236 protein-coding genes, 1 pseudogene, 7 riboswitches and 6 other annotated features (1 of these 250 cut by a window edge) are annotated in these 230,686 nt (G+C 28.6%); of the genes and pseudogenes, 39 read left to right on the forward strand and 198 right to left on the reverse strand.

Annotated features, from left to right (window positions below):
- From CLPU_RS17415 to CLPU_RS00050, 12 genes are all read right to left on the reverse strand, one after another.
- Nucleotides 1–193, reverse strand: a 193-nt coding sequence (locus CLPU_RS17415) for a hypothetical protein (RefSeq protein ID WP_131701600.1), incomplete at its 3' end; no start/stop codon positions are given.
- Between the two features lie 13 nt (nucleotides 194–206).
- Nucleotides 207–386, reverse strand: coding sequence for a DNA cytosine methyltransferase (locus tag CLPU_RS17775; RefSeq protein WP_321169963.1), 180 nt, complete (start codon nucleotides 384–386; stop codon nucleotides 207–209).
- A complete protein-coding gene (locus CLPU_RS00010) occupies nucleotides 346–1,194 on the reverse strand; it encodes a DNA cytosine methyltransferase (protein WP_235436067.1) in 849 nt (282 codons plus the stop codon). Before CLPU_RS00010 ends, CLPU_RS17775 begins: the two co-directional genes overlap by 41 nt.
- Nucleotides 1,194–1,598: a RusA family crossover junction endodeoxyribonuclease gene (locus CLPU_RS00015; protein WP_050353588.1), complete on the reverse strand. Its 405-nt coding sequence runs from the start codon at nucleotides 1,596–1,598 to the stop codon at nucleotides 1,194–1,196. The genes CLPU_RS00010 and CLPU_RS00015 overlap by 1 nt, the downstream gene beginning before the upstream one ends.
- Before the next feature lie 21 nt (nucleotides 1,599–1,619).
- Entirely contained in the window at nucleotides 1,620–2,225 is a 606-nt protein-coding gene (locus CLPU_RS00020; RefSeq protein WP_050353589.1) for a sigma-70 family RNA polymerase sigma factor, read from the reverse strand.
- Nucleotides 2,226–2,301: 76 nt separating this feature from the next.
- The gene (locus tag CLPU_RS00025) at nucleotides 2,302–3,147 is read right to left on the reverse strand and encodes a hypothetical protein (RefSeq protein ID WP_050353590.1); all 846 of its coding nucleotides are present in this window, start codon (nucleotides 3,145–3,147) and stop codon (nucleotides 2,302–2,304) included.
- A gap of 70 nt (nucleotides 3,148–3,217) precedes the next feature.
- Nucleotides 3,218–3,751, reverse strand: a complete 534-nt coding sequence (locus CLPU_RS00030; protein ID WP_050353591.1) for a hypothetical protein — start codon at nucleotides 3,749–3,751, stop codon at nucleotides 3,218–3,220.
- Between the two features lie 24 nt (nucleotides 3,752–3,775).
- Entirely contained in the window at nucleotides 3,776–3,964 is a 189-nt protein-coding gene (locus CLPU_RS00035) for a hypothetical protein (RefSeq protein ID WP_050353592.1), read from the reverse strand.
- A 12-nt stretch (nucleotides 3,965–3,976) separates the two neighbouring features.
- Complete coding sequence (locus CLPU_RS00040) at nucleotides 3,977–4,255, reverse strand: hypothetical protein (protein WP_050353593.1); 279 nt, start codon at nucleotides 4,253–4,255, stop codon at nucleotides 3,977–3,979.
- Between the two features lie 69 nt (nucleotides 4,256–4,324).
- The gene (locus tag CLPU_RS17070; RefSeq protein WP_235436068.1) at nucleotides 4,325–4,474 is read right to left on the reverse strand and encodes a hypothetical protein; all 150 of its coding nucleotides are present in this window, start codon (nucleotides 4,472–4,474) and stop codon (nucleotides 4,325–4,327) included.
- 23 nt (nucleotides 4,475–4,497) lie between these two features.
- Nucleotides 4,498–4,860: a hypothetical protein gene (locus CLPU_RS00045; RefSeq protein ID WP_050353594.1), complete on the reverse strand. Its 363-nt coding sequence runs from the start codon at nucleotides 4,858–4,860 to the stop codon at nucleotides 4,498–4,500.
- 44 nt (nucleotides 4,861–4,904) lie between these two features.
- Nucleotides 4,905–5,105 (reverse strand): helix-turn-helix domain-containing protein, encoded by a 201-nt coding sequence (locus CLPU_RS00050; RefSeq protein ID WP_050353595.1) that lies wholly within the window; start codon nucleotides 5,103–5,105, stop codon nucleotides 4,905–4,907.
- Nucleotides 5,106–5,177: 72 nt separating this feature from the next.
- Between CLPU_RS00050 and CLPU_RS00055 the strand changes: the two genes are divergently transcribed.
- Nucleotides 5,178–5,447 carry a hypothetical protein gene (locus CLPU_RS00055; RefSeq protein ID WP_050353596.1) on the forward strand — a complete coding sequence of 90 codons (270 nt, stop codon included), beginning with the start codon at nucleotides 5,178–5,180 and terminating at the stop codon, nucleotides 5,445–5,447.
- A 2-nt stretch (nucleotides 5,448–5,449) separates the two neighbouring features.
- Here CLPU_RS00055 and CLPU_RS00060 read toward each other — a convergent pair whose 3' ends face one another.
- From CLPU_RS00060 to CLPU_RS00085, 7 genes are all read right to left on the reverse strand, one after another.
- Complete coding sequence (locus CLPU_RS00060; protein WP_050353597.1) at nucleotides 5,450–5,797, reverse strand: hypothetical protein; 348 nt, start codon at nucleotides 5,795–5,797, stop codon at nucleotides 5,450–5,452.
- 11 nt (nucleotides 5,798–5,808) lie between these two features.
- Nucleotides 5,809–6,600, reverse strand: a complete 792-nt coding sequence (locus CLPU_RS00065) for an ORF6C domain-containing protein (RefSeq protein ID WP_050353598.1) — start codon at nucleotides 6,598–6,600, stop codon at nucleotides 5,809–5,811.
- 31 nt (nucleotides 6,601–6,631) lie between these two features.
- The gene (locus tag CLPU_RS17105) at nucleotides 6,632–6,778 is read right to left on the reverse strand and encodes a hypothetical protein (protein ID WP_157857688.1); all 147 of its coding nucleotides are present in this window, start codon (nucleotides 6,776–6,778) and stop codon (nucleotides 6,632–6,634) included.
- A gap of 102 nt (nucleotides 6,779–6,880) precedes the next feature.
- A complete protein-coding gene (locus CLPU_RS00070; protein WP_050353599.1) occupies nucleotides 6,881–7,144 on the reverse strand; it encodes a helix-turn-helix domain-containing protein in 264 nt (87 codons plus the stop codon).
- Nucleotides 7,145–7,162: 18 nt separating this feature from the next.
- Nucleotides 7,163–7,885 carry a Rha family transcriptional regulator gene (locus CLPU_RS00075; RefSeq protein WP_050353600.1) on the reverse strand — a complete coding sequence of 241 codons (723 nt, stop codon included), beginning with the start codon at nucleotides 7,883–7,885 and terminating at the stop codon, nucleotides 7,163–7,165.
- A 14-nt stretch (nucleotides 7,886–7,899) separates the two neighbouring features.
- Nucleotides 7,900–8,190: a MerR family transcriptional regulator gene (locus CLPU_RS00080; protein ID WP_050353601.1), complete on the reverse strand. Its 291-nt coding sequence runs from the start codon at nucleotides 8,188–8,190 to the stop codon at nucleotides 7,900–7,902.
- Between the two features lie 19 nt (nucleotides 8,191–8,209).
- Nucleotides 8,210–8,404, reverse strand: a complete 195-nt coding sequence (locus CLPU_RS00085; protein WP_050353602.1) for a helix-turn-helix domain-containing protein — start codon at nucleotides 8,402–8,404, stop codon at nucleotides 8,210–8,212.
- A 197-nt stretch (nucleotides 8,405–8,601) separates the two neighbouring features.
- On the opposite strand from CLPU_RS00085, the gene CLPU_RS00090 reads away from it, so the two are divergent.
- The 3 genes from CLPU_RS00090 (at nucleotide 8,602) to CLPU_RS00100 (ending at nucleotide 10,534) form a co-directional block, all read left to right on the forward strand.
- Nucleotides 8,602–9,015 (forward strand): helix-turn-helix domain-containing protein, encoded by a 414-nt coding sequence (locus CLPU_RS00090; RefSeq protein ID WP_050353603.1) that lies wholly within the window; start codon nucleotides 8,602–8,604, stop codon nucleotides 9,013–9,015.
- Nucleotides 9,016–9,243: 228 nt separating this feature from the next.
- Nucleotides 9,244–9,447, forward strand: a complete 204-nt coding sequence (locus CLPU_RS00095) for a helix-turn-helix domain-containing protein (protein ID WP_050353933.1) — start codon at nucleotides 9,244–9,246, stop codon at nucleotides 9,445–9,447.
- 4 nt (nucleotides 9,448–9,451) lie between these two features.
- Nucleotides 9,452–10,534: a tyrosine-type recombinase/integrase gene (locus CLPU_RS00100; RefSeq protein WP_050353604.1), complete on the forward strand. Its 1,083-nt coding sequence runs from the start codon at nucleotides 9,452–9,454 to the stop codon at nucleotides 10,532–10,534.
- A gap of 500 nt (nucleotides 10,535–11,034) precedes the next feature.
- On the opposite strand, the gene CLPU_RS00105 is transcribed toward CLPU_RS00100, so the two are convergent.
- Genes CLPU_RS00105 through aroE form a run of 5 tightly spaced genes read right to left on the reverse strand, consistent with a single transcriptional unit; the run spans nucleotide 11,035 to nucleotide 16,231 of the window.
- Complete coding sequence (locus CLPU_RS00105) at nucleotides 11,035–11,454, reverse strand: type II secretion system protein (RefSeq protein ID WP_050353605.1); 420 nt, start codon at nucleotides 11,452–11,454, stop codon at nucleotides 11,035–11,037.
- A gap of 21 nt (nucleotides 11,455–11,475) precedes the next feature.
- Complete coding sequence (locus CLPU_RS00110) at nucleotides 11,476–12,699, reverse strand: type II secretion system F family protein (RefSeq protein ID WP_050353606.1); 1,224 nt, start codon at nucleotides 12,697–12,699, stop codon at nucleotides 11,476–11,478.
- Between the two features lie 30 nt (nucleotides 12,700–12,729).
- Nucleotides 12,730–13,788, reverse strand: a complete 1,059-nt coding sequence (locus CLPU_RS00115) for a type IV pilus twitching motility protein PilT (RefSeq protein WP_050353607.1) — start codon at nucleotides 13,786–13,788, stop codon at nucleotides 12,730–12,732.
- A 22-nt stretch (nucleotides 13,789–13,810) separates the two neighbouring features.
- Complete coding sequence (locus CLPU_RS00120; protein ID WP_050353608.1) at nucleotides 13,811–15,328, reverse strand: GspE/PulE family protein; 1,518 nt, start codon at nucleotides 15,326–15,328, stop codon at nucleotides 13,811–13,813.
- Between the two features lie 51 nt (nucleotides 15,329–15,379).
- Entirely contained in the window at nucleotides 15,380–16,231 is an 852-nt protein-coding gene (aroE, locus tag CLPU_RS00125; RefSeq protein ID WP_050353609.1) for a shikimate dehydrogenase, read from the reverse strand.
- A 148-nt stretch (nucleotides 16,232–16,379) separates the two neighbouring features.
- Between aroE and CLPU_RS00130 the strand changes: the two genes are divergently transcribed.
- Complete coding sequence (locus tag CLPU_RS00130; protein ID WP_050353610.1) at nucleotides 16,380–16,997, forward strand: superoxide dismutase; 618 nt, start codon at nucleotides 16,380–16,382, stop codon at nucleotides 16,995–16,997.
- A gap of 121 nt (nucleotides 16,998–17,118) precedes the next feature.
- Here CLPU_RS00130 and CLPU_RS00135 read toward each other — a convergent pair whose 3' ends face one another.
- A complete protein-coding gene (locus CLPU_RS00135) occupies nucleotides 17,119–17,853 on the reverse strand; it encodes an N-acetylmuramoyl-L-alanine amidase family protein (RefSeq protein ID WP_050353611.1) in 735 nt (244 codons plus the stop codon).
- 369 nt (nucleotides 17,854–18,222) lie between these two features.
- Here CLPU_RS00135 and CLPU_RS00140 point away from each other — a divergent pair, with 369 nt between their 5' ends.
- Nucleotides 18,223–18,846 carry a YhcN/YlaJ family sporulation lipoprotein gene (locus CLPU_RS00140; RefSeq protein WP_050353612.1) on the forward strand — a complete coding sequence of 208 codons (624 nt, stop codon included), beginning with the start codon at nucleotides 18,223–18,225 and terminating at the stop codon, nucleotides 18,844–18,846.
- A 35-nt stretch (nucleotides 18,847–18,881) separates the two neighbouring features.
- On the opposite strand, the gene CLPU_RS00145 is transcribed toward CLPU_RS00140, so the two are convergent.
- The 5 genes from CLPU_RS00145 to CLPU_RS17110 form a co-directional block, all read right to left on the reverse strand.
- A complete protein-coding gene (locus CLPU_RS00145; protein ID WP_050353613.1) occupies nucleotides 18,882–19,415 on the reverse strand; it encodes an FUSC family protein in 534 nt (177 codons plus the stop codon).
- A gap of 228 nt (nucleotides 19,416–19,643) precedes the next feature.
- Nucleotides 19,644–19,997 carry a sigma-70 family RNA polymerase sigma factor gene (locus tag CLPU_RS00150; protein ID WP_082153999.1) on the reverse strand — a complete coding sequence of 118 codons (354 nt, stop codon included), beginning with the start codon at nucleotides 19,995–19,997 and terminating at the stop codon, nucleotides 19,644–19,646.
- Between the two features lie 48 nt (nucleotides 19,998–20,045).
- Nucleotides 20,046–21,074, reverse strand: coding sequence for a 3'-5' exoribonuclease YhaM family protein (locus CLPU_RS00155; RefSeq protein WP_050353614.1), 1,029 nt, complete (start codon nucleotides 21,072–21,074; stop codon nucleotides 20,046–20,048).
- A gap of 44 nt (nucleotides 21,075–21,118) precedes the next feature.
- Complete coding sequence (locus CLPU_RS00160; protein WP_050353615.1) at nucleotides 21,119–21,496, reverse strand: zinc ribbon domain-containing protein; 378 nt, start codon at nucleotides 21,494–21,496, stop codon at nucleotides 21,119–21,121.
- Between the two features lie 44 nt (nucleotides 21,497–21,540).
- Nucleotides 21,541–21,714 (reverse strand): hypothetical protein, encoded by a 174-nt coding sequence (locus tag CLPU_RS17110; protein WP_157857689.1) that lies wholly within the window; start codon nucleotides 21,712–21,714, stop codon nucleotides 21,541–21,543.
- Between the two features lie 149 nt (nucleotides 21,715–21,863).
- Here CLPU_RS17110 and CLPU_RS00165 point away from each other — a divergent pair, with 149 nt between their 5' ends.
- Nucleotides 21,864–23,471 (forward strand): recombinase family protein, encoded by a 1,608-nt coding sequence (locus CLPU_RS00165; protein ID WP_050353616.1) that lies wholly within the window; start codon nucleotides 21,864–21,866, stop codon nucleotides 23,469–23,471.
- A gap of 20 nt (nucleotides 23,472–23,491) precedes the next feature.
- Here the strand turns inward: CLPU_RS00165 and CLPU_RS00170 are convergent, their stop codons facing one another.
- The 21 genes from CLPU_RS00170 to CLPU_RS00265 all read right to left on the reverse strand — a co-directional run bounded on the left by CLPU_RS00170 (nucleotide 23,492) and on the right by CLPU_RS00265 (nucleotide 44,550).
- Nucleotides 23,492–23,848: a sigma factor gene (locus CLPU_RS00170; RefSeq protein WP_050353617.1), complete on the reverse strand. Its 357-nt coding sequence runs from the start codon at nucleotides 23,846–23,848 to the stop codon at nucleotides 23,492–23,494.
- A 77-nt stretch (nucleotides 23,849–23,925) separates the two neighbouring features.
- The gene (locus CLPU_RS00175; protein WP_050353618.1) at nucleotides 23,926–25,620 is read right to left on the reverse strand and encodes a peptidoglycan D,D-transpeptidase FtsI family protein; all 1,695 of its coding nucleotides are present in this window, start codon (nucleotides 25,618–25,620) and stop codon (nucleotides 23,926–23,928) included.
- Between the two features lie 78 nt (nucleotides 25,621–25,698).
- On the reverse strand, nucleotides 25,699–26,931 hold the full coding sequence (locus CLPU_RS00180; protein WP_050353619.1) for a peptidase U32 family protein: 1,233 nt from the start codon (nucleotides 26,929–26,931) through the stop codon (nucleotides 25,699–25,701).
- Nucleotides 26,931–27,584: an O-methyltransferase gene (locus tag CLPU_RS00185; RefSeq protein ID WP_050353620.1), complete on the reverse strand. Its 654-nt coding sequence runs from the start codon at nucleotides 27,582–27,584 to the stop codon at nucleotides 26,931–26,933. Before CLPU_RS00185 ends, CLPU_RS00180 begins: the two co-directional genes overlap by 1 nt.
- Before the next feature lie 92 nt (nucleotides 27,585–27,676).
- Nucleotides 27,677–28,732, reverse strand: a complete 1,056-nt coding sequence (mltG, locus tag CLPU_RS00190) for an endolytic transglycosylase MltG (RefSeq protein ID WP_050353621.1) — start codon at nucleotides 28,730–28,732, stop codon at nucleotides 27,677–27,679.
- Nucleotides 28,733–28,975: 243 nt separating this feature from the next.
- Nucleotides 28,976–29,458: a QueT transporter family protein gene (locus CLPU_RS00195; protein ID WP_200898421.1), complete on the reverse strand. Its 483-nt coding sequence runs from the start codon at nucleotides 29,456–29,458 to the stop codon at nucleotides 28,976–28,978.
- A 117-nt stretch (nucleotides 29,459–29,575) separates the two neighbouring features.
- Entirely contained in the window at nucleotides 29,576–31,240 is a 1,665-nt protein-coding gene (locus CLPU_RS00200) for a ribonuclease J (RefSeq protein WP_050353623.1), read from the reverse strand.
- Nucleotides 31,241–31,494: 254 nt separating this feature from the next.
- Nucleotides 31,495–31,947 carry a Fur family transcriptional regulator gene (locus tag CLPU_RS00205; protein WP_050353624.1) on the reverse strand — a complete coding sequence of 151 codons (453 nt, stop codon included), beginning with the start codon at nucleotides 31,945–31,947 and terminating at the stop codon, nucleotides 31,495–31,497.
- A gap of 103 nt (nucleotides 31,948–32,050) precedes the next feature.
- Nucleotides 32,051–32,308, reverse strand: coding sequence for a DUF1292 domain-containing protein (locus tag CLPU_RS00210; protein ID WP_050353625.1), 258 nt, complete (start codon nucleotides 32,306–32,308; stop codon nucleotides 32,051–32,053).
- A gap of 13 nt (nucleotides 32,309–32,321) precedes the next feature.
- Complete coding sequence (ruvX, locus tag CLPU_RS00215) at nucleotides 32,322–32,735, reverse strand: Holliday junction resolvase RuvX (protein WP_050353626.1); 414 nt, start codon at nucleotides 32,733–32,735, stop codon at nucleotides 32,322–32,324.
- Between the two features lie 18 nt (nucleotides 32,736–32,753).
- On the reverse strand, nucleotides 32,754–33,704 hold the full coding sequence (locus CLPU_RS00220; protein WP_050353627.1) for an aldo/keto reductase: 951 nt from the start codon (nucleotides 33,702–33,704) through the stop codon (nucleotides 32,754–32,756).
- 16 nt (nucleotides 33,705–33,720) lie between these two features.
- Nucleotides 33,721–35,874, reverse strand: a complete 2,154-nt coding sequence (locus tag CLPU_RS00225; RefSeq protein WP_050353628.1) for a hypothetical protein — start codon at nucleotides 35,872–35,874, stop codon at nucleotides 33,721–33,723.
- A 17-nt stretch (nucleotides 35,875–35,891) separates the two neighbouring features.
- Nucleotides 35,892–36,143, reverse strand: coding sequence for an IreB family regulatory phosphoprotein (locus tag CLPU_RS00230; protein WP_050353629.1), 252 nt, complete (start codon nucleotides 36,141–36,143; stop codon nucleotides 35,892–35,894).
- A 79-nt stretch (nucleotides 36,144–36,222) separates the two neighbouring features.
- Nucleotides 36,223–38,865: an alanine--tRNA ligase gene (alaS, locus tag CLPU_RS00235; protein ID WP_050353630.1), complete on the reverse strand. Its 2,643-nt coding sequence runs from the start codon at nucleotides 38,863–38,865 to the stop codon at nucleotides 36,223–36,225.
- 52 nt (nucleotides 38,866–38,917) lie between these two features.
- Nucleotides 38,918–39,125, reverse strand: a binding site (T-box leader).
- A 67-nt stretch (nucleotides 39,126–39,192) separates the two neighbouring features.
- A complete protein-coding gene (locus tag CLPU_RS00240; protein WP_050353631.1) occupies nucleotides 39,193–40,380 on the reverse strand; it encodes an AI-2E family transporter in 1,188 nt (395 codons plus the stop codon).
- Nucleotides 40,381–40,428: 48 nt separating this feature from the next.
- A complete protein-coding gene (locus CLPU_RS16850; RefSeq protein ID WP_097677513.1) occupies nucleotides 40,429–40,590 on the reverse strand; it encodes a hypothetical protein in 162 nt (53 codons plus the stop codon).
- 53 nt (nucleotides 40,591–40,643) lie between these two features.
- The gene (locus CLPU_RS00245) at nucleotides 40,644–41,180 is read right to left on the reverse strand and encodes a PRC-barrel domain-containing protein (RefSeq protein WP_050353632.1); all 537 of its coding nucleotides are present in this window, start codon (nucleotides 41,178–41,180) and stop codon (nucleotides 40,644–40,646) included.
- 61 nt (nucleotides 41,181–41,241) lie between these two features.
- Nucleotides 41,242–42,336, reverse strand: coding sequence for a tRNA 2-thiouridine(34) synthase MnmA (gene mnmA, locus CLPU_RS00250; protein ID WP_050353633.1), 1,095 nt, complete (start codon nucleotides 42,334–42,336; stop codon nucleotides 41,242–41,244).
- Nucleotides 42,337–42,438: 102 nt separating this feature from the next.
- The gene (gene nifU / locus CLPU_RS00255) at nucleotides 42,439–42,873 is read right to left on the reverse strand and encodes a Fe-S cluster assembly scaffold protein NifU (RefSeq protein WP_050353634.1); all 435 of its coding nucleotides are present in this window, start codon (nucleotides 42,871–42,873) and stop codon (nucleotides 42,439–42,441) included.
- Nucleotides 42,874–44,052, reverse strand: a complete 1,179-nt coding sequence (gene nifS, locus CLPU_RS00260) for a cysteine desulfurase NifS (protein ID WP_050353635.1) — start codon at nucleotides 44,050–44,052, stop codon at nucleotides 42,874–42,876.
- A 48-nt stretch (nucleotides 44,053–44,100) separates the two neighbouring features.
- A complete protein-coding gene (locus tag CLPU_RS00265) occupies nucleotides 44,101–44,550 on the reverse strand; it encodes an RrF2 family transcriptional regulator (RefSeq protein WP_050353636.1) in 450 nt (149 codons plus the stop codon).
- Between the two features lie 512 nt (nucleotides 44,551–45,062).
- On the opposite strand from CLPU_RS00265, the gene CLPU_RS00270 reads away from it, so the two are divergent.
- Complete coding sequence (locus tag CLPU_RS00270) at nucleotides 45,063–45,935, forward strand: formate/nitrite transporter family protein (protein WP_050353637.1); 873 nt, start codon at nucleotides 45,063–45,065, stop codon at nucleotides 45,933–45,935.
- 82 nt (nucleotides 45,936–46,017) lie between these two features.
- On the opposite strand, the gene CLPU_RS00275 is transcribed toward CLPU_RS00270, so the two are convergent.
- Nucleotides 46,018–46,710, reverse strand: a complete 693-nt coding sequence (locus tag CLPU_RS00275) for a hypothetical protein (RefSeq protein ID WP_235436070.1) — start codon at nucleotides 46,708–46,710, stop codon at nucleotides 46,018–46,020.
- A 106-nt stretch (nucleotides 46,711–46,816) separates the two neighbouring features.
- On the opposite strand from CLPU_RS00275, the gene CLPU_RS00280 reads away from it, so the two are divergent.
- A complete protein-coding gene (locus tag CLPU_RS00280) occupies nucleotides 46,817–48,976 on the forward strand; it encodes a hypothetical protein (RefSeq protein ID WP_050353638.1) in 2,160 nt (719 codons plus the stop codon).
- Here CLPU_RS00280 and CLPU_RS00285 read toward each other — a convergent pair.
- Nucleotides 48,969–49,265 (reverse strand): putative Se/S carrier protein, encoded by a 297-nt coding sequence (locus tag CLPU_RS00285; RefSeq protein ID WP_050353639.1) that lies wholly within the window; start codon nucleotides 49,263–49,265, stop codon nucleotides 48,969–48,971. The genes CLPU_RS00280 and CLPU_RS00285 overlap by 8 nt on opposite strands.
- A 92-nt stretch (nucleotides 49,266–49,357) precedes the next feature.
- On the opposite strand from CLPU_RS00285, the gene CLPU_RS00290 reads away from it, so the two are divergent.
- Nucleotides 49,358–50,635, forward strand: coding sequence for a M14 family zinc carboxypeptidase (locus CLPU_RS00290; protein WP_050353640.1), 1,278 nt, complete (start codon nucleotides 49,358–49,360; stop codon nucleotides 50,633–50,635).
- Between the two features lie 129 nt (nucleotides 50,636–50,764).
- On the opposite strand, the gene CLPU_RS00295 is transcribed toward CLPU_RS00290, so the two are convergent.
- The 42 genes from CLPU_RS00295 to CLPU_RS00495 form a co-directional block, all read right to left on the reverse strand.
- Entirely contained in the window at nucleotides 50,765–52,387 is a 1,623-nt protein-coding gene (locus CLPU_RS00295; RefSeq protein ID WP_050353641.1) for an S-layer homology domain-containing protein, read from the reverse strand.
- Nucleotides 52,388–52,903: 516 nt separating this feature from the next.
- Complete coding sequence (locus tag CLPU_RS00300) at nucleotides 52,904–53,152, reverse strand: hypothetical protein (RefSeq protein ID WP_050353642.1); 249 nt, start codon at nucleotides 53,150–53,152, stop codon at nucleotides 52,904–52,906.
- A 107-nt stretch (nucleotides 53,153–53,259) separates the two neighbouring features.
- Nucleotides 53,260–54,051, reverse strand: coding sequence for a lipid II flippase Amj family protein (locus CLPU_RS00305; protein WP_050353643.1), 792 nt, complete (start codon nucleotides 54,049–54,051; stop codon nucleotides 53,260–53,262).
- Nucleotides 54,052–54,155: 104 nt separating this feature from the next.
- Nucleotides 54,156–55,913, reverse strand: a complete 1,758-nt coding sequence (locus CLPU_RS00310; RefSeq protein ID WP_050353644.1) for a Na+/H+ antiporter NhaC family protein — start codon at nucleotides 55,911–55,913, stop codon at nucleotides 54,156–54,158.
- A gap of 117 nt (nucleotides 55,914–56,030) precedes the next feature.
- Nucleotides 56,031–56,208: riboswitch (Lysine riboswitch) on the reverse strand.
- 93 nt (nucleotides 56,209–56,301) lie between these two features.
- Nucleotides 56,302–56,838 carry a TDE2712 family protein gene (locus CLPU_RS00315; protein WP_235436071.1) on the reverse strand — a complete coding sequence of 179 codons (537 nt, stop codon included), beginning with the start codon at nucleotides 56,836–56,838 and terminating at the stop codon, nucleotides 56,302–56,304.
- 33 nt (nucleotides 56,839–56,871) lie between these two features.
- Nucleotides 56,872–57,366: an SEC-C metal-binding domain-containing protein gene (locus tag CLPU_RS00320; protein ID WP_050353645.1), complete on the reverse strand. Its 495-nt coding sequence runs from the start codon at nucleotides 57,364–57,366 to the stop codon at nucleotides 56,872–56,874.
- A 178-nt stretch (nucleotides 57,367–57,544) separates the two neighbouring features.
- On the reverse strand, nucleotides 57,545–58,936 hold the full coding sequence (gene asnS, locus CLPU_RS00325; protein ID WP_050353646.1) for an asparagine--tRNA ligase: 1,392 nt from the start codon (nucleotides 58,934–58,936) through the stop codon (nucleotides 57,545–57,547).
- Between the two features lie 74 nt (nucleotides 58,937–59,010).
- Nucleotides 59,011–59,254, reverse strand: a binding site (T-box leader).
- Between the two features lie 242 nt (nucleotides 59,255–59,496).
- Complete coding sequence (locus tag CLPU_RS00330) at nucleotides 59,497–60,816, reverse strand: AAA family ATPase (RefSeq protein WP_050353936.1); 1,320 nt, start codon at nucleotides 60,814–60,816, stop codon at nucleotides 59,497–59,499.
- A gap of 123 nt (nucleotides 60,817–60,939) precedes the next feature.
- Nucleotides 60,940–61,260 carry a DUF4870 domain-containing protein gene (locus CLPU_RS00335; protein ID WP_050353647.1) on the reverse strand — a complete coding sequence of 107 codons (321 nt, stop codon included), beginning with the start codon at nucleotides 61,258–61,260 and terminating at the stop codon, nucleotides 60,940–60,942.
- Nucleotides 61,261–61,345: 85 nt separating this feature from the next.
- The gene (gene pnpS / locus CLPU_RS00340; RefSeq protein WP_050353648.1) at nucleotides 61,346–62,773 is read right to left on the reverse strand and encodes a two-component system histidine kinase PnpS; all 1,428 of its coding nucleotides are present in this window, start codon (nucleotides 62,771–62,773) and stop codon (nucleotides 61,346–61,348) included.
- A gap of 11 nt (nucleotides 62,774–62,784) precedes the next feature.
- The gene (locus CLPU_RS00345) at nucleotides 62,785–63,480 is read right to left on the reverse strand and encodes a response regulator transcription factor (protein ID WP_050353649.1); all 696 of its coding nucleotides are present in this window, start codon (nucleotides 63,478–63,480) and stop codon (nucleotides 62,785–62,787) included.
- Between the two features lie 17 nt (nucleotides 63,481–63,497).
- Nucleotides 63,498–64,331 carry a peptidoglycan editing factor PgeF gene (gene pgeF / locus CLPU_RS00350; RefSeq protein WP_235436072.1) on the reverse strand — a complete coding sequence of 278 codons (834 nt, stop codon included), beginning with the start codon at nucleotides 64,329–64,331 and terminating at the stop codon, nucleotides 63,498–63,500.
- Nucleotides 64,332–64,406: 75 nt separating this feature from the next.
- Nucleotides 64,407–64,862, reverse strand: a complete 456-nt coding sequence (gene nrdR, locus CLPU_RS00355) for a transcriptional regulator NrdR (protein WP_050353651.1) — start codon at nucleotides 64,860–64,862, stop codon at nucleotides 64,407–64,409.
- Nucleotides 64,863–65,057: 195 nt separating this feature from the next.
- On the reverse strand, nucleotides 65,058–65,324 hold the full coding sequence (locus CLPU_RS00360; RefSeq protein WP_050353652.1) for a YlmC/YmxH family sporulation protein: 267 nt from the start codon (nucleotides 65,322–65,324) through the stop codon (nucleotides 65,058–65,060).
- Between the two features lie 109 nt (nucleotides 65,325–65,433).
- Entirely contained in the window at nucleotides 65,434–66,207 is a 774-nt protein-coding gene (sigG, locus tag CLPU_RS00365) for an RNA polymerase sporulation sigma factor SigG (RefSeq protein ID WP_050353653.1), read from the reverse strand.
- A 163-nt stretch (nucleotides 66,208–66,370) separates the two neighbouring features.
- Nucleotides 66,371–67,105, reverse strand: a complete 735-nt coding sequence (sigE, locus tag CLPU_RS00370) for an RNA polymerase sporulation sigma factor SigE (RefSeq protein ID WP_200898423.1) — start codon at nucleotides 67,103–67,105, stop codon at nucleotides 66,371–66,373.
- Between the two features lie 13 nt (nucleotides 67,106–67,118).
- Nucleotides 67,119–68,009, reverse strand: a complete 891-nt coding sequence (gene spoIIGA / locus CLPU_RS00375) for a sigma-E processing peptidase SpoIIGA (protein WP_050353654.1) — start codon at nucleotides 68,007–68,009, stop codon at nucleotides 67,119–67,121.
- 150 nt (nucleotides 68,010–68,159) lie between these two features.
- Nucleotides 68,160–69,254: a cell division protein FtsZ gene (ftsZ, locus tag CLPU_RS00380; RefSeq protein WP_097677514.1), complete on the reverse strand. Its 1,095-nt coding sequence runs from the start codon at nucleotides 69,252–69,254 to the stop codon at nucleotides 68,160–68,162.
- 408 nt (nucleotides 69,255–69,662) lie between these two features.
- Nucleotides 69,663–70,004, reverse strand: a complete 342-nt coding sequence (locus tag CLPU_RS00385) for a small basic family protein (RefSeq protein ID WP_050353655.1) — start codon at nucleotides 70,002–70,004, stop codon at nucleotides 69,663–69,665.
- A gap of 1 nt (nucleotide 70,005) precedes the next feature.
- Nucleotides 70,006–70,743 (reverse strand): DUF881 domain-containing protein, encoded by a 738-nt coding sequence (locus CLPU_RS00390; protein ID WP_050353656.1) that lies wholly within the window; start codon nucleotides 70,741–70,743, stop codon nucleotides 70,006–70,008.
- 24 nt (nucleotides 70,744–70,767) lie between these two features.
- A complete protein-coding gene (locus tag CLPU_RS00395; RefSeq protein WP_050353657.1) occupies nucleotides 70,768–71,502 on the reverse strand; it encodes a DUF881 domain-containing protein in 735 nt (244 codons plus the stop codon).
- On the reverse strand, nucleotides 71,495–72,280 hold the full coding sequence (locus CLPU_RS00400) for a cell division protein FtsQ/DivIB (protein WP_050353658.1): 786 nt from the start codon (nucleotides 72,278–72,280) through the stop codon (nucleotides 71,495–71,497). Before CLPU_RS00400 ends, CLPU_RS00395 begins: the two co-directional genes overlap by 8 nt.
- A 54-nt stretch (nucleotides 72,281–72,334) precedes the next feature.
- Nucleotides 72,335–73,585 carry a UDP-N-acetylglucosamine 1-carboxyvinyltransferase gene (gene murA, locus CLPU_RS00405; protein ID WP_050353659.1) on the reverse strand — a complete coding sequence of 417 codons (1,251 nt, stop codon included), beginning with the start codon at nucleotides 73,583–73,585 and terminating at the stop codon, nucleotides 72,335–72,337.
- Between the two features lie 105 nt (nucleotides 73,586–73,690).
- Entirely contained in the window at nucleotides 73,691–74,797 is a 1,107-nt protein-coding gene (murG, locus tag CLPU_RS00410; protein WP_050353660.1) for an undecaprenyldiphospho-muramoylpentapeptide beta-N-acetylglucosaminyltransferase, read from the reverse strand.
- A gap of 8 nt (nucleotides 74,798–74,805) precedes the next feature.
- Nucleotides 74,806–75,927: a putative lipid II flippase FtsW gene (gene ftsW, locus CLPU_RS00415; protein ID WP_050353661.1), complete on the reverse strand. Its 1,122-nt coding sequence runs from the start codon at nucleotides 75,925–75,927 to the stop codon at nucleotides 74,806–74,808.
- Nucleotides 75,928–75,929: 2 nt separating this feature from the next.
- The gene (gene murD / locus CLPU_RS00420) at nucleotides 75,930–77,288 is read right to left on the reverse strand and encodes a UDP-N-acetylmuramoyl-L-alanine--D-glutamate ligase (protein ID WP_050353662.1); all 1,359 of its coding nucleotides are present in this window, start codon (nucleotides 77,286–77,288) and stop codon (nucleotides 75,930–75,932) included.
- Nucleotides 77,289–77,312: 24 nt separating this feature from the next.
- Nucleotides 77,313–78,275 carry a phospho-N-acetylmuramoyl-pentapeptide-transferase gene (gene mraY / locus CLPU_RS00425; protein ID WP_050353663.1) on the reverse strand — a complete coding sequence of 321 codons (963 nt, stop codon included), beginning with the start codon at nucleotides 78,273–78,275 and terminating at the stop codon, nucleotides 77,313–77,315.
- A 42-nt stretch (nucleotides 78,276–78,317) separates the two neighbouring features.
- Nucleotides 78,318–79,778: a UDP-N-acetylmuramoyl-L-alanyl-D-glutamate--2,6-diaminopimelate ligase gene (locus CLPU_RS00430; RefSeq protein ID WP_050353664.1), complete on the reverse strand. Its 1,461-nt coding sequence runs from the start codon at nucleotides 79,776–79,778 to the stop codon at nucleotides 78,318–78,320.
- 216 nt (nucleotides 79,779–79,994) lie between these two features.
- Entirely contained in the window at nucleotides 79,995–82,067 is a 2,073-nt protein-coding gene (locus tag CLPU_RS00435) for a stage V sporulation protein D (RefSeq protein ID WP_097677516.1), read from the reverse strand.
- Between the two features lie 12 nt (nucleotides 82,068–82,079).
- Complete coding sequence (locus tag CLPU_RS00440) at nucleotides 82,080–82,535, reverse strand: septum formation initiator family protein (protein WP_050353665.1); 456 nt, start codon at nucleotides 82,533–82,535, stop codon at nucleotides 82,080–82,082.
- 35 nt (nucleotides 82,536–82,570) lie between these two features.
- Nucleotides 82,571–83,503 (reverse strand): 16S rRNA (cytosine(1402)-N(4))-methyltransferase RsmH, encoded by a 933-nt coding sequence (gene rsmH / locus CLPU_RS00445; protein WP_050353666.1) that lies wholly within the window; start codon nucleotides 83,501–83,503, stop codon nucleotides 82,571–82,573.
- 50 nt (nucleotides 83,504–83,553) lie between these two features.
- Nucleotides 83,554–83,985 (reverse strand): division/cell wall cluster transcriptional repressor MraZ, encoded by a 432-nt coding sequence (gene mraZ / locus CLPU_RS00450; RefSeq protein ID WP_050353667.1) that lies wholly within the window; start codon nucleotides 83,983–83,985, stop codon nucleotides 83,554–83,556.
- A 331-nt stretch (nucleotides 83,986–84,316) separates the two neighbouring features.
- Complete coding sequence (locus tag CLPU_RS16460; protein ID WP_082154002.1) at nucleotides 84,317–84,487, reverse strand: aspartyl-phosphate phosphatase Spo0E family protein; 171 nt, start codon at nucleotides 84,485–84,487, stop codon at nucleotides 84,317–84,319.
- A 149-nt stretch (nucleotides 84,488–84,636) separates the two neighbouring features.
- Nucleotides 84,637–85,383, reverse strand: a complete 747-nt coding sequence (lgt, locus tag CLPU_RS00455; RefSeq protein WP_050353668.1) for a prolipoprotein diacylglyceryl transferase — start codon at nucleotides 85,381–85,383, stop codon at nucleotides 84,637–84,639.
- 97 nt (nucleotides 85,384–85,480) lie between these two features.
- On the reverse strand, nucleotides 85,481–86,767 hold the full coding sequence (gene yfmH / locus CLPU_RS00460; protein WP_200898424.1) for an EF-P 5-aminopentanol modification-associated protein YfmH: 1,287 nt from the start codon (nucleotides 86,765–86,767) through the stop codon (nucleotides 85,481–85,483).
- A 29-nt stretch (nucleotides 86,768–86,796) separates the two neighbouring features.
- Nucleotides 86,797–88,062, reverse strand: a complete 1,266-nt coding sequence (yfmF, locus tag CLPU_RS00465) for an EF-P 5-aminopentanol modification-associated protein YfmF (protein WP_050353670.1) — start codon at nucleotides 88,060–88,062, stop codon at nucleotides 86,797–86,799.
- A gap of 34 nt (nucleotides 88,063–88,096) precedes the next feature.
- Entirely contained in the window at nucleotides 88,097–89,209 is a 1,113-nt protein-coding gene (locus CLPU_RS00470; protein ID WP_050353671.1) for a ferrochelatase, read from the reverse strand.
- A 440-nt stretch (nucleotides 89,210–89,649) separates the two neighbouring features.
- Nucleotides 89,650–90,297, reverse strand: coding sequence for a phosphate signaling complex protein PhoU (phoU, locus tag CLPU_RS00475; RefSeq protein WP_050353672.1), 648 nt, complete (start codon nucleotides 90,295–90,297; stop codon nucleotides 89,650–89,652).
- 14 nt (nucleotides 90,298–90,311) lie between these two features.
- A complete protein-coding gene (gene pstB, locus CLPU_RS00480) occupies nucleotides 90,312–91,067 on the reverse strand; it encodes a phosphate ABC transporter ATP-binding protein PstB (protein ID WP_050353673.1) in 756 nt (251 codons plus the stop codon).
- Between the two features lie 11 nt (nucleotides 91,068–91,078).
- Complete coding sequence (pstA, locus tag CLPU_RS00485; protein WP_200898425.1) at nucleotides 91,079–91,936, reverse strand: phosphate ABC transporter permease PstA; 858 nt, start codon at nucleotides 91,934–91,936, stop codon at nucleotides 91,079–91,081.
- Nucleotides 91,936–92,874, reverse strand: a complete 939-nt coding sequence (pstC, locus tag CLPU_RS00490; protein ID WP_050353675.1) for a phosphate ABC transporter permease subunit PstC — start codon at nucleotides 92,872–92,874, stop codon at nucleotides 91,936–91,938. The genes pstA and pstC overlap by 1 nt, the downstream gene beginning before the upstream one ends.
- A gap of 168 nt (nucleotides 92,875–93,042) precedes the next feature.
- Nucleotides 93,043–94,005, reverse strand: coding sequence for a PstS family phosphate ABC transporter substrate-binding protein (locus CLPU_RS00495; protein ID WP_050353676.1), 963 nt, complete (start codon nucleotides 94,003–94,005; stop codon nucleotides 93,043–93,045).
- 258 nt (nucleotides 94,006–94,263) lie between these two features.
- On the opposite strand from CLPU_RS00495, the gene ychF reads away from it, so the two are divergent.
- The gene (gene ychF / locus CLPU_RS00500) at nucleotides 94,264–95,355 is read left to right on the forward strand and encodes a redox-regulated ATPase YchF (protein ID WP_050353677.1); all 1,092 of its coding nucleotides are present in this window, start codon (nucleotides 94,264–94,266) and stop codon (nucleotides 95,353–95,355) included.
- 204 nt (nucleotides 95,356–95,559) lie between these two features.
- On the opposite strand, the gene CLPU_RS00505 is transcribed toward ychF, so the two are convergent.
- The 8 genes and pseudogenes from CLPU_RS00505 to CLPU_RS18165 all read right to left on the reverse strand — a co-directional run bounded on the left by CLPU_RS00505 (nucleotide 95,560) and on the right by CLPU_RS18165 (nucleotide 103,992).
- A complete protein-coding gene (locus tag CLPU_RS00505) occupies nucleotides 95,560–95,859 on the reverse strand; it encodes a site-specific integrase (RefSeq protein ID WP_050353678.1) in 300 nt (99 codons plus the stop codon).
- A gap of 487 nt (nucleotides 95,860–96,346) precedes the next feature.
- Entirely contained in the window at nucleotides 96,347–99,673 is a 3,327-nt protein-coding gene (locus CLPU_RS00510) for a DEAD/DEAH box helicase family protein (RefSeq protein ID WP_050353679.1), read from the reverse strand.
- Between the two features lie 17 nt (nucleotides 99,674–99,690).
- Nucleotides 99,691–100,347, reverse strand: a complete 657-nt coding sequence (locus CLPU_RS00515) for a DUF6602 domain-containing protein (protein WP_050353680.1) — start codon at nucleotides 100,345–100,347, stop codon at nucleotides 99,691–99,693.
- On the reverse strand, nucleotides 100,348–101,496 hold the full coding sequence (locus CLPU_RS00520) for a restriction endonuclease subunit S (RefSeq protein WP_050353681.1): 1,149 nt from the start codon (nucleotides 101,494–101,496) through the stop codon (nucleotides 100,348–100,350).
- Nucleotides 101,497–101,498: 2 nt separating this feature from the next.
- Entirely contained in the window at nucleotides 101,499–102,953 is a 1,455-nt protein-coding gene (locus CLPU_RS00525; RefSeq protein WP_050353682.1) for a type I restriction-modification system subunit M, read from the reverse strand.
- A gap of 127 nt (nucleotides 102,954–103,080) precedes the next feature.
- Complete coding sequence (locus CLPU_RS00530; protein WP_050353683.1) at nucleotides 103,081–103,311, reverse strand: TIGR04540 family protein; 231 nt, start codon at nucleotides 103,309–103,311, stop codon at nucleotides 103,081–103,083.
- A 59-nt stretch (nucleotides 103,312–103,370) separates the two neighbouring features.
- A pseudogene (locus CLPU_RS18160) lies at nucleotides 103,371–103,610 on the reverse strand (BrxA family protein); the annotation flags it as partial.
- Nucleotides 103,611–103,884: 274 nt separating this feature from the next.
- Nucleotides 103,885–103,992, reverse strand: a complete 108-nt coding sequence (locus CLPU_RS18165; RefSeq protein ID WP_115840394.1) for an IS3 family transposase — start codon at nucleotides 103,990–103,992, stop codon at nucleotides 103,885–103,887.
- 795 nt (nucleotides 103,993–104,787) lie between these two features.
- Here CLPU_RS18165 and CLPU_RS00535 point away from each other — a divergent pair.
- Entirely contained in the window at nucleotides 104,788–105,033 is a 246-nt protein-coding gene (locus tag CLPU_RS00535) for a TIGR03905 family TSCPD domain-containing protein (RefSeq protein ID WP_050353684.1), read from the forward strand.
- Between the two features lie 192 nt (nucleotides 105,034–105,225).
- Here the strand turns inward: CLPU_RS00535 and CLPU_RS00540 are convergent, their stop codons facing one another.
- The 23 genes from CLPU_RS00540 to rnhA all read right to left on the reverse strand — a co-directional run bounded on the left by CLPU_RS00540 (nucleotide 105,226) and on the right by rnhA (nucleotide 122,657).
- Entirely contained in the window at nucleotides 105,226–105,420 is a 195-nt protein-coding gene (locus tag CLPU_RS00540; protein ID WP_050353685.1) for a capping complex subunit for YIEGIA, read from the reverse strand.
- A 12-nt stretch (nucleotides 105,421–105,432) separates the two neighbouring features.
- Entirely contained in the window at nucleotides 105,433–106,323 is an 891-nt protein-coding gene (locus CLPU_RS00545) for a YIEGIA domain-containing protein (protein ID WP_050353686.1), read from the reverse strand.
- A 195-nt stretch (nucleotides 106,324–106,518) separates the two neighbouring features.
- Nucleotides 106,519–107,199, reverse strand: coding sequence for a metal-dependent hydrolase (locus tag CLPU_RS00550; RefSeq protein WP_050353687.1), 681 nt, complete (start codon nucleotides 107,197–107,199; stop codon nucleotides 106,519–106,521).
- A 148-nt stretch (nucleotides 107,200–107,347) separates the two neighbouring features.
- The gene (deoC, locus tag CLPU_RS00555; RefSeq protein WP_050353688.1) at nucleotides 107,348–108,022 is read right to left on the reverse strand and encodes a deoxyribose-phosphate aldolase; all 675 of its coding nucleotides are present in this window, start codon (nucleotides 108,020–108,022) and stop codon (nucleotides 107,348–107,350) included.
- Nucleotides 108,023–108,046: 24 nt separating this feature from the next.
- Entirely contained in the window at nucleotides 108,047–108,619 is a 573-nt protein-coding gene (pduL, locus tag CLPU_RS00560) for a phosphate propanoyltransferase (protein WP_050353689.1), read from the reverse strand.
- Between the two features lie 182 nt (nucleotides 108,620–108,801).
- Nucleotides 108,802–109,386 carry a flavodoxin family protein gene (locus CLPU_RS00565; RefSeq protein ID WP_050353690.1) on the reverse strand — a complete coding sequence of 195 codons (585 nt, stop codon included), beginning with the start codon at nucleotides 109,384–109,386 and terminating at the stop codon, nucleotides 108,802–108,804.
- Nucleotides 109,387–109,445: 59 nt separating this feature from the next.
- Nucleotides 109,446–110,195, reverse strand: coding sequence for a folate family ECF transporter S component (locus CLPU_RS00570; protein WP_050353691.1), 750 nt, complete (start codon nucleotides 110,193–110,195; stop codon nucleotides 109,446–109,448).
- Nucleotides 110,196–110,262: 67 nt separating this feature from the next.
- Nucleotides 110,263–110,362: riboswitch (THF riboswitch) on the reverse strand.
- Between the two features lie 49 nt (nucleotides 110,363–110,411).
- Complete coding sequence (locus CLPU_RS00575; RefSeq protein WP_050353692.1) at nucleotides 110,412–111,392, reverse strand: restriction endonuclease; 981 nt, start codon at nucleotides 111,390–111,392, stop codon at nucleotides 110,412–110,414.
- Between the two features lie 65 nt (nucleotides 111,393–111,457).
- A complete protein-coding gene (locus CLPU_RS00580; RefSeq protein WP_050353693.1) occupies nucleotides 111,458–111,898 on the reverse strand; it encodes a DUF3221 domain-containing protein in 441 nt (146 codons plus the stop codon).
- 234 nt (nucleotides 111,899–112,132) lie between these two features.
- The gene (locus CLPU_RS00585) at nucleotides 112,133–112,816 is read right to left on the reverse strand and encodes a TIGR01906 family membrane protein (RefSeq protein WP_050353694.1); all 684 of its coding nucleotides are present in this window, start codon (nucleotides 112,814–112,816) and stop codon (nucleotides 112,133–112,135) included.
- 244 nt (nucleotides 112,817–113,060) lie between these two features.
- A complete protein-coding gene (locus CLPU_RS17485) occupies nucleotides 113,061–113,228 on the reverse strand; it encodes a hypothetical protein (protein WP_097677517.1) in 168 nt (55 codons plus the stop codon).
- A 160-nt stretch (nucleotides 113,229–113,388) separates the two neighbouring features.
- Nucleotides 113,389–113,868 carry an endolytic transglycosylase MltG gene (locus CLPU_RS00590; protein ID WP_050353695.1) on the reverse strand — a complete coding sequence of 160 codons (480 nt, stop codon included), beginning with the start codon at nucleotides 113,866–113,868 and terminating at the stop codon, nucleotides 113,389–113,391.
- 153 nt (nucleotides 113,869–114,021) lie between these two features.
- A complete protein-coding gene (asnA, locus tag CLPU_RS00595; RefSeq protein ID WP_050353696.1) occupies nucleotides 114,022–115,035 on the reverse strand; it encodes an aspartate--ammonia ligase in 1,014 nt (337 codons plus the stop codon).
- 72 nt (nucleotides 115,036–115,107) lie between these two features.
- Nucleotides 115,108–115,356, reverse strand: a binding site (T-box leader).
- A 119-nt stretch (nucleotides 115,357–115,475) separates the two neighbouring features.
- Nucleotides 115,476–116,201 (reverse strand): amino acid ABC transporter ATP-binding protein, encoded by a 726-nt coding sequence (locus tag CLPU_RS00600; protein ID WP_050353697.1) that lies wholly within the window; start codon nucleotides 116,199–116,201, stop codon nucleotides 115,476–115,478.
- Complete coding sequence (locus CLPU_RS00605) at nucleotides 116,185–116,835, reverse strand: amino acid ABC transporter permease (protein WP_050353698.1); 651 nt, start codon at nucleotides 116,833–116,835, stop codon at nucleotides 116,185–116,187. Before CLPU_RS00605 ends, CLPU_RS00600 begins: the two co-directional genes overlap by 17 nt.
- A 73-nt stretch (nucleotides 116,836–116,908) precedes the next feature.
- The gene (locus CLPU_RS00610) at nucleotides 116,909–117,727 is read right to left on the reverse strand and encodes a transporter substrate-binding domain-containing protein (protein ID WP_050353699.1); all 819 of its coding nucleotides are present in this window, start codon (nucleotides 117,725–117,727) and stop codon (nucleotides 116,909–116,911) included.
- 269 nt (nucleotides 117,728–117,996) lie between these two features.
- Complete coding sequence (locus tag CLPU_RS00615; RefSeq protein WP_050353700.1) at nucleotides 117,997–118,209, reverse strand: DUF3006 domain-containing protein; 213 nt, start codon at nucleotides 118,207–118,209, stop codon at nucleotides 117,997–117,999.
- A 19-nt stretch (nucleotides 118,210–118,228) separates the two neighbouring features.
- Nucleotides 118,229–119,284, reverse strand: a complete 1,056-nt coding sequence (locus CLPU_RS00620; RefSeq protein ID WP_050353701.1) for an MBL fold metallo-hydrolase — start codon at nucleotides 119,282–119,284, stop codon at nucleotides 118,229–118,231.
- Between the two features lie 12 nt (nucleotides 119,285–119,296).
- Nucleotides 119,297–119,809, reverse strand: a complete 513-nt coding sequence (locus tag CLPU_RS00625; RefSeq protein ID WP_235436073.1) for a hypothetical protein — start codon at nucleotides 119,807–119,809, stop codon at nucleotides 119,297–119,299.
- An 18-nt stretch (nucleotides 119,810–119,827) separates the two neighbouring features.
- Complete coding sequence (locus CLPU_RS00630; RefSeq protein ID WP_050353702.1) at nucleotides 119,828–120,454, reverse strand: DnaJ domain-containing protein; 627 nt, start codon at nucleotides 120,452–120,454, stop codon at nucleotides 119,828–119,830.
- The gene (locus tag CLPU_RS00635; protein ID WP_050353703.1) at nucleotides 120,423–121,325 is read right to left on the reverse strand and encodes a DUF5685 family protein; all 903 of its coding nucleotides are present in this window, start codon (nucleotides 121,323–121,325) and stop codon (nucleotides 120,423–120,425) included. Before CLPU_RS00635 ends, CLPU_RS00630 begins: the two co-directional genes overlap by 32 nt.
- Before the next feature lie 142 nt (nucleotides 121,326–121,467).
- Complete coding sequence (locus tag CLPU_RS00640) at nucleotides 121,468–122,136, reverse strand: DUF4397 domain-containing protein (RefSeq protein WP_050353704.1); 669 nt, start codon at nucleotides 122,134–122,136, stop codon at nucleotides 121,468–121,470.
- 68 nt (nucleotides 122,137–122,204) lie between these two features.
- Nucleotides 122,205–122,657, reverse strand: coding sequence for a ribonuclease HI (gene rnhA / locus CLPU_RS00645; protein WP_050353705.1), 453 nt, complete (start codon nucleotides 122,655–122,657; stop codon nucleotides 122,205–122,207).
- Between the two features lie 233 nt (nucleotides 122,658–122,890).
- Between rnhA and CLPU_RS00650 the strand changes: the two genes are divergently transcribed.
- Nucleotides 122,891–123,385 (forward strand): hypothetical protein, encoded by a 495-nt coding sequence (locus CLPU_RS00650; RefSeq protein ID WP_050353706.1) that lies wholly within the window; start codon nucleotides 122,891–122,893, stop codon nucleotides 123,383–123,385.
- A 44-nt stretch (nucleotides 123,386–123,429) separates the two neighbouring features.
- Here the strand turns inward: CLPU_RS00650 and CLPU_RS00655 are convergent, their stop codons facing one another.
- The 7 genes from CLPU_RS00655 to ilvC all read right to left on the reverse strand — a co-directional run bounded on the left by CLPU_RS00655 (nucleotide 123,430) and on the right by ilvC (nucleotide 133,007).
- On the reverse strand, nucleotides 123,430–124,602 hold the full coding sequence (locus CLPU_RS00655) for a class I SAM-dependent methyltransferase (RefSeq protein WP_050353707.1): 1,173 nt from the start codon (nucleotides 124,600–124,602) through the stop codon (nucleotides 123,430–123,432).
- 3 nt (nucleotides 124,603–124,605) lie between these two features.
- Nucleotides 124,606–125,964 (reverse strand): CCA tRNA nucleotidyltransferase, encoded by a 1,359-nt coding sequence (locus CLPU_RS00660; protein ID WP_050353708.1) that lies wholly within the window; start codon nucleotides 125,962–125,964, stop codon nucleotides 124,606–124,608.
- Between the two features lie 94 nt (nucleotides 125,965–126,058).
- Entirely contained in the window at nucleotides 126,059–127,531 is a 1,473-nt protein-coding gene (locus CLPU_RS00665) for a methyl-accepting chemotaxis protein (protein ID WP_050353709.1), read from the reverse strand.
- 369 nt (nucleotides 127,532–127,900) lie between these two features.
- Nucleotides 127,901–128,359 (reverse strand): NUDIX hydrolase, encoded by a 459-nt coding sequence (locus CLPU_RS00670; protein WP_050353710.1) that lies wholly within the window; start codon nucleotides 128,357–128,359, stop codon nucleotides 127,901–127,903.
- Between the two features lie 269 nt (nucleotides 128,360–128,628).
- Nucleotides 128,629–130,290: a biosynthetic-type acetolactate synthase large subunit gene (gene ilvB, locus CLPU_RS00675; RefSeq protein WP_050353711.1), complete on the reverse strand. Its 1,662-nt coding sequence runs from the start codon at nucleotides 130,288–130,290 to the stop codon at nucleotides 128,629–128,631.
- 28 nt (nucleotides 130,291–130,318) lie between these two features.
- Entirely contained in the window at nucleotides 130,319–131,980 is a 1,662-nt protein-coding gene (gene ilvD / locus CLPU_RS00680; RefSeq protein WP_050353712.1) for a dihydroxy-acid dehydratase, read from the reverse strand.
- Between the two features lie 34 nt (nucleotides 131,981–132,014).
- Entirely contained in the window at nucleotides 132,015–133,007 is a 993-nt protein-coding gene (gene ilvC, locus CLPU_RS00685; RefSeq protein ID WP_050353713.1) for a ketol-acid reductoisomerase, read from the reverse strand.
- A gap of 135 nt (nucleotides 133,008–133,142) precedes the next feature.
- Nucleotides 133,143–133,403 (reverse strand) — a binding site (T-box leader).
- Between the two features lie 573 nt (nucleotides 133,404–133,976).
- Nucleotides 133,977–134,217: a binding site (T-box leader), on the forward strand.
- Nucleotides 134,218–134,264: 47 nt separating this feature from the next.
- On the opposite strand from ilvC, the gene cimA reads away from it, so the two are divergent.
- Genes cimA through leuB form a run of 4 tightly spaced genes read left to right on the forward strand, consistent with a single transcriptional unit; the run spans nucleotide 134,265 to nucleotide 138,773 of the window.
- Nucleotides 134,265–135,887: a citramalate synthase gene (cimA, locus tag CLPU_RS00690; RefSeq protein WP_082154006.1), complete on the forward strand. Its 1,623-nt coding sequence runs from the start codon at nucleotides 134,265–134,267 to the stop codon at nucleotides 135,885–135,887.
- Nucleotides 135,888–135,915: 28 nt separating this feature from the next.
- A complete protein-coding gene (gene leuC, locus CLPU_RS00695) occupies nucleotides 135,916–137,175 on the forward strand; it encodes a 3-isopropylmalate dehydratase large subunit (protein ID WP_050353714.1) in 1,260 nt (419 codons plus the stop codon).
- Nucleotides 137,176–137,194: 19 nt separating this feature from the next.
- The gene (gene leuD / locus CLPU_RS00700) at nucleotides 137,195–137,677 is read left to right on the forward strand and encodes a 3-isopropylmalate dehydratase small subunit (RefSeq protein WP_050353715.1); all 483 of its coding nucleotides are present in this window, start codon (nucleotides 137,195–137,197) and stop codon (nucleotides 137,675–137,677) included.
- A 28-nt stretch (nucleotides 137,678–137,705) separates the two neighbouring features.
- Entirely contained in the window at nucleotides 137,706–138,773 is a 1,068-nt protein-coding gene (gene leuB, locus CLPU_RS00705; protein ID WP_050353716.1) for a 3-isopropylmalate dehydrogenase, read from the forward strand.
- 292 nt (nucleotides 138,774–139,065) lie between these two features.
- On the opposite strand, the gene arsM is transcribed toward leuB, so the two are convergent.
- From arsM to ilvB (CLPU_RS00780), 15 genes are all read right to left on the reverse strand, one after another.
- The gene (gene arsM, locus CLPU_RS00710) at nucleotides 139,066–139,683 is read right to left on the reverse strand and encodes an arsenite methyltransferase (RefSeq protein WP_097677518.1); all 618 of its coding nucleotides are present in this window, start codon (nucleotides 139,681–139,683) and stop codon (nucleotides 139,066–139,068) included.
- Nucleotides 139,684–139,823: 140 nt separating this feature from the next.
- Entirely contained in the window at nucleotides 139,824–140,108 is a 285-nt protein-coding gene (locus CLPU_RS00715) for an ArsR/SmtB family transcription factor (RefSeq protein WP_050353717.1), read from the reverse strand.
- A 132-nt stretch (nucleotides 140,109–140,240) separates the two neighbouring features.
- The gene (locus CLPU_RS00720; RefSeq protein ID WP_050353718.1) at nucleotides 140,241–142,070 is read right to left on the reverse strand and encodes a DUF2207 domain-containing protein; all 1,830 of its coding nucleotides are present in this window, start codon (nucleotides 142,068–142,070) and stop codon (nucleotides 140,241–140,243) included.
- A gap of 82 nt (nucleotides 142,071–142,152) precedes the next feature.
- Nucleotides 142,153–142,770 carry a DNA-3-methyladenine glycosylase gene (locus tag CLPU_RS00725; RefSeq protein WP_050353719.1) on the reverse strand — a complete coding sequence of 206 codons (618 nt, stop codon included), beginning with the start codon at nucleotides 142,768–142,770 and terminating at the stop codon, nucleotides 142,153–142,155.
- 160 nt (nucleotides 142,771–142,930) lie between these two features.
- Nucleotides 142,931–143,842, reverse strand: a complete 912-nt coding sequence (metA, locus tag CLPU_RS00730; RefSeq protein WP_050353720.1) for a homoserine O-acetyltransferase MetA — start codon at nucleotides 143,840–143,842, stop codon at nucleotides 142,931–142,933.
- 63 nt (nucleotides 143,843–143,905) lie between these two features.
- Nucleotides 143,906–144,007: riboswitch (SAM riboswitch) on the reverse strand.
- Between the two features lie 83 nt (nucleotides 144,008–144,090).
- Nucleotides 144,091–144,525, reverse strand: coding sequence for a type II 3-dehydroquinate dehydratase (gene aroQ, locus CLPU_RS00735; protein ID WP_050353721.1), 435 nt, complete (start codon nucleotides 144,523–144,525; stop codon nucleotides 144,091–144,093).
- A 4-nt stretch (nucleotides 144,526–144,529) separates the two neighbouring features.
- The gene (locus CLPU_RS00740) at nucleotides 144,530–145,051 is read right to left on the reverse strand and encodes a shikimate kinase (RefSeq protein ID WP_050353722.1); all 522 of its coding nucleotides are present in this window, start codon (nucleotides 145,049–145,051) and stop codon (nucleotides 144,530–144,532) included.
- Between the two features lie 37 nt (nucleotides 145,052–145,088).
- On the reverse strand, nucleotides 145,089–146,246 hold the full coding sequence (pheA, locus tag CLPU_RS00745; RefSeq protein ID WP_050353723.1) for a prephenate dehydratase: 1,158 nt from the start codon (nucleotides 146,244–146,246) through the stop codon (nucleotides 145,089–145,091).
- Complete coding sequence (gene aroC, locus CLPU_RS00750; protein ID WP_050353724.1) at nucleotides 146,246–147,334, reverse strand: chorismate synthase; 1,089 nt, start codon at nucleotides 147,332–147,334, stop codon at nucleotides 146,246–146,248. The genes pheA and aroC overlap by 1 nt, the downstream gene beginning before the upstream one ends.
- A complete protein-coding gene (aroA, locus tag CLPU_RS00755; protein ID WP_050353725.1) occupies nucleotides 147,312–148,616 on the reverse strand; it encodes a 3-phosphoshikimate 1-carboxyvinyltransferase in 1,305 nt (434 codons plus the stop codon). The genes aroC and aroA overlap by 23 nt, the downstream gene beginning before the upstream one ends.
- A gap of 34 nt (nucleotides 148,617–148,650) precedes the next feature.
- Nucleotides 148,651–149,712: a 3-dehydroquinate synthase gene (aroB, locus tag CLPU_RS00760; protein ID WP_050353726.1), complete on the reverse strand. Its 1,062-nt coding sequence runs from the start codon at nucleotides 149,710–149,712 to the stop codon at nucleotides 148,651–148,653.
- Between the two features lie 2 nt (nucleotides 149,713–149,714).
- Nucleotides 149,715–150,560: a prephenate dehydrogenase gene (locus CLPU_RS00765; protein WP_200898427.1), complete on the reverse strand. Its 846-nt coding sequence runs from the start codon at nucleotides 150,558–150,560 to the stop codon at nucleotides 149,715–149,717.
- 15 nt (nucleotides 150,561–150,575) lie between these two features.
- Nucleotides 150,576–151,589: a 3-deoxy-7-phosphoheptulonate synthase gene (aroF, locus tag CLPU_RS00770; RefSeq protein WP_050353940.1), complete on the reverse strand. Its 1,014-nt coding sequence runs from the start codon at nucleotides 151,587–151,589 to the stop codon at nucleotides 150,576–150,578.
- A 709-nt stretch (nucleotides 151,590–152,298) separates the two neighbouring features.
- Complete coding sequence (ilvN, locus tag CLPU_RS00775; RefSeq protein WP_050353728.1) at nucleotides 152,299–152,781, reverse strand: acetolactate synthase small subunit; 483 nt, start codon at nucleotides 152,779–152,781, stop codon at nucleotides 152,299–152,301.
- 15 nt (nucleotides 152,782–152,796) lie between these two features.
- Nucleotides 152,797–154,407 (reverse strand): biosynthetic-type acetolactate synthase large subunit, encoded by a 1,611-nt coding sequence (gene ilvB / locus CLPU_RS00780; RefSeq protein WP_050353729.1) that lies wholly within the window; start codon nucleotides 154,405–154,407, stop codon nucleotides 152,797–152,799.
- Nucleotides 154,408–154,736: 329 nt separating this feature from the next.
- Nucleotides 154,737–154,979 (forward strand) — a binding site (T-box leader).
- 144 nt (nucleotides 154,980–155,123) lie between these two features.
- Between ilvB (CLPU_RS00780) and CLPU_RS00785 the strand changes: the two genes are divergently transcribed.
- Complete coding sequence (locus tag CLPU_RS00785) at nucleotides 155,124–156,641, forward strand: 2-isopropylmalate synthase (protein ID WP_050353730.1); 1,518 nt, start codon at nucleotides 155,124–155,126, stop codon at nucleotides 156,639–156,641.
- A gap of 88 nt (nucleotides 156,642–156,729) precedes the next feature.
- On the opposite strand, the gene CLPU_RS00790 is transcribed toward CLPU_RS00785, so the two are convergent.
- Together CLPU_RS00790 and CLPU_RS00795 are read right to left on the reverse strand one after the other, a co-directional pair.
- Entirely contained in the window at nucleotides 156,730–157,662 is a 933-nt protein-coding gene (locus tag CLPU_RS00790) for a glucosaminidase domain-containing protein (protein ID WP_050353731.1), read from the reverse strand.
- 92 nt (nucleotides 157,663–157,754) lie between these two features.
- On the reverse strand, nucleotides 157,755–158,450 hold the full coding sequence (locus CLPU_RS00795) for a transglycosylase domain-containing protein (RefSeq protein ID WP_050353732.1): 696 nt from the start codon (nucleotides 158,448–158,450) through the stop codon (nucleotides 157,755–157,757).
- Between the two features lie 495 nt (nucleotides 158,451–158,945).
- Between CLPU_RS00795 and CLPU_RS00800 the strand changes: the two genes are divergently transcribed.
- A complete protein-coding gene (locus tag CLPU_RS00800) occupies nucleotides 158,946–159,206 on the forward strand; it encodes a hypothetical protein (RefSeq protein WP_050353733.1) in 261 nt (86 codons plus the stop codon).
- Between the two features lie 30 nt (nucleotides 159,207–159,236).
- Here CLPU_RS00800 and CLPU_RS00805 read toward each other — a convergent pair whose 3' ends face one another.
- Nucleotides 159,237–160,064, reverse strand: coding sequence for a DegV family protein (locus tag CLPU_RS00805; RefSeq protein WP_050353734.1), 828 nt, complete (start codon nucleotides 160,062–160,064; stop codon nucleotides 159,237–159,239).
- Between the two features lie 336 nt (nucleotides 160,065–160,400).
- Between CLPU_RS00805 and CLPU_RS00810 the strand changes: the two genes are divergently transcribed.
- Together CLPU_RS00810 and pdxS are read left to right on the forward strand one after the other, a co-directional pair.
- Entirely contained in the window at nucleotides 160,401–161,543 is a 1,143-nt protein-coding gene (locus CLPU_RS00810; RefSeq protein ID WP_050353735.1) for a YibE/F family protein, read from the forward strand.
- Between the two features lie 260 nt (nucleotides 161,544–161,803).
- The gene (pdxS, locus tag CLPU_RS00815) at nucleotides 161,804–162,673 is read left to right on the forward strand and encodes a pyridoxal 5'-phosphate synthase lyase subunit PdxS (protein WP_050353736.1); all 870 of its coding nucleotides are present in this window, start codon (nucleotides 161,804–161,806) and stop codon (nucleotides 162,671–162,673) included.
- 47 nt (nucleotides 162,674–162,720) lie between these two features.
- Here the strand turns inward: pdxS and yjbM are convergent, their stop codons facing one another.
- The 10 genes from yjbM to CLPU_RS00865 all read right to left on the reverse strand — a co-directional run bounded on the left by yjbM (nucleotide 162,721) and on the right by CLPU_RS00865 (nucleotide 179,351).
- Nucleotides 162,721–163,506 carry a GTP diphosphokinase gene (gene yjbM, locus CLPU_RS00820; protein ID WP_050353737.1) on the reverse strand — a complete coding sequence of 262 codons (786 nt, stop codon included), beginning with the start codon at nucleotides 163,504–163,506 and terminating at the stop codon, nucleotides 162,721–162,723.
- A 203-nt stretch (nucleotides 163,507–163,709) separates the two neighbouring features.
- Complete coding sequence (locus CLPU_RS00825; RefSeq protein WP_050353738.1) at nucleotides 163,710–164,279, reverse strand: xanthine phosphoribosyltransferase; 570 nt, start codon at nucleotides 164,277–164,279, stop codon at nucleotides 163,710–163,712.
- A 109-nt stretch (nucleotides 164,280–164,388) separates the two neighbouring features.
- Nucleotides 164,389–164,490, reverse strand: a riboswitch (purine riboswitch).
- A gap of 197 nt (nucleotides 164,491–164,687) precedes the next feature.
- Nucleotides 164,688–166,469 carry a complex I subunit 5 family protein gene (locus tag CLPU_RS00830; RefSeq protein ID WP_050353739.1) on the reverse strand — a complete coding sequence of 594 codons (1,782 nt, stop codon included), beginning with the start codon at nucleotides 166,467–166,469 and terminating at the stop codon, nucleotides 164,688–164,690.
- A gap of 39 nt (nucleotides 166,470–166,508) precedes the next feature.
- Entirely contained in the window at nucleotides 166,509–167,972 is a 1,464-nt protein-coding gene (locus tag CLPU_RS00835; protein ID WP_235436082.1) for a proton-conducting transporter transmembrane domain-containing protein, read from the reverse strand.
- A 686-nt stretch (nucleotides 167,973–168,658) separates the two neighbouring features.
- Nucleotides 168,659–172,090: a pyruvate carboxylase gene (locus CLPU_RS00840; protein WP_050353741.1), complete on the reverse strand. Its 3,432-nt coding sequence runs from the start codon at nucleotides 172,088–172,090 to the stop codon at nucleotides 168,659–168,661.
- Between the two features lie 32 nt (nucleotides 172,091–172,122).
- Nucleotides 172,123–173,370 carry a glutamate-5-semialdehyde dehydrogenase gene (locus CLPU_RS00845; RefSeq protein WP_050353742.1) on the reverse strand — a complete coding sequence of 416 codons (1,248 nt, stop codon included), beginning with the start codon at nucleotides 173,368–173,370 and terminating at the stop codon, nucleotides 172,123–172,125.
- A 67-nt stretch (nucleotides 173,371–173,437) separates the two neighbouring features.
- Nucleotides 173,438–174,241, reverse strand: a complete 804-nt coding sequence (proB, locus tag CLPU_RS00850; protein WP_050353743.1) for a glutamate 5-kinase — start codon at nucleotides 174,239–174,241, stop codon at nucleotides 173,438–173,440.
- A 269-nt stretch (nucleotides 174,242–174,510) separates the two neighbouring features.
- Nucleotides 174,511–176,436, reverse strand: a complete 1,926-nt coding sequence (locus tag CLPU_RS00855; RefSeq protein ID WP_050353744.1) for an aconitate hydratase — start codon at nucleotides 176,434–176,436, stop codon at nucleotides 174,511–174,513.
- Nucleotides 176,437–176,460: 24 nt separating this feature from the next.
- On the reverse strand, nucleotides 176,461–177,813 hold the full coding sequence (locus CLPU_RS00860; RefSeq protein WP_050353745.1) for a beta/alpha barrel domain-containing protein: 1,353 nt from the start codon (nucleotides 177,811–177,813) through the stop codon (nucleotides 176,461–176,463).
- 389 nt (nucleotides 177,814–178,202) lie between these two features.
- Nucleotides 178,203–179,351 (reverse strand): M20 metallopeptidase family protein, encoded by a 1,149-nt coding sequence (locus tag CLPU_RS00865; RefSeq protein WP_082154011.1) that lies wholly within the window; start codon nucleotides 179,349–179,351, stop codon nucleotides 178,203–178,205.
- Nucleotides 179,352–179,718: 367 nt separating this feature from the next.
- Nucleotides 179,719–179,885, forward strand: a riboswitch (Lysine riboswitch).
- Nucleotides 179,886–179,990: 105 nt separating this feature from the next.
- On the opposite strand from CLPU_RS00865, the gene lysA reads away from it, so the two are divergent.
- The 7 genes from lysA (at nucleotide 179,991) to dapD (ending at nucleotide 186,951) form a co-directional block, all read left to right on the forward strand.
- A complete protein-coding gene (gene lysA / locus CLPU_RS00870) occupies nucleotides 179,991–181,289 on the forward strand; it encodes a diaminopimelate decarboxylase (protein ID WP_050353746.1) in 1,299 nt (432 codons plus the stop codon).
- A 30-nt stretch (nucleotides 181,290–181,319) separates the two neighbouring features.
- Nucleotides 181,320–182,525, forward strand: a complete 1,206-nt coding sequence (locus CLPU_RS00875) for an aspartate kinase (RefSeq protein ID WP_050353747.1) — start codon at nucleotides 181,320–181,322, stop codon at nucleotides 182,523–182,525.
- A 74-nt stretch (nucleotides 182,526–182,599) separates the two neighbouring features.
- A complete protein-coding gene (gene dapF / locus CLPU_RS00880) occupies nucleotides 182,600–183,430 on the forward strand; it encodes a diaminopimelate epimerase (RefSeq protein WP_050353748.1) in 831 nt (276 codons plus the stop codon).
- Nucleotides 183,431–183,466: 36 nt separating this feature from the next.
- Nucleotides 183,467–184,447 carry an aspartate-semialdehyde dehydrogenase gene (locus CLPU_RS00885; protein ID WP_050353749.1) on the forward strand — a complete coding sequence of 327 codons (981 nt, stop codon included), beginning with the start codon at nucleotides 183,467–183,469 and terminating at the stop codon, nucleotides 184,445–184,447.
- A gap of 95 nt (nucleotides 184,448–184,542) precedes the next feature.
- A complete protein-coding gene (gene dapA / locus CLPU_RS00890) occupies nucleotides 184,543–185,421 on the forward strand; it encodes a 4-hydroxy-tetrahydrodipicolinate synthase (protein WP_050353750.1) in 879 nt (292 codons plus the stop codon).
- 12 nt (nucleotides 185,422–185,433) lie between these two features.
- Nucleotides 185,434–186,189, forward strand: coding sequence for a 4-hydroxy-tetrahydrodipicolinate reductase (dapB, locus tag CLPU_RS00895; protein WP_050353751.1), 756 nt, complete (start codon nucleotides 185,434–185,436; stop codon nucleotides 186,187–186,189).
- A gap of 36 nt (nucleotides 186,190–186,225) precedes the next feature.
- The gene (dapD, locus tag CLPU_RS00900) at nucleotides 186,226–186,951 is read left to right on the forward strand and encodes a 2,3,4,5-tetrahydropyridine-2,6-dicarboxylate N-acetyltransferase (protein ID WP_050353752.1); all 726 of its coding nucleotides are present in this window, start codon (nucleotides 186,226–186,228) and stop codon (nucleotides 186,949–186,951) included.
- Nucleotides 186,952–187,024: 73 nt separating this feature from the next.
- On the opposite strand, the gene CLPU_RS00905 is transcribed toward dapD, so the two are convergent.
- The 7 genes from CLPU_RS00905 to CLPU_RS00935 all read right to left on the reverse strand — a co-directional run bounded on the left by CLPU_RS00905 (nucleotide 187,025) and on the right by CLPU_RS00935 (nucleotide 194,272).
- The gene (locus CLPU_RS00905) at nucleotides 187,025–188,089 is read right to left on the reverse strand and encodes a serine hydrolase domain-containing protein (RefSeq protein WP_050353753.1); all 1,065 of its coding nucleotides are present in this window, start codon (nucleotides 188,087–188,089) and stop codon (nucleotides 187,025–187,027) included.
- 15 nt (nucleotides 188,090–188,104) lie between these two features.
- Nucleotides 188,105–189,346, reverse strand: a complete 1,242-nt coding sequence (locus CLPU_RS00910; protein WP_050353754.1) for a M16 family metallopeptidase — start codon at nucleotides 189,344–189,346, stop codon at nucleotides 188,105–188,107.
- A gap of 220 nt (nucleotides 189,347–189,566) precedes the next feature.
- Entirely contained in the window at nucleotides 189,567–190,271 is a 705-nt protein-coding gene (locus tag CLPU_RS00915; protein ID WP_050353755.1) for an ABC transporter ATP-binding protein, read from the reverse strand.
- 11 nt (nucleotides 190,272–190,282) lie between these two features.
- The gene (locus CLPU_RS00920) at nucleotides 190,283–191,041 is read right to left on the reverse strand and encodes an ABC transporter ATP-binding protein (RefSeq protein WP_050353756.1); all 759 of its coding nucleotides are present in this window, start codon (nucleotides 191,039–191,041) and stop codon (nucleotides 190,283–190,285) included.
- Nucleotides 191,042–191,043: 2 nt separating this feature from the next.
- Nucleotides 191,044–192,027: a branched-chain amino acid ABC transporter permease gene (locus CLPU_RS00925; protein ID WP_235436074.1), complete on the reverse strand. Its 984-nt coding sequence runs from the start codon at nucleotides 192,025–192,027 to the stop codon at nucleotides 191,044–191,046.
- Nucleotides 192,028–192,036: 9 nt separating this feature from the next.
- Entirely contained in the window at nucleotides 192,037–192,915 is an 879-nt protein-coding gene (locus CLPU_RS00930; RefSeq protein ID WP_050353757.1) for a branched-chain amino acid ABC transporter permease, read from the reverse strand.
- Between the two features lie 220 nt (nucleotides 192,916–193,135).
- Complete coding sequence (locus CLPU_RS00935) at nucleotides 193,136–194,272, reverse strand: ABC transporter substrate-binding protein (RefSeq protein ID WP_097677519.1); 1,137 nt, start codon at nucleotides 194,270–194,272, stop codon at nucleotides 193,136–193,138.
- 602 nt (nucleotides 194,273–194,874) lie between these two features.
- Between CLPU_RS00935 and CLPU_RS00940 the strand changes: the two genes are divergently transcribed.
- The gene (locus tag CLPU_RS00940; protein ID WP_050353758.1) at nucleotides 194,875–195,762 is read left to right on the forward strand and encodes a fumarylacetoacetate hydrolase family protein; all 888 of its coding nucleotides are present in this window, start codon (nucleotides 194,875–194,877) and stop codon (nucleotides 195,760–195,762) included.
- Nucleotides 195,763–195,911: 149 nt separating this feature from the next.
- On the opposite strand, the gene CLPU_RS00945 is transcribed toward CLPU_RS00940, so the two are convergent.
- The 7 genes from CLPU_RS00945 to CLPU_RS00980 all read right to left on the reverse strand — a co-directional run bounded on the left by CLPU_RS00945 (nucleotide 195,912) and on the right by CLPU_RS00980 (nucleotide 203,258).
- Complete coding sequence (locus tag CLPU_RS00945) at nucleotides 195,912–196,634, reverse strand: gamma-glutamyl-gamma-aminobutyrate hydrolase family protein (protein WP_050353759.1); 723 nt, start codon at nucleotides 196,632–196,634, stop codon at nucleotides 195,912–195,914.
- Nucleotides 196,635–196,688: 54 nt separating this feature from the next.
- Entirely contained in the window at nucleotides 196,689–197,870 is a 1,182-nt protein-coding gene (locus CLPU_RS00950; RefSeq protein ID WP_050353760.1) for a M20 metallopeptidase family protein, read from the reverse strand.
- 126 nt (nucleotides 197,871–197,996) lie between these two features.
- Nucleotides 197,997–199,184: a MalY/PatB family protein gene (locus CLPU_RS00955; protein ID WP_050353761.1), complete on the reverse strand. Its 1,188-nt coding sequence runs from the start codon at nucleotides 199,182–199,184 to the stop codon at nucleotides 197,997–197,999.
- A 17-nt stretch (nucleotides 199,185–199,201) separates the two neighbouring features.
- Nucleotides 199,202–200,479 carry an O-acetylhomoserine aminocarboxypropyltransferase/cysteine synthase family protein gene (locus CLPU_RS00960; RefSeq protein WP_050353762.1) on the reverse strand — a complete coding sequence of 426 codons (1,278 nt, stop codon included), beginning with the start codon at nucleotides 200,477–200,479 and terminating at the stop codon, nucleotides 199,202–199,204.
- A gap of 70 nt (nucleotides 200,480–200,549) precedes the next feature.
- A riboswitch (SAM riboswitch) is annotated at nucleotides 200,550–200,653 on the reverse strand.
- Between the two features lie 321 nt (nucleotides 200,654–200,974).
- A complete protein-coding gene (locus tag CLPU_RS00965; RefSeq protein ID WP_050353763.1) occupies nucleotides 200,975–201,742 on the reverse strand; it encodes a M15 family metallopeptidase in 768 nt (255 codons plus the stop codon).
- 74 nt (nucleotides 201,743–201,816) lie between these two features.
- On the reverse strand, nucleotides 201,817–202,551 hold the full coding sequence (locus CLPU_RS00970) for a flavodoxin family protein (protein ID WP_050353764.1): 735 nt from the start codon (nucleotides 202,549–202,551) through the stop codon (nucleotides 201,817–201,819).
- A 521-nt stretch (nucleotides 202,552–203,072) separates the two neighbouring features.
- Entirely contained in the window at nucleotides 203,073–203,258 is a 186-nt protein-coding gene (locus CLPU_RS00980) for a hypothetical protein (RefSeq protein ID WP_050353766.1), read from the reverse strand.
- A 123-nt stretch (nucleotides 203,259–203,381) separates the two neighbouring features.
- Nucleotides 203,382–203,481, forward strand: a riboswitch (TPP riboswitch).
- Nucleotides 203,482–203,583: 102 nt separating this feature from the next.
- Here CLPU_RS00980 and thiS point away from each other — a divergent pair.
- The 6 genes from thiS to thiC are packed head-to-tail and all read left to right on the forward strand — an operon-like array spanning nucleotide 203,584 to nucleotide 208,317.
- The gene (thiS, locus tag CLPU_RS00985) at nucleotides 203,584–203,784 is read left to right on the forward strand and encodes a sulfur carrier protein ThiS (protein ID WP_050353767.1); all 201 of its coding nucleotides are present in this window, start codon (nucleotides 203,584–203,586) and stop codon (nucleotides 203,782–203,784) included.
- 3 nt (nucleotides 203,785–203,787) lie between these two features.
- Nucleotides 203,788–204,558, forward strand: coding sequence for a thiazole synthase (locus CLPU_RS00990; protein WP_050353768.1), 771 nt, complete (start codon nucleotides 203,788–203,790; stop codon nucleotides 204,556–204,558).
- Between the two features lie 34 nt (nucleotides 204,559–204,592).
- Nucleotides 204,593–205,696 (forward strand): 2-iminoacetate synthase ThiH, encoded by a 1,104-nt coding sequence (gene thiH, locus CLPU_RS00995; protein ID WP_050353769.1) that lies wholly within the window; start codon nucleotides 204,593–204,595, stop codon nucleotides 205,694–205,696.
- A gap of 22 nt (nucleotides 205,697–205,718) precedes the next feature.
- Complete coding sequence (thiF, locus tag CLPU_RS01000; RefSeq protein ID WP_050353770.1) at nucleotides 205,719–206,330, forward strand: sulfur carrier protein ThiS adenylyltransferase ThiF; 612 nt, start codon at nucleotides 205,719–205,721, stop codon at nucleotides 206,328–206,330.
- Between the two features lie 12 nt (nucleotides 206,331–206,342).
- Nucleotides 206,343–206,987: a thiamine phosphate synthase gene (gene thiE, locus CLPU_RS01005; RefSeq protein WP_050353771.1), complete on the forward strand. Its 645-nt coding sequence runs from the start codon at nucleotides 206,343–206,345 to the stop codon at nucleotides 206,985–206,987.
- A gap of 22 nt (nucleotides 206,988–207,009) precedes the next feature.
- Complete coding sequence (thiC, locus tag CLPU_RS01010; RefSeq protein WP_050353772.1) at nucleotides 207,010–208,317, forward strand: phosphomethylpyrimidine synthase ThiC; 1,308 nt, start codon at nucleotides 207,010–207,012, stop codon at nucleotides 208,315–208,317.
- A gap of 35 nt (nucleotides 208,318–208,352) precedes the next feature.
- Here thiC and CLPU_RS01015 read toward each other — a convergent pair whose 3' ends face one another.
- A complete protein-coding gene (locus tag CLPU_RS01015; protein ID WP_050353773.1) occupies nucleotides 208,353–208,916 on the reverse strand; it encodes a DUF3862 domain-containing protein in 564 nt (187 codons plus the stop codon).
- Nucleotides 208,917–209,084: 168 nt separating this feature from the next.
- Nucleotides 209,085–209,954 carry an SDR family oxidoreductase gene (locus CLPU_RS01020; RefSeq protein ID WP_050353774.1) on the reverse strand — a complete coding sequence of 290 codons (870 nt, stop codon included), beginning with the start codon at nucleotides 209,952–209,954 and terminating at the stop codon, nucleotides 209,085–209,087.
- A 295-nt stretch (nucleotides 209,955–210,249) separates the two neighbouring features.
- On the opposite strand from CLPU_RS01020, the gene CLPU_RS01025 reads away from it, so the two are divergent.
- Nucleotides 210,250–211,155 carry an MBL fold metallo-hydrolase gene (locus CLPU_RS01025; protein WP_050353775.1) on the forward strand — a complete coding sequence of 302 codons (906 nt, stop codon included), beginning with the start codon at nucleotides 210,250–210,252 and terminating at the stop codon, nucleotides 211,153–211,155.
- A 161-nt stretch (nucleotides 211,156–211,316) separates the two neighbouring features.
- Here the strand turns inward: CLPU_RS01025 and CLPU_RS01030 are convergent, their stop codons facing one another.
- The 20 genes from CLPU_RS01030 to CLPU_RS01120 all read right to left on the reverse strand — a co-directional run bounded on the left by CLPU_RS01030 (nucleotide 211,317) and on the right by CLPU_RS01120 (nucleotide 225,865).
- Entirely contained in the window at nucleotides 211,317–212,078 is a 762-nt protein-coding gene (locus CLPU_RS01030) for an N-acetylmuramoyl-L-alanine amidase (protein WP_050353776.1), read from the reverse strand.
- 94 nt (nucleotides 212,079–212,172) lie between these two features.
- The gene (locus CLPU_RS01035) at nucleotides 212,173–212,376 is read right to left on the reverse strand and encodes a BhlA/UviB family holin-like peptide (RefSeq protein ID WP_050353777.1); all 204 of its coding nucleotides are present in this window, start codon (nucleotides 212,374–212,376) and stop codon (nucleotides 212,173–212,175) included.
- A 12-nt stretch (nucleotides 212,377–212,388) separates the two neighbouring features.
- On the reverse strand, nucleotides 212,389–214,056 hold the full coding sequence (locus CLPU_RS01040) for a hypothetical protein (protein ID WP_050353778.1): 1,668 nt from the start codon (nucleotides 214,054–214,056) through the stop codon (nucleotides 212,389–212,391).
- The gene (locus CLPU_RS01045; RefSeq protein ID WP_050353779.1) at nucleotides 214,053–214,643 is read right to left on the reverse strand and encodes a putative phage tail protein; all 591 of its coding nucleotides are present in this window, start codon (nucleotides 214,641–214,643) and stop codon (nucleotides 214,053–214,055) included. Before CLPU_RS01045 ends, CLPU_RS01040 begins: the two co-directional genes overlap by 4 nt.
- The gene (locus CLPU_RS01050; protein WP_050353780.1) at nucleotides 214,643–215,698 is read right to left on the reverse strand and encodes a baseplate J/gp47 family protein; all 1,056 of its coding nucleotides are present in this window, start codon (nucleotides 215,696–215,698) and stop codon (nucleotides 214,643–214,645) included. The genes CLPU_RS01045 and CLPU_RS01050 overlap by 1 nt, the downstream gene beginning before the upstream one ends.
- On the reverse strand, nucleotides 215,691–216,113 hold the full coding sequence (locus CLPU_RS01055) for a DUF2634 domain-containing protein (RefSeq protein ID WP_050353781.1): 423 nt from the start codon (nucleotides 216,111–216,113) through the stop codon (nucleotides 215,691–215,693). Before CLPU_RS01055 ends, CLPU_RS01050 begins: the two co-directional genes overlap by 8 nt.
- Complete coding sequence (locus tag CLPU_RS01060) at nucleotides 216,110–216,376, reverse strand: DUF2577 family protein (protein WP_050353782.1); 267 nt, start codon at nucleotides 216,374–216,376, stop codon at nucleotides 216,110–216,112. The genes CLPU_RS01055 and CLPU_RS01060 overlap by 4 nt, the downstream gene beginning before the upstream one ends.
- Nucleotides 216,366–217,376, reverse strand: a complete 1,011-nt coding sequence (locus CLPU_RS01065) for an XkdQ/YqbQ family protein (RefSeq protein ID WP_050353783.1) — start codon at nucleotides 217,374–217,376, stop codon at nucleotides 216,366–216,368. Before CLPU_RS01065 ends, CLPU_RS01060 begins: the two co-directional genes overlap by 11 nt.
- Entirely contained in the window at nucleotides 217,377–218,000 is a 624-nt protein-coding gene (locus CLPU_RS17780; protein WP_050353784.1) for a LysM peptidoglycan-binding domain-containing protein, read from the reverse strand.
- 12 nt (nucleotides 218,001–218,012) lie between these two features.
- Complete coding sequence (locus tag CLPU_RS01075) at nucleotides 218,013–220,448, reverse strand: hypothetical protein (protein ID WP_050353785.1); 2,436 nt, start codon at nucleotides 220,446–220,448, stop codon at nucleotides 218,013–218,015.
- A 44-nt stretch (nucleotides 220,449–220,492) separates the two neighbouring features.
- Complete coding sequence (locus CLPU_RS17115) at nucleotides 220,493–220,669, reverse strand: hypothetical protein (protein WP_157857690.1); 177 nt, start codon at nucleotides 220,667–220,669, stop codon at nucleotides 220,493–220,495.
- Nucleotides 220,670–220,692: 23 nt separating this feature from the next.
- On the reverse strand, nucleotides 220,693–221,103 hold the full coding sequence (locus CLPU_RS01080; RefSeq protein ID WP_050353786.1) for a phage tail assembly chaperone: 411 nt from the start codon (nucleotides 221,101–221,103) through the stop codon (nucleotides 220,693–220,695).
- Between the two features lie 60 nt (nucleotides 221,104–221,163).
- On the reverse strand, nucleotides 221,164–221,598 hold the full coding sequence (locus tag CLPU_RS01085) for a phage tail tube protein (RefSeq protein WP_050353787.1): 435 nt from the start codon (nucleotides 221,596–221,598) through the stop codon (nucleotides 221,164–221,166).
- A 14-nt stretch (nucleotides 221,599–221,612) separates the two neighbouring features.
- Nucleotides 221,613–222,692 carry a phage tail sheath subtilisin-like domain-containing protein gene (locus CLPU_RS01090; RefSeq protein WP_050353788.1) on the reverse strand — a complete coding sequence of 360 codons (1,080 nt, stop codon included), beginning with the start codon at nucleotides 222,690–222,692 and terminating at the stop codon, nucleotides 221,613–221,615.
- A 15-nt stretch (nucleotides 222,693–222,707) separates the two neighbouring features.
- The gene (locus CLPU_RS01095; protein WP_050353789.1) at nucleotides 222,708–223,148 is read right to left on the reverse strand and encodes a phage tail terminator family protein; all 441 of its coding nucleotides are present in this window, start codon (nucleotides 223,146–223,148) and stop codon (nucleotides 222,708–222,710) included.
- Nucleotide 223,149: 1 nt separating this feature from the next.
- A complete protein-coding gene (locus CLPU_RS01100) occupies nucleotides 223,150–223,578 on the reverse strand; it encodes an HK97 gp10 family phage protein (RefSeq protein WP_050353790.1) in 429 nt (142 codons plus the stop codon).
- The gene (locus CLPU_RS01105; RefSeq protein WP_050353791.1) at nucleotides 223,579–223,932 is read right to left on the reverse strand and encodes a hypothetical protein; all 354 of its coding nucleotides are present in this window, start codon (nucleotides 223,930–223,932) and stop codon (nucleotides 223,579–223,581) included. It lies immediately after the preceding gene.
- A 20-nt stretch (nucleotides 223,933–223,952) separates the two neighbouring features.
- The gene (locus CLPU_RS01110) at nucleotides 223,953–224,420 is read right to left on the reverse strand and encodes a phage scaffolding protein (protein ID WP_082154013.1); all 468 of its coding nucleotides are present in this window, start codon (nucleotides 224,418–224,420) and stop codon (nucleotides 223,953–223,955) included.
- Between the two features lie 787 nt (nucleotides 224,421–225,207).
- Nucleotides 225,208–225,594 (reverse strand): hypothetical protein, encoded by a 387-nt coding sequence (locus CLPU_RS01115; RefSeq protein WP_050353793.1) that lies wholly within the window; start codon nucleotides 225,592–225,594, stop codon nucleotides 225,208–225,210.
- Nucleotides 225,595–225,616: 22 nt separating this feature from the next.
- Nucleotides 225,617–225,865: a helix-turn-helix domain-containing protein gene (locus CLPU_RS01120; RefSeq protein WP_050353794.1), complete on the reverse strand. Its 249-nt coding sequence runs from the start codon at nucleotides 225,863–225,865 to the stop codon at nucleotides 225,617–225,619.
- A 236-nt stretch (nucleotides 225,866–226,101) separates the two neighbouring features.
- On the opposite strand from CLPU_RS01120, the gene CLPU_RS01125 reads away from it, so the two are divergent.
- The 3 genes from CLPU_RS01125 to CLPU_RS01135 all read left to right on the forward strand — a co-directional run bounded on the left by CLPU_RS01125 (nucleotide 226,102) and on the right by CLPU_RS01135 (nucleotide 229,899).
- Complete coding sequence (locus CLPU_RS01125; protein ID WP_050353795.1) at nucleotides 226,102–226,479, forward strand: helix-turn-helix domain-containing protein; 378 nt, start codon at nucleotides 226,102–226,104, stop codon at nucleotides 226,477–226,479.
- Nucleotides 226,480–226,495: 16 nt separating this feature from the next.
- Nucleotides 226,496–226,930 (forward strand): ImmA/IrrE family metallo-endopeptidase, encoded by a 435-nt coding sequence (locus CLPU_RS01130; protein ID WP_050353796.1) that lies wholly within the window; start codon nucleotides 226,496–226,498, stop codon nucleotides 226,928–226,930.
- Nucleotides 226,931–227,253: 323 nt separating this feature from the next.
- Nucleotides 227,254–229,899 carry a cation-translocating P-type ATPase gene (locus tag CLPU_RS01135; RefSeq protein ID WP_050353797.1) on the forward strand — a complete coding sequence of 882 codons (2,646 nt, stop codon included), beginning with the start codon at nucleotides 227,254–227,256 and terminating at the stop codon, nucleotides 229,897–229,899.
- Nucleotides 229,900–229,961: 62 nt separating this feature from the next.
- Here the strand turns inward: CLPU_RS01135 and CLPU_RS01140 are convergent, their stop codons facing one another.
- Nucleotides 229,962–230,686, reverse strand: the 3' portion of a protein-coding gene (locus CLPU_RS01140) for an RNA-splicing ligase RtcB (RefSeq protein ID WP_050353798.1). Its footprint extends 382 nt past the window's final position; the window shows 725 of its 1,107 coding nt (coding positions 383–1,107); the start codon falls outside the window, past its right edge — the gene reads right to left on this strand; the stop codon is at nucleotides 229,962–229,964.

The raw sequence follows: 230,686 nt of genomic DNA on the forward strand, positions 1-230,686 counted from the left end.
CTCCACAACTCGTACATAAATTTATCTTCCGACCTCTATATTTAGCCTTAACCGTTAACCTTCCACACTTAATGCAACTATTTGCATTCCTTATTTCCCTTATAAGCTTGTGTTGTTCTTCAGTAATCTTAAATATGCAGTACATTTTCTTAAAATCGTCACAGACTTCTTTACAGTCTGATCTATAGCACATTTAACTCACCTCACTATAATCTCTTTGCTATCTCATATATAACATTCACCGTCACACTGTTTCCTGCTTGTTTGTACAGTTGTGAATCTGAATTCACCTCTCTAGCTTTATCGAATGCCCAGTCTGGAAATCCTTGAAGTCTAAAACATTCTCTAGGTGTTAATCTTCTTATCTGTCTTTTTTTCCAATCTATCTATAATTTTTATTTTTGGTTGTCTATTGCCACCTTGCATAGTATCTAATGTTGGTGCCAAACCTTTGATACTGTAATATCTTCTAACTTGTTCGCTACCTTTTATATCAAGTAACCCTAGACACATTATTTGTTTAGGTTGTTTATAATCTGTCGCAGACAATGCTCCTACATGACCATTTACATCGTGTACCCAATGTCTGCTATTAGTACCTTTAGCTTCTTGATTTACTGTTGTTCCGATAATGTTGATATTAGTCTTTTGTGATATTCTTCTGATAGGAAATATTTTTCTTCTACTTGTTCCTCTAAGATGTCCGATAATGAACACCCTTTCTCTGTTTTGTGGGACTCCAAAATTCTTGCTGTTAAGCAATTGCCATTCGACATCATACCCCAGTTCCCAAAAAGTGTTGAGGATTGTTCCAAAAGTCCTTCCTCCATCGTGATTAATGAGTCCTTTGACATTCTCAAGGAAAACAAGTTTGGGCTTTCTCTCTCGAATAATTCTCGCGATCTCAAAGAATAAAGTTCCTCTTGTATCTTCAAACCCTCCCCTTTTTCCAGCAACCGAAAAAGCTTGGCAAGGAAATCCTCCACAGATACAGTCGAAGCTTGGCAAATCTCTAGGGTCAACTGTTCGTATATCATCTGAAAACCACTCTCCTTCTGTTTCATGTATTGCTTTATAACTTTTCTGTGCAAACTTATCTATTTCACACCAACCTACACACTCATGTCCTGCTTTTTCCATTCCTAGTCTAAATCCACCTATTCCTGCGAATAAATCTATAAATTTAAGTTTCATTAACTCACCTCACTAAGCTCAACCTCAACCCTAGGATTCTCACTATAAAACTTCTGTACATTAAGCTCTACAACTTGCTTATCATCATCAAACGCTATTGAATTTAAACTATCTAGAACTATCTTTGCTATGTTATCCGTATCCGGTTTTTTGGTCGGTCTTATATTTTTATTTATCATTTCTATTCTTTTTTTCTTACTTGTGCTCTTAGGTATAGTAAAGTATGCCTTTATTTCTGCTCTAATTTGCCCTGTAAGCCTTTTATCTCTATGTTTAATGCAATAACATTGTCTAACCCAATTTTCGTATTCTGTGGTCTTTTTAGGAGTATATGCGATTCCTGTTTTAGTAGTTCTATGTCTAGCCTTAGACTTTGGCTCCCCTGGTATTTCAAAATTAATCAAAACTATCGCTCCTTTTTATCTTTAAGCTATATTCAATTCTTCAGCTAACTTATTTCTAATATCTTTTATTTTTCTTGATATGGAATTTTGTGATATCCCTATTACTTTTCCTATCTCAGTTTGGTTTTTACCGGATAAATACATCTTCAAAATACGTCTTTCTTCATCGGAAAGCGAAGCATCTATTACAATTTTTGTATCAACACTATCATAGTTAAATATTTCATCCTCTAAGCATTCAAGGAACGTTGTAGGTGAATCATCTGTCATTTTTACATCAAGAGACTTTATGTTATATCCTAGTCTTAATTTTTTAATTTCTTCCTCATGTTTCTTTGACTTTATTCTTGGGCTATCTCTTCTAGGGAGTCTTATAATATTGTTTCTCTCTATATAATTTATGCACTCATATCTAATCGCCGGATGTGCATATGTACTAAATTTATATCCAAACTCTTCTTTGTATCCATATACAGCCTTGCATAATCCCAAGAAAGCTACTTGCTGTAAATCTTCAAATTCTACTTTATTAGCTATATTCTCACTTTTCATAAGTTTAGAAACTATACCTGTAGCCAGTCTAATATTATCCTCAACTATCTGCCTTTGTTCATCCGTTAATTTCATCTTCTCACTCCTTATTTAGATATTTATATAATTATTTAAATAACTCAAACACTCATGTTCTTTTAGATGATAATTACTATCTTTTTCGTAGGACCATTTCTTCTAATTCTTCCGCTGTATATTTAGATGTCCTAGATTCAAAGTTGTGAAACTTGGTCTGTGTATTCATAGTATTATTTTTTCTAACTGTATTAGTTTTAGGTTCTTCTTTATAGTTTTCATCTAGGTAATCTACATAGCCGCTATTAAAAAACGTACTACCATTTTGAAACTTCAAATCTGGAAAGTCTGTAGATCGTTTATACTCTACATAACTAGCATATCTTTCTATACATCTTTGTAATTGTTCAAAGCTATATTTTTCTATAAGTTTAGGTATCTTTTTAACAGCAGTTGCTTTTCCTCTCTTTTGAGGATATAGATTCCAAATCTCTTCTACTTTTGCACTATATATATTCTTCTTATCATTCTTTTCATTCTTTTCATTCTTGTTTATGTCTTCCTCTTGTTCTTCCCTTGTTCTTCCCTTGTCTTCCTCTTGTTCTTCTCTTGTATCTTCACTTGTTTTTTTCTTGTTTTCAAAGTTCTGATAATCGTTGTAATTTAGCACTATGAGCCTTGTTCTTTTTCTACCTTCTTTGATGTTTTTTATCATGCCGTCTTTTTGAAGTAATTCTAAAAAATTTCTAACTTTTGTTCTGGACCATCCCCATCTTTCAGCTAATTTTATTTCACTTGTTATATGTTCACCACGTTTTACAATTATAATTTCATTGTCAAAGAATACTTTATTATCATCGTGATTTACTAAAAGGAGAATATCTATCCATGCCGAACGTTTATCAAATGGTTTTTCACTCTGCCAAATCCAATGACTTTGTATATTTCTGTGGAGTTTTATCCAACCTTTACTATCCATCATTTAGCTTCACCCCTTGTGGTATTAGTGGAAGGGTGAAGCCCCCTTCCTTTTTCTATAAGCACTTGTACTATCATTTTCTTTTGAGATAGTTCATAGCCTCTACCCATATTGTTACTGTCATATCTTCAAAGCCATTAACTTCGTAGTAACCACATATCGCCTTTTCCTCTACATTCTTAGTTTTAGCCAGTTCTTTTATTGTTTTTATTTTCATTTCATCTATTTTTTTATTTGTAACATCTTCATCATCATCTCCCGTAAGTTCTTCAAGAGCAGTCATTCCTATATTCGTTAAATCTCTTAAGGCTCTTGCCTTTGCTCTTGTCTCTGCCATACGTATAATATGTTTAGCTATCAACCTATTAACATTACTTGGATCTGCATCACCATAGCCTTCGAATATTCCACCATCTTTAGTAGTTGCTATAGCTTTTATAATGCACTGATTGTTTTCTTTGTTAGGAAGTTGCACTAATTCTGTCTTTATTCCGTTTAATCCTTTCTGATGTGCTGTATCTAAAAGCCCTTCATATGTTACAAAGTCTTTACCTTGTAAATTCACTATAAAACGCTTGTCTACTTTTACGTCATGATCTGAACTCATTTCTATACCTCCTTATATACTCTCTTAAATCCATCCTCCTGCATCATCTAACTTGTCCTCCACCTCCCATTTAACCTTTAGCACATTATCTATTGATGATTGTATTTCTTCTAAGTAGTGCTTATCTGTTATGCCTGCTCGTCCATCCAGGTCATACAAATTACTTATTACTAACTCTAGCTTTTCAAGTGTTTCCATAAGCTCTCTTGACATTAAGGTCCACCTCTAATGTATTTTAGTTAAATCTACTTTTTTACGCTTAAGTATCTTTATAAGATGTTGCTTTATGTTATTTAAAGAATCTAGAGCACCTTTTTTATTTATATATAATTCATGGTATGCACACCTTTCATCACCTTTATTCCAACCCATAGGATGTATGGATACGTCTAATAAATGTACGTGAGCACTATATCTTATGAATACATCTACTTCTGTTTTGTCTGATACAATCGTAGCTAATGTTGTTATATCTCCGATTAATTTATAAACATTATCTTTCATTTCCCTTAACCCCCTATTTATGGTATAATGTTCGTAAATAATTGTTTTTTTATGTTTCTATCGAGTTCCTTAGTTGCCGCTAAGGAGCTTTTTGTTTTCAATTCTAAATGTAACCTTGCTACCTTCGTTAACTGTTATAGATATACCGTCTTTATAAAATTTTAGACAATCATCAATTGTTAAAATGTTTATGTCTTGACTGAATGTTATTTCTTTCAAAGTTCTCACCTCCATTAATAACGCTAATATGATCTCCAAACCTTTTGCATCTCACTTAGATAATCCCAATCATACTTGCAAAATACTTTTGTAAAATCTATAGCTATTTCTTTTGCTTTTTCATAGTTGCTCTCATTTATTTCAGTAAGCTTTCTTACACCTAATAAAGCTCGTACTAAGTAGGAAATTGGATTCGCAACATCTGATCCTAAAGGACCTAAATATCCATACTCTTCTTGTAGCCTTCGTATTATTTCCCCTTCTCTTATTCCTGTCCAGTTCTTAGCTTCACCGATTTTCTTAGTTAATTCTGCATTTTTTAACTTTAATTCTTCATTTTCAATAACTAGAAATTCTAATTTCTTTACCAACTCTTTATGTTCCATTTAAATATCCTCCTTTGAGCCTGCCTCAATCTAGGCAGTCGTTATTAAATGTCATTTTTCTCGATAAACTCGTCTATACTTACTTTCAAAGCTTTTGCTAATTTACATATAGTGCTAAACCTTGGATCTCTATTCTTGCTTTCTATATAAAATAATACTGAAACTGAAACTCCTGATTTCTTAGCTAACATATTCATTGATAGATTCCTTTCTAATCTTAATTGTGTAATTTTATCTCCTAACATTGTTTGACCACCTCTTTAAAATATAGTATTCTTGAAAGAGAACATTATTTTCTATGAAAGGAAAGTATTATTATGCAACTAATCAAAAATAAAGAAGCTTTTGAAGAAGAGTGTTGGTTATTCTCTTCATCTCTCTATAATTTTGTTGAAAAACACTGTGAAACTGATAGTATAAGATGGTTTTTTGATAGTTGTTATATGCCAGATTACTATACTAAAGACTCTTATACTGTAATTTTTAAAAGTTATGATATAGAAGAATATAAAGACTACATACTAAGTATTGAAGTTACATATGAAGATAACAATTACAACTTTAGAATTATCAAGCAAGTTCCTTGAACTTAAAAATAAAAGAATATATCTTCAACACTTAATACTAATAATGTATCTTCTAAACTAACAGGAGGTTTAAATACTGTACACTCCGCTATCACATTACCTGTTTCTCTACTTTTAATTGTGCAATGATACATATCTTTCCTATTATTGCTTTTAACTGCGATAATTTCACATCTTGATATTTTGAATCTTTTATAAAAAAAGTTCTGGATTCTTTGCCATATGGTAGGTTTTGGACTATATCTTAATAAGTTTTTTATTAAATAGTGTTTTTCTAGTTTTGATAGACCAAGACCGTCTATATCTTTTCTTATTAGTGATGCCTGTTGAATTAATTTTTTCTTGTCCACTTTCTCACTCCTTATATAGCTATTTGCCTATTAATATTCTCTAATTCCATACTCAGCTCTGCTGATAAATTATATGCCTTGATTAATTTTTGTGCTTCTAAAAAACGATTCTTAGGAGTCCACCCGTAGCTAGGTATATCAAAGTATTTGTTGAATTGCCTGGACAAATCTGCGTATACTTTCGATCTAAAACTATTGTTTTTATAAGCTTCGCTTTTCTTGCCACCTATTAGCTCTAGAACTCTTTTATTTCTAAGATTCTTTAAATACTGTCTTTGACTAGGGCTTATTTCTAAGCTGTCAAGCTTGTCCTCAATTGTTCCAATTCTACTGTTAAGATTATCTACCTCACCTATAATCAATCCTACTTGTTTATTTAATAATTTAGCCACATTCATAGATTCGTTGTTTAGAGTTTCTCTCATATTGAAGTATCCATCTACTAACTTTTCATATTGCTCCCAAGCAAAATCATCTTCTAAGATTTTTAATAACTTTGAATATCCTTTTTCGGATAACAAATAAATATTTTTGCTTGCATTAATTGAATTTTGACTATAAATTCCGTTACTCATCAAATGAGGAACAAAATTACTACCTTTAAGATCGATAACATCTATATTGTCTTTAAATCGCTTTCTATTTCTATTAATCGCTCTGTTAATTGAGTCTAAAGTTCTGTTATGTATTTCAGCTATATCTTTAGCTAACATGAATTTTTTATTTTCTGCAAAACCTCCCTCGATGTGATGGAACTGCATGTTTTCTACTTCTGTTAATCCTTTTAAAATTAAGTTATTCATTGCTTGTCCTCCCTTGTTTTATATTTCAGGCTTATTTAGCCTGTTCTTCTTGTGCTTGTTGAATTTGCTTTTCGTTGTAAGCTTTTAATACTGCTTCTGTGAAGGCTCTTTTAGCGTTTGGTATTGCTTCTGGATTTAATATAACAATTTTTATTTCTTTTTCTTTTTTCATAGCCATTATTAGTCCTCCTATTGTTCTTTTAGTAAATATCAACTATGAGTAAAGTTTCTTATATTATCTTTTCTCAATTTTTATTTATTATGAATTTATAATATCTCTTTAAAATATTCTTTTTATTTCATACTCTGATTCTTCATGTTCAATAGATTCTTGTTCTTTTTTATTCATCCATGCATCGAGAGAATGTTTTCTAAAAAGTTTTCTATTCCCTAAGTCTATGCAAGGTATTTCCTTTCTTTTAACTAGCTCTAATATTAACCAATAACTTATATCTAAATACTTAGCTGCTTCCTTAGCTGTCATCGTCATTCTTACAATTTCTTTATTTGAGTTTTTTATAATATCATTTACTTTACTGTTCATAATTAACTCCCTCCTTAATTAAATTAAGTTTCTAATGATCGGTAGCACATTATCGTAGTATCTAAATGATGCCACTTGTTTATTTGAGCACCTTGACTTATCCCAAACTTCAATACCATACTCGTCTGTTTTAAGATTGTATTTATTTGCTAACCTACCAACCATGTTTGCAGAAATGCCTAATCGTTTCCCTATGTCCTCTGCGGTAAGTGTCTCTCTTTCTACCTTGGGTAAAGGTAATAGTTGCTCTCCTGTCATTATTTCCGTTGCTTTTGAATGAAGTATCTGTTTATATTCAGGAATTTGTACTTTTTCTGCTATCTGTAGTAATATCTTAGCTTGTCTTACTTTAGAGTTATTTAGCCTTGCTTCTACTTCTTGTTGCTTAGTTAAATCTATTATTTTCTTTTGTTGATCTATTACTGCATCTTCCATTTCGTGAAATCTATTTATATACGTTGCTGTAAATACTGATCCTTTCTGTCCTGTAAGCTTATGTGCTATAAATTCACAACCTTTTCTTGTGACTTCGTAGCAAGGTCTTTTTTCTCCCTTACTATCTACGTAGGTACTTTCCACGAAGAAATCTGACGCCCTCAATTTTGAGTTGGTTAAATACTTTACATAATTTTCAATATCTCTTATTAGATTGTCATGTCTTTTCCCCACCATCTCAGCCACTTCTCTACTGCTTAGAGTTAACTCTTCTTGTTGATTTTGAATGTTAATTAAGTTGTTCATATGTATTCCTCCCTTTAACTTGTTATCACTTTAGATGTTTCAACCATAACGTTTGTTAAAATGCCCTTTAATTTTTCATTTTCTTCCTTAAGTTTTTCAATTTCATTTTCTAGCCTTCTAACTCGAAGAGGAGATGCTTTTTCTAATTTAACCCCTTCTAGTTCTGCTATGTGTTGTTGAGTAAATCTTATAGCTGGAATTCCTTTACATGGAGTCAAAACTCCTTCTTTTCTCCAATTTTCTATAGCTCTTACTGTAACTTGCCATCTTTCCGCTAAATCTTTTTGAGTTAATAACTTGTCCATATTTACAGCCTCCTTAAATTTATGGAATTAGTTTTTCTAAAGGTACCTTTAATGCTTCTGAAATCTTTTTTACAATTTTCATAGAAGGGTTTTGTCTCTTATTATTGATCAACTCACTTAGATATGAGTTAGAGACACCACTATCTTTTGAAATTTTATACATACTAACTTTTTGTTTATCTGCTATATTTTTAATCCTTTCGCCTATCGTCAAGTCTTCACTTCCTTTCTTTATCTATGTCGTAATTACATAATATATCGTTCACGAAATATTTACAATCATTATATTCCGTAGCTACGTTAGTTTGTATTCATATCTCTTCTAATTTTTAAAAATATCTTGACATTACGAAATATTTCGTTTAATATATTTATATATAACGAAATATAATAACAAAGGAGTTTATGTATATGTTTAAAAAGGAGTTAGTGTTAAGTATTATGGAATCTAAAGGTTGGACTAAATACAGATTAGCTAAAGAGGCTGGCTTAGCACATTCAACTTTACATGACATTATTAGTGGAAAAAATGTAAGTCCGACAGCTAGAACGCTTCAAAAATTGGCAGATGCTTTAAATGTTTCGATAGATGAATTGATGGAGGATGAATCAGGAGTAAGGAGTTATGATGAGATAGAAGTATCGGGAGATAAAAAAGAAAACAAATCTTCTACAGTTGAAGAAGATTTGTTTAATGAATATATGAATTACAGTGTCGATGAATTGGAACAGAAGTTCGAAGAATTATATCCTAAGATAAGAAAACTATCTAAACAAGATGCAGAAAAGCTTTTGAAGATAATAAAAACCTATTTAGATGAGTAACGAATTACGAGATATTCTCTAGGTAGATAAGTACATTGGAGAGTATTTTTAACACCCTTTTATTTTCTTCTTTAATTTTTTCTAATTCCTTTTTTATTTCTAATAGTTCCATATAACCCCTCCTTAGTTAAATTATAGCATGTTAAATATAACTAGCAGTTATATTTTCGACATTGTTATATTTTTCTTGTGGCATAATACGTGGGTTTTCGACATAATAATGTTATTATGAAAAAACTAAGAAGAAAAAGAAACATGACACAAAAACAGTTAGCTAGACTATTGGGAGTTAGCCAGGTGTATATAAGCAGAATTGAAAATGGACATATAGAAGGACTTACTATTGGAAAATTAATAAGATTAGCTAAGATTCTAAGAGTTACACCTAGTAATTTATTAGAGGTGCTCTTAAAAATAAGAAAAAGGAGGTAGTCTAATGCAATACAATATTACCTATAGGGAGAAAGATAAAGGCATACAATTTATAATCTCTTATAAAGACCATGCCGGCAAATGGCGTCAAAAAAGTAAACAAGGATTTACAAAAAAGAAAGATGCCAAAAAGGCAGCTGACGAAATGCTCGATGAGTTGAAAAAAAACTTTGAGCTCCAGATGACTTCAAACGCCGAATATCAAGGAATTACATTCGGCGACTTTGTAAGCATGAATATAGAGCATGAAAAATTATACAAAGAGAGAAATACTATAATCGGATACAAAACTGTATTTAAAAAATTCTCTAGGCTCCATGATATACCTTTGAAAAAAATTAATTTTTCACATATACAATCTTGCATAGATGAAATGGTTCAAGCTGATTATAAAATAAGTACTATAAAAACTTATATACAAAAATTAAAAACATTTCTAAATTGGGCTGTAGACCCCTATAAAATTATAAAAGAAAATCCAGTAACTAATATAAAAATTCCTGAGTACAAAAAAGAAGATCAAATCAAAGCATTGAATAGACAAGACCTTGAAAAACTTCTAAGTAAGGTTAAACCAAATAATGATTATATGATTACATTAATTGCTGCAACATGTGGACTTAGACTAGGTGAAATATTAGGGTTGACTTGGAATGATATTGATTTTAAAAACTCGACCTTAAGCGTAAATAAACAATGGAAAATATTAAAAGACAATACTTATGGCTTTGGTGACTTAAAAACTAAAAATTCAAATAGAGTAGTTCCAATTCCACCGAAAACTCTTAAAGAATTAAAAAAATATCAAAATGAAAGTGTTACCGATATTAATAACAGACTATTTTTGAATAAACAAACAAGTTCTACTTCCGTAAAACTTAACTACAAATATAGTCGTAACGGATACAATATTTCAGTTCACGACTTAAGACATACTTATGCTACTTTACTAGTTGCGAATGGAGTTGATTTTAAAACAGCTGCTCAGTTGCTTGGACACTCTGTAGAAATGACAATGAAAATATACTCTCACGTAACCGATGATATGTTAAAAAGAACCACTCAAATAGTAAATAATGTTTTTTAAATTGTTTTTGACGTTTTTTTGACGAAACAAAAACAAGTGCTGTAAATTCAATGCTTACTTGATTTTTTATTATTTGTCTATAAAATAATAAATTAATAAAAAAACAAAATACAGCTCCAACTATTAGTAAATTATCTGGAATAATCATATATTTGTAGTCTATAGTAGTAATTATTATTAAAATTATAAAAAGAAGTGAATATTTCAATGTATAAATGCTTGTCCCAAATTTAACATAAGTTAATATACATACTAATAACATAGCAATTATTATAAATTTAATCTGCATTGAACTATAAAGATTACAATTTTTACATAGGCAGAGTGTTAGAATTTTTTTTGATTTTTTTAGTTCTTCGTTACAATTAGGACATACCTTATGGAACTTTCTTTTTAGTGTATCTATTGATACAAAACTGATATACATGCATAAATAAGTTATAATCAATAATAAAAGTAAAAAAGCAAACTTCATAGAATCATCTCACTATAAATTTATTCTAAATATTATTATCTTTCTTTAAAGTTACCTTTGGATATAATTCTTCTCCTGTATGAACATACCTTACTTTAACTTTTCCACTCTTTTCTAGTATAACTTCAAATGCATTCTCTCTATTATAGTATTGGGATTTTAAGTCTTCCTCTTTTACATAGTTATTCTTTTTAAGCTTTTCAATTAAATTATTTTCATCTTTTGCATCTTCATTTATTGTTGAGTATATTTCAGTAATTTTAGCTATATTAGCAGCAGTTATTAAGTCAGCCTTAAGTTTAGAATCTTTCATTATATTCATAAAGTTAGGAATCATAATAGCAAATAATATTCCTAATATAGCTACAACTACTATTACCTCTATTAGAGTAAATCCTCTTTTGTTTTTTAAAACTTTTTTATAGTTATTATCATAGTTTATCACCCCTATAAATATTTTTTGAAATCATATACTATTTATTAAATTAAATATAGGAAATATGACTACTATTACTATAATTCCAACTATTATTGATACTAGAAATATCATTATAGGTTCTATTAATTTTATATATTTGTCAGATAAAATTTCTAAATCTTTTTCGTAATATTCCCCTACTTTACATAATACTTCTTCTAGTCTTCCTGATTCTTCTCCAATGTTAATCATTGAAGTCATTCCCTGATAAAAAATAGTTCTACTTTTCATACAGTAAGATAAACTGTCTCCATTCTCTACTTCGTTTTTTATTTCCAGTATATTTTTATTACAATAAATATTTTCTACTATACTTGAAGCTATATCTAAGGATTCTATCAATGATACTCCAGATGATATAAGCATGTATAAAGTCTTAGAAAATTTGATAGCTGTACTTGTCTTAAGTATTTCTTTTAATATTGGTATTTTAAATTTAAATTTATCATATTTGGTCTTAACACTATTTAATGTCAAAATTTTTTTTAGTATCAAAATAAAACTAATTAAAAATAAAATAAAAATATAATTATATTTCTTTAGAAAATTACTTACACTCATCAAGACTTTTAAAGTAAGCGGAATCTCTATATTGTTCATTTCAAATATTATAATAAAGTTTGGTACTATAAATAATAGTATAAATGTTATAGCTAAAAAACATGTTATACTAAGTAATATAGGGTATATAGTAGCACTTTTTATTTTATTATTTATTAAATCTTGCTTTTCATAGTAATCAGATGCTTTATAGAGTGCTTCATCTATATTTCCACTTATTTCTCCTGCTCGTATCATATTGATTAAAAGATTAGGAAATATATCTTTACGTTTACTAATACTTTTATAAAACGTAGAACCATTTAACAGGTCATATGTTATTTTACTTATAGCTATTTTCATTTCTTTATTGTTAGTTTCTAGAAGTATAGCATCTAATGAATTGATAATAGGTACTCCTACATTAAGCATTATAGATAACTGTCTACAAAAATCTGAGATTTCTTTTAAGTTTGGTTTATCAAAATTTATAAACCCTCTAGATTTGAGTAGCATAATGATATTTTTTTTAGTTTGTATTTTCTTTATTTTAACAGGAAAATATTTGTTATCTCTAAGCATTAATAAAACATCTTCCTTATTTTGTCCTTCATGTATCCCTGATACTTTTTTACCTAGTTCGTTAAATGCTATATACCTATATTTAGGCATAAATTCACATCCCTTTTTTATCATTTAACGTTATAAAAATTTCAGTTTTCTTTTCATATATTTTTCATCTATACAATAATCAATAGTATCTTGCAAAGATATAATACCCTTTATATATAGTTCATATAAAGAATCATCCATGGAGCTCATTCCATATTTATTTGAAGTTTGAATTATAGAGTTAATTTGGTAAGTCTTTTTTTCTCTGATTAAATTTTTAATGGCAGGGTTGGTTGTCATTACTTCTAAAGCTAATGCCCTTTTACCCTTACTAAAACTGGGTATTAATTGCTGAGATATAATAGCTTCTAAAGTATTTGATATTTGTAATGAAATGTAATCTCTTTGATATATTGGAAACATATTTATTAATCTATCTATACTCTTAGGTGCTCCTATAGTATGTAGTGTGGAAAGTACTAAGTGACCTGTCTCTCCAGCATTTAAACATATTTCAACTGTTTCAACGTCTCTTATTTCTCCTACAAGTATTATGTTGGGATCTTGTCTAAGAGCTGACCTAATCCCAGTTTTGAAACTTTTTGTATCCTTTCCTATTTCTCTTTGGCTTATTATACTTTTAATATTATTATGAGTATATTCAATAGGATCTTCTAAAGTTATTATATTGCAGCACTTTTTATTATTTATCTCATTAATCATAGCAGATAGAGTAGTTGTCTTTCCGCTTCCAGCCGGTCCAGTTACCAATATTAAACCTCTTTTTTTACTACATAATTTTTTTACTACTTCAGGTAACTTTAACTCTTCTATTGATGGTATTTTAATTGGAATTATACGAATTGCTATACTATATTTTCCTCTTTGTCTAAATACATTTAATCTTAATCTTATAGATTTATCAATGTTCATTGATAAATCTATCTCTCCATACTTCTTTAATTTTAAATATTCTTCATTATTAAGTATACTTTCTAAAAACTTCAAAATATCTTTTAACTCTAAAATATTATCTTTTAACTTTTTTATACATCCATTTATTCTTATCATTGGATAATGATCAGATATAAGATGTATGTCAGATGCATTTAAGTCTAAAGACTTCTTAATTAAGTTAATAATATTCATCTTTTTCACCTATAAAGTTTTTCTAAAATGTATGCAACAGATTTAAATATTCCTCTAAACTCGTAACTCCTTTAAACAATAATCTTTTGCAATTTTGAATCATCGTTGTCATTCCTTTTTCACACAATTTATCTCTAATTTTCTCAATGCTTTTATTACCATCTATTAACTTTCTTATCTCATCGTTAATAAGCATTATTTCATGAATAGCTGTTCTGCCTAAGTAACCAGTATTCTTGCATTTATCACATCCATTTCCTCTATATAATAAATTACTTGCATCTACATTTAGAATTTCTTGCTCATATTCATTAGGTATATAACTTTTTTTACAGTGATTACATATTTTTCTAACTAACCTTTGAGATATTACTCCAATCAAAGAAGATGATATTAAATAAGGTTCTATTCCCATGTCAATTAATCTAGCTATAGTTAACGGGGCATCATTTGTATGTAATGTACTTAATACAAGATGTCCCGTCATAGATGCCCTTATTGCTAATTGAGCTGTTTCAGTATCTCTTATTTCTCCCACCATGATTATATCAGGATCTTGTCTTAGTATAGATTTAAGTCCTGTTGAAAATGTCACTCCTGCCTTGTTATTGACTTGAACCTGATTTATATCATCTAATTTATATTCTACTGGATCCTCTATAGTTATAATATTCTTATATTCTTTATTAATTTCATTGAGTATAGTGTACATTGTAGTTGATTTGCCAACTCCAGTTGGTCCAACTGTTAGCAATAATCCCTTTGTATGTTCTATGAGATCATTAAATCTTTCTAAATTTTCATCTAAAAAACCTAAATTATGTTTAGAAGAAAATAAATATTTTCTATCTAGTATTCTTATACAAATTTTTTCTCCATGTATGGTAGGTAAAGTGGATATTCTTAAATCAAATATACAATTTTCAGTTTTTATTTCCATCCTACCATCTTGTGGGATTCTTTTTTCTGCAATATTAAGTTTTGACATTATCTTTATTCTTGTTATTATACCAGAATAAGTAGTAGGTGGTAAATCTATAGCCCTTCTTAATAATCCATCTACCCTAAAACGTACTTTTATAAATTTATCAAAAGGTTCTATATGTATATCAGTTGCTCTAGATTCAATGGCTTGTTTTACTATAGAATCTATCATCTTAGCTATAGGCCCACTACCAAGAGTATCATCTTTTTCATATTCTAAATAACTATTATTTTCCGTAATGTATTCATCTGTATATCCTTTGATTTCCTTTTCGAAGATACTTTTTTCATAATATTCTTCTATGATACTTAATAGCTCTCCTTTAGGAAGTCTAATCGATTCTACATCCATATTAACCAATTTACTTATTTTGTCTATTATAAATAAATCTGTAGGATCTTCTAGTCCTATTAATAATTTGTCTTTTTCCTTTTTTAGAGGTATAACTAAATTTTTTTTTATTAGTTCTTCTGGTATTAATCTCATCAAAGAATTATCTATCCTATTGTTTTTTAATTTAAATTCTGTACATTTAGGATCAGATATATTTTTCATAAGCTTACTCCTAAAAATTACTTTTGTTAATATCTGTAATTCTCCAGTTATTTACAATTTCCTTTTTTTAAACCAATTTATTACCATATTTTTATCGACATTTTTTTCTAGCCATATTTCTTCACTTAAAATACCTTGATATATTAACATATCAAGACCACCTATTGTGTCTAATCCTATTTCTTGAGAAACTTTCAGAAACTTTGTTAATAATGGCTTGTATACAATATCACAAACTATTGTATCATTAGGAAATATATTTGGATCTATAGGTAAACAATTTACATCAGGATACATACCGATTGACGTACAATTTATAGCTATATCTGTATCACTAATTTCTTCTCTATTTTCACTTAATGTACCATATGTACCTATCACATTAGGAAACTTTTCTTTTATTTCATTTATAATTTCTATAGATTTTTCCTTAGTTCTATTTAGTATCTTTATCTTATTTATTCCTTCTTTAGCGAGTATTATAGATATTGCTCTAGCAGCTCCTCCAGCTCCAATCATTAGTATGTTTTTATCTTTTATCTTTATATTTTTATCTTTTAATACTTGTATAAATCCTCTTCCATCTGTATTGAATCCTATTAATTTGCCATTCACATTTTTTACAGTATTCACTGCACCTAATAGTTTTGCTTCCTCGTCAATATCATCTAGATATTTTATAATATTAACTTTATGTGGAATTGTCACATTAAACCCATTTATCCCCAAAGCTTTTATTCCTTTTATAGAACTTTCTAAGTTTTCTTCTAGTACATCAAAAGCCATATACTTAGCGTTTATGTTATTTTGTTCAAAACTATAATTATGTATATCAGGAGATAAACTTTTAGATATAGGATGTCCTATTAGACAATATAATTTTGTATTTGAATCTATTTGCATGATTATACCTTCCTTTAAAAGATTTTCTACTTTTACTTATAATAACATACTGCATATATATTTAAAAGATCGTATATTTGTAAATTACTGAGTCACTTTTTATATATTATTCCATAGTATATTATAAAAAGTATTTAGGAGTGATTATATGCAACCTGTTTATAGAAAGAAACTTCCCCTTAAAAAATATAATTTTGATAATGTTATTGGAATAAGTAAAAAACAACTAGATGAACACTATGAGCTCTATAAAGGCTATGTTAAAAATACAAATAAAATATGGAAAATATTAGATGAAACACCTGAATTTAAAAATTCAAATCCTACTTATAGTCCTCTTAGATCTCTAAAATTAGGAGAATCTTATGCTCTAAATGGTGTTAAACTTCATGAGCTTTATTTTGAAAACTTAAACAGTAGATATAATAGACCTTATGGTGAAATTATAAACTTAATTGAAAGAGATTTTTATTCTTTTGAAAGATGGGTAAATATCTTTAAGCAAACTGGTCTAGCAATGAGAGGATGGGCTGTTCTTTCTATAGATCCTATAGATAATAGACTTCATGTATATGGACTAGATGCTCATGACGTAGGTCCTATATGGAAAGCATATCCATTATTAGTTCTAGATGTCTACGAACATGCCTATATGATTGACTTTGGTGTAAACAGACAGAGATACATCGATGTGTTTTTTGAAAATATTAATTGGAAAGTTGTTAATAAGAGACTAAGTGATTACTATTCTAAAATGAATTGTTAAGATATTTTTTACGTTTAAATTCTAAGTAACCCTATAATTAAATAAATATATATGAACATTCATTAAAATTTAAAATAGTTCAATATAAGCTATATCCACTTATATTGAACTATTTATTATATTATTTAATAGAATCTTTATATTTCTTTATACCTTCTGTTATTGCCTCCACCATTTTTTGTTTGTATGCTTCATCCTGAATCAAAGCTCTATCATTAGAGTTTGTAATGTATCCTATCTCTACCAAAACTCCCGTAACGTCCGTTTCTCTTAATATATAAAAATCTTGAGATAATACTTTTGTCTTCAACCAATCTATCTTTAAAAAATCCTTATATACTTTTTCATCTATAGACTCTTTTATGCTTTCGGCTAGTTTTTTACTCTCTAATGAAGTTGGATAGTAAAAAATCTCAACTCCTCTGACTTTTTCTCCAGCAGGACTATAGTTAACATGCAAACTAACAAACATATTTCCATTATTATTTATTATATTTGTTCTTGCATTTAAATCCTTTCTTTGTCTAGATTCATTCACTTTACTTAAATGATCCATTGCAATATCTTTATCTCTAGTTATAATAGATTTAAATCCCTTTTTCTTTAAATATTTTTGTAGCTTTAATCCTACATCTAAGTTAATATCTTTTTCCAGTATTCCATTTTTACTAGTACCTACATCTATACCTCCATGTCCAGGATCTATAACAATATATTCATTACTTGTATTGTTAAAAACATTTAAAGAATTATCTTTGAATACAAATAGATACCCTATAAATATTATTGCTAATATTATTAACATTGTTTTAATTCTACTCACTTTTATATTTATAATCCATATTTTTTTGTGCATAATCTCACCTTTTATTTATTATATTGATAATATTAAAATTCCATGTATTCATTGTTTTTCATATTTTTTATAAATTTATTTAATAATATCTAAACTTTTTTATTAAAAATAATAATTTTCTAGACTTTTTTTAAGCTATTAAATTTCTAAATAAGTATTAGTATAATATTGTTAATATTATTAATACTTAAATATCAAAACATATTGGTTTATTAATTATATATGTTTATTAATTCTAATATATACTGTACAAAGTAATTATATGTTATAAAATATACTTTATTAATTTAATGTTTGTTATTTTTTGGATATTACAAATATTAATAATAAGTTATAAAAATGACATAATAATTATAGGAGGTGATAGTTTTGAAAACAAAATTTAAATTTTTATCTTTATCTCTAGTTGTAGTATTAGTTTTAAGTATAGGAGCAATAGGATGTAGAAGAGCACCTAAAAAAGTGACTCCTCCTAGAAATAATACTAATAACTATGCTCCTAATACAGATATGAATGGTGATGACAGAAATAGGAACGATAATACAAACATAGGTACAAATAGAGATAGAATAAACGACAATACAAATTTAGGTACAGATAGAAATGGAATAAACGACAATACAAATTTAGGTACAGATAGAGATAGAGTAAATAATAATTCTATGCTAGAAAGATCTGATCGTATCGCAAAAAAAGTAGCTGAACTTAATGAAGTAAATAGTGCTACTACTGCAATAACTGGAAACACTGCTCTTGTTGGTGTTAATTTAAAAAATAACACTGAAGGTACTATTACAAGTGATATAAAAAATAAAGTACAGGCAACAGTAAAAGAAGCTGACCCAGCTATAACAAATGTTGTAGTAACTGCAGATGCTGATTTAATAGAAAGAATTGAAAATGTAGGAAGAGACGTTAGAAATGGAAAGCCTATATCTGGTTTAACTCAAGAAATAGAAGAAATAATAAGGAGAGTAACTCCTAACATGTAAATATCCGGATTTCTCCGGATATTTTTCTATTAAGATTAGCTTTCTTCTTTTTCATCTACATTTAAAGGAAAGAAGTATTTATTTATAATTAAACTTAAAATTATTCCTATAGCGGTGTCTAAAGTTCTACTTAATGCATACGTAAAAGGACTATGAGAAGGTGAATCTATAAAGTTTGTTAGTACAAATAAAAATACGACACAAGATATTGAAGTAGCACCTTTTTTATTTATAAGATTGCAACAATATATTACTATCACAATTCCTAATCCTATAACAATTTCATATGATCCCCAAAAGTCTACTTTATCATTTACTTGCAAAAATAATCCCCCAATGACTCCTCCTATCATCGTACCTATTAATCTTTCTTTAGCTATTTCAAAGGAATTGTGAACTGTATCCTTTGTACATATAATTGCTGCTATACAGGCATACAGAGGATGTGGACGATTTATAATTCGAAATAAAAAAAGACATGCAACAACAGATATAGATGTTTTGATATTTCTTAATCCTATTTTAGGTATATTCAGTTTTTTTAACGTTTTGAAACTATTATTTATCATAATTATAAAATACTCGTACTCCTAACTAACTTATATTTTATTCTTTTATTATATCATTTTATAATATAATATGTTAACATTAACTTTTATTAATATAACTATAGTTACGCTAATAAATCTTTATTTATCTCTCATTAGCTTGTCATTGCCTTATAACTTTATATCCTCCAATGTGCATTTTTAACAATTAAAAGCTACTGATTATATAATCAGTAGCTTTTAATAATATCATTTATTTACACTTAATGCCTTATTTAACTTTTTTATAGCTCTCTTTTCAATTCTCGAAACATATGATCTGGAAATACCTAACATTTTTGCTATTTCTCTTTGAGTTTTACATCCTCCGTTTAATAGTCCATATCTAAGTTGAATTATAGTTTTTTCTCTATCTTTTAAGACTTTATTCATTTTTTCATACAATTTTTTTACTTGAATTTTAAGGTCTACTTCATCTAAGACCTCATCTGGTTCAGTTCCCAAGACATCTAATAAGTAAAGTTCATTTCCTTCTTTATCAACCCCTATTGGATCTTGAAGAGATACTTCTCCCTTAATCTTTTTACAAGAACGTATAGTCATAAGTATTTCATTACCTATTTTTGCTAAAAGACTATATATTATATCAGTCTAATATGATTGTTTTCCAAAAACTTCTTCTTTATTTAACGTACATAATTTAGTCATGCTTTCTTCATCATAATTATTTAATTGATCATTTGTAGGTCTATACAATTTTCTATTTTCTAAAGACCAAACTCTATTCGTAAACTCCCCATTATTAACTTCTTTAAGATGTTTCTCCATATCATACATTCTTGCATCTATCATATCTATGTAGTGTAAAAGCTCTGCCTCTGGTATCATTGGTTTCTTAGGGCTTCCAAATTCAGGATGGTAATGATGCGAAAGAATCATATGTTGTAATAAAATAGATATTTCTCTATCTATTTTTAACTCCATAGCTACTTTATCTATATTTTTTATACCTTGTATTATATGTCCGAGTAGCTGTCCTTCAACTGTATAGTCACTTACTACTCCTAACTCATTAGCATCCATTTCTTCAACTTTAGCGATGTCATGTAATATAATTCCTGCATAAAGTAAATCTCTATTTATGTAATCATATATCTGTGTAAGCTTCTCAGCAGTCATCAACATTCTTAATATATGGTAAAGTAATCCAGAGCGTATAGCATGATGATTTTGTTTTGCTGCAGGATAGTATAACAGTTTATTATAATTTTCTTTAATAATATAATCTACTAATTTTTTTATGTCATCATTTTTTATTTTAGTTATGTAGTCATATATTGAATTATACATATCATCTGAATCATATGGAGCTGATTGAATATAGTCTTCTATTTTTACACCATCACTTTCATTAGTGCTTCTCATCCTAATAATTTTTAATTGTTTTTTTCCCTGCCATTCTACTATATCTCCTCTTACTTTTATAAGCATATTTTGTTCATAATCTATACTATCTTTTAAATCCCACAACTTTGCATTTATTTCACCAGTATTATCTGATAGAGTTATATCTAAAAAATTGTTACCATTTGATGCTGTTTTCTTTTCTATAGATCTTATTATGTAAAATCCATCTATACGATCATCTACTTCAAACTCTTGTATTTTCTTATATTGCATATTTCTCTCTCCTTATTTTTATCTAAAATTTACAGTCAATATTTCTATTTGATTTTGTTCCCGCAATATGGACAATAGATATAACTATCATTTAAATTGCTAGAACAACTTGGACATTTCATCTGAATATCTTCTCTATTTGTTTCAACTTCTTGTAAATCCCAGTATGTTATGTCTATTTCTCCTTTTTCAGCTTTTCTCCCTTTTTCCTCATCAATCATATATAGTGAGTTGCAATTGTTACAAGTTACATAATATTTAATATTCCACTTAAATATTGGAATAAAAAAGAAATGAAAATATCTATAACTTTTTATTAAATAAGCACTTTTATGATCATTACAATTTTTACATTCTAATTTATCTAGCTCTTTTACTATTTTTTCTTTTTCTTCTATACCAAATATACCTATAAAAAACATGATCCACCTCTTACTTTTCTTTTTATCTAAATTATTAATTTATATTAAAGTAATTTTTCCTCTTGATTATCTTTTGCTATAATACTTTGAGAGTTTTTTACTATAAAATTAAAGATCTCTTTATTCCATATATCTTTTAATATTTCTTCATTTCTTTTATTATTTATATCCTTGATAATAATTTTTATATTTGAGCTTTTACAATTATATCTTACCATAACTCTCCTCCTTATTCTTTATATATTGTTAAAATAAAATACTAAAATTTATCTGTTAAATAACTTTAATATCAATCTTTTTAAATTAATTCTATGTTTCCGTAAAAGATCATATGTTTTATTAAGATGATATTATTAAGGGTGATTTAATGAAAAAAGGAGCTATATATGTAAGAAAATCTAGACTTACTGACAAAGGAGAATCTATTAAAAATCAAATAGAAATATGCACTCAATATGCTCAAGAAAACAATATTCATGTAGATAAATTAAATATCTACTATGATGAAGGATTTTCAGGTAAAAACACAAAAAGACCTGAATTTAAAAGAATGATAAATGATTTAAAGTCTAAAAAATTTAATGTGTTAATATGTTATAGATTAGATAGGATTAGTAGATCATTAAGAGATTTTTCCAATGTGATAGATTTACTAGAAAAATATAATGTTTCTTTTGTTTCTATTTGTGAACAATTTGATACTAATACACCTATGGGAAAAGCAATGATGTATATATCTGGGGTATTCGCACAATTAGAAAGAGAAACTATTTCACAAAGAATAAAAGATAATATGATACAGCTTTCTAAAACAGGTAGATGGCTTGGAGGTACCCCTCCTACTGGTTTTTCAAGTAAGCCTATAACTTATATAGATTCTAATATGAATGAGAAAAAGATGTATATACTCTCACCACTAAAAGATGAATTAAATATTGTGAAATTAATATTCAAAATATATATTGAATTCAATAGTTTATCTAAAGTTGAAAGTTATTGTTTAGATCATAATATAAAGAGTAAAAATAATCTAACTTTTTCCTCATCTTCCATAAGGGAGATTCTTTCAAACCCAGTATATTGTATTGCTGATCAAGATTTATATAGATATATTACTAAGTTAGGTTCTAAAGTTATTAATGAAAAAAAAGACTTTAATGGCAAATATGGTGTATTAGTATATAATAGACATAGCAACAAATTAGATGGAAATGATAAAAAAAACTGGATTGTTAGTTTATCGAAGCACAAGGGAATTATTTCAAGTAAAGATTGGATAAATGTTCAATCTATTCTTAATAATAATAAAGAAAAACCATCTAGGTTAGGTACTTCTAACGTAGCATTATTATCTGGTCTAATTATATGTAATAAATGTAAAAGTGTCATGAGAGTAAAATATGGAAAATCTTCTAACAAAGGAAAAAAGAATTATTACTATGTATGTACTTTAAAAGAAAGATCAAGAGGTGTAAAATGTTCTAATTCTTCTATAAACGGAAGCTTTATTGATAAGTTGATTTTCGATACCTTACATAATCATTTTAAAGATGCAAACTATATACAAAATAATATAGACACTACTTTAAAACTAGAAAATAATTTATTTCCAGAAATGGAATCAAGAAAAATTACACAAAAAAAGATATATAACTATAAACGTAAAATTAATATACTTAAATCACAGTTAGAAAACAATATAAATAGTAGTGCATCAAAGTATATGAAAATTAAAGTAATGCAAATGGAAAATACTATATCTAAGCTAAATAATAAACTTAATAACATAGATACAAATTATATTATAGATATACAAAATTCAAATTCTAATATTAACTATAACCTCAAAATATATAATGATATAAACTATTCAGACCTGCCCTTTAATATAAAAAAACATTTACTCTTTAAAGTAGTAGATAATGTTCTTTGGGAAAATGATAATGTAGAGATAGTACTAAAAGAATATCAATAATTTTTTATTTATTATAGTCTTTAAACCAAATCTGCATTATCTATACATCTAGCAGCATAAGTAGCAAGTCTCGTTCCCTTTTTTCTATCAAATGTAGTTATAGCTTTTATAAGTCCTATAGTTCCTATTGAGATTAGGTCGTCAATTTCTCTACCAGTATTATTATACTTTTTTACTATGTGCGCAACTAACCTTAAATTTCTTTCTATTAGAACATTCTTTGCCTCTTCATCTCCTTTTTCATACAACATCAAATAGTAGTCCTCTTCTTCTTGTGATAATGGCTTTGGAAAAGAACTACTATTTGAAACATACCCTACTAATAATAAAAAAGGCTCTACAAAAAGTCCTAACCCTGCTAATAGTGTAGTTATCATTGAAACATACACCTCCAAGACATGAGCAATTATATTAAATTATATGAACATATTAACTAATTTGTGCAAGTACCACTTTAATTTTTGTTTTCTTTAATTGTTTTAATATTTATTTTTTTAATTTCTTTAGCTATTTTATTGAATATTGGAACTGCATTTGAACTTCCTGAATCTCCTTTTTCTATAAAAACAGTAATGACATATTTAGGGTTATTTTCCGGAAAATATCCAGCGAACCATGCATGAACTACTTTTTCTCCGTCAAGAGTAGCTTGTGCTGATCCCGTTTTTCCTCCTGCTCCATCTAAATATCTTTGATCTATCCCTTGAGCTGTTCCATTTTTAACTACTCCTTCTAAAGCCTTTCTTATTTGTAATGCAACCTTCTCAGAGATAATTCTTTCATCAGGATCTCTTTTTATTTTTTTTACATTATATCCTTCTTGTGTTACATAACTATCTACTATTGATAGATCTTTTTTTATCCCATTGTTAGCCAAAGTCACCATCATATTCGTTACTTGTAATGGAGTAGCCTCTATTTTACCTTGACCTAATGATATATTTCCTATGGAAGGTCCTAAAAGATCTTTTCCTTTAGGTAATGCGCCTTTATTTTCATCATCTAACCCTATCTCAACTTTACTTCCAAATCCTATGCGCTTTGCTGTATCTATTATTTTTTTAGCGCCTATCTTTTTACCTATCTGTATAAAAGTAGAATTACATGACTTATAAAAACCCTGTAAAACACTTATCTTACCATGGCCATCAGGTTTATTACACTTTATAACCACATTATCTATTTTTTCATACCCTTTACATATAATTTCATCATCTAATGAAATTATTCCTTCTTCTAAGCCTGCTATTAGAACTACTATCTTAAATATAGATCCTGGTGGATATGATAACTCTAAAGCTTTATTATAAAATCTTTGATCTTTTGTACTTAATTCCTTTTCAATATTATTTAAGTTTATATTCGGTCTACTTGCCATTGCAACTATATCACCTGTCTCTACTTCTGAAACGACAACTGCACCATTTTTTTTCTGATCATCCAATATATCTTCTACCTTCTTTTGTATATAGTAATCGATTGTTAATTTTAGACTATTAGGTAGTCCTTGCATACTAGTTCTAACTTGTTCAGCATCAACTCCAGGTATAATCTTTTGTCTAGCATCTACAAATACAGACCTCTTTCCAAAACCAGGATCTACTTTTAATGGTTCATCATCAAAAGATTTCTCTATACCACTTATTCCCTTATTATCCTTCTTATTTACATATCCAACAACATGAGTAAGTAAATTTTCATTATTATTTCGTGATACTTTTTCCTCTACTCTAACTTCTTTTATTGAACTTATCTCTTTCAAATCAATCTTCTTATTTTTTAACGATAATTCTATTACAGAATTATTACTATCAAGTAATTTCTTTAATTCCCTATCTGAGTATCCTAGAGCCTTTTTTAATTTCTCTAGACTTTCTTTATTATCTAATATATCTCTTTTAAAAATAAATAAAGTTTTTTCTTTTTCTGTATTTGTAAGCTTTATGCCATTTTTATCATATATTATCCCTCTAGGTAAAGATACTTTTAAATCTTTTGTTTGTTGTTTAATTGCAAGATTTTTGTAATCCTCTCCATTTATTATCTGTATCCAAAATAGTCTGATTATAAGTAGTCCGAAAAAAACTATAATTACTTTTTTAAATAGAATACTTCTTCTAATCACATCGTTCATTCCATGTTTTTCCATAAATTAATACCTCCACCCTAAGATTATAATAAAATTATTCCCAACTTAGAGTGAAGGTATTATAAATATTATTATTTTTTAATTATTTTCAATAGCCATTCTTAACATATCCCATTTTTCTACTGGATTATCCATTTTCATCTTTATTATTTGTTTAGGATGAGGCGCTACTTCTATTTCTTCACCTTTTTCATTCCACATTTTTTCTACTTTCTGAACAAAGTGTTCCTTATTAGGCCCAAATACCTCTATTTCATTACCTACAAATATTCTATTTCTCTGCTCTATAGTAGCTATGCCTGTACTTTCATCATAGTCTAATACAAGTCCTGCAAAATCATAAGTTCTTATATATGAACTTGTAGTATAGAGTTGTTCCTTATCATCTGGTTTTCCAAAATAAAATCCAGTTGTAAAGTCTCTATAACTAGCCTTTTTAATTTCTTCTAGCCATTTTTCACTTGGTTTATAATTTTCTGGATCTTTTAAATATTCATCTATTAACATACGATATGCTCTCACAACTGTTGCTACATAATAAGGAGTCTTCATTCTTCCTTCTATCTTAAAGCTATGAATACCCGACTCTATAAGTTCTGGTATATGTTTAAGCATGCATAAATCTTTTGAATTATATATATAAGTTCCTTTTTCATCTTCAACTATCGGATAATACTCTCCTGGTCTTTTTTCTTCAACAAGATAATATTTCCATCTACATGATTGAGCACACTCTCCTCTATTAGCATCTCTATGAGTCATGTAATTACTAAGTAAACATCTTCCTGAATAAGATATACACATAGCTCCATGAACGAATGCTTCTATCTCCAATTCTTCTGGTGTCTTATCTATTATATCTTTTATTTCTTCAAGAGATAATTCTCTAGCAACAACCACTCTTTTTACTCCTTGATCGTACCAAAATTTTGCAGTTTGGTAGTTAGTTGTATTCGCCTGTGTACTTAAGTGTATTTCCATATCTTTCGTATTATCTTTTACTATAGAGAATATACCAGGATCAGCTACTAAGACCGCATCCACTCCTATGTTTTCTAATGTTTTAACATACTCTGACAATCCAATTAAATCATCATTATGAGGAATTATATTCAATGTAACATATACTTTCTTATTTCTTTCATGAGCAAATTTTATACCTTCTTCCATCTCTTCTATTGTAAAGTTTTTAGCTGATGCTCTAAGACCAAAAGCTTCTCCTCCTAAATAAACTGCATCTGCTCCATAAGTTATAGCTATTTTTAATTTTTCTAAATCTCCTGCTGGTGCTAAAAGCTCCGGTTTTTTCATTATTTAACCTCCTTCTTATATGTAATTGCCACTCCATCTCCTATAGGTATTACACATGTTTCTAAAAATTCATGATTTGATATATATTTTAAGTAATCTCTCATTCTCTTAACAATTGTCTTTTTTCTTCTTATAACTAACTCATCAGTAGCAACCATTCCTTTGAATAATACATTATCAGATACTATTATTCCTCCATCATTTAAATTATCTATAAAGTAAGAAAAGAACTCCTTATATTTTCCTTTAGCTGCATCTAAAAATATAAGGTCAAATTTCTCATCTAGTTCTTTTAAAACTGTCTCCGCTTCACCTTTTAAAACTTCTATTTTATTTTCATACCCTTTATTCTTTATATTGCTCTTTGCAATTTTTACCATATCTTCTTGTCTTTCTATAGTAATTATTCTACTATCATGATCCATACAACTAGCCATAGTAAGAGCAGAATATCCTATCGCTGTTCCTATCTCTAAAACTCTCTTTGGTTTTTTCATCATTGTTAATACTTTTAATAACTGAGCAACTTCAGGATGCACTATAGGAACATTATTTTTATAAGCATATTCTTGTATTTCAAATAAAAAGTCTTCTTTTAGTGGTATAAGTCCTCTTATATATTCTTCTACATACTTAGCAGTTATATTACTCAATTTATATCCTCCTTACTTATATTAATCACAAAAATAATACGTGGATCATTTTTGTATCCACGCATTATTTTAACCTAACTTATCTTTATATATTAATTATTTTTTTGAGCCTTAATATGTTCTTCATAAGTTTTTGTAAAAGTATGACTTCCATCTTTATTAGCTACAAAAAATAGGTAATCTACATTAGCAGGATCAACTGCTGCCATTATTGACTTTATCCCTGGTGATGCTATAGGGGAAGGTGGTAGTCCCCTATTTAAATATGTGTTATATTCAGATTTTATTTTTAAATCTTTATATGTTAATACTTCTTTTCTTTCACCTAATATATATTGGACTGTAGCACAAGACTCCAACATTATATTTTTCTTGAGTCTATTGTGAAACACCGCTGATACCATAGGTCTCTCCGAATCAATCTTTGCTTCTCTTTCTATAATTGAAGCTAATGTTATAATTTTATTAGTATCAAGTCCTATTTGTTTTCCTTTATTTTTTATTTCATTTGTATATATTTTATTAAAATTATTCAACATTTTCTTTATTATTTCTTCTTCTGTGGCACCTTTATATATTTCATAAGTATCTGGATACAAAAAACCCTCTAATGAAGAATCTTGTGGAACTTCTTTTAAAAATTCATACTCCGATGAAAAGTTTGACACTTTCGAAGTTAAACTTAAAAATTTCTCCTTATTAACTATTCCTTGTTTACTTAATTTTTCAGCAATTTGTTTTAATTCAAATCCTTCTGGTATAGTGAACTTGGTATCACTATTAGAAGCTCCTCCACTAATAAGTTCTTTCATAATTTGATCTTGATTCATTCCATTACTTAGTAAGTACACTCCTGCTTTGTATGATGAGTCTTTCTTCTCAAGCTTTGAAGTTATTCTAAAAATAAATTCATTTCTTATTAGTCCATTATCTTTTAAAATTTTTGCTATACTTTGTGTATTACTACCTTGTGGTATAGTTATAGATATTTTTTGTATATTTTCATTAGCAACTGCTAATTTTTGCCTATCTACATAATATTTACCCCCAACTATTCCTACTATCACAGCAATTGTTGAAGATATTATTGCGATCTTTTTTTTACTTATAGATTTTTTCTTATTTTCTTTGAAAAGAGTCCCAGACATAATAGTTTCCTCTCTAAAGTCCATTTTCTTAAATTATACAATTTTATCACTTTATTTACAAGGAATAAAATTATCTTTTTAGTTATTTAGAATATTTTGTGTAGATATCTCGAAAATTGTATGATATCGTTGAATAATCTAGACATAATGTAATCTAGAAATAAACTAATTCTTATAAATTAAATATTAGAACTTTAATATTTACCTATATTTAAACTCCTATTTATCCATAATAAAAGTTAATTATCTATTAGCATTTTTCATCACCTTATTATAAACATATATTGCGACATTTCCAAATACAGAAACTGCTATAAGCTCTCCTATCCCAATACTAATAGAAGTAATCAAGTAAGGAATGTTTAAAAAATAAGATACCCAAATTGAAACTATAAGTCCATTTAAAATTATAGGAGGTAAACTTCCTAGAACTTTATTTGGCATTTTACTTGTTATATAAGCTGCAATTAAAGTTACTAAACTTCCACCTATTATGTCTATTGCCCCAAGTCCTGATACAGAAGCCAATATTATATTCGATATTATACATCCTACAAAAACTCCTGGTATTGCAGCACTTTCTATTAAGGGTAATAAAGTCAGTCCTTCTGCTATTCTAATTTGTATATTGCCAAAAGCCAATGTTCCTAATGGAATTTCTAACAATACTAATATCACATATATAGCTGCTATAGCACTAGCCTTTGTTATAAATTTGGTGTTCAATTTAGTCTTCACCCTCTCTAGTTTTAATTTAATATAATATTATTATTAATACTTTTAAAAACTTTTATTAAAAACAATTAAATAAGTCGTAGTAATTACTACGACTTATTTTTGTTTTTAAACTTCCATAATTATTGGAAGTATCATTGGATTTCTTTTTATCTTTTCACACAAGAAGTTTCTTAAAGCATCTCTTATACTAGACTTTAAAGTTGCCCAATCTGTTATATGATTTTTTTCACATTCTATCAAAACATTCCTAACAACCTTTTTAGCTTCTTCCATTAAATCCTCTGACTCTCTTACATATACAAATCCTCTTGAAACTATATCTGGTCCTGCTACGACACTTCCATCTTCTTTACTAATAGTTACTACTACTACTATTAGTCCATCTTCTGATAGATGTTTTCTATCTCTTAAAACTATGTTTCCTACATCTCCTACTCCCAGTCCATCAACTAGAATATTTCCTGCTGGAACAGTACCTGTTATACTTCCTTTATCTTTAGTAAATTCAATTATAGATCCATTCTCAGCTACAAATATATTTTCCTTAGGCATTCCTAATTCTTGGGCCAATTTAGAGTGTTGTTTTAAATGTCTATATTCTCCATGAACTGGTATAAAGAATTTGGGCTTTAGTAGACTATGCATTAGCTTTAATTCTTCTTGACAAGCATGACCTGAAACATGTACATCAGCTAATGCTTCATATATGACGTTTGCTCCTTTTTTGAATAACTGATTTATAACCTTAGCAACAGTTTTTTCATTTCCAGGGATTGGAGTAGCGGATATAATAACTAAGTCCCCTGGCATTAAATCCATTTTCTTATGGTCAGATGAAGCTATTCTAGCTAATGCCGACATAGGCTCTCCTTGACTACCAGTAGTTATTACTACTATTTTATTGTCTGGATATTTCTTAATGTCATTAATGTCTATTAACGTTCCTTCTGGTATACTAAGATAACCTAACTCCGTTGCCACATTAACTACATTCACCATACTTCTACCTGACACAGCTACTTTTCTGTTAAATAATACTGCTGAATTTATTATTTGTTGTACTCTATGGATATTAGAAGCAAAAGTAGCTACTATAATTCTTTGCTTAGCCGTTAGAAATATATCATTAAATGTATCCCCTACAGTTTTTTCCGACATAGTATATCCTGGTCTTTCAACATTAGTACTATCAGCTAATAATACTAATACCCCTTTTTTGCCTAACTCTGCAAGCTTATGAAAATCCATAACCTCACCATTTATAGGAGTATAGTCTATTTTAAAGTCACCAGTATGAAGTATTGTTCCTACTGGAGTATTAATAGCAATAGCCACAGAATCTGGTATACTATGACTAGTTCTTATAAATTCTAGTGTAAATACTCCTGTTTTTATAGTTTGGGATGGTTTCACTACATTAAGCTTAACATTGTTAATATCATGCTCTTTTAATTTATTTTCTATTAGACCTAGTGTTAACTTAGTTCCATATATAGGAACATTTAGCTTTTTAAGCACATAAGGAAGTGCTCCTACATGGTCCTCATGTCCATGAGTCAATACAATTGCTTTAACTTTTTCTCGGTTTTTTAATAGATAAGTTATATCTGGTATAACAACATCTATACCTAACATCTCATCTTCTGGAAATATGAGACCACAGTCAATAACAATGATTTCGTCATTATACTCTATAACTGTAATATTCTTTCCTATTTCATATAGTCCACCGAGCGGAATTATTTTTAATTTCGGCTGTTTCTTTGACACCTTATCACGCTCCTATCTTCTATTATTCCACGCATATCATTTAATTAGATATATTTTCTTGTATATCTGCAATATGGATTCATTCACTAATATTTATCTCATTTAAATTCCACTCAACATTTAGTTGAAAATTAGCTTTAATGTTATTTTATCCATAAAGTAGTTTTTACATAGATTATTTCTATTACTTTTTTATACTAGGTCTATAGTATAGTCTAATTTTAAAGATATATATAACAAAAAAATAAATCCCATTAATGGGATTTATTTTGACAATCTTTACAGTATCCAAAGAATTTTACGTTATGATCAACTATTTTAAATTCCCCTTCTCTCTCTATTTCTAACTCGAGGTTTTCTAATAAATCTAATTTTACTTCAAACACCGTTCCACATTCTACACATATAAGGTGGTGATGTTGATGATCCTCAGAGCTAGTATTCAACTCGTATCTACTACACCCATCATCGAAATTAAGTTTATATATAATATTTAATTGTTCTAAAAGTTGCAATGTCCTATAAACAGTAGCCAATCCTATATCTGGATATTTGTCTCTAACGCTATCATATATTTCTTCTGGACTCAAATGTCCACTTTGATTTTCTAAAAACACGTCTAATATAGCTTTTCTTTGAACTGTCAGTTTATAACCTTTTTCCTTTAATTTATCTTTCAAACTTTCCAAAAGTTTTTCTTTTTCCATATATCCCACCTGCTCTGTGCTTTCTAAATATAGTCTATCAATTATTCTATACAAAAGTCAATAAATAAAACTTTTTCTTAAATTTACTAAACTATATTAATCATTATATGATTTCGTCTACAATAGCTTCATATGCAGCTACAACATCATCAAATTCATCTTTGTCTTCTATGTTAGTTAGTATTAACTCTCCATTCTCATCATATTCTACTTTTAAAATATATGCTTCTTCATCTTCTTCAGATAATGGATACAAGACAGCATATTCATTTTCCTCTACATCAAAAGTAGCTATAACTTCAAAATCTTGCTCTACACCTTCTTCATCTATTAGGCTTATTATATTATTTTCGTTATCCATATATATATCTCCTCTATCTTAATTTGTCTAAATAAGTTTGTAAAATATATGTAGCGGCTAATTTGTCTATTACTTTTTTTCTTTTATCTCTTCTAACATCTGCATTTATAAGGATTTTTTCGGCCGATACAGTCGTTAATCTCTCATCTTGTAAAACAATATTTTTATTAAATATTTTTTTAAATTTTTCTACAAATTGTAATACTTTTTCACCTTGAGGTCCAAGGGTATTATTCATGTTTTTAGGTAATCCTATAACTACCTCTTCAACTTCATACTCGTTAATTATACTTTCTAAATCTTCTAAATCTTTTTTTATTCCTTTTCTTCTTATAGTAGTTACTCCTTGTGCTGTTATCCCTAAGAGATCAGAAACAGCTACTCCTATAGTCTTATCTCCTACATCTAGACCCATTATCCGTTTCATACTTTCCTCCGTAGTTAGCTATATTACCTTTATACAAAACTCTGGACATTTTGGTGCACAATATCCGCATAATACGCACTTATCCTTAATTGGTGTAGCTTTATCAGCTACCATTTCAATTCCACCATGTTTGCAAGTATTCATACATGCTTTACATCCAATACACCAATCTGCAATCTGGAGTTTTCTATCTTTTTTTATAATTTTTTCTTTTATATTTTTAGGAATATATCCATAGTTTATTAAATTTATATTAGCATCAATTTCTTCTGGAGACTGCATACCTATAGCTATAGAATGAATGTAAGGAATATCTCTAACAAAATTAAATGCTTCCTCTACACTTTTTATAAGATGACCACCGCCTAGCGGCTTCATACCATATATTCCTTTTCCTAATTTATGTGATTTCTCTATAGCATCTAACATATCTTCAACATTTCCATCTTGTATTCCAATACCTATTTTATTTATTATTGGATGTATTACACTTAATTCATCATACTTGTTAAATGCTATTACACCTTCCACCCTATGTGTAGATATTCCAATATCTCTTATTATACCCTTTTCTTTTGCTTTTAAAAAATATTCTATAGCTTCATAGTGTCCTCTAATAGTATGTTCACTTTCTTGCTCATGCAATAGGAATAAGTCTATATAATCAGTTCCAATTTCTTCAAGAGCCTTTGCTAAACTTCTTTCGGCTGTTTCTTTTGAATATGAATATGACTTAGTAGCTATAACGAACTCATCTCTTCGTATATCTTTTAGAGCTTCCCTTATATATAAATAGTTATCATAAATCTCAGCTGTATCTAAAAAGTTTACTCCATTATCAAAAGCATACTTTATAAGATTAGCACCTTCATTTATTGATAAATTAGCTTGTAAAGGTCCCATAGTTAATGATCCAAAACAAAGTTTGGATACTTTTATACCAGTTTTTCCTAGCAATGTATATTCCATATGTCCACTTCCTATTCTATACTCTTTCTACATTGACTAATATGCTATATATAATTGTTCCTGTAATAAATATACTAGAAATTGCTGATAATAAAACACCTGAATCATTTACTAATAATCCTACAATGCTTCCTATTATTGAACTGACTATTCCTATAAATAGATATTTGTACTTTTCAAAAATTCTTTTTAATTTTTCCTTGGAAATAATCATTAATGTAGTCATAGCAATTATATTTACGCATAATACTTTTCCCCATATAGAATTTCCCATTAACTTAATATTCATTTGTAGCTTTCTTACTATGATATCAGTCATAAACATTGAACCTCTTTGAGATATCATTAAAAACATTCTTCCTAGATGAGTAGGATTAGGATTTATATATATATCTAATATTCCTAATATGAAAATACATCCTACAATACCAAAACAAATACCAAGCATTTTCTTTAAGTCTATTTTTATTCCAATCATCAAAAGAACATATATCATTGAAGCAAATAATACTGATATAGTTCCACCAACATTAGCTCCTAAATTTGGATGTGCAACTATGATTATAGACACAGGTAGAAGTACCAGCATATACTTTTTAATTTTAGGATTATCTAATAGCAACGATGTAGCTAGCAACATTGTAGGCATTAAAACACCTGTTAGTTCATTTCCTATACCAAAGTATCTAGCTCCTATTATCGGATTATACCCAAGTATTGAAAAAGTAGTCATATTACTACCCGTAATTATATCCATAGATAATACTAAAAAAGTTAGTAATAGTATAAAAAGTAATTTATACTTATCTTTAATTAAACTAAGTATAAAAAGTAAGATTAACGCCATCACTAAAGCTATAATAGCAAATACAACCATGTTTTTTATATTTATTAAAGATATTGTCAGAAATACCAATGGCATAGACATTATAAATAGAGTAGCATATTTCAAAACTGACCTTATTTTGTCATTCATAATTCTGTCAAAATAAATAAGTAAACATGACACTATTAAAAATATAATAGTAATGACACTATAGATCGTTAAAAAAGGTGATCTAGCATTTGAAACAAAGTTTGTCTTTTCATTTAGTTTATTTACAAACTCTAAATTATTTTCAACACTAGATGAATTAATATTATGTCCCATAAAACTGTTAATAGGAGTTCCTAAATAATTAGCTATAGTTGGTGCTAAATCTAAATTTGCAATTATGCCATTCCTTCTAGTCGTTCCTGACGTTAATATACCACCTTTTTGCTTATCCTTTTCATACATTATAACTGGTGCTAATTTGCTTTCATCTATTCTTTCTTCTCCCTCACTAGGGCTAACTATCATAAGTATAGAATCTTTATCTATGTTATTAATTAATTTTCCTAAAAAATCATCTAATTCTTTTAAAATATTTTCTCTATGCTTCATAAACATTTCATCATTTAGATACAAACTGTATGAATTTAGTCTATCTAAATCACCAGTATCTATAACGAATAAAGATGTATCTTCTTTTATATTGTTTATACCTTGTAATATCTTTTTGTAATCTAGTCTAACTCCGTAAGGATAAGAGTTATCTTTAACTAGTATGTCATCAACATTTCCGTAATCAATTAGCCCCTTACTATCCATAGGGATAAGGCTACCTAATCTTATTTTTTCTTCATCAGTATCAGAATTACCAAATATAGCAGTTTTAAGTCCTTTTGAATGTAAACTATCTCCCAAAGCTCCTATATAAGTATCATATTGTCTTTCTGCATTAGCGAAAATTATTCTATTTATATCAATATTTCCTACCTCATACTTTTTATCCATAGTTCCTACTCTAGTTTCATGTAAAGAACGATTTTCCTTAGTAAGATTATAAGCTCTAGCCATATCATCACTAGCATAAGCTCTAGAAGATGAATTTATTGTAAGATAGCTTTCTGCTCCCTTGTAACCTATAGACCCCTTAGTGTTCATGAGTCCTATATTTCCTGAGTTTATTATAGACTTTAAGTTATTCATGTACTGCAAATCTTGTAAAGAAAGTTTATTTGCGACAACCATATATACTTTTCTAGAACTATCCTTTTGAGAATAAGAGTTAGATCCAACAGATATAATAAATAAAAATACCGCAAATATTACCGTAAATTTTTTTACAATTTTATTATCTACCATTAGTCTCTCCTAAATTATTATTTTTTTAGATATTTTTTTAATATCTCTTCTAATAATTCATCTCTCTCTAATTTTCTTATAAGAGTTCTAGCATTGTTATGACTAGTTATATATGTTGGATCTCCTGATAGGATGTATCCTATTAATTGATTTATTGGATTGTATCCTTTTTCTTCTAGTGATTTATAAACATTTGTAATTATTTCTTCAGCCTTACTAGCGTTATCATTTTCTACACTAAATTTCATAGTTTGATTAAGATCTTTCATAAAGATACCTCCAAGTCATTTTTTATTGTTTTCTATATATTTACCCAGTAAATAAAATTATATCTACTGGGTAAAACATTTATTTCATTTGTGATTCAACAAGAGACGGTACTATCTTAAGTGCATCATCCACTTTATTAGGATCTTTTCCTCCGGCTTGTGCCATATCAGGACGACCGCCACCGCCACCACCAGTAACTTTTGCGACTTCTCTTATAATATTGCCTGCATGAATACCTTTATCAATTAAATCTTTTGTAGCCATTGATACTAACATAACTTTATCATCTTTAACAGAAGCTAATACTATTAGTACTGATTCCAATTTATCCTTTATTGTATCTCCTAATTGCCTTAATCCATTAGTATCCATTCCATCTATTCTCTTACAAACTAAATTTATACCGTTTATGCTTTTAACATCACCAATTATATCATTTACTTTAGATAAAGCCAACTGAGATTTCAGTCTATCTAATTCTTTTTCTAGGTTTTTCACTTCTTCGTTCATGGATTGTACTTTATTTATTATATCCTTTTTGTTAGCTTTTAATAAATCAGCTATTTTTTCAACTTGATCCTCTATACCTTTTATATGATCATATGCTTTTTTACCAGTCATAGCCTCTATTCTCCTAACCCCAGAAGCAATTCCAGTTTCGTTTATTATTTTAAATAAACCTATTTGACTTGAATTTCCTATATGTGTACCTCCACAAAGTTCTTTACTGTAATCACCTATTTTAACTACTCTTACTACATCACCATATTTTTCATCAAATAAGGCTTGAGCTCCCATAGCTCTAGCATCTTCTAAGCTTGTTTCTATTATACTAACATCTAATCCTTCTAAGATTTTAAAATTAACTATCTTCTCTATTTGGTCTAATTGATCTTTTGATACTCCTTCAAAGTGAGTAAAGTCAAATCTTAATCTATCTGGAAGCACTAGAGATCCAGCTTGGCTAACATGATCTCCTAAAACATCTTTTAATGCTTGATGAAGTAAATGAGTTACTGAATGATTTCTTGCAGTATCATTTCTTTTATTTTCATCTATTTCTGCATATAATTCGACCTCGTTATATACTTCTCCTTTAATAACTTCTACAAAGTGAAGTATTTTTCCTCCTTTACCTTTTTTAGTATCATTAACTTTTATAAGTATATTTTCTCCTTTTAATATACCTGTGTCTCCTACTTGTCCTCCACTTTCAGCATAAAATGGAGTTTTATCTAGAAGAATTATTCCGTTTTCTCCTTCTTTTAAACTATCTACAATACCTTTGTCACTTTTCACTATACCTATTACTTTAGAATTCGAAGTAAAGTTTTTATATCCTTCAAATATAGTTTTCAAATTATTATCTTCTAGACCTATATCATCTGTATCCCAAGCTTGATTATCTCCTTCTTCTCTAGCTTTTCTAGCTCTTTCTCTTTGCTTTTGCATTTCAGAGTTAAATCCATCTTCATCTATGTTCATATCATACTCTTCTAATATTTCCTTAGTTAAATCAATAGGAAATCCATAAGTATCGTAAAGTTTAAAAGCTCTTTTTCCATCTAATATATTTTTTCCTTCATTTTTTATAATTTCTACATATTCATTTAATATATTAATTCCTTGCTCTATAGTTTCTTGGAATTTGTCTTCTTCTACTTTTATTACTTTCTTAATTTGACTTTCTCTTTCTCTCAGCTCTACATAAGTTTCTCCCCATGAATCTATTATTTTAGATGAAAGTCTATTTAAAAAATCTTCTTTTATTCCTAAAAGCTTTCCATGTCTTGAAGCTCTTCTTATAAGCCTTCTTAATACATATCCTCTACCTTCATTACTTGGAATAACTCCGTCTCCTACTAAGAATGTCATTGCTCTGATATGATCTGTGATTACCCTAAATGACATATCATCTTTTTTTGAGCTACCATATTTTTTTCCACTTTCTTTCTCTATTTCATTTATTATTGACTTCATACTGTCTATTTCAAATATATTATCTGCTTCTTGTATTATAGTTGTTATTCTTTCCAATCCCATTCCTGTATCTATATTAGGCTTAGTAAGTAGATTATAATTTCCTTTTTCATCCTTATCATATTGAGAAAATACTAAATTCCAAACCTCTACATATCTATCGCAGTCACATCCTGGCTTACAATCTTTATTATCACAACCGTATTTTTCTCCTCTATCTATATATATCTCTGAGCATGGACCACAAGGTCCTACCTCTAGCTCCCAAAAATTATCTTCCTTTCCTAACTTAACTATTCTATCTTCACTTACTCCTATTTCTTTGTTCCATATTTCATATGCCTCATCATCATCTAAGTATACAGATACCCATAATCTTTCAACAGGTATTTCAAGTCTTTCAGTCATAAACTCCCAAGCCCAATTTATAGCTTCTTTCTTAAAATAGTCTCCAAATGAGAAGTTTCCTAACATCTCAAAAAATGTACCATGTCTAGCAGTCTTACCTACATTATCTATATCTCCAGTTCTAACACATTTTTGACAAGTTGCCATTCTTCTCCTAGGAGGTTCTTCCGTTCCTAAAAAATAAGCTTTAAGAGGTGCCATACCAGCATTTACCAAAAGTAAACTCTTGTCATTCTTAGGCACTAGTGGATAACTTTTTTCAACTAAATGTTCTTTTTCTTTAAAAAAGTCAAGAAATTCTTTTCTTATATTGTGTAAACTCATTTTTTTCATATTTTATGTATTCTCCTTTCTTTTTTTGCAAATAAAAAAACTCCTCCCAAAACTTAGGGACGAGTTTACCCGCGGTACCACCCTATTTACTACAATAGTCTCTTTACCAAAATAACGGTTATAACCGAAAACCTCTACTCTAATAGATTCAAGGTTTTAACTTAAGGGTTGCTTCAATATATTAGTCTAAATACTTTCCAGCCAAGAGTATTCTCTCTATAAGACTTCATATATTTACTACTCCCTATCACTGTCTCTAAAATATATATAATTATTTATTATTAATCATGTTTATAATTAGGATTATAAATAAAACATTTTCTTTTGTCAATATTTCTGTGCCTTAGACATTTTATCTACTATAACATTCATAAATATTCTTAAAATAGCAGTTACCGGAACTGCTAATAACATTCCTAAAATTCCAAAATAACTTCCTCCTATTAATAATGATAGCAAAACAACGACTGGATGTAATCCTACACTTTCACCTACTATCTTAGGTGATAATACATTACTCTCTAATTGCTGAATTACTATAAACATTATTAAAACCCACAATGCTCTAATAGGAGATTTCAGCAGTGCAAATATAATAGCCGGAATAACACCTATGATAGGTCCAACATATGGAATTATATCAAACACTCCTGCTATTATACCTATTATTATGGCAAAATCTATACCTAATATTAAAAGCATTATAGTTGTAGCTATACCAACAAAAGTAGCTACTATAAGTTGTCCTCTAATAAATTTACTTAGAATCATGTCTATTTCTCTACTAACTCTAATAACTTCCCTCCTATATTTCTTAGGTATAGCTAAACAAGCTTTCTTTTTAAATAGATCTTTATCTTTTAAAAAATAGAATGTTAATATAGGAATTATTATAAAATTAAGTACCTTAGAAAATGACTTTATAATTGAGCCCATTATTCCTTTAAAGGACATTAAAACCATACCCTGAATTTTTTCTAAGTTTTCTGAAATAACGTCGTTGAAAGCTTTAAACTCTGATGGTAAATTTTCTATATGTTTATAATACTTATCGTATAAATGGTCAGAAAAGTCATAAATTTTATTAAAATACTGTGGTAATAATTTTATCAGTTTTTCAAACTCACTAGAAATTTTAGGTACTATGGAAAAAGTAAGTAATACCAGTATCAATACTAATACTAAATATACTATTAAAGTTCCTAGCCCTCTTTTTATTTTTCTTCTTTCTAAAAAATTTACTATAGGATTAAGTAAGTAAGCAAGTATAATTGAATAAAATATCATAAGTAATAATTCCTTTATGGTACCATCGCTCTTAAGAACTGCATATATAGTTATCAAAACAATAATAATCATCAAAGTAGTTAATATGTTTCTTTTATTAATTATAAATCTTTTATCGGCTTGTACATATCTATTTCCAATATTGATAAAATAATATATTCCTAGTCCAAGTAGTATCGTTATAAATATTGTTTGTAAAAATTTTGATATATTAAATATATAACTCATATTTACTCCCCAACTTATGTATTAATAAGGCAGTTAAAACTGCCTTATTTAGAATATACCTATGTTATCCAAAACATTATACATCATTTTTTTACTTGCTTTCATAGCTTTCTTTCTTTGTCTAGGACTCATTCTAGATACTGCTACCATACCAGCTGTAGCTCCAATAATACTACCTGTAATAATACCTGATAAGAATCTTCCATTCATTCTTTTCACCTCTTTAATTAGGTTTTGGTATATTATTAGTTTGTGATATTTTATCAAAGTAATTCTAGTAACTTTTTGTATTCATTCTTATATTTGTAAAATTTATCTTTTAATTCATCATTAACTATTAACACATCTTCTCCAAAAGTTATTCCTAAGTCATTTGGAAGGACATTTCTTCCGTCTTTTATATCATCTATAAATCCATCTGTTAATATAAATCCCATAATTTTACCTTTATTTTCATCTAATAGTATATCTTTTATATGTCCTAAACTTTCTCCATCTTCTGTTAAAACTTCTTCTTCTATTATTGATTTGTTATCACTCATAATTATACTGCTTATTTCTATATCAGAACTCGATTTTTCTACTACTTTGCAATCCTCTACGAAAACAGCATCTTTTCCTATAGATTTTATTGAACAAAATTTTATTATTTCTGCATCTTTAAATATACTTTTATCACTTATCAATAATCCTAATACTCTAAATCTTTTTTTAGAGTATATAACTTCTCTTACCAAACCTACTTTTTCACCATTTTTACTTAATACAGGAAGTCCTATAATTTCACTTTGCTTAATCATATTTATAACCTCTCTTTAAACAAAGTAGTAGTATTATTATGTCTCAAAATAGTATAGAATATTATTTAATTTTTTTTGATATAGTTCCTCCACCAACAACTATATCCTCTTCGTAAAATACAATAGCTTGTCCTGGTGTTATTGCTCTTACAGGTTTTTCGAAAACAACCTTAACTTTACTATCTGCTAAAGGATATACTGTAGCTAAAGTTTCTTTAGCTGAATATCTTATTTTGGCTTTTACTTTTATTGGTTCTTTGATTTTATCAATAGCTATAAGATTTATATCATCAGCAATAAGCTCTGTTCCAAAAACTTCACTTTCATCTCCTATTACAACTGTATTTGATGATGTATTTATATCTGTAACATAAGCAGGTTTTCCTAGAGAAAGTCCTAGTCCTTTTCTTTGCCCTATAGTATATCTTGTTATTCCTTTGTGTTTTCCTAAAATATTTCCTTTATTATCCACAAAGTATCCCTCATCAATTTTATAATCTGCATGTTCATTTATAAATTTTCCATAGTCGTTATCTGGCACAAAACATATCTCTTGACTATCAGGTTTTTCAGAAACTATTAATCCTAGTTCCCTAGCTATATCCCTTATCTCTTCCTTATTGTTATAGTCTCCAAGAGGCATTAAAGTATGTTTAAGCTGATCTTGAGTCAGATTATATAGTGCATATGTTTGATCTTTTTCTATTGCATTAGATTTTTTTAAAATATATCTTTGTTTTTCTTCATTATATAAAATTTTAGCATAGTGACCCGTTGCCACATAATATGCATCTAATAAATTTGCTCTTTTTAAAAGTTCCTCAAATTTTACATATCTATTACAAGCTATACAAGGATTTGGAGTTCTTCCAATTCCATATTCTTTTATAAAATAATCTATAACTGTCTTTTTAAAAATATCTTTAAAATTCATAACATAAAATGGAATGCCAATTTTGTCAGCCACCATTCTAGCATCTTCTACTGCTGAAAGAGAACAACATCCACCTTCTTTTTCTAAAACATCTGGATCTTTATCTTGCCAAATCTGCATGGTTACTCCGATAACATCGTATCCTTGACTTTTCAATAAATAAGCTGTAACAGAGCTATCGACTCCTCCACTCATTCCTACTACAACTTTTTTCTTATCCATCTTTTCACCCCTATAAAAATAGTATACTCAATTCATATATTATTTATTAAAATCCAATTATATCATAAAAAAACTACTGTTAAAAACAGTAGCTTCTTATTGTTATTCGTGGTCTCCATGATCATGTGCATCTTCATTTGGATCAAAATTTTCTAACCCTTTTATCTGTATGCCATTTTTCTTTGAATAGTCAAGTAATGCTGATTTTATAGCTTGTTCAGCTAAAACAGAACAATGCATTTTTACGGGTGGTAATCCATCTAATGCTTCAGCCACAGCCTTGTTAGTTATTCCTAAAGCTTCATCTATTGTCTTTCCTTTTACCAATTCAGTTGCCATACTTGATGAAGCAATAGCTGAGCCACATCCAAAAGTTTTGAATTTAACATCTGTAATAATTCCATCATCTATTTTTAAATACATTTTCATTATATCTCCACATTTTGCATTCCCTACTTCTCCAACACCATCTGCATTTTGAATTTCTCCAACATTTCTTGGGTTTGAGAAATGATCCATAACTTTTTCTGAATACATTTAAGCGTTCCCCCTAACTTTTTCGTATAATGGTGACATTTGTCTTAATCTATTTACTATGATACCCAAGTTTTCTACAACATAATCTATATCTTCTTCGTTATTAAAATCTCCTAAAGATAATCTAAGTGATCCATGTGCAATTTCATGAGGTAATCCAATTGCCATTAGCACATGTGATGGATCTAGTGAACCAGAACTACAAGCTGATCCACTTGAGCCTGCTATTCCTACCATATCAAGACTCAATAATAATGCCTCTCCTTCTATGAACTCAAAAGAAAAGTTAACATTACCAGGTAGTCTCTTCTCTGGATGACCATTTAATCTAACGTAATCTATTTTTGACATAACATCATTAATTAATTTATTTCTTAATTTTAATAACTTTGAATTATGCTCTTCTAAATTGTTTGTTGCTAGCTCTATTGCTTTTCCTAGTCCAACAATCCCTGGTATATTTTCTGTACCAGCTCTTCTACTTTTTTCCTGAGCTCCTCCATGCATATATGGATGTACTTTTACTCCTTGTCTTATATATAAAGCTCCTACACCTTTAGGTCCATATATTTTATGAGCCGATAGTGACAACATATCTATGTTCAGTTCTTCAACATTAATAGCAACATTACCTATTGCTTGAACAGCATCTGTGTGAAAATATATACCTTTTTGATGAGCTATTTCACCTATTTCTTTAACAGGTTGAATAGTTCCAATCTCATTATTAGCAAACATTATAGTAATGAGTATAGTCTCATCTTTAATACTATTTTTCAATTCATCTAGATTTATTAGTCCATATTCATCTACATCTAAATATGTCACTTCAAACCCTTCTTTTTCTAGATATTCACAAGTATTAAGTACAGCAGGATGTTCTATTTTAGAAGTTATAATATGGTTACCTTTATTTCTATTGGCAAAAGCTACCCCTTTTATGGCCCAGTTGTCAGCCTCTGATCCACCACCTGTAAAATATATCTCTTTAGGTTTAGCCCCAATGGATTTAGCTACTTTTTCTCTGGATTCATCTAAAGCTTTCTTGGATTCTCTACCTACTCTGTATACACTAGATGCATTTCCAAATTTCTCTGTAAAATAGGGCATCATAGCATCTAGAACTTCTTTTTTTATAGGAGTAGTTGCAGCATTATCCATATAAATTTGTCTTGTCATCTTTTATCTCCTCCTGAAGTAATCACTATCAAACAGTTAAATCATCCTCTATATATAGTACATATATTCATTGTTACTATTCATCTTTATATAATCATCTATCATATCTTGAAGTGTTATAGAATCAATAACACTATTAATACTATCTCTAATTTTTACCCATACAGTTTTAGTAACACATATAGATTCTTTATCACATTTATTAGGATTATTGTCTACAGCACAATCAACTGGAGCAATATCTCCCTCTAAAGTTCTTATAACAGCTCCAACAGTAATTTTATTAGGTGGATCTACAAGCATATATCCCCCTTGTGCTCCTCTCACACTATTAACTAATCCATTTTTCTTAAGAACAGCTATTAATTGTTCAAGATAATGCTCAGATATACCTTGGCTATCTGCTATATTCTTTAATGGAACAGGACCTTCTCCATAGTGTAAAGATAACTCAAACATAGCTTTAAGACCATATCTTCCTTTAGTAGATAATCTCATTTAATCACCTCTCTCAATTCCAACTGTTTCACTTGGTATTATGTAATAAGTATATTATACCCTACTAGTTTTGTCAACATTCAATTATTTTTTATTTTTTTTAATTTATTATAACCCATTTGTTAATTCATATAGACCTACTTGAAATAATAAAGTTAATATATTTTATCTTAATTATACCCTATTATACTCTTATTTATAATTTTTGAAAATTATTTATTAAGTTCTTTTATATATAAAATTGGCTATTTAAGTATCACTTGTTACGTTTTAAAAAAGTTAAGATATTATTATTTAACGACATAGCTAGTTTTTTTGTGATTATAGACAATTATCCGTAAATTTGTAACAAAATAAACTCATTTCTAGTTAACACAGTGTACTTATCATCTTGACATTGTAAAGTAAATAATATATAACTTAATTTGGACGAATTGAAACTGTTCATTGTATACTTTATACTTAAATTTTTTGGGTATGAATATAAAAATAGATTATAAGGGGGTCAATTGATGGATAAAAAAATGCTTACACCAGCAGAAGTTTGCCAAGAAACTGTTAATATTGGTGTTAAAAAAGGAGCTAAATCCCACTTTATTCAAACATGTATATCTGGCATTCTTGCCGGTGCATTTATAGCTATGGGTGGATTCGCTGCATCTGTTTCATCACATAGTATTGCAAACTATGGACTATCAAAACTTGTTGCGGGTGCAGTTTTCCCGGTAGGATTGATACTTGTTCTCATATGTGGAGCTGAACTTTTTACAGGTAATAACCTTCTTATTGTTGCTTTTACAGAAAGAAAAATAACAGCATCACAGTTCTTAAAAAATCTTATAATAGTATATTTTTCAAACCTTTTAGGTGCAATAATTATAGCTTTTATGATATTCAAAGCTGGTTTGTTAAGTGGTAATGAAAATTTACTAGGGGCTTATGCCTTAAAAGTTGCAGCAACTAAAGGAAGTCTTAGCTTCTCAAGTGCATTATTTAGTGGTATACTCTGTAACTTTTTAGTTTGCTTAGCCGTTTGGGGATCTTATGCTGCTAAAGATATAGCTGGTAAAGTTCTAATAACTTGGTTTCCTATAATGGCGTTTATTATTTCAGGGTTTGAACATAGTGTTGCAAATATGTACTATTTTTCAATAGGAATGTTAGCTAAAACGAATTCAGATATTATATCAGTATCTAAGCTTACTCAAGAAAAACTTTCTCATGTTAATATATCAAGTGCTATAAGTAACTTAATACCTGTTACTATAGGCAACTTAATAGGTGGTATATTTTTTGTAGGACTTGCTTATTGGGTAATTTATAACTATGCACCGGGCTTATTAAAAAGTGGAAAAAAAGATCTTAGTTTAAATGAATCAAAATAAAGTCAAGTAACAATTGTTACTTGACTTTATTTATTTAATGTATGTTATTTAGCTTTAGTCTGTCGACAGATACTTTTATTAATTAATCATCAGGAAACAGATCTTCAAATTGTGGCGGGAAGAAATCAGGGAATTCTTCAAATTCAAATACATCACAAATATCCCCTGGTGTAAAATCTTCACACTCTGGTGGTTCTGGACAGAATCCAAATGCCGGAATGAGAAGTTGAACTCTTCCTACTACTTTTATTATTATAAACGTACCTACAGCAAATGTTATGATACCGTCACAAGATATTTGTATTTGACCTAAAATTCTAGAAGCTGTCTCTATAACTATTTTAAAGTCAAATTCATCCCTAGATTCTGGCATAAATAATACTATATCTTTTATAACATCTGGTAAAAATCCTGTTATTACTTCTCCATCAGTTGTTCTTACCTCGAATGGTATTCTTAATGTAAATCTCACTCTCTTAAAGTTTGGTCTATTGGGTATTTCACTTATATTTAGTGTTCCATCAACTATAAATCCTTCTCCAAATTTAATACTACATACCTTTTTGTCTCCAATATTAATTTCTACGTTTGGAAAGCACTCTCTACTCTGGCAATGTGCATAAACTTTATCTGTTATTATACACACCGTCTCTGTTATACAATTTAAGAAATCTTCAGTTATACTTTCTCCTGGTGAAAAGTCTTCAGCTGCTAGTTCTTTGATACTTGTATCATGCATAGAATTTAAACTTAAATTTCTAGATTTAGTGTCCATATTTTCACTCCTTTTATTTTAATAAATTCATATCTACTGTCATATTATGAATTATAATAACTTTGGTGCTACTTTATTTATTATTTTTTAAAGGGAGTGATAAAAAGTGAATTCTTATTTTAAACAAAGCTTTATTTTGAAAGCTTCATGTGGTACCTCTTATAATTTTTACTTTAACAATAACAATGGAATTGACTGTGACGTATTTAGTGTCAATAATTATATTATTGATACTAACACAATTGTTGATAAAGATGTTTTAGATTTTTCAGTTGAAATTGACTCAAAAGACAATATACACTTAGTTTGCATATCTACTAATGGATGTTTAATTTATTATATTTATTCTCAAGGTACTTGGTTAAACAAAAGAATAACCTATTTAGATTTAAAATCAAATATATATAAATACTTAACTTTAGTTGTTAATAAAGAGAGTATTTATATTTTATGCGCTTATTCAAATTTAATAAGTGCAGGAGTTTGGACTATTCAATACATTTCACTTAAACCAAAACTAGAAAAAAGAAACATAATTAGTATAACTTCAGGCAGAAATTTTAGTCCATTTTATATATCAATTGATACTTTTGATAATGTTCACTTAGTTTATACGTGTATGAGTAACAAGATTAATAATATATATTATACAGTTTTTAATCCTTCTGTGAAAAAATGGCCTAAATATCCTCAAAAAATATCTAATTGCGAATATAATAACCTAGAACCTTATTTATTTATTGATAGTAGAGAAAATATTCATATAGTATGGAATCAAATTCAATCTAACAAAATTAAAATAATATATAAAATTCTCAACTACAATTCCACTAAGAAAAATAGATGGAAAGAAATAGGTCTTCCTTTTATGAGCGAAAACTCTATTCATCCAATTGTATTTGAAGATAAAAGTTCATTAAAACTTCTATATAATAAAGAAGGAAGCATAAATCAATTAATTTCTAATAATAATGGTTATTCTTGGGAAGATAACGGAATTGTAGAAAATATTTCACCTAGCAACTTACATCTTGTGAAATTTTCTACTAACGACGTAAAAGATCATAGTAAATATAATATTTCTTATACCTATGCAAATATAGAAAAGTCTATTAAACTCTTATTCTCTGACATCTACATTGATAAAAATAAAGAGTTAGAAAAAAAAGCTAGCAACAATATTCACACAAATACAAATGTTGAAACTAAATGTAACTTTATAAGTGACCTTCCACATATGATAATAGAAAAAGATTCTGAGATTAATAGTGAAGTTAATACATTAGAAAATAAGCATGTCTCAAGCAATCTATCTGAATCTATATTCTCTAACGAAATACAAGCCAAAGTTAGCAACAATACTTATGAAAATACAAATATTACAGTTGAAAATAACTTGCATAATAATATAATATCAAAAGATTCTGATACAAAAAATGAAGTTAAAATATCTGAGGATAATCTCGTAGATAATAACTTACCTAAAGAAATGACTAACATACCTGATATAGATAAGTCTTTTATAATATCTAAAGAACCTAAACAAGAAAGTATAAATACAATTAATAAAGATACTTTTGAAAATATTTCAATCGATAAGAATAATCCACATAAAAATTTAACTGATAACCTTGATATTGAAAATCAATCATCATCTGACAAAGTAAAAAGTGAAAATAGCGATAAGATTGATGAAGATATAAACATTGAATCTGAAACTAACTCGAAAAATGATCCAACAATAGAGGATTCTAAATCTAATGATGATATTACTGAATCTGAAAATGAGAATAGTGAAAATAGCCCAGTAAAAGAGGAAATAGATGAACTAGATATTGAAAATCAAATTATATCAACTGATGAAATAATTGCTCTTGATAATGACACTTTTGAAAATTTTATGTGTAATATTAAACATGATATAGAGTACATATTACTAAAGTCTCAAAATTTAAATGAAGTTAAAAAGCAAATAGAGAAAACACTACATAATAATACTCTATATTTGCAAAAAGAAATATCTAATAAAAACGAATATTTAGACATATTATTTAAAAATATAAATTTCCTTGAAAGTAGTTTAGATAATTACAAAATAGAAAATAAAAAATTTATAGAACTTTTGGAAGAAACAAAAGAAAAATATAACAACAATTTTGATAATATAGAAAAAATTGAATCATACCTGATTCAATTAAAAGAAATGGCTGAAAACCAGCCCAATAATAATAGTTTTTTTAGAAAATTACTTAATCTATTTAAATAACATTTTTTACTTCTGTTAATACCTTTTTACCATTTATTTTTGCAACATGATATACTCCAGATAAACAGCTACTTAAATCACCATGTAGTCTTCTTATATATTCTATGTCATTTAATCTATTAAATTTTATAGAATAACTACATCCTCCTTTAAGCTGACAGGGTGTAGATATTAGCTGAAAAAATGTATATCCTTTTTTTTCCAGATTATAGAATATTTGAATAGCATGATTTTTAGATCTAAACACTGCAATAAAATACTCTCTATTACTTAAAGTTTTACTTTTCAAACTATCAACTCCTATAATTGTTTATTTTATATAATAATATATTTAAAATATAAATTATTTGTTCCTATATATTATAAAAAGGAGGTATTTTTATGAGAATTCCTAGTCTTAATTCAAAGGGTACAGATGTTAAAGAAGTACAGTCTATATTAAAAAAATTAAATTACTATGAAAGTAACATAGATGGTATATTTGGAGAAAAGACTCAAGAAGCTATAAGCAAGTTACAACAAGATAATAATCTTGAAATTAACGGAAAATTAGATATCAAAACCTATTCATATATAAGAAGCTTACTCTTAGGTTATTATAGATATAAAGTCAAAGGAAAAAATACTATAGAAAATATTTTAGAAAAATACAATACATCCCTTGACCATGTTATATCATCTAATCCAAATATAGATTTAGATAATATAAAGAACAATGATGAAATTATTATTCCATATGACTTAGAAATAGTTAGAACAGATATAGATTATACTTATGAAATACTAGAGCGTAATATATCAAGTTTAAAAACAATATATCCTTTTATAGAAGAAGGTGTAATTGGAAATAGTATATTAGGCAAAAATATTTACTATTTAAAAATTGGAGAAGGCCCTAATCATGTTTTCTATAATGCTTGTCATCACAGTTTAGAATGGATTACATCTTTACTCTTAATGAAATTTACAGAAAATATTTGTAATGCATATGTAAAGAATGAAAGTATTAGAGGATATGATATTAAAGATTTACTAAGCAAGTCATCTATATTTATAGTCCCTATGGTAAATCCAGATGGAGTTGATCTGGTTTTAAAAGGTCTTGATCCTACTAGTAAGTATTATGGACGATTAATAAAACTAAACAAAGGTAATTTGAATTTTTCAACAACTTGGCAATCAAATATTAGAGGAGTAGACTTAAACCATAATTATAATGCTTCATGGAAGCAATCAAAGTTTTCCGAAAAACAGAACAAAATATATGGACCAGGTCCTACACGATATTCAGGGGATTTTCCTGAATCAGAACCTGAGTCTAAAGCTTTAGCCAATTTTACTAGATTCAATGATTTTAAAATGGTCTTAGCATATCATAGTCAGGGAAAAGAGATATATTGGAATTATAAAAATATGGCTCCAGATATTTCTAAAGATATTGGGGAAAAATTTTCTAAAGTCAGTGGATATAAGCTTTCAGAACCTGAAGGTATGGCATCTTTTAGTGGTTATAAAGATTGGTTTATTTCAAAATTTAAAAGGCCTGGATTTACCATAGAGGTCGGAGAAGGTACAAATCCACTCCCTATCTCTCAGTTTGAGGAAATATATAATGATAATGAAGAAATATTGCTTATGGCCCCGTCATTAACTATATAAATAGACTTCCGTAGATGTGAACTGGACCTAATTTAAGTAGAAATAAAAAATCTACTTAAGTAGGTTCACATCATAGGAAGTCTATCTTCTTATTTCCCTGGAAACTTTAATTACTTTATCATATTGTTATTATATTTGATTTAAATCTTTAGATAATCTATACATTATTGCAGCTATTTGAGCTCTTGTAGTTTTTTCATAAGGCTTAAAGTATCCTCCTTCAAAACCTTTTAATACTCCTAATTCAGTCATATTCATTATAGCATCATATGACCACATTTTACTATTTACATCTACAAAAGGATTTTTAATATAACTACTTTTATATTTTGTTATTCTACTAATCATACTTGCTACTTGTTCTCTAGTTACAGGCATGTCAGGAGCAAACGTATTGTTTTCAAATCCACTTACAAGTCCATTTTCTCTTGCTATTTGTATATAATTATAAGCCCAATGGGTTTTAGACACATCTTTGAATTGAACTTGATTTCTAACTACATAATTTTCTAAACCTTTTGCTCTAACTAAAATAGTAGCTGCTTGAGCTCTGGTTAAACTACTATCAGGTAAAAATTGCGTCGAAGAAATTCCATTCATCCAATTTCTTTCTATAACATATACAATCTCTTTATTTGCCCAATGTCCTATTATATCTTTAAAATAACTATTATTTAACCATACCTTATAGTAATTCCATATATCAGGATTCTCTTGACCTAATCTCCAACTACCTGCTCCTTTTAAGTTATATTTACTTACTAAACTTAGCTTTGCTTTTAAAGAATCATTATTTTCAAACCAAAGTATATAGTCTCCAATTGAAAGCTTTTTACCACCAACAATAGCCTCTGGACTTTGAGGTGTTATACTAAATTTAGCAACAGGTGACTTCTTATTTTCATCATATATAACACTCGCATTATATTTTTTTATAAGTTTATCTACAGTTTCTAAAGCAACAGCATATCCACCTCTTGACTCTGAGCTGTTCCAATATCTTCCATAAAACGGCAATGTTACTACAATCTTATTAGATGATACACCATTATTTAAAGCATACTTAATTGAATTCTCAACAAAAGAATAACTAGAAACAGGACTAGGAGGTGCACCTTCATATCCTTCATCATAAGTCATTATTATTAAATAATTTGAATGATAAGCTAAATTTTTATAATCATATGATCCATGCCATCCTGTAGTAAATCCTCTTGGATTAGATCCAACAGCAACTGATATTTCTTTATCCCTAGGAAGCTTATTTCTTATTATTCTTACTAAGTCTGTATGAGCGTCTCTATCTTCTTCCGTTAGATTTTCTATATCTATGTTTATACCATCTAAATCATATTCCTTTATAGCTTGTACTATTTGATTCGATAAAACATCTCTATTATTTAAAGCTGCTCTTCCAAGCGTTCTATCCCAGTGATTACTTATAAAAGGCATAACTTTTATTCCTTTGTTATGCATTGTTTTTATAAAATATGTATCCACTCCAGTAAGTTTTAAAGATCCATCGCTATTGAGATTAAAGTAATTTGGAGAAACCATATTTAAAGAACCATTAGTACGTTCTATATTTGATATGTAAGAAGCAGAATTACCACCATATAGATACGTCATACTAAGTTTTTCATCGCTTGATGCTACACTTATATTATCTTTAAATCCTATATTGATAATAAGACATAAGTATGTAAACATAATAATAAATATTAACTTCGAACTTATCAATCGTTTACTCATTTTATCCTCCCTTTATAATCAGTCTTCCAGCTTTTTTATTTATAAACAATATTTTTATAGTGCCTAATTAAAATTCATCATAAAATATTATTCAATTCGTAAGATATTTAAAAATAAAGAAACTTCATAATATATTTTAAAATCTATATTAAAATTACAAAGTTTTTAAAATAAATAAAAGTTAATATAGTCAATTAAAGTTTCATAAAATATATTACATAGAAAATATATACTAATTTGAAAACTCATTGTACGATTTATCCTTTTAATAATTTCTGTCTTAACATATAGTAGAATGTTATCATAAACTATCATAAAGCAAAAGGTCATTTTTACTGGTAAATTTGTAATTATATATGTAATAGATTACTAATATAATCAATAAATATATATTTAATGATTATATTAGTAAATCTATAACTTTAAATTTTTTAACCATTTCAATTAAAAAAGGTACTATAAGTAATAATAGTACCAACTAACATGTTTATATAAAATATTATTATGAACATAAGTTTATATTTTGTCTTTAAGTTCATAAATTTTTTTCTCTATATCTTCTATATCTCTAGTAATAGATTCTCTCTTTATATTATTGCAATCTTCAGAGTTACTATCTTGAATAGCTAAACATGCTACTATTAAAGCTAAAATATCTCCTATTACGACAAAAAAAGCTGCAATTAAAGCTAATTGTTCAACGTTTATACCATTGCATTTATCACTACCATTCGAACTTTTAAATATATGACTCAATATTTTCATAATATATACTCCTTCCAAACTATACTACATAAATATATTAAGTAAAATTAGTATCGTTATTATATTATGAAAATACTTCAAAAAATGTTTATCTTTTTTAATTCTTACTATCTATATATTAAAGCAATAATATTTGCACTTGGAATTAGTAAAATTTGTCCTAAAAGTGTTCCGACTAGCTTAGAAACTATAAGTAAAGTAACTAGAGATTTTACATCATTATAACTTCTTTCTCCTCTAAGTACTTGGTCTGTTATAATTGCTGATTTTGGATCTACAAATATCGTTAGTAAAATAGTTGCTATACCATTTACCATACCTGATGAAGCAGATGCTGCTATACGACTTGACGATGATACTAAAGTAGAAGCATAGAAAGATGAATACATACCTACAGTATATATTCCTGTTATTAAGGTATTTAAAATTATTAGTTTTTTAGGAATATTTTTAATGTTTAGTTTCTCAATCATACTTTTTTTAGGTAAAGATGTCTTTTTAGCTATACGTTTTATATTGGAAATACTTAAAGACTGACTAACTAATAAAGGGACTGATCCATATACCTCAAGCTTAGAAACAGCAACTTCAAATATTCTAAGAAAAGTTGGCATAAAAAAAATTCCAACTACAGTACCTATAGTAGATGAAAATACAAGTAACCTAAAATCCATAATAGGATCTATTTTTTTACTTATACTATATCCAACTATTGTTCCTATTAAAGGAGCTAGAAAAGTATTTGCTGTTCTTGAAATGAGAACAAATATATTAAAGAGAGAAGTACATAGTGCATATTGTTTATTTTTAACAGAACTTAGTCTTACTGAATATGCTAATGTCTCTACCGTATGAATCATAGCAGTAAGTATCATAGCCATTAATAAAGTATAGCTCATATTAACCATCTCCAATTTTTGTTGTCATGTATATATTATATAACAAAAGTCACATCATTAATACGACGTGACTTTTATTATATAATATTTATTTAATATAAAGCTTATTTTTCTGAATTTTTCGCTTCCTCTTCAACTTCTACAGGTTTACCTATTAATCGTACTATTAAGAAAGTAACCATAATTCCCATGCCAAGTACAGCTATTACTGGCATTCCTAAAGCTGCTGGTATATATCCAAATACTACTGTAACTATTGCTATTGCTATTGCATAGTAAAGTTGAGTTTTAGTATGATCTATATGATCACATGCAGCTCCCATAGAAGATAAAATTGTAGTATCTGATATTGGACAACAGTGATCACCAAATATAGCTCCTGTTAACACAGCTCCAACACTTATTATAATATACGAACTATCAGGTGATATTGAATGTGCAAGAGGTATTGCAAGTGGCATTAATATTCCCATAGTGCCATATGAAGTTCCAGTTGCAAATGAAATTATAGATCCTAGTATGAATATTATAGAAGGTAGTAAAAACTTTAATGATTTTAATACAGACTCAGGAGAACTTTTTAATATATTTATTAAGAATTGAGCTGTTCCTAGTTCTTTTATTACCCCACTTAATGACCAAGCCAAAAGAAGTATTACTCCTGTTATAACTAAAGATTTCATTCCTTCTATCCAAATATCTATTGCTTCTCCAAAAGTAAATAATTTTTGTTTTAATCCCATTATCAAAGCAACTATAGATGCAAGTAATGCTGCTTGAAATAAAACCACACTAGCATCAGCTGCTCCAAAAGCTTCTCTTATAGCAACAAAAGATATTGGAGAATTTTTTAATATTTCTATAATTGCAGTATCCTTTCCAGCCATTATAGAAACATATCCATTATAATAAAATCCTAATAACGATCCTATCATTAATACCCCTATTGGTATGATAGCATTCCATATGCTTAGCTTTATTCCTTCCTTAGGCTCTAATGCAGTCGTTTCACTTGATACCATTGGTTTTGCATTATCATCAAGAACCTTTCCTGTTTTTCTAGCTCTTCTTTCAGCTTTTAGCATAGGGCCAAACTCTCTTAGTAGTATAGCAGTAAATAGTATAAATAAAAGCATTAATATATTATAAAATCTGTAAGGTATAGTAGATACAAATATATTATATGGATTTACTGTCTGTCCTATAGCTTTATATCCATCTCTAATTAAGCTTATCTCATATCCTATCCACGTAGAAACTAATGCTATACCTGCTATTGGTGCAGCTGTACCATCAACTACAAAAGCTAATTTTTCTCTAGAAATTTTCAACTTATCTGTAACAGGTCTCATAATAGGTCCAACTATTAATGAGTTAGCATAATCATCAAAGAAAACTAAGATTCCTAGTATCCAAGTTACAATTTGTGCACTTCTAGGAGTCTTCGCTTTTTTAGCTAAAGACTCTGCTACAGCCTTAGCTCCTCCCATTTTAGAAACTAAAGCAATAAGTCCTCCAATAGTTAAACACTGAAGTATTATTCCTGCATTCCATGGATCTGCAAGCGATCCTAGTATTTTATCTATTAGAGACATGAATCCATGAAACAATGCTCCAAATATATTATGATTATTTAGTTCCAATAAGAAAGTCCCTGCTAAAACTCCTAAAAACAATGACATAACCACATTTTTAAATATAAAAGCTAGTACAATTGCAACAAGTGGTGGGAGTAAAGTGATTAGTCCATATTTTGCTGCATTTAGATCGGCTATATCTTTTCCTTCTGCAAATACAGGAGCAGATATCATAAATAACGTTAACAATATAGATAAAATAATTATTCCATAATTTTTTTTCATATTTCTCCTCCTTAATTTTACTGAATAAATATGGAGGAAAGTCTATCTCAAAATAATAAAACCTTGAGCTTACACTCAAGGTTATAGACACATATTAATAAAACTGTGTTTATAATTTTGAATGATAGCTCTCCACAAATATAAATTTGTGACAGTTATACGCATATTCTACGTATAACCAGTCATATAGCCCTTGAGTTTAGGCTATATGCTTCGGCAATATCTCCTTTCATATTGTTTCATCGTACTCACCTCTACAATACTACTAATAGATATTGCAACCTCTACCTATCCTTATTTACTCATTGCTATGATACAATAATATCTATAATTAGTCAATAGTCTTTCTCTTCTTATACTTAAATTAACTACATGTTCATTAATATTATTACTTTTTTAATAATTCTCTTATTTTAGTTTCTATATAGTCAGTTATTTCTAAATCTCCTATATAAGTGTTGTCATCTTCAAAACTTGGCTTAACTCTAAAAAAGTTTATTATAAGTTTATTTTCAACTATATAATATTCTTCAAGATGAAGGGGTGAAAATATAACTTCTATTTCATCGTATCTTGAACTTTCTTCTAAATCTTTAACCCTATCTACTATAACATCTAAATTAAGCTTTTTTAATGGCTGTACCATTAAATCAGTATATTCCAAATCTTCCATCATCCAAAGATTGTTATTCCAAAATCTTCCTTCTTTTTTATTGTTACTTGAAAATAATTCTCTATTTGTAACTGCACTTAAAGCTCTTCTAACTGATTCTGCATTAAATTCAGAGTCATAGACATAAGTAAATCCTTCCATGTTTGTAACATCATTAATGTATTTCTCTGAAACTTTTTCTTTTTCACTTGTAGATTGCCAAAAATAAAGCATAGCTTCTATTAGTTCTAGGTTTACTTTAATTCTTTGCACCTTTAACTACCTCCATAGAATATAGTTATTTTATTATTTGCCACAGCATTTTTTATATTTCTTACCACTTCCACATGGACATGGCTCATTTCTACCAATCTTTTTAACAGTAACAATTTTTGATCTTCTATATTCTTTAGTTATTTCTTTTCTTCTTTCTGCACTAAGTATTTCTTCCCATTCTGGTAATTCATATAACCAAGGGGCTTTAGCATCTAACATATTATAGTATAATTTTTCAAAATCAATATCTAAAGTTATGTTACTTTCTTCTTCTAATTCTTCAAGATTTACTTCTTTAATTAAACTTGTATTTATACCATCTATGAATCCTGCAAAACTAGTTAAATCCATATCATATTTTTTAGCTAATTCACTAACCGTTCCTGTAATGACATTATCTTTTTTAGCTAATATTTTTTCATATACATTTTTTTCTTTTTCTAAATAAGCTGTCCAAAATTTATCTGATTCTTCTTTGGTCATTTCTTTATATGCTATATCAGACCATTCTTTATATATTTTCATTATTATTTCTCCTTTCTATTATTAATTCCTTTGTAATTATAACACTTAAATTAGCTTTGTTAAATATATATTTATTCTCTAATTTAGTATTTTTACAAACAAACTATAATCTAATTTTATGCAATCTTCTTAGCCCTCAAATTAAATAGTAAGACTGCTATAGCAGCCTTACCATTCTTTAAAATTCTGCTGATTTAACTGTTCTTGGGAAAGGAATAACATCTCTAATATTACTCATTCCTGTCATATACATTATTGCTCTTTCAAATCCTAGCCCAAATCCAGCATGCTTAGTTCCACCATATTTTCTTAGATCTAAGTACCACCAATAATCTTCTAGATTCATTCCCATTTCTTTTATTCTAGCTTCTAATACATCTAGTCTTTCTTCCCTTTGGCTACCACCTATTATTTCACCTATTCCTGGAACTAATAAATCCATTGCTGCAACAGTTTTATTGTCATCATTAATTCTCATATAAAAAGCTTTTATATCTTTAGGGTAGTCTGTTACAAATACAGGCTTTTTAAATACTTCTTCTGTTAAATATCTTTCATGTTCTGTTTGTAAGTCTAATCCCCATTCTACAGGATAATCAAACTTATCATTAACTTTCTCTAAAATATCTACAGCTTCTGTATAAGTTATCGTTTCAAAATCTGAATTCACTATGTTCTCAAGTCTTTCTATTAATCCTTTATCTACAAAAGAATTAAAAAACTCCATTTCTTCTGGTGCATTTTCCATAACATATCTTATTATATATTTAAGCATGTCTTCTGCTAATTCCATATCATCTTTTAAGTCTGCAAAAGCTATTTCAGGTTCTATCATCCAGAACTCGGCAGCATGTCTTGTAGTATTGGAATTTTCTGCTCTAAAAGTTGGTCCAAAAGTATATATATTTCTAAAAGCTAATGCATAAGCTTCTCCTTCTAATTGTCCACTTACAGTAAGATTCGTTTCTTTTCCGAAAAAATCTTTTGAAAAGTCAATTTCTCCATCATCTGTTTTAGGTGTATTTAATAAATCTAAAGTTGTTACTCTAAACATATCCCCTGCACCTTCAGCGTCACTTCCTGTTATTATAGGAGTATGTACATATACAAATCCTCTATCTTGAAAAAATTTATGGATAGCATAAGCAGCTAATGAACGTACCCTAAATACTGCAGAAAAAGCATTACTTCTAGGTCTTAAATGTGCTATGGTTCTTAAATACTCAAAAGAGTGTCTTTTCTTTTGAAGAGGATATTCTGTACTTGATAACCCTTCTACTTCAATTTTTGTTGCTTTAATCTCAAATGGCTGTTTAGCATTAGGAGTAGCTTCAAGTTTTCCCTCTACAATTATTGAAGAGCTTATTGGCAATTTTGAAATCTCATTGAAATTCTGTAAAGTATCATCAAATACAACTTGAATATTTTTAAAGAAACTTCCATCATTGACTTCTATAAATCCAAAAGCTTTAGAGTTTCTTAGAGTTCTTATCCATCCTGATATAGTAACTGATTGATTAATAAACTTTTCAGTATTTCTATACATCTCTTTAATTAGTAAACTTTTCATATTTATCCTCCTTCTTAACATATAGTTTTTATAGTGTATTAATAATTTTTTGCAAAAATAAAAGCCTTTCTCCTCGAAGGGACGAAAGGCTTAGTTCGCGGTACCACCCTAATTGTCATAGAAACAACCACTCTAAAACAGTACTTAAAATACTGCTCACTTTTAACGGAGTGAATCCGTCTAAGTCTACTTTCTTCTTATAAGATTTCGATTAGAAACTCAGAGATGTTCTTCAATATAGATTTCATATCAGTCTTCCACCATCACTGATTCGCTATAATTACCTTCTATATCTACTCTTCTCATCATAGTCTTAATATAAGATCACATTAATTAGATATTATAATACTTTGGAATATTTTTGTCAAATATTTAATATATAATGTAAAGTTATATTTATCGCATTATTACAAATCTCTAAAATTATTTTAAGTTATATTCTATATAGATATTTTTCTATTTATATTCCATAACTTAATAAATACAGTACTATAAGTATATCCAAATAATTAACTATTATTTCATATTACTTAGTTAAATGTATAACTTATATACTTGTATTAAGCTTTATTTAATTTATTAAGATATTCCTTTATGATCTTCTCATATCCATTTTCTGTTGGATCATAATACGTAGTTCCAACAATATTATCTGGTAAATACTGTTGTTCTATATACCCACCCTTATAATTATGAGGATATAAGTATCCCTTTCCATTTCCTAAGTTAGAAGCTCCACAGTAATTACTTCCTCTTAAATGTAATGGAACACTTCCCATCTTTTTATTTTTTACATCTTCTAATGCTTTATCTATTCCTATATAACTTGAGTTGCTTTTTGGAGCACATGCTATATATACCGCTGCTTGGGCTAAAGGAATTCTTCCTTCAGGCATTCCAATTATATTAACAGCTTCAAAAGCAGAAACTGCTACATTTAATGCTTGAGGATCTGCATTACCAACATCTTCAGATGCACATATTATTATTCGCCTTGCTATATATTTAGGATCTTCTCCCGCATAAATCATCTTTGCAAGCCAATAAAGAGTAGCATCTGGATCTGATCCTCTCATACTTTTTATGAAGGCTGATATAGTATCATAATGTTCATCTCCATTTTTTTCATACTTAATTGCTCTTTGTTGAACACATTCTTGTATTATATCTAAAGTTATCTTTATAACTCCATTTTCATCAGGTAGTGTAGTTAAAACTCCTAATTCCAATCCATTTAAAGCTATCCTAGCATCACCATTAGAGATATTAATTAAATGTTCTAAAGCATCTCTTTCCATTTCTATGTTAAATTCACCTAGACCTTTGTCTTTATCTTTCAAAGCTCTTAGTATAGCTATCTCAATCTCTTTATCGCTAAGAGCTTCTAATTTAAAAATCATAGATCTTGAAATAAGAGCTTTATTAACTTCAAAATATGGATTTTCAGTAGTAGCTCCTATTAAGATTATAGTTCCATTTTCAACATATGGAAGTAATGCATCCTGTTGACTTTTATTAAATCTATGTATTTCATCTACAAATAATATAGTTTTTTGATTATACATACCTATTCTTTCTTTAGCTCTATCAACGACTTCCCTAATTTCCTTTATTCCAGAAGTAACTGCATTTAGTTGATCGAAGTGCAACTTAGTAGTATTTGCAATTACTTTTGCTAAAGTTGTTTTACCAGTTCCAGGAGGCCCATATAAAATAATTGAACTTATTTTATCAGCCTTTATAGCTCTATATAAAAGCTTATCTTTTCCAATAATATGACTTTGTCCTATATATTCTTCTAATGAAGTTGGTCTAATTCTGTCTGCTAATGGTGAAGATTTTTCCAAGCTTCTTTCTGCACTAAGAGTAAATAAATCCATTATATCACACTCCAAAATATCTCCTTTTGTTCATTATACCAAAAAACTCTTATCAACAAAAATCAATGTTGATAAGAGCTATTTTTCACTGATAACAAGATGATACTACCTTTGTTTTATAATTTATCTCACAAATCTTCCTGTAATAGGATATGAATAATCTATACCATCTACTACCCTTACCACTGCTACTATTGGTAGTATAACTGCTAAAGCTGATAATATCAGCATCATAGGAATTCCAATCAAGATTATACTTAGTATTAAGCTTATTGCAAACCCCACAAATATTCCTATATGAAAAGCCAATGCTTCTTTTGCTTGTTGTTTTACGAAAAAATCATTAGAAACTAATAGTACCACTAATGGCGCTATTATAGGCAACGCTATAAAACCTCCTAAATGACACAAAGCACATAATAGTTTTTGTTCTGTAGTTAGCATCTATTCCAGTACCTCCCTTTTATCAAGCACTAATATATTATAATATATGTCCGCCTACATTAAAAGGAGAAAAACATTTATTCTTTTAATTAATATCTACGCTTTTATCTATAGGAATACTAACAATGAATTTTGTTCCTTTACCAATTTTACTTTCTACATCTATGTTTCCTTTGAAAGATAGTACTATATGCTTAACTATAGCAAGTCCTAGTCCAGTACCTCCTACTTGTTTGGACCTAGCCTTATCTACTGTATAGAATCTTTCAAATAGTCTAGAAAGATGTTCTTCTTCAATACCTATGCCCGTATCTGACACTTTTATATATACATTAACATCATCATTATAAGCCTCTATTTTTACCTTTCCTCCATCGGGAGTATACTTTATCCCATTGTCAACTAAGTTTATAATCATTTGCTTAAACCAGCTTCTATTACCTTTTATATGTGGAATATCTTCTTGTATTTTATTTTCTAAAATTATATTTTTCTGGTTAGCTATTTCATTAAGTAATTTTAATGTTCTATCTATTGATTTATTTATATCAATATCTTCTTGTGAAACTAAATTATTTTCATTTTCTATCTCAGAAAGTGTTAGTAAATCTTGTATAAGAGAAGTTAGTCTACTAGCCTCTATATCTATTATTCCTAGAAATTTATCTCTTATTGCTGAATTCTCAGCAGCACCTTCTTTTAAAGTTTCTACAAATCCTTTTATAGAAGTAAGTGGTGTTTTTAACTCATGAGAAACATTAGCTACAAATTCTTTTCTCATATTTTCAAGTTTTCTTATTTTAGTTACATCCTGAAGTATTATTACCATTCCTAAAATTCTAGTAGGATCGTTATTTAATCTTATAAGATTTGAATGAAAGCTAAGTACCTTATATTCTGGATTAAATATTTCTATCTCACTTTCTAATGTCTTGCTTTCATTTACCAAAGTTCTAACTATTTTACTCAAATCATCGTTTCTTATAGATTCTAATATATGTTTTCCTCTGACTTCCTTCTCTTGCACTCCAAACATCTCTTCTGCTGCAGGGTTAACTAGTATTATTTGTTTAGAATTATCAAGAGCTATTACTCCATTTAGCATACTTGTTAATATAGCCTTCATCTTAGTATTACTCTCTTGTAACTCATCTATGGTGTTTTCAAGCTTTATACTCATAGTATTAAAGTTTTCTGAAAGCTCATCTAGCTCATCATCAGTTCTTGAATGAATTCTTTGTCTATAGTTTCCTGTAGAAATTTTCTTAGTAATTGATGTAAGCTGTTTTATCGGATCTGTAACTTTTTTTATATACCTAAATCCGAGTAATAAAGAAACCGTAAGTCCAGAAAGTATAGAAATTGCCTGATATTTTATCAACATAATTTCCATATTTGGAATACTTTCTAACTCGGGAACGGTAATTTTAAATAAACTAAAAGATAATATTCCAGTTATAGATACTCCTATTATCAGAAGTATAACAAACGTTAAAAAAATTCTTTTTTGCATAAAGTATCTCCTTATTTCATCTTATATCCTATGCCTCTTATAGTTTCTATATATCTAGGATTCTTGTCATCATCTTCTATTTTCTTTCTTAAATGCCTTATGTGAACATCTACAGTTCTAGTTTCTCCAAAGTAATCATATCCCCATATTTCATCTAATAAGAAATTTCTAGATAAAACTTTTCCTCTATTTTTAGCAAGCATTCTCAAGAGCTCAAACTCTTTTAAAGTAAGTTCTAGCTTTTCTCCTCTTTTAGTTACTTCATGCTTTTCGTTACTTATAGTTATATCTCCAATTTTTATTATATTCTCTACTTCTTTAGTTCTTCCATCATTATTTCTTCTTAAGACAGCTTTTATTCTTGCTATTAACTCTCTCACGCTAAAAGGTTTTGTTATATAGTCATCTGCACCTATCTCAAGCCCTACTATTTTATCAGCCTCATCATTCTTAGCTGTAAGCATAATTATAGATATATTTTCTGTCTCTTTATCATTTTTGATCTTCTTACATACTTCTACTCCATCCATTATTGGTAGCATCAAATCTAGTACTATTAGATCAGGATTTTCTTGCTTAGCCTTAGTTATAGCCTCTTTACCATCAAGTGCTGAAATAACTTCATATCCATTATTTTCCAAATTGAATTTTACAAGTTCTATTATATGTTCTTCATCATCAACCACAAGAACTTTTCCATAGCTCATATTCATGCCTCCTAATCTTATTTTAACTGTATTATTGCTGCCATCCTTCCTGTTATTCCATTTTCCTTTCTATAGGAAAAGAAAATATCACTATTACAACTAGTACATACTTCACTTATTATGATATTTCTACACGGTACTCCGCTTTCCTCCAAGACTACTTTATTAGCCTCCCAAAGATTAAGCTTCCATTTCCCTTCACCTGTTGGTTTTAACACGTTAGAAACACTTGTAAAATTTGTGTTAAATCTTTTATATACATCCGCTCCTACTTCATAACAACATTGCCCTATAGACGGTCCTATTCCTACAAGTATATCATTAGGATCTGAAGAATAGTTTTTCTTCATAATATCTATCATTTTTCCAGAGATTTTATCTACTGTTCCTCTCCATCCTCCGTGAGCAAGTCCTACTACCTTTTTTACTTTATCTAAAAAAAATATTGGCACACAATCAGCAAAAAAGGTGAATAGCATGACATCTGGTTCATTTGTAACCAATCCATCTATGTCTTTATAATCTTTATTTTTTACTAATCCTTTACCTATATCTTTATTAGTCACAATTTTTATATCTGTTTTATGAACTTGATCTGATAAAACAGCTCTATCTATAGTGTTTTCAAATACATCACATATTATTTTAAAATTTTCTATTACGTTTTCTCTATTATCATCTGTTTTAAGTCCTAAGTTTAAGCTATTAAAAGGTGATTTACTTAATCCACCTATTCTAGTAGTAAATCCGTGATTAACTAAATGTGTTTCTTCAAACTCGGGTATTATAAAATATTTCACACCTTTTTTTTCTATTAGTTTAAATCTTTCTTCATGTATCAAGCTATTCACTCTCCTTCGCATTTAATGATCATAATACTAGAATAAATATTAAAAATAAAGGACTCTAAAGAGTCCTATTAAGTCTTATTTCTCATCTAAAAGTTTCTTAAGTTCATCCATAAAAGTATTTAAGTCTTTAAATTGTCTATATACAGATGCAAATCTTACATATGAAACTTCATCTACATTTTTAAGTTTATTCATAACCATTTCACCTATATGGTTGCTAGTTATCTCTTTTTCCATAGAATTAAAGAGATTTTTTTCTATTTCATCTACAATATCTTCCATTTGTTTAATAGATACTGGTCTTTTTTCACAAGCCCTTATAATTCCTGTAAGTAGCTTACTTCTATTATAGGCTTGTCTGTTACCGCCTTTCTTTATAACTATCAAAGGTATTTCTTCTATTTTCTCGTAAGTAGTGAATCTCTTATTACACTTAGCACACTCTCTCCTTCTTCTTATAGATTGTCCTTCCTCAGTTGGTCTTGAGTCTACTACTCTTGATTCAAAATAATCGCAATAGGGACACTTCATATGTTCTCCCCCTTTATAAGGTACTTTTATATACTAAGATTATAATATATTTCATATGGCATGTCTAACTATTCTGTATAAATGTTAGTTAATATAGTGATTTAAAAATTATAAAACATGACTTTAATATTTAAATAAAAAATCCTTAACATGAAGTTGAAGCTAAGTTAAGGATTTTTTATTTAAAATACTATGCTATTCTTCGTAATTTATACTTTCTTCTAGATTTTGTGTTAAATCTACAAGTATAACATCACTACCTATTCTAACTATATTTTGCCAGTTAATAATGTAATCTTGATTTCTACCGAATAATCCTAAAATTTTACCTGGACCTGGTATCATTATAGATTCTATTCTTCCTTCTTTTAAATTAACCTCTATGTCTGATATAAGTCCAAGCTTTGTACCATCTCTTACATTTATAACCTCTTTTTCTCTTAAATCAGATGTTTTTATCATTGCCTCACCTTCTTATTTTTTAAGTTCTTTGATACTATATATACTAGTTACTTGTCTCAAAATATTACTAATATTTTTATTTTATAAGTGGGCAATTAATAACTTAAATTTATATAAGTTTTTTCATATGTCTTAAAGCTGTTTTTTCTAATCTTGAAACTTGTGCTTGTGATATTCCTATTTCCTCTGCCACTTCCATTTGTGTTTTACCCTCAAAAAATCTTAAATTGAGTATTAGTTTTTCTCTATCATTAAGTCTTCTTATAGCTTCTCTTAAAGCAATTCCCTCTAACCATACTTCATCTTCATTTTTTTCATCACTTACTTGATCCATAACATATATAGCATCTCCACTATCATTATAAATAGGTTCAAATAGTGATATAGGATCTTGTATAGCGTCTAAAGCAAATACTACCTCTTCCTTTGGCACGCCAAGTGCTTCTGCTATCTCAGATACAGTAGGTTCTTTAGAATTTTTATTGATCAGTTGTTCTCTTGTTTGAAGCGCTTTATAAGCTATATCTCTTAAAGATCTACTTACTCTAATAGAATTATTATCTCTAAGATACCTTCTTATCTCACCTATAATCATAGGAACTGCATAAGTAGAAAATCTAACGTTATGTGATAAGTCAAAATTATCTATTGCCTTCATTAGTCCTATGCATCCCACTTGGAACAAATCATCAACGTGTTCTCCTCTTTTGTTAAACCTTTGAATAACACTGAGTACTAGTCTCAAGTTTCCTTTTATAAACTCTTCACGTGCACTCATATCACCTGCATGTATTCTGTCAAAAAGTTTTCTCATTTCTTTATTCGTTAAAACTGGTAGTTCTGATGTATTAACACCGCATATTTCTACTTTGTTTATATGCATATATGTTATTCATCCTTTCATGATGTTTTGCCCCTTTTTCCTTTAAAAATTATTACCTTATTTCATATTTTTATTCAAATTTTGATACGTAAATCATTAGAATTTACAGTTATATTTTGGTAATAAAAAATGTTAGCCTATAAAGCTAACATTTCCACATATTTTATACCATTTTATTAATTTCTTTTTGTAATCTTTTTATAATTCTTTTTTCTAGCCTAGATATGTATGACTGAGAAATCCCAAGCATATCTGCTACTTCTTTTTGAGTTTTTTCAGCACCATTGATTAATCCAAATCTCAATTCCATTATTTTTCTTTCTCTATTATTAAGTTTTCCTATTGCTTGACTAAGCAAATCCCTATCTATTTCTTCTTCTAGATATTTGAATATAATATCATTTTCTGTTCCTAAAATATCCGACAATAATAATTCATTCCCATCCCAGTCTACATTAAGTGGTTCATCAAATGATATCTCCGTTTTAACTTTACTATTTCTTCTCAAATACATAAGTATTTCATTTTCTATACATTTTGAAGCATATGTAGCTAATTTAATCTTTTTATCTGGATTAAATGTATTAACAGCTTTTATAAGCCCAATTGTTCCTATAGAAACTAAATCTTCTACTCCTACCCCTGTATTTTCAAACTTTCTAGCTATATATACAACTAATCTTAGATTTCTTTCAATTAATATAGGTCTTACAGTATCATCTTCTTTTAATTTAGCTAATAAAAAGCTTTCTTCATCTTGAGTAAGAGGTGGAGGCAATACCTCGCTTCCTCCAATATAGTGAACTTCTTCTTCCTTAAAAATTTTAATTTTTCTTAGAAGTTTAATATAGTAGATTCTTGACAATAATTTCAATTTGTTAATCAAAGTCAGTGCCATTGCAGTTCCCCCTTCATGTTAGTATCTCAGGATGTAAAAGAGCTACATACTCTTTATCATTAGATAAGGTATCATTATATATACCTATAACAACCTCACCTATAAGTGTACTTCTTTCTGACTTTACTATCACTTTATCTGGTTTAAATCCCAAAAGTAATCCATTTTCTTTACCTAGTGATTTATATGGTATTATTCTAAATTTCATTTGATTTGAAGCACAGCTCATAGTGTCTACCACAGCATCTAAGCTATTTTCTTTATATTTTAAAAATATATTCTGTATAGAGTCTGGTAGTATATCTTTTATAGCTAAAAATTCAACAACAATAACAGGTATTTTAGATATAGGATCTTTTAAAGAATTTCCGGTATCTAAAAGTGCGGTTACTTCTATCTCTTTCCCATTTAAATTTATTATTACAGGGAAAAATGCTCTTCTTTTATTATTTTTATTTTCTACATATTCCCAAACTATTTGAAATAAAATCCATATAAGGACTACAGAAATTATTAAAAATTTAAGTTGAAAATTTGCTATATAAAAAATTCCTCCTCCTACATATGTCTCTATATCTGCTATATAAAATAAAGCTAAAGATGTTCCTGCAAAAGCAAAAGCTACTAGATAAAAAGCTGATATTACTTTTATAAATGATCTAGATTTTTTTGGATTAAAAGCTATCATTATTATTATTATAGAAGTAGCTAATTTAAAAGAAAATCTAGCCATAAATATAAGCGATGGATAAAATACTACAAATGTATATAATGCTCCAATTAAAGATGCCATTAGTAATCTTATCTGTGTCGTATGCACCTTTAAAAACTTTTTAGTTATAAAAAGAATGATATAATTTATAGCTAAATTTTCTAATAAGAGGTATTCAGCATATATATACAATAGTTTAGTACCCCCTTTGTAAAGCTAGTCTTACTTATTACTTCTATTCTTTAAGTATTGAAATTATGACTATTATATAATATATTTTTTTAAAATTGTGTCATTTACTGAAGTCGAAAAAAAAACCTTTCTAGAATTATCTAGAAAGGTTTATCTATCTCTTCTCCTTAAGAAAGTTGGTATGTCCAAGTCATCACTATCTAAAGTTTTGCTTTCATTAGTAGGAATTGGTTTTGATGTTTCTTCTTTTTTCTCTATATTTTTTTGTTCAGTTATAACAACTTTTTCTTGTTTACCGTCAAATCCTGTAGCTATAACAGTTATTTTTAATTCATCTTTAAGATTTTCATCTACTCCTGCTCCAAATATTATATTAGCATCTGGATCTACAGATTGTCTTATAAGATCTGCGGCTTCATTAACTTCAAATAACCCTAGATTTGGTCCGCCAGTTATATTTAGTAAGACACCCTTTGCTCCTTCTATAGATGTTTCTAATAAAGGACTGTGTATGGCTTGTTTAGCAGCTTCAGTCGCTCTGTTTTCTCCACTTGCTTTTCCTATACCCATATGAGCTAGACCCTGATCATACATTATTGTCTTTACATCAGCAAAATCTAAATTTATAAGTGCTGGAACAGCTATAAGATCAGATATACCTTGAATACCTTGTCTTAATACATCATCAGCCATTTTAAAAGCATCTACTATAGATGTTTTCTTTTCTGCCACTTGTAAAAGCCTATCATTAGGAATAGTTACTAGAGTATCCACTCTACTTTTTAACTCTTCTACTCCTCTTTCAGCATGTATCATTCTTCTTCTACCTTCAAATATGAAAGGTTTAGTTACAACTCCAACAGTAAGTATTCCTAGTTCTTTAGCAACTTCAGCAACTATAGGAGCAGCTCCTGTTCCTGTTCCTCCTCCCATTCCTGCTGTTATAAATACCATATCCGCCCCTTGTAATGCTTCCATTATATCATTTCTGCTTTCTTCTGCAGCTTTCATTCCAACATCAGGATTTGCTCCTGCTCCTAATCCTCTAGTAAGTTTTTCTCCTATTTGTAGCTTTGTTTCAGCCTTTGAAGAGTGAAGTGCTTGTTTATCTGTATTTATCGAAATAAACTCTATTCCTTTTACTTCATTTTCTATCATTCGATTTACAGCATTATTTCCTCCACCTCCAACACCAATAACTTTTATATGAGCAAACTGTTCCATATCAACATCAAAATCAAACACGTTATGACCTCCCTATGTATAAAATTAAATCTTTAGTAAAAGTTAATTCATAGTTGACATCATTTATTATAAATATATAAATAATGTCTAGAGTTTTAATCAATGATGCCATTTATTATACTGTCTTTAAATTAGCTTACCTTAAGATTATTATTAAAATTTATTTATTATACAATCTTTATTAATTGTTATTTTCTACATTTATATCATGCCTTAAGTGGTCATTCCCCCTCTAAATTTTACACATTTATTTAAATTTGTTATTATCAAATACTTTCTAATATTTGGCCTATAAATTTCTATTCTAAAAATCGGCATAGGTATTCATATTTTTGTTTATTTATATATTAATTCAATATAATTAATGAATTCCCTTTTTTTATCTAAATTAAATACATTATTTTTATATTAATTAGAGTTTTTTTTGTTGAATACATATCTTCTAATAATCGCAAAGTTTTGAAATAATCTTCCTCCAAAAGCAAATATGGCTGCATAATAAAGAGGTACTCCTAATCTATCACCTACATATGCTAAAAATGCAGCTAATATAGCATTTCCAAAAAATCCTGATACAAATATTCCTGTATTGAACTTTCCTTCCATCATAGCTCTTATTCCACCAAAAACAGAGTCCATACAAGCTAGTATCGCTACTGACATATATAGGGAATAACTAGCAGAATATGTTATCGGTAGATATATACCAATAATAGCACCTACTAAAATTCCAATAATAGCTAAAATCATATTATTCACCTTCTTTTATGGGTTTCACATATTTAAATTCTGAATCCCTCCAATAATACTTAGGGATAAATACTTCATCCTTAATTTCTGTATCTACTTTTATCTTGTAGACTTCTTTTAATGTCCAACCATAGCTTTGAGGAGCACTTATTGCTGCATATAAAGCCTTAGGATCTCCAATTGCAGTAATAACAAATGGATTTGCAGAACTTCGTTTATTTATTCTAATAATAGGACCTCCACATTTGATCTCAGATCTTGATAGTACTCTTTGACCATTAATACTAATAGCTTCTGCTCCTGCTTTTTTCAGGTCATTTAGTATAACCTGAATATCTCCATCGTGTATTATATCTTGATTTACATCTTTTCCTAATATTTCTTTGTTATCATTATCTGATATTACTACTTTTATTCCTGGTCCTGTAAGATCTTCTAGTCCTCCAATGATCTTTAAATCATTAACTTGCTTTTCTATAACTTCTTCTATAGATTTATCATCAGATATTAAAGCTTTCTTTACATTTTGTAGTTCTAAGCTTTTGCTTTCAACTAATTTGTTCAAATCATCAATTTCTTTTCTAGAATTTTCTACCTCATTTTTCATAACTTCTATTGAATTAAGAGAAACCAAATCATAATCTTCAATATTTTGCTTCATTTGTAATGACAGTAAAATTCCTAATAATATTGACAATAATGTAAGTGATATCTTGATTTTTTTATTTTGTTTTATCATTATTAACCCCTCCTAAAGGGTTAGTTATCTATTTTGTTGCTCTTCTGAAGGTTTTGAATATATAAAATCTTTTACTCTTTTATATCTAGGTATAACAATATTTTTATCCTGTTTAATATTGACCTGTAAGTTAAATCCTTTTTCCATATACCATATGATTCCGCCCTTTACTCTAAGTGCACTTTCTAAATCTTCAGACTTTCCTATTGCTTTTATTACGAAAGGTGCTCCAAAAGATACCCCATTAATTTCAATGTGATTTCCAGCTGGAACTATTTCTGTAAATGACGTATATCTCTGATCATTTATTGATATGGCCTCAGCCTCTGCAGCATTTAAAATATTTATAACTTGTAATAAAAGCTCATAATTTTGAACTATTGTACTTTTATCATCACCAAGTTTAACATCGGCAGGAGGATCATCAATTTGAATAGTAATTCCTTTTCCTTTTAAATCTTCATATCCACTTAGCATTTTATATTTTTGTATATCTTTATAAAGATTTTCTAAAAAAGTATCTTTATCTGCCTCACCTTTTTCATATTGTGCAACTTTTTTTTCAAGTTCGTCTAACTCTTTTCTCATTTTTTCTCTTTCATCTTTAAGCTTCTTATATTCTATAGCTATCTGCTTAGATCTTTGTGTAGGAATGACATTGGAATCTAGATTTTCTACTGTTTTAAATTGTATAGCTAATACTATTCCTAAAATAACACAAACTGCAGTTATAGCTATTTTACTTCTAATATTATTCATTATTACTACTATCCTCCCATTTGCCATCCTGCTCTACAATAGCATATTTACCTCTATTAAGATATATCTTTGAAGCTTTTCTGTTCTTAGCTTTTAGATCTTCAAATATTCTCTTAATATAATCTACTTTATATTTTACATTATCTAATACACCAAATGCAACTTTTGTACCTGTTTTCATTTCTATTGTCATACTTGAACCTTCTTCAAATGTAATCATACTAATGTTTTTCTTAAAATTATTTTGATCAATCTCTTCCAAAAATTCCTTCATACTAGAGAGTTCAATTTTATTTTTATATCTTATCTCATTTCCTATGGATGGATTTATTAAGTCTAATCCTTCTACTTTAACTAATATATCATTTTTTTCGCTAGATATGATGTCTAAAATTTTACCATTTTTGTCTATATAAATATAAGAAGAATTATATGCTATAGCAGCAATTTCCTTACTTTCTGTAATATCTATTAATATTTTATTTGGTAATTCTCTCTTAACATCAGCAGATTTTATATATGGATGAATGAATAAGCTTTCTTTAGCATCACCTGTATTAACTTTAAAGATATTTTCATCCAAAATAATACCTGAAGCCATTACTACAGTGTCTTTATCTAATACTTTATTTCCTTTAACTTCAATTTTAGAAATATTAAATAGAGGTGTTTTTGTAACAACTATAAACAGCAAAGATATCATCAATATTAACAATACAAAATTTAGCCTCTTTTTTTTTGTTTTTATCTTTTTATCTACTTTACTGCTAGTTTTCATTGAATTATCTCCCCCACAAGCTTGTCCTTCTAAAAAAGCAGCTCTAAGCTGCTTTTATATCTTGGTAATTTTTGCATCTAGTGCCTTAAGTTTATTCTCAATATCATCATATCCTCTTTCGATATGGTAAATGTTTTCAATCTCAGTTACCCCATTTGCAATAAGTCCTGCTAATATAAGTGCTGCTCCACCTCTTAAATCTTTTGCAGCAACTTTAGCTCCTGTTAACCCTTCTACGCCTTGTATTACAGCAACTTTTCCCACAGTTTTAATATTAGCTCCCATCCTAATTAATTCTTCAGCATGCTTAAATCTATTTTCAAATACTGTTTCATTAATTACACTAGTTCCATTTGATATACTTAATAATGACATCATTTGTGCCTGCATATCAGTTGGAAATCCTGGATATGGTAAGGTTTGTACATTTTCAATAGCTTTCACTCTCTTAGGCCCTATTATTTTAAGAGCCGTACAGTTTGTATAAATTTGACAACCTACCTCTCTAAGCTTAGCTATCATTGATTGTATATGTTCTACCTCTATATTTTTAAGAATAACTTCACCACCAGTAATAGCCGAAGCTACCATATAAGTACCTGCTGCTATTCTGTCTGGTATCACCGTATGTTCTGCACCATTAAACTTCTCAACTCCATCGATTCTTATAATACTAGTTCCTGCTCCATATACTTTACATCCAATAGAGTTTAAAAAATTTTGTAAGTCCAATATCTCAGGTTCTCTTGCTGCATTTCTAATTACAGTGACTCCTTTAGCTTTTACTGCTGCCAGCATTATATTTTCAGTTGCGCCAACACTGGGATAATCAAGCTGTATGTCACATCCTGTTAAATTATCAGCTTTACAATGTAAGTGTCCATGGGATTCTTCTATACTTACACCCATTTGTCTAAGAGCTTTTAAATGTAAATCTATAGGTCTAGGTCCTAATTCACAACCACCAGGATAACTTATAGTTACTTCTCCAAATCTACTAATCATTGCTCCCATCAAAATTATCGAAGATCTCATTTCTCTTACTAATTCTTCTGGTATATATATCTTTGATATATGTCTAGAGTCTACAGACATAACTCCATCCATTCTATCTACTTTGCATCCAATAGATAATAATATTTTTTCCATTATATCTACATCTCTAAGATTTGGAGTGTTAAATATAACATTGTTATTGTTATTAATTACTGTCGCAGCTAGAATAGGTAGAACAGCATTTTTTGCTCCGATTATAGATACCTCTCCTATCAGCTTCTTGCCACCTTCAATTATATATTTGCTCATTTTCACACCTCCAAGATATGACCTAAACTATGTTTAAAACAGTATATAGTCATTTTATGCATATCTATAGAAGGTGTTACACAATATTAGTTATTTATATATCAATTAGGGCACTAGCTCTTTTATTATATTTACTATTCTTTCACTGGCATCTATAATTCCTATCTTTTTGCTATTATAAGCCATATTAGATAATTTTTCTTTATCATCTAATACTTCTTTTATTGTTTTTGTTAACTTATTATCTGTCAAATCTTTTTCAAGAATAACTATACTAGCTCCAGCTTTTTCTAATGCTTTAGCATTATACTCTTGATGATTTTCTGCAGTGTATGCTTTTGGAATCAATATAGTAGGGACTCCTACAGCAGTAACTTCTGCTATGGTTATTGCTCCACCACTAGTTATAGCTAAATCAGCAATAGCAAGAGCCTTAGGCATTTCAAAGAAATACGGTACAACATTTATATTACTTGACAACTCATCTATTCCATTACTTTTTAACTCTTTCATAAAACTTTCATGAAATCTTTTACCAGTCACATGTAATACTTGAATATCATCATTATCATGATTATCTATAATAAATCGCAACATTGCATCATTTAACTTTTTCTGACCACCGCTTCCTCCAAAACATAGGATAAAAGGTTTGTTTTGATCAACTTTCAAATCTTGATATGCTTTTTCTTTATCGATGGTTAATATATCTTTTCTGATTGGATTTCCAGTTATTATCACCTTTTCTGACTTTTTAAAATATTTTTTACATTCCTCAAAACTTCCAGCTACTTTACTTACAAATTTAGATAAAATTTTATTAGTAACTCCAGGGAATGCATTTTGTTCATGTATTAATGTAGGTATTTTCTTTAAAGATGCTAACAATACAACTGGACCGCAAACATATCCACCAGTGCCTATGACAATGTCTGGTTTAAATTCTTTTATAACCTTTTTAGCATCATTAAGTCCTAGAAAAAGTTCTTTTATAGATTTAACAGTATCTTTTGATAATTTTCTAGAAAATCCTTTTACTCTAATAGTTTTAAATTTAAGTCCTTCTTTAGGTACTAATTCAGATTCCAATCCTCTTTCAGTTCCTACATAAAGTATTTCAGCATTTTTATATTCTTCTTTTATTTTTTTTGCTATAGCCAAAGCTGGATATATGTGTCCTCCAGTTCCTCCTCCTGTAATTAGTACTTTCATGATTTATTTCAACTCCTATCTAATTGTGAATGTCTAGATATATTTAGAAGCACACCAGCTGCTGCCATGTATATCATTAAAGATGTACCACCATAACTAATGAAAGGTAGAGGTATACCTGTAGCAGGCATTGATGATGTAACAACAGCTATATGGATAAGCGCTTGTATCGTAATAAGTGATACTATTCCAGATGCTAATAAACATCCGAACAAGTCTTTAGCTCCCAAAGCTATCTTTATTCCTCTCCAAACAACTAGCAAAAGTAAAAGCATGACAGTCAGACATCCTATAAATCCCAATTCTTCTCCTATTATAGAAAATATAAAGTCATTATAAGGTTCTGGTATGTAAAAAAACTTTTGTCTACTTTTACCTAGTCCTAATCCAAATATTCCACCTGATCCTAGCGCATATAAAGACTGAACAACTTGCCATCCACTACCTACTCTATCAGCAAATGGATCAAGGAATGTAGTAACTCTTTTTATTCTGTATCTTTCGCCAGCAGGAGTAAAGGGCTGAAGTATAGCCAAGGTAAGCATTATAAACCCAGTTATACCAACCGTCGAAAGATGTGATATCTTTGCTCCTCCTATAAAGAATATTATAACAAGTGTAAATGCTAAAGTTGCACTTGTTCCTAAGTCTTTTTGAAGTATAATAAGGCCACAAGAGAACCCTATTACCATCATAGCTGGTATGAATCCTTCTTTAAAGCTCTGCATTTTTTCTTTTCTCTTGGCCAAAAAAGCTGAAAGAAATATAATAGATCCTAGCTTCATAGCATCAGATGGCATGAAATTTATGACTCCTAAATCTACCCATCTTCTTGCCCCATTGTATTCTCTCCCAAGTGGTGTGAATATTAGTAGACATAGTATAGTAGCTCCAAAAAATATTAACTTTGAAAGTTTTCCTAATTTCCAATAGTCAAAGTTCATAAAAACTATCATAGCTATTAACCCTAGTATACTAGCTACAAGTTGCTTTTTTAAAAAATGATATCCATCTTGCATTTTGTATAATCCATCAGGCCAGCTTGAACTAAAAACCATGATAATTCCTATGAATACTAATAATATCACAGAAATCATTAAAGTAAAATCACAGGCTTTTCTTTTTGCCATTATTAGGCCTCCCTTAACAGTTTTACTTCCTTTTTAAAAACTCTTCCTCTTTCCTCATAGCTCTCAAACATATCCCAGCTTGCACATGCAGGAGAAAGTAACACATTATCTCCCTCATTTGATATTTCAAAAGACTTTTGAACTGCTTCTTGAATAGTTTCTACTATATATATATTGCTAAATTTTTTGTTTATTGCTGTATTTTTTATTTTTTCTGCTGTTTCCCCTATTAAAATTAGAGCTTTAACTTTATTATCAAAGCTATCTACAAAGTCATCAAAACTTCCACCTTTATCCATTCCACCAGCTATAAGAATTATAGGGCTATTTATAGCTTCTATAGCTTTTATAGAAGCATCTGGATTAGTTCCTTTAGAATCATTGAAATATCTTACTTTTTTTATTTCGTCTACAAATTCTAATCTATGTTCTACTCCCTCAAAGTTCATTAGCACATCTGATATCACATCTATACTAACTCCCATTACCCAGGCAATAGCTACTGCTGATAATGCATTCTCTAAATTATGTTTTCCTGGAATTTTTATATGGTCTAAAGATATTACATTTTTAATATTTTTTCCATCATTCACAACTATATAATTATCTTTTACATAAACACCTTTGCTTAAAACATTACTCGAGCTAAAAAATATCAAATTACCACTAGTATATTTTTCCATAGATCTAAGTATATGATCATCATAGTTTAATATGGTAAAATCATCTTTATCTTGATTTCGAAATACTTTTTGTTTAGCTTTAATATAGTTTTCAATAGTTTTATGCCAATTTAAATGATCTGGAGTTATATTTGTTATTAAGCTAACTTTTGGCTTAAACTTTTTTGTGCTATCTAATTGAAAACTACTAGCTTCTATAATAAAAACATCATCATCATGAGAATTAACAACTTCCCATAATATTCCTACTCCAATGTTTCCTGTAACATGTGTACCAAATCCTGCTTTTTTAAATATCTCTCCAGTAAGAGAAGTTGTTGTTGTTTTACCATTAGTCCCTGTTATAGCTATAAATCTATTTTTAGAAATTCTGTATGACAATTCAATATCAGTTATAACTTCTATTCCTTTGCTCTCTGCATTTTTTATTATAGGAATATCCAATGGAATTCCTGGACTTTTTATTATTAAGTCAATTTTTTCTAAATCTACATCATTACTACCTAATACATACGTAATATGTATATCTTTTAATTCCTCTATATACTCTTTAAGTTCTTCTTCTTTCTTCATATCTGTTACTATTACATTAGCTCCTAGCTTACTTAGAGCTTTAGACGTGGACACACCACTTACAGCTAATCCTAGTACAAGTATATTTTTATCTTTTAAGTTCATATATTCCACCTACTTTATGCAAATTTAACTTAAGCTATATACTCCTATTAAACACAAAACAACTGTTACAATCCAAAAAACTGTAACTACTTTTGTTTCTTTCCATCCTTTTTGTTCAAAATGATGATGTAAAGGACTCATTAAAAATACTCTCTTTCCAGTTAATTTAAAAGAAGTAACTTGAATAATAACTGAAAGTGCTTCTGCAAAATATATACCACAAACTATAGGTATTATAAGTGGTAGATTTAATAATACCGCTATTCCAGCTACAGCTCCTCCTAGAGCCATAGAACCAGTATCCCCCATAAAAACCTTCGCAGGATATGAATTATGCTTTAGAAACCCTAAACAAGCTCCACCTAAAGCTGCTGAAAATATTGCGACACTGTTCATTCCCATATTTAAAGCAATTAAGCTAAAGAATGATAGTATTATCAAAGTAACTCCTGATGCTAATCCATCTAGTCCATCTGTTAAATTAGCACTATTTACTGTAGCTACAACAACAAAAGCTATAAAAGGCACGTAAAGCATTCCCAAATCTATAGTTCCATTTATAAAAGGTACTATTATTTTAGTCCCTAAAATTGAATTATTTGATTGATAAACTGCTAATATAACAGCTAAGGCAATTTGCCCTATAAGTTTTTGATATGCTTTTAATCCTAATGATCTTTTTAAAACAACCTTTATAAAATCATCTATAAATCCAATTAGTCCAAATCCTATTGTTGACAAAATGAGGACTTTCATGTCTTGATTAAATAATCCAGTCGTTAATACAGTAATTAATAATGCTATCACTATTATGATTCCACCCATAGTAGGTGTTCCACTTTTTTTATAATGTGTTTTTGGACCTTCTTTCCTTATGCTTTGACCTACCTTAAGTCTTTTCAAAGCTGGTATCAATAATGGCCCTAATATTAAAGTTATAATGAAAGAAACTACTATGACTCTTATAATATCTTTATAGTCTGACATGTTACTTCTCCTCTCTAGTTTATAGTTAATCTTTTTAACAATTTATTTTAAATCTTTCAGTACTTCTAGTACAATTTCTCTCTCATCAAAAGGAAGTACTTTTTCTCCAATAATAGTATATGTTTCATGACCTTTTCCTGCAAGTAAAATTACGTCTTTAGATCTATTATTTTCTATTGCATATTTTATTGCTTCTTTCCTATCTACTATTGAAACATACTCACCATTTGTTTTTTTCAAACCTTTTATAATGTCATCAATTATTTTTTGCGGGTCTTCTGTTCTAGGATTATCCGATGTTACTATAGATAAGTCAGCATACTTTCCAGCAATTTCACCCATAATTGCTCTTTTTGAATTATCTCTATCTCCACCAGCGCCAAATACTAATATCTTTCTTCCTTCTGCAAATTCATCTATTGATTTTAGGACCTTTTCAAGAGCATCTGGAGTATGTGCAAAATCGATTATAACAGTAAAGTCCCTATTAGTAGGTACAACTTCGAATCTTCCTTTAACACCTTCTATAGCATTTAAGCCCTTTTTAATATCTTCAAGTGATATTCCATACGCATATGCACATGATGCTGATGCTAATCCATTGTATACACTAAATTGTCCTGGAATATTCATATTTATTATTGTATTTCCTATTGGTGTATTAAGTCTAAATTCCACTCCTTCTGCATGATGCTTTATGTCTGTAGCATATATATCCGCTTTTTTATCTACACCATAAGTTAGAAGTGGTGTTTCTATATCTTTTAATTTCTCTACAATTTTTCTACCATATTCATCATCTATATTAATAATATTATATTTTTTTGTCATAAAGAATAATTTTGTTTTCGCTTCAAAGTAATTGTTTAAAGTTTTATGATAATCCAAATGATCAACACTAAGATTAGTAAATATTCCTATATCAAAGTCACTATATTCTACTCTATTAAGTTCTAGTGCATGAGAAGATACCTCCATTACACAACTATCTATATTTGCATCAGCCATCATACTGAAAGTTTTCTGAAGCTCTAATGATTCTGGAGTCGTATTATTAGTCTTTATTAATTTTCCATCTATAACACTACCTATAGTTCCTATAATACCTACTTTTTCATCTACAGTTTCTAATATTGACTTTATAAGATATGTAGTTGTAGTTTTAGCATTTGTACCAGTTATTCCTATTAGATTTAGCTTACTAGATGGCTCTTTATAGAATTTAGAAGAAACCTCCGCCAAAGTTACTCTAGTATCTTTTACTTTTATAACTGTAATACCTTCCGGAACATCTATATCTTTTTGAACTATGATAGCTTTTGCTCCTTTAGATATAGCACTATCTATAAACTTATGTCCGTCTACTTTAAATCCTTCTATAGCAACAAACAAACTATCTTTTATAGCCATTCTAGAATCGTAAACTACTTCACTTATGTTAATATCTAAATTTCCTTTACTACTTTCAATATTGCTAGCATCTATAAGTTCTATTAGTTTCATCAGTTACACCTCTCAAATTTTAGAATTATAACACTATATGATAATATCATAATTTCAGATATTATTATAGTCTACTTAAAAGGCAACTTTCAAACATTTTTTGTTTGAAGTTGCCTCAGTGTAATTTTTAGCTATAATTACTTACTTTTACTTTATCATGATCTAAAAATATCTATCATTCGTTATGTTATATTTAGTTTTAATCTTATATACTAACTAATCTGAATTTGATGAGTTTTCTTCATCTGATAAATTTTCTTCATTTTCACTTTTATTATTGTTATTTTTATTACTGCTACTAGTATTAGTTACATATATATCTATCGTTGACCCTTTATTGACTTTGGTTCCTGGAGATGGGAACTGACTTATAACTTTATTATCACCTTCTACATAATAAGCGTCTGTGTTATAGTCTAGACCTAAATCCAATATAATCTGTCCAGCTTGTTTTACTTTCTTATTTCTCAAGTCTGGAACTGTGATTTCTTTTTCTGAATTTTGTTTCTTTTCTTCTGCATTAAATTTAGGCTTTACATTAAGATATTCTAATGATTCTTTTATTACATCTCCAGCTATAGGAGCTGCTATAGTACCACCATAATAAGATTGACCCATAGGTTCATCTATTATTACAAGTACTGCTAACTTTGGATCATCTGCAGGAGCTACTCCAATAAAAGATGCTATATATTTTCCTGGTGCATATCTTCCATCAGCTACTTTCTGTGCCGTTCCCGTTTTTCCTGCTACCCTATACCCAGGAACATATGCTTTTTCTCCCCCTCCATTTGTAACAACAGATTCTAAAATTTCCATCATAGTTTTAGAAGTTTTTTCTGATATAACTTTTCTTCTTACTTCTGGCTTATATTCATGTACTATCTTACCGTCTTGATCTCTTAATTCTTTCACTATTCTAGGCTGCATTAAATTTCCACCATTTGCAACAGCAGCTACAGCTGTTATAAGTTGAATAGGAGTAATTGCTATCCCTTGACCAAAAGATATTGTGGCAAGATTTACATCCTTAATAGCTTCTGCTGATGAAGGTATAATTCCAGCTGTCTCACCTGTCAACGATATTCCTGTTGGCTCTCCAAATCCAAAAGCTTTTATATATTCATACATTTTTTCTTTTCCAACTCTTAGTCCTATATCTACAAACACTATATTACATGAATTCTCAACACCTTCTACAAGTGTCTGTCTTCCATGTGGATTATAGTATCTTACACACTTAATTCGATGTGAACTTTTAATTTGTGTTACATATCCAGTACAGTAAAATTCACTTTGTGGTGTAACTTTATTTTCTTCTAGACCTGCAACAGTAGTTATTATTTTAAATGTTGATCCTGGCTCATAATTATCATTTATAGGAAAGTTTCTCCACATATCATACCATTTCTTTGATTGGTCTTCTGGTGATAATTTTTCCCATTCTTTTTTTAATGCTTCATCTGTTGGTTCCTTAGGATTATTAGGATTGTAGTCTGGTTTAGATGCCATTGCCAATATATCTCCTGTTTTAGGTTCCATAACTATTACAGTAGCATTTTTGGCTTTATTTTTAACCATTGCTTCTGTAACCGCTTTTTCAGCAAAATGTTGTATAGTTTCATCTAAAGTAAGACCTACCCCTAATCCATCTTTGGCCTCATATAATTTTTCATGATCATATGGTAACTGCCTTCCTACTGCATCAGTAGTCTTTACCCATTTTCCCGGTATCCCTGTTAAGTACTTATTAAATGTTTTCTCTATACCGTACTGTCCAACCTGATCTATATTTGTATGACCTATAATATGAGATGCAAATGCACCGTTTGGATAGTACCTTTTATTATCATCTGTTACCTCTATACCACTTAACTTTGCCTTTCTTAAAGTTTCACTTTCTTCTTTATCTATCCATTGCTTTATTTTAACCATACTTTGTTTACTAGTAATTTTTTTATAAACTTCATTTTCGTCTAGGTCTAGTATTTTAGCTAATTCTTTAGCCACATCTTTCGCTTTCGATTTCTTTACATCAGCAGGTCTACACCAAACTGTATCTTTATTTATGCTAATAGCTAGTTTTTTACCATTCCTATCATATATTACACCTCTTTTAGCTTTTACAGGAATCCCTCTAGTCCATTGTTCTAATGCCTGTTTCTTTAATTCTTCACCTTTTACTACCTGGAGGTATCCTATTCTAACTATAAGAGCAAATATAATTACAGATATGATCATTAGTGCTAATATAAGTCTTTTTTTTGTATGAACAGTGGGTAGTGACACAGTCAAATCCTCCTAAAACATATTTAAAATTTTATCTACAATACCACTAAAGAAGTTAGAGTCTTTATTCTCTGCAATCTGTTTATTAGATTTCTTATCATTACTACTTACATTGATATATATCAATTGATCTTCCCTAGCCGGTCTCATATTTATTTTTTCTTTTGCCTGTTGTTCTATCCACCCAGAATCTTTTATCTTTTCAAGTTCTATTTTCAAATCACTCTTTTTATCATTTAATGTTACAACTTCTTTTTCTAATTTTGATACATCTAATCTAATTTTTGTTATGTATGCATATCTTGATAATAAAAATATACATGATACAAATACTATAGCTGAGCAAAAAATAATTTTTAATTTAACACCAATGTTGCTTTTTTTTCTATTATTTTTATTTTTTATAACTTTTTTTCGCTTAGTTTTATGTTTCGTATATGAATGGTGTTCTTTTTTAGCTACTAACAATTTTATTCACCCCTTTATACTTTTAGAACATTACATTAAAGCTTTTCAGCCACTCTCAACTTAGCACTTCTAGATCTTGGATTATTATTTATTTCTTCATTTGAAGGAAGTATTGGCTTTCTAGTAATTATTTTCACTTCTCTTTGCTTATTACACTGACATATTGGAAATTCAGGAGGACATATACAGCTTAAATTTAGCTCTTTGAATGTTTCCTTAACTATCCTATCTTCTAGAGAGTGAAATGTTATTATACATATTCTTCCTTGTTTTTTAAGAACATTACAAGCATCTATTATGGTCTGTTTTAAAATTCCAAGCTCATTATTTACTTCTATTCTTATAGCTTGAAAAGTTCTCTTAGCAGGATGTGGTCCATCCCTTCTTGCACCACTAGGAATAGCCTTTTTTATAACCTCAACTAGTTCTGTGGTAGTATCTATTGTTTTTTCACTTCTTTCTTTTACTATAAATTCAGCTATCCTCTTTGCCCATCTTTCCTCGCCATATTCTTTTATTATTCTTTCTATTTCATCCTTAGTATAACTGTTAACAACGTCCCATGCTTTTAATTCATTTGTTGTATCCATTCTCATATCTAAGTAAGCATCTTTATTATATGAAAATCCTCTTTCGCCTTCATCTAATTGATGTGATGATACTCCCAAGTCCAAAAGTATTCCATCAACACCTTCTATTTCAAGATTTGTTAGTATATTTTTTATATTTTTAAAATTATCATGTACTATAGTAACTTTTTCCATAAAATTATCTAATTCTTTACTGGCTTTTTTTATAGCATTAGAATCTTGATCTATTCCAATTAGCCTTCCTTTATCTAATCTTTTAACTATTTCCTTTGAATGACCAGCACCACCTAACGTTCCATCTACGTATATTCCATCTTCTTTAATATTAAGTCCTTCTATACATTCGTTTAAAAGAACAGATATATGATTAAAGTTCAAATCTTCCACCTCATTTTCATCTGTAGTTTTTTTATTTGTCTAAAAATATTCTATATACCAAGTTCGCTCATTTTTTCTGCAATATTTTCATAACTTAGACTTTCATCTTCATTATAATAATCCCACTCTTCTTTACTCCATATCTCAACTCTATTTGATACTCCTATTATTACTGCTTCTTTATCAAGTCTAGAATGTTCTCTTAAGTTATGTGGAATCAATACTCTTCCTTGTTTGTCTAATTCACATTCAGCCGCGCCAGAAAAAAAGAATCTTGTAAAAGCTCTAGCATCTTTACTTGTAAGTGGAAGTGATTTTATTTTTTGTTCAAATAGGTTCCATTCTGTTTTAGGAAAAATAAATAGACAATTATCAAGTCCCTTTGTAATTATGAAGTTATCTCCTAGTTCATCTCTAAACTTAGCCGGAATTATAATTCTTCCCTTGTTATCAAGAGAGTGCTGATACTCCCCAATAAACATACTATTCACCCCATTTGAATACTAACTCCCCACTTCAAACCACTTCAAACCACTTTTACTACTTCTAGAATAACATTTTAATTCCTTCTTATAAAATAAAAAAATTTTCTTCTAGTTTTTTTGATAGAATTTATCTATTAATATTAAGCGATTACACAATAATACTAAAGAAATATACTAATATGTACTTTTATCAGTTAACCATTTAAAATTATTCTTTTTTATAATTTTGTATACTTATGAGATTTCATAAATATAATCAAAAATAAAAAAAAAGAATACTTATTTAAAAGTATTCTATAAATCATAACCAACCTGTTTTTAAAACCAACTAACACATTTTATCTTTTCTTTTACATAAATCTTTGTACTTCGAGTAATACGTAACAATTAGAACATCTAACTTTGTACTTAAGTCATAAATAACATCAAAATTGTCATTGTCTTTAATAGATTGATGAAGCTTGTCCCTTAAACACATGATTTCGTCATTAAGCGTCATTTTCAACCCACCTTTATCTTCTAAGTACGATTATTTTATTACATTTTTCTAATATATGTCAATGTAATCTTACTATCATCTACAACTATTTTTTAATTTAGACATAATATTTCTTGCGTTTTCTTCCTTTTTTATTCTAAATAATCAAACTATTCCATTTTACTTTTAATAGACTTTTTTCTATTTCTTATAATCATGTAACCACATACTAATATGATTAAAATACTAATTAATTGAGCCACTCTTATAGGTCCAAACATGAGACTATCAGTTCTTAATCCCTCTATGAAAAACCTTCCTAAAGAATATAGACTTAAATATAATAGAAAAACTTCCCCATTAAATTTAATTTTATCTTTTCTATACCATATTAAAAATAAGAACACCAAAAAATCCCATAAAGACTCATATAAAAATGTAGGATGAACTTTTTGGCCATTAATCATTATTCCCCAAGGGAGATTTGTAGGTCCACCATGTGCCTCTTGGTTTATAAAATTTCCCCATCTTCCTATAGCTTGACCTAATATAATACTAGGTGCAAATATATCTGCTAACTCCCAAAAATTAAGTTTTTTAACCTTACAAAAAATTACAGCTACCAAAACAGATGCAATCAGTGCTCCATGAATTGCTAGTCCACCTTCTCTTGTATTTATAATAGAGTAGAAATCTCCTTTATATTCATCCCATGAGAATATTACATAGTACAATCTTGCTCCTATTACAGCAGCTGGTATAGCAAATATTAATAAGTCTATTACTATATCTTCATTAAGTTTTCTTCTTTTAGCTTCTCTCATAGCTATAACAGTTCCTAAAAGAACTCCTAAAGATATTAATATGCCATACCACCTAACTTGCAAACCAAATATTTCAAATGCAACCGGATCCATGTTCTTCCTCCTTTATATATTTGTAAACTGCTAAAAAAAGTTAGCAGTTTACGTTACTAAAAATTAATTATATTTTTATTCTTTTACAAAGTCAAATCTACTTTTTAGGAGAAACTATGGATAATGTATAATTATTGTTAAAATGTTTTACAAATCTTTCCTCAATGTCTGGAAATGTTATATTTTCTGTCAAATTAGCATATTCTAAAAAATTAAAGTTTTTAAAGTAGTAACTTGCAAAGTTATTACCTATAGATTCTATAGAATTAAATTCTTCGAAATTATATCCTATAAACTTTTTCTTAATTCTATTAAAACTATCTTTATCTAATCCTTTGCTTTTTACTTCTTCTATATATTTAATAATCTTATCTAATACAAGTTTAGGATTCTCAGACTCTCCTCCTATAATAGAGTGACCATAGTCCTTATAAGCTACATATTGAGATCCAAAGCTATTATTAATTAAGCCTTCTTCATATAGTTGCTGAAAGAATTCTGAGCTATAACCAAATAACATCTCTAATATCATATTTATACATATCTCTTTATGAACTAGCTTTTTGCCATCATATCCCACATCAAAGTCTTTAAATCCAATATTAAATATTGGAGTAGAAATACTAGATGACTCTTCTATTATTTCTTCATTTATTTCTTTAGGTTCCTCCTCATATACTCGCTTAATTTCTTTACTGGTATTTTCTTTTATATTCTGATTTTTTTCTATTATATCTAAAGCCTTATTAATATCTATATCGCCAACAATAACTAATACCATATTACTTGGATGATAAAATGTATTGTAGCATTTATATAAAAGCTCCTTGTTTATTTGTCTTATACTTTCTACAGTTCCTGCTATATCTATTTTTACAGGATGTTTCACATACATTCCTGAGAGACAATTTGAATATAATCTCCATCCTGGTGTATCTTGATACATTCTAATTTCTTGCTCTATTATACCTTTTTCCTTTTCAACATTTTCATCCGTGAAATAAGGATTTTGAACAAACTTTACTAATAGTTCAAGATTTTCATAAAACTTATCTGTACAAGAAAACAAATATGCAGTTTGATTAAATGTAGTATAAGCATTAACATAAGATCCTAATTTAGAAAATTCGTCAAATATATTACCATTAGGTTCTTCAAATAATTTATGCTCTAAAAAGTGTGCTATACCTTGAGGTACCTCTATAAAATCAGATTCATTTATGGGAACAAATCTATTATCATTTGATCCATATTTGGTAGCAAATATAGCGTATTGTTTTACATAGTCTTTTTTAGGTATATAAAATATTTTTAGTCCATTATTTAATTCTTTAATACAAAACTCTTCTTTAAGTTTATTATTTTTTATAGTTTTAGGTTGCAAGTACAAAACCTCCTGTTTAGATTTAGACATTATTTACTTTTCAAAAAATAAGTAGTATCTAGTTCTATATTTTGAAAGGCATTTACAATATCTTCTTTTCTAACTTTTCTTATATTACTTATAAACTCATCTATAGTTTTATCATCATTAGTTAAATATTGTGCAAGTATATACTCACATAAAGAAAAGCTATCATCAGTTAACGCCTTTATAGAAGTAATAATTGAATTTTTAGCGTTTTCAATATCGTCTTCAGTAAATACACCTTTTTTAACTTCATCAACTTGTGATTTAATAATATCTACGGTCTTTTCAAAATTTTCAAACTCAATTCCTGATACTATAAGCATTAAAGATTTATATTTAAATGATTGAGAATAAATATAGTAAGCTAAACTTTCTTTTTCTCTTACATTTAAGAATAGTTTTGAATTAGGTCCTCCTCCTAATATTTCATTACCTATCATAAATGCATTATATAGCTCATCTTCATATGGTAAATTCGTTCTATATCCTAATATAAGCTTACCTTGACTAATCTCCATATCTTCATATACTACATTTTCTTTTTCTACTTTTTTTATTACTTCTTCTCTAGGTAATTCAACTATATTTTTTCTTTCTAAATTAAATTTGTTTTTTATCAGTTCTTCGACTTCTGTTATGTTTATGTCTCCTACAGCATCTATTTCTATAATACTAGTAGATAAAACAGTTTTATAGTGTTCATATAAGTTATCAGCATTTACTTTTTCTAAGTCATCTACATATCCTAATCTGTTTATACTAAATTTTTCATCTTTGCACATTTCTTCTATACATCTATCAACTGAGTATTGCTTTTTATCATTTATTTTACTTTCTATTCTTCTTTTTAAATTTTCTTTTTCTTGTTGTATGTATTTAGTTGAAAATTTTCCATTTTCCAATATAGGATTTATTATAATCTCAATGAGTAAAGAGATAGTTTCTTCTATATTTCTCTCATTCGTGTATTTATCATCAATAAATTCTATACTAAATCTAATAGCATGCTTTTCTCCTTTTTTACTTACATCTATACTTAAGTTAGCTCCATATAAATCTTCTAACTTTCTTTGTATATCCAAAGAAGTGTTATAGTTTTTAGTTCCTCTATTTAAAACTAATGGTAATAAAGCATTCTTAGTTACTTCTTCTTTATCTAAAGGTCTTATTAGATATATACTTATTATATTTGTTTTAAATTTATCTGTTTTAAGTACATTTAAGTGTACTCCTTTCCCTATTTCTTTTCTTATTGTTTTTAATTCCAATAGTAATACCTCCTGTGTTAATGTCTTTTTACTATTATTTTTGAAGATTCGTAAATTCTATTCTATTTTTAAGTTCTTGAACTAATTTTTCATCATCTATAAATCCGTCTATTATTTTTATACTAACTCCATCTGGGAATTCTACGTTATTTATTATATTATCTGCCATAATATTATTTTCTATGTCAGTTACTGATAGATTAGTATATACAATTAATATTTTACTAACACCGTATTCTAACATATCTCTTACAATATCTTCATATTTAGGATCAATATATTCAAACCAACAAGCTTTTACTTTATGTTCTTGTAAATTTAATTCCTTTTGAAGTAATAATCTTAATTTATTTCTAAACATAGTATCTTCTTTTATTGACTGTATATACTTTTCATTATTATAGTCTTTTTCTCCACCTCCTATCAGTACAACTCCTGTATCAGAAGTATTATCAGTTTCAATCTGTTTAGCAATTTTATTAAAATATGAATTTAGCACTGCTTTGCTATTCCATAGAGATTCTGTATACTTTATGTTTATATTAAGATTAAAAAGCTTCATGTTTTCGACTCTAGATTTTAATTCTAAAACATTACTGTCTTCAGTTAAAAATATAGGAACTACTATTACATTTTTATACCCATTATTTGCTACATCAATTATTGTTTCTTCTATGTACTTATTATCATTCATATATCCTATATAGACATTATAGTTATTTTCATTTAGACTTTTTTGCAGTTCTCTGCTAAATCTAATAGTTTCTTTTTTATAATCACTCTTCCCTATTAAATTATAGTTTCTTTTTACTTTATTTAATTTAAATGGTATTTTTATCTTTTCTGAAAGACTATTTTTATTTTTAATATTCAGTACTTCTTTGCTCAAGCTATATCTTTCGCTTTCACCTTTATAGACTAAAATAACTGCTGTCTCGTCTTTCTTTAAAGCATTTCCTAATAAATTTAAGTCCATATTATAGTCTCTAACATTTATAAATATAACTGATAGTATGTAAGGTAATACTATGCAAAATATAGTCTTAATCTTTTCCTCTAATAGTTTATCTCTATTTGTAACTACTACAATCAGAGAGTAAAATGATATCAGTAAAAAAATGGTGCTTTTCATTCCATCATAAGCCAAATAAAGTACTCCAAAAAATATAAAGCAAAATAAACAACCTAACGTTCTATTTCTAGATTTCCCCCTATACATAATAACCTCACAAGTTTTATTATCGAAACCTTCAGCAATTTTAAACTCACTGAAAAATTTCAACTTTATATATTTTTATTAATTACATGTTGAGATTATTCAGTAACTTAACATATAAAGCAATAAATATATAGATTAATAACTGATCACATTTGTCTTATCTTTTCTTTTTTTCATCTGACTTTATCCTTTATGATGATACTACTCCAATAATAGTCTTATCTTCTATTATTGCTACACTATTATCTTTTATACAATATTTTCATCAACTATTACATCTGATACTGTATCTAATTTAATAATATTTTCATATATTGTTTTATTTAAAGCTTTTTAAAAATAAGAAAACCATCTATTTAAAGATGGTTTTAAAAATAAACTCTTTCTCCAGTTAATATATATATTATTCTTTCACAAATGTTGGTTGTATGATCTGCTATTCTCTCTAGATATCTTCCTATAAACAATAAATTCACGACTTGCTCTATTATTTCTTTGTTTTCTCCGACCATTTTTAATAGCTCTACACATATGCTATCATAAAGTTCATCTACTAAGTCATCCATTTCTGCAACTTCTATTGCTAACTCTTTATCTTCTTTTACAAAGCTATCTAAGCTTTTTATTACCATTGTTTTAGTTATTTCCGCCATTTTAGGTATATCTACTAGAGGTTTTATTAACTTTTGTCTTCCAATTTTTTTTGTAATATTAGCTATATTTACTCCATAATCCCCTACTCGCTCTAAATCAGTTATAATTTTCATTATACTACTTATCTTTCTTAAATCTCCTGCTAAAGGATTTTGGAGTGCAAATAATTCTAGACATTGTTCTTCTATCTCTAGTTCCATTCTATCTACTTCATTATCTAACTTTATAGCTTCTTCAGCTTTTTCCAAATCTTGTTTTACAAGTGATTCTATAGATAAGTGTATAACCTTTTCTACACTTGCTCCCATTTCTAATAATGAAAAATGTAAATCTTTTAGTTTCTGATCATAACTTTTTCTCATAATAATCCCCCCTTTTAACCAAATCTTCCTGTTATATAATCCTCAGTTTTTTTGTCACTAGGGTTTGAAAATATCTTTTTAGTTTCATCAAATTCTATAAGTTCTCCCATTAAAAAGAATGCTGTGTTATCTGATATTCTTCCAGCCTGTTGCATAGAGTGAGTAACTATAGCTATAGTATATTCTTTTTTTAATTCTTCTATTAATTCTTCTATTTTAGAAGTAGCTATAGGATCTAATGCTGAAGTTGGTTCATCCATTAATAAAACATCTGGTTCCATAGCTAATGCTCTAGCTATACATAGTCTCTGTTGTTGTCCTCCTGATAGTGACCAAGCCGATGTATTTAATCTATCTTTAACTTCATTCCACAGTGCTGCTCCTTTTAGACTCTTTTCAACTATTTCGTCTAATTTAGCTTTGCTTTTTACGCCATGTCTTTTAGGGCCAAATATTATATTTTCATATATGGTCTTTGGAAATGGATTAGGCTTTTGAAAAACCATTCCTATTTTTTTTCTAAGTTCCACCTCATCCACATCTGGATGGTATATATCTTTATTCTCAAAGATAATATCTCCTGTGTGTCTTGTTCCCTCTATTAAATCATTCATTCTATTTAAAATTCTTATAAACGTTGATTTACCACAACCTGAAGGTCCGATTAGTGCTGTAACTTTATTTTCTTCTATATCTAAATTTATATTTTTAAGTGCATGAAAATTATTATAATAAAAATCTAAATTTTTAACCTTAATTTTTACAGCCATTAGTTCTCCCCCTATCCTTTCAATCTATCTTCGTATTTATTTCTTAAAATAATAGCTATTGCATTAGACAAGAATAAAATTACTAATAGAACTATAATTCCTGCTGCTGCCAATCCATGAAATTCTTCTTGTGGTCTTGAAGTCCAGCTGTATATTTGCATAGGTAATATGGAGAAAGAATCGAATATACTTTTAGGAGTAAATGCAACAAATGCTACTGCTCCGACCATAATAAGAGGCGCTGTCTCCCCTAACGCTCTCGATATAGATAAAATTCCTCCTGTTAATATGCTAGGCATAGAATAAGGTAGCACAACACCTGTTACAACTTTCCACTTAGTCATGCCTAACGCATAAGCCCCTTGCTTTAACTCTGTAGGAACGCTTCTCAGTGCTTCCTGAGATGACACGATGATTACAGGAAGAATTAATAAAGCTAGTGTTAATGCTCCTGATAATATACTTCTACCAAATCCAAACATATTTACAAATACAGCGAGACCTAATATACCAAATACTATAGAAGGTACACCTGCTAAATTAGATATATTAACTTGAATAATATTTGTAATCCAGTTTTTTTTCGCATATTCTTCAAGATATATAGCAGTTCCTACTCCAACAGGAAAAGCAATTACTGTTGTTAATAATATGATCCATAGACTTCCAAGTAAAGGAGCCTTTATACCAGCTCTTGTAGGAATCCTTGAAGTAAAATTATTGAAAAAATCAAAGTTTATCCACTTTAATCCGTCCTTGAATATATCAAATAACAATACCGCAAGTATTATTACCCCAAATAAAGTAGAAGCAAATACTAGTGCATGAAATATTTTATTTTTTATTTTTCTTCTTTTTAAGTTACTCACTAATATTCCTCCTTATATTTCTTTATAATAATTCTTGAAAGTATGTTCATTCCTAAAGTTATAATAAATAATAACATTCCTACTGCAAAGATAGTTTTATATGCTAATCCTCCATGTACAACATCTCCTGAAGCAACTTGAACTATAAACGCAGTCATAGTCTGAACATTTTCTAGGGGATTAAAAGTAAACTTTGGCATTGAACCTGCTGCTAAAGTAACGATCATAGTTTCACCTATAGCTCTTGATACAGCTAATACAAATGAAGATATTATACTTGAAAGAGCTGCAGGCATAACTACTTTAGTAGCTACTTCAAGTTTCGTACATCCTAACGCATATGCCCCTTGTCTTAAAGAATCTGGCACTGCTCTCATTGCATCCTCACTTAGAGAAGACACCATAGGTATAATCATAATACCAACAGCTATACTTGCACTTAAAGCATTAAATACATTAGCTGAAGGAAATATATTTCTAATAACAGGAGTTATAAAAGTTAGTGCGAAATATCCATAAACTATAGTAGGAACACCTGCCAAAATTTCTAATATAGGTTTTAATATCTTTCTAGTTCTTTCCGATGCATATTCGCTAAGATATATAGCACTTCCAAGTCCAATTGGTAAAGCTATAAGGCTTCCTATAATAGAAATCATCATTGTACCTATCAATAGAGGCAACACACCAAATTTAGGTGGATTAAATAAAGCTGTCCACTCCGTTCCTGTTAAAAACTCTTTTATTGATACTTCTTGAAAAAATCCTAATGTCTCCTTACATAATATAATTATTATTGCTATTGTTGTTAGTATTGATATTCCAGCAAACAAGGATAATATTATTTTTACTAAAATTTCACTAAAGGGATTTCTCCTCTTTAATTTTTTTTTGCAACTAACACCGTTATCAGTTATGTCTATTGCGTTGGCTCTCATATCCATCCTCCTATCCGTTTCTATACCTAACTTATACTTGAATTATAATATTTATCAATCTATGAGAGGTTTAGTTTTGGTTAAAGAGATGTTAAAACTGTGTTAACTTTAGTCATTTTTAGACATAAAAAAGCAAGACTCTCGTCTTGCTTATAAATATCTTGATAGCTATTTTATATTTTCTAGTGTCTTAAGTTGTTCACTATATTTAGCATCTTCTAGTGGAATATATCCTATTCCTGACACTATATCTTTAGCAGTTTCTAAGTAAGTCTTAACAAATTCTTTTACTTGTGGTTTTTCTTTTACAGACTTATTTGAAGCATATATAAATAATGGTCTAGATAGTGGTGAATATTCTCCACTTTGTATAGTTTTAGGTTCAGGTTTTACTCCATTCACTGATACAAGTTTTAAAGCATCTTTATTTTCTAAATAGTATGCATATCCAAAATATCCTAGTGAATACTTATCTGAAGATACTCCTTGTACTAATACATTAGGATCTGCACTAGCCGTATAATCCGTTCTTATTTTTTTACTTTCACCTACGATTTCTTCTGTAAAGTAGTCAAATGTACCAGAGTCAGTTCCTGGACCATATAATCTTATTTCTTCATTTGGCCATTCTGGTCTAACATCTTTCCAAGTTTTCACTTTACTATCTGGTTCCCAAATTTTCTTTAACTCATCAGTAGTTAAATCCTTTACAAATTCATTTTCTTTATTTACAACTATTGATATACCATCATAAGCTACATCAAATTTAGTATATTCTATATTGTTTTCTTTAGCTTTAGTAACTTCTTCTTCTTTTATCTCTCTCGAAGCATTACTAATATCAGTTTCTCCTGATGTAAATCTCTTAAATCCCCCACCTGATCCTGACATTCCAACAGTAACCCTTGCATCTTGGTTATTAGCTTGAAATTCTTCAGCAATTGCCTCTGTTATAGGATACACCGTACTTGACCCATCTATCTCTATATTCCCAGAAATTTTATTTGCAGATTCAGATCCACTATTACTACTTTCATTTGATTTTCCGCACCCTGTAAAAATTAAAGATAAAGACATTATTAAAATTGCAGATACTGTTAATACTTTTGATTTTTTTAGTACCTTAATCATTATATCATTTGCCCCCTCATGTTAATTTTTAATTACATAAGAATTGTAACAAGAATAAATGTTAACTTTGTATAGGACATGTTAATTGATAGTTAAAACTATGTTAAATATAAAAATTTATTAGATATATTTAGTAAATAATAGTTAAAATAACTCCCCTATTTATTGAAGTAATCTACATATTAAGGTATAATTTAATCTGTCATTTAAGAATTTAATACTATATTCATAATTATAAATTTTGAAAGGAAGATACAAATGAAATTAGGTATTGTAGGTTTACCAAACGTAGGTAAAAGTACTCTTTTTAATGCTATTACTTCAGCAGGTGCAGAGTCAGCTAACTACCCATTCTGTACTATAGAACCTAATGTTGGTGTTGTAGCTGTTCCAGATGAGAGATTAGAAGCTTTAAGAAAGCTTTTTGATTCTGAAAAATGTGTACCTACAGCTATTGAGTTTTTTGACATAGCTGGTCTTGTTAAAGGTGCTAGCCAAGGTGAGGGATTAGGGAACAAGTTCCTTTCACATATAAGAGAGGTTGAAGCCATTATACATGTTGTAAGATGTTTCGAAGATGAAAATATAACTCATGTAGAAGGTAGAATTAACCCTATAGAAGATATAGAAATAATTAACTTAGAACTAGTACTAGCAGATTTAGAAGTAGTAAACAGAAGAATTGAGAAAGGTCAAAAGCTAGTTAAGGGAGATAAATCTTACCAAAAAGAGCTTGATTTACTTAATAAAATTAAAAATACCATTGAAAATGGAGAGTCTGTAAGAACTCTAGACTTAAATGAAGAAGAACAATCTATTATAAAAAGTTTTAACTTACTATCATCTAAACCTATACTATATGTAGCGAATATCTCTGAAGAAGAGTTATTATCAAATCCTAATAATGAATATGTAGCTCAAGTTAAAAAGTATGCTGAAAAAGAAAATTCTGAAGTAGTTGTTATTTCTGCTCAAATAGAAGCTGAAATATCTGAATTAGATGATGAAGAAAAGAAAAACTTTTTAGGTGACTTAGGTCTACAAGAATCTGGGCTAGATAAATTAATAAAATCTAGTTACAAATTATTAGGTCTTATGAGCTATTTAACAGCTGGTCCTAAAGAAGTAAGAGCTTGGACTATACAAATAGGTACTAAAGCTCCTCAAGCAGCAGGAAAAATTCACACTGATATGGAAAGAGGATTTATAAGAGCTGAAGTTATTAACTTCAAAGATTTACTTGAGTGTGGTGGATATCCTAAAGCTAAAGAAAAAGGATTAGTAAGACTTGAAGGTAAAGATTACGTAATGCAGGACGGAGATGTAGTAGTATTTAGATTTAATGTGTAGAAAAAAACGCCCATAACTTCAAGATACTAACTTCTACAAACTACTTAAATACAAGAATTCCCTTCATTAGTTAGTAATTTAATATCATAATTAAAACAGTAATTACTACGATTTTACTGCAAATAGATAAACACCTCTGAATATTAATTTGGAGGTGCCTTTTATTTAAATAATATATTTAGCTTTTGAACTGCTTCCTCTTTCTTATCTAATTGAAACATGAGAATAAATATCTAATGTTGCTGTGATACTGCTGTGACCTAATAACTCCTGAACTACTTTTGGATGTTCATTCGTCTCTAATAGCAAAGTAGCAAATGAGTGTCCCAAATCATGGAATCTTGTATCCTCTAATCTAACTTTTTTAAGAATACTTTTAAATCTAGTTGTTATCGTTGTTGGGTTAATTGGTATTCCATCAATATTACAAAATACTAAATCATTTTCATTATAATATTTACCTATACGGAGTTTTTCTTGCACTTGTTTTGATTTATGTTTCATTTGTGCTTCTTTAACCTTCTAATAATATATTGAGGTATAGGTATAATTCTTTTAGAATTCTCTGTTTTAGATGTATCAAATTCTAGTCTTGTTGCTTTTCTTCCTACTCTCTCCATTACAATCATAGAAAAAGTTCTTTGTCAGATAATTTTTTGTAATCACACATAAATATTCCCCCTGTTTTTAATAGTTTTAAAAATCTTCTATAAACGCTGTATAAATCATATGTTAATCACTTCTTCTCTGATTTTATAAAATTACAAAAACTAAAAAAGACCTACCTAGAAATACATCTATATAAGTCTTTTAATAGTAATATTACACCTACAAACAACTTATTTAATATTTAGTTATCCTTTCTATACAAAAGATGGGTGGGGTATGGAAGATTTAAAAAAGATATTTAAATAGGTCTAGATAGTCATAGAATTTTATACTAATTTTTGCCCCATATATTTTTTCATCTACTCCTAAATTTTTAAATTTTTTATCCTATATCAATTCTAGCATTCAGCTCATCAATCTTTTTCATAATACTTTTAGCAGTTTCTAACTTGTCTCCAAATAGAGTTACTACATTCCCAAACTTATTAAATGGTTGGTCATTAAAGATAGATTTATCTATTATTCCATTATCAATAATGAAATCTACAACAAGCTTAACAAATTCCATCTGATTTGAATTAAGCGTTTCATCTGATAAGAATTCAGAAAATGCTTCATTTGCTGTAGTAGGGTCAAGACCTACAATCCTTGATGCTAACCGAAGCAATGGCTCATCTCCATATTCATTTATATAATCATCTCTTGTTCCTAGCTCTTTCCATAATATTTTTTCAAGATGTTTAATGTCATCTTCGGATATTGGTTTATTATTTCTAAGTTTATAAACAACTAAATCATCTTCATGCTCTTTAAGATATTGATTTACTTTTTTTCGATAACTTTGCAAGTCATTAACATTAAACTCACCTTCATTTTCTTTGACTTCCATTACTTCATCTGTAAAATTAGTATAGTAAATAGTTCCTACATTAGCATCAAGAAACTTAATTAAATCTCTAAATGCTTTTCTTACAATCTCATATTCAAATATATCTGCTTCTTGCCAAAATTCATCAGTTTGAACTTTTGTAATTAGATGTTCTTGACGCTTCACCGTAGCAATAGTACCTTTAGTGGATAATTTTTCAGCAGTTGTTATAACTTTCATCTTTGGTTTAGAAGCAACTATACCTTTAAGGTCTGAATATTCTATAGTAAGCATTAGATAGTCAAACCTCTTTGCCAACTCATCATCTTCAATTGAAGGTATAAGAGGTGTAATATTTTCTTCTAAATCACGGATATCTTTGTCAGTAATATTATTCCATGCATCTTTTTTATTATATTTATGGATATACTTAATTTTCATTCTACTATCAAACCTATTCTCATCAATTTGCAAAATAAATTTAATTAATTCATCAACTAAACTTTCTCTATATGACATATATTCTTTATTCTGATATTCAATTCTTTGAAGTTCTTTAATAATTTCCGTTTTAATATTAAATAACTTCTCAGTTAAAGATTTATTAAGCTTTGCTTCTTTCCCCATCTTATTTTCTCTAAAATACTCAAAGTTAGAACAATAATCAAATATCCTAAAGCCATCCTTATTCATTTCTACCCCAAATAGATTTTCACAAAGTCTTGTTCCACGGCCTATCATTTGCCAAAACTTGGCCTTTGAACGAACTTTTTTAAAAAATACTAAATTTACAATCTCTGGTATATCTATCCCTGTATCTAACATATCTACTGATACAGCAATCTGTGGTAATTTATCTTTTGTAGAAAAATCATCAATTAAAGTATCAACATACTTAATATCTGTATATATCGTTTTTATAAATCCACTGTTATACTTAGGATATAGTATATTAAAACGTTTTACGATAAAATCCGCATGTTTTTTATTCTTAGCAAAGATAATAGTTTTACCTAGTTTATCTCCCCCCTCAACTTTAATGCCTTGTTCCATCAAAGTATGTAAAACAGTATCAATAGTATTATTATTAAATAAAAATGAATTTAACGCTTCCCCGCTTATATCTGTTACTCCATCATCAAAAGTTTCCTCAAAATGTTCTTTTTCTTCTTCACTTAAATCATCATAATGAATACCTTCTTCCATGAATTTCATCTTTGTTTCTATGGTATGGTAAGGTACGAGATATCCGTCTTTAATTGCTTCACCCAATTCATACGCATAAGTTGGTACATTATTTTCAAGGTCAAATATCTCATAAGTATTTTTATCAATATCACTTTTTGGTGTCGCTGTAAGCCCTAGCAATATTCCATCAAAATAATCAAATATAGCTTGATACTTCTTGTAAATACTTCTATGTGATTCATCTATAATAATTAAATCAAAATGACCTGAACTAAATAACTTTGAACCATCCTTACTTTTAGTTTCATCAATTGCATTCATCATAGTTGGATAGGTTGAAAATATCATTCTACTTTCAGGATTATCCTTATTATCGAGTAAATTGCATAATGATAACTCAGGCAATAGATTTTTAAAATTCTTCTTAGCTTGTCTCACTAAAGCTGTTCTATCTGCTAAGAAAAGAATATTCTTAATCCATCCTTTATTTATTAACACATCAACAATTGAAATTGCTGTACGTGTCTTACCTGAACCTGTTGCCATAACTAATAGTGCTTTTCTATGACCTTTTTCTAAAATATCACAAACTGCTTGTATTGCCATCTTTTGATATGGTCTATTTGTGATTTCATTTTTAATATATGTCGTTTTTAAAGACTTCTTATTTTTACGCTTGTATATTAACCACTCTAACTCACTTTTTGTATAAATGCCTGATACTTGACGCTCAGGATAGCTTACATCATCCCAAAGATAGTATTCAAATCCATTTGTATAAAATATTACAGGTCTAATATTATGTTCTTTTTCTAGACAATCTGCATAGAGCTTTGCCTGTTGCTTTCCAATCCTTGAGTCAACACTAGTTTTTTTAGCTTCTATAACTGCAAGAGGTTTTCCATCATCTCCATATAAAACATAGTCCACAAAGCCTACACCTGAACTATTAGGCATCCCTTGAACTTCTATTTCTTCCCTACAATCTGTACCAATATTCCAACCTGCTAATTGTAGTTCTAAATCTATATACATCTTACGAGTTTTAAATTCACTTATCTCATCTACTTTAAAGTCACGGTGTTGCCCATTTTCAATTCTCTTAGCAGTAATTTTCTTTCTAAGCTCTTCATTTTCTTTAATAACTTCTTCAAGCTTCCTATCTTTTGAACCAAGACGTTCATATAAATCTTGAAGTTCCTTACGTGTCTTTTTCTGTTTTTCATTATCTTGAAGTATACTTTCATCAAAATCAATTGTATTTAATTCATCTGAATAACAGTAGTCAATCCACGATATAAACTCAAAAAGATTTCTTAAAGCAAGAATAGCTTCTTCTCTAGTAATAGGAGCACTTGTATGAACTGCTTTATTCCCTAGTTGTTGAATGTACTTGAGCATAGGAAGTAAATTAACATCAATTATGCTTCTAAAAGTGTAGTCATGTATTAATGTTGCTAAATTATCCTGATATGGAGCATTCAGCTCTTCGTCATAACTAAAAACCCATTTGACAGCTAATTCTAAAGCTCTACGAGTTAATATTGCTGTAGATGCATATGAAACAACTAAACCTTTTTCAGCCTCAATACAAGCCCCCGAGAAGCTATCGTATAATTTATGTTTCTTTAAAAAACTAAAGTTATATTGCATATTCCCCACCACCTATTTTAAATATGAGAGAACAGATTAAAAAAATACTTGGATACTGGCTTATCTTTAAACAACATAAAATCCCCAGTTATGTCCTTTATGATGAAAAAATCCTTATTCTCTCCTAACTTTTCTTTATCTTTATCCATTGCTAAAACAAAATCTATATATTCATACTCTTTATACAGTTTTTCATCTAGTTCATATCCCTGAATATCTTCATCAAAGCGATAACTAAATTTTTTCAGTAAATTCCTCTCCTTTATTTCATAGCTATAACAAAACATTCCAACTTTCGGAACGTATTGACTATCTAGTTCCTTTAATTCTTTTGCTAGCGCGTTTAGCTTTCTAAAATCACTTGTCTTCGCACAGGTTTTTACTTCAATAATCATTTCAACATCTTTTATATCTACTATAGAGTGCTCACCCAACCTCCTACACCTAGTAGTATTTTGGGTTACTATTACATCTATCTGATCTGATTCATATTTATTATGACAAATGACCCCTTTATGATAATGGAAATGTTCAAATTGCTTTTTAACCTGCTCCTTAAGAAAGTCTTCTCTTATTTCACCTCTAGTCAAATTATGATTTATTATTTCAGATGCTTCAAATTGGAGCAACAACAACCTTTCAATATACTCATCAAACTCATCAAAGTATCTCATTTAATCACCCCTAAACAAATCTCCCTTAAATGCTTTTTGCATTAAGCTGTTGAAGTTATTTTCCATTTCAAAAAGTGATTTTTGGATTAGCTCTTTTTGCTCTTCTATTTTTTGAATTTTATAGGCAAATTCATTTTGGAGTTTTATTGGTGGTAACTTAATATTGAGTTCTTTAATAATAGTTAAATTAAGTCCATTCATTATTGCTCCTTTATTTCTTAATTCAATTTGCATTAATATCATTGGATTTGAATGTATTGATAAAGATAGAAAATAGGGATTAACTAAGTCTTTATTAGGTGTAATACAAGCTAAATGTTTTGAGTTAATTGCCAATGGTATATTTTGGGGCACTACTGCTGATCTACCAGTTGTCCCCATTATAGATATTAATACATCGTCAGGATATACTCTATATCGTTTTAACTTTTCGAATTTTTCTTCTGTTATATAACGTTCTTTGCCCCATTTAAATCTATTTGTTACAACATTGTCAATACCTAAAACATATATACCCTCAGAAACAAATTCAGAATGTAACAAATCGCTTCCAAAAGGTCCTGTTCTTATGCTACTTTTCTTTTTTAATGCTAAATCTTTTATCTGAACTTTTTCCCACTCATCATATTTTTCTGCCTTTGGACCGACATCATTAATTAATAAAGATATCATTAATTCATCAAGAAGTTCAATTTGCTTCTTTCTTAAATCAATTAGTTCTTGTGCTTTATCTAACACTTTAACGATTTTCTCTTGGGTTTGGAGTGGTGGTAATGGAATTTTAATATTTTCTAAATACTTCTTTGATATATGTTTTAAACCTGCTCCTTTAAAACCATTTTCAAGGATATATATATTTCCACTTAGGAAGTAATAAACATACTTAAGTACTATTTCATATTTATTATTTGATTGAATAACAAAACAGTCTGTAGAAGTTGAAAATAAACCTTTAGAATAATGTATACTTGCATTACCACCAGTTCCAAAAATTAATGCTTCATTTTCAATTTCATATTCGTCAAGATATTTTGATAAAATATTACTTGAAGTATAAAAAGGATATAAACCAGAAGTTTTTCCTTCACTAGCCTTAATCTTAGACTTTTTTAAGAAACTAAAACCATCTTTAATTGTTATATAATCCATTATTAATCTACCATCCCTTCGATTTCATCTAGTAGATTTAATATTTTATCTTCTAAATCTCTAATATTTGCAAGTATTTGAATTGGCTCATCATACTCAACTTCATGATATTGAATCTCTTTATATCTATTAATCGAAAGATCATAGTCATTATCTTTAATCTCATCTTTAGAAACTAAAAATGATTGCTCCGTTCTCTTTCTGTCAACTTCATTTTCAAGCGAATGATATCTCTTAATAATATCATCAATATCATTTTCTTCAATTGGCTGACGTTTATCATCTAAGGAAAATCCATCTGCTTTCATATCATAGAACCATACTTTATCTGTTCCACCAGCGCCAGTCTTTGTAAATATCATAATTGCAGTAGATACTCCTGCATATGGTTTAAATACTCCACTTGGCATTGATATAATTGCATGAAGATGATGATTTTCTAGAATCTCTTTTCTTATCGATTTATGTGCCCCAGAACTACCAAATAATACACCATCAGGTACTATAGTTGCACATCTTCCACCCTTTTTAAGCATACGTAGCATAAGTGCTAAGAACAATAGCTCTGTCTTCTTTGTTTTAGTCACTTTCAATAAATCTGCTGATACAGATTCGTAGTCTAGTGAACCTTTAAATGGTGGATTTGCTAGAACAAGTGTATATTTTTCTTCATCTTTATTTTGTTCAGATAAAGAATCTCTATATTGAATATTTGGGCTTTCAACACCATGGAGCAACATATTCATTGCTCCTATACGAAGCATTGTTCTATCCATATCAAAACCATAAAACATACCTTCATTGTAATGTTTTTTTATTTCTTGAACATTAAATAGATTTTTATTGTTCTTTTGAATGTATTCACCTGCTGCAACTAAGAATCCTGCTGAACCAGCTGCTGGGTCAGCAATAATATCTGTTGGTGTTGGCTTCATAAGCTCCACCATCATTTTTATAATGTGTCTAGGTGTTCTAAACTGACCATTTGTACCTGCTGTAGCTACTTTTGATAATAAATACTCATATAAATCACCTTTAGCATCTCTGTCATTCATAGGTAATGTATCAATATTTGTTACTATCTTTTCAAGCATTTGTGGTGTTGGAATCATAAAGATAGCATCATCCATGTATTTTGAAAATGCTGATTCTTTATCTGCATCCATGTTCTTTATAAAAGGAAATACCTTTTTAGAAACTACATCATACATTTTATTGGCTCCAAGTTGCTTAAAATTTTTCCAACGAAGTTCTTGTTGGTCATCAGCAAATATTTTATCAACTTCAATACCTAATAGTTCTGCATTTAACTCTAAATCATTTTGCTTATCATCTAAACCCTTTATAAAAAGAAGATATGTAAATTGCTCTATTACAGATAGTGGATTAGTGATACCACCTGTCCAAAATATCTCCCAGACTTTATCAATTTTCTTTCTTAATTCTCCTGTTATCATTTCTTTTGCCTCCTATTTTGTTTATCTATAAAACAACATCATAGAAAAATTCTAATGCTACTTAATTTTAAAGCCTCCTAATTTTGATATGTCCAGCTATCATACATTTTTAAATTTTTAAAGTTATTTAATCTAATATTCTACCTACTATTTCTAACCTTCTCTTACAACATTGCTGTTTAATAATCGTTATAAAATTATCATTTTTAACTATCTTTGATGGAGTACTTTTATATAAATCTGTTATTTTTTCAATCATCAAATCCTCATTTATTTCATCATTCCAATAAGCCTCAATTAGAATATTGATTACATTGATAACTTCCCCCTGAGTTTTATAAAATTTTTTAACCTCCATCTTCTCACCTCTTATATCATAACTTTAAAATTACTTCATTCTTATTTTAATCTTACTTTTTAGTAATTACAAGTATATTTAAGCCTTTTAAAAACAAGTGAAATCAAGCAATTACAATTCTTAACTCTCCTTATTATAGTTGTCCACTTTATAAGCTCAATAAAATCATCAACAATATTAATCCTCAGCCTCTTTCTATCTAAAATCCTATCTACCAAACCCGCATTATAAAGAATGTTAATATAAACTTGTCCTAGCTTTTTAGAAGTACATGACTTCCAACTAGCAACAACGTGACTTTGTTTTTTCTTTCAAAGAACTCTACTATATCAGCCTTTGTAATAACCTTATCTTTTGCCTTTAACTTAATGTATAAGCAAAAACTTCCACAGCTTTAAATAGATAACATATCTAACCCTCTTAATACAAGGATTTAAGCTATCTGCTATCAACATAATGTCTTAAATAAAGCAGTAGTTACTGCAGTTTTAATACACATAAAGAATATACCTCTGAAAATTCTAGTCTGAATCCCAGGTTTGGGACTCAAAAAAACTCCTATCCTGTATCAAATTACTCCCGATATTTTATTGAGAGCAATTTATTTTGTTTTATATTTAGTTTTAATTGTATTCTATTATTGTTATAATAACATATGTATTCTTCTATAATCTCAATGATCTGTTCACTTGTAGCAGTAAAATCTTAAGAATAGAGAACTTCTTCTTTCAAATGAGAGAAAAATGATTCAATAAGAACATTATCAAAGCATACTCTGTTATGAGACATACTTTGAATAATATTCTTTTCATTTAAAAATGTCTGACTTAATTAGATCCTTATTCTTTACACTTTCATCAAACTTATATTTAATAAACTTCTTGTATCTAATCTTTGCAAGTAGTCCATTCTTTCTCATAATACGCCTACTTTTTTTATGATTTAACTTTAATTCAGCTATAGCTCTTCTATATCTGTATCTACACTTGTGCCTTGTGCAAATATCTTTAATAATATTGATGATTTGTTTTATATTTATTTATACTTTCCAACAATAATAAATACTTTTAAGGATCTTAAGAAACACTAAAATATATTTAACTGACTATTTGTATCTAAAAGATTCTATAATACATACTAGGTCATATTTACCTATTTTCTTAAGATCTCATTCAGATTTCTAGAAAATTCGTTACGCATTTCTAATTGACTAATTCTAAGATTTAGTTGTTCAATCTAAAAAAGTTCCCAAGTTCTTTTATTATAAATCGTATTGCTTGACTACAGGTGTTTAAAACGATGTGTCTCTCCATTTCATCAGTTTTAGATTAATTATTTAATCACTTCATTAAGTAAATGTATATATAAACAACTATAATTACTAGTTTATAGTTGTATTCATTTCTATAGTATAATATAGTAATATAGAAAACGTTGAAATTATTTGAGATTATTATATGTAAAGGAGAGATTATTTTGAAATATGTCACAAGTGGTGTTTGTTCAAAAGAAATTTCTTTTGAAATTAAAGATAATAAAATTAAAAATATTTCATTTTTAGGTGGATGTAATGGTAATCTTCAAGGGCTTGCAAGCTTAGCAGAAGGTAGAGATGTTGATGAAGTAATCGAAAAGCTTAAAAACATAAAATGTGGACATAAACTAACATCTTGTCCTGATCAGCTGTCCAAAGCATTAGAAGAATATAAGTCTACAAAATAATTTTCTTAACTTATAAAGCTCTATTTTGATTTAAATAGAGCTTTATAAATTTTATTACAATTTATTTTTCTAATATTTTTATCCAATGAATAAGATTTTTTATACTTTTATATGGATAATTATCTACTTTTCTTTATAATAGTTTATTATTTAAATCGTTTAATACTTTCTAAAGTATATTTTTTCTAAGTCTTACTCTTGAGTAATAATTATAATTCCGTTAGTAAGTCCATATACATTACCTGCTAGTGTTCTTCCAAGTTGTGACGCTATTTCTTCTTGTTCTTCTTTGTTTTTTGCTAGTATCGTGGGTACTCCAGCATCTATTATTAACTTCTCATCTACAGTAACTATTGCCAATATACTTCTAGTTGAACTCTCTTTCATTTTTCTTCTCCTCTAATTTTCTTTTTTCTTTAATGTCTCTAATATAGGCACGTTCCTTACAATTTCTTTTAATAATTCAATATCTTTTATTATAGGAACAATTAATAAAGCAACTTCACCATTATCAAAATTTTTTCGTGTTGAAACATATCTTTCCAATCCTAGTATTCTTGTGCATTCATGTATTATAGCTGTTCTTTGTCCTCTATGATTTAATATTACTTTTTCATTCTCACCTTTTGGCTTTAATATAATTCCTATACCATTTTCAATTATTCTTTCTCTTGTTTCAGATAATCCAATATTCATAACATATATATCTCCTACATATAAGTTATCTTTATCTCTAAATTCTATAGTTGCTTCTTCTATATCAGCAATATCTCTTATTGTATGTCCTTTTGTATAGTCTCTAAGTAATTTAATAATTGTTAGCCCGATTACAGAAGATACTCCTATTATAATGAACTTATTTTTTATATATTCTCTTAATAAAAATATACTTATAGTAGTAATTAATGATGAAATCATAACTATATAATTTCTTGCTTCGAAAGTTTTCGCTATTCCATCAATATAAGATTCTCCCCTAGGAAAGTAGTTTTCTTTTTCCATTGACGTTAGGCTTTCTTTCTCCATTTTACGAATATCTCTAAATTGTTGTATTGCTATAGCTAAAAATGTTACTGCTACATAATTTTTAGAAAGTAATGCCGGATATGCTACTGCACCTATAGCAGATGCTATAAATCCCGTTGTAAGGTGTATTAGATATCCATTTGGATATGTTGGATATTGTCTAATATCCGACTTTAGCATCAACCATCTTCCTACAAATCCTACTGTAGTACCAGATAATATATATAAAACTATAGTTAAGTCTAACAGTCCTTTTTCTTGCATATTAATAACTCCCATATTTTTTCTTTAACTATAGTTTATTTTGTACAACAAGGATAATACTATTCCATTAGAAATAAAAAAACTAGGAACAATCCCTAGTTTTTCTATACTGTATATTTCTTCTTTTAATTTGAGGTACTATCTTTTTAGCTTTCAGATATATCTATGTAATTTAATCAAAAGTTTATCTGTAATCTATTTTAATTCTATTATTTCTCCATATTGTAATATTTTAATTTTTGTATCTTTTACTTTATTTTTTAACTCATCTGGATTGGCTTGTATAATATCAAAAGTATTAAAGTGCATCGGTATAGCAGCTTTGGGCTTTATAAACTCTATAGCTTTGACTGCATCATTTATATCCATAGTAAAATTACCACCTATAGGGATTAAAGCTAAATCTACATTCTCATCTTCTAATAGCTTCATATCCATAGTTAAACCTGTATCTCCTGCATGATATATTATCTTGTTATTTATCTCAATTAAAAATCCACAAGGATTTCCACCATAAATTATATTTTCTCCTTCAAATATACTAGATCCATGTAATGCTGGTGTCATTTTTACTCGACCAAATTCAAAGCTAAATCTACCACCAATATGCATTGTATGATTATTTATTCCCTTGTTGGATAAGTAATGTCCTATTTCAAAGTTACATATAACAGTACAATTGAACTTTTTAGCTATTTCGATAGTATCTCCAAAATGATCTCCATGAGCATGAGTTAAAAATATATGTGTTAAATCCTTTAAATCTTCAATTCTTATAGGACATGTCGGATTACCTGATATAAATGGATCTATTATAGCTTTAAAGTCTTTGTTTTCTATTATAAAAGATGAATGACTCAAATACTGTATTTTCACAAAATCACCTCTTAACCTTTATCATATACCATCCATTAGCAACAAATTACTTCATTCTCAATAATGTTAATTTTATAGTAATAAGGTTTGTTAAACAAGCACAGAAAAAGAGGTAAGTAAACTTATCCCCTTTTTCATTAAATTAAAATCAATACCCGTTATTACTAGAATCCCTTGAACCTTTTACTATATCTACTGATGAACTTGCCCCTAATCTATTTGCTCCTGAGCGGATCATTTCACTAGCAATATCTAAATTTTTTATTCCACCTGATGCTTTAACTCCTATATCAGTTCCAACAGTCTCTCTCATTAATTTAACATCTGATATTTTAGCTCCACCAGTGCTAAATCCTGTTGATGTTTTAACAAAGTCTGCTCCACATTCTTTAGCTATCTTACAAGCCTTCACTTTTTCTTCATCTGTTAGTAAACATGTTTCTATTATTACTTTTACTAATGCTTTGTCTTTAGCTTCAGTTACTACTGCTAAGATATCATCCTTAACTACATCATAATCCTTATCTTTCAATGCGCCTATATTTATAACCATGTCTAACTCATCAGCACCGTCTTCTATCGCTTTTTTAGTCTCAAAAGCCTTAACTTCCTTTAATGAACTTCCAAGTGGAAAACCTATAACAGACGTTACTTTAACATCTGTTTCTTCTAACTCTTGTTTAGCTAACTTTACATAATAAGGATTCACACATACTGAAGCAAATTTATACATTTTAGCTTCTTCACATACTTTTTTTATTGTTTCCTTAGTTGTATTTGACTTTAAAATTGTATGATCTATCATTGAAGCAACATTATTCATGCTTACCTCCATAAAAGTTCTTTATTAATCTACTATTTCTACTAACTGCCCGTTTTTAGCACCTGCAGCATTACCTTCTTCTATATCTACATGCATTTCAAGAGCATATTTAGGTGAAACTCTTGCTAATACATTCTCAAATATTAGACCTCTTTCTCCACCTACTCTCACTTTTACTCTATCTTTATCTTTTAATCCAAATCTTTCTGCATCATCTGTGTGTAAGTGAATATGTCTAGCTGCAGCTATTACCCCTTTTTCTATTTCTACTTCTCCTGCTGGTCCTACTATTTTTATACCTGGACTTCCATCTAAATCTCCTGAATCTCTAACTGGTGGGTTTATTCCTAAGATACGTGCATCTGCAAATGACACTTCTACTTGGGTGTGATTTCTGGCTGGTCCTAAAATTCTTACTCCCTTTATGACATTCTTTTCCCCTACTAAATCTACTTTTTCTTCACAAGCATACTGATCTGGCTGTGACAAGTCTTTGAACTTTTTAAGTTCATATCCCTTACCAAATAACTTTTCAATGTGGTCTTTGCTTAAATGTATATGCCTATTCGATAAAGCAATTGGTAGTTCTTTTTTCATAAAATAATCTCTCCTTATTTAAGTTAATTTATTCAATTTATTAATTAAATAGAACTTATTTTTATTTTATTACAACCATACACTATCAATAAAATTATAATCCTTTTTTTTCTTAAAATCAAATTGTTTGTATACAGTATTCAGCTAAAAAAATTAATCAGCTCAAATTAAGCTGATTATATTTAAAATCCTTCGAAAAATCGTATTCCTCTTTCATATGCATTTTTTGTTATATCTTCTCTTTGCCATGTCGGAGTAACATCTGTATTCGAAACAAGAATATTTCCTTTATAGTTTGTATTTACAGCTCTAAAAAACAAATCTATAACAGGTGTACATGCGTCAAATTGATCCTCTTTATAAGGAGCTCCACCTACACATATAAACAATCCAAATCTTTTTTTATTTCTGTCTATAGAAGGATTTTTAAGTACATATTTACTTGACCAATATACCTGACATCTATCAATCATAGCCTTAGTTAAACTAGCTACTGTATTAAAATACACTGGCGAAGCTAATATTATTCCATCACTATCATTAAAGTTTTCATATAGCTCATCCATATCATCTTTTCTGAAGCATTTTCCTGTTTTTTCACATGCTCCACATCCTATGCAATGATATATACTTAAGTCTTTTAAATATACTTTTTTAATGTCTACATCTTCTTCACTATTTCTAATTCCGTCAAGAACTACATCTAATAACTTATCTGTATTCATTTTTTTTCTGGGACTACCCATAATAGCCAAAAGTTTTTTCATAATAGCTTCCTCCTAATCAAATTAATAAGCTACTAGCAAGAACTAGTAGCTTTATTTTATTATCGATTTGAATACTTGAAATATTTTGATAAAGTAAATATTATTACTGAACTTATAGGTATGTTAATAACTGAAGCTAATACTCTAATAGGAAACAGTATCATAAATCCTTTTTTAAACATAATACTTAACCATAAAGTATTTAATCCCATCGATATAACAACATAAGATACAGTCACTGTAAATAATATTTTATCTATAGAATAAATAGATTTGCTTTCCTTAATTCTCATACTTACTATTATAGGTGTCATTATAAGTACCAAAATAACAATAACATATATAGCTATAATTATATTAGGTATTCTATTGTTATAAAAATAAAGCATGCTATTTTTAAAAGTTATTATATTTTGATTATATAACAGCTTTACAACTCCTGTAGAAATAATTAATATAAAAATTGTATTAATTATATTAAAATTAATTCTACTATTTTTAGATTTTATAAACATATAAATGATACCCGGTATTATTCCCCATAACATACTACTTATAGTGAATCCAGGAAAAGGGATACCTTGTGCATTTATAATTAATCCAACAACATCTGCTACAAGTCCACTAAATCCACCTACAATTGGTCCAAACAATATTCCTGTTATAATAATAGGTATAGACCCAAAATCTATTCTCAAGCTACTTGTCCCAGCAATAGGTAGCATTACAGATAATACTCTAGTTAAAACTATACTTATAGTTGTAAGTAAACTAGCTGTGACTAGTGTTGAAACACTTATTTTTTTCATTACTTCACCTCCTTTTCTTCATTTATGACAGTTCTGTCACACTAAAGAAAAAAAGGCTCTCTAATGTAACAGCGAATGCGGTAAAGTATCGCAGATTTTTAAATGCATCTTTCGTTTAAAGGCAACATCCCATCCTTTAACACTTAACGCGCTTTACCTACTCTGCCTATTGCCATCAATATTGTACATTATTTAGTAATGCTTGTAAATACATTTCTATATAAAACTATCTTCTTCATCAATATTTTCCATACTTTTATCTTGTATCTTAATTATTATAGATTTAATTAGAGATACTAAACCTAAAAAAATTAAAACATATGCAACAATTCTATAATATTTGGCGAAAGGTGTTATCTTACTAAAAGCTAATAATACTATTCCTAGTATAAAGCATTTTTTCATATTGCTTTGTGATATTACATTTTTTCCATAATCTTTTATTCTTTTTTTATTATCTGATATTTCCTCTAATATCATTTCATTTATCTGTTTCTTAGAAGGATACATATTCGCTTTTTTCATTATATTTAAAAAATTATTTAGATTTATAAGCTTTATTTTTTTATGTTCTTTAACTTTATTTGAAAATTCAACAGCTTCGTCAGAAAAATCCGAAGTAGTTATTATTATTCCTTCATCAATATTTAGTTCTCTTAATTCTAGGAAAAAACTTCTTACATTAGATACACTGACATTGTGTTCCTTATTATGTTGATAACATTTTATTCCTAACTTCTTTTCATTAAGTATACCTATCAAATCTATGTCTTTTTTATTTAAGATTTGTGTATCCTTTAAAGTACACTTTTCTAAAACATCCTTAATATAATTAACAAATTCATCTGGTGAATAATCTATTATATCTTTATATACTTTATTTAATATTATGCTTTTATCTATATTCTCTATATTTTTTTCAAGTTTTCTCTTATTTATTTTTCTTATTAATATTATATATAAAATTATGAATTGAGTAGAAATAATAGTAGAAAGGAAAAAACTATTAGACTTATAGTAAATATAAACAAATATAAAAATCCAAATTAAAAAGCTTAATAGTGCTTTGTCCATAGAAGATGCAATGTACGACTTTCCATTACCTGTTTTCTCTGTGTAAAATTTCTTAATTTTTAGATTATTATTAAATCGTTTAGTTGAACTTATCACATTGTTAAAAATACCTTTAAATTCCATAAAAATACCTCCTTAACTATAATTCTTGACATTTAAATCAAGACTTAAACTAAGAAGGCGTATAATCAAATATTGTTTTCTTTAGAACTTTTGTTATTTTCACTAATTATTTTTACTTTTTTTGCTTTCCCCTTTACAGGATAAGATTCGGCAACGGATCCTTCAAAAATAACTTCAACTGTATCACCTGTGTTTATATCTGAATACTTAAATAATCTTTTTAAATCATCTTTCTGTATCATTGTATCAACATCAACATAAACAGATGCTTTGTCATATAAAGTATCTTTCTCTAGATTTCCCTCTAATAACAGATTAATACCATCTTTTTCTAAAGTAATACTCTTAACAACACCTCTAATTCCAACTTTATAATTACTTTTACCTTTTACTATTTTTGCTATTTGTTTAGAATTTACAGTATTATTATTTGTATTTTCTTTTCGTTGATATCCTACTGTTATGAGCAGTGAAAAAACAATTATAATCCATAATAATCTTTTCATAAATTTATCCTCTTATTTTATTTTTATGTGTCAGACCTAATTTTTAAAAATAAAAATTTTTGAAATAAGATCTAATGAATTAAATTATTATAAGGTTCTTGTATATGTTTATATGACTAATATTCATCATAATATTGTCTTGCTTAATCAAATATATCTTATAATCGTATTTTAAACGCATGCAAGAGCTTTGTATGCCTCTTACTATTATATGTATTATAAAGTTAAACCAATTTAAAATATAAATTTTCTTCTATTAAATTTTTTGTTCAATATAAATCCTACTATTAGAAGGATCACTAGTTCTAATATAAATATAAACGATATTTTATATGCAATACTATAGAAAAATTCTTGTGGTAGCATCTGTATCAAAATATCTTTACTAGGATCTAAAAGCCATAAGTCGTTTTTAAAAAATAATAAATGAAAATAAGTAAAATATTTATCAAAATCTATATACATAAGTAAAGCTAATATTCCCATAATACCTAAAGGATAAATAGATAATATCATAAGATACTTTCCTATTTTTTTTCTTTCTAATATTAATATTATAGCTAAACAGAGAATAACAACAATTAAAGAAATATTTCTTATCATATGTCCTTTTTCAAACAAATCTTTTACATCTTTCATATGTAATATCTCTTTCTCATTAAAAACCTGTCTGTTTTGTCCATTTATAGTAGCAGATATCTTTATATCGTCATCTTCTCCTTTTATATAATTTAATAGTTTTTTTGTAACTCTAGAAAGATCCTCTTTATTCATTCCCGTTTTCTTTGATATATCATATTCTTCATATTTATCTGAAAAATATTTTTCATTAAATGTAACCATATCTACAGTAGTTAATAATAACGTAACTGGTAAAAGTACGACAAAAAATAGTACGAATAGTTTTGTTAATTTCATTTCCTCACCCTTATAACGATCTTTTATTTGTTAGTTCTTCTTTTAACTTTTATTTCATATAGATTTATATTTACTTAGAATCAGATATTAAACACAATGTATGCATATAGTTATACAGTTATCGGCTCCATTTCCTATTTTCTTTAACTATATTTTATATGTATTGCCGATTAATTACAACTCTAAAAAAATAAATCACAAAATTTTATTTGTACAAAAAACAAAAGCTCGGTAATCCGAGCTTTTATTGCATAGCTTTTTCTAACTTATCCAAGTGTTGTAATGGAAACATTCTTAAAAGTTCTTTAAATTGTTCTACTGTTAATCCTTGAGTAGTCGTATATATTTCTATCTTTTCATCTAAGCTAGCATTCTTAAATCTTTCCTTTATTTCTTCAAAATTAACGTTCATATGCAAGTTCACTCCTTTTGATATGTTATTAGTTTATATTATGATTCATTAGTTCTAAAAATATTCTAAGTATGTGAATGTTCAAATACATATGAACTATATATTAAACTATAATACTTTAAAGCATTATATTAATTAAAACAATTTTAGTTTTTCTAGCTTAATAATTAATTTGTGTTAAAATACTTATCAGTTGCTCATAACTCATATCCTTTGAAACTGTATATGTACCACGTTGAAATTTTCTTTGTAAATTTTTGCCTATAATCATTTGACTTAACTTTTCTTTATCTTCTACAATACCTTTACTATGTAAGTTTTTTACTATAATATCACTTGTATCTCCTGGATTTATAGTAAACTTAATATAGTTATTTTTAATATCTTTTTCTTTATTAATAACTTCTTCAGTTGTATCTTTTTTAGAATTATTAATCTCCTTTTTCTCATTCTTTTCATTTTTTTCAATTTTTTCTTTCAAAGAAACCATTCCTAAGTCCCTTGCTTTTTGAATTATTTCTTCTTCTGAATATTCTACGTATTTAGGTTTTGTAAAAAGTGTTGATAAAAGACTAGTTATTACAAATCCTATTCCTACTCCTAACAATATAAGATATAATCCATTTTTGTTTTGTTTCACTCTTATCTTCCCCTTTTGAAATTATAAAATAGTTATCCTTTGATTTTATCGTAACATATAGAAAAGAAATATACAGATTTTTGTATATTTCTTTTCTATAATATATATTTAATTTTGTTTATAAAAAATCCTCTTTATAACTATAAAATATTATTATAATAAGAAAATATTTGACTTCTTACACTCTTCAATCATACATTCAGGCCAAATTGAAGCTTGCACTTCCCCTATATGTGCTTTTTGTAAAAAATACATGCATATTCTAGATTGTCCTATACCTCCACCTATAGTATATGGAAGCTTTTTTTCTGAAAGTAATTTATGATACTCTAAGTTTAATCTTTCTTCACAGTTAGCAATCTTTAGTTGTTCTATTAGCGATTCTTCACTAACCCTAATACCCATGGATGAAAGTTCTAATCCTTGATTTAAAATAGGATTCCAAAATATAATATCTCCATTTAAGTTCCAATCATCATAATCTGGAGCACGTCCATCATGTTTTTCTCCTGATGCTAGTACATGTCCTATCTTAGTTATAAATACAGCTTTTTTCTCTTTAGCTATAGCATGCTCTCTTTCCTTTGGTGTAAGTGTAGGATATTTATCTTCTAATTCTTGTGATGTTATGATTGATATTTCATCTGGTAACATTCTATTTAACTGAGGATATAAGTTACATATATAGTCTTCTGTTTTTTTAAAAACTTTAAAAATTGACTTAATTGTATTTATTAAAGTTTCTTCTGTTCTTTCTTCCTTATTTAAAACTTTTTCCCAGTCCCATTGGTCAACATATATAGAATGGATATTATCCAAATCTTCATCTGGTCTAATTGCATTCATATCTGTATATAAACCCCTTCCAGTTTCAAAGTTATACTTACCAAGAGCCATTCTTTTCCACTTAGCTAAAGAATGTACTATTTCTAACTTTGCATTATCATCACTTGGAACTGTAAAAGATACTGGCTTTTCTATTCCATTTAAATCATCATTAAGTCCAGAAGCTGACCTAACAAATAGTGGAGCTGAGACTCTTATTAGTTTAAGTTCATTTGCTAGCTCTGCTTCAAAAAAATCTTTTAATTTTTTTATAGCAATTTCTGTGCTTATTACATCTAAACTAGGCTTATAACCCTCAGGTACTATTAAGCTTATTCCCATATTCCTAACTCCTCCTACATATATCTATAATTATTTTATTAAAATTACAAAAACAAAAAAACCCTTCGTCCTATAAAGGACGAAAGGTTATCTTCCGCGGTACCACCTTAATTAGCTAAAAGCTCTCTTTCCAGTACAGAATTAATCGATATCGATACTGTCCAATTCTTAACGGGTTGGATCCGTCTAAGCCTACTTTCCACAGATTTCGGTTAGAGACTCATAGATGTTCTTCAAAATAGGTCTCATATCGGATTCTCACCGTAGTTCCGACTCTCTGTGATAATTACCTAAATCTACTCTTCTAATCATAGTCTTTCGCTATTTAAAGCCTTAATTTATATTAATATAAATTATATATCACTATATAAATATAGTCAATATCATTTTATATTTTAAAAACTACTTCACAAAAACGCTATATACAAATATAGTAAGCTTTATACTAAAACTTTTGCTAAAAAGTTCTTAGTTCTTTCGTTTTTAGGATTTCCAAAGACTTCTTCAGGCTTTCCTTCTTCTACTATTTTACCTTCATCCATAAACAGAACTCTATCTCCAACTTCTTTTGCAAATCCCATCTCATGTGTTACAACTACCATTGTCATTCCTTCTTTTGCTAAGCCTTTCATAACTTCTAAAACTTCTCCGACCATTTCAGGATCTAGTGCTGAAGTTGGTTCATCAAATAACATAACATCAGGTGACATAGCTAACGCTCTAGCTATTGCAATTCTTTGTTTTTGACCACCAGAAAGATTGTTAGGATAAGTAGAAGCCTTATCTTCTAGTCCAATTCTTCTTAGCAAATCATAAGCAATATTTTCTGCCTCTTCTTTGCTTAATCCTTTTAATTTTATTGGTGCAAGAGTTATGTTTTCTAATACAGTCATATGTGGAAATAAATTAAACTGTTGAAAAACCATACCCATTTTTTGTCTTAACTTATCTATGTTTGTATTCTTATCAGTTATAGAAATATTTTCAAACTTTATTTCTCCACTAGTTGGTTGCTCAAGTAGATTTAAACATCTTAGAAAAGTACTTTTTCCTGATCCACTAGGTCCAATAACAACAACAACTTCTCCTTTTTCTATTGTTGTATCAATACCTTTTAATACATGTAATTTATCAAACTTTTTATTTAAGTTAGATACTTCTATCACTAGCCTTCATCCTCCTTTCTATACGTCCAACTATTTTTGATAGTGTAAATGTCAATACAAAGTATAGTATAGCACCTACTGCTAAAGGTCCTATAGCATTATAAGTATTTCCTCTAATCGTATCTACATTGTACATAAGCTCTGTCGCCCCTATAACTGATACTATAGATGATTCTTTTATTATAGTTACAAATTCATTTCCCAATACAGGTATTATATTTTTTACTGCTTGAGGAATAATTATATATCTCATGGACATAGTATGACTCATTCCAAGTGATCTAGCTGCTTCCATTTGTCCACTCTCAATAGCTTCAATACCAGATCTTATTATCTCAGCTACATAAGCAGCACTATTTAGTGATAATGCTATTGCCCCTGCTGTAATTTCTGTAAAATCAAAAGGTAAAGCAAAATATATTATATATAATTGTACTAAAAGAGGCGTACCTCTTACAAATTCTATATAAGCACTAGAAACTAATTTAAGTGGTTTGTTTTTAGATATTTTCATTAAGGCTAATATAGTTCCTAATATAGTTCCAAGAAATACTGCTAATATAGATAATAATATTGTATTTTTCACACCTACTATAAAGAATTTATAATAATTACTTAAAAACGAAAAGTCCAATATTCTAACCCCCTAACACTTCTTTTTTACACAATATAAGATAGTGGTATCCACTATCTTATTACCGAAAAATCTATTTTGACATTTTATTTGCTTCTTCAAAATATTTATCTATAAGACCTTCTTTTTGAAGTCTTTTAATTGTTTTATTTATAGATTCTACTAGTTCCTTATTATTCTTTCTAAGAGCTACTGAGTATCCGCCTTCTTTATCTTTAAATTCTATTCCTGGTAAAACTAAGTCTTTATTATTCTCTACATATGATTTAGCAACAATGTCTTCAATCAATACTGCATCTACTTTATTAGATCTTAATTGTAATATCAAATCAGGCACTTTTACTAGTGGCTTAAGTTTTGCCCCACTTATTTCTTTTTGCGCTATCTTTTGTTGCACAGCACCTTTTTGTACACCTATAGTTTTTCCTTTTAAATCTTCTAATGTCTTTATACTATCTTTATTTTTACCATTTATTACTATATAGTGTTTACCAAAGAAATATTTATCTGAAAAATCAACTTTTTTTGCTCTTTCTTTATCTGGTGTCATACCTGCTAAAACCATATCTATTTTATTATTTTGTAAAGCCATTATAAGCGGATCAAAAGACATTTCTTTTATTTCTAGCTCTACGTTTAAATCTTTAGCTATTTCTTTAGCTATTTCAATATCAAATCCAACTATAGTATCTTTACCATTAACTTCTTTATGAAACTCAAATGGCGGATAATCTGCACTTGTTCCTAAAACTATTTTTCCTGATTCTTTTATTTTTTCTATTTCCGTTTTTCCTTCTTTAGTTCCTGTTTGATTTGAACATCCAGCAAATCCTATAGTCATTATTCCAATAATAAATAAAGCTATAATTTTATTAGCTTTTTTTCCAAACATTTCATTGAACCTCCTCTATTATACTCCTTTAATAATAATACATGTTTTAGAATAACTTTTCAAGTTTAATTTGTTTTTAATTCTTTACTTTTTATTAATATCTTTATGTAGGCAGGTTCTGTCCAATGTTATTATATTTGATGTGCATAAATATTATTAACTTGTATATTTATTAATTTAGTTTCACTCTGACTATACTTTACAATAATTTATTGCTATCAATGCTAATAATAAGTCTCTTAAATAGCATCATTGTAATTAAGTGTCTTTTATTCAAATATATCATCTAAAAGCTTCTTAATATGTTCTTCTCTTTTTTTTGTTTCTTCTTTATCAATAGTTATTATCTCGTCTTCTATTATTATCACACTACCTTCTTTAGCCTCAGAAGGTAGCTTTTTTATATTAATGTTTATCATTTTATCATTTTCCAATTCCACTATGGCTAAGTCCCCTTCAAACCTATCAATTATTCCCTTCATATAGTGATCTCCTTTTTTACTATTTTACACATTGTTTATCTGGTCGATATCCACTTTTCTCTGCTTCTTCTTTGGTGTTAAAAATTACTCTGTTTTTTTCGTTTGGTAATCTACTACATTCTTCAGAGTGGTATACATTCGTGTTTTTATTGCCTATATATATGCTTTTTTCTACAGTTGTATTCTGTACTGTATTACTTTCTATATTTTTAGGTAATATTAGTTTTTCACCATCTGATATTATTCTTATAGTACCTAATTCGTCAGTTCTAAGTATATTCACATTGTTATTTTTAAGGGTATCAATAGCTTCTTTGTGAGGATGTCCATAATCATTATTTTTACCTAGTGATATTACACCGTATTTAGGATTTACTGCTTTTAAAAATTTATCAGAAGTTGAAGTTCTACTTCCATGATGACCTACTTTCAATACATCTGATGATAAATTATATCCTAAGTTTAACATCTCCTCCTCTGACTCTTTTTCAGCGTCTCCCGTAAAAAGAAATGATATGTTCTTATACTCTAATTTATTAACTATTGAATATTCATTAGTATCAGAGTAGTTATCAGAATTTGGAGCTATTATTTTAAATTTTAAATCATTATCATTTATTATATCTATTCCACCTTTTGCTACAGTGGCTTTTAACCCTTTATCTTTAATTGATTTTACAACTCTTTCAAAAATCTTAGTATTTGCAGATTTCTTAGGCATATATATTTTTCCTATTTCAAAAGTATTTATAACTTCTGGCAAACCTCCAATATGATCCTCATGAGGATGAGTTGCTATTAAATAGTCTATCTTTTTTATTCCTTGTTCCTTTATATAATTTACAACTAAATCTTTATCATCTCTATTTCCTCCATCAATTAGGGACGTTTGTCCATTAGGAAATTGTATTAATATGCTATCTGCTTGTCCTACATCTATAAAATGAACTGCTAACTGATCTTTTCCAACTTCATTTGAAGAATCTTGTACATTACATCCTGATAATGTAATTGATAATAGTAAGATAACTGTTATAAATAATAGTATTAATCTTGATTTAAAAATTTTGTTCATATTTTATCCTCTCTATCTTAACTTTTTTCTTATTGTGTTTTTATAATAGCTTATAGCCATTGTAAAAATATAATCATAAACTATAATTAGAATTTGTAATAGTATGACAATACCCCATAATGGTATATCAATGTTTATATTTCCTATAATCATTAAGAAAAACTTATAGTTTATATATAGAGATAAGTTTAAAACTAAAATTTTTATAATCCATTCTAGTACCACCTTATCTATTCTCTCTATAAAATATTTTATTATGGGATAATGTCCAAACAATAAAATATATAAAATTGATATACCTTTATTAGGCATTATAATAAAAGAGATTATACTTGTAGCAATATATGCCATAATTGAAGTTGAAACACCAGCCTCTATCACTACTATTGATAATAAAAATGAACTTATCACTAATAAGGTAATTTTATTGGTTGGAATAATTATAGTTAGGTAAAGCATTACAGTTGATAGAAGAACTATCATTCCACCAAATGTAATTTTTTTAGTAGAGGTTATATTATTCATATAAATTTATCCTCCTAATTAAATACAACTTATTAAGTCTCCACCACAACATTCACATAAACAGTCTGAACATATTAAGCAACTACAGATATCACAAAATGAAGCTCCACCTCTGTATCCCCTACTATTTCCATATTCTCTATAAGTGTTATTTCTAAAAGACAGATTATTAAGTACAGATCTATACTCCATATTACCTGGTTCTAAATTTACAGCTAATTGTATATATTGACGTGCTTGATCATACCAGCCTTGTTTTAAATATAGTAATCCTTTTAAAAAGTTCCATTCTGCTCCTCTGACGGTGATACCCTCAAGCATTTGATTTGCTTGACTAAGATTACCTTGCTCTATATATGATCTAATTTGTGCATAAACATTTGTTCCGCTATTATTGTCATTATAATTAGTATTATTATAGTTAGTTCCGTTGTTACTATTGTATTGACTACTACTTCCTCTATTTTTCATAAGATAGTCATACGCTTCATTTATTTCTTTTAATTTTTCCTCTGCTAAGTCAGATAATGGATTATTTGCATATTGGTCTGGATGATATTTTCTTACTAATTTTTTATAAGCTGCTCTTATTTCTTCTTCACTAGCCCCTTCTCTAATGTTTAATACTTCGTAAGGATTTCTCAATTTGTTCTTCCTCCTTCTGGTTAATTATGTTATCCATTTTATATCTAGTTCCCATATATATTATATTTTCTAATATACTTCTATTATACTTTACATCTAAAAGCTCAAAACTTCTTGACATATTTTCAAGCGTAAATGTTAAAGAAAATTCTATAGGCTCTTTTATTCTATTCAAAAAATCATTTATACTTTCATTTTCTTTATATTTATATTGCAATATTATTGGATTATAGTTTTTCTTTTTTATATCTTCTTCTATATCATTAAAAGCATCTAATATATATATCCATCTTCCTAAATTATATCCTAACCATTTAAGTGTTCTAATTATTTTTTCATCTGTTATAAAATCTGGTGTTGATATACTTTCCATAAGCTTTCCAAACATATCTGCAGCTTCATCTACTTTATTACATTTATTGTTTTCTAGTTTTGAAAGTTCTTTTAAGTATTTCTTAATATCATTATATTGGCTAGGATACTTTCTAGATGATTTTTTTACAGAGTTAATGAATGGAACTGTACCTAATAAAGATGTTATGGACTTTTCATCATTCCAATCATCTATTAGCTTAAAATATATCAACATAGTACTAATATTTGATGTATATTTTAAGGCGTTATTCATTTGTACTATAGGTTTTTTCTTAAAAGGATTAGCTATACATCCTTCAAATGTAATTTGTGATCTATCTTCTTGAATTGAAGATAAAAGTAATCCCATAAATGTTAAGTCATAATTTAGTCCCATTCGAACCATTTGATTTGCTTCTTTTCCCATAGCTTTACATAGTCCACAATAGTATGCTCTAAACATGTTGTATTCTTTCATCTTTAATTCACTTTTATAAGGAATTACATATCCAAACAATAACTTCACTCTCTTCTTTATAGTATTTATTACTTTATTTTAAAACAAAATTCTTAATATATCAATTAACTAAATGTTTATGTATAAAAGTTAAAACCTATATGAACAATCATACAGGTTTTTTATTAATAATATAGATTCTTTACAGATATGAACCTCCATCTAGAGAAATTACTACCTCTAGTGGTGTATCTTGATGTCTTCCTCTTAATCCGACAGCATATATTGTATATCTTCTATTACGTCTTAATCTAATATTTGGTATAGAAAGTATTCTTCTATTGGTACTAGCTATATACACTTCTAAATCATAGTTTCCTGGATCTAAAGTTAAGTATTCAGTAAATTCTTTAAATCCTACATTTCTAAATAAAACTCTTCCTTCATTTGTTTTTATATCTACTCTAGGAGTATTTGGTGATAAATGACAAAATCTTAAGTGAAGCATTCTAGGTTGTGCTCTAATTTCAGTTTCAGGTATCGTTAGCAAAGATATATCTTCTTCTCTACCAGCAATAGCTAATGTATATATACCTCTAGGTGTAGTATTAATTTCTGCATCTATGAGAGGATTTCTTCTTAGTCCAGCTTGAAAAACTTTTATACTGTATCTTCCTGGATATGCCGACACATATTGAGTAAATTCTTTATAATCCAGATTTTCAGCTATTACAACATTGTTCGCTAATATATCAACCTTTCGAGCATTTGGACTAGCATGGAATACTCGAAAATATGATAAATCTTGTTGATTTTCTAGTTCAAATACATCATCTTCGTAGTCATATAACGAATCAAATTCCCAATTCATTTTGTCAGTCCCTTCTTTTTTAAATTTTATTTCATTATATGCCTATCTTATTAATATAGTTAACTATTTCATCTAAATTGTTCCATTCCCTTATTAGCTAAACTATCTGCTAATTCATTCAGTTCTACTCCTGCATGGCCTTTAACTTTTAAGAAAGTTATATTATCTATTTTATTGATTAAATCTAATAATTCTATCCATAAATCTTGATTTTCTACAGGTTTCTTTTTTGAATTTTTCCATCCATTTTTTTGCCAGTTCTCGTACCATTTTTGGTTTATACAATTACATAAGTAAGCAGAATCTGTATAGACTTCAACTGGTATATCTGTTTTCTTAAGTATCTTTAATGCCTCTATACATGCCTTTATTTCCATTCTATTATTCGTAGTGTTTATTTCTCCTCCATATATTTCCTTTTTGTTATCTTTATAAGTAAGTACTGCACCGTATCCCCCTATGTTCTTACTATTTTGATTTCCTGAGCATGCTCCATCAGTATAAATTATTATTTTATTCATACGTATATTCTTAGAACCTCCTTCTAATATTTTCTTAGAATAAACAATACCTTTCTTTTTCTTTTATAATATTTTTAATGTTTATGTTATATAATAAATATATTAAGTTTAAAATATGATATAATTATATCTTAGATGTTATTTTAAGTCATATAAAAATGTTTACATCTAATAAAAATTATTATACAAATTTACTGTTGTTATTTTTCACTAGCCTTTGGAGGTGTTTAATTTTGAAACTAAAAAACAAAATAAATGTAAAAAAATCATTAATAGTTTTTCCTATAGTATTTGTTTTACTTATTTCTTCTGTAGTAGGAGTTCTTAGCTTTACTTCTTTGCTTAATCCAGAAAATGGTGCTAGTACTTCTGACAAGCCTGTTGATATTAAGGAGCTTATTAATGACAAGACAGCACTAGAAATTTTTAATATAATTCAAAATTTTAACAATTATGTAGACAAGGAAATTACATTAAATGCTCAATTTTTAAAGTTTGATAACAATGAATACTCTATAGGAGTTGAATCTAAACTTAAAAATGATGAAGAAATGATCTTTGATATAGTAGCAGATTTCAGCGAAATTGGAATTCCTAAAGATATTTCAGACTCAGACTGGGTTGAAGTAAAAGGCGTAATAAAATCAGTTAAGCGACAACATGAAGATCATGAACATGATGCTCCAAAATTAGTTGTACAATCTATAAAGAAAGTCGATAAAAAATAAAAAGGGTTTTACATTTTGTAAGACCCTTTTTTCATTTTTTTCATTTATATGTCCATATCTTTTAGTTTATCTTCTAAAGCTTTCTCTAAATATATATCTTTTATTCCCCAAGCTTCTTTAAAACTTTTATATTCATCTATGCATGATTTATCTATCTTACCTGATTTTATTGATCTTATTAAGATATTTTTAGGAGTATGTTCCACATCTATAAATTCTAACAACTGAGTAGAATATCCTAATATCTCTAATAAATTCGCTCTTAAACTATCAGTTATAAGACTAGATAATTTTTCTTTTATTATCCCATGTTTTAGCATAGGTTTCATTGTTGAACTATTTATCTTTTTAAATAACTCATGCTGGCAACATGGAACAGATAATATAATATCGGTGTTCCAATTTACTGCCTTAGCTAATGCTGCATCAGTTGCCGTATCACATGCATGTAAAGTTACTATCATATTTACCTTTTCTATATCATCAAAATCTTTAATATCCCCATGTATGAATCTAAGTTTATTATAATTTAAATCTTTTGCAACGTTATTACAAAATTCTATAACGTCTGATTTTAAGTCTAAACCAATTATATTTACATTTAGCTTTAGTATTTTTACGAAATAATAGTATAAGGCAAAAGTCAAATAAGACTTACCACATCCAAAATCTATTATATTAAAAGTTTCCTTACCCTTTATATGAGGAACTATATCAGAAACTATTTCTAAAAACCTATTTATTTGTTTAAATTTATCATATTTTTTATTATAAACCTTTCCACTTTCATTCATTATCCCAAGCCTTATTAAGAAATCACAAGGCGTACCTTCATTTATAATGTATTCTTTTTTTCTGTTATGACTTAAGCTTATTTGCTCTTTTGTTGGTTTCTTTTTTAATATATTTACTTTTCCCTTCTTGCTTATTAAAACTTGATAATCTGCATCTATAGCAAAAAACATTCCTTGTTTAAAATAATTCTTTAACAGCTCGTCTAATTCTTCTATACTGTCACTTTTACCTAAATTTTTATGCATAACTTTACTATTATATTCATATGTAAATTGAATCTTTTTTTCACCCTTTATTAATACAGGCTTTAAATTAACCTTAATAAAATTATTATTATCTTTCTTTCTTTGATTACTTAAAACTCCATATATCATTTTTTCATTTTCTATTACGTCATTTAAAAGTTCATTCAAGTCTTTCATATTTTATTCCTCTTTTCCAATTAAACTATCTATATCTATTTCTTTTACCAATTTAAATAACTTATCTTTATTATTGAGACTAGGATCTTCTAAAACTTTATCTAATAAATATTTAAGTATTTCGCCTATTACTTTCCCTTGAGAAAATCCTAATTCCATAATATCATGACCATTGATTTTTAAATCCTTAAAGCTTAGAGGTTCTTTTTTATTTAATATCTCCTCGTATCTATTTTTAAACTCACATATTTCATTAAAATCTCTGCCTTCTTTAGTACCTTTTCTATCAGCAATTTGCAACTTTAATAAATCTTCTATATTATTTAATCCTACTTTGTTTATAAATTTTTTTACACTCTTATCTTTTTCAAAATTATATAAAGACATATGATATTCCACAAGTATTTTTACTGAAAGTATTGTATCATTATCAAATTTAAGACTTCTAAGTATTTTTTCAGAAAGCTCTTCTCCTATCTTAGCATGACCATAAAAGTGTCCTATTCCTTTTTCGTCAGTTGTAAAACATTTTGGTTTTCCTATATCATGTAATAAAGCAGCCAATCTTAAATTTAGTTTTGGTTCTGTATTATCTAATACACACATAGTATGCTCAAATATATCTTTATCATGATTTGGATTTTTCTGTTCAAACCCAATACATTCTTCAATATCTGGTATAGTATATTTTAATAAATCTAATTCTGACAACATTCTAATTCCCGTAGAAGGTTTATCTGATAACAAAATCTTTACAAGCTCTTCTCTTATTCTTTCTTTACTTATATTCTTAAGTAATTCCCTTTTATTATGCATTGCATCAAAAGTTTCATTATCTATATTAAAATTTAACTTAGTAGCAAATCTAACTCCTCTAAGTATTCTAAGTGCATCTTCTTGAAATCTTTCATATGGATCTCCAACACATTTTATTAAGCTCTTTTCTAGATCTTCTATTCCGCAAAATAAGTCTATAAGTCCATCTTCATCATTATACGCTAGTGCATTAATAGTAAAATCCCTACGTTTTAAGTCATCTTTTAAATCTCTTGTAAATTCAACTTCACTAGGTTTTCTATTATTTATATACTCTTTTTCTGTTCTAAAAGTAGTTACTTCAAAAATTTTGTTATTTACAATAACACTTATAGTTCCGTGTTTTATACCTGTAGGAATAACTTTAAAATTTTTGAATATATTAAGCATTTCATTAGGAGTTGCATTCGTACATATATCCCAGTCTTGAGGAATTTTCTTTAACAAATAATCCCTAACACAACCTCCTACTATATATCCTTTATATCCTTTGCCTTTTAATGTATCTAATATTATTTTAACTTCTTCTGGATAAACAATTTTCATTTTGCTCCTCCTAGCATGAATATATACATAGTATATCATTGTTTTTTGATATTAAATAGAAAATACTTTACTAGTTTACTAGTAAAGTATTTTTTTACTCTTTTATTTCATTTTCAAGCTTATTAGATATACTATCTATTTCCTCTATACTGCTAACTACTTCTTGTATTCTAATATTTTGTTCCGTTATACCTGCTGTTACTTCTTCTATAGATGCTGAATTCTCTTGAACTGAACTTGATATACTAAGCATTTGTTCTACTATATTCTGTGAGTTTTCTTTTAAAAGTTTAATCATATTATCCATACTTTTAGCTTGATCTAGTACATTTATATTATTTTGACTTATCTCTTCGAATACTTTTTCTACATCATGTGTTGTATCAATACTTGCTTCAAAGGATTCTTTAACATTATCTACTTTACTTGTTACTTTCTCTGTCTTATCTCTTACTTGTTCTAGTATTACAGATATTTCTTCAGTTGAGTGTTTTGAGTTTTCTGCTAGTTTTCTTATTTCTTCAGCTACAACAGAAAAGCCCTTACCTTCCTCACCTGCTCTTGCAGCCTCTATAGCTGCATTTAATGCAAGTAAGTTTGTTTGCTCCGCTATTTGATTTATTGTGTTTAATATACTGCCAATTAAATTGGACTGTTCATTTAGCTCTTTGAGCATTTCTACAGTTTCTTTTATATTTTCATTAACTTCATTCACTTCTTTTTTTAATATATTTATTTTTGAATTTCCTTCATCAGTTACTATAGCAGTAGCTTTTGTTAAATCAGACATATTATTTGAAGCATTTGATATTACCTCAACTTCTTCATTGCTCATACTTATATAGTTATTTATATCTGTTATATTATGGGCCTCAGATTCTATACTAGATGATATATAAGAGAATGTATTTGTTGTTTCTTTAGACATGTTCTCTACAATATTAGCATTTTCTTTCAGATTATTACTAAACTTTCCTAAAACTTCTACTGTTTCTTTTACTTGTTTAAATAGTTCTTGCATTTTTTCTTTATCATTCTTGGATTCTAAATTTTTTTCATTTAACTTATCTGTTATTCTTTTAGCTACATTATTTTGAACAATAAAAATTGTCGTAACAAGTACCATATATAAGTTAAGAATTACTAATTTCTTTGAATCTAATCCCGGAAACATGCTAGTCTTATATGTAAAATAAAAATAATTTGTAAATATAATTCCTATTATTCCTGAAACAGCTATTAGCTTAGGTTGCTGATATATGGTTATAATTCCCATGCAATAATATAAAAGCAAATAGTTGCCGGTATGAGGATTCGTTTTAATAATTAAGAAACATAATAAAAATACTCCTACAATTGTTATATATCTTACTTTATCCTCATAAATTTCTTTATAAGTAAAAATTGTAGTCAAGCCAGCAGTAATTATTCCTACAACAACTAAAGTTATTATAGTTTTTATAGGAGCTTTACTTATTATATCTACTAAAACTCCTAATGCTAATGAAAACCACATAAGTTTAACAATAATCCTATTCTTTTCTCTATAAGTGTTTTCTACAGACACTTCTACTCTACCTCCAATATGTGTTTTTGTAATTTAATGTTATTTATTCTATTTATTTTATTATTTTCCTTTTTTTATTTTATATTTCTGCATATTTAGTCATTTTGTACTAAGTATTATGTAGAATATATAGTAAAATGTATTACATATGTTTCAAACTTTGTTCTTATAACGTTAAAGCTATTTCTATTAAAATTTAACTCATTAAATAATTCTATAACAATGTTAAAGTAGTATAAATATAACTAATAATAAATATTTCAGAAATATTTATTATTAGTTATATTACTTTATAAAAATTCTTTTCTTAATAAATCCATCATTATGTAATATTTAAGTTAGTTTTATATATCATAATCAATGTATTATTTAATAAAAGACAACTTCTTCCTTAACAAGCTTTCCATCATCGTATATCAATTTCCCTGAAAATAATTTATTTTTACTTAACCAGCTTAGAAACACTCTATCTCCTTCCCACATATTTAATTCATTAACTAAATTATCTTCTATCCATTCTAAATCTCCTTCATCAGATTCTGTAAGCTCCCCTTCGAATTCATTAGCTGTATATAGAAACATATACCAATCCTCATCATCTTTAAACTTAGGAAAAGTAAGTATCCCTCTAAGTACTGGTCTTTTTATAGTTAAACCACTTTCTTCCTTGACCTCTCTAATAATACAATCTTCAGGAGATTCTCCTAGCTCCATCTTTCCTCCTAATCCTACCCATTTTCCTTCGTGAACATCATTAAGTTTTTTATTTCTATATAACATAAGTGTTTTTCCATCATTTTTTACATAGCACATAGTTGTAAGTTTCATATTAATTTTCCTTTCTCTTGTATGTTTTTATCTTTCTATATATTAATACACATTCATAGTAGCTTTAAAAATTAATAATAAATCTATTAATTTTTTATACTATTCATTATTGATATAATCTATCTTAATACAAAAATATGTAAATATTTCATAAACTCTTATAAATAAATTTTTAGTTAATAAATATTATTTTTCTTTATCACTTTACCTTACTTGTAGAAATATAAAGACTGGTTTATATAAACCAGTCTTTTATAAAAAAGTATTTATTATTTTATTACTAAATCATTAATAGCTTTTCCAGGTGGAACTATAGGATATACACCTGAATTTTTATTTATTAAACATTCTACTAAAACAGGTCTATTATTATTAGAAACTTTATTAAGAACGTCACTTAAACTCTTTATTGTATCTACTCTATATCCTTCTATTCTATAAGCTTCTGCTAGTTTTAAGTAATCCACTTCGTCTCCTAAATCTGTTTGTGAATATTTTTTATCTTGGAATAAATTCTGCCACTGTCTAACCATACCAAGACTACTATTATTAAATAATAGTATTATAATAGGTAAGTTATGTTTCGTAACAGTAGCTAACTCATTACAATTCATTCTAAAGCTACCATCACCAGTAACAAGTATCACTCTTTTTTCTGGATTTCCTAGTTGTGCACCTATAGCTGCACCTAATCCGAAACCCATAGTTCCTAATCCTCCAGATGTTATAAATGTTCTTGGTTCTTTAAAGTTCCAGTGCTGAGCAGTCCACATTTGATGTTGCCCTACATCTGTAGATACTATAGATTCACTTCCTAAAACTTCACAAGCTACATTTAAAATGTTCTGTGGTATGAATTCATCATCATTTATTTCTTTTTGATGTTTCCAACTCTCTATTTGATCTAACCATTCTTGTCTATTTTTATCTTCTATACAATTTATTAGTTCATTTAATATAATTTTGACATCTCCAACTAAAGAAATATCTGCTCTTATATTTTTAGATATCTCTGTTTCATCGATATCTATATGAATTATTTTTGATTTTGGAGCAAATTTATCTGGATTACCTATTACCCTATCACTAAATCTAGCTCCTATAGCAATAATTAAGTCACTTTTATTAACACTTAAATTAGCTTCCTTTGATCCATGCATACCTACTAATCCTAAAGACAGTCTATCTTTTCTATCAATTGAACCAAGACTCATTAGAGTATTTACTATTGGTATGTCTCCCTTATTAGAAAAATTTTGAAGTTCCTTAGACGCATTAGAAATGATGATACCTCCACCTGCATATATAACAGGTTTTTGAGCTTTATTTATCTCATTAGCTATATCTTTTAATGCTTCTTCCTGAATAGCTACCTTTTCTTCATTATCAGTTTTATCAATTTGATCTTCTTTTTTGTATTCGGCATAACTAAGGAACACATCTTTAGGTATGTCTACAAGTACAGGACCAGGTCTCCCATTTTTAGCTATTTGAAATGCTCTTCTCAAAGTATCAGCTAATTTTTCAATACTTTTAACAAGAAAATTATGCTTTGTTATAGGTATAGTAACACCAGTTATATCGATCTCTTGAAAAGAATCTTTACCAATTAAATTATTAGCAACTTGCCCTGTTATTACTACCATTGGAACAGAATCCATATATGCATTAGCTATCCCTGTTACAGTATTTGTAGCTCCAGGTCCTGATGTAGCAATACAAACCCCTACTTTACCTGTTACTCTAGCATATGCATCTGCAGCATGAGAAGCTCCTTGTTCATGAGATGTTCTAACATGATTAAAATGATCCATCTCATCATACAGAGCATCATATAAGGGGATAACTGCTCCCCCAGGATACCCAAATATTACATCTACATCTTGCTCTTTCAAACACTTTAATACTATTTGTGCTCCACTTAGTTTCAACCCTATCTCCTTCTTTCTTATATCGCTACTATTTTATTTTACAAACAGCTCCGTAAGATGCAGATGAGACTAGTTTTGAATATTTCGCAAGATATCCAGTTACTGATGGTTCTTTTATAACTAAATCTTTTCTTCTTTTTTCAAGTTCTTCTTCGTCAACAAGTAAATCTAGCTTTCCTTCTAAAATATCTATATCTATAATATCTCCGTCTTTAACCAGACCTATCGGACCACCTTCTATTGCCTCTGGTGATACATGCCCTATTGCAGATCCTCTAGTTCCTCCAGAAAATCTACCATCTGTTATTAATGCAACATCTTTATCCAATCCCATTCCTGCTAAAGCAGATGTTGGAGTTAACATTTCTCTCATACCTGGACCACCTTTAGGTCCTTCATATCTTATAATTACAATGTCACCTTTGTTTATTTTTCCACCTAGTATTTCTTCAACAGCATCTTCTTCACAATCAAATACTCTTGCTTTACCTTTATTCTTTAGCATATTTTCAGCAACAGCAGCTCTTTTAACAACAGATCCTTCTGGAGCTAAACTTCCCTTTAATATAGCTATTCCTCCTGTTTCGCTATAAGGCTTATCAATAGAAGCAATAATTTCATCTCCTATTTTTTTACTGTCTTTAATTATTTCACCTATAGTTACACCTGTTACTGTTTTTTGATCTAAATGAATAAGATCTTTTTTACTCAGTTCATTCATTACAGCAGAAATTCCACCTACTTCATTTAGCTCTTCTATATGGTATGGTCCTGCTGGACTTAATCTACATAAGTTTGGAGTTTTTTGACTTATATCATTAATCTTATCTAGATCAATTTTTACTCCTGCTTCAGTTGCAATTGCAGTTAAATGTAAAACTGTATTTGATGAACATCCTAACGCCATATCAACAGTAAGAGCATTTTCAAATGCTTTTTCAGTTAATATATCACTTGGTAGAACTTGATCTCTTACTAAGTCCATTATTTTCATACCTGCTAGTTTCGCAAGTCTTCTTCTTTCAGCAAATACAGCTGGTATAGTTCCATTTCCTGGCAAAGCCATACCTAATACTTCAGAAATACAGTTCATTGAATTAGCTGTAAACATTCCCGAACATGATCCACATCCCGGACAAGCTTTATCTTCTAATTCATATAGTTCTTCTTCTGACATTTTGCCACTTGTTACAGCTCCAACACCTTCGAACACTGTTATTAAATCTACTTTTTTCCCATTATGTTTACCAGCTAACATAGGTCCACCACTTATTATTATGCAAGGAATATTTAATCTAGCAGCTGCCATAAGCATAGCTGGAACTGTTTTATCACAGTTAGGTATCAATACAAGTCCATCTAATCCATGTCCTTTTGCCATTATCTCTATACTATCTGCAATCAGCTCTCTACTAGCTAATGAATATCTCATACCTTCATGATTCATTGCTATACCATCACATACAGCTATTGTAGAGAATTCTAATGGAGTACCGCCCTCCATTAGAACACCTTTTTTAGCACTTTCTACTATGTCTTTTAAACCTATATGTCCAGGTACTAGTTCGTTGTATGAGTTTACAATACCTATAAAAGGTTTTTCAATTTCTTTTTGGCTAAGTCCTAAAGCCTTTAATAAAGATCTATGAGGTGCTTTTTCTACACCTCTTTTAACTGAATCACTTCTCATTAGTACCCTCTCCCATTTATTAAATCTATAAAATTTATTTCTTAATCCAAGACATCATACTTCTTAAGTTTTTACCTACTTCTACTATTGGGTGTTCAAGTTCTGCTTTTTTAATAGCATTAAATTGAGGTCTATTTAATTGGTTTTCTTGTAACCAGTTTCTTGCAAATATACCTTCTTGGATTTCTTTTAATACTTTCTTCATTTCTTTTCTTGTTTCTTCTGTTACAATTCTTCTTCCTATCATGTAATCCCCGTATTCAGCAGTATCACTTACACTATATCTCATTTTTTCAAATCCACCTTCATATAAAAGGTCTACGATTAATTTAAGTTCATGTAAACATTCAAAATATGCGATTTCTGGTTGGTATCCAGCTTCAACTAATGTATCAAAACCTGCCTTTACAAGTTCTGTAGCTCCTCCACATAATACCGCTTGCTCACCAAATAAGTCAGTTTCTGTTTCTTCTTTAAAAGTAGTTTCTAAAACTCCTGCTTTTGTTCCACCTACACCTTTAGCATAAGCTAATGCTATATCTTTAGCTTTACCTGTATAGTCTTGATATACTGCAAATAATGCTGGTACTCCAAAACCTTCTTCATAAACTCTTCTTACTAAGTGTCCAGGTCCTTTAGGTGCAACCATGAATACATCTACATTATTTGGAGGCACTATTTGACCAAAGTGAATATTAAATCCATGAGCAAATGCCAATGCATCTCCTTCTTTTAAGTTTGGTTCAATAGACTCTTTATAAACTGCTGCTTGCTTTTCATCTGGTAAAAGAATCATAACAACATTACTTTGTTTAACAGCTTCAGCTACTTCTGCTACTTGTAATCCTGCACTTTCAGCTTTTTCCCATGATTTACTTCCATTATATAATCCTACTATAACGTCTAATCCACTTTCTTTTAAGTTTAAGGCATGAGCATGTCCTTGACTTCCATATCCTATAATTGCTACCTTTTTACCTTTTAATAAATCTAAACTTGCATCTGAATCATAATACATTCTTGCCATTTTAAAGTTCCCCCTTAAAGTTAAATAATTTTTTTATTTATATCAACTAACTTCCAATTGTTTATGTATGTTAGTTATTAGTTTTTTTAATTTTGGGTTTAAAAAAAATCTTCCGTCCTCTATAGATATACAATCTATAGGGACGAAAGATTTGCTTCCGTGGTACCACCCTATTTCACACCTTCACAGATGTCTCAACATCAGATCAAAAGCTAATTAGTATCTTTTAATCCTATCTATATAACGGTAGCAGCCGGCCTAATCTACTAAGATATTTCTTTTCAAATAGGCAATTCAGGAGTGATCATTATATACCAGTATTAACACTAACTTTCAGCAAATGTTAGCTCTCTGTAGTTAATAACAAAGTACCTTTGTCTCCATCATAATATTTTTAATATTCAAACTTAATATTTTAAATATTCAGAATTTATCTTTTTAATATTAATGTTCATTATACATTTAAGCATATATGTTGTCAACAATATTTTCTTTTAAATTACTATTTTTTTTATAACTAAAGTATACAGCGTATAATCAAGCGCATATTTTGAAACATAAACTTGTAATATGTAAAAATATAGTTAGTAATATTAAGTACCTATATGACATGTTTATTTAAAAGTATTATATTTATGAATAAATATATTTAAAGATTAATAATAATTTTAAAGATCGATCTTAATTAATTTATTGAATTACTTTGTAAATTAGACCAAAACTATTTATATTGCTAATTTTATTTTAATTTATTTTAAACGATAAATATATATCAGTAAACATAATTTTATTAAAAGTTAATATAATCTAATAATTAGTCTAATAATTTATTTATAATTTTTTATTTTTTCTTTAAATTTATTTAGTTTTTTCTATTGACATTAAATAGATTACTTGATAGAATACAAAATAATTTAATTTTTCTGAAATTCTAACATGTTAACTCATAGATATTAAATTAAAATTGTGATAAATGCCAAGAAGGAGAAAGGTATTTTATTTTAATAGTCACAGAGAGTCGGTAATTGCTGAGAGCCGATACTGTTAGTAATATGCGAATCACTCCTGAGCAGTATCTTCCAAAAGTCTGCACTTAGTAGTTGATACCGGTTAGCTTCGTTAAAAGCTTTAGGTTTGATAGAACTGAAATAAGTGGTGTCTTTTTCGACACAATTAAGGTGGTACCACGGGTCTTAAGCTCGTCCTTTGTATATTAGCAAGGACGGGCTTTTATTATTTTATCAAGGAGGGTTTGGTGTGGTTAGAGATATAAAAATCTTTGACTCTAGCTTGAGAGATGGAGCTCAAGGAGAGGGCATATCCTTTTCTGTTAAAGATAAGATTAAGATTGTTAAAACATTAGACCAGCTGGGTGTTAGTTATATTGAAGCTGGAAACCCTGGCTCTAATTCAAAAGATTTAGAATTTTTCGAAGAATTAAAAAATATAGAACTAAAAAACTCTAAAATAGTAGCATTTGGAAGTACACGAAGAAAAGGAATTAGAGTTGAAGATGATAAAAATGTAATTGCTTTATTAACGGCTAATACTTCTGCCGTAGCAATATTTGGAAAGAGTTGGGATTTCCACGTTACAGATATAATAAAAGCTACATTAGATGAAAATCTTGAAATGATTGAAGATACTATAAGATTTTTTAAAGAAAAAGGTAAAGAAGTTACTTTCGATGCTGAGCATTTTTTTGATGGATATAAAGCTAATCCAGAGTATGCTCTATCTGCTCTTAAGGCTGCTGCAAAATCAGGTGCTGACTATTTAACTTTATGTGATACTAATGGTGGTTCTTTCCCTAACGAAATATATGAGATAACAAAAAAAGTTAAGGAATGCTTTCCTAATGTAAGTCTTGGAATTCACTGTCATGATGACTGTGGAATGGCTGTTGCAAATTCTATAATGGCAGTTGAAGCTGGTGTCACTCAAATTCAAGGTACTTTTATAGGGTTTGGTGAGAGATGTGGAAATACTAATCTTTCTACTGTAATACCAACTCTTCAACTAAAGAAACATTATAACTGTATTCAAAAAGATCAGATATCTAATCTCACTTCTACAGCAAGAAGCGTTGCAGAAATTAGTAATCTGGCTTTACTTAATAATACTCCTTATGTTGGAAGCAGTGCTTTTGCACATAAAGGTGGAATGCACATAGATGGAGTAACTAAATCTTCTGAATCTTTTGAACATATAAATCCTGAATTGGTTGGTAATCGAAGAAGATTTTTAATGTCAGAAGTTGCAGGTAGAAGTAGTATATTATCCTCTATACAGAAAATAAACAAAAATATAACTAAAGATTCTCCTGAAGCACAAAAAGTAATAGATGAACTTAAGCGCTTAGAGCATTTAGGCTATCAGTATGAAGGAGCTGAAAGTTCATTTGAATTAGTTGTAATGAAAGTTTTAGGAATGTATACTCCTAAATTTGAAATAGATTATTTCAAAACCATAGGTGAACATTCTGTAATTGGAGAAGAATTTAACTCCTCTAGTATCGTAAAGGTTAGTGTAGATGGTAAGGAAGAAATTACTGCTGCCCAAGGAAATGGTCCAGTTAATGCTTTAGACAAAGCTCTAAGAAAAGCTTTAGAGGTTTTTTATCCTGAACTTAGAGATGTCTATTTAACAGATTATAAAGTTAGAGTTTTAGATACTGAAAATACTACTTCTGCTAAAGTTAGAGTAATAATTGAATCTACAGATGGCAATAAAACTTGGAGTACTGTTGGAGTATCTTCCGATATTATAGAAGCAAGTCTTATTGCTCTAAGAGATTCAATAGAATATAAATTAATAGCTATAAAAAGTAAAAGTACAAATAATAATCTTATTAATCAAGTAAATGAAATAATAATTTAAAATTATATTATAATAGGAGGTTTTGATTATGGGTATGACAATGACACAAAAAATATTAGCTGCTCATGCAGGTCTAGATAGCGTTAGAGCTGGACAATTTATAGAGGCTAAACTTGACTTAGTTCTAGGAAATGATATTACTACTCCTGTAGCTGTAAATGAATTTAAAAAACTTAACTATGATTGTGTTTTTAATAAATCAAAAATCGCAATAGTTCCTGACCACTTTACGCCTAATAAGGATATAAAGGCTGCTGAACAATGTAAATATATCCGTGAATTCGCTAAGGAGAAAGAAATAGAAAACTTCTTTGAAGTTGGCGAAATGGGTATAGAACATGCTTTAATCCCTGAAAAAGGATTAGTAGTTCCTGGAGATACAGTTATTGGAGCTGACTCTCATACTTGTACTTATGGTGCATTAGGTGCATTTTCTACAGGTATAGGAAGTACTGACATGGCAGCTGGTATGGCAACTGGTAAAGCGTGGTTTAAAGTTCCTAGTGCTATTAAGTTTAATCTTACAGGTAAACCTCAAGGATATGTAAGTGGTAAAGACGTAATCCTTCATATTATAGGTATGATAGGTGTTGATGGAGCACTTTATAAATCTATGGAATTCGTTGGTGAAGGGCTTAAACACTTATCAATAGACGACAGATTTACAATAGCTAATATGGCTATAGAAGCTGGTGCTAAAAATGGTATATTTTTAGTTGATGATATAACTTTAGAATATGTTAAAGAACACTCTACCAAAGAATATACTGTTTATGAGCCAGATGCAGATGCTGAATATGATGAGGTATATGACATAGATTTAAGTACACTACGTCCTACAGTTTCATTCCCTCATCTACCAGATAATACTCGTACAATAGATGAAGTAGGAGATATTGATATAGATCAAGTAGTTATTGGTTCTTGTACAAATGGACGTATTTCTGACTTAAGAGTAGCTGCTGAAATATTAAAAGGTAAAAAAGTTAAAAAAGGTGTAAGAACTATAGTATTCCCAGGAACTCAAAAAATATATCTAGACGCTTTAAGAGAAGGTCTTATAGAAATATTTATAGAAGCTGGTGTTAGCGTAAGCACTCCAACTTGCGGACCTTGTTTAGGAGGTCATATGGGAATACTTGCAAAAGGCGAAAGAGCCGTTGCAACTACAAACCGTAACTTCGTAGGTAGAATGGGCCATGTTGAGTCAGAAGTATATCTAGCAAGTCCAGCAGTAGCTGCCGCATCTGCTTTAACTGGAAAAATAACTAATCCAGAAAACTTATAATATTTTAGGAGGAATAGACATGAAAAAGACAGGAAAAGTTTTTAAATATGGTGACAACGTAGATACAGACGTTATAATCCCTGCAAGATACTTAAATACTTCAGATCCTAATGAGTTAGCTAAATACTGTATGATAGATATAGATGAAGATTTTATTAAAAATGTAAAAAAAGATGACATCATAGTTGCTAATAAAAATTTTGGTTGTGGTTCTTCAAGAGAACATGCTCCTTTAGCTATAAAAGCAGCTGGAGTATCGTGTGTTATAGCAAAAACTTTTGCTAGAATATTCTACAGAAACTCTATAAATATAGGTTTACCTATATTAGAATGTCCTGAAGCTGTTGATAAAATAGATGCTGGTGATGAAATCGAAGTAAACTTTGTAGAAGGTAAAATAACTAACCTAACTAAAAATGAAACTTATCAAGCTGAACCATTTCCAGAATTCATGCAAAAACTTATTAGTAAAGATGGATTAGTGAATTATATAAAAAAATAATAATTTAGATAGCTTAGGAGGAATAAACATGAATTATAATATAGCTGTAATCCCTGGCGATGGTATAGGTCCAGAGATAGTTGATGAAGCTTTAAAAGTTCTTAATAAAATAGGTGAAATTTATGGTCATGAATTTAAATATACAGAAGTATTAGCTGGAGGAATTGCTATAGATGAAACTGGTAACCCTCTTCCAAATGAAACTGTAGACGTTTGTAAAAAAAGTGATGCTGTTCTATTAGGCGCTGTTGGTGGACCTAAGTGGGATACACTTCCTGGACATTTAAGACCAGAAGCTGGTCTTCTTAAAATAAGAAAAGAATTAGGTTTATTTGCTAATTTACGTCCAGCATTACTTTATAAAGCCCTTAAAGATGCTTCTCCACTAAAACCAGAAGTAATCGGTGACAGTCTTGACATATGTGTTGTTCGTGAATTAACTGGAGGTATCTACTTTGGAGAAAGAGGACGTTCTGAAGATGGTCAAAGTGCATATGATACAGAGTCATATTCAGTTAAAGAAATAGATAGAATCACGAGAGTTGCATTTGAAATAGCCAGAAAAAGAGGAAATCTTGTCACTAATATAGATAAAATGAACGTATTAGAAAGCTCTAGATTATGGAGAGAAACTGTTCTTGAAGTAGCTAAAGATTATCCTGATGTTACTTTAAACCACTTACTAGTAGATAATGCTGCTATGCAGTTAGTTCGTGACCCTAAACAATTCGATGTTGTGGTTACTACAAATATGTTTGGAGATATATTATCAGATCAAGCTAGTATGTTGACAGGATCTATAGGAATGCTTCCATCTGCTAGTTTAGCTGAAGGTAAATTTGGATTATACGAACCAAGTCATGGTTCAGCTCCAGATATTGCAGGACAAAATAAGGCTAACCCATTAGCTACTATTCTTTCTGTAGCTATGATGCTAAGATATTCATTTGACCTTGAAAATGAAGCAAAAGCTATTGAAACTGCTGTAGAATCTGTATTAGATAATGGGTATCGTACAGGAGATATTTATAGCGAAGGGTGTAAGCTAGTTGGTTGTAAAGAAATAGGTGATTTAGTAGTAGATTACCTAAAATAATGATAATAGCTTTAAATAAAAAACAGCAAGGATTTTTAAAATCCTTGCTGTTTTTTATTTATAAGGTTAAAGTACTTACCGTCAATAAAAGAAGCTATATTTTCAAGTCCACTATTTATAATTACTTAGTAGCTGTAATGTACGCTGACATAATATACTCATCTACTTTTAAATTATGTCCCCACTTTTTAGCATATTCTTCTGATACCTCTTTAGTATCAATATTTATATTCTTAAATCCAGAATTTTCTAAAATTCTTCTTAAGTCTTCAACTGAAGAAGCTCCAGTTACTCATCCACAGTATAATTTTTCATCATTTTTCATCTCATCTGTTAACTCATTTATAAGTATGACATCTGATATAGCGATTCTACCTCCAGTTTTAAGTACACGATATGCTTCATTATACACTCTTTGTTTATTAGGAGATAGATTTATAACACAGTTAGATATAATTACGTCTACTATATTATCTGCTACAGGAAGATTTTCGATTTCTCCTAATCTAAATTCTACATTCTTGTAGTTACCTTTTACTATATTTGATCGGGCTTTGCTAATCATTTCAGGTGTCATATCAACACCAATAACATGTCCATTTTCCCCCACTTTATTAGCTGCTAAAAAGGAATCAAATCCACCTCCACTTCCAAGGTCTAAAACAGTTTCTCCTTCTTTTAAGTTTGCTATTAACTGAGGATTTCCACATCCAAGTCCCATATTAGATTCTTCTGGTACAGAAGTAATATCTTTTTTAGAGTATCCTATACTAGTAGATACTTTACTTGCAGATGCTTTTAATTTAGGTGCTCCACCGCAACAGCTTTTTTTAGATTTAGATTCTACTGCAATATTTTTATAACTTTCTCGAACAGATTTAATTATATTATCTTTTTTTAAATCATTCACTTATATCCATCTCCTTTTTATGCTCATTTATTTTATACTATAACCATCCATTTTATTTATTTCTTATTTAAACTATAAAAGTATATATTTTTTAACTTTAATATGACATAGCGTTAATTTTACAATATCTATTAACTCTTTTAGTCATTGGTTATATTACTTAGTTCCTCGATCATACCTATAATATCTAAAATCTTTCTATCTAAGATACTATAATGTATCCACATCCCTTCTTTTCTAGCTTTTACGACTTTAGCTTCTCGTAATATTCTAAGGTGTTGTGACAAATTTGATTGACTAAATTCAACATCTTCATTTAATTTACAAACACAAAGTTCACCATCGGCTAATTTTTTTATTATTTTTAATCGTATTGGATGGGCAAGTGCTTTTAAAAGTTTTATCTCATTTTCTATTTGACTCACCTCTTTTACTATATAAGCATTTCCTAATATACTTATATAGTATACTAAAAATAAAATTATTTCAATAAAAAAACTCTTTCCTAGATTTGTTATTCATCATAACCATTGCTAGAAAAGAGCTTTTATTTTTACTTAAAAACCACCAGCACCGCCTCCACCAGCGCCACCAGTTCCTCCTCCAGTGAAACCTCCTCCAGAACCTGTAGATGGCGATATGGTAGATTCAAATGATGAGTTTATACTTTTATTAAAATCACCATTATTACCAAATATAATATACCAGTATAGCCAACTGTTAGTAAAGACTTGTTGCTTATATGAATTTTCTTCCTTTATATTAAACTTATCTACAATATCTTTATTTAAACCCAATGCTATAGAATATACAATAGAAAAATCTAAAGAATACTTTAATATATCTTCTATGTTCTCACTACCATTTAAGCTTTGAATGTATATTTTGAATTTTTTCCACTTATTATATTCTATATATCCTTTATCACTTTTTCTTCCTATAAGATACGAGCTGTACATTATTCCGTATATAGATAATATTAATAATACAAATCCACTTAAAGCATTATAAACTAATGCAATTATCGATATTACAATGAATGAGACAAAAATTATTAATAGTTTTGTTCCAATTTTTTTTGCTTTTTTATCAAAGTATTCTTTTCCGTAAATAGAGTTTTTAATTATATCTTTCCATTTATATATTTTTTCTTCTAGATCACTATCTTTCTTTTCTCCATATTTTTTTATTTTTTTAGTAGTTACAAATGTCCCATTACCTATATCATTAATCAGTAAATTCATAAAATATTTTTCATGCTCTTTTAATTTATCATCTATATCTTTTATTTTAGTTATTTTAAAGTTTTGTATTTCTTCCTTATCCTTATCTTCCTTGTCAATATATTTATCTTTTCCTTCTTGTCGTATTCTCAAATACCCTTTTCTACACAAATCAAGTATAGTTGCCATAATGCTATCTGTAGAAACATATTTATTCATTATGAAGCTAACTTCTGCTGGAGTATTATCTGTCATTTCATAGTTATTATAATCTAAATTTAATAAATTTCTATTTCTTTTAAACTTAAAAAAGCTAATAAATAACGTTATTATGGCAAACCCACTTAATACAAAACTTATCTTATACAGTAATCTTCCTAGTTTTTTCTCAACTTGTTCTTTTCTCTTAATATCCTCAGCATATGCTTTCTCTTCACTCATTATTTCATCATATTTATTCTTCTTGACTATATTACTAGACTGTTTCACGAACTCTTTTGGAAACAATATCCTTACTGTAACATTGTTATTATCTGCTATGTCTTCAACTTTTACTTTTATAAGGTTACCATCACCATAGTTTATTTTACCATTTAAAGGTCCATGCCCAAATATTTTTACATCTTCTCTATTAAATGAATATGGCAATTTAAGATTAATTCTAAGTTTTTCTATATGATTTTCATTCTCTTTTCCAATAAAGTTATAGTAAAGTTCTCCTGTGTCATTATATTTTATTGCCACATTTTTAATGGTATAACTAATCCTAAATGTCTTTGATTCATCTTCAGATGGAGAAAAAACTTTTACTCTATATTCATCTTTATTATTTTCTATTACATATACTCCTTTGTCTCCTTTAGATGCTCTGTCAACTTTTCTATACTCATAATCTTTTTTCCCAGAATCAATTTCTTTAACTTTTATATCTTCTATTCCAGATGTTTTATTTAAAAGTATATTTCTAAATACTCCATTAAAGTATTTAGAAAAGCTAAATGTGATATCTTCTTGTATATGTAAATCTCCATTTTCTTTTAGTCTAGAATCTATTCTCCAATTAGTTATAGTAAGAGAATCATCAGCTTTTACTACCTGCTGATATCCTAATAAAAATGTAAATATAAAGAATACTGAAAATATTACTTTCATTATTTTTTTCATAATACTTATTCCCCTTTTATAATGCATTGCTATATTTTAAAACAGTTAGATATTTTATATATTTTTCTATTTAAACTAATAATTATTTTACAGAAACATACTCGTTTCCCTTTATATAAAACCTCCATAAATAATCTTTAGCTTCTTCTGCATAGTCTATTCCTATACGCTTAGAATGTATTATATCAAACTTTTCTTCAAATTCTTGTTTCTTTATAAATATTTTATTTTCACATAGATCTTCTTTATTTAAACTTCTATCTATATTAAATGCCATACACAACTTACCAGGTCCATTAGTTAAATTTTTTATTTGCTTTTTATTTAACTCATTATAAGGCTTCTTAAATCTATTTAAAGCCATTTCATCTAATCCTTCAACAGGTTCCAATGCTCTTACTAGAACTGCTTCTGGTCTTCCTTCCTCTCTTGTAACTACATTAAAACAATTATACATTCCATATATAAGATATATATAAGCCACCCCAGGTTTACCATACATAACTTCTACTCTTGGTGTTCTTTTTCCTCCATAGGAATGTGCTGCTTTATCTATAGGCCCCATATATGCTTCTGTTTCAACTATTTTTCCTATTAGTTTCTTATTATCTACTTGATAAACCAATAGCTTTCCTAACAAATCTTTCGCTACCTCTATTGTATCTCTATTATAAAATTTTCTATCAAGTTTACTGTTCATTTTTCCTCCTTAAATTCTCGATATTTACTATATATTATAACTTAATAATCTAAAAAAATAATAAAATCTCTAGCTTTTCAAAATTAATATTAAATATTTGAAAAATTAGAGATTTATCATAGACATTATACTAAGTCTTAACTTTGTAAGCAAATAATTCTTAATCCAGTAAATATGGTGTTTCTTGATATACATAATAGTTCAACCAGTTTGAATATAATAGACTAGCATGACTTCTCCATCTTACAATAGGCTCTTTGTTAGGATCATCATTCGGAAAATAATTTTTTGGTATTTCCACGTTTTCTAGTCCTTTAGATGCATCTCTGTCATATTCTTTTTTTAGTGTAAAAGGATCATACTCTGAATGACCTGTTACAAATATTTGTTTACCATCATTAGTAGCAACTATATATACTCCTGATTCATCTGATTCTGACAGTATTTCTAACTCAGGTACATTTTCTATATCTTTTCTAAATACGTCTGTATGCCTTGAATGTGGAGCATAGTAAAAGTCATCAAAACCTCTCATAAGCTTATTTTTCTTATCGTTTACTTTATGAAGAAATACACCAAATATTTTTTTATCCACTGAATATTTATTAACTCCATAGTGATAATAAAGACCTGCTTGTGCTCCCCAACATATATGGAAAGTAGAAGTAACATTAGTCTTTGTGAACTCAAATATTCTCACTAATTCATCCCAATATTCTACTTCCTCAAATGGCATTTGTTCTACAGGAGCTCCTGTTATAATCATTCCATCAAATTTTTTATGTTTTATTTCATCAAAAGTTTTATAAAAACTTCCTAAGTGTTCTTTACTAGTATTCTTAGATTGATATGTTGCTGTATGCAGTAGTGTAATCTCTACCTGTAGTGAAGTATTTCCTAAAAGTCTAAGTAGCTGAGTTTCCGTTTCTATCTTAGTGGGCATAAGATTAAGAATTACAATTTTTTGTGGTCTAATATCTTGTGTTAACGCCCTTTTTTCTCCCATAACAAATATATTTTCATTAGTCAGTATTTTATAGGCTGGAAGTTCATTAGGTATTACTATTGGCATAGTTACTTCTCCTTTCTAAAATAAAAAAACTTCTTTCTGATGAAAGAAGTTTAATTTCTAATTCTCTCATCTTCTCGGTATCATATACCGCTGGATTTAGCACCATAGTATAAACTTGGTTGCCGGATTTCATAGGGCCAGTCCCTCCATCACTCTTGATGAGTACCATATTTATATGTCTATTGCAATTATTATATTAATAATATAAGCTTATGTCAAGATTTTTCTTAAAATTCTCAATCTTCAAACTATTTTTTTATATTATTTAATAATGCTAATATTGCTAATTCATATCCGTAAGTTCCAAAGCCACTTATTTGTCCAATACAAGCCGGTGCAGTAACTGATTTTCTTCTGAACTCTTCTCTCGCATGAACATTACTAATATGAACCTCTACAGTAGGAATATCTACAGATTTTAAAGCATCATATATTGCTATACTATAGTGTGTATAAGCACCAGGGTTAATTATAATACCATCATACTTCTCATAGGCATTATGTATAAAACCTACTATTTCACCCTCTATATTGCTTTGTAAAATATCTAACTTTATATTAAAATCATTCTCTTTACTTTTCAATATTGAACACATGCTTTCATAATTTTCTGTTCCATATATATTTTTTTCTCTTATACCAAGCATGTTTATATTAGGTCCATTTATTACTAGTATTTTCATTTTATTATTCATCTCCAAGAATATTATATTTAATTATGTCTATAAGCTTGTTAACAGCACAATCCATATCCTCATTATTTATTATTTCATAGTCACAGTAGTTTTTATATAACTTATATCTTTCTTCATATAGTTCATATACTTTTTCCTTACCATCTTTAAGCAATGGTCTCTTAGCTACATCTACATCCGAGATTATATCTTCAACAGGTCTATTTATAAATATAATTACACCATTTTCTTTTAGTATATTTATATTTTCAACTCTTTTTACTACTCCTCCTCCTGTTGATATAATTACAGGGTAATTTCTTGATACTTCTTTTACTGCTTTGCTTTCTATGTCTCTAAAATGCTCTTCTCCATTTTTAAAAATCTCAGATATACTTTTACCTTCATTATCGACTATATATTCGTCTATATCGCAAAATTTCACGTTTAATTTATCTGATAACAACTTTCCTATAATAGTCTTCCCACAACCTGGCATTCCAATAAGAACTATATTTTTATTAATATTTATCATAATTGGGACCTCCTAAGCGGTCTTTAGTATAAAATCTTTAAACATGACTTTTATAATTTCCTAGCAATTTAAAATATAGGCTATTTTTCTCTAAATCAGCAATAGCTTTTCTTAAGTTTTCATCTTTTAAATTACCTTCAAAATCTATATAAAAGAAATATTCCCAAGATTTATCTATTATAGGTCTAGACTCAATTCTTTGCATGTTTAAATTATTTTCAGCAAAGTAGTTTAAAGCACTATATAAAGCTCCTGGTTTGTGAGGTACAGACATAACTACACTTACCTTATTACTTTCTTCATCTATCTCTAGATTTTTACCTATTATAATAAATCTTGTATGATTATTGTTATTGTAATTTATACTAGACGCTATTATTTCTAAGTCATATAGCTCTGCTGCTTTTCTACTTGCTATAGCTGCTCTCTCTATTCTATTACTTTCTTTAACAAGTTTTGCACTTTCAGCAGTATTTCTATAAGGAAATAACCTCCAAGATGAACTAGTTTTTAAAAATTCACTACTTTGTTGTAATGCTTGAGGATGTGAGTAAATTTCTTTTATATCTTCTAATTTGCTTCCTTTGATTCCAAGTAAGTTATGATCTACTTTTACACTTCTTTCTCCTACTATATAAAAACCATATTTTCTTAGTAGATCACATACTTCAGAAATTCCACCTGTAGATGAGTTTTCTATAGGAAGAATTCCATAATCAACGTCCTCGTTTTTTAACTGCTTAAACACATCTTCAAATTCAGCTACATTGCATCTAGGAGTATTTTCTCCAAAATATTCTATAAGAGCTTGCTCACTAAATGCGCCAGGAACTCCTTGAAAACATACTTTTATATTTTCTTTTTTTTCTTTAATACTATTAAATATATTATATACACTTGATGATTTGTTATCATATTCATGTTCACAGAATATTTTCTTTGCTTGTATTCTTCGACTTATTGCCATTAATTCTTTATAAAACTCTTCCAATGCTTTTTCATACTCTTTATCTTTTAAGTAAGTTTTATTTCTACGAATAACTTCCTCTTCTCTAGAATTATCAAAAATAGGTTGATTGTTTTTTTCTTTATACTGAGCAACTTGTATAACTTTAGACATTCTTTCTTCAAAGAGTTTCGTTATTTCCTTATCTATACAGTCTATTCTTGTTCTAATATCATCAAGTTCATTCACTATATCTCCCCCTTTTCCATCATCAAATCTAATATAGTGATAGCAGAAACAGATTCTATAACTGGAACTGCTCTTTGAACTATACATGGATCGTGACGTCCATGAACTTCTAATTCTTTATTTTCCTTACTAGCTATATCTATTGTTTTTTGTTTTTTAGAAATAGATGGTGTTGGCTTTATAGCTACTCTAAATATAACAGGCATGCCATTTGTAATTCCACCAGTTATACCACCATTGTTATTAGTGTAGGTTTTAACTTTATCATTTTCTATAAAGTACTGATCATTTGACTCTGATCCTCTCATTTTAGTTATATCAAAGCCTACTCCAAATTCTACTCCTTTTACAGATGGTACTGAAAATAACATATGACTCAATTTACTTTCTACAGAATCAAAGAAAGGTGATCCTATACCTGCAGGTAAGTTTAATATAGCTGCTTCTATAATACCTCCTACTGAGTCTAAATCCGAGCTTGCATCTAATATAGCCTCTTTCATCAATTCTCCCTTTTCATCATTAATAACCGGAAAAGATTTATTAGATATCTCTTTTAACATATTAAAGTCAATATTTACAAAATCTAATTCATCATCACTTATATTCTCTATACATTTTATATGACTTCCTACTAATATATTCTTTTTATTTAGTATTTGTTTTGCAATTGCTCCAGCAAATACTAATGGAGCCGTTATTCTACCTGAAAAATGTCCGCCACCTCTATAGTCATTATATCCTGAATATCTTACATACCCAGGGTAATCTGCATGTCCTGGTCTCATAACATTCTTTATAGAGTCATAATCTTTAGAGCGCTGATTTGAATTCCATATTACAGCAGATAAAGGTGCTCCTGTTGTTCTATCATTAAAATATCCACTTAATATTTCGAATTGATCTGCTTCTTTACGTGGAGTAGATATGTTATTTTTACCTGGAGCTCTTCTTTGCATTTCTTTATTTATATAATCTAGATTTAATTCCACTCCTGGAGGTAATCCATCTATTACTATTCCTATTCCTTTTCCATGTGACTCTCCAAATATAGAAAGTCTTATGTTATTTCCCCATACTCCACTCATCTATATTTCCTCCTAACTTTTTAAAGTCATCCCAAAAGTTTGGATATGATTTTGTTACAGAATTGCTATTAGTAATTACTATAGATTCTTCACACTTTATGGAAGCTATTCCTAAAGCCATAGCTATACGATGATCATTCCAGCTATCTACAGTTACTCCTCCTTTTAACTTGTCTTTACCTTTTATTATGAGTCCATCTTCTAATTCCTCTATATCTGCACCTAATTTATTTAGTTCAGTAGCTGTAGAAGTTAATCGATCAGATTCTTTTATACGAAGTCTCTTTCCATTTATAATTTTAGTCGTTCCTTCACTTAAAGATGCAAGTACTGATAATACTGGTATTATATCTGGACATTGTGATGCATCTATAACTACTCCCTTAGTTTTTGAAGCCTTAACCTCTATTCCGTCTTCATATTCAGATATATTTCCACCCATCTCTCTTACTATATCAATAACAGCTTTATCTCCCTGCAAAGAACTTATGTCTAAATCTTTACATTTAATACCGCCAACTAATGTTCCTGCAACAATCCAAAATGCTGCTTGTGAGTAATCTCCTTCTACCTTATAATCTCTGCTTTTGTAAGTTTGATTTCCTTTTATGATAAACTCTCTATAATTATTATTTATTATTTCTATCCCAAATTTTTGTAAAATATCTATAGTTAAATCTACATAACCTTTTGATTCTAACTCAGTAGTTATAATAATTTTAGAATCTTCATCTAATACAGGTAGTGTAAATAGAAGTCCTGTTATAAATTGAGAGCTAACATCCCCTTCTATTTCAAATATACCTGACTGTATTTTCCCTTCTAACGTTAAAGGAAGCTTTCCATTATTATTCGTATACTTTAATTGTTGTTTGTCAAAAATATTATAATAAGTATCTAAAGGTCTTTCTACAAGTCTACCTCTTCCTGTAACTGTTATTTTGTCATTTGTCAAAGTTACTATAGGTATTAAAAATCTTATTGTTGAACCAGACTCTTTGCAATCTATGATTTCATTTTTCACTTCAAAATTTCTCGTCCCTCTTACAATAACTTTATTAGTACCAGTACTTGTATCTTGTTGTATGTCTAATATTTCAACACCTATTGATTTCATGGCATCTAAAGTAGCAATGATGTCATCCGAAAGAGCTATATTATGTATTTCACTTATACCTTCTGAAAAACTTGCACATATTATAGCTCTATGACTCATACTTTTAGAAGGCGGTATTGTAATTTCTCCATTTAATGTAGAAGGAACTATTTTTACATTATTCATTTTAAAACTCCTTTCTATAGGTTAGAAAAGATTGTTATATATAATCAAAAATTTCTTCCCTTTTAATTTTCTTTAAATATCCATTACCTATGTTATCTAAAAGAACAATACTTATAGAATCTGCATTACTTTTTTTATCTAGATTTATTGCTTCTAGTATTTTTTCTTTTTTCATATCTGGTAACTCGTAAGAAAGATTATATTTTATCAAAACATCTTTTATAATATTTGCTGTTCCTTTTTCAGTTTCATTAAGACTTTCACTCTTTTGTGTTATATGATACATTCCCATTGCTACAGCTTCTCCATGTGTATATTTCTCATAATCAAAATATCTCTCTATAGCGTGACCGATAGTATGACCAAAGTTTAATATCATTCTTATTCCAGTATCTTTTTCATCTTCTTCCACTATAGCTCTTTTTATATCACAACATTTATAAATAACTTCCTCTATATTTTTAAATAATTCTTCTTCTGATTCATATAATAATAGTTTTTCTAATAATTGTTTATCCCTTATACATCCATATTTTATTACTTCAGCCATTCCATCATATAAAAATCTTTTTTCCAGAGTTTTTAAAAGTTCTGGATCTATATAGACTACTTCTGGATGATAGAAACTTCCCACCAAGTTTTTTCCAATAGGTAAATTTACTGCAACTTTTCCACCTATACTACTATCTATTTGAGATAATAAAGATGTAGGTATTTGAATAAATTTTATTCCTCTAAGTAAAGTAGAAGCTACAAATCCTCCCAAGTCACCTACTACTCCACCACCAAAAGTTACTATTACATCTCCTCTTGTTATTCCATTTTCTAAAAGTTGATTATATACATATTCTAATACACTTATAGATTTACTTTTTTCTCCTGCTTCTACTACTACAAAGTATACTTCAAATCCACTATTAGCTAGATTCTTTTTTAATTGTTCTCCATATATTCTATTTACATTAGAATCTGTAATTACAAATATTTTCTTATTTTTATAGATCTTCTTTATTTCTTCTCCTATATTATTTATGATTCCTTTTTGTATGAATATGTCATACTTTTTATCTGGTAATTTTATATTAAGTTCATACATATTTAAATTGCTTCCCCTTTCTTTGAACTAGCTTCACTAAATATGTCTTCTAAAGATTCCATTCTTTCATTTTCAATAGCTTCTTTTATACTAGATATATACGCTTGAAATAGATCTATTTGATTTAAAATATTTTCTTTATTCTCCATTAATAATTCGGACCAGAGCTTAGAGTTTATTTTAGCTACCCTTGTAGTATCTCTAAAGCTCCCTCCGATAAATGTTTCTACATTTTCTATATTATTACAATTCATTAATGCTACAGCTAATACATGTGGTAATTGACTAGTATAAGCTATAACTTCGTCATGTGTCTTGGGATCAATTTTTATTATACTTTTACATCCTATCTTTGTAGCTATATCTTCTATAATACTAACATTATGTTTATTATTTTTAGGTATAGGTGTAATTATATAGTTAGCACCATCAAATATATCTTTAGAAGCATATTGTAGTCCTTTAGATTCTTTTCCTGCCATAGGATGACCACCTATAAAATCTATATCTTCTCTTATAAAAGTATTTATTTCATTAATCACTTTATCTTTTATCCCAGCAGTATCAGTAATTATAGCACCACTTTTAAAGTATTTTAAGTTATCCTTTATAAACTTTATAGTTAATTCAGGATATACACATAATATAACTATGTCAGATTTTTTAAGGGGAACCTCAGGATTTGTATATCCTTTATCTATTATATTAAGCCTTTCAGCTGTTTCCATTGCATCTGTATCTATATCTATAGCCCATAAATTTTTAGGCTTTAAGTCTCTAAGTGCCATTGCAAAAGATCCTCCTATAAGGCCTAACCCAACTATAGTTATATTAAAGTCAAACTCCAACTCAAACCCCTCCATTTATATGCTTTTATTTTCAAGCTTAGCAATATCTCTTAATGATTTTATTAAACTCTCAAATCTTTCTGGTTTTATCGATTGTTGTCCGTCACATCTAGCATTTTCTGGATCATTATGTACTTCTATTAGAAGTCCATCTGCTCCAACTGCTATTGATGCTTTTGCTAATGGTTCAACTAACCACCATAATCCTGCAGCATGACTAGGATCAACTATTACTGGTAAATGACTAAGTTTCTTTATAACAGGTATAGCACTTAAGTCTAATGTATTTCTAGTATAGTTTTCAAATGTTCTAATTCCTCGTTCACAAAGGATTACATTTTCATTTCCACCAGCCATTATATACTCAGCTGACATTAATAGCTCCTCTATAGTTGCAGATAAGCCTCTTTTTAATAATATAGGCTTTTTAGTTTTTCCTAGTTCTTTTAATAATTCAAAGTTCTGCATATTCCTTGCTCCAACTTGGATCACATCTACATCTTCTACAAACTTTTCTACATAGTCCGCTGACATTATCTCTGTAACTATTGGAAGTCCGGTTTTTTCTCTAGCTATTTTTAATAATTCAAGCCCTTCTTCTCTTAACCCCTGAAAGCTGTAAGGTGATGTTCTTGGCTTAAATGCTCCTCCTCTTAAGAAAGTAGCTCCCGATTTTTTTATTTCTTCCGCTATATTCACAATTTGGTCTTCACTTTCTACCGAACAAGGTCCTGCCATTATAGCGATTTGACCTCCTCCTATTTTTGAACCTCTAACATCTATAACCGTATCATCTGGATTAAATAATCTATTTGCAAGTTTATATGGTTGTTGTACAAATATCAAATTATCCACGTATCTGTTTGCTCTTATTTGCTCTCTATCAATTCTACTAGTATCACCTACAAGTCCTATTAGATGATAAGTTTCCCCTACTGATTCATGTACTTGTACTCCTAACTGTTTCATCTTATTTACTATTGAATCTATTTCCTTCTGTGGCGTTTGTTGATTTAATACTATAATCATCATGAATAACCTCCTATTAATTATAAAAAAAGGAACCTCCAATGAGGCTCCTTTTTACATTTAATGTATTTTTCAAAAGTTATAATCTTAATTTCATATAACTTATTATACACTTATACTTATTGGTATATAAGACTCACTAGATAAGAACCTTTTTATTTTTTTGTAGGACAAATAACCAGCGCTAAAATAAAAGTAGCCCCAGCTAAAGTAAAAATAAAAGTTAAATTGTTCTATATCTTTATTTCTAATAAGTCTTTCCATTTCCTATTCCTCCAAAATCATCTAGAACCTTATTCTAAATTTTCTTAGTTCAGTTACTAAATCATTTTTCGTATATAAATTTACTATATAACAAATATATATCAACTTCAATAAAAATGTCAACCAAAATTTTAATATATTTAAAAAGTTTTTTGAATTTTTAAAATTTTTATACTTTTCTAATTATACATTTAATATTTAGATATACTTATAAAATAATATATAGCTTATATATTATTTTACTTGTTTAATAATTAAATATAAAAGCGATATAATAAGTAAATATCAACGTTTTATTTACTTTAATTCTTAAACTTTGTATCAAATTTAATTAAGATATTATTTTTGTTGTTAATAAAAATAGTGATTCTGTAACTTATAAAAGTTAAAATAATATGAATAAAAAAACAGATGCTAAAACATTAAATGTTTTAGCATCTGTTTTCTAAATATATTTACCTCTTTTTAACGCTGTTATTCCTGTACGAGTATATTCTAAAATTCCATAAGGCTTTAGTATTTCAGTAAAAGACTCTATTTTACTTTCATCTCCTGTAAGCTCTAATATAAGACTTTCATTAGAAACATCTATTATTTTTGCTCTAAAAACATCTGCAATACCTATGATATCTGATCTTGTTTGAAAATCTGCCTTAATTCTTATAAGTAAAAGTTCTCTACATACAGCTTCATCACTTTCAAGCTCTATTACTTTGATTACATCTATAAGCTTATTTAGTTGCTTAACTATTTGTTCTACTATATGTCTATCTCCCTTTACAGTGATAGTCATTCGTGATATTTCAGGATCTTCAGTTTCTCCAACTGATAAACTATCTATATTATATCCTCTTCTTGTAAAAAGTCCTGATATTTTACTTAAAACTCCTGATTGATTTTCTACTAATACAGATAATATATGCTTCATTGTAATCACCTCCAACTAAAGTGTACTAAAGTCACTATCAACTATACATTCTATTAAAAAAGCTTCTTTTATCTTTATAATTTCTTTAAAGTTTTTTTCAAATTCTTCATTTGAACTAACCTTTATGCCTTTTATTCCATATCCTTCTGCAATTTTAACAAAATCCGGTGATGAATTGATTTCAACAGCACTATTGTTTCCTTTTCCATATAATAAATCTTGTAATTCCCTAACCATTCCTAATCTACTATTGTTAAAAACAATTATCTTTATATCTAAATTATATTCTTTTATAACTCCTAATTCTGATAATAACATTTGTATTCCTGCATCTCCTGAAACACTTATAACTGTTTTATCTGGACATGCTATCTTTGCACCAATGGAAGCTGGTAAACTATATCCCATAGTCCCTAATCCACCAGAAGTAATAAACCTTCTATTTCCTTTTATTGAAAAATTTCTAGCTGCCCAAAATTGATTTTGTCCAACGTCTGCAGTTAATATTGTATTATTATCTACTATGTCAGATACCAACTTCATAGCTTCACGAGGATTGGTATAAATACATTCTGCTTTTTTACTTTTATATTTTTCTTTTATTTCTTTTATTTCATCAAACCATTCATTTAAGTTAAGAATCTCTATTCTATCTGTCATTTCTTTCAAAATATTTTTTGCATCTCCTACTACAGGAATAGTTGCTGAGAGTTTCTTTCCTATTTCAGCCGAGTCTATATCTATATGAATAATATCTGCCCCTTTGCCATTTTCATATATAGTAGATCTATCAGCTAACCTAGCCCCTATAATTATTAGAAGATCTGACTTATCAATTACTTTGTTTGAATATCTATGGCCATGAGAACCTACCATTCCAATATAATAAGGTGAGTCACTAGGAAAAGAACCTAATCCCATAAGTGTATTTACTACTGGTATCCCTGACTTCTCTACGAATGCTTCCAATTCTTTAAAAGCATTTGATGTTATTATGCCACCACCAGCACATATTACTGGTTTCTTGCTACTTTTTATTTTCCTTATAGCTCTTTTAATTTGTCCAATATGCCCCTCATATACAGGTTTATAACCTCTTATATCTACACTTTCCGGATACTGAAAATCTATCTTTTGTCTCTGTATATCTGAAGGAATATCTATTAGTACAGGCCCAGGTCTTCCTGTAGAAGCAATGTAAAATGCTTCTTTTATTATTCTCGGAATATCTTCAGCTTTTTTTACTAAGTAGTTATATTTAGTAAAAGGCTCTGTAGCTCCTATTATATCTGCTTCTTGAAATACATCTTTTCCAATAAGATTAGAACTTACTTGACCTGTTATAACTACCAACGGTACAGAATCCATGTAAGCAGTAGCTATACCTGTAATTAAGTTAGTTGCTCCTGGTCCTGAAGTAGCCATACAAACGCCTACTTTTGATGAAGCTCTAGCATATCCGTTAGCATTATGTGCAGCTGACTGTTCTTGTCTAACTAATATATGCTTTATGCTAGATTTTCTTAAAGATTCATATATAGGTAAAACTGCTCCACCAGGATATCCAAATATAACTTCTACATTCTCCAATTCTAAACATTTAACTATTGCATCTGCTACAAGCATACTTTCCCCTCCTTTATGTATAATTTTGCCATTTTTTGCTGTAAAGTTTAAAAAATCCTTCGCTCCAGTATTACTTATGGAACGAAGGTCTTTAGATTTTGTATGAATTATTTTCTATTATTTGATCTTTTATATATTTTTAAAATTATTTTATTAAAATATGAATATTATCTAGAATTTTACTATTGAAATTAAAATATGTCAACTACTTTGCCTATTTAAGTTTCATTATTTTTTAAATTTTTTGAATATATAGACTTTTTGTTTTTTTCTATTGACAACAATATTGAATGTTGTTAGAATACATAATAATTAGTTAAAGTTATAAATTTGAAGCAATGATGGAGATAAGTATTTTATGTAGCATTTTAAGAGAGTCGATGTTAGGTGAGAATCGATATTGCCTTAAAGTACACTCACTCCTAAGCAGTATCTTCGAAAGGATATTTTCTTAGTAGCTGATACCGACTAGCCTCGATAAAGGCTTTTTATAATACTGTTAAAGAGGTAATTATGATGTTTTATACATAATTACAATTAAGGTGGTACCGCGGGTTATACTCGTCCTTTGCTATAAGGACGAGTTTTTTGTTTTTATAAATTTTTCATTATTATATCTTGAGCTCACTATTATAAATAAAAATATAAATTAGAAAAATACAAACTAAAAATATATATAGGCCTATATCTTAACTTAAATTTAGGGGGTAATTAAAATGAGTAAAAAAATTAAGATTTTTGATACTACTTTAAGAGATGGAGAACAATCACCAGGATGTACTATGAACTTAAAAGAAAAATTAGTCTTAGCTAAACAGCTAGAAGCTTTAAACGTAGACATAATAGAATCCGGATTTGCTATAGCTTCTCCTGGAGACTTTGAATCAGTTAAAACAATTGCACAAAATATAAAAAATTGCACAGTAGCTAGTTTAGCAAGAGCTCTCCCTAAAGATATAGATCGTGCTTGGGAAGCTTTACAATATGCTAGCAATCCTCGAATTCATACTTTTATAGCTACTTCTGATATACACATGAAGTATAAGCTAAGAATGAGTCCAGAAGAAGTTCTTGAAAGAGCAGTTAGTATGGTTAAATATGCTAAAAAGTATTGTAGTGATATAGAGTTTTCTGCTGAAGATGCTTCTAGAACAAATCTAGATTTTCTATGTAAAGTTGTTGAAGAAGTAATCAAAGCAGGAGCAACTGTTGTAAACATACCTGATACAGTAGGATATACTACTCCTGATGAATTCTTTAAAATTATTAATCATTTAAAATTAAATGTGCCAAATATAGATAAAATAGATATATCTGTTCACTGTCATAATGACTTAGGTATGGCAGTTGCAAATAGTTTAGCTGCTGTAAGAGCAGGAGCTACTCAAGTAGAGTGTACTATTAATGGAATAGGAGAAAGAGCTGGTAATGCGGCTCTAGAAGAAGTCGTGATGGGACTTAACACTAGAAAAGACTTCTTTAATGCTGATACTAATATTATTACAAAAGAAATAACTAAATCTAGTAGATTGCTTACTTCCATAACTGGTGTAGGAGTTCAACCTAACAAAGCTATAGTAGGTGCTAACGCTTTTGCCCATGAATCTGGTATACATCAGCATGGAATGTTAGCGGAAAGAAGCACTTACGAAATAATGACTCCAGAATCAGTAGGTCTTTCTACTAATAAAATGGTTTTAGGAAAACATTCAGGGCGTCATGCATTTGAAGATAGACTTAAAACTTTAGGCTTTAATCTTTCTAAAGAAGACTTAGATGCAGCATTTGAACAATTCAAAATACTTGTAGATAAAAAGAAGACTGTATATGATAAAGATCTAGAAGCGATAATAACAAAGGAATCTATTTCTATTCCTCAAATATATTCATTAAAAAACTTTGTAATTAATAGTGGTTCTAGTATAACAGCAACTGCTTCTGTAGCTCTTTTAAATGAAGATAAATTGACTGAAGAAGTTGCAACTGGTGATGGACCTATAGATGCATCTTATAATGCAATAAATAAAATAGTAAATATTCCGTTTGTACTTGAAGACTACTCATTAGGTTCAGTTACTGAAGGAGAAGATTCTCAAGGTGAAGCTGTTGTCAAAATAAATAAAGATGGAAAGTCATTCACTGGCCGAGGATTAAATACAGACGTTATAGCTTCAAGTATAGAAGCATATCTAGATGCTATAAATAAAATGATAAGTGAAATTACAAATGAATAGTTTCTAAAACCATTAAAGTCATATGTTTATTATAAGCATATGACTTTTTTATCTTTAACCTTAATATCTATAGATATTTAATATTTTATTATTCTACAGATTGAGCTTTCGAATCTATAAGCTGAAGATTATATTCTTTTATTATACTAATTAGTAATTTGGCATATATTTTTTCTCCACTTTCATTTTGTCTAGTACTATATCCTGCATTCTCTAATGCTTTAGCTTGCTCTGTGTAATGACTAGCATTAAATACACCATTTTTAGCATATCTTTTATTTTGATGTAAAAACTTTGCATAATCTTCTAGAGACTCTTTTTTACTAAAGTATTTTCTAAAACTAGCTGTAATTTCATCATTGTGAAATTCAGTCGTATTCATTTGTATAGCATCTCCATTCCATGCTGTGTCAGCTTTTATTCCAAATATGTTATTTCCCTCTGTATATAACTTAGATTTACCCCAACCAGATTCAAGAATAGCTTGAGAAATAATAATTGAAGGTAATATACCATAATCATAAAATACATTTATAGCATCATCACTTATTTCCTCAATAAACTTAATATTAGATGAACTTTCATTAAGCTCATTTCTTGTTAAACCTTTATATTTTAATTGTTCTAAATATTCATATACTTTTTTTCTTTCTTTTTCTTCAAAATTTAAATCATTCAAGACTTCATCTAGCTTTCTTAGTCTATATTTGGATTTAAAGTTTTTATAGCTTGTACTTTTTTTCTCTATAAACCTATTTCCTAGTTCTTCAATATCGTTATTTGAAATACTTGCCAAGTTTTTCTCATGTCTTACAGAATCTATTGCAACTAAATTTTTCCAATTAACTTGTAGCTTTCCCTTACTTATTTTATCTGATGTTTCAATATACCTTAACATATCTGCATAACTTAAAGATATTTTGTCTTTGCTTTTCATAATATGTGTAAATATAGCTATAAATATAATTGCCGTAAAAACTAATATAGATAATTTAATGATTCTTTTTATAAAATTTATCAATTACATCATACCTCCAAAGTTTAACCTTCCAAAGTTATAAAAATAAAATTTTTAATATTTATATGGCTTTTAAATCCCCTATGTTCAACTTATTATCTAGAGACTTCTGGTTTTAATTGCACTTTGAACATTTCTAAATTCTGTTCAACATATCCATTTTCAGTCATCGCTTTCAGAACTCTTTCCTGTCTGCGCTTAGCTTTATCTGGATATTTAAGAGGACTATACGCACTAGGAGCTTGTGGTAGTCCAGCAAGCATAGCACATTCCTCTAAAGACAAATCCTCTACATTTTTATTAAAGTAAGTTAGACTAGCATTCTGTACTCCATATGATTCTTCTCCAAAGTAAATTAAGTTTAAATACATCTCTAAAATTTCATCTTTAGTATATTCATTTTCTATTTTAATAGCAACAATCAATTCTTTTAGCTTTCTTTTTAGCGTTTTTTCATTGCTAAAGAAAAGATTCTTAGCTAACTGTTGAGTAATAGTGCTTCCTCCTTCTTTAATTGTGCCTTCTTTTATATTTGTTATAAATGCTCTTCCTATGCCAATAATATCGAATCCATAGTGTCTATAAAACCTTTTATCCTCAACGGATACAACTGCATTGATTAAATCTTCTGGAATTTTATTTATTTTTGTATAATTAGATACATTCGCAGATATTTGTTCTATTAAATTTTCATCTATAGAATATTTATCATTATATACTCCATTAGCAAAACTGTTTATACTACTTAAAATAATTACTATTATCAGACTTAAAAAAACAGTTTTTTTCATTTATAGCACCTCCTAATGTCGTATTCATTTTAACGCTCTAATAACATTTTACTTTTTTATTTAAAAATATCCTATTCATTTTAATTACAATTTGACTTCTTTTTCTTACACTTTTGTCATAAAAGTTATATAATAAATAATCTTAATTCTTTTGTTATTGTGATAATATGTTTTAGTTCATAAATAATTCTCTAAAATTAATATAATTATGATAGTATGTGAAACATGTTATACAACTAACTGTATTTATTTAATTTCATAATAAAAAATATTTAAATACATTTATTATTCTCTCATCTTACTTTTTACTTTACTAAATAATATATCATAAATAAAGGAAGCTATGTCATAATAAACACAGCTTATTTTATTTATGATATATTTATTTTATAGCTAATAAATAGAGTTACTATTTATTTATTATAGTTACTTATCTTGATATTTATAAGTATGTTATAATTTTATTTAAATGATACATATCTAGGAGGTTTATATATGAATAGTAGTGAATTTGTAGAAAAAGTAAATGAAGGTGTTAAAGAGTTAATAAATATAAATCAAATTGAAGATTTGGATGAATTTAACGCAGGTCTTTATATAACTAATGTGTTTGATAAACTATATAAATCTATATTTGGTAATGGTAACGAATCTCAAGAAAATAAAATACAAAGACTAAAATTATGGAGTTTAGTTTATAATGATACTGAAATAAAACGCTATGAAAAATATATATTAGAGGAAATTATAAAATAAAGGAAGCTTAAAAACAAAGCTTCCTTTATTTTACCAACTCGAACATATACCTATAGCTTTAGGCCCTAAATGTGCACCTATAACAGGTCCAATTTCATCTATTGTTATTCTAGCATTACTAAACTTAGTTTCTAAAATACTCTTTAATTCTAATGCTTCATCTATATTCTGTACATGTCCTATACTTATTTTTTTAACATGATCTGGAACTTTATCAATCATGTTATTAATCGCCTTTTTCTTCCCTCTTATTTTCTCCGTCGCAATAAGCTTTCCTTCTATAAGTCCAATTATAGGTTTTATATTAAGAAGCGTTCCTATAACTGCTTCGACATTTGAGAGTCTTCCACCTCTCTTTAAGTATTCCAAAGACTCTACTGTTAAGTTTATACTCATATTTTCTCTTACATTTTTTATAGCTTCTACAATTTCTTGTCTTGATGCATTTTGTTTGGATAAATCTACGGCAGTTTCTACTAATACTTTTAAATTTCCTACTGCACTTTCAGTATCTATAACTGTTATCTTATCAGAATTAAGCATATTAGCAGCTGTACATGCACTGTTATAGGCTCCACTTAACTTAGATGAGAATATTATAGCTACAATTTCATCTCCTCTTTTAAATGCTCTTTCATAAGCTTCTATAAACTCTCCTACTGCTGGTTGAGAGGTCTTAGGATAATCTTTCGTATTCTCAAGCTTATAAAAAAAATCATCAAATTCCCCAGGAAATCCTTCTTTTTGTACTTCACCACAAAGTTCCACTGATAAAGGCACTACTTCTATTTCATTTTCTTTTATGTACTCTTTAGGTATATAAGCTGTACTATCTGTTATAACTTGAACTCTACTCATAAAAACCCTCCTTTACATATAATGTTACATTCAAAAGTACGTAATTGAATTCAAGAGTAATACATTAAATTACAGTAAACTATAACTTATTTTATAAAATATTTGAAATATATATCTAATTCATTTAACTCATAAAAAATATTATATCACAATTGATATAAAATAAGAGTTATTTTATTTACAATTTTATTATTCTAAAAATATATAAAGAAGATTTCCATTCAATACTAATTATATATTAATTACCATTTAACTTATAACCTTTTATTAAACTTTGTTGTAATAATATATTAATGTTATAATATTTCTATTGAAAATTTTAAAAGGAGTGATTAAGTGAGAAAGTACATTATTTGCTTTTTAGCATTTTTCTTGACTATACTTACACCTATATCTGGCCTTGCAAGTAGTGAAAAAGATTTAAATGAAAAAATTGATTCTGCTCGTGGCAAAGTAATAGAGGTAATAAAAGATGCTCAACTAAAAGAAAAAAATAATCCAGATCTATCTTTGGAAACTCAAGTTGTAAAAGTAAAAGTTTTAAGTGGAAAGTTTAAGGGTGAAGAATTCGTTATAGAAAATAATTTAAGTGGAAATCCTTCATACGATATAAAAGTAAAAAAAGGAGATGAGGTTCTTCTAAGCATTGAAGACTCTAAAAATGATGCACCTAAAATTTCTATTTCAGATTACATAAGAGATAAATATCTTATCATCTTGTTGGTTATTTTTGTAGCATTGTTAATTATAATAGGAGGACTTAAAGGATTAAAATCAGTAATCACTTTAAGCATTACTGCTGTTATAATTATGTTTTTTATGCTACCTATGATATTAAAAGGTTATAATCCAATATGGGTTGCTATAGTTTCTGCAACATTAATAACTTTAATTACTTTCTTTATTATAGGTGGTTTTAATGTAAAATCTTTTTCTGCTATAGTAGGTACTGTAGGAGGAGTTGTATGTGCTGGTGTCCTAGCATACATAGTAGGATCTTTAGTAAAATTAACAGGATTAAACAGTGAAGAAGCTGGTATGCTCATGTTTATTCCTCAGAAAATATCTTTTGATTTTAGAGGATTATTATTCTCTGGAATTATAATAGGTACCTTAGGTGCCGTTATGGATATCGGTATGTCCATAGCTTCAGCTATGTATGAACTAAAAGTGTTAAATCCAGATATTTCTCCACGAGAATTAATAAAGTCAGGTTTAAATATAGGTAAAGATGTTATGGGGACAATGTCAAACACACTAATCTTAGCCTATACTGGTAGTTCCATACCTCTACTGCTACTATTTATGTCATACGATACTTCGTTATCTAAGATTTTAAATTTGGATTTAATGGCAACTGAAATAGTACGAGCATTAGTAGGAAGTATAGGATTAATCATTGCTATACCTATAACTGCATTTTCTACAGGTTTCATATTGAAGCTTGAAAGTAAAAAACTTGAAAGCAAAGAAAACTAATAAAATAAAAGAGTGTATGAATATTGTATCGTTTCAATTTTCATGCACTCTTTTATTTTGTATCTTTTTTACATATTTTTCTTTATTTTTATACTTATTTTTGTTTATCTTTAACTATTGTTTTTTTATACCCATACATTATAATTATTGTATCTACTTAATTTATTTATTTTCCTTTATTGTACCCATACTTTTTTTCAAAAATTTAACTTAATATAATGTAACAGCATTAAATTAGAACGATATAGGAGGACTATAGAATGGAAAAATTTAAACTTAATCAAAATATTTATAACCAATTAAAAGGTGGAGTTATAATGGACGTTACTAATCCACAAGAAGCAGAAATTGCTGAAAAAGCAGGTGCTTGCGCTGTTATGGCTCTTGAAAGGGTTCCTTCTGACATAAGAAAAGAAGGTGGAGTTTCTAGAATGTCTGATCCTAAAATGATAAAAGAAATAATATCAACTGTATCTATACCTGTTATGGCGAAGGTAAGAATAGGACATTTTGTTGAATCCCAAATACTTGAGGCTATAGAAGTTGATTTTATAGATGAAAGTGAAGTTCTAACACCTGCAGATGAAACATTTCATATAGATAAATGGAGTTTTAAGACACCATATGTTTGCGGAGCAAGAAATCTAGGTGAAGCACTTAGACGAATTGGCGAGGGTGCTAAAATGATTAGAACTAAAGGAGAGGCCGGAACTGGAAATATAGTTGAAGCTGTAACTCATATGAGACAAATGATGGATGACATAAGAAAAGTAAAAAATTCTCCAAAAGAAGAATTAATGACCATAGCAAAAGAAATGGGTGCACCATATGAACTAATAGAATATGTCTGGAATGAGGGAAAATTGCCTGTATTAAACTTTGCAGCTGGTGGAGTTGCTACTCCATCAGATGCGGCTCTTATGCTACAACTAGGATCAGAAGGAGTCTTCGTAGGTTCAGGTATTTTTAGATCAGGAAATCCTGAAAAAAGAGCAAAAGCTATAGTTCTTGCAGCTAAACATTTTAATGATCCTAAATCACTTGCTGAAATATCAGAAGATTTAGGTGAACCAATGTCAGGGCTCGATTTAAAAGATATTTCTACTAAGTATGCAGAAAGAGGATGGTAATTTATTTAAATAAAAAGCAGGTTGGTAAATTATCCAATCTGCTCTTTTTATTTAAAATATAAATCTAGTTCATCATTAAATTTCTTTAGTTCATCATAGTCTCCATTTTCCCTAAGTTCCCAAAACTTTTTTTGAATTTCATTTATGTTTTCTTTACTTTGGGTTAAAAAGTAAATTTTTTGCATCTTAGATATTATTTCAGCAACTATATAAGATGTGCGTTTAAACATTTCTTGTGCATCTGTAATTTCATCCCTTATTTCTGACATCTCCTTATCAAGTAAAAAAGCAGCTTCTGCAGCATTTTTAAGTCTTGCTTTTATATCATTAGGAATATTCTGTTTAAACTTATAATTTAATGAATGCTCTATAGTAGCCCAAAAATTCATTGCTAAAGTTCTTATTTGTATCTCTGCTAAAATTTCTTTTTCCCCCATAGCCGTCTGTACCCAATATTTTATTATAATATGATAGCTTCTATATCCACTTTCTTTTATATCTGTTATATAATCCTTTTCTAAAACTATCTTTAAATCTTTCCCATCCCTATCTCTTATAAGCTGAACAACTCTATCTATGTCGTCTACAAGCTGACACATTATACGAATTCCAGCAATGTCTTCCATCTCTTCTTCTATCTTATCTAAGGGAATATTTCTTTTTCGTGATTTTTCTAAAATACTAGATATCTCTTTTACCCTTCCTGTAACAAATTCTATTGGAGAATACTCATTCATTTTTCTGTACTCATTTCTTATACTTTTGAATTTCACTTTTAATTCCTCAACAGCTTGTTCATAAGGAATGAGTATGCTTTTCCAATCTAGAATCATTCTAATCCCTCACTTGCATAACTTTTAATTGTAATAGCATAAATATGATGCATAATATACTATTTTATTATAATGCCATTTATACACGCACAATCATTATATAATTATTATGCACTTAATTCAATAATATTTATCATCTAATATTCTTTGGTTTTTTATGATTATTCTAAAGTTATGAAAGTTTATATATGAGTATACTTTTTTTATTTAAATTTAATCGTATTATTTTCTAAAGATTCTATTGTAACAAGAGACTTTAAATTAACTCCTGATTCTCTTAATCGTTTTCCACCTTCTTGAAATCCTTTTTCTATCACTATTCCTACACCTTCTACACTTCCACCTGCTTTTTCTACTATATTTATAAGTCCTAATGCTGCATATCCATTAGCTAAGAAATCATCTAATATGAGGACTTTGTCGTTAGCTTGTATATATTTTTTTGAAACTTTTATTTTATAAGTTTTACCTTTTGTAAAAGAATAGACATCACTATCATACGTTTCTTTATCTAGATTTTTAGATTCTGTTTTTTTAGCAAATACAACTGGTACATTAAAGTATTGAGCTGCAATACTAGCTATAGCTATTCCAGATGCCTCTATTGTTAATATCTTTGTAATTTTTTTATCCGAAAATAATTCCTTGAATTCTTTACCTATTTCATTTAAAAATTGTATATCAAGTTGATGATTTAAAAAGCTATCGACCTTTAATATTCCTGATTCCCCTACTGTTCCTTCTTTTAATATTTTCTCTTTTAATAATTCCATCTTTATACCTCCTATTTTTTATAAAATAAAACCCCTTGCCTAATATATACTAGGTAAGGGGTGCTCAAAAAATACATAATATTATAAAATATATAATATAGATTATAAACTATTATTTCTTGAAGCACGTAGTCAGATCATTTTCGGTGACCCGGTAGATACTTTTGGACCATATTACCAAGGATATACGAGCGATTAACTATTTAATTATATTAAGAGTTATTATACAATAATATGTCATAAGATTGCAAATTTTTTATTATTTTATTTTCTAATATTACTTAATAATTATATAATAATATTTTCTTTTTTAAAATAAAAAAGCTTATAAACACTAAACTTTTAAAACTTTATTCTTTCATTATAAGTTTTACTGTCTATAAGCTTTTTAATCTTTGACGATATTTTTCATTTTTCCCTAAAATACTCTTTTCTTATATTTCTAAATACCGTAACCATGCATTTATCTATATATTTAAATATTTTCAAACTAGTTCTATATACAAATAGGAATATCGGAATATATATATTTTCATCTATTTTAAACCAATTCAATGTAGGATTTTTATAAATAAGCTTACCGTCCTCTTCTTTTCTTAAATATTTTTTTATGAATAGTGTATATATCAAAATTCCTATAAAAATACTAGTTATAGAAGAATTAATATTTTTAAAAGTATATATTTTTGAATATACGTATACACCTGTTACATTTAGAATATCCAAAGAAGGATTTATTATATTTATCAAAAACTTAGGATTTAATCCTGTATATATACAAAAGACACCTAATATTATCAGGGGGATTATAGCTCTTTTCTTTATATATTTCTTATATTGTCCTGTAAAATGTTCATTTTTCTCTAAAAATACAGTAACAAATATTTTCAGCATATATGCAACAGTAAAACTACTACTTAAAGTAAACAATACCTCTATCACTGAAAACAAGCTACTATTATACATAATATGAGCTTTTGATAAAGCATCATGTATAAGTGTTTTGCTTACAAATCCATTAAATCCAGGAAATCCTATACTAGAGAGTAGACCAATAAGAAATACAATTTTTAAAGTCTTCTTATGTTTTCCAAATCCCCTTATTTTGTTTATATCTAATTCATGTAACACCATGTATATAATCCCTATACTCAAAAATAATAATACTTTAAACATAGCATGACTTACTGCATGATAAAGTGTGCCTTGTATAGCTACTCCACCTTCTTCATTTAATATTCCCATAAGCCCTATAGCAAATATTAAATAACCAGATTGACTCATACTGCTATAAGCCAATATCTTTTTTACATTTGTTTGAAACATAGCTAAAAAACCACCTAGAACCATATTAACAAGTCCTAGCACCCCTATTATAGCAGAGAATAATACATCGCCTTCCATTAACTCTCCTACAGTAATAAGAATACCAAAAATTCCTGTTTTTATTAATATTCCTGATAATACAGCACTTGCAGGTGTAGGTGCTGCAGGGTGGGCTTTTGGAAGCCAAGAATGTAAAGGGAACATAGCAGATTTTACACCAAAACCAAATATGATTAACCAAGAAATTAAATATTTTATTCCTCCCAAACTTCTCAGTTTGTATCCTAATTCACTTATGTTTAAGCTTCCTGTATAATCAAATAACAAAAGTAAGCCCATAAGAAGTATCAAACTACCAGTAACTGCCATTATAATATATGCTCTTCCAGCTCCATGAGAATATTCCTCTTCATCATGAATAATAAGAGCATAAGATGTAAATGACATTAGTTCAAAGAATGTAAATAAATTTAAAATATTTTCTGACAAAAATACTCCTAAAGTACTTGATAATGTCAACATAAAAAATGAATAATATCTATTTCTATTTTTATATTTTATAAGATACTGAGTAGAGTATATTAGTGTTAAAAACCAAGCAAATATAGTCATCCAAACAAATATGTATCTTAGAGGGTCTAGTTTTAAATATAGTCCTGTAGCCATTATATTAGGATATACAAATTCTATTCCTCCAGAAAAAACTGGTTTATATAAAGCTGAAACTATTAAAAGTTCAATTCCACAAGTTAATATATTGAAAATATTTCTATATTTTTCGTTCTTTCGTCCTAATAGTAACCCTACTATAGTTCCAAATATAGGTATTAATATAATACTTATAAGGAGTATTTTATATACCACATACACCATCCTCTCTAATCAAATTATTTTTCATATTATCTATACTATCCCTTTCACTATATCTTCTATAAATCCTAATATTATATTAGGAAACAATCCTAAAAATACAGCTATTCCAGTTAACATAACTATGGGTATCACTACTCTCATAGGTGCTTCCTTCACTTTTTCTACTTCATCAATTTTATCAATAGCTTTATTACTTTTTACAAAGAATGCTTTAACTATTATAGGTAATAGATATGTTGCAGTTAAAAAACCACTTATTAATATAATCCCTACAAAAAAAACTTTATTTCCAGCCAATCCTCCTAAGCCTAGATACCATTTACTAACAAATCCATTTGTAGGAGGTATTCCAACAAGTGATATTGCTGCTATACCAAAGCACCACATAGTTATAGGCATTTCTCTGCCTATTCCTTCAATCTCTTTAATGCTTTTTTTCCCTGTTTGATAATATATCACACCAACGCAAAAGAAAAGTATTATCTTTAATATAGCGTGATTTATTAAATGTAGAAGTCCACCTACTAGCGCTTTTTCATTTAACAAAACTATACCTAATAATATATATCCTAGTTGGCTAACAGTAGAGTATACTAATCTTTTCTTTAGATCATCATAGTGAAGTGCCAATAAAGATCCTAACAAAATAGTTATACCAATTAAGATACTTATATAGAAACTTCCATCTGTGTATTTTATAACCTCACTGCCAAAAATAAAGTAACTTATTCTAATAAGTGCAAAAACTCCTGTTTTTACTATAATTACTGCATCCAATATAGAACTAATAGGTGTAGGTGCTGAAATTATGTTTAAAATCCATGAATGAAAAGGTACTATTGCAGTTTTTACACCAAATCCTAGGAACATAATTAAAAACATAAATAATAACTTATTTTTACTATAAGAATATATATTATTAAAAACACCATATTCTATAAATTCTAGGTTTCTAGTTATGTTATATATCATAATCATACTAATAACGATAAATATTGATCCTAATATAGAATATATTAAGTATTTCTTACCACTTTCAAATGATTTTTTATCCTTCCTATGAGTTATTAACATAAAGGTAATTAAAGTTAACAATTCATAAAATACATAGAATGTAAAAAGATTACCAGAAAATGCTATGCCTATTGTTACTCCTAGAGTTATTGTTAGTAATATAAAGCATCTTTTTTCTCTACCTTCATGTGACATATACTCTATAGAGTAAAATGTAGAAAATGCACATAACACAGACACTAACATTGAAAATAATAATCCTAATTTATCAATTCTTAAATAAAAGTGAAAAAAATTATTAATCTTGAATAAATCAAGTTCCGTATTGTTCCCATACTTTAGAACTAATATAGAAAATAGTATGCTTATTAACGAAGAGATTGTTAGGAAAACGTTTCTTTTCTTTTTATTCTCATCTTTTAAAAAATATATAACTAATGAAGTAACTACCGGAAAAACAATCGGGAGTAGAATCATCATCCGCTCCAAATCACCACCACCTTGTTTTTTAGTTTATTAAGATAATATTTACGAATTATCTTGTTACATTACTTTTATAAGATTACATTAATTGAAAAAATATGATTATTTTATTAAGACGTGATTATTATTTGATGTTAATTTGTTTGTAATAATAGTTTTTGAATTATAGTTTTGGCAATCTTCTTATACATTATCCTTAATTTCTATTATTAGTTAACAAATTCTTCATTACTTTTAAGGTATCATATTTTTATTATATTTTGCAATATTTTTTTGAAGTATATTATTTTTTTATTAGCACCATTACATTTAAACAACATACTATATATTAGAAATAAAGCAACTTAATCTTAACTTAAACTATAAAATATTTTTAAAAAATATTTTATAAAAATCATTTAGTAAATTAAGAATTAGTTACAATTCATTATTTTTTCTATTAGTTGTGTTTATTAGATAATAATATAAGTCATGACTATGTAACTGTACTTAGTTGCTCTTTTGCAACCAAGTTATATACTAAATATTAAGGAGGAATAGGTATGAGTAAAGTAAAACAATCTGGTTGTGGTGGTATTGATAGTAGTTTACTATTCTTCTTTTTACTATTAGTTGTTTTATTCTGCAGCTGCTAAAAAGTACAAAAAAGGAGCCTTTTTAAAAAGGCTCCTTTACAATTTATATTATTTTAATCTTATTAATAATTCTCCTACATTTACATATTGACCTTCTTTAACCCTAATTACCTCTACTGTTCCATCTGTAGATGCTGCTATATTTGTTTCCATCTTCATAGCTTCAATTATAGCTACTGTTTGATTTTCTTTAACAGTATCTCCTTGATTTACTAATATCTTTGTAACAGTACCTGGAATGCTAGCTCCTACATGAAGTTTATTATCTGGGTCAGCTGTTTCAACTAATGCAGTTTCCTTACCTATATTATTACTAGCTTTATCTTTTATCTTTATTGCCCTTCTTGAGTCATTAACTTCAAAATATAAAGTTCTATTTCCTTCTTTATCTAATCTACCTATTTCAAGAAGTTTAATAATTAATATCTTACCTTCTTCAATCTCTACCTCACATGTTTCTCCTTCAGTTATACCATGGAAGTATACTGCACTTCCCATTCTACTAAAGTCTCCGTTTTCTTTGATATATTCTACATATTCTTCAAATACCTTAGGATATAATGCATATGCTAAAGCATCTTTAGTAGTTGGTTCTATTCCATGTTCTACTTTCAAATGTTCCTTAATTTTATCAAAGTCTTCTGGTTCTAGTAGTTCACCAGGTCTACAAGTTATAGGTTCTTCACCTTTTAATACAAGCTTTTGTAATTCTTCAGGGAATCCTCCTATAGGTTGCCCCATCATACCTTTAAAGTATGAAACTACTGAATCAGGGAAAGACATATCTTTAGCTTTTTCATATATATTTTCTGGAGTTAAATCATTTTGTACCATAAATATAGCCATATCCCCTACAACTTTAGATGAAGGAGTTACTTTTACTATATCTCCAAACATTTCATTTACTATTTTATACATTTCCTTAACATCTTCAAATCTATGGCCTAATCCAAAACTTTCAACTTGAGGTTTAAGATTCGAATATTGTCCACCAGGTATTTCATATTTATATATTTCAGCTGTACCTGATTTCAATTCTGATTCAAATTGCTCATAGATTGGTCTTACAGAACTCCAATAATCTGATATTTTTTGAAGATCATCTACATTTAATCCTGTACTTCTTCTTGTATTTTCTAAAGCAGCAACTACAGAGTTTAATGCTGGCTGACTTGTTAACCCTGACATACTATTAAATGCAGTATCTACTATATCTACTCCAGCTTCTGCAGCCATTAATATAGATGCAACCCCATTTCCACTAGTATCATGAGTATGGAAATGAACAGGTATTCCTATTTCTTCTTTTAAAGCTTTAACTAATTTAAATGCTGCATGTGGTTTCAATAATGATGACATATCTTTTATAGCAAGTATATGCGCGCCCATTTTTTCAATTTCTTTTGCAGTCTTTACGTAGTAATCTAGAGTATACTTATCTCTACTATCATCTAGTATATCTCCTGTATAACAAATACATGCTTCTGCAACTTTTCCTGACTTTAGTACTTCATCTATAGCTACTTCCATACCCTTTAACCAGTTCAATGAGTCAAATATTCTAAATACATCTATACCACTTTCAGATGATTGTTTTATAAATTCTCTTATAACATTATCTGGATAGTTTTTATATCCTACTCCATTAGCACCTCTGATAAGCATTTGGAATAATATATTAGGTATTTTCTTTCTAAGAAACTCTAATCTATCCCAAGGTGATTCTTTTAAGAATCTATAAGCAACATCAAATGTAGCTCCTCCCCACATCTCTAATGAAAATAAATCTTTGGCTAAGACAGATGTAGACTTCGCGATTTTAGTCATATCTACAGTTCTCATTCTAGTTGCCATTAACGATTGATGAGCATCTCTCATTGTAGTATCTGTTAGTAAAAGTCTCTTATTATTTTTAATCCATTCTACTAATCCATCTGGACCTTTTTCATCTAAGATTTGTTTTGTTCCGTATAAATTCTCAGGAACCTGTACTTTAGGAATTATAGGAACATCAAACTGTTTAATATTTCCTTTATTTTCATTTACAGCTTTTTCACCTATATATTTTAAAACTCTAAGTTCTATATCTTCTTTTGTAGTGAATTTAAATAACTCTGGATTTTCAGATATAAATCCTGTATCACATTTTCCTTCTCTAAATTCCTTATGATTTAATACATTTATTAAAAATGGAATGTTAGTTTTAACTCCTCTTATTTTTGTTTCTCTTAAAGATCTTTTAACTTTTCTTATTGCATCTTCAAAAGTTCTTCCATAGGATATCATCTTAACTAAAAGACTATCATAATAAGGCGTTATAACTGATCCTGTAAATCCATTACCTCCATCAAGTCTTACTCCTAGTCCTGATCCTGTTCTATATAAGTCTATCGTTCCTGTATCAGGTGCAAAATTATTTAAAGGATCCTCTGTAGTTACTCTACACTGAATGGAGTATCCACGTGGTTTAATATCATCTTGAGATTTTATTCCTATTTCATCAGAGTCAAGTCTACACCCTTGAGCTACTAGTATTTGATTTTGAACTAGGTCTATTCCTGTAACCATTTCTGTTATAGTATGTTCAACCTGAATTCTTGGATTCATCTCTATGAAATAGTGATTACCATGCATATCTAGTAAAAATTCTATTGTACCTGCATTTCTATAGTTAACAGCTTTGGCAATTTTTACAGCATCTGAACACATTGCTTGTCTTTGTTCTTCTGTTATAGATAATGCTGGTGTAAACTCTATAACTTTTTGATGTCTTCTTTGTATAGAACAATCTCTTTCAAATAAATGAACAATGTTTCCATGTTTATCTCCAAGAATTTGAACCTCAATGTGTTTAGGTTTTTCTATATATTTCTCTATAAAAACATCTTCTATACCAAAAGCCTTCTTAGCTTCATTTCTAGCGCTATGGAACTCAGATATAAGATCCTTTTCTTCTCTTACAATTCTCATACCTCTTCCGCCACCACCAGCTGAAGCTTTTAATATAACAGGATATCCACAGTGTCTTGCACTTTTAAAAGCTTCTTCTTCTGTTGTAACAGGTTTTTCTATACCAGGTATAGTTGGAACTCCAACGCTATTTGCAACTATTTTAGACTTTATTTTATCCCCTAATTTATCCATCATTTCATGAGTAGGCCCTATAAACTCGATACCTGCTTCTTCACATTTTCTTGCAAACTCAGTATTTTCCGATAAGAATCCATATCCTGGATGAATAGCATCAACACCCTTTTTAACAGCAAGTTTTATTATTTCATCAATGTTTAAATAAGCTTCAACAGGTCCTTTATTTTCTCCTATAAGATATGATTCATCCGCTTTTGTTCTAAACAAAGAATTCTTATCCTCATTTGAATATATAGCAACTGTTCTGATTCCTAATTCATTACATGCCCTAAATATTCTTATTGCGATTTCCCCTCTATTTGCAACTAAAATTCTCTTAAATTTTTTCATTCGATCTCCTCTCTTTCTATGGAAAAAATTGTTTAATTCCTGCTTTGACCATTACCATAAATTATATATTTTGTGGATGTTAATTCTTTTAGACCCATTGGTCCTCTTGCGTGAAGTTTTTGAGTACTTATACCTATTTCAGCCCCAAATCCAAACTCTGAACCGTCTGTAAATCTTGTAGATGCATTTACATATACTGCTGCTGAATCAACTTCATCTAAAAATCTTTGAGAATTAAAATAATTATTCGTTATAATTGCTTCTGAATGTTTTGTACTATACTCATTAATATGTTCAATAGCTTCATCTATTGAGTTAACTGTTTTTACAGCTATTATATAATCTAAATACTCCTCTTTCCAATCTTCTTCAGTAGCTTGTAATATTTCTGGAACTAATTTTCTGACAATTTCATCTCCACGAACTTCCACATTTTTTTCTTTTAAACTTTCATATATTGGCTTTATAGCTTTTTCAACTATATCTTTATGAATTAATAGTTTCTCTGCTGAATTACAAACTCCAGGTCTAGTTGTTTTTGCATTAGTTACAATAGATACTGCCATATCAATATCTGCATCATTATCAACGTATATATGACAATTACCAGCACCTGTCTCAATAACTGGTACAGTACTATTTTCTACAACAGATTTTATAAGTCCGGCTCCTCCTCTTGGTATAAGAACGTCTAAATATTTATTTAATTTCATTAATTCAATTGTTGATTCTCTACTAGTATCTTCTATTAATTGAACTGCATCTTTAGATATACCACATTCTTCTATAGCTTTCTGAATTATGCTTATTATTGCTCTATTTGAATTAATAGCCTCTTTACCACCTTTTAATATAACAGCATTTCCAGTTTTTAAACAAAGCCCAAATCCGTCTACTGTTACATTTGGTCTTGCTTCATATATTATACCAATTACACCTAATGGAACTCTTTTCTGTCCTATAACTAATCCATTAGCTCTCTTTTTCATTGATATTACTTCTCCTATAGGATCATCTAATAAGGCTATATCCTTCAACCCTTCGGCCATTGAATTTATACGATCTTCATTTAAAGCTAGTCTGTCTAATAAAGCACCTTTTATTCCTTTTTCTCTAGCTTCTTTTAGGTCTATTTCATTTGCTTTAATTATTTCTTCCTTATTATCTAAAATCGCATTAGAAGCTTTTATTAATGCTTCATTTTTTTCAATTGTAGATAATTTTGCTAAAGAATAACTTACTTTCTTTGCTTTTTCCCCCATAACAACTACACTGCTCATTTCTCCACCGCCTATATTAATTCAATTTTTTAAATACTATCATATTTTATACATATATATCAATACTTTATAAATTATTAGGAGCTAAAAATAAAGTTCCTATTTTTTCACCTTTTAGAATCTTATATATAATTTTAGGATCTTCACCATTTGCTATTATAGTATCTATTCCATATGTATATCCTATTCTAGCAGCTGATATCTTAGTAATCATTCCACCTGTCCCTAATTCCGATCCACTTCCTGATGCTATACTATCTATTTCAGAGTCAATTTCTTTTACAAGAGAAATAATTTCAGCAGAAGAGTCCATTCTAGGATCTGATGTAAATAATCCATCTATATCAGAAAGTAATATTAAAAGATCTGCTTGTACTAAAGCTGCTACCATAGCTGATAAAGTATCATTATCTCCAAATTGGATTTCAAATGTAGATATTGTATCATTTTCGTTTACAATAGGTATTATTCCCATTTCTAAAAGTGTATTAAATGTGTTTTGAGCATTTTCTTTTCTATCCTTATAATCCATTACATCTTTTGTAATAAGAATCTGAGAAACAACTTGATTATACTCTTCAAAGAATTTTTGATATATTTTCATTAACATTGTCTGACCAACAGATGCAGACGCTTGTTTTTGAGGCAGAGTCACTGATCGTCTTTGAAGTCCTAATTTCTGTACTCCGACTGCAATAGCTCCAGATGAAACTAAAATAACTTGTTTTCCTTGATTATTTAAATCTGATAATACCCTTGCAAGCTTCTCGATTCTATTTAAATTTAGTTTTCCATTTTCATGAGTTAATGTGGAAGTACCAACTTTAATTACTATTTTATTTGCGTCTGCAATCTTACTTCTAATATCCATTTTAATCTCCCTTTCAAGAATTGCATATTCAGCATATATAAATATAGATAACCAAGTTCATTTACGAACTTGCTTATCTATATCCTTTAGCTAAATTTACTTTAAATCTTTGTTTAGTTCTTTTACCCTATGAGTTTAGTTTCGAAATTATACCACATTTTTTAGGTATTCACACTAACTTCATGGTCAAAGCATTAATATTATACACTCAAATTTTATATTAATATATTTTCCTAGACAAATTTTAGCTTCTAATAAAATAATTTATTTTATTTAGCACTTAATTTTATCATATTTAGAAGTCCACCAGCTTCTAACATATTTCTCTGTCTATCAGTAATATCTAAAACTAAATTATATTCTTTATTTTTATTTATATTCTTAACAACTACTTTATCAGTTTTTATTTGATCTGTAGCATTTTCAATTACTAATTCATCTAAAACATCTATATCATCATAGTCATTCTCATTTTCAAATACTAAAGGTATAATACCATTATTAATTAAGTTTTGTCTGTGTATTCTAGCAAATGATTTCGCTATTACTGCTTTTATACCTAAATATAATGGTACTAACGCAGCATGTTCACGACTTGATCCTTGACCATAGTTAGACCCACCTACTATTATTCCGCCGCCAAGCTCTTTAGCTCTCTTTGGAAACTCTGGATCACAAGGTGCTAAACAATAGTCTGATAAATAAGGTATATTTGATCTAAATGGTAACAGTTTAGCATTTGATGGCATTATATGATCAGTAGTTATATTGTCTTCAACTTTTATTAAAACTTTTCCATTTACTTTATCTCCCAAAGAATCTCCTTTAGGGAATGGTTTTATATTTGGTCCTCTTACTACTTCAATATCGTTATTAGGTTCATCAGGATTAACAACTAAATTATCATTAATTAAGAACTTTTGTGGCATTGCTATATCAAAGCTTGTTATATGCTCACTTGGATCTTCTATATATCCTGTTATAGCTGAAACCGCCGCAACTTCAGGACTTACAAGGTAAACATCTGCTGAAACAGTCCCTGATCTTCCTTTGAAGTTTCTGTTAAATGTTCTTAATGAAACAGCATCTGTACTTGGTGCCTGACCCATACCTATACATGGACCACAACCGCATTCTAATATTCTTGCACCAGCTGAAACTAATTTAGCTAAAGCTCCGTTTTCTGCAAGCATATTTAATACTTGTTTTGATCCTGGAGAGATTACTAATGAAACATGTTCTGATACTGTTTTTCCATCTAGTATTTCTGCAACTTTCATCATATCCATATATGATGAGTTAGTACAACTTCCTATAGCAATTTGATTTACTTTTCTTCCTTTAACTTCAGACACTGGCACTACGTTATCAGGACTATGAGGACAAGCAACTAATGCCTCTAATTCATCAAGATTAATAATTATCTCTTCATCATATACTGCATCTTCATCAGCTTTTATTTCTGTGAAGTCTTCCTCTCTACCTTGAGCTTTTAAGAATTCATGAGTAACTTCATCTGATGGGAATATTGATGTAGTTGCTCCTAATTCAGCTCCCATGTTAGTTATTGTAGCTCTATCTGGCACTGTTAAATATTTTATTCCTTCTCCACAGTATTCAAATATTTTATTTACTCCACCTTTTACTGTACATCTTCTTAACACTTCTAATATTATGTCTTTTGCTGATACTCCTGGTTTTAATTTTCCTTTTAACTCAACTTTTACTATAGAAGGCATTGTTATATAGTATTCTCCACCAGCCATTGCTACTGCAACATCTAATCCACCAGCTCCTATAGCTAACATTCCTATTCCACCACCAGTTGGTGTATGACTATCAGAACCAACTAATGTTTGGCCTGGCACTCCAAATCGCTCTAAATGCACTTGATGGCATATTCCATTACCTGGTTTTGAAAAGTAAATTCCGTGCTTTTTAGCTACAGTTTGTATATATAAATGGTCATCAGCATTTTCTGGACCAGCTTGTAACATATTATGATCTATATAAGCAACTGATCTTTTAGTTTTAACTCTATCTACGTCCATAGCTTCAAATTGTAGATAAGCCATTGTTCCTGTTGAATCTTGAGTCAATGTTTGGTCTATTCTTAAGCCTATTTCTGTCCCTTTTATAAGTTCACCAGTCACTAAATGATTTTTTATAATCTTTTGTGCTACTGTAAGTTTCATCTATAATCCCCTCCTAAAGTATGTCTATATTACAGCTTGTTCATCATCTTTTTCTTCTAATAAGTTTGTAATATATTTTAATGTGATACTTTCTAACTCATCATTTCTTATTACAGTAGTTCTTCCATTTTCATATTGCTCATCAACCCATTTCTTTATAGGAAGTATTCTACTATCTTTTTTATTTAATTTGTTTGAACCTTTAAGTTTGAAATATCCATTTATCCATGCTGCAATCCCAGCTACACCTGAATATTCATTAACTGCTACTAAGGCTGGTCTATTTAGTATCTTGGATGTATCAAATGCATTATAGATTTCTTCGTTTTTTAATAATCCATCTGCATGTATACCTGCTCTTGTCACATTAAATTCACTTCCAACAAAAGGTGTACGTTGTGGTACTTCGTAATCAAGTTCTTTTTTGAAATAGTCTGCTATTTCAGTTATTATAGTAAGATCCATATCCTTAGTACTACCTTTTAATTGGCCATACTCAACTACCATGGCTTCTAATGGACAGTTTCCTGTTCTTTCTCCAATACCAAACAAAGTAGTATTAACAGAAGCTGATCCATATAACCATGAAGTCGCTGAATTAGTAACTACTGAATAAAAATCATTGTGTCCATGCCACTCTATAGAGTCTGAAGGTACTCCTGCATATTTTCTAAGGCCATGAATAATAGCAGGTACACTTCTAGGTAGTTCTACCCCATTATAAGGAACTCCTAGTCCTAAAGTATCACATGCTCTAATCTTAACTTGAAGTCCTGATTTTTCTGATAATTCCATAAGTTTTTGAACAAAAGGAACTACAAATCCAAAGAAATCTGCTCTTGTTATATCTTCAAGATGGCATCTAGGTATTATTCCATTTTCTAAAGCATTCTCAGCTATTGACAAATATGCATTCATCGCTTGTTCTCTATTCATCTTTAATTTATCAAAAATATGATAATCTGAACAAGACATTAGCATTCCTGTTTCTTTAATACCCATTTCTTTTACTAATTGTAAATCCTCTTTTTTAGCTCTTATCCAAGATGTTATTTGCGGAAATTCGTATCCTCTCTTCATACATTCTTCAACAGCTTTTCTATCCTTTTCTGTATATAAGAAAAATTCCGTTTGTCTTATTATTCCTGACCCATTATCAAGCTTATGAAGATAGTCGTATATAGTAGCTATTTGATCAACTGTAAATGAAGACATTGATTGCTGACCATCTCTGAAAGTAGTGTCAGTAATCCATATTTTTTCAGGTAAATCCATAGGCACTAATACATTATTAAAAACTGTTTTTGGAATCTCTGAATAAGGAAATGTTTCTTTAAATAAGTTTGGTTGTGTCATACCAAGTCCGTTATCTTTCATAAAATTAGCCCTCCCCGTAAATATTTTCTTGAATTTCATAATATCTCAAAAGATAATGCAAGATTTATTTTTATTCATTCAAGTATTCATATTAAGTTAAAATACTATCTGCATAAAAATGTTTTTAAACTAATATTTAATTATTTTCTTTAAATTCAGACTTTTATATTTCGCTCAAGTTTTTTGCTTATTTAAAAAATTAATAACCCATGTCTTATTTTAAACTTTGCATGCGTTATTTGATTTATAAATATGCTTTTATTTAATTTTTTGTATTAAAATATAATCGTATTTTATCATAATATTATATAAATAACAAGAAAAAAATGCAAGTTTTAAAAAATAACTTGCATTTTTTCTTACTTAATATTATTTCTACTTATTATTTTCTATATAATTCCTAATTTATTAGCAATTTTTATATATGTTTTTACACCATGACCTAGCACTTCGTCACTAAAGTTAAACTTACAATGATGAAGAGGATATATATAGTTTAATTTTTCATTTCTTGATCCTAACATAAAGAAAAAGCCAGGTATTTCTTGTTGATAGTAAGAAAAGTCTTCAGCTATCATCATAGGTTTTAATATATGAATTTCATCCTCATCCAAAGCTTCCTTCATTATATTAAATAAATCATAATCATTATTCACTGCAGGATACATATCAATTACATTAGTAGTTATTTTCACTCCAAACATTTTTTCAATTCCACTATTTATTTCTTGTATTCTAGACTTTATAGTATTATATACTTCTGGTCTATAAGCTCTTATAGTTCCTTCTATTTTAACTTCTTCTGCTATCACATTTTTTGCTTCCCCACCATTTATCTTACCTATAGTTAAAACTGCTCCTTCTATAGGTTCTATATTTCTACTTACTATACTCTGGTAAGAACTTATAAGTTGGCTTGTAACATATATAGTATCTATACTAGTATGAGGCATAGCCCCGTGTCCACCTTTTCCTTCAATTAATATTTCTATTTCACCACACTGAGCCATTATAGGACCATAGTTAATTCCTATTTTTCCCTCTTCAATATCTGGTAATATATGAAGTCCAAATATAGATTCCACATTATACTTTTTCAATATACCTTCTTTAACTATTACTTCTGCTCCTCCTGGTCCCTCTTCCGCTGGCTGAAATATTAACACTATATCTCTTTTTATACTTGGAAGACTAGCTATAAAAGTAGCAAATCCTAGTAGTATAGACATATGCCCATCATGACCACAAGCATGCATATGATTTTCTTCTTTAGAGGCAAATGGCAATCCTGTCTCCTCTTTTACTCTAAGTCCATCTATATCAGATCTAAAAGCTATAGCTTTTTCACTAGAAGTACCCTTTTTAAATGCAACTATACCTGTACCTGCAACTACCTCTAATTCAAATCCTAAAGATTCTAATCTTTCTTTTATATATTTTGAAGTTTTAACTTCTTGAAATCCCAACTCAGGTATTTGATGAAGATACTTTCTCATATCTACAACTTCGTTCTTTATACTATCTATCAATTCAAACATTATAATACCCCCATAAAAGTCATATACTTAATTCATAATATATTATATATAATATTCTTACCATATATCAAAGTAATTTATTTTGTAAATATTTTATATAAAAGTTTTACTCTATCTTTCTTAGGTAAGTCTTAAAATATATTAAAAGTAGAATCTGCTATTATATTATTAATCTATTTATAAAAGCCATATTTTTAATACCCCTATACTCTTATTTTAAAATAACATATTCAAAGTGATAAGCATATAATTTTGTCATAAAATAAAATATTTTTAGAATATTTGTACTTCTATTTAATATTTTTATTGACAATACCTTTTTTATTTGTTAGGATATTGAAAAACAATGAAATATTTTAATAAAGCGATGTGTTAAAGAGGCCGCGGTTGTAAATAGTACTTTTACATAAGGAAAGGTGCAATCGCCGAAATACATAATGACTTAAAAAGTCTTGTGTGTTGGGACTATGCTGAATAAGTATAGTACTGTCAACAGAAATTTGCCCAATTTTCTGTTGGAGCACTTTCACATTGTGGGCGAAAGGACTTTGCATAACTATATGCATACAACAGCTAAGAGACCTTTTGCTCTTAGCTGTTTTTTTATTACACATTTTGAGAAAGTGGTGAAATAAAATCATGAAATTATTTGGTACAATGAAAGTTGATAACAATGGTATTTTAGAAATTGGTGGATGTAGCGTTCTAGATTTAAAAAGAGAATTTGGTACACCATTATATGTTATAGATGAAAATTTAGTAAGAAACACTTGTAGAGTTTTTAAAAATAATTTTTCACTGGATGGATTAAATACAGAAGTAATATACGCATCGAAAGCTTTTTTAAATATTGCAATGTGTAAACTTATAAATGAGGAAGGCTTAAGTATTGATGTTGTATCTGGTGGTGAACTTTATACAGCCTTAAAAGCTAATTTCCCTCCTGCAAGAATGTATATGCATGGTAACAATAAAACAGTACAAGAATTAACTTTAGCAGTAGAGTCAGGTGTAGGAAGAATCATAGTTGACAATAATCACGAAATTGATTTGTTAGAAGATATATGTAGATCGTTAAACAAAACTATGACAGTTTTACTAAGAATTAATCCCGGTATTGAAGCACATACACATGAATATATTCAGACTACTAAACATGATTCTAAATTTGGTGAATCTATATACAGTGACGAAATCTTAAATATAGTAAATAGATTATCTAATAGTAATTATCTAGACTTTAAAGGATTTCATTGTCACATTGGATCTCAAATATTTGAAGAAGAATCATTTTTCTTGGGAGCTTCTGCTATGATTGAATTTGCAGCTAAAATTAAAGATGAATGCAACTTTACTGTAGAAGAACTAAATTTAGGTGGAGGCTTTGGAGTTTATTACTCAAATGAAGATAAACCCATGAATTTAGAAAAGTTTTTAAAAGAACTTGCTATTCTAGTTAAATCGAAATCTAAAGATCTAGGACTAGAATCTCCTAAGTTTATGATAGAGCCAGGAAGATCAATAATTTCAAATGCTGGAACTACTCTATATGAAGTAGGAAGTACTAAGTCAACTTATGGAGGTAAAAACTATATCTTTATAGATGGCGGAATGACTGATAATCCACGTCCTGCTTTATATTCTGCAAAATACGAAGGTGCTATTGCAAATAAAATGAATAAAGAAAATGAAGTAAATTACACAATAGCAGGTAAATGTTGTGAATCTGGAGATATGATAATAAAAGATATTAAGCTTCCTAAGACTGAGTCTGGAGATATTGTTGCTGTCTTTAGTACAGGTGCTTATAACTATAGTATGGCAAGTAACTATAATAGACTTCCAAAACCACCAGTTTTATTTGTAAAGGATGGAAAGGCTAGAATAGTTGTAAAAAGAGAAACTTATGAAGATATTATAAGAAATGATGTATTCTAAAATGTACCTATATATAAAGGAGGACTTGAAGTGAGTACTGTAGTTCAAAAATATGGTGGCTCTTCTGTAGCAACCGTAGAAAAAATGAAAGAAATAGCAAAAAGACTAATTGCTCGAAAAGAAAAAGGCGATGATGTAGTCGTTGTAGTTTCTGCTATGGGCAAAACAACGAATGGTTTAATAGAAATGACAAAAGAAATTTCTTCTAATCCATGTAAAAGAGAAATGGATATGCTTTTATCAACTGGAGAACAAATATCTATTTCCTTACTTTCTATGATTTTAAAAGAATTCGGTTATGAATCTATATCTTTAACTGGATTTCAAGCAGGAATAAAAACAGAAGGTTCTCATACCAAGAATATTATACAAGATATAGATATTGAAAGAGTAAAAACTCACTTAAACGATGGTAAAATTGTTGTAGTTGCAGGATTTCAAGGTATAAATGAATCTGGAGATATAACTACTTTAGGTAGAGGTGGTTCAGATACTACAGCAGTTGCTATAGCAGCAAAACTTGGATGTTCATGTGAAATATATACAGATGTGGATGGAATATATGGTATAGATCCTAGAGTATATCCTGCTGCTAAAAAATTAGACTTTATAAGCTACGAAGAAATGATGGAAATGGCAAGTCTAGGTGCTAAAGTTATGGAAACAAGATCTGTTGAAATAGGTCATAAATATAATGTACCTATATATGTAGGATTAAATACTGGAAATGTAAAAGGAACTTATATAAAGGAGTATGATGACACTATGGAACAAAATTTGATTACGGGACTTACAGCTACTGATAATGTTTTAATGGTTACTTTAAATAACATACCTTATAATTCAAACAATATATCTAAAATATTCTGTAGATTAGCAGATGAAAATGTAAATATCGATATGATAAGCCAGACTTCTCCTTCTACTAAATATGTAAATGTTTCATTTACAACTTGCAAAGATGATGAGCCTAATATTGATAGAATAGTTAATGAACTAAAAAAAGATATGACTGAAATTGAGTATCTAAAAGAAAGTGATGTAACAAAAGTATCTGTAGTTGGTACAGGTATGAGAAATCAATCTGGTGTAGCAGCTAAAATATTTAAATTATTCTCAGACAATAATATAGAATTTAAGCAAGTCACTACATCTGAAATAAGCATATCATATACTATAAAGACAACTGATAAAGATAGAACTATAAGCACATTAGCTAAAGAATTAAATTTATAGTATTATACGAATGTACCTACTTACCTTAATGATGTATAATAGTTAATGTATAATTTAATTTTGGAGGAAGTTTTATGCTCAACTTTGAAAAGTTACAAGGCACAGGCAATGATTTTATAATCTTTAATGCCATCAAAGATAAGATACCTACTTATAGTGATTTAGCTATAAAAGTATGTGATAGGCACTTTGGAATAGGTGCTGATGGAATGATAATCGTAGATGAATCGGATATAGCTGATATAAAAATGATTTTTTATAATGCTGATGGTTCTGAAGCTCCAATGTGTGGAAATGGTATAAGATGCTTTGCTAAATACGTTTATGATAATAAAATAATTACGAAAACCTCTTTTAGTGTAGAAACTCTAGGAGGTATAATGAAACCTGAATTAGTAATATCTAATAACGAAGTGACTCATGTTAAAGTAAATATGGGGAGTCCTATATTTTCAACTACTGATTTTCCTATAAACACCACAGAAAAGGACTTTATAAATAAAGACTTAGAAATAGATGGTGTAAAATATAAAATTTCTTCCTTAATGATTGGAACTATTCATACTGTTATTAAGGTAAATAATCTGGAAGAAACAGAAGTAGAAAGAATAGGCCCACTAATAGAAAAACATCCTCTTTTCCCTCTTAAAACAAATGTTAATTTCTTTGAAATTGTTGATGAGGAAAATATAAACTTAAAAACTTGGGAAAGAGGTGCTGGATTGACTCTTGCTTGTGGCACTGGCGCTACAGCTACTGCAATAATAAGTTCTATCCTTTATAATACAACTAAAACTGTTAATATACATATTGATGGCGGGACTTTAAAGATAGAACAAACTGAAAATGATGTATACATGACAGGCCCAGCTAAGTCCATATGTAAGGGAGTATACAACTTTTAATAATAAAATAAATATTAATCTAAGAGGTGATTTATAATGAAAAAAGTTAATTTAGCTATAGTTGGTGCTACAGGAATGGTTGGTAATACATTTTTAAAGGTATTAGAAGAAAGAGATTTTCCTATAGAAAATTTATATCTTTTTGCTTCTGCTAAATCAAGTGGTTCTAAAGTGATTTTTAAAGGTACAGAATACACTGTTGAGGAATTAACAGAAAGTTCTTTTGATAGAGATATAGACATAGCATTATTCTCTGCTGGAGGAGATATAAGTAAAAAGTTTGCTCCAATAGCAAAAGAAAAAGGAGTTACAGTTGTAGACAATAGTAGTGCTTGGAGAATGGATAAAGATGTCCCACTAGTTGTACCTGAGGTAAATCCTGAAGATATTAGCTGGAATAATGGAATTATTGCTAATCCAAACTGTTCTACTATCCAAGTAGTTGTTCCATTAAAAGCGTTACATGAAGCTTTTAAAATAAAAAGAATAGTATATTCTACTTATCAAGCTGTTTCTGGTTCAGGAGTTAAAGGAATAGCTGATTTAGAGAATGGTACAACAAACAACTATCCTCATCCAATATCTTTTAACTGTCTTCCTCATATAGACTCATTCTTAGATAATGGATACACTAAAGAAGAAATTAAAATGATTGAAGAAACTAAGAAAATATTAAATGATTATGATTTAAAAATAACAGCTACAACTGTTAGAGTTCCTGTTAAAAATAGCCATGCTGTTTCAGTTAACCTAGAGTTCGAAAAACCATTTGAATTATCGGATGTATATGAAGTTCTAAAAAATGCTAAAGGTGTTATAGTTCAAGACGATCCTCAAAATACAGTATATCCAATGCAGATTACTGCTGACGGACATGATGAAGTTTTCGTTGGAAGAGTTAGAAGAGACTTTAGTATTGAAAATGGTTTAAACCTTTGGGTAGTTGCAGATAACATAAGAAAAGGAGCTGCTACTAACACTGTTCAAATAGCTGAATTACTAGTAAGTAAAATGTAACCTTTGTGTATTCTATAGTGTATTATAATTAAATGAACATTTTTTATTCTTTATGATTTTAGTTAGAAAATCTAAATATTTTGGGAGGTTTTATAATGAAACTATTTGAAGGTTCTGGTGTAGCTATTGTAACTCCTTTTTCTGATAAAGGTATAGACTTTAATAAGCTATCTGAATTAATAGAGTTTCATATAGAAAATCAGACAGATGCGATAATAATCTGTGGAACTACTGGTGAATCTTCTACAATGTCAGATGCAGAAAGAAGAGAAGCTATAAAATTTACAATAGAGAAAGTTAATGGTCGTATCCCTGTTATAGCTGGTACTGGAAGTAATAATACTAGTTATTCTATTGAACTTAGTAAATATGCTGAAGAGGTTGGTGCTGATGGATTATTAGTAGTAACTCCTTACTACAATAAGACTTCACAAAAAGGATTAAAAGAACATTTCTTAGCAATTGCTGATAGTGTAAATACACCTATTATATTATATAACGTACCTGGAAGAACAAGCGTAAATATATTACCTAAAACTGTAGCTGAACTTTCAAGTCATAAAAACATTAAAGCTATAAAAGAAGCTAGTGGAGATTTAAGTCAAGTTACTGAAATTGCTAGATTATGTCCTAAAGACTTTTATATATACTCTGGAAATGATGACATAGTAGTACCTACATTATCTGTAGGAGGTAAAGGAGTTATATCTGTTGTAGCAAATATTTTACCAAAAGAAACTCATGATATGGTTACAGCTTACTTAAACGGTGAAGTTGATAAGGCAAGAGAACTTCAATTAAAACTTAAAAACCTTGTAGACTGCTTATTCATAGAGCCTAACCCTATTCCTGTTAAAACAGCTATGAATCTAATGGGTATGCAAGTAGGTAGTTTAAGACTTCCTTTAACCTCAATGTCTGAAAGTAATCTTGAAATACTGTCTAACAGCATGAAAGACTATGGTTTATTATAAGGAGGTAATGTAATGTTAAAGTTAATCCTTTGTGGTTGTAATGGAAAGATGGGTCAAGTCATTACCCAAGTAGTAGATGAAAATAATAATTTTGAAATAGTTGCAGGAATAGACACATGGCTGGGTATAGATAACAAGTATCCAGTATATGAGGACATAAACAAGTTTTCTGGAGAAGCTGATGCTATAATTGATTTTTCTAATCCTGCCTCTCTTCCAAGCTTACTAAAATACTCTACTGAAAAGAAAGTCCCATTAGTAATTGCTTCAACAGGATACTCTAATGAGGAAATTGAAAGTATTAAAGAAGCTTCAAAAAATGTTCCTATACTATATTCAGGAAATATGTCTTTAGGAATAAATATTTTGATTAATTTAGTAAAAAAAGCTGCTTCAGCTTTAGAAGGGTTCGATATTGAAATAATTGAGAAGCATCATAATAAAAAAATAGATGCTCCAAGTGGTACAGCTTATATGATAGCTAATGCTATAAATGAAGAACTTAATAATTCTAAAAACTTTACATTTGGTAGAGAAGGAAACGATTCAAAAAGACAACCAGATGAAATAGGAATCCATGCTGTAAGAGGTGGAACTATAGTAGGTGAACATTCAGTTATATTTGCAGGACTAGATGAAATAGTTGAAATAAAGCATACAGCAATGTCTAAAAGAATCTTCGCTGTTGGTTCCGTAAATGCAGCAAAATTTATAGCTGATAAATCTCCTGGACTGTATAGTATGGATGACTTATTTAATGAAAATTAAAATCTATTAACTAATCTTTAAGGAGGTAATAAACAAATGAGTACAGAAATTAAACAACCTAATCTTAATGACCCTTATGAAATTGCAAAATTTATTAAAGAAGCTGAGAAGTCTACTCCAGTTAAACTTTTCGTTAAAGGAAGCTTAGAAGGTATAGATTTTTCAGGACTTAAAGTTTTCGGAGAAGGAAATTCGAGAATAGCTTTTGGTGAAAGTGACATTGTATCAAAACTTCTTGAAGGAAATAAAGATAAAATAGAAGATTTCCACATTGAATTCGACAGAAGAAATTCTGCAATCCCTCTTATAGATTCAAGAAATATAAAAGCAAGAATTGAGCCTGGAGCTATTATAAGAGATAGAGTTGTTATAGGTGAAAATGCTGTTATAATGATGGGCGCTGTTGTTAATATAGGTGCTGAAATTGGCGAAAACACTATGATTGATATGAATGCTGTTGTTGGTGCCAGAGGTACTATAGGTAAAAATGCTCATATTGGAGCAGGTGCAGTAGTTGCTGGTGTATTAGAACCACCTAGTAAAACTCCTGTTATAATTGAAGATGATGTACTTGTAGGAGCTAATGCAGTTATATTAGAAGGTGTTAGAGTTGGTAAAGGAGCTGTTGTTGCTGCTGGTTCAATTGTAACTCAAGATGTTCCTGCCAATTCAGTTGTTGCTGGTTCTCCTGCAAAGGTTATAAAAGAAAAAGATGAAAAAACTGCTGAAAAAACTAAATTATTAGATGATCTTAGAAAATAATACTTAATATAAAAAAGAAGCTATTTAAAATAGCTTCTTTTTTTAATATATTAAAATCTTTCTTTATCTTTAATTAATTTTTATTACTGGCAGTTATAGATCTTCTTTTAAAGGCTGGAATTATATACTTATATATAATGTATCCTGGATCTTTATTCTCCTTTATATTATTGCTTTCACAAGTGAATACCACTACCAATTCATTATTTGGATCACACATTATATAATGTCCTCCATATCCTAATGCAAAGAATAAATTAGAATCTTTTCTCTCCTTAGTCCACCAATGATATCCATAGTTCCCTATTCCATCTACCTTAACTTGTGATTTAGTAGATTCTTTAATCCAATCTTGAGATATAACTTGTTTATCCTTCCACTTTCCATCATTTAGATACAGTAGTCCCAACCTTGCCATATCTCTTGACTTTAGCATAAGTCCAAATCCACCTATATTTATTCCTTGAGGATCTTTACTCCATTGTTCTTTATTAGTCCATTGTATACTTCTTAAGCTATAAGTCTTATTTATTTTATTCACAGTATTTATCTCATCTATTCCTATTTCTCTGAATAAATATTTGTTAGCAAACTCTTCTGTTTTCATCCCACTAGCGATAGTAATAATATTAGACAGTATATGAGAAACTCCACTATTATATTGAAATACACCTATTTTTTCTTTATCAATAGGTACATTTAAAATAAATTCTATCCAGTTATTACTTTCATACATATTTTCAAGTAAAGGTTCATTTATATTATGACTTCCCCACTCAAATCCAGCAGTCATAGTAAGCAAATGTCGTATAGTTAAACTCTCATCTATATTATGTCTTGGGAAATAATCTATAATCCTCTCATTAATACCTTTTATAAATCCTTTGTCTATAACTATTCCTATTAAAGAAGATATTATACTCTTAGTTACAGAGTTTATAATATTTAAAGTATCTTTGTTACACCCATTGTAATAATCCTCTATTATTAAATATCCATCTTTTATTAATAAAAAGCTATTTATATTTTCTAGTTTCTTAACTTCATCCATAGCTAGTTTTATCTTTTCAAAATCTATATCAATTTCTTCTAATTGTTTTTTATCCCATTGACTTGTAGGAAAGTACTTCTCCCTCATTATAAATGGCTCCCTTTATTTATTTAATAATATATGAATTGTAGGTTCAGTAAAAACTTTTCTTGCTACTTCATATATTTTATCTCTTTCAATATGATTTAAGATATTTAAGTCATCTACAAAAGCATCAATTTTTTTATCTGTTAAACCCTGATGCAAAACATAGTTACACAATGAATCTGTATCTTCTAATATAGATGCTATTCCTGTTTTCATAACTTTTTTCATCAAAACTATATTTTTCTCATCTATGTTAATTTTATTTGTAATTATATTTTCTATACAATCTTCAATTATTCTTTTAGCTTCCCATATATCATCTTCACTAAGAGATGTATAGATATATAAAGTTTTTACATTGTCTGTGGCATCTAATTCAGAATATATCTCATAAGTCATTCCTTTTTCTTCTCTTAATGTTCTGAACAAAATCGAATTAGGACTTTCTCCTAATTTATAATTCAATATTTCTAAAGCTATTTCTTCTTCTCTAGATAAGTTATAGAATGTATATAAATATATCAAAGTACTTTGCTCTATATCTTTTTTGTATGAGATTTTTTCTGTACATATATTCTTTTCAATTATAATATCTTTTTTCGGTATCTCTCTTCTTTCCCAGTTACTAAAGTATCTTTCTATCATATTTTTTACTTCATCATGTTCATAAGAAGATATGACACTTATCACACAATTATTTGGAATATAGTAAGCATTATAAAACTCTAATAGTTGTTTTCTATCAAACTTTTTAATTCTTCTTTCAGTTCCAGCAATATCATATTTTAAAAAGCTCTTTTTAAAAGCTATATCATTTACTTTACTATAACTGTATTGTTCTACATCATCCATGCCATTTTTTATTTCTGACAGTATAACACTTCTTTCTTTTTCAATTTCTTCTTTAGGAAATGTAGAATTAATTATCATATCAGACAATGTTTCTGTAGATTTTTCTAATTCTTCCGCCAAAGCTGTTATACTAAAAACAGTAGTTGTATAAGTAGTATATGCATTGTATGATCCTCCACGATCTTCTAAAGCCTGATTTATTTCTTCGTTATTTTTATGTTTCGTACCCTTAAACAGCATATGTTCTATAAAGTGGCTTATACCTTTTTCATTTAAATTCTCATTTATAGATCCGACTTTAAGTCCGACTTGTATAGATGATATTTTAGTGTCCTTCTTTATTGTTATAAGTTTAAGTCCATTTTCAAATATATGCTCTTTTGCATCAAAGTATTGTTTATTCATATTTTTGCTCCTACATAATTTTAGTCATTCTTATTCATTATATATTAACCAATAGGAAAAGGAAACACATGTATCTACAATTACTTTTTTAACTAAAAAACTTTAGTAACTTAAATTTTTAATCTATCACAAAGTTGTGTTATTTTAATTAAATAAAAAGGCCCATATCATATTTAAGATAGATATAGACCTTTTTATTAATAATTTATTTTTGTTTATCTTAACCACCAAGATAAGCTTTTTTAATTTCCGTATTTCCCATTAAATCTTTTGAGTTACCTTCTAATACTATTTTTCCTGTTTCTAAAACATATGCTCTATGTGCTATAGATAGTGCCATATTAGCATTTTGTTCTACCAATAAAACTGTCATTCCAGCTTTATTTATTTCCTGTATTATATTGAATATCTCTTTTACTAATATAGGCGCTAATCCCATAGAAGGCTCGTCCATTAATATTATTTCCGGCTTAGACATAAGAGCTCTTCCTATAGCAAGCATTTGTTGTTCTCCTCCACTTAATGTTCCTGCTAATTGTTTTCTTCTTTCATAAAGTCTAGGAAACTTCTCATATGCATTTTTAAGTCCTTCATCAATTTGCTTTTTATCTTTAACTGAAAATCCACCTAATTCTAAGTTTTCTTCTACTGTCATTTGATAAAATACTCTTCTTCCTTCTGGGACATGAGCAAGTCCTTTTTGAACTATTTTATGAGGTTCTATAGTTGACAATTCCGTACCATTGTATTCAATAGTCCCTGATTTTGGCTTTAACATACCTGATAAAGATTGAAGAATAGTAGTTTTTCCTGCACCATTAGCTCCTATTAAAGTAACTATTTCTCCTTTTTTAACTTCAAAGCTAACTCCTTTTATTGCGTGTATCATTCCATAAAACACTTGTAAATCATTTACCTTTAACATACCTACACCTCCTATTCTCCTAGATAAGCACTTATAACATCTGGATTATTCTTAATTTCTTCAGGAGTCCCTTGTGCAAGAATTACACCATAGTTTAAAACAACTAGTCTCTCACAAATTCCCATAACTAAATTCATATCATGTTCTATTAAAAGTATAGATGTTTTAAATTTATCTCTTATAAAGTGTATTGTTTCCATCAGTTCTATAGTTTCTTGTGGGTTCATTCCTGCTGCTGGTTCATCTAACATTAATACTTTAGGATTAGTAGCAAGGGCTCTTGCTATTTCAAGCTTTCTTTGTTTACCATAAGGTAAGTTTTTAGCTGTTACATCTGCTAAATCTTCCATTTCAAATAAAGCTAAAAGCTCTCTTCCTTTTTTATCTATCTCTTTTTCTTCTCTCCAATAGCTTGGAAGTCTTAATACACCTGATAATATTCCGTACTTCATTTCTTTTTGAAATGCCGTTTTTACATTCTCTAAAACACTTAAATTTTCAAACAGTCTTATATTTTGAAATGTTCTTGCTACACCTTTTCCAACTATTTGATATGGTTTAGACCCAGTTACTTTTTTATCGTCTATTACTATATCTCCATTTGTAGGAAGATATACTCCTGTAAGCATATTAAATACTGTAGTCTTACCTGCACCATTTGGACCTATTAATCCTACAACTTCACTTTCATCTATAGTTAAACTAAAGTTATCAACTGCTCTTAGACCACCAAATGTAATTCCTATATTTTTAGCTTCTAATAATGGCATTTTTATTCACTCCCTCCAGCTTCTATTTTCCCTTTAGCACTTTGTTTTCTTCCTTTAATTAATTGATGTATAGAAAACTCTTTAGTCCCAAATAAGCCAGAAGGTTTAAACAGCATTGTAATGATTAACAAAATAGCATATATTAATAGTCTATAATCTGAAAAGTCTCTTAAAAGTTCTGGTAATAGTGTAAGGAATATTGCTGACACTATAGCTCCTGTTATACTTCCCATTCCACCTAAAACAACCATAACTAACATTTCAATTGAAAACATGAAGTCAAATTTCTTTGGATCTAATACAGTTTGATAGTGAGCAAAAAGTCCTCCTGCTATTCCTGCAAAGAACGCAGACATAGCAAATGTGAATATTTTATAAAATGCTGTTGGAACTCCAACTGCTTCTGCTGCTATTTCATTTTCCCTTATGGCAATAACACTTCTACCATGACGAGAATTAATAAACATAAATATAATTACGATTGTTAGTATAGTTACCCAATATACATTAGTAAAGTCAGATAATAGAGCTATTCCTTTTAATCCAACTGCCCCTCCTGTAATCTCAAGGTTAGTTATAATAACACGAATCATCTCTCCAAATCCTAAAGTTATGATTCCTAAGTAATCTCCCCTTAATCTTAAAGCAGGCATCCCTATTAAAAATCCAAATATAGCTGCTACTAATCCACCTATTATAATAGATACTATAAGCTGCATAACACTAGGAAGTTCCATATTCATACTAGCTAAAGCTGCAGTATATGCTCCAATCGCCATAAATCCCGCATGTCCCAATGTCAATTCTCCAAGAAATCCAGTAGTTAAGTTAAGACTAACTGCAAGTATTATGTTTATACCTGCCATAATAATGATTCCTTCATGGTATCCATTAATGACACCTGAGTTTATAGCCCCAAATAATATAAAATACAATATTAATATAATTCCAAAATTTATTCCATAATGTTTTAATTTCTGATTCACAATATTCACCTACACTTTCTCACGAGTGTTTTTACCAAGTATTCCTGCTGGTTTTATTAAAAGCACTAATATTAATATTCCGAATACAACCGCATCTGAAAGTTGACTAGATATATATGACTTAGTAAGACTCTCAGCCACTCCCATCATAACGCCACCTAACATAGCTCCAGGTATTATTCCTATACCTCCTAATACAGCTGCTACGAAGGCTTTAAGTCCTGGCATCATGCCCATATATGGTTCTATAATTGGATATGACATACTAAAAAGAATTCCTCCTACAGCTCCAAGTGCAGATCCTATAGCGAAAGTTGCTGATATAGTTCTATTAATATTAATTCCCATTAACAAAGCTGCTTGTTTGTCTTGTGAAACAGCTCTCATCGCTTTACCTGTTTTTGTTTTGTTTATAAAGAATTCTAATAATATCATCAATATAGCTGAAAGTACAATAGTTAAAATAGTTATGCCGTTGATCTTCAAGCTTCCTATACTTATTGCCTTTAATTTTAATACTGTTGGAAATGGTCTTGGATCTGGCTTAAATAAAATCATGAATAAGTTTTCAATAAATAAACTAACTGCAATTGCAGTAATAAGTGCAGATATACGAGGTGCTGATCTTAAAGGTTTATAAGCAAATCTTTCTATTGCAACACCAATTAATGCACAAAGTACTGTACTTATAATTATAACCAAAGGAATTGGCACACCTGCTCTTACTAAAAAATAGGCTAAAAATGCTCCTATCATTAAGATATCTCCATGTGCAAAGTTTATTAATTTTATGATTCCGTATACCATTGTATATCCTAAAGCTATCAATGCATATATACTTCCAACATGAAGTCCATTGATAAGCTGTTGTCCTAAATCCTCAAACATTATATCCCTTCTTTCTATATATAAATGTTTTTATACTATTTATTCTTCCATTTTTTTGACGTTATTCTATTTCTACATTCCAATATCTATAAACACATAATAGGAAACTATAGTTTTTCATCTAAAACTACAATTTCCTATCTTAGTTTATGTTTAGATAATAGAGACTTTATAGCTTGTTATTTATTATATCTGATTATAGTTAATCTAAATATTTATATTACTTTTTACCGGCTAATTCATATTGTCCATTAACCACTTTTATAACAGAAACTGGCTTAATTGGATTTCTATTTTCATCAAATTTAGTTTTTCCTGAAACTAGCTCTAAATCTGTATTTTTTAATGCCTCTACTACTTTTTTGCTATCTGTAGTTCCTGCTTTTTTAATAGCTTCCAATAAAGTAACTCCAGCATCATAACCTAAAGCAGCAAATGCATTTGGCAATTTGCCATTATATTCTTTTTTATAAGCTTCTACAAAATCTTTAACTACAGGATTTGGGTCATTAACAGCATAATGATTTGAGAAGTATCCACCTTCAACGGATTCTTTATCGATACCAACTACTCCATCCCATCCATCTCCACCTAAAAGTGTAGATTGAATTCCTACTTCTTTTGCTTGTTTCCCTATTAGAGCTACAGTATTATAATAATCTGGTACAAATAAAACATCTGCATTTTTACCTTTAACCTTAGTTAATATTGATTTATAATCCTTATCGTTAGCTGTGTATCCTTCATCTGCTACTACCTTTCCACCTGATTTTTCAAATGTTTCTTTGAACGCCTTAGCTAGTCCAACACCATAATCATTTCCTGGATCATACATTATAGCAGCTGTTTTAGCTTTCAAATCTTCAGTAGCATATTTCGCTATTTTACCTCCTTGGTAAGGATCTGTAAAACATGAACGGAAAATATTATTACCAGCTTCCGTAATCTCTCCTGCAGTACCTGTTGGAGTTATCATCGGAATTCCATCTTTAGCAGCTTTAGGTGCTATAGCTAAAGCATTTGAGCTAATTACAGCTCCTATTATTCCATCTACTCCATCATTGTTTACTAATTTATTGTAAGCATTGATAGCTTCATTATTATCTCCCTTATCATCATATACCTTTAGTTCTATTTTCTTTCCTAGTACTCCACCTTTTTCATTATACTGCTTAATAGCTAGCTTATAGCCTTCTTCAGTAGCTTTTCCATATACAGATACTTTTCCTGTTAATGGTGCTATTCCTCCAATTTTAATAGTATTTGAATCCGCTTTTTTCTTTCCACATCCTGCTAACATCCCACCTGCTAATACTAAGCTCATTCCTAGCGCTAGGACCTTTTTCATCTTAATCATTTTGAAACCCCTTTCAATTGATATATTTATCTAAGTTAGATATTTAAAAAGATTAAGTATTGCCACTTAATTTAACATTCTAAATTTTGCGACTTTTTAAACAGTTCAGTTTATTATATAAATTTCTCACAAAAAAATCAATTATAGATTTTATACAAATATGAAAATTCATTAGTATTTTAGTCATAAAACGACCTTTTATTTATTAATTGATCATCTTTTGACATTTTCTTATCTTTTATTGCTGATATTTTAATTAGTTTTTCGTAATTACTAGTTGTTTGTTTTTACCAAACATATCATAGAATAGAATACCAGTATATTTATACCAAGTCAAATGATGTATTTTAATAAGAACATGAGTCTTTATTTATTTGTATTTCAATAAATTTAAAATTTTACATAATAATGATAGCATCATAAGTAAATAATAAAAAGTAGATTTTAATTTAGATTCTATACTTTATATGTTTATGTTAATATTTACTTATGTAATATCCATTAATTTTTATTCTACATGCAAATTTATTAACTTAAGTTTATTCATATATAAAAAACAATTATAAAAAATTCAATTGTAAATTGAGAGGAGAATTTCTTAAATGTATTTCTTAACATTTAGATTTAATAACGAAGAAAAAATAGGAATATTAAATAGCTCTAAGACTGGAGTAATTATAATTGATGAAGTTTTCAAAAAGTTAAACAAAACAATCCCAGATTCTTTACATAGCTTAATTTTAGATTCAAGTGATAATACTTTGATAAATGATATAAAAAAATGTATTGAATTACACAGGTTTGATTCAATTTCATTAGATAATATTAAACTATGTCCACCAATTTCTTATCCAAATAGAGTATTTGGTGTAGGAAAAAACTATGTAAAGCACATAAAAGAAATAGGTGTACTTGGTGGCAATATAGGAGAACAACCTATATTCTTTTCTAAAATAGCAGATCCAGCTATTGGCGATGGTGATTTTATAAATATTCATAGTTCAGTAACAGAAAAGGTAGACTATGAAGCAGAGTTGGCTGTAGTAATAGGAAAAGATGGATCTAATATAAAAAGAGAAGAAGTTGAAAATTATATATTTGGATATACAATTGCTAACGATATAAGCTCTAGGGATTTACAAGCTAAACACGTACAATGGTTTAAAGGAAAAAATCTAGATACTTTTTGTTCAATAGGCCCTTATATAGTTTACAAAGACCTAATACCAATTCCAGTAGAATTAAACATATCTTCTAAGGTAAATGGAGAATTAAGGCAAAATTCAAATACAAAGAATATGTTGTTTGACATTTCTCATATAATAAGCACTCTATCTCAAGGATTTACATTAAAAGCTGGTGACATTATAATGACAGGCACACCAGAAGGAACAGGTGTAGGATTTGATCCACCTAAATTTTTAAAATCTGGAGATAAGATAGAATGTACCATAGAAAAGATAGGAACTTTAACTAATTTTGCTAAATAGTATGTAAAATAAGCTATTTAATTTACTAAAACACATAAAATATTTATAAACTCCATGTTTCTTTATTTCTCTATTTAATTATTAATCAAGCTATAAAATAAAAGGAATGTAGTATATACTACATTCCTTTTATTTTATTACATTATAAGTCAATTACAATTTTGTATAAATTCTTTAAATATATTCATCATATTGTTATAGTATAAAGCCATACATTCTGGATGCCATTGAACTCCTAGTACAAACTTTCTCTCTTTCATCTCTATAGCTTCAGCTATACCATCATTAGCCACTGCTGTAATACTTAAATTTTCTCCTAGATCTTTTATAGCTTGATGATGAAAACTATTCACAAATGCATTTTCTCCAAGTATTTTTCCTAATTTACTATTTTGAGATATGTTAACTTCATGACAGTATTCATGTCTTCTAGCATCTTGTTTATGCTTTAATGTCTCTCTTGGAACTTGACACAAGTCTTGATATAAACTTCCTCCACAAGCTACATTCAATAGCTGGTGACCTCTACATATAGCTAATAAAGGTTTATCAATATCTAAAGTAGCTTTAATCACTTGGATTTGATATTCATCTAAAGTAGTATTAACCCATCCTAATTTTTGATGTGGCTCTTCATTATAGTACATTGGATTAGCATCGAGTCCTCCACACATTAAAATTCCGTCACAAATACTTACTTGTTTTTTTATCATTTCATTATCATATACTAACGGAAGTATTATTGGTGTTCCTCCTGCTTCTTCTACACATCTAATATAATCTGTATTCACAAATATTTTTTCTACTGATTCATTCAACTTATTAATTGTATTAAAAGTACTTCCTGCTACACCGATTAATGGTTTTTTCATAAATCCCACCTCACAAATGTCAAATCCATATTCTATAGATAGCTTTTATTTATATCAGCTATTTTCATGTAAGTATCTTACAGCTATTGATGATAACATAGTTAAAGTAGTATCGAATACATCTTCATCAACTATAAATTTCGAAGTATGCAGTGGACAAGATTCTCCTGAACTTATGAAAAATAAGCATGCTGGTATTAGATGAGAATAGAATCCAAAATCTTCAGAAATAAGCATAGGTTCATTATTTATAAAAACTCTTTCCTTACCATATAAATCTGTACCTACTTTTTTTACTAATTCAAACATTTTCTTATTATTTATTACTGATGGATATCCAGCTTTAAATTTAACCTCACAATCTCCACCCATACTTTCAGCTATAGATTTTGATATGTCTTTAATTTTATCTTTTATAGTTTTTCTAGCATCCTGAGATATACATCTTATCATACCTCTTATTTGCACTAAATCAGGTATTATATTATGTGCGACTCCACCTTTAATTTTACCGATAGTAAATGTAGCTGGCTCAAAAGGACTAAGTTGTCTAGTTAAGATTGTTTGTAGAGCTGTTATAATGTGGGCCGATATTACTATCGCATCTGTACCTTGTTGTGGAGTAGATGTATGGGCCTTTTTTCCTTTTATTTTTAACATAAACCCATCTGAGTTAGCACTTATAGAACCATGGCCTATGTCTATTCTTCCTAAATCACCTGGTCCTATATGAATAGCAAATATAGCATCTACTTTGGGATTTTCCAGAACTCCTGCTTTTATAAGACGATTACCTCCACCACCAGTTTCTTCTCCTGGTTGAAAGATAAATTTTACATTCCCTCTTATTTCTTCTCTAAGCTCTGAAAGTATCATAGCTACCCCAAGCAGATTAGCTGTATGACAATCATGACCACAAGCATGCATAACTCCATCGTTTATAGACTTAAAGTCTAGTTCATTATCTTCTTGGATAGGTAACGCATCCATATCAGCCCTAAGTGCAACTGTTTTTCCTTTATATTTTCCTCTCAAAATCCCTACAACGCCTGTTTCTGCTATTTTAGTTGTTACCTCTATCCCAATCTCCTTTAACTTATTAGCAACTATTTGAGAAGTTCTTATCTCTTCAAATGCTAATTCAGGGTACATGTGTATACTTCTTCTTATTTCAATCACTTCTCGTTTATATTTATTAGCTAATTTCGATATCTTATCATAAATACTGTCATTCATTTTCTACCCCCTATATCATATTCATTAATATATTATCATATTAGTAATATCAACTGTTTGCTCTAAATATTTTTTATATAATTAACAACAAAATATGCTATAGGGATAACTTTCAAAATTAAATACTTATTTGTTATTGCGATTTACTAGAGCTTTTTCTATTCTTTCTAGTCCTTCTTTTAATACACTTCTAGGACATCCGAAATTTAGTCTTGCAAATCCATTACCTTTATTACCAAAAGTTGTCCCATCATTTAATCCTACTTTTGCTTCATTAATTAAGAAGTTTCTTAGTTCTTCTTGACTTTCAAATAATTCACTAAAGTCGAGCCAAGCTAAATATGTTCCTTCTGGCTTAACTACCTTTACCTGTGGTAGTCTTTCTTTTACAAAGTCTATAAGATAATCAACGTTATCTTCTAGATATATTAATAATTCTTCTAGCCACTCCTCACCATATTCATAAGCTGCTACTGAAGCTGGTATATTAAACACATTCCCAGGGCTTATACTAAGATTAGTTAAAATTCTAGAAATATCATTTTTAAACTCTTGATTTGGAACTATTACATACGAGAAAAATAGTCCTGGAACATTAAATGTCTTACTTGGAGCTGTAGCTACTATAATATTATCATAATATTCCTTGGAGAATGAAAGTAATGAGTTAAATTTTTTATTTTTATATATAATATCTCCATGAATTTCGTCAGAAAATATAATTATATTATTTTTAATACATATATCTATTACTCTTTGTAATTCTTCTCTATTCCAAACTCTACCTACTGGATTTTGAGGATTACATAGTACTAACATTTTAGCATTTCCAGATGATGCTTTTTTCTCTAGATCATCAAAATCTATTTCATATATTTCATTATTATTTATTAGTTCATTTTCAACTAATTTTCTATTGTTATTTGTAACTGAACTGAAGAATGGAGGATAAACAGGACTTTGTATTATTATTTCATCTCCTTCTTTAGTAAGAGCTTGAATAGCTGCACATAGTCCAGTTACTACTCCAGGAGTATTAATTATCCAGTTTACATCTAGATCATACCCATATCTCTTTTTTGACCACTTTATTATAGGCTCATAGTGTTCTGGTTCTATTATTGGATAACCATATATATTATGTTGCACTCTATTATTAAGAGCATCTACAACCTCCCTAGGTGGTGCAAAATCTGTATCAGCCACCCATAATGGAAGAACCTCTTTCGTTCCAAAATATCTGTCAAGTCCATCCCACTTGGATGAATAAGTTCCCTTTCTATCTATTATTTCATCAAAATTATATTTACTCATTATATTTACCTCCTTATTTATATCTCTTTCAAAGCATTTTCTAAGTCATTTATAAGATCATCTACATATTCTATACCTATTGATACCCTTATAAGCTCAGGATTAACTCCTGCCGTAAGTTGTTCTGATTCAGTAAGTTGCTGATGCGTAGTAGACGCTGGATGTATAATAAGTGACTTAGCATCACCTACATTTGCTAAATGTGAAAAAATCTTAACTGACTCAATCAATTTCTTCCCTGATTCATATCCACCTTTTACTCCAAATGTAAATATTGATCCTGCTCCTTTAGGAAGATATTTTTTAGCTAAAGTGTTATATTTACTTGATTTAAGACCTGGATATTTAACCCATTCTACTTTAGGGTGATTTTCCAAATATTCAGCTACTTTTTTAGCATTGTCTACATGTTTCTCCATTCTAAGAGATAATGTTTCTAACCCTTGTAATAATAAAAAGGCGTTGAATGGAGATAAACATGCTCCTATATCACTTAAAAGTGTGTTTCTTAATCTTGTTATATAAGCTGACTCACCAAATTCATTATAGAATGATATTCCCTTAAATCTAGGATCTGGTTCTACCATACCTGGAAATTTACCATTATCCCAATTGAATTTTCCTGAATCTATTACTATTCCTCCTATAGCTGTACCATGACCACCTATAAATTTTGTAGCTGAATGAACAACTATATCTGCACCAAATTCTATCGGTTTACACAGGTATGGTGTAGCAAAAGTATTGTCTACTATTAATGGTATATCATTTTTATGTGCGATTTCAGCCACTTTTTCTATATCTACAACATTTATTTCAGGATTTCCTATAGTCTCTATAAATACTGCTTTTGTCTTATCATTAATACTATTTTCTATTTCTTCAAAGTTATCTGGATTTACAAGTTTAACATTAACTCCTAAGTTCTTTAGAGTATGTGTAAAAAGTGTGTAAGTACCTCCATAAAGTGTAGATGCAGCAACTATTTCGTCACCATCTTTAGCTAAACTAAGTATAGAATAAGTAATTGCAGCCATCCCAGAAGAAGTCACTAATGATCCTACTCCACCTTCTAGTTCAGTTACCCTTCTTCCAAAAGTTTCTATAGTTGGATTTCTAGTTCTAGAATATATAAGCCCCGCTTTTTTCAAAGCAAATAAATCTGCTGCTTCCTGTGTATCTTCGAATAAATATGCTGCTGTTTGATATATAGGTACAGCTCTAGACTTTGTCTCGCTGTCAACATTTTGTCCCCCATGAACTTGAATAGTCTCAAATTTTAAACTACTTCCCATATTTAAACCTCCCCTAATTTTTATGTAATAAAAAAATCTTCCTCAGATAAAGTAGGAAGATTGTTCTTCTTTCTTATCTGCCAGGATATACCTGCTGGATGTAGCACCTTCAAGAAAAATATCTTGGGTTGCCGGGCTTCATAGGTCCAGTCCCTCAGCCACTCTCGATAAGAGATATATAATTGTTTTGTAAATAGTCAAATTGTTAAAAACTTAAATAAATTATAGCAACTAATATACTTTGATGTCAACTTATTATATTAAATTTTTTAAATTTCTATCGGAATTCTATGTTATCTTTTTTATATTGTCTATAGTTTCATCCTCTATACTATATCTAATGATATCAATAATATCATATCTCAATTTAAATATAACTCATTCTCTTTAATGGAAACATCTATATCTAAAATATTTATATATTAACTTTACGATTTTTCAATTTATAAATTTTTATTATATATGTATTAAAGAGATATTAATAACCTTAAACTATTAATAATCTATATTCTTTTCAAAATGCTGATAATCCTTAATATATTTCCACTCTCCTCCCCATATCCATCCTCTTTTCTTAAAAGCTAAGTATAATGCATCATCTTTTACTATCATTCCTTTTCTTACATTACTTCTATCTATATAATCTTTACTACTAATAGGAAGTATCTTATCTTTGTTTATATAGGGATTTTGTACTGGATTTATATCTATTGCTACTCCATAGGCATGTTTTGAAATATTGTTACTACCACTTGCTATATTTCTATAACAAAATGCAGAAGTATTATTATCTTCCATGGACAATTTATCATTAGCTTCATATTCGTCTATTATTTTTATCTTATCTATTGGATATTTTACATAGTACAGTTCTTTAAAAATATCTACTATTTCCTTGGAAACTTTATTGTGTACTACTAATTCTCCTTTATGTATCTTGTTATCAAATCCCCAATGTAAGACTTTTATATAACTAAGATCATCTAAACTTATATTATTATTTTCATGCCATGATAATCCTATCATTTTCTTTTTTATTTCTTCAGGTATAGATTGATATGTGAATTCTTCATCTATGGATTTATTCACCTTACGCTCCTTAACTTTTAACCTTTTTTCTACTTCATACTTATCTTTTCGATAAAGTTCTTTACCTTCATGATTTTTCTTTATACCTACATTTCCTTTTAATACAACACTAACTTCATAAGCAGCTAAAATTATTAAAGCTAATACAATGATTTTTATAAACTTATTTTTCATTATTAAAATCACCCTATTTATCACACATTATATTATCTTTATAAGAGTTTAATAATTAATATTAAACACATAATTTAAACACAAGGCTTAACATTTCTTTTCAAAATCTTATAAAACAATCTAGAAATAATTTTCTTAAAAAAGTTTATTTTACTGCTATAAAAATATATATTGTTTATCCATCCTTGATTTTCCCAGTATTCCTTATCTAAAGGAAATACATTCTCGGCTAATATTTTTTGTACTTGAAAAGTTATAAGTTGATTTAAGGAAGGTCTATAATCTCCTATTTCTCCTTTCAATGTATGTATAAACTTTTCAACTTCTTTATAATCTACTTTTTGATTTATTCTTGATATTTTTCTACCTATTGTACCTGTTACATTTGTTCCCCATTGAAGCATTATACTATTCATCACTTTAAATGTACTAGAAAGTCCTGAGGATGCTGTAGTAGCAACTAGTAAGACAGGTTTTCCTGGTATTCTAGGTCTATGAAACCACTCACATGTTCTGTCAAAGAAGGTTTTCAGTTTTCCACTTAAGTTATTCATATATACAGGAGTTGATATTATAATTCCATCACAGTTCTCTATCTTTTCTATAATTTTTATCATATCGTCATTTATACTACACATTCCTTTTAGAATACAAACTTCACATCCATAGCAATCTTTTATGTCATATTCATGTAAGTGTAAATATTCAACTTCTATATCTTTACCTTTGAAGATATCTTCAATACTTTTTAAAACTTTATATGTATTTTTCTTTCTGAAACTGCTATTTATAATTAAAACTTTTTTCATATAAGCTCCTCCAACTTTACACCCTTATAACTATATATAATAATTTACATTAAAAAAGTCCTGATTTCTTAAAGAAATCAGAACTTATAAATAACTAAATCTAAATAACTAAATTAATTTAAACCTATCCTTTATTTGTAAATATATGATAATAAGTACGCTTACAAACATTCCTCCCATAATTAGATCATTTAAAAAACTATTTATATTTGGAAAGATAAATGTATTTAAAACTAATAAACTGACAATATATAATTGTCCTGCAATGCTATACAGCTTCCTATCTCTTTTATAATCATATATTACACCTATATTTAGTATTATAAAAAAGGATATAATAAAAAATCCCATATGATCCCCCTCTTTACTATAACAGTAGCACTTATACTGTATAACTTTTTCATGCGTAATTATAATACCAATATTTTATAATTTGTTTTTATTTACATAATCATTATATGTTAAATTTATCCCTTTGTTAATAGCTTATATAAACAAATTTAATATATCTTGGCATTCAATTAAGTCTTTAATTTTTTCAAAGTTTCTTCTATTAATAATTTATATTTTGTGTTTTTTTCAATTTTTTCATAACAAAAAATTTTCATTTCATGTGTCAAATTTTCGTTCTCTAGGATATTTTTGTACTCTTCTATTTCCTTTGTAACTCTATTTAATCTATTTTCCCATTCTTTTATTAAATTCAAATTAATCAACTCACTTTAAAATTTCTATAATATTATTATAATAATCATTTATGTTTTCATACTAAAATTCTATTTACCTTTACAAATTTTTTATATTACATTATAATTGAGTTAATTTAATAAAAAGAAAGCTAGGGGAGCCATTTGGCTGAGAAGGTTTCAAACCTGACTCTTTGAACCTGATGTGGTTAGTACCATCGTAGGGAAGCTTATACATAATTTTCGTATAAAAATATTTAATTATTTTTTAATTGTATTTTTATTGAAATAAAAAGCTTACCTATTTTAGGTAGGCTTTTTTTATTGGATTAAAGGAGGTGACCAAATGCATATAAAGATAAATGGAAAAAATAAGTCTGTAAAGGATGATATAAGCATTTTAGACTTATTAACTTCTAATAACTTAAATCCAAATAATGTTGTTATAGAATACAATTACACTATTTTAGAAAGAGAAGAATGGCAAGATACCATATTAAAAGAAAATGATAATTTAGAAGTCTTAAGCTTTGTAGGAGGAGGTTAACGTATGAATGATGAGCTAATAATTGGAGATACAGAACTTAAAAGTAGATTGTTCATAGGTACAGGAAAGTATTCATCTGATTCTTTGATACCCAAAATACTAGAAAAGTCCAAGTGTGAAGTTGTTACAGTTGCTCTTAGAAGAATTGATCTAAGTTCTAAAGAAAATAATATTTTAAACTATATACCGAAAGATACCAAATTACTTCCAAATACATCTGGTGCAAGAAATGCAGATGAAGCTATTAGGATAGCTAGACTTGCTAAAGCATCAGGATGTGGAAATTGGATCAAGATTGAGATTATATCTGATAATAAATATCTTCTTCCAGATGGTTATGAAACTATTAAGGCTACTGAAATACTTGCTTCCGAAGGATTTATTGTACTTCCATATGTAAGTCCAGACTTAATGGTAGCTCGATCTCTTGTAAATGCAGGAGCATCTGCTGTTATGCCTCTTGGATCACCTATAGGATCAAATAGAGGTATTAAGACAAGAGAACTGATAAAAATTTTAATTGAAGAAATTCCTTTACCAATAATAGTTGATGCTGGCATTGGTAAACCATCTGATGCATGTGAAGCTATGGAAATGGGTGCTTCAGCTTGTCTTTTAAATACAGCTATTGCTACATCTAAGAATCCTATTTTAATGGCAGAAGCATTTGGTAAAGCAGTTGAGGCAGGAAGAAAAGCTTACTTAGCTGGTCTTGGAAATAAGAGTTATACTGCAAATGCCTCTTCTCCACTCACAGGCTTTCTAAACAAATAAACTTATAATTTAACATCAAAAAGAAGGTATGATAATGAGTTTCTACGATATTTACTCTAGATATAAAGATTTTGACATAGATAGTTTTTATAATAATATATCTGATAAAGATATAGAATTAATACTTCAAAAAGATATATTAAACGAAATAGACTTTTTAATGCTGCTTTCTCCAAAAGCAGAAAATTTTCTTGAACCTATAGCTCTTAAGGCTAATAGTCTAACTATCCAACATTTTGGTAAAACAATACTTTTATATACACCAATGTATCTAGCTAACTACTGCACAAATCAATGCCTATATTGTGGATTTAATACTAAAAATGATATTAAAAGAAAACAAATGTCTTTGGAAGAAGTAGAAGCTGAAGCAAAATACATTTCTTCTAAAGGTATAAAGCATATATTAATACTTACTGGAGATGCAAAAGATATATCTTCTGTAGAGTATATTAATAGTTGTGTCAATATCTTAAAGAAATATTTCAACTCTATTAGTATTGAAATATTTCCTTTAAATGAAGATGAATATTCAAAACTAATAAAATCAGGTGTAGATTCATTAACTATATATCAAGAAACATATAATGAGTACATTTATGATAAAGTTCATTTGAAAGGTCCTAAAAAAGACTATAGATATAGATTAGATGCTCCTGAAAGAGCGTGTAAATCTTATATAAACTCTGTAAATATAGGTGCTCTTTTAGGATTAGATTATTGGAGAAAAGAAGCATTTTTTACTGGACTTCATGCTAACTATCTTCAAAATAAATATCCTCATGTAGAAGTAAGTATATCTACACCTAGAATAAGACCACATGTTGGAGATTTTTCTCCTTATCACATAGTTAGTGATAAAAATATAGTACAGTTTATAGTTGCTTTAAGACTTTTTTTACCTAGATGTGGAGTTACTATTTCTACACGTGAAAGCGAAAACTTTAGGAATAATATACTTCCATTAGGTGTTACAAAAATGTCTACAGATTCTAACACCTCTGTTGGAGGTCACACCAATAAACAGAATCAAACCAATCAATTTAATATATGCGACACTAGAAACGTAGAAAAAATGATGGAAGATATAAAAACATTAGGTTATCAACCAATACTTAAAAACTGGGATATAATCTAAACAACTATGGCTGGTGAAAAATATGAATGAATTAGAGAAAACTTTAATAACTCAATTGGGGAAGAAAAATTTCAATAAAATACAATCTGTTACTATAGGTATAGCTGGAGCTGGTGGTCTCGGATCTAATTGTGATTTTAATCTAGTTAGAAGTGGATTTAAAAATTTTGTAATTGTAGACTTTGATATTGTAGAATCATCAAATTTAAATAGACAATTTTATTTTTATCATCAATTAGGAATGTTAAAAGTTCATGCTCTTAAAGAAAATCTATATCTAATAAATCCAGATATAAACTTAACAGTGTTAGATACAATTCTAACATCTGACAACATAGAAAAAATATTTTCCAACTGTAATATTATTGTAGAAGCCTTTGACAAAGCTAGCTGTAAAAAAATGATATCTGAAAAGTTTATGAATTCTAATAAGCTTTTAGCTTCTGCATCTGGACTTGCTGGTTGGGGAAAAAGTGATGATATAAAAACACATGTCATAAAAGATAACTTTTTTATTGTTGGAGACTTAGTATCTGAAGTATCTGATATTACTCCTCCTATTTCTCCAAGAGTAAATATAGTTGCAGCGAAACAAGCAAATATAGTCCTTGACTATATTATAAAAAATTTTTAAGGAAGTGTCTATATGAGAGATAAGGTTAAAGACTTTTTTAATAAAGAACTATATTGTATTACTTCTGAGGAACATTCTAAGGGGAGAAATAACATAGAAGTTGTTAAGGAGTTAATTGATGCAGGAGTCAAAATAATTCAATATCGAGAAAAAGATAAAAAAGCTTTATATAAATATAAAGAATGTAAAGAAATAAGGAAACTTACTAAAGAAGCTGATGTTATGTTTATAGTAAATGACAATATAGATATTGCTATTTCAGTAGGTGCTGACGGTGTTCATATAGGACAAGAAGATATGCCTATTGAAAAAGTAAGAGAGCTAGTTGGTAATGACATGATTATAGGTCTGTCTACACACTGTATAGAAGAAGCACATAATGCAGTATTAAGAGGTGCTGACTATATAGGAGTTGGTCCTATATTTTCAACTAATACCAAAAAAGATGCTTGTGCTCCTGTAGGTCTTAAATATTTAAATTCTGTTTCACAAAATATCAGTATTCCTTTTGTAGCTATAGGAGGAATAAAGAAACATAATATTATTGAAGTATTATCCAATGGTGCAAGTTGTGTAGCAATGATAAGTGAGATAGTAGGTGCAAATGATATAAAAGAACAAGTGAAAAATATTAAAAATATAATAACTGAAAGTTAATTTAATTTAGGGGGAAAATATAGTGAATTATACAACTCAAATGGATGCTGCTAGAAAAGGCTTAATAACAGATGAAATGAAGATAGTATCCAAAAAAGAAAATATTGATGTTAATGTACTTAGAAGTTTAATTGCTGAAGGAAAAATAGCTATACCTGCTAATAAAAATCACAAGAATCTAAATCCTGAAGGTATAGGTGAAGGTCTTAGAACTAAAATTAATGTAAACTTAGGAATATCAAAAGACTGCTATAATATTGATGCAGAAATGGAAAAAGTAAAAAAAGCTTTAGAACTAAAAGCTGAAGCTATAATGGATTTAAGCTCATATGGAAAAACAGAAGAATTTAGACGTAAACTCGTAGAAACTTCTACTGCTATGATTGGTACTGTTCCAATATATGATGCTGTAGGATTTTATGATAAAGAATTAAAAGATATAAGTGAGAAAGAATTTTTAGATGTAATTGAAAAACATGCTAAAGATGGTGTAGACTTTATGACTATCCATGCTGGAATTAACAAATCTACAGCTGAAAGATTCAAGAAAAACAAGAGACTTACTCATATAGTTTCTCGTGGTGGATCTTTAGTCTTTGCATGGATGGAGCTTAATGGTAAAGAAAATCCATTCTATGAATACTATGATGATATATTAGATATATGCGAGAAATATGATGTTACAATTAGTTTAGGAGATGCTTGTAGACCAGGAAGTATACATGATTCTACAGATGCTTCTCAAATAGAAGAACTAATAGTTCTAGGTGAACTAACTAAAAGAGCTTGGGAAAAAAATGTACAAGTTATGATTGAAGGACCTGGACATATGGCGTTAAATGAAATAGCAGGAAATATGATGCTCGAAAAAAGATTATGTCATGGTGCTCCATTCTATGTATTAGGACCTATTGTAACAGATATAGCTCCTGGTTATGATCACATTACAAGTGCTATTGGTGGTGCCATTGCAGCATCTAATGGTGCTGATTTCTTATGTTATGTTACTCCAGCAGAACACCTTAGACTTCCTAATTTAGATGATATGAAAGAAGGTATAATAGCTACAAGAATAGCTGCTCATGCTGCTGATATAGCTAAAGGTATAAAAGGTGCTAGAGATTGGGATAACGAAATGAGTAAAGCTAGGGCTGATCTTGATTGGAATAAAATGTTTGAATTAGCTATAGACCCTGAAAAAGCTAAAAAATATAGAGAAGAATCTATGCCAGAGCATGAAGATTCTTGTACTATGTGTGGTAAAATGTGTTCAATGAGAAATATGAAAAAGATTCTTAATGGAGAAGATATCAACATATTAAGAGACTAGTCAATAAAAATAGCACTTAACTTTAAAGTTAAGTGCTATTTTAAATTAACTTGAGCTTTCATACTAACTTTTCCATTCTCGATCATTAAATGCATATTTGATCCATCTTTATTAACCCAATGATAAGTGGCTGTATCTTTTCCTGAAATTTTTCCTGAAGCAAGTTTTTCCCCTTCTCCTAGTATTGAAATTACTTCTTTATAAGACATACCTTCTCTAACTTTGTTATACATATTTATAGTTATTTCTTTTCCTGTATGTCTTATATCAGATCCACTCTTTGTTATTAGATATACCTTATTATCTATAAACTTAATGAGTATTAGTTCACCATCTATCTTCCATTCATAGCTTTGTCCTTCCATTCCTGCTACACTGTTGGATATAGTTTCTATTCCATCTCCTAAAATAGCTCTAACTTCTTCATAACTCATCCCTTTTTTTATATCATCATATGGTTTCTCTATAGACAATGCATTAGTCATTCTAATTTGATTTTCATTCTCAATACTTTCTTCTATTTTTTTTGCCCCTTCACTACATCCATATAGTACTACAGCAAAAACAAGCACAATAACAACACTCAATATCTTTTTCAAAAGTTATACCCCCTTTAAGTCATTTAACTGCAAGAAAAATTATACTGCCTAGAATTAATTTTTACAAGATAAATATTTTGTGTATTCATTATTCATTAAATAAGCTATAAAAATGCTCACCCTACTATATATACGCTTTATTTATATTTTTATGACTAAAAATTTTCTCTAGCCATTAATTATTTCTCCACCATTTACATGTATAGTTTGACCTGTTATATAAGATGCTTCATCTGATGCTAAAAATACATAAGCTCCTGCTAATTCAACAGGCTGACCAGGTCTCTTCATTGGAGTGTCACTTCCAAATACACCTACTTTCTTCTCATCAAAAGAAGATGGAATCAAAGGAGTCCAAATAGGACCAGGTGCTACAGCATTCACCCTTATTCCTTTATCAATTAGAGTTAATGCTAAAGAACGAGTAAATGTAGTTAATGCTCCCTTAGTACAAGAATAATCTATTAAAGTTTCATGTCCTTTATAAGCTGTTATAGATGTTGTATTTATAATTGAAGAACCTGGTTGCATATATGGTAATGATAACTTTGTCATATAAAAAGGTCCAAAGATGTTTACTTCAAATGTCTTTTTAAAATCCTCTGAACTGATCTCCTCTAAGCTTTGTCTCTCATATTGAACTGCTGCATTGTTTACTAATATATCTATCTTTCCATATTTACTAATAACTCTATCTATAATTTGAACACAAAATTCTTCTTTAGAAATGTCACTTTCAAATATATTACATTGTCCTCCATCTTTTTCTATTATTCTTTTAGTTTCCTCTGCATCTTCTTTTTCATCGTAGTATATAATATTTACAATAGCTCCTTGTTCACTAAATGCACAAGAAATAGCTCTTCCTATTCCACTATCTCCACCAGTTATTATAGCTACTTTGTCTTTTAATTTTTGTGTAACCTTATTGTATGATTCATTTTTAAATATCGGTTTAGGCTCCATCAAATGTTCAAGTCCTGGATGACCACTTTGATGTTGACTAGGAATATTTTTAGGAAAATTAACGTTATTCATAATTCTACCTCCATTTTTTATACTTTTTTTATTATTTGAATTTTGTAGTTGTATTATGCTAATCTTTAGGAGAAAATTATAAATAACTAGATTAATTAACTTTTAGTGTGGTATATTTGTAGAAATTATCAAATTAACTTGTTATACTAAACTAAACTTTTATATTGAAATTATCGATTTTAAACTACTAAGCATTTAAAGTTAAAATAAATTTTTCAATTAATTTATTTTAATAATCTTTATATTTGTTAATACTTTATATTAATATAAGTAAAATATGAAAGGATTTTTTCTAATGCAACGTAAAAAAAAAAGTAATATTAAAACATCTAACCCTAATAATTTCATAAAGTGGAGATGGAAAAGACTATTCAAATCAAAAGATTTGTCATATAGAGTACCAGTAATAGAAAACTCATCTTTGGATCATATAATTAGTCCAAAAAAACAATGTCAAATAACATGGTTTGGACATTGTACTTTTTTAATTCAAATTAATGGTCTAAATATTATTACAGATCCAGTTTGGTCTAAATATATGGGAGTTGAAAAACGATTAACTGAAAATACTATATTTCCAGAAGACTTACCACAAATTGATGTAGTTTTAATATCTCATAATCATTATGATCACTTGAATTTTAAAACTTTAAAAAGACTAAATGGTAACCCTGCTTATATGCTTCCTAAAAGATTAGGTGATTTATTTAAGAAAAAATCTCTTTATAATATACAAGAATTTGAATGGTGGAATAATGATAGGCTAAATGATGTTAGTATAACATTCGTACCTGCTCAACATTGGTCTAAAAGAGGAATATTTGATACTAATAAGTCTCTATGGGGAGGATGGGTTATCAGTGACCTTAAGAACGATAAATCTATTTACTTTTCAGGTGATACCGGATATTTTGAAGAGTTTAGTAAAATAGGGAATAAATTTGATATAGAATATGCACTTCTTCCTATAGGATGTTATGAACCTGAATGGTTCATGAGTTATCAGCATATGAGTCCCGAAGATTCTGTAAGAGCTTTTAAAGACTTAAATGCAAGATATTTTGTCCCTATGCACTATGACTCCTATAGATTAGCTGATGACACTCCAAGAGATGCTATTGACAGATTATTTACAGCTTGGAAAGATAATAAACTTCCTAATGATAATCTAAAGGTATTAAAGATAGAAGAAACTTTATAATATCTCTTCCTTTGCTTTTTATATTAACTATATTTTTAAATATGTATTTGCTATATGATAAAACTTTTATGTAATAACTTATATAGTAGTCTTACTAATACTTAAATATATTAGTAAGACTACTTAAATAAGTTTAAATATTAAAAAAACTTAAATAAAAATTAATAGTATACTACAAATGCATCATAGCCTTTACTTTTTAGTTCATTTACCAGTCTATCTGCGTTATCTTTAACACTATATGCTCCTACTTGTACTTTATATAGACCATTAATTAAAACTACGAAGGCATCATATCCTTTGCTTTTCAATTCATTTACAAGATTGTCTGCATTAGCTCTAACACTATATGCTCCTACTTGTACTCTATATAGTTTACTTGGTGTTTCTTTATAAGGTATTCCAAGATAGCTTAAAATTCCTTTTGATATTGCTTTTGCTAAGTCATCTTGTCTATTTCTTAGTATGTTAGCATCTTCAGCATTGTCTATAAATGCTGTTTCTACTAAAGCTGCATTCATGTTTGTCTCTCTTAATACTGCAAAATTAGCTGTTTTAGTTCCTCTGTTTAAAGTATATACCTTATCAGCAATTATACTATTCTGAATAGAACTTGCTAATCTGGCTCCTGTTGTACTTCCTGGATAACTATATGTCTCTACTCCTTTAGCACTTCCATTAAAGGCGTTGCAATGAATTGAAATAAATAAATCAGTATTCAGATTGTTTGCCATTCTAGCCCTGTCTGAAAGTTCTAGAAATACATCTGTAGTTCTAGCATAATATACGCTTACTCCATGATCTTTAAGTACTTGTCCAATTTTTAATGTTACTGATAATGCTATGTCCTTTTCTTGTAATCCTTGTCCTACTGCTCCAGGGTCTTTACCCCCATGTCCTGCATCTAAAAATACTTTTGCCATAAGCAAAACCTCCTAATTTTTTATTTTTAAAAACAAAAGAGCCCTCTTGTTTATATACGAGTGCTCTTAAGTATTTGTAAGGCCTATTAAATTGTTAATGAAAAATCTTTTTCTTTATCTCCCTAACATCTTCTTTTACATCTTCAATTATGTTAAATTTATCAGAAAGCTCTTTTATTATCTCCTGATAATTGTTTTCTCTATTACTATTTTCTTTAAGAACATAAAATAGCATGAAAACAAATAACACTGCCCATATTCCCTGACTCAATGCAATTTTTATGATTTGTTGCTCCATATTACACCCCGTTTAAATTTTTTTAATCGTATATGTCGGATCTCCTGGAATGATGTGTACCAAACGTATTTCAGGATATAAATGAACTACATCAGATATTTTCCAATTACTTTCTAGTGTAGAATGGTTTGTTACCTTTTCTTCTATAATTAAACCACCATTATGATCAGGATAAAAATTACTGATCACTTGAAAATCTTTTAGCTGTTCATACTTATTCATTTTATATGTCGCTATTGTATTCATATCAGCATTTTTTTTTGTAATAGTATGCTTATCTGTTTGATAGTAGAAATAACCATGTTTGTCTATACGACGTGGAACATCTGAATAAGTTGCCAAATGGCTTATAGAGTATGTTCCTAGTTTATGTTTATAAAATGTTCCATCTCTTTCAAAAAATATATAATTATCATCTACATACATTATTCGATAATTTCTTTTATAGTAGTCGTTACCTATAATATAAGTAAAAACTTCATTAGAAGTTGATGCTCTTAATACCGTTAAATAGTTATCTCCTTCAAGTACAACTCCCCAATCGTCCCTCTTTCCTATTTTTTTTGTCAAATATACTTGTCCATTCTTTGCATATACACTTGTGACATTACAACTCATACTGCTATCTTCAATTCTTTTTTCCCATAGTTTTGTTTTACTTATAAGATCGATATAGCATACATTTGACCATGATTTTCTATTATAACTATCATAGACTAAATAAGAAAAACAAGCATATCTTCCATCATCTGTAACATAAAAAAAGTTAAGATCAGATTTACTAGAATAGGAAGTATATGAATATTCAATATCATTCATATAAAAATTAGTTCTTCCCTCAACTCTTTTGTATCTAAAATTATGAATTTTGCCATTACTATCCATTGTATATTTATTCTCATACCAATCACCTGTACCTACATAACCTTCACCTATCTTTATTCCAGTATTAATATCTCTTATATGATAACGTCTATCTGATTCATATAGTTTATAATAACATTCTCCTGGTTTTACACCTAATAAACTATATGGATTGTCTAATGGATTTTCTCCAGTATAAGCTAATGTTTTTATACCAAAAGAAGAATGATTTAAGTTGCTCGATGGTATAACTCCTTCTTCTATTATTATTTTATCTTTGGTAGGTACATTAAGTTCATATCCTAATTTTATGCTTTCTACTCCACTTTTCAATTCATTAAATGTAGGAACAGGTTCTTTTTTAGAAACATTCCCTTTCTTGCCAACAATAGCTGTTTCTAAAAGCAATTTTCCATTATTGGCAGATGTAAAAAGTTCATTTATAGCTTCTACTATGCTAGTTTTATTTGTTGTTTTCAACATTGTTTTATTCCCTATATCTATTTTATCAGCTTTTTTATTCCAATTATCTATATCTGTATCGCTAACAAATCTGTGCATATTATCTTCTACTATCATTGTTGCGTCATGTGTCTCAGGATGTACATATCTATTGGCTCCACTTTCTACTTCTGCTAATTTAGTTTTTTCTAATTGTGTAATATGAACTTTTGAATCTGTAATATGTCCTAATATTTGAGAACTAACTTCTTTTATCTCTCTATCAATTAGATTAGCATTATCATTCAAATCTTGAATATTAACATAGTCAGATTGATCAGGTAATTTCAGTTTCAAGTTAATAGTTTCTTTCATATTTGTTCACCACCTTTTGGATTTATTGTTCTAAATTGTTCCCAAGTTTTTGTAGTTAGATCATTCCATGTTAGGTTTGCGTCTTTTATCATTCCCCATGTAGCAAATCTAAACTTAAATCTATATCCTAAATGAGCAGGAATTATTTCATTTATCATGCTTTCAAAAGCTTTCATGTTCTTCGGTATTCCAATAGTTCCTACAAAATATATTTCAATATAATATCCATCAACATGCTCTATTATTTCAACTTCTCCACCACTAAAGGCTTCTGCTGTATTTTTTATCATTTGTTTTGTTGCAGTACCTGCTCCTCTAAGTTTAGCTTTAATTATTTCTCTTCTTTCCTCATAAGACAAACCCGGATTACTTTGTAATCCTAGTTCTTTTTCATAGACACTTAGTCCCCATGTTGCAGTATTAATAAAAAATTGCTTATATATATCTTCAATATAATAAGCAATTATTCCAAATTCTTTAGCTATACCATTTTGCAACTGAGTCATATACTTAGAGTTTAGATAATCTTTATGTGTGTACTTCATTAGATCTGGTACAAATTCATTGATTTTCTGTGATTCTACCATTACATCACCGCCAGATTAACAGAATTTATAATTGGAACTTCTTCTTCTCCAAGTACAATACTTTCCATTTTGTTGTTTAATTTTAAATCTTTATAATCTAATACTCCTTTTATATTAAAAAGAATATTTCCTATAGCTGCATAACTAATGTAGTTATCTTTAAAAGCCATATCTTTTCTGTAACTTTCAACTTCTTCTTTAAATTTGTTCAATACATCATTCATTTGATATCCTGGTGCTAATGTTACTATTGAATCAATATCTATATTTTGTGGAGTAGCACTTGTTACTGTTATTGTAGCTCCTATAGGTCTTACATCTTCTATATAGCTAAATACCTTTTGAACAAGTTCATCATCTGCTACCATTTTGTTCTGATTTACTATAACTATTTTTACTGTTCCATTTCCATTCCAAAGTGGTATGATTTTAGCATCTCCTACTCCTATTACTTCTTTAGCCCAGTTTTCATAGTGATGTCTATTTCCACTAGTTGCTGGAGTCCTAACTTTTGCATAGTATCTTTCTAATAGACTTTTATCACTTTCAGCATCATAACCATTTGTTACAGGATCAGGATTATTTACTGAGCTTAGTCCAGGTATAGAAATAGGGAAGAAGTTTATAGCACCAGTCGGAACATTCCCTACTGTTCCAGACTTTTCACACTGAACGTTGACATTCATGTATCCTTCTTCTCCTATAGCTTTATTTTCAAGAGAAATAAAGTTAACAGAGCTACTTCCTACAATGTCTCCCTTTTTTATTTCTGATCTTATATTTCCATGTATAACTACATTTGTAGTTGCCTTCGTTGCAGGCTTTCTTTCTATTCCTGTTCGTTCTTTCACTCTTTGTTCTAGTTCTGTTCCTTCTAGACTATCTACATCTAATTTACTTGCAATATAGCCAAGATTTATATATGTCTGTGCAAGTTCTATAGAAGTAGGACTTATTGCATCATAAGTCAATGTACCTTCAATCTTACTTATGCTATTGTCTATACGATCTAATATTCTCTGCTTTATGGCTTCTTCTGTTTGATTCTCAAACAACGATATCCACCTCCCCATATACAGTTTTTACAACAAATTCTAGGTACAAGTTATCTTTATCAAACTCTACTCTAAATTCAGATATTTCTTTAATATATGGATTTACAGTAAGTGCTTCTTCTACATATCTTTTTACTTCACTTTCTTTTGCTTTTCTAGAAAATGTACTACCTATTATACTTTCTAGTTCGTGTCCATAGTCCCAGCTATATGCTAGATATCTATATCTTTCTGTTTTCAATGCTTTATATATCCATACTTCTAAAGCTTTATTACCCTCTAATTTTTTTAGCTTTCCATCTAAAAGCAAAGGTATATTTTTTTCAAAATCCCATGCATACTCACAAAATAGTGGTAGTTCTTGATTTTTTATAATTCTATCTGTTGGTGGTTCTATAAAAGGAAAAATACTCATGCTCTCACCACCTTAGCTAATACTATAAAAGTCTGTCTATCATTAGATGGAACTATTGCAACTGTATCTCCTGTATTTAAAGGTTTTTCTTTTATTACATGTTCTCCTATTAAAATATTGCTAGTATCTATTTCTACTCCTGATACTTTTATTTTTAAAGGTGTAGATGAGCTCACTGTTGCTAATGTTAATGAAGGTGGATTGTCAATTGTGCCATGTTTTCTCATAAGGCCTAGCATTGTAGAATAAGGGTTATTCTTCATATTCGTCATCCACCTCCGTAGTTTCTTCTTTTTCTTCTTCCTGTGCTTCCATTTCATCCATGATGTTTTTAAAGTTTAATCCTAGACTCATGGTGTGTTGCCCATTTTCAAAAGTATGTGTATCATTATCAATATAAAAAAGTCCAACTAATCCAGTTGAACTATCTCTAATCTTAACAGCATTCCCTGCTATACAATCCATATATCCTAGTACCTCAACACTAGCTTCTCTTTCTATATCATTTAGCATATTTTTAGCTACTATATTAGGATCCTTTTCGTCTTCTTTTTGATATATTTCTTGCAAGAGTCCATAATTTTTTATCCATTCAGTATTACTAGAGTAGTTTATAACATTTCCTTTATCATCAGTTATAACAATTTGATTTATCATGTTTTCTATTGACTCTGAATACTGAGAACTCATGATATCTTCTCTACTATCTAACTCTTTCTTTGCAACAATAGTTCCTTTTTCTATGACATCTAGCTTTCCTTTATTTATTCTAGGCATATATTTTTTACCGTTTTGTTTTGAAGCATTAGTATAAGCCATCATTATTGTTTCATATCCTGTTTGTTGTAGTGCTAGAAGATTTTGATTTATTCTAGTTGGTACTATATTACCTGGAATTACTCCTAGATGATTACATACTGATCTTGTTATATCTTCTGCTGTAAGATTCTTATAGTTTTTAGCTAGTTTAGATTTTGTTAAATATACTAAAGGGTCATATGCTACTAAAGTTTTACTTTGACTATCCTTACTTTGATTAAAAATATATCCCCAAAATACTTCTTGTCCACTATCGTCTAACATTTGTAAGACTTCTATAACTCCTAATCCAAAGTTTATCTTAGGAAAAAAATGATCAGATGATGATGGTATAGTTATTTCTAACATTCTAGATACTTGACCTATATCTCCTGACCAAGTAATTCTTTCTACTATTTCTGTAATGTCTTTTTGTTCATTCTTATTACCATATATTATTCTCAACTATATCACCAACCTTGTCCCTATAGCTAACTTTTTAGGATCTTTAATGTTATTCTTTTGAGCTATTACGTTCCACTTGTTACCATTCCCATAGAACATTTTAGATATTGCCCAAAGAGTATCTCCTTTTTTAACAGTATAAGTTTTTGGTACTTCTTTTTCAGCAGGTCTTTTAGTTGTTTCATAATTATTTAGTTGATTCCCTATTTTTTGAGTGTTGATTTTAATAAATCTATACTCTTTCATTTCTAATGTAAAGTACACGTCTCCAGTTGCTTCTCTTTCACCATAAGTAAAGTTGTCTATAGTGACTGGTATATTTATATCTGTATCAGTTATAATTAATCTACAAGGCTTTCCTGATGATTTAAACATTTTTATCATTTCAATAAATTCATAAGGCTTATACTCTGGCACATACTGACAGAAGGTATAATGTTCATTAGGCCAGAAACTAGATATTGTTATAGTTGATAAGTTCTTCTTTCCTATTAAACTTATTTCTCCTATTTCGCTAATATCAACGCTTGTATTATTTAGACCTTCACTTATTTCAAATTCAGAAGGAGGAATAGGGAGTTGTAACTTATATTCATTATTATTAAAAGTTATCCAAAATTGCATATCTATCCCCCTTTATATTGTAGCTGCATTAAAACTAGCTTCTTTCAATTTATTTACTAATGCTGCAGCTATTCTATCTATATCAGCATTTTCTCTAACTGTTACTCCATTCATGTTTATACTTATCTGCATAGGTTTAAATCCGCTATTAAATGCTCGATTTTCTCTAGCAGTTAAAACTCTTTCCCCTTTGTGTAATTCTGCTGTATATCCATCAAAAGGTACATAACTTAATCCTCCTGCATGTTTTCCATTCTTTTTACCCTTTTTATTATCTTCATTTTTTCCATCATTTCCACCTGTTATATTATCAATTGCATTTTTAACAAGGTTTACAGTTCCTTTGATTGGATTTTTGAAAAAGTCCTTTAGTGCTTGCCATTTTTCCTTAATAGACTCTACAAATTCACTACACTTAATTTTAACATTTTCGAAAGTTTCTTTTATTCCATCTATTCTTTTCTTTATAAAATCTACTACTACCTTAGTTTTATCTCTAATTCCACCCCAGTTATTTTTCCAAGCTGTGTGTAATAAAATAGCAACTGCAATAATTGCTAAAATAACTGCTATAATAGGATTTGCTACTATAACTCTAAATACACTTTTCATAACTGTAATTATTCCTTTTCCTACAGTTTTAAAGGTCTTTAATAATCCTCTTAATGCTTTTCCTACAACTTTATTAAGTGAAGAAACAGCTTTTTTAATAGATGAAAAGGCTTTATTCACACCTTTTGCTAATGCTGAAGCTGGATTTTTAGAGCCTTTCATTCCCTTCTGAGAACCAGTTTTAACTCCTTTTTTACCTATACCTTTACTACTTTCTCTACATAAAATTCCCTTAGATTTACCTCTTGATTTTTTAGGGTTACAAATATCTTTTAAACTTTTTTTGCATTTGTTTCCTTTAAGACCCTTAGGTTTACAAATGTCTTTCAAGCTTTTTTTATTTTTATTCCCTTTAATGGCCTTATCTGCTATCTTACCTCCGCTAGTCTTATCTTTACTTGAAAAACCTAAAAAGTCTTTTACTTTCGAAAAAGTATCTTTGGCACCTTTCACCTTATCAGTTACATTTAATACACCGTCTAATATTCCAGGACCAAACTTTAGCCCTGCAAAGATACCAAGTGATGTTTTAGGATTTTCAGCCATAAGTTCTAATACTGGTTTTAGTGCATTAAATATTTCTTTAGCTGCATCAATAACTAACTTAGCACTTTTAGCAAATTCTACTACTGCATCTTTAGCTGTATTGAAAGCTTTTTCTATTTTTCCAGGATCGTCTATTAGACTTTGTAACCAATTAGTAAAACTACCTCCAGTTTCAGAGACTAGCTGGTTTATTTGATTTTTTATTACTTCAAATGCTTGAGAGTTTTGAAATTTATCTAATATTTCTTTTACAGATTTTAGTTGTTTCTTAAGATGGTCGAGCATTCCACCTTTTACTATCTCTCCACTTTTATCTATACCGCCTATTTCAAGTCCCATTCCACTTATTGTCTCTTTTATATTTCCAATTAGTCCTTCAGCAGAGTTAGCCTTTTTATCCATTGATCCACTATATTTTGCTTTTATTATTTTCTCAATTCCAGCCATGACTTGTTTTGGACTAGCATCTAGTGAACCATCTTTCTTCGTCTTTAATCCAGCTATATTTTTCCAATCTTTACTGGTAATATTAAATTCTTTAGCTTTCTTAACCCCTTCAGCAATATTACCTTTTTTGAATGTTCCTAACATATCAATAGTTTGGGAAAGTGATTTATCTGCTGATGTGGCAGCATCTCCTGCTACTTTAAAGTATTGTTGATAGTTCAACCCATATTTAGAAAATTGACTGATACTTTCAATCATTTCTTCTTTATTAAATGGTGTTTGCTTAGCCGTCTCAGAGGCCCATGCAAAATCCTTCTTACCTTGCTCTTCTCCACGTGACCCTTGTAATTTAAGCAACTGTTGTTCACCTTTCATAGCTGAACCAACTGTAAAATCAAATACTTTCTTAGTTTTTTCGCCAAAGATAATATCATGAGCTGATTTTTTAAAGTTAGTAATCTTATCTCTAACACTTTCTAACATTGTCTTAGTTTTATCAACTGCATTTAATACAATATTATGTGGCTTCTTTGTAACATTAGATAAGCTTTGTTCTACAGATTTTACTTTTTCCTTTGCTGTGTCATTAGCTGCTATGTTTATAACTTTATGTTGCTTAAAGCTTTCCATACTCTTTTTAATAGCATTAATTTGGATAACAGCTTCTTTATTATCAATCTTAATTTTAGCTTCCCATTTTTCACTAGATGTTCTTTTAATCATCTCTTTAGTTTTTATAACATTATCTTGAAAATCTTTAGTATTATTAATTGCCATTTTCATAGATGATATATAGCTACTAATATCAAGAGATATCTTGGCTTTAAGATTTTCTTCTGCCAATACTTCTCACCTCACTTTATGGCATGTATTTTCATATAGATAAATCATATTACATCTACAATAAATACAGGGATTTCTTTTCTTTCCATATCTTCTTGTTTCATATATTTTTCTTTTAGCTCTTCTTCTATAAAGGCTTTTAGTACAATTCTATCTCCTAGATTCATGTTCCAATATTCTGACGGCTTGTTAATTCTTTTTGTTTTAAACAAATAGTACATTATATTAACTTCACTGTCAGATTTTATGAGTTTTTTATTTCACTTACTGCATCCTTTCCAAATCCACATAAATCATTTATTATATTGTATAAACTAGTTATTTCTCCTGGTCTACACATTTTTTGAAGTAGTTCAGTAGGTGTATGAGCTTTGAAATGACTCATTAGTTCTTTAGATTTTAAGTTAGGTTCTTTAACTCCCTCTAATACTGTAAGAATCTGGATTTTATTTATATCAACATTATTTACTTCTCCATCTTCCATCTCTAATCCACTTTCCTGTATAGAGTTATATACTTCAACAGGTATAGCTTGAATAGTAAATATTACATCATTTTCAAATGAATCTGAAAGACTTTGTATTTTTACTTTTTTAGTTGGTATTTTTATTTTATCTACATCTGATTTTAGTAATAAATCCATAACATTACTCATAATATATCTCTCCTTTTATATCAGATTTTAAAATTCATTATTAAAGGGTAAAGCCAGATTTTACTCTGGCTCTACAACATCATAAATTTCATAATCAGAAAAAGTAAATGGTATAGTTTCTTCTAATATTTTCTTTGCTTCCCAGTTAGATAAAGTTACTTCATCAAATGTAGCATCCTTTATAGCTATTCTTTCTGCTCCATTTGCATCTGGGTCTTTAAGCTTAGAGATTATAGTACAAGATACTGAACGTCCTTCTTTTATTGCATTACCTAGTTTCATAATCATTCTAGAACTTACTTTGTTCATTTTTAAAGTTCCTTTTCCTTCAAAACCTGTAACTTTGAATTTTTTTCCCATAACTCCACACATTTTTACTTCTTCTTTAGTTAAATTTACTTTAGCTTCAAGTCCTGTAATTTCTGAAATATAGTCACCATCTAACCAAACTTCTCCCCAAGTTCCTGAAATAGTTTTTTGTGAATCATAAGCCATATTCTAGGCACCTCCTATATAGATACGTTAATACTAAAGTCTTCCATAGCGTCATTCCATTTTAAATTACTTCCTAGGAAAACTTTGTCTTTTGTATTTGCTTCTTTTAATTGTTGTTCATTCATACTATCAACATCTTCACCAATTTCTTTTAGGTATTGCTTTTGAACATCTAAGTCTATAAACACTCTATTGTAGTCTATAGAAGAACCATCTAATAATCCTTCTAATACAAGCTGATCGTTATATGCTTGTATAGCAGTGATTAAAATTATTTTACTATCATAGTTGTTAACATACTTTCCTAAATAATAATCAGCAACTGTTCTTTTTACATCATCATGCCACATATCACATTTGTCTACTATAAGTGTTTTCTTAAAGTCTTCTCCTTTTTCTTGAGTAGTTGTTACAAGTGAGTTTACCGCTCTTGCTATCTTAACTTTTTCTCCATCATTCATAAGAACAAGCTTTCCACTATCTATTGCTTTGTCAAATTCAGCTTTAGTTAAATGAGATACATCTTCTACTTCTGGAAGAACTTGATAAGTAGCACTCATATTTAAAGGTGTTCCTGCTAATATTCCTGCAATTCTCGAACAGTATTGAGCTGCTGTATAAACCTTGTCCTTAACTTTTATATCATCAGTAGCAAAGTTAATTACACCTTCACTATCTGCATTATCTGCATGAGGTAATACTGCTTTTACTTTTATATCTTTTTTATCTCTACAATCTTTTATCCAACTTGATATAGTAGTTACTTCTGCTTCTGCTATTTCTGGTATAACTAAATAATCAAATTTAGTAGTTTCTAGATAATTTAAAGCACTATCATAGCTAGTAGCATCATTTGGTACTACATAAGCTATAACCTTTCTAGGTGATTTAACTCCACCTCTTAATGCTAATTCTATTTGATTTCTATTTTCCAAAGTTAATGAACTAGGAATTTCTGATACTGATGTAATGCTTAAAGGATTCTCAGAAGATAATGTATCTTTTAGTATTAAAGCTACTATACCTCTTTCTCCTCTTTTGATTACATTTTGAGCTTTAGTTTTAAAAATTATATTAATTGAAGGTAAGCCCATTTATTACACTCCTTTCTATTTTGTCTGTTTTAAAATTACTTCTTTCGCTGTTTCTCCTTTTTCTTCAAAAGGAATTGTTTCTAAATAGTTTATTGTTATTTCAAAATGTAGTACATTTCCTATTCCATCATGTACAATCTTGTATTTAATATTTTCTAATTTTAACTTTCTGTCTTTCACCTCAATATAGCCTTGAAAAGCATTCTCCAATTCATCAGCTATCTTAAAAATTTCCTCACTATCATTAACATTTTTCGGGAAATACTGAATATCTACAGTAATCAATCTTGATTTTGTAGTCTTACTTTCTCTTGTAGTTGAAATAGGAATAAATTGTACAAAAAAAGCAGGCTCTTCAAATCCCTGCTGTATACTTTCGTCATATATATTTGTATTTGGGTATCTTTCACTTAGCTTTAAAATGAAAGAATCCCTTATATCATTAAAACTTAACATCTTACATTATTCCTCCATTATTTTTTATCCATTTTTGAAAATATGAAGGTAGTTGTTTATTCAGCTCTTCTACTGAAATTTTCACCATATGATAACCTGGAATATAGACTATACTTTTATCATCTGGACTTTTTCCCTTTTCTTGAGGCTTTCTATATCCATACTCAACATTAGTTGCATCTTTAACTTTTGTGAATATCTCTATATAGTATTTGTCACCATTTCTTACTAAGTTTCCAACTTTCCAGCTTTCTTTTAAGTCATTTGACTTTTCTTTAGCATTATTATCTACTGGAGTTCTTTCTTTAAGTTCCTTATATAGCTTCTTAGCCACATCTATCATGAAATTTTCTATTTCTATTGGAAATCTAGCTTGAAGGTTGTCTAGTTTTTCCGTCCATTTATCTAAGTTATTAATTTCAAAACTCATCTATAATCTTTCCTTTCTTTCTAAAGGAACTTCTAAATGAGTAGTATAGAAAAATGGTTCTCCTGCGAAATAGCTTCTTTTTATATCATTAAAGAATGTTATTTCTACTTTATCTCCACCTTGAATATCTACATTACTATCACAAACCATATCCACTAAATATTTAGCTATATTAGTTGTATCTGTTTGAGTAGTAGCAATAACTTCTCTTTTAGATATTTTACATTTTACATCTTGTGATTTTATTTCATCTTTGAATCCTATTGAACCATTTGCTTTTCTATATTTGACTTTACGAATTATTGTAGCTCTATCAAGATAAGTTTCTTCTAATAAATTTGCATCTTCACTCATTAAAAATCCACCTTTTAATTTTAATCAAATAAATAACCATCTGTTTCTTTTAGTTGCTTTACTTGTTGTTCTATCCATAATGGATCCTGATTATAAAGTTTGACATATTGTAGCTTTATTAGTTTCTTAACTAGTTCAGGATTTTTAGCCTTTGATTTAGCTATATATTCATTTAAGCTATTATCAAACTTTATTTCTCTTATCTTATTTTTATGTTTTTCCTTAAGTTTCTTATTTAACCTCTTTAGTATTTTAATTTCCCTTAATAGATCTTCATTTCTTTGTACTTCCTTAGATAAATGTATCAGTTCGTTATCTTTTTCTTTTAACTCACTTTTCAGTAGTTTTCTTTCTTCATTAATTGAATTAAATTTGTCTTTTGGTATCCAATCTCCATTGGATATCAATACTATTTTTTGTTTATTACCTAGTTTTTGTACCACGTGGCTATAAAGTTCTTTACCAAGTAATTCTTTCAAATGCATCATAACTTCCTCCTAAGTCTTACTTACCTTTTTTTACTGGTTGGCTCCAGCTACAATCTTGTTTCTTTATGCTCTAACAATACTAAAAAAGAGCAAGTTCAAATAAATAAGCGCCACATTGCGTGACGCTTTTGAAAAATTAGTAAATATTAATTTGTTAAGGGGAGTCCAGATTTTTAATAATATATTTCTATGATACTATTATAACTTTATATTTTTATAAAAATCTTCACTCTTTCTTCATTTTTTCATTCTCTTTTAATTTGTACTATTCTTAAATTAGAAAGCATGATTAGTAGAAAATTATTTTATTATTCCATTCTTCATTAAGTTTTATTTTTTATATCTTTAAGTTATCAATGAAGTCTTATAAATTTTTATTACATTTCCATGATATCATTATAATCTCATATTTCTAAAAAAATCTTCATTCTTTCTTCACAGTTTTAATTCATCATTAGTCTACATTTAATTTTTATATATAGTTTCTAATAATATTAATTTGTGAACTTAGCTTTGCTATTAATTTCAGTTATTAAAGAATCTTATATTTTTTTATATATTTTCATGATACCATTATAAACTTATATTCTTGAAAAAATCTTCATCATTTCTTCATTCTTTTATTTTCTACTATCTTTCTATAATAAGATTAGAAATAATATAAAGTGTTATTTTATTTTTCATTAAGTCTAATCTTTATATTTATTCTAGTTGTTAAAGATTTTTATATTTTTTAAATATATTTCCATGATACTATTATAAACTCATATTTTTGAAAAAATCTTCATTATTTCTTCACTTTTTTCATTTTCTTATTAATTTCTGCGGATTTCTTCATAGCCCAACTATCACTTATATGTAATTCAAGGCTTATTTGATTTAAGTTTTTACCTTCTATGAATTTTTTATATGCTATCTTATATTCTAAGCCTTCTAACTGATTAAGTTTATCTAGTATTTCTTCCTTGGTCTGCATTTTATCTTCTACAACTGCCTTTACTACTGCCATCTCATTTAATATTCTATAATTCCGTTCTATATATCTTTCTAAATCTATCTTATGTGTATGCTTTATTCTCTCTAATGCATAATGTTCTCTCTCTAAATCATTCAATCTCATTTGATAAATTTCTATTTCTCCTAATAAATCTCTATATGTTGATATTAGATGCATTTTTATCCCCCTTATTATACTTTTATCTATATATCTGTTTTGTTTGATTTGTATTTACGTCATTTAATAAGCAATCTAGATTTATTTCTAAAAAAGAAGCTAATTTGAATAAAGTATTTACACTAGGCATATATATTCCATTCTCTATTTCAGATATATAGTTTCGTGATATGCCTGTACTTTCTGATACTTTTAACTGTGTTAACTTCTTTTCAATTCTTCTCTTTTTTATGACTTCTCCTAAAATTCTTTTATTATCTTTTTTTCCCATGTTTACCCTCCTCTTCATATAATTGTATTGTATTTACGTCATTTAGTAAAAATTTAAATATATTCTTTTTCAACGATTATATTAAATTATTAAGTTTTTTATTGTAATTCCGTCAATTTATTCATTTTGACTTGTATTTACGTCGTTATTTGTTGTTTGTATTTTGTTATATGGTTTTATATAATAAATAATGTCGGAAATAACGACATATAAAATTAAAAGCTTGGAGGATAAAAATGTCTATAGGTAGAAATATAAAAAAGTATAGGAAAGAAAGAAAGTTAACTCAAAAAGATTTATCTAAAATGGCTAATATATCCCGCTCTTACTTGGCTGATGTTGAAAATGAAAGATACAATCCTAGTTTAATAGTTCTAAATGCTATAGCTGAATCACTTAATATAAATACTAGTCAATTATTAGATGGAGTAGACTCTAAAGAAAGTCCACAATTTGAAACCCCTGAAGAGGCTATGGAATTCATACTTAAACAACCTGCAATTATGGGTTTTGGTGGTTTCGACATAAACACAATGGATGATGACCAAATATTAGATTTTGCTAATGAATTATTAAGACAACTAAAACTTATAAGTTATAAATATAAGAAATGACATTGGAGGTATATGAATGAATTGGATTGACGATTACGTTTATGGTTTAATTGAATTTTTTAAAACAGATAATATATATGATCTCTATGATTATTTAGGAATACAAATAAATAAATTAGATAAAGACAATATTCTATTACTTGGTAATGATGGTCTATATCATAGAGATTTTCTGGATAAAGAAATAGTTTTTATAAGAAATGATTTGAGTATCGAATATGAAAAGTTTATACTAGCACATGAATTAGGTCATGCTATAATACATACTGATATTTATAATGCCGCTTTTAATAAAAGTCTAGTGAATAAAGGAAAAATAGAAAAACAAGCAAATTACTTTGCATTTAAGTTATTAAACATTAAATTTGACAGTGTAGAATTAGAAGGTTTTACACTTGACCAGATATCTCATGCTATCGGATTACCTACACGTGTATTGGATATTTTTTAAATATTTGTTATAACTATTAATCTTTATTTATATATCAAGTTATATTTGATTATTTTGATATGATTATAAAAAATCTTAAAAAAATTTTTAATTATATTATTGACAATTAATTATATATGTTGTATCATTCTTTCATAAGTTAATATTTTCTTTTTTATATTGAAAGGGAGTAGTATAAAATATAACGTCAACAGTTCGATTAGTTATCTAATCTGGTGTTATATACCACTTAAATTTGGTTACAAGACTTTTGATATAATTCTCAAAATACTGAGAGTTATATCAAAAGTCTTTTTTATTTTTATTATGAAAGGGGATATCTTGTGAAAGCATACTTTTCAAAAACTATTGAAGAAGTCATGAAAGAATTCAATGTAAGTAAAGGAGGAATCAGCGAATCTCAAGTTAAAAGTCATAGAGAAAAATATGGCTATAATGAATTAGCAGAAGTAAAGAAAAAAAGTGTTTTTAGAGTTTTCCTTGATCAGTTTAAGGACTTATTAGTAATTATATTATTAATAGCTGCTATAGTATCTATGACTACAGGCAGTACTGAAAGTACAATCGTTATTTTTGCAGTTATTGTTCTTAATGCTATATTAGGTACAGTCCAACATGTAAAAGCTGAACAGTCTTTAAATAGTTTAAAAGCTTTATCCTCTCCTATTGCGAAAGTAATAAGGGATAATCAAAAACATGAAATACTTTCTAAAGATGTTGTTCCTGGAGATATTTTAGTCTTAGAAGCAGGAGATTATGTTCCTGCTGATGGAAGAATAATAGAAAATTATTCACTTCAAGTTAATGAAAGCTCATTAACTGGTGAATCTGAGAGTGTAATAAAAACCTCAGAAACTATACTTAAAGATGAAGTAGCTCTCGGTGATCAAAAAAACATGGTATTTTCAGGTAGTCTTGTAACATACGGTAGGGCTCTTGTAATCGTAACTAATACTGGTATGAATACTGAGATAGGTAAAATAGCATCACTTATTGAAACTACTAAAGAAAAGAAAACTCCTCTTCAAGTAAGTTTAGATAACTTTGGTAAAAAGTTAGCTACTATTATTTTAATAATATCAGTTATAATCTTTTTATTGAATATGTATAGAGGAGTAAATATACTTGATTCGTTAATGTTTGCAGTTGCATTAGCTGTTGCAGCTATTCCTGAAGCTTTAAGCTCAATAGTAACTATAGTTCTTGCTATTGGAACTCAAAAAATGGCTCATGAAAATGCAATTGTGAAACAACTTAAAGCAGTTGAAAGTTTAGGATGTGTTTCTATAATATGCTCTGACAAAACAGGTACTCTTACACAAAACAAAATGAAAGTTAGAAAAATATATACAGACGATAAAATATTTAACTTTGATGAATTTGATTTAAATAATAAAATCCAAAACTTTTTAATGAATAGTTCTATATTATGTAATGACTCTTCAGTTGAAAATGGTACTGAAATAGGTGATCCAACAGAAGTAGCACTAGTTAATCTAGGTAAAAATTATTCATTAGATGAATTGGATATTAGAAAAAGTTATCCAAGAATTTCTGAAATACCATTTGATTCAGATAGAAAACTAATGAGTACTTCTCATGAAGTAGATGGAAAGTATATTATGCTTACAAAAGGAGCATTAGACGTACTTTTACCTAGAATAAAATATATAGCAACATCAGAAGGAATAAGTGAATTTACTTCTAAAGATAAAATATTAATTGAAAATGTAAACAGAGGTTTTTCTGAAAATGGCTTAAGAGTTTTAGCTTTTGCCTATAAAGAAATAAAAAAAGACCATATACTTTCATTAGATGATGAAAATGAATATACATTCTTAGGACTAATATCAATGATTGATCCTCCAAGAGAAGAGTCAACAAAAGCTGTTGAGGATTGTATAAATGCTGGTATTAAACCTATAATGATAACTGGTGACCATAAAATAACTGCTTCTGCAATTGCAAAGCAAATAGGTATTTTAAAATCTGGTGACGAAGCTTTAGAAGGAACAGAATTAGACAAGCTAAGTGATGAAGAGCTTAAAAATAAAGTTGAAAATGTATCTGTTTATGCCAGAGTTTCACCTGAACATAAAATAAGAATAGTAAGAGCTTGGCAAGAAAAAGGTAAAGTCGTTGCAATGACAGGTGATGGTGTTAATGATGCTCCTGCGCTAAAACAAGCAGATATAGGTATTGCAATGGGTATAACAGGAACTGAAGTATCAAAAGATGCATCATCAATGATATTAGCTGATGACAATTTTGCTACAATAGTTAAGTCTGTAGCTAACGGAAGAAATGTATATACAAACATAAAAAATTCCATTAAATTTTTACTTTCTGGAAATACAGCTGCAATTTTAGCAGTAATATATACTTCTTTAGCATCTTTACCAATACCTTTTGCACCTGTACACTTACTGTTCATAAACTTATTAACTGACAGTTTACCTGCTATTGCAATTGGACTTGAAAAGCCTAAAAATGATTTATTGAAAGAAAAACCAAGAAATATTAATGCTCCTATACTTTCAAAAAACTTCTTGAAAAAGATACTTAGTGAAGGTATATTAATTGCAATATTTACAATGTTAGCTTTCCATATTGGATTAAAAAGTGGTAGTGCAGGTGTTGCAAGTACAATGGCTTTTTCTACATTATGTCTTGGTAGATTATTTCATGGGTTTAACTGTAGAGGTGATAAATCTATATTCAAAATTGGAGTATTTTCAAATATATATAGCTGGATTGCATTTGGTATAGGATTAGTTCTACTTAACTTAGTTCTTATACTTGAACCGTTAAAAAATCTATTTGAAATTAGCAGTCTTAATTCTACTCAATTTGGATATATTTATCTTCTAGCTGTGTTACCTACAATTATAATTCAAGTATACAAAATTATATTTAAACAAGATTCAGCTTCTGATAGTAAAGAAATATCAGTAGGTGAAAACGCTTAGTAAATATATAAAAAAGTCCGTATATGTAAGTAGTTAAAAGTTACTTGCAATACGGACTTTTATTAATTAGATTTAAAGTTATATATTGACTTTATGTGTTTTATAATTTCAGCAGTATCTAGAATATTTTCTTTGATTTCATTAATAGATTTATAGGCCATTGGTGATTCATCTATAGTTTTTTCATTTACACATGTCGACCAAACTTCTTTCATACTTTCTTTATAGGCATCTATACTTATAATTTCTTTTGCTTTATTTCTACTGAATATTCTTCCTGCACCATGTGGAGCTGTGAAATTCCATTCTTTGTTTCCTTTCCCTATGCAAATCAAAGATCCCTCTTTCATATTTATAGGTATTAACAGCTTTTCATTTTTTTGTGCAGAAACTGCTCCCTTACGAAGTATTTTATTATCCATATCAATATAGTTATGTATTGTAGTAAAGCTATCTACATATGTCCAATTCATCTCTTTCATTATGATATCAGCAATAGCTTTTCTATTTAAAGTAGCATATGCTTGAGCTATCATCATATCATTTAAATAATCTTCCATATCTTTATCTTTTAGATACATGAGACCTTTAGGAATCTCAGTATTTTTTAGTTCAGTATGTTTCTTTATAGCTAGTTTTTGATAAAGCTCTGCTATTTGTTTACCTAGATATCTACTTCCACTATGAACAACTAAGTAAATATTTCCTTCTATATCCTTATCAAGTTCTATAAAATGATTTCCACCACCAAGTGTTCCTAAACTTAGTTTTACTCTTTTTATATTTA

Origin of the sequence: Gottschalkia purinilytica, from assembly GCF_001190785.1 — a bacterium.
Lineage (GTDB): Bacteria > Bacillota > Clostridia > Tissierellales > Gottschalkiaceae > Gottschalkia_A > Gottschalkia_A purinilytica.

Coding starts and splice junctions, on each gene's coding strand:
- CLPU_RS00010 (WP_235436067.1), bottom strand. CDS start 1,194: ATGAAACTTAAATTTATAGATTTATTCGCAGGAATAGGTGGATTTAGA.
- CLPU_RS00020 (WP_050353589.1), bottom strand. CDS start 2,225: ATGAAATTAACGGATGAACAAAGGCAGATAGTTGAGGATAATATTAGA.
- CLPU_RS00025 (WP_050353590.1), bottom strand. CDS start 3,147: ATGATGGATAGTAAAGGTTGGATAAAACTCCACAGAAATATACAAAGT.
- CLPU_RS00030 (WP_050353591.1), bottom strand. CDS start 3,751: ATGAGTTCAGATCATGACGTAAAAGTAGACAAGCGTTTTATAGTGAAT.
- CLPU_RS00035 (WP_050353592.1), bottom strand. CDS start 3,964: ATGTCAAGAGAGCTTATGGAAACACTTGAAAAGCTAGAGTTAGTAATA.
- CLPU_RS00040 (WP_050353593.1), bottom strand. CDS start 4,255: ATGAAAGATAATGTTTATAAATTAATCGGAGATATAACAACATTAGCT.
- CLPU_RS00045 (WP_050353594.1), bottom strand. CDS start 4,860: ATGGAACATAAAGAGTTGGTAAAGAAATTAGAATTTCTAGTTATTGAA.
- CLPU_RS00050 (WP_050353595.1), bottom strand. CDS start 5,105: ATGTTAGGAGATAAAATTACACAATTAAGATTAGAAAGGAATCTATCA.
- CLPU_RS00055 (WP_050353596.1), top strand. CDS start 5,178: ATGCAACTAATCAAAAATAAAGAAGCTTTTGAAGAAGAGTGTTGGTTA.
- CLPU_RS00065 (WP_050353598.1), bottom strand. CDS start 6,600: ATGAATAACTTAATTTTAAAAGGATTAACAGAAGTAGAAAACATGCAG.
- CLPU_RS17105 (WP_157857688.1), bottom strand. CDS start 6,778: ATGGCTATGAAAAAAGAAAAAGAAATAAAAATTGTTATATTAAATCCA.
- CLPU_RS00070 (WP_050353599.1), bottom strand. CDS start 7,144: ATGAACAGTAAAGTAAATGATATTATAAAAAACTCAAATAAAGAAATT.
- CLPU_RS00075 (WP_050353600.1), bottom strand. CDS start 7,885: ATGAACAACTTAATTAACATTCAAAATCAACAAGAAGAGTTAACTCTA.
- CLPU_RS00080 (WP_050353601.1), bottom strand. CDS start 8,190: ATGGACAAGTTATTAACTCAAAAAGATTTAGCGGAAAGATGGCAAGTT.
- CLPU_RS00090 (WP_050353603.1), top strand. CDS start 8,602: ATGTTTAAAAAGGAGTTAGTGTTAAGTATTATGGAATCTAAAGGTTGG.
- CLPU_RS00095 (WP_050353933.1), top strand. CDS start 9,244: ATGAAAAAACTAAGAAGAAAAAGAAACATGACACAAAAACAGTTAGCT.
- CLPU_RS00100 (WP_050353604.1), top strand. CDS start 9,452: ATGCAATACAATATTACCTATAGGGAGAAAGATAAAGGCATACAATTT.
- CLPU_RS00110 (WP_050353606.1), bottom strand. CDS start 12,699: ATGCCTAAATATAGGTATATAGCATTTAACGAACTAGGTAAAAAAGTA.
- CLPU_RS00115 (WP_050353607.1), bottom strand. CDS start 13,788: ATGAATATTATTAACTTAATTAAGAAGTCTTTAGACTTAAATGCATCT.
- CLPU_RS00120 (WP_050353608.1), bottom strand. CDS start 15,328: ATGAAAAATATATCTGATCCTAAATGTACAGAATTTAAATTAAAAAAC.
- aroE (WP_050353609.1), bottom strand. CDS start 16,231: ATGCAAATAGATTCAAATACAAAATTATATTGTCTAATAGGACATCCT.
- CLPU_RS00130 (WP_050353610.1), top strand. CDS start 16,380: ATGCAACCTGTTTATAGAAAGAAACTTCCCCTTAAAAAATATAATTTT.
- CLPU_RS00135 (WP_050353611.1), bottom strand. CDS start 17,853: ATGCACAAAAAAATATGGATTATAAATATAAAAGTGAGTAGAATTAAA.
- CLPU_RS00145 (WP_050353613.1), bottom strand. CDS start 19,415: ATGATAAATAATAGTTTCAAAACGTTAAAAAAACTGAATATACCTAAA.
- CLPU_RS00150 (WP_082153999.1), bottom strand. CDS start 19,997: ATGACTATACGTTCTTGTAAAAAGATTAAGGGAGAAGTATCTCTTCAA.
- CLPU_RS00155 (WP_050353614.1), bottom strand. CDS start 21,074: ATGCAATATAAGAAAATACAAGAGTTTGAAGTAGATGATCGTATAGAT.
- CLPU_RS00160 (WP_050353615.1), bottom strand. CDS start 21,496: ATGTTTTTTATAGGTATATTTGGTATAGAAGAAAAAGAAAAAATAGTA.
- CLPU_RS17110 (WP_157857689.1), bottom strand. CDS start 21,714: ATGGTAAGATATAATTGTAAAAGCTCAAATATAAAAATTATTATCAAG.
- CLPU_RS00165 (WP_050353616.1), top strand. CDS start 21,864: ATGAAAAAAGGAGCTATATATGTAAGAAAATCTAGACTTACTGACAAA.
- CLPU_RS00170 (WP_050353617.1), bottom strand. CDS start 23,848: ATGATAACTACACTATTAGCAGGGTTAGGACTTTTTGTAGAGCCTTTT.
- CLPU_RS00175 (WP_050353618.1), bottom strand. CDS start 25,620: ATGGAAAAACATGGAATGAACGATGTGATTAGAAGAAGTATTCTATTT.
- CLPU_RS00180 (WP_050353619.1), bottom strand. CDS start 26,931: ATGAAAAAACCGGAGCTTTTAGCACCAGCAGGAGATTTAGAAAAATTA.
- mltG (WP_050353621.1), bottom strand. CDS start 28,732: ATGTCTGGGACTCTTTTCAAAGAAAATAAGAAAAAATCTATAAGTAAA.
- CLPU_RS00205 (WP_050353624.1), bottom strand. CDS start 31,947: ATGGAAAAAGAAAAACTTTTGGAAAGTTTGAAAGATAAATTAAAGGAA.
- CLPU_RS00210 (WP_050353625.1), bottom strand. CDS start 32,308: ATGGATAACGAAAATAATATAATAAGCCTAATAGATGAAGAAGGTGTA.
- ruvX (WP_050353626.1), bottom strand. CDS start 32,735: ATGAAACGGATAATGGGTCTAGATGTAGGAGATAAGACTATAGGAGTA.
- CLPU_RS00220 (WP_050353627.1), bottom strand. CDS start 33,704: ATGGAATATACATTGCTAGGAAAAACTGGTATAAAAGTATCCAAACTT.
- CLPU_RS00225 (WP_050353628.1), bottom strand. CDS start 35,874: ATGGTAGATAATAAAATTGTAAAAAAATTTACGGTAATATTTGCGGTA.
- CLPU_RS00230 (WP_050353629.1), bottom strand. CDS start 36,143: ATGAAAGATCTTAATCAAACTATGAAATTTAGTGTAGAAAATGATAAC.
- alaS (WP_050353630.1), bottom strand. CDS start 38,865: ATGAAAAAAATGAGTTTACACAATATAAGAAAAGAATTTCTTGACTTT.
- CLPU_RS00240 (WP_050353631.1), bottom strand. CDS start 40,380: ATGAGTTATATATTTAATATATCAAAATTTTTACAAACAATATTTATA.
- CLPU_RS16850 (WP_097677513.1), bottom strand. CDS start 40,590: ATGAATGGAAGATTCTTATCAGGTATTATTACAGGTAGTATTATTGGA.
- CLPU_RS00245 (WP_050353632.1), bottom strand. CDS start 41,180: ATGATTAAGCAAAGTGAAATTATAGGACTTCCTGTATTAAGTAAAAAT.
- mnmA (WP_050353633.1), bottom strand. CDS start 42,336: ATGGATAAGAAAAAAGTTGTAGTAGGAATGAGTGGAGGAGTCGATAGC.
- nifU (WP_050353634.1), bottom strand. CDS start 42,873: ATGTATTCAGAAAAAGTTATGGATCATTTCTCAAACCCAAGAAATGTT.
- nifS (WP_050353635.1), bottom strand. CDS start 44,052: ATGACAAGACAAATTTATATGGATAATGCTGCAACTACTCCTATAAAA.
- CLPU_RS00265 (WP_050353636.1), bottom strand. CDS start 44,550: ATGAGATTATCTACTAAAGGAAGATATGGTCTTAAAGCTATGTTTGAG.
- CLPU_RS00270 (WP_050353637.1), top strand. CDS start 45,063: ATGGATAAAAAAATGCTTACACCAGCAGAAGTTTGCCAAGAAACTGTT.
- CLPU_RS00275 (WP_235436070.1), bottom strand. CDS start 46,710: ATGGACACTAAATCTAGAAATTTAAGTTTAAATTCTATGCATGATACA.
- CLPU_RS00290 (WP_050353640.1), top strand. CDS start 49,358: ATGAGAATTCCTAGTCTTAATTCAAAGGGTACAGATGTTAAAGAAGTA.
- CLPU_RS00295 (WP_050353641.1), bottom strand. CDS start 52,387: ATGAGTAAACGATTGATAAGTTCGAAGTTAATATTTATTATTATGTTT.
- CLPU_RS00300 (WP_050353642.1), bottom strand. CDS start 53,152: ATGAAAATATTGAGTCATATATTTAAAAGTTCGAATGGTAGTGATAAA.
- CLPU_RS00305 (WP_050353643.1), bottom strand. CDS start 54,051: ATGAGCTATACTTTATTAATGGCTATGATACTTACTGCTATGATTCAT.
- CLPU_RS00310 (WP_050353644.1), bottom strand. CDS start 55,913: ATGAAAAAAAATTATGGAATAATTATTTTATCTATATTGTTAACGTTA.
- CLPU_RS00320 (WP_050353645.1), bottom strand. CDS start 57,366: ATGAAAATATATAAAGAATGGTCTGATATAGCATATAAAGAAATGACC.
- asnS (WP_050353646.1), bottom strand. CDS start 58,936: ATGAAAAGTTTACTAATTAAAGAGATGTATAGAAATACTGAAAAGTTT.
- CLPU_RS00330 (WP_050353936.1), bottom strand. CDS start 60,816: ATGGATTTATTTACTCTTAGTGCAGAAAGAAGCTTGGAAAAATCTTCA.
- CLPU_RS00335 (WP_050353647.1), bottom strand. CDS start 61,260: ATGCTAACTACAGAACAAAAACTATTATGTGCTTTGTGTCATTTAGGA.
- pnpS (WP_050353648.1), bottom strand. CDS start 62,773: ATGCAAAAAAGAATTTTTTTAACGTTTGTTATACTTCTGATAATAGGA.
- CLPU_RS00345 (WP_050353649.1), bottom strand. CDS start 63,480: ATGAGCTATGGAAAAGTTCTTGTGGTTGATGATGAAGAACATATAATA.
- nrdR (WP_050353651.1), bottom strand. CDS start 64,862: ATGAAGTGTCCCTATTGCGATTATTTTGAATCAAGAGTAGTAGACTCA.
- CLPU_RS00360 (WP_050353652.1), bottom strand. CDS start 65,324: ATGATAAAAACATCTGATTTAAGAGAAAAAGAGGTTATAAATGTAAGA.
- sigG (WP_050353653.1), bottom strand. CDS start 66,207: ATGCATATAAACAAAGTAGAAATATGCGGTGTTAATACATCAGAACTA.
- sigE (WP_200898423.1), bottom strand. CDS start 67,105: ATGGCACTGACTTTGATTAACAAATTGAAATTATTGTCAAGAATCTAC.
- CLPU_RS00385 (WP_050353655.1), bottom strand. CDS start 70,004: ATGATTTTAGCTATTATTGGAATTTTAGTAGGTGCTATTATTGGTATA.
- CLPU_RS00390 (WP_050353656.1), bottom strand. CDS start 70,743: ATGATAAAACAAAATAAAAAAATCAAGATATCACTTACATTATTGTCA.
- CLPU_RS00395 (WP_050353657.1), bottom strand. CDS start 71,502: ATGAATAATATTAGAAGTAAAATAGCTATAACTGCAGTTTGTGTTATT.
- CLPU_RS00400 (WP_050353658.1), bottom strand. CDS start 72,280: ATGAAAACTAGCAGTAAAGTAGATAAAAAGATAAAAACAAAAAAAAAG.
- murA (WP_050353659.1), bottom strand. CDS start 73,585: ATGAGCAAATATATAATTGAAGGTGGCAAGAAGCTGATAGGAGAGGTA.
- murG (WP_050353660.1), bottom strand. CDS start 74,797: ATGAAAGTACTAATTACAGGAGGAGGAACTGGAGGACACATATATCCA.
- ftsW (WP_050353661.1), bottom strand. CDS start 75,927: ATGGCAAAAAGAAAAGCCTGTGATTTTACTTTAATGATTTCTGTGATA.
- murD (WP_050353662.1), bottom strand. CDS start 77,288: ATGAACTTAAAAGATAAAAATATACTTGTACTAGGATTAGCTGTAAGT.
- mraY (WP_050353663.1), bottom strand. CDS start 78,275: ATGTCAGACTATAAAGATATTATAAGAGTCATAGTAGTTTCTTTCATT.
- CLPU_RS00430 (WP_050353664.1), bottom strand. CDS start 79,778: ATGAAACTAATAGAACTTATAGATGCTAGCAATATTGAAAGTAGTAAA.
- mraZ (WP_050353667.1), bottom strand. CDS start 83,985: ATGTTTATTGGGGAGTATCAGCACTCTCTTGATAACAAGGGAAGAATT.
- CLPU_RS16460 (WP_082154002.1), bottom strand. CDS start 84,487: ATGACGCTTAATGACGAAATCATGTGTTTAAGGGACAAGCTTCATCAA.
- lgt (WP_050353668.1), bottom strand. CDS start 85,383: ATGGATCCGGTTGCATTTGAAATATTTGGTTTGCAAGTTAGGTGGTAT.
- phoU (WP_050353672.1), bottom strand. CDS start 90,297: ATGAGAAAAAGTTATGATCAGAAACTAAAAGATTTACATTTTTCATTA.
- pstB (WP_050353673.1), bottom strand. CDS start 91,067: ATGGCTGTAAAAATTAAGGTTAAAAATTTAGATTTTTATTATAATAAT.
- pstC (WP_050353675.1), bottom strand. CDS start 92,874: ATGAGAGCCAACGCAATAGACATAACTGATAACGGTGTTAGTTGCAAA.
- CLPU_RS00495 (WP_050353676.1), bottom strand. CDS start 94,005: ATGATTAAGGTACTAAAAAAATCAAAAGTATTAACAGTATCTGCAATT.
- ychF (WP_050353677.1), top strand. CDS start 94,264: ATGAAATTAGGTATTGTAGGTTTACCAAACGTAGGTAAAAGTACTCTT.
- CLPU_RS00505 (WP_050353678.1), bottom strand. CDS start 95,859: ATGAAACATAAATCAAAACAAGTGCAAGAAAAACTCCGTATAGGTAAA.
- CLPU_RS00510 (WP_050353679.1), bottom strand. CDS start 99,673: ATGCAATATAACTTTAGTTTTTTAAAGAAACATAAATTATACGATAGC.
- CLPU_RS00515 (WP_050353680.1), bottom strand. CDS start 100,347: ATGAGATACTTTGATGAGTTTGATGAGTATATTGAAAGGTTGTTGTTG.
- CLPU_RS00520 (WP_050353681.1), bottom strand. CDS start 101,496: ATGGATTATATAACAATTAAAGATGGTTTTAGTTTCTTAAAAAAGTCT.
- CLPU_RS00525 (WP_050353682.1), bottom strand. CDS start 102,953: ATGATAACAGGAGAATTAAGAAAGAAAATTGATAAAGTCTGGGAGATA.
- CLPU_RS00530 (WP_050353683.1), bottom strand. CDS start 103,311: ATGGAGGTTAAAAAATTTTATAAAACTCAGGGGGAAGTTATCAATGTA.
- CLPU_RS00540 (WP_050353685.1), bottom strand. CDS start 105,420: ATGAAAGAGAGTTCAACTAGAAGTATATTGGCAATAGTTACTGTAGAT.
- CLPU_RS00545 (WP_050353686.1), bottom strand. CDS start 106,323: ATGCAAGAAAAAGGACTGTTAGACTTAACTATAGTTTTATATATATTA.
- deoC (WP_050353688.1), bottom strand. CDS start 108,022: ATGAATAATGTTGCTTCAATGATAGATCATACAATTTTAAAGTCAAAT.
- pduL (WP_050353689.1), bottom strand. CDS start 108,619: ATGAAAAAAGAACTACCAATTGCTTTATCGAATAGGCATATACATTTA.
- CLPU_RS00565 (WP_050353690.1), bottom strand. CDS start 109,386: ATGAAAAAACTTTTGGCTATTATGGGTAGTCCCAGAAAAAAAATGAAT.
- CLPU_RS00570 (WP_050353691.1), bottom strand. CDS start 110,195: ATGAAAAAAATAAGTGTTTCAACACTAGTCACAGCTAGTTTACTTACA.
- CLPU_RS00575 (WP_050353692.1), bottom strand. CDS start 111,392: ATGGAATTTAAAGGTATTTTTAACAATGTGATAAGTTCAACTAAACGA.
- CLPU_RS00580 (WP_050353693.1), bottom strand. CDS start 111,898: ATGAAAAGATTATTATGGATTATAATTGTTTTTTCACTGCTCATAACA.
- CLPU_RS00585 (WP_050353694.1), bottom strand. CDS start 112,816: ATGAAATTAACAAAACTATTCGTACTATTTTTTGTCGTACTTTTACCA.
- CLPU_RS17485 (WP_097677517.1), bottom strand. CDS start 113,228: ATGAACGTTAATTTTGAAGAAATAAAGGAAAGATTTAAGAATGCTAGC.
- asnA (WP_050353696.1), bottom strand. CDS start 115,035: ATGGGAATAAGCTTAATAGTACCTGAGGGTTATAAGCCTAGTTTAGAT.
- CLPU_RS00610 (WP_050353699.1), bottom strand. CDS start 117,727: ATGTTTGGAAAAAAAGCTAATAAAATTATAGCTTTATTTATTATTGGA.
- CLPU_RS00615 (WP_050353700.1), bottom strand. CDS start 118,209: ATGAAGGGAATAATTGATAGGTTTGAAGGGGACTTAGCCATAGTGGAA.
- CLPU_RS00620 (WP_050353701.1), bottom strand. CDS start 119,284: ATGAACAAAATTTTTAAATCAAGATTAATACTATTATTTATAACAGTT.
- CLPU_RS00625 (WP_235436073.1), bottom strand. CDS start 119,809: ATGAATAATATAACCTCTACTAAAAAAATTACATTTGGTGGAATGATA.
- CLPU_RS00640 (WP_050353704.1), bottom strand. CDS start 122,136: ATGAATTGGGAATTTGATTCGTTATATGACTACGAAGATGATGTATTT.
- rnhA (WP_050353705.1), bottom strand. CDS start 122,657: ATGAATAAAATAATAATTTATACTGATGGAGCATGCTCAGGAAATCAA.
- CLPU_RS00655 (WP_050353707.1), bottom strand. CDS start 124,602: ATGAAAGACTTGAATGAACTTTTAAATGACGTAATAGAAAATGAAAAA.
- CLPU_RS00660 (WP_050353708.1), bottom strand. CDS start 125,964: ATGAAAATTGTTTATCCAGAAGAAGTTAAAATAATATTAGATACATTA.
- CLPU_RS00670 (WP_050353710.1), bottom strand. CDS start 128,359: ATGAAACTTACAACTATGTGCTATGTAAAAAATGATGGAAAAACACTT.
- ilvD (WP_050353712.1), bottom strand. CDS start 131,980: ATGAGAAGTGATTCAGTTAAAAGAGGTGTAGAAAAAGCACCTCATAGA.
- ilvC (WP_050353713.1), bottom strand. CDS start 133,007: ATGGCAAGAATGTATTATGATTCAGATGCAAGTTTAGATTTATTAAAA.
- leuC (WP_050353714.1), top strand. CDS start 135,916: ATGGGTATGACAATGACACAAAAAATATTAGCTGCTCATGCAGGTCTA.
- leuD (WP_050353715.1), top strand. CDS start 137,195: ATGAAAAAGACAGGAAAAGTTTTTAAATATGGTGACAACGTAGATACA.
- leuB (WP_050353716.1), top strand. CDS start 137,706: ATGAATTATAATATAGCTGTAATCCCTGGCGATGGTATAGGTCCAGAG.
- CLPU_RS00720 (WP_050353718.1), bottom strand. CDS start 142,070: ATGAAAAAAATAATGAAAGTAATATTTTCAGTATTCTTTATATTTACA.
- CLPU_RS00725 (WP_050353719.1), bottom strand. CDS start 142,770: ATGAACAGTAAACTTGATAGAAAATTTTATAATAGAGATACAATAGAG.
- metA (WP_050353720.1), bottom strand. CDS start 143,842: ATGCCAATAGTAATACCTAATGAACTTCCAGCCTATAAAATACTGACT.
- aroQ (WP_050353721.1), bottom strand. CDS start 144,525: ATGAAAATACTAGTAATAAATGGACCTAATATAAACATGCTTGGTATA.
- CLPU_RS00740 (WP_050353722.1), bottom strand. CDS start 145,051: ATGATAAATATTAATAAAAATATAGTTCTTATTGGAATGCCAGGTTGT.
- aroC (WP_050353724.1), bottom strand. CDS start 147,334: ATGAGTGGAGTATGGGGAAATAACATAAGACTTTCTATATTTGGAGAG.
- aroA (WP_050353725.1), bottom strand. CDS start 148,616: ATGAATAATGTAAAAATAGTTCCTTCTACATTAAATGGAGAAATTACA.
- aroB (WP_050353726.1), bottom strand. CDS start 149,712: ATGTATGAACTTAATATAAAATTACCAGATAAAAAGTATGACATATTC.
- aroF (WP_050353940.1), bottom strand. CDS start 151,589: ATGATTATAGTATTAAATCAACAAACGCCACAGAAGGAAATAGATTCA.
- ilvN (WP_050353728.1), bottom strand. CDS start 152,781: ATGAAGCATATATTATCTGTATTAGTAGAAAATCAATCAGGAGTTTTA.
- ilvB (WP_050353729.1), bottom strand. CDS start 154,407: ATGCTTGTAGCAGATGCAATAGTTAAATGTTTAGAATTGGAGAATGTA.
- CLPU_RS00785 (WP_050353730.1), top strand. CDS start 155,124: ATGAGTAAAAAAATTAAGATTTTTGATACTACTTTAAGAGATGGAGAA.
- CLPU_RS00795 (WP_050353732.1), bottom strand. CDS start 158,450: ATGAAAAAAACTGTTTTTTTAAGTCTGATAATAGTAATTATTTTAAGT.
- CLPU_RS00800 (WP_050353733.1), top strand. CDS start 158,946: ATGAATAGTAGTGAATTTGTAGAAAAAGTAAATGAAGGTGTTAAAGAG.
- CLPU_RS00805 (WP_050353734.1), bottom strand. CDS start 160,064: ATGAGTAGAGTTCAAGTTATAACAGATAGTACAGCTTATATACCTAAA.
- pdxS (WP_050353736.1), top strand. CDS start 161,804: ATGGAAAAATTTAAACTTAATCAAAATATTTATAACCAATTAAAAGGT.
- yjbM (WP_050353737.1), bottom strand. CDS start 163,506: ATGATTCTAGATTGGAAAAGCATACTCATTCCTTATGAACAAGCTGTT.
- CLPU_RS00825 (WP_050353738.1), bottom strand. CDS start 164,279: ATGGAATTATTAAAAGAGAAAATATTAAAAGAAGGAACAGTAGGGGAA.
- CLPU_RS00835 (WP_235436082.1), bottom strand. CDS start 167,972: ATGATGATTCTACTCCCGATTGTTTTTCCGGTAGTTACTTCATTAGTT.
- CLPU_RS00840 (WP_050353741.1), bottom strand. CDS start 172,090: ATGAAAAAATTTAAGAGAATTTTAGTTGCAAATAGAGGGGAAATCGCA.
- CLPU_RS00845 (WP_050353742.1), bottom strand. CDS start 173,370: ATGAGCAGTGTAGTTGTTATGGGGGAAAAAGCAAAGAAAGTAAGTTAT.
- proB (WP_050353743.1), bottom strand. CDS start 174,241: ATGGATATTAGAAGTAAGATTGCAGACGCAAATAAAATAGTAATTAAA.
- CLPU_RS00855 (WP_050353744.1), bottom strand. CDS start 176,436: ATGAAACTTACAGTAGCACAAAAGATTATAAAAAATCATTTAGTGACT.
- CLPU_RS00860 (WP_050353745.1), bottom strand. CDS start 177,813: ATGAAAGATAACGGACTTGGTATGACACAACCAAACTTATTTAAAGAA.
- CLPU_RS00865 (WP_082154011.1), bottom strand. CDS start 179,351: ATGTTTGAATTGATAGATAGTATAAAGAACGAAGTTGTAGATATGAGA.
- lysA (WP_050353746.1), top strand. CDS start 179,991: ATGAAATTATTTGGTACAATGAAAGTTGATAACAATGGTATTTTAGAA.
- dapF (WP_050353748.1), top strand. CDS start 182,600: ATGCTCAACTTTGAAAAGTTACAAGGCACAGGCAATGATTTTATAATC.
- CLPU_RS00885 (WP_050353749.1), top strand. CDS start 183,467: ATGAAAAAAGTTAATTTAGCTATAGTTGGTGCTACAGGAATGGTTGGT.
- dapA (WP_050353750.1), top strand. CDS start 184,543: ATGAAACTATTTGAAGGTTCTGGTGTAGCTATTGTAACTCCTTTTTCT.
- dapB (WP_050353751.1), top strand. CDS start 185,434: ATGTTAAAGTTAATCCTTTGTGGTTGTAATGGAAAGATGGGTCAAGTC.
- dapD (WP_050353752.1), top strand. CDS start 186,226: ATGAGTACAGAAATTAAACAACCTAATCTTAATGACCCTTATGAAATT.
- CLPU_RS00905 (WP_050353753.1), bottom strand. CDS start 188,089: ATGAGGGAGAAGTACTTTCCTACAAGTCAATGGGATAAAAAACAATTA.
- CLPU_RS00910 (WP_050353754.1), bottom strand. CDS start 189,346: ATGAATAAACAATACTTTGATGCAAAAGAGCATATATTTGAAAATGGA.
- CLPU_RS00915 (WP_050353755.1), bottom strand. CDS start 190,271: ATGTTAAAGGTAAATGATTTACAAGTGTTTTATGGAATGATACACGCA.
- CLPU_RS00920 (WP_050353756.1), bottom strand. CDS start 191,041: ATGCCATTATTAGAAGCTAAAAATATAGGAATTACATTTGGTGGTCTA.
- CLPU_RS00930 (WP_050353757.1), bottom strand. CDS start 192,915: ATGTTTGAGGATTTAGGACAACAGCTTATCAATGGACTTCATGTTGGA.
- CLPU_RS00935 (WP_097677519.1), bottom strand. CDS start 194,272: ATGATTAAGATGAAAAAGGTCCTAGCGCTAGGAATGAGCTTAGTATTA.
- CLPU_RS00940 (WP_050353758.1), top strand. CDS start 194,875: ATGTATTTCTTAACATTTAGATTTAATAACGAAGAAAAAATAGGAATA.
- CLPU_RS00945 (WP_050353759.1), bottom strand. CDS start 196,634: ATGAAAAAACCATTAATCGGTGTAGCAGGAAGTACTTTTAATACAATT.
- CLPU_RS00950 (WP_050353760.1), bottom strand. CDS start 197,870: ATGAATGACAGTATTTATGATAAGATATCGAAATTAGCTAATAAATAT.
- CLPU_RS00955 (WP_050353761.1), bottom strand. CDS start 199,184: ATGAGTAAATATAATTTTGATGAAATAATAGATAGAAAGGGAACTTAT.
- CLPU_RS00960 (WP_050353762.1), bottom strand. CDS start 200,479: ATGGGAAGTAGTTTAAAATTTGAGACTATTCAAGTTCATGGGGGACAA.
- CLPU_RS00965 (WP_050353763.1), bottom strand. CDS start 201,742: ATGAAAAATAAGTTTATAAAAATCATTGTATTAGCTTTAATAATTTTA.
- CLPU_RS00970 (WP_050353764.1), bottom strand. CDS start 202,551: ATGAAAAAAGTTTTAATTATAAATAGCAGTTTCAGAAAGAAAAATACA.
- thiS (WP_050353767.1), top strand. CDS start 203,584: ATGCATATAAAGATAAATGGAAAAAATAAGTCTGTAAAGGATGATATA.
- CLPU_RS00990 (WP_050353768.1), top strand. CDS start 203,788: ATGAATGATGAGCTAATAATTGGAGATACAGAACTTAAAAGTAGATTG.
- thiH (WP_050353769.1), top strand. CDS start 204,593: ATGAGTTTCTACGATATTTACTCTAGATATAAAGATTTTGACATAGAT.
- thiF (WP_050353770.1), top strand. CDS start 205,719: ATGAATGAATTAGAGAAAACTTTAATAACTCAATTGGGGAAGAAAAAT.
- thiE (WP_050353771.1), top strand. CDS start 206,343: ATGAGAGATAAGGTTAAAGACTTTTTTAATAAAGAACTATATTGTATT.
- CLPU_RS01020 (WP_050353774.1), bottom strand. CDS start 209,954: ATGAATAACGTTAATTTTCCTAAAAATATTCCTAGTCAACATCAAAGT.
- CLPU_RS01025 (WP_050353775.1), top strand. CDS start 210,250: ATGCAACGTAAAAAAAAAAGTAATATTAAAACATCTAACCCTAATAAT.
- CLPU_RS01030 (WP_050353776.1), bottom strand. CDS start 212,078: ATGGCAAAAGTATTTTTAGATGCAGGACATGGGGGTAAAGACCCTGGA.
- CLPU_RS01035 (WP_050353777.1), bottom strand. CDS start 212,376: ATGGAGCAACAAATCATAAAAATTGCATTGAGTCAGGGAATATGGGCA.
- CLPU_RS01040 (WP_050353778.1), bottom strand. CDS start 214,056: ATGAAAGAAACTATTAACTTGAAACTGAAATTACCTGATCAATCTGAC.
- CLPU_RS01045 (WP_050353779.1), bottom strand. CDS start 214,643: ATGGTAGAATCACAGAAAATCAATGAATTTGTACCAGATCTAATGAAG.
- CLPU_RS01055 (WP_050353781.1), bottom strand. CDS start 216,113: ATGAGTATTTTTCCTTTTATAGAACCACCAACAGATAGAATTATAAAA.
- CLPU_RS01060 (WP_050353782.1), bottom strand. CDS start 216,376: ATGAAGAATAACCCTTATTCTACAATGCTAGGCCTTATGAGAAAACAT.
- CLPU_RS17780 (WP_050353784.1), bottom strand. CDS start 218,000: ATGCAATTTTGGATAACTTTTAATAATAATGAATATAAGTTACAACTC.
- CLPU_RS17115 (WP_157857690.1), bottom strand. CDS start 220,669: ATGTACTATTTGTTTAAAACAAAAAGAATTAACAAGCCGTCAGAATAT.
- CLPU_RS01080 (WP_050353786.1), bottom strand. CDS start 221,103: ATGAGTAATGTTATGGATTTATTACTAAAATCAGATGTAGATAAAATA.
- CLPU_RS01085 (WP_050353787.1), bottom strand. CDS start 221,598: ATGGCTTATGATTCACAAAAAACTATTTCAGGAACTTGGGGAGAAGTT.
- CLPU_RS01090 (WP_050353788.1), bottom strand. CDS start 222,692: ATGGGCTTACCTTCAATTAATATAATTTTTAAAACTAAAGCTCAAAAT.
- CLPU_RS01095 (WP_050353789.1), bottom strand. CDS start 223,148: ATGTTAAGTTTTAATGATATAAGGGATTCTTTCATTTTAAAGCTAAGT.
- CLPU_RS01100 (WP_050353790.1), bottom strand. CDS start 223,578: ATGAGTTTTGAAATTAATAACTTAGATAAATGGACGGAAAAACTAGAC.
- CLPU_RS01105 (WP_050353791.1), bottom strand. CDS start 223,932: ATGAGTGAAGATGCAAATTTATTAGAAGAAACTTATCTTGATAGAGCT.
- CLPU_RS01110 (WP_082154013.1), bottom strand. CDS start 224,420: ATGATGCATTTGAAAGAATTACTTGGTAAAGAACTTTATAGCCACGTG.
- CLPU_RS01115 (WP_050353793.1), bottom strand. CDS start 225,594: ATGCATCTAATATCAACATATAGAGATTTATTAGGAGAAATAGAAATT.
- CLPU_RS01120 (WP_050353794.1), bottom strand. CDS start 225,865: ATGGGAAAAAAAGATAATAAAAGAATTTTAGGAGAAGTCATAAAAAAG.
- CLPU_RS01125 (WP_050353795.1), top strand. CDS start 226,102: ATGTCTATAGGTAGAAATATAAAAAAGTATAGGAAAGAAAGAAAGTTA.
- CLPU_RS01130 (WP_050353796.1), top strand. CDS start 226,496: ATGAATTGGATTGACGATTACGTTTATGGTTTAATTGAATTTTTTAAA.